200 protein-coding genes and 4 pseudogenes (2 of these 204 cut by a window edge) are annotated in these 230,686 nt (G+C 59.9%); 84 read left to right on the forward strand and 120 right to left on the reverse strand.

Going from position 1 to position 230,686, the window contains the following annotated elements; all coding sequences use genetic code 11:
- Window positions 1-42, reverse strand: the start of a protein-coding gene (locus QZH45_RS00505) for a COG4315 family predicted lipoprotein (RefSeq protein WP_024777874.1). 342 nt of this gene lie to the left of the window's left edge; the window shows 42 of its 384 coding nt (coding positions 1-42); it begins with the start codon at window positions 40-42; its stop codon lies beyond the left edge, outside the window.
- Window positions 43-194: 152 nt separating this feature from the next.
- Here QZH45_RS00505 and phoB point away from each other — a divergent pair, with 152 nt between their 5' ends.
- The 4 genes from phoB (at window position 195) to QZH45_RS00525 (ending at window position 5,139) form a co-directional block, all read left to right on the forward strand.
- Entirely contained in the window at window positions 195-884 is a 690-nt protein-coding gene (gene phoB / locus QZH45_RS00510; protein WP_003177195.1) for a phosphate regulon transcriptional regulator PhoB, read from the forward strand.
- Window positions 885-929: 45 nt separating this feature from the next.
- Window positions 930-2,252: a phosphate regulon sensor histidine kinase PhoR gene (gene phoR, locus QZH45_RS00515; RefSeq protein WP_053192053.1), complete on the forward strand. Its 1,323-nt coding sequence runs from the start codon at window positions 930-932 to the stop codon at window positions 2,250-2,252.
- Window positions 2,253-2,376: 124 nt separating this feature from the next.
- On the forward strand, window positions 2,377-3,717 hold the full coding sequence (locus tag QZH45_RS00520; RefSeq protein ID WP_024777872.1) for a hemolysin family protein: 1,341 nt from the start codon (window positions 2,377-2,379) through the stop codon (window positions 3,715-3,717).
- Window positions 3,718-3,888: 171 nt separating this feature from the next.
- On the forward strand, window positions 3,889-5,139 hold the full coding sequence (locus tag QZH45_RS00525; protein ID WP_069018363.1) for an IS256 family transposase: 1,251 nt from the start codon (window positions 3,889-3,891) through the stop codon (window positions 5,137-5,139).
- A 152-nt stretch (window positions 5,140-5,291) separates the two neighbouring features.
- Here QZH45_RS00525 and QZH45_RS00530 read toward each other — a convergent pair whose 3' ends face one another.
- The 8 genes from QZH45_RS00530 to QZH45_RS00565 all read right to left on the reverse strand — a co-directional run bounded on the left by QZH45_RS00530 (window position 5,292) and on the right by QZH45_RS00565 (window position 16,040).
- The gene (locus QZH45_RS00530) at window positions 5,292-6,188 is read right to left on the reverse strand and encodes a peptidoglycan DD-metalloendopeptidase family protein (RefSeq protein WP_024777871.1); all 897 of its coding nucleotides are present in this window, start codon (window positions 6,186-6,188) and stop codon (window positions 5,292-5,294) included.
- A gap of 228 nt (window positions 6,189-6,416) precedes the next feature.
- Window positions 6,417-7,364 (reverse strand): response regulator, encoded by a 948-nt coding sequence (locus QZH45_RS00535; protein WP_024777870.1) that lies wholly within the window; start codon window positions 7,362-7,364, stop codon window positions 6,417-6,419.
- Between the two features lie 169 nt (window positions 7,365-7,533).
- On the reverse strand, window positions 7,534-8,295 hold the full coding sequence (gene phoU, locus QZH45_RS00540; RefSeq protein WP_024777869.1) for a phosphate signaling complex protein PhoU: 762 nt from the start codon (window positions 8,293-8,295) through the stop codon (window positions 7,534-7,536).
- Between the two features lie 112 nt (window positions 8,296-8,407).
- Complete coding sequence (gene pstB, locus QZH45_RS00545; protein WP_024777868.1) at window positions 8,408-9,241, reverse strand: phosphate ABC transporter ATP-binding protein PstB; 834 nt, start codon at window positions 9,239-9,241, stop codon at window positions 8,408-8,410.
- A 138-nt stretch (window positions 9,242-9,379) separates the two neighbouring features.
- The gene (pstA, locus tag QZH45_RS00550; protein ID WP_024777867.1) at window positions 9,380-11,050 is read right to left on the reverse strand and encodes a phosphate ABC transporter permease PstA; all 1,671 of its coding nucleotides are present in this window, start codon (window positions 11,048-11,050) and stop codon (window positions 9,380-9,382) included.
- A gap of 15 nt (window positions 11,051-11,065) precedes the next feature.
- The gene (locus tag QZH45_RS00555) at window positions 11,066-13,099 is read right to left on the reverse strand and encodes an ABC transporter permease subunit (RefSeq protein ID WP_173668676.1); all 2,034 of its coding nucleotides are present in this window, start codon (window positions 13,097-13,099) and stop codon (window positions 11,066-11,068) included.
- A gap of 471 nt (window positions 13,100-13,570) precedes the next feature.
- Window positions 13,571-14,569 (reverse strand): phosphate ABC transporter substrate-binding protein PstS, encoded by a 999-nt coding sequence (locus QZH45_RS00560; protein WP_024777865.1) that lies wholly within the window; start codon window positions 14,567-14,569, stop codon window positions 13,571-13,573.
- Between the two features lie 172 nt (window positions 14,570-14,741).
- Window positions 14,742-16,040 carry an MFS transporter gene (locus QZH45_RS00565; RefSeq protein ID WP_053192044.1) on the reverse strand — a complete coding sequence of 433 codons (1,299 nt, stop codon included), beginning with the start codon at window positions 16,038-16,040 and terminating at the stop codon, window positions 14,742-14,744.
- A gap of 384 nt (window positions 16,041-16,424) precedes the next feature.
- On the opposite strand from QZH45_RS00565, the gene QZH45_RS00570 reads away from it, so the two are divergent.
- Both QZH45_RS00570 and QZH45_RS00575 read left to right on the forward strand, forming a co-directional pair.
- Complete coding sequence (locus QZH45_RS00570; RefSeq protein ID WP_024777863.1) at window positions 16,425-16,829, forward strand: acyl-CoA thioesterase; 405 nt, start codon at window positions 16,425-16,427, stop codon at window positions 16,827-16,829.
- 57 nt (window positions 16,830-16,886) lie between these two features.
- Window positions 16,887-17,786, forward strand: a complete 900-nt coding sequence (locus QZH45_RS00575) for a D-hexose-6-phosphate mutarotase (RefSeq protein ID WP_055135245.1) — start codon at window positions 16,887-16,889, stop codon at window positions 17,784-17,786.
- A gap of 132 nt (window positions 17,787-17,918) precedes the next feature.
- Here QZH45_RS00575 and QZH45_RS00580 read toward each other — a convergent pair whose 3' ends face one another.
- From QZH45_RS00580 to QZH45_RS00600, 5 genes are all read right to left on the reverse strand, one after another.
- Complete coding sequence (locus QZH45_RS00580) at window positions 17,919-18,455, reverse strand: DUF3299 domain-containing protein (protein WP_024777861.1); 537 nt, start codon at window positions 18,453-18,455, stop codon at window positions 17,919-17,921.
- Window positions 18,456-18,543: 88 nt separating this feature from the next.
- Complete coding sequence (locus tag QZH45_RS00585) at window positions 18,544-18,789, reverse strand: GlsB/YeaQ/YmgE family stress response membrane protein (protein ID WP_055135246.1); 246 nt, start codon at window positions 18,787-18,789, stop codon at window positions 18,544-18,546.
- 102 nt (window positions 18,790-18,891) lie between these two features.
- Window positions 18,892-19,977 (reverse strand): 5-(carboxyamino)imidazole ribonucleotide synthase, encoded by a 1,086-nt coding sequence (locus QZH45_RS00590; RefSeq protein WP_024777860.1) that lies wholly within the window; start codon window positions 19,975-19,977, stop codon window positions 18,892-18,894.
- A 12-nt stretch (window positions 19,978-19,989) separates the two neighbouring features.
- On the reverse strand, window positions 19,990-20,481 hold the full coding sequence (gene purE / locus QZH45_RS00595) for a 5-(carboxyamino)imidazole ribonucleotide mutase (RefSeq protein ID WP_003196369.1): 492 nt from the start codon (window positions 20,479-20,481) through the stop codon (window positions 19,990-19,992).
- 338 nt (window positions 20,482-20,819) lie between these two features.
- Complete coding sequence (locus tag QZH45_RS00600) at window positions 20,820-21,722, reverse strand: LysR substrate-binding domain-containing protein (protein WP_024777859.1); 903 nt, start codon at window positions 21,720-21,722, stop codon at window positions 20,820-20,822.
- A gap of 181 nt (window positions 21,723-21,903) precedes the next feature.
- Between QZH45_RS00600 and aspA the strand changes: the two genes are divergently transcribed.
- The 5 genes from aspA (at window position 21,904) to QZH45_RS00625 (ending at window position 28,727) form a co-directional block, all read left to right on the forward strand.
- Entirely contained in the window at window positions 21,904-23,328 is a 1,425-nt protein-coding gene (aspA, locus tag QZH45_RS00605) for an aspartate ammonia-lyase (RefSeq protein WP_024777858.1), read from the forward strand.
- Between the two features lie 445 nt (window positions 23,329-23,773).
- A complete protein-coding gene (locus tag QZH45_RS00610; protein ID WP_024777857.1) occupies window positions 23,774-25,222 on the forward strand; it encodes an alanine/glycine:cation symporter family protein in 1,449 nt (482 codons plus the stop codon).
- Window positions 25,223-25,354: 132 nt separating this feature from the next.
- Window positions 25,355-26,359, forward strand: coding sequence for an asparaginase (locus QZH45_RS00615; RefSeq protein WP_055135247.1), 1,005 nt, complete (start codon window positions 25,355-25,357; stop codon window positions 26,357-26,359).
- Window positions 26,360-26,546: 187 nt separating this feature from the next.
- Window positions 26,547-27,539 (forward strand): AraC family transcriptional regulator, encoded by a 993-nt coding sequence (locus tag QZH45_RS00620; RefSeq protein ID WP_055135248.1) that lies wholly within the window; start codon window positions 26,547-26,549, stop codon window positions 27,537-27,539.
- An 825-nt stretch (window positions 27,540-28,364) separates the two neighbouring features.
- Window positions 28,365-28,727, forward strand: coding sequence for a DUF6124 family protein (locus QZH45_RS00625; protein WP_024777854.1), 363 nt, complete (start codon window positions 28,365-28,367; stop codon window positions 28,725-28,727).
- A 125-nt stretch (window positions 28,728-28,852) separates the two neighbouring features.
- Here the strand turns inward: QZH45_RS00625 and QZH45_RS00630 are convergent, their stop codons facing one another.
- Both QZH45_RS00630 and QZH45_RS00635 read right to left on the reverse strand, forming a co-directional pair.
- Window positions 28,853-29,542 (reverse strand): glutathione S-transferase family protein, encoded by a 690-nt coding sequence (locus QZH45_RS00630; RefSeq protein ID WP_313925039.1) that lies wholly within the window; start codon window positions 29,540-29,542, stop codon window positions 28,853-28,855.
- 72 nt (window positions 29,543-29,614) lie between these two features.
- On the reverse strand, window positions 29,615-30,361 hold the full coding sequence (locus QZH45_RS00635; RefSeq protein WP_024777852.1) for an SDR family oxidoreductase: 747 nt from the start codon (window positions 30,359-30,361) through the stop codon (window positions 29,615-29,617).
- A 136-nt stretch (window positions 30,362-30,497) separates the two neighbouring features.
- On the opposite strand from QZH45_RS00635, the gene QZH45_RS00640 reads away from it, so the two are divergent.
- From QZH45_RS00640 to QZH45_RS00655, 4 genes are all read left to right on the forward strand, one after another.
- The gene (locus tag QZH45_RS00640) at window positions 30,498-31,409 is read left to right on the forward strand and encodes a LysR family transcriptional regulator (protein WP_024777851.1); all 912 of its coding nucleotides are present in this window, start codon (window positions 30,498-30,500) and stop codon (window positions 31,407-31,409) included.
- A 181-nt stretch (window positions 31,410-31,590) separates the two neighbouring features.
- Window positions 31,591-32,622 carry a histone deacetylase family protein gene (locus QZH45_RS00645; RefSeq protein ID WP_055134931.1) on the forward strand — a complete coding sequence of 344 codons (1,032 nt, stop codon included), beginning with the start codon at window positions 31,591-31,593 and terminating at the stop codon, window positions 32,620-32,622.
- A gap of 11 nt (window positions 32,623-32,633) precedes the next feature.
- Window positions 32,634-33,734 (forward strand): polyamine ABC transporter substrate-binding protein, encoded by a 1,101-nt coding sequence (locus QZH45_RS00650; protein ID WP_024777849.1) that lies wholly within the window; start codon window positions 32,634-32,636, stop codon window positions 33,732-33,734.
- A 401-nt stretch (window positions 33,735-34,135) separates the two neighbouring features.
- Window positions 34,136-38,749, forward strand: a complete 4,614-nt coding sequence (locus tag QZH45_RS00655; RefSeq protein WP_055134930.1) for a dermonecrotic toxin domain-containing protein — start codon at window positions 34,136-34,138, stop codon at window positions 38,747-38,749.
- A 38-nt stretch (window positions 38,750-38,787) separates the two neighbouring features.
- Here the strand turns inward: QZH45_RS00655 and QZH45_RS00660 are convergent, their stop codons facing one another.
- On the reverse strand, window positions 38,788-40,413 hold the full coding sequence (locus QZH45_RS00660; protein ID WP_069018364.1) for a PLP-dependent aminotransferase family protein: 1,626 nt from the start codon (window positions 40,411-40,413) through the stop codon (window positions 38,788-38,790).
- A 100-nt stretch (window positions 40,414-40,513) separates the two neighbouring features.
- On the opposite strand from QZH45_RS00660, the gene QZH45_RS00665 reads away from it, so the two are divergent.
- Genes QZH45_RS00665 through QZH45_RS00675 form a run of 3 tightly spaced genes read left to right on the forward strand, consistent with a single transcriptional unit; the run spans window position 40,514 to window position 42,292 of the window.
- Entirely contained in the window at window positions 40,514-41,155 is a 642-nt protein-coding gene (locus QZH45_RS00665) for an FMN-binding negative transcriptional regulator (RefSeq protein ID WP_024777845.1), read from the forward strand.
- 2 nt (window positions 41,156-41,157) lie between these two features.
- On the forward strand, window positions 41,158-41,604 hold the full coding sequence (locus tag QZH45_RS00670) for a GNAT family N-acetyltransferase (protein WP_024777844.1): 447 nt from the start codon (window positions 41,158-41,160) through the stop codon (window positions 41,602-41,604).
- 10 nt (window positions 41,605-41,614) lie between these two features.
- Window positions 41,615-42,292 carry a GNAT family N-acetyltransferase gene (locus QZH45_RS00675; protein WP_024777843.1) on the forward strand — a complete coding sequence of 226 codons (678 nt, stop codon included), beginning with the start codon at window positions 41,615-41,617 and terminating at the stop codon, window positions 42,290-42,292.
- A 58-nt stretch (window positions 42,293-42,350) separates the two neighbouring features.
- Here QZH45_RS00675 and QZH45_RS00680 read toward each other — a convergent pair whose 3' ends face one another.
- Window positions 42,351-47,303 carry an OTU domain-containing protein gene (locus tag QZH45_RS00680; RefSeq protein WP_237140460.1) on the reverse strand — a complete coding sequence of 1,651 codons (4,953 nt, stop codon included), beginning with the start codon at window positions 47,301-47,303 and terminating at the stop codon, window positions 42,351-42,353.
- Between the two features lie 234 nt (window positions 47,304-47,537).
- Window positions 47,538-48,437 carry a homocysteine S-methyltransferase family protein gene (locus tag QZH45_RS00685; protein ID WP_024777841.1) on the reverse strand — a complete coding sequence of 300 codons (900 nt, stop codon included), beginning with the start codon at window positions 48,435-48,437 and terminating at the stop codon, window positions 47,538-47,540.
- 113 nt (window positions 48,438-48,550) lie between these two features.
- Between QZH45_RS00685 and QZH45_RS00690 the strand changes: the two genes are divergently transcribed.
- Window positions 48,551-49,372, forward strand: coding sequence for an ABC transporter substrate-binding protein (locus QZH45_RS00690; protein ID WP_024777840.1), 822 nt, complete (start codon window positions 48,551-48,553; stop codon window positions 49,370-49,372).
- Window positions 49,369-50,205: an amino acid ABC transporter permease gene (locus QZH45_RS00695; protein ID WP_024777839.1), complete on the forward strand. Its 837-nt coding sequence runs from the start codon at window positions 49,369-49,371 to the stop codon at window positions 50,203-50,205. The genes QZH45_RS00690 and QZH45_RS00695 overlap by 4 nt, the downstream gene beginning before the upstream one ends.
- Before the next feature lie 594 nt (window positions 50,206-50,799).
- Here the strand turns inward: QZH45_RS00695 and oadA are convergent.
- A complete protein-coding gene (gene oadA / locus QZH45_RS00700) occupies window positions 50,800-52,614 on the reverse strand; it encodes a sodium-extruding oxaloacetate decarboxylase subunit alpha (RefSeq protein WP_024777838.1) in 1,815 nt (604 codons plus the stop codon).
- Between the two features lie 12 nt (window positions 52,615-52,626).
- Window positions 52,627-54,042, reverse strand: a complete 1,416-nt coding sequence (locus tag QZH45_RS00705) for an acetyl-CoA carboxylase biotin carboxylase subunit (RefSeq protein ID WP_024777837.1) — start codon at window positions 54,040-54,042, stop codon at window positions 52,627-52,629.
- Window positions 54,043-54,229: 187 nt separating this feature from the next.
- On the opposite strand from QZH45_RS00705, the gene QZH45_RS00710 reads away from it, so the two are divergent.
- Complete coding sequence (locus tag QZH45_RS00710; protein WP_024777836.1) at window positions 54,230-55,192, forward strand: LysR family transcriptional regulator; 963 nt, start codon at window positions 54,230-54,232, stop codon at window positions 55,190-55,192.
- Here the strand turns inward: QZH45_RS00710 and QZH45_RS00715 are convergent.
- The 3 genes from QZH45_RS00715 to QZH45_RS00725 all read right to left on the reverse strand — a co-directional run bounded on the left by QZH45_RS00715 (window position 55,134) and on the right by QZH45_RS00725 (window position 59,357).
- Window positions 55,134-55,343, reverse strand: a complete 210-nt coding sequence (locus QZH45_RS00715; protein WP_024777835.1) for a PA3496 family putative envelope integrity protein — start codon at window positions 55,341-55,343, stop codon at window positions 55,134-55,136. The two genes, QZH45_RS00710 and QZH45_RS00715, sit on opposite strands and share 59 nt — an antisense overlap.
- 133 nt (window positions 55,344-55,476) lie before the next feature.
- Window positions 55,477-56,343, reverse strand: coding sequence for a transcriptional regulator HexR (hexR, locus tag QZH45_RS00720; protein ID WP_003187110.1), 867 nt, complete (start codon window positions 56,341-56,343; stop codon window positions 55,477-55,479).
- A gap of 140 nt (window positions 56,344-56,483) precedes the next feature.
- Complete coding sequence (locus QZH45_RS00725; protein WP_024777834.1) at window positions 56,484-59,357, reverse strand: putative bifunctional diguanylate cyclase/phosphodiesterase; 2,874 nt, start codon at window positions 59,355-59,357, stop codon at window positions 56,484-56,486.
- 253 nt (window positions 59,358-59,610) lie between these two features.
- Here QZH45_RS00725 and uvrD point away from each other — a divergent pair, with 253 nt between their 5' ends.
- The 3 genes from uvrD (at window position 59,611) to QZH45_RS00740 (ending at window position 63,535) form a co-directional block, all read left to right on the forward strand.
- The gene (gene uvrD, locus QZH45_RS00730; protein WP_024777833.1) at window positions 59,611-61,794 is read left to right on the forward strand and encodes a DNA helicase II; all 2,184 of its coding nucleotides are present in this window, start codon (window positions 59,611-59,613) and stop codon (window positions 61,792-61,794) included.
- Between the two features lie 320 nt (window positions 61,795-62,114).
- A complete protein-coding gene (locus QZH45_RS00735; RefSeq protein ID WP_024777832.1) occupies window positions 62,115-62,987 on the forward strand; it encodes a Tim44 domain-containing protein in 873 nt (290 codons plus the stop codon).
- Window positions 62,988-63,127: 140 nt separating this feature from the next.
- On the forward strand, window positions 63,128-63,535 hold the full coding sequence (locus QZH45_RS00740) for an SMI1/KNR4 family protein (RefSeq protein WP_003187120.1): 408 nt from the start codon (window positions 63,128-63,130) through the stop codon (window positions 63,533-63,535).
- 13 nt (window positions 63,536-63,548) lie between these two features.
- Here QZH45_RS00740 and QZH45_RS00745 read toward each other — a convergent pair whose 3' ends face one another.
- Entirely contained in the window at window positions 63,549-65,312 is a 1,764-nt protein-coding gene (locus tag QZH45_RS00745; protein WP_024777831.1) for a cation:proton antiporter, read from the reverse strand.
- Window positions 65,313-65,591: 279 nt separating this feature from the next.
- Here QZH45_RS00745 and QZH45_RS00750 point away from each other — a divergent pair, with 279 nt between their 5' ends.
- Window positions 65,592-66,077: an acyl-CoA thioesterase gene (locus QZH45_RS00750; RefSeq protein WP_003187124.1), complete on the forward strand. Its 486-nt coding sequence runs from the start codon at window positions 65,592-65,594 to the stop codon at window positions 66,075-66,077.
- Between the two features lie 115 nt (window positions 66,078-66,192).
- Here QZH45_RS00750 and pdxY read toward each other — a convergent pair whose 3' ends face one another.
- Window positions 66,193-67,065 (reverse strand): pyridoxal kinase PdxY, encoded by an 873-nt coding sequence (gene pdxY, locus QZH45_RS00755; protein WP_024777830.1) that lies wholly within the window; start codon window positions 67,063-67,065, stop codon window positions 66,193-66,195.
- Between the two features lie 120 nt (window positions 67,066-67,185).
- Between pdxY and QZH45_RS00760 the strand changes: the two genes are divergently transcribed.
- The gene (locus QZH45_RS00760; protein ID WP_024777829.1) at window positions 67,186-67,608 is read left to right on the forward strand and encodes a DUF3301 domain-containing protein; all 423 of its coding nucleotides are present in this window, start codon (window positions 67,186-67,188) and stop codon (window positions 67,606-67,608) included.
- Between the two features lie 12 nt (window positions 67,609-67,620).
- Here QZH45_RS00760 and QZH45_RS00765 read toward each other — a convergent pair whose 3' ends face one another.
- Window positions 67,621-68,586, reverse strand: coding sequence for a CobW family GTP-binding protein (locus QZH45_RS00765; protein WP_024777828.1), 966 nt, complete (start codon window positions 68,584-68,586; stop codon window positions 67,621-67,623).
- Between the two features lie 28 nt (window positions 68,587-68,614).
- Between QZH45_RS00765 and QZH45_RS00770 the strand changes: the two genes are divergently transcribed.
- Window positions 68,615-68,968, forward strand: coding sequence for a hypothetical protein (locus QZH45_RS00770; protein ID WP_024777827.1), 354 nt, complete (start codon window positions 68,615-68,617; stop codon window positions 68,966-68,968).
- On the opposite strand, the gene QZH45_RS00775 is transcribed toward QZH45_RS00770, so the two are convergent.
- Together QZH45_RS00775 and zigA are read right to left on the reverse strand one after the other, a co-directional pair.
- Complete coding sequence (locus QZH45_RS00775; protein ID WP_024777826.1) at window positions 68,965-69,615, reverse strand: DUF1826 domain-containing protein; 651 nt, start codon at window positions 69,613-69,615, stop codon at window positions 68,965-68,967. The genes QZH45_RS00770 and QZH45_RS00775 overlap by 4 nt on opposite strands.
- On the reverse strand, window positions 69,615-70,823 hold the full coding sequence (gene zigA, locus QZH45_RS00780; RefSeq protein ID WP_024777825.1) for a zinc metallochaperone GTPase ZigA: 1,209 nt from the start codon (window positions 70,821-70,823) through the stop codon (window positions 69,615-69,617). Before zigA ends, QZH45_RS00775 begins: the two co-directional genes overlap by 1 nt.
- Window positions 70,824-71,009: 186 nt before the next feature.
- On the opposite strand from zigA, the gene QZH45_RS00785 reads away from it, so the two are divergent.
- The 5 genes from QZH45_RS00785 to QZH45_RS00805 all read left to right on the forward strand — a co-directional run bounded on the left by QZH45_RS00785 (window position 71,010) and on the right by QZH45_RS00805 (window position 74,791).
- Window positions 71,010-71,363 (forward strand): glutamine synthetase, encoded by a 354-nt coding sequence (locus QZH45_RS00785; protein WP_237140497.1) that lies wholly within the window; start codon window positions 71,010-71,012, stop codon window positions 71,361-71,363.
- 113 nt (window positions 71,364-71,476) lie between these two features.
- Window positions 71,477-72,373, forward strand: coding sequence for a GTP cyclohydrolase FolE2 (gene folE2, locus QZH45_RS00790; RefSeq protein WP_024777823.1), 897 nt, complete (start codon window positions 71,477-71,479; stop codon window positions 72,371-72,373).
- A complete protein-coding gene (locus QZH45_RS00795; protein ID WP_024777822.1) occupies window positions 72,370-73,038 on the forward strand; it encodes a metal ABC transporter ATP-binding protein in 669 nt (222 codons plus the stop codon). The genes folE2 and QZH45_RS00795 overlap by 4 nt, the downstream gene beginning before the upstream one ends.
- Window positions 73,038-73,904: a metal ABC transporter permease gene (locus QZH45_RS00800; protein WP_055135081.1), complete on the forward strand. Its 867-nt coding sequence runs from the start codon at window positions 73,038-73,040 to the stop codon at window positions 73,902-73,904. Before QZH45_RS00795 ends, QZH45_RS00800 begins: the two co-directional genes overlap by 1 nt.
- 11 nt (window positions 73,905-73,915) lie before the next feature.
- Window positions 73,916-74,791: a metal ABC transporter substrate-binding protein gene (locus tag QZH45_RS00805; protein WP_053192119.1), complete on the forward strand. Its 876-nt coding sequence runs from the start codon at window positions 73,916-73,918 to the stop codon at window positions 74,789-74,791.
- Window positions 74,792-74,815: 24 nt separating this feature from the next.
- On the opposite strand, the gene QZH45_RS00810 is transcribed toward QZH45_RS00805, so the two are convergent.
- Entirely contained in the window at window positions 74,816-75,337 is a 522-nt protein-coding gene (locus QZH45_RS00810; protein ID WP_024777819.1) for a DUF3617 domain-containing protein, read from the reverse strand.
- Window positions 75,338-75,477: 140 nt separating this feature from the next.
- On the opposite strand from QZH45_RS00810, the gene cls reads away from it, so the two are divergent.
- The gene (cls, locus tag QZH45_RS00815) at window positions 75,478-76,917 is read left to right on the forward strand and encodes a cardiolipin synthase (protein ID WP_055135080.1); all 1,440 of its coding nucleotides are present in this window, start codon (window positions 75,478-75,480) and stop codon (window positions 76,915-76,917) included.
- Here the strand turns inward: cls and cfaB are convergent.
- The 9 genes from cfaB to QZH45_RS00860 form a co-directional block, all read right to left on the reverse strand.
- Window positions 76,914-78,101 carry a C17 cyclopropane fatty acid synthase CfaB gene (gene cfaB / locus QZH45_RS00820; protein WP_024777817.1) on the reverse strand — a complete coding sequence of 396 codons (1,188 nt, stop codon included), beginning with the start codon at window positions 78,099-78,101 and terminating at the stop codon, window positions 76,914-76,916. The two genes, cls and cfaB, sit on opposite strands and share 4 nt — an antisense overlap.
- A gap of 172 nt (window positions 78,102-78,273) precedes the next feature.
- The gene (locus tag QZH45_RS00825; protein ID WP_053192015.1) at window positions 78,274-80,181 is read right to left on the reverse strand and encodes a heavy metal translocating P-type ATPase; all 1,908 of its coding nucleotides are present in this window, start codon (window positions 80,179-80,181) and stop codon (window positions 78,274-78,276) included.
- The gene (gene hflK / locus QZH45_RS00830; RefSeq protein WP_024777815.1) at window positions 80,178-81,230 is read right to left on the reverse strand and encodes a protease modulator HflK; all 1,053 of its coding nucleotides are present in this window, start codon (window positions 81,228-81,230) and stop codon (window positions 80,178-80,180) included. Before hflK (QZH45_RS00830) ends, QZH45_RS00825 begins: the two co-directional genes overlap by 4 nt.
- Window positions 81,227-82,267, reverse strand: coding sequence for a protease modulator HflC (gene hflC / locus QZH45_RS00835; RefSeq protein WP_024777814.1), 1,041 nt, complete (start codon window positions 82,265-82,267; stop codon window positions 81,227-81,229). Before hflC ends, hflK (QZH45_RS00830) begins: the two co-directional genes overlap by 4 nt.
- The gene (hflK, locus tag QZH45_RS00840) at window positions 82,264-84,222 is read right to left on the reverse strand and encodes a protease modulator HflK (protein ID WP_055135079.1); all 1,959 of its coding nucleotides are present in this window, start codon (window positions 84,220-84,222) and stop codon (window positions 82,264-82,266) included. Before hflK (QZH45_RS00840) ends, hflC begins: the two co-directional genes overlap by 4 nt.
- A gap of 309 nt (window positions 84,223-84,531) precedes the next feature.
- Window positions 84,532-86,694 (reverse strand): hypothetical protein, encoded by a 2,163-nt coding sequence (locus QZH45_RS00845; RefSeq protein WP_024777812.1) that lies wholly within the window; start codon window positions 86,692-86,694, stop codon window positions 84,532-84,534.
- Window positions 86,681-87,874, reverse strand: a complete 1,194-nt coding sequence (locus QZH45_RS00850) for a DUF3142 domain-containing protein (RefSeq protein WP_024777811.1) — start codon at window positions 87,872-87,874, stop codon at window positions 86,681-86,683. Before QZH45_RS00850 ends, QZH45_RS00845 begins: the two co-directional genes overlap by 14 nt.
- 146 nt (window positions 87,875-88,020) lie before the next feature.
- A complete protein-coding gene (locus QZH45_RS00855) occupies window positions 88,021-88,641 on the reverse strand; it encodes a glutathione S-transferase family protein (protein ID WP_024777810.1) in 621 nt (206 codons plus the stop codon).
- Between the two features lie 125 nt (window positions 88,642-88,766).
- Entirely contained in the window at window positions 88,767-89,669 is a 903-nt protein-coding gene (locus tag QZH45_RS00860; RefSeq protein WP_024777809.1) for a LysR family transcriptional regulator, read from the reverse strand.
- Between the two features lie 188 nt (window positions 89,670-89,857).
- Between QZH45_RS00860 and QZH45_RS00865 the strand changes: the two genes are divergently transcribed.
- Window positions 89,858-92,080 (forward strand): LTA synthase family protein, encoded by a 2,223-nt coding sequence (locus tag QZH45_RS00865; protein ID WP_055135078.1) that lies wholly within the window; start codon window positions 89,858-89,860, stop codon window positions 92,078-92,080.
- Between the two features lie 92 nt (window positions 92,081-92,172).
- Here the strand turns inward: QZH45_RS00865 and QZH45_RS00870 are convergent, their stop codons facing one another.
- Window positions 92,173-92,916, reverse strand: coding sequence for a HalD/BesD family halogenase (locus QZH45_RS00870; protein WP_024777807.1), 744 nt, complete (start codon window positions 92,914-92,916; stop codon window positions 92,173-92,175).
- An 89-nt stretch (window positions 92,917-93,005) separates the two neighbouring features.
- Between QZH45_RS00870 and ftrA the strand changes: the two genes are divergently transcribed.
- Window positions 93,006-94,046, forward strand: coding sequence for a transcriptional regulator FtrA (ftrA, locus tag QZH45_RS00875; protein ID WP_053192002.1), 1,041 nt, complete (start codon window positions 93,006-93,008; stop codon window positions 94,044-94,046).
- Here ftrA and QZH45_RS00880 read toward each other — a convergent pair.
- The 10 genes and pseudogenes from QZH45_RS00880 to QZH45_RS00925 form a co-directional block, all read right to left on the reverse strand.
- Window positions 94,003-94,191, reverse strand: a pseudogene (locus QZH45_RS00880) (GDP-mannose pyrophosphatase); the annotation flags it as partial. The gene ftrA and the pseudogene QZH45_RS00880 overlap by 44 nt on opposite strands.
- A 12-nt stretch (window positions 94,192-94,203) precedes the next feature.
- Window positions 94,204-95,637: an FAD-binding oxidoreductase gene (locus tag QZH45_RS00885; protein WP_033034301.1), complete on the reverse strand. Its 1,434-nt coding sequence runs from the start codon at window positions 95,635-95,637 to the stop codon at window positions 94,204-94,206.
- Between the two features lie 18 nt (window positions 95,638-95,655).
- Window positions 95,656-96,813, reverse strand: a complete 1,158-nt coding sequence (locus QZH45_RS00890; RefSeq protein WP_024777804.1) for an L-talarate/galactarate dehydratase — start codon at window positions 96,811-96,813, stop codon at window positions 95,656-95,658.
- Window positions 96,814-96,957: 144 nt separating this feature from the next.
- Window positions 96,958-98,478: a tripartite tricarboxylate transporter permease gene (locus QZH45_RS00895; protein ID WP_055135077.1), complete on the reverse strand. Its 1,521-nt coding sequence runs from the start codon at window positions 98,476-98,478 to the stop codon at window positions 96,958-96,960.
- A 9-nt stretch (window positions 98,479-98,487) separates the two neighbouring features.
- Window positions 98,488-98,961, reverse strand: coding sequence for a tripartite tricarboxylate transporter TctB family protein (locus QZH45_RS00900; protein WP_024777802.1), 474 nt, complete (start codon window positions 98,959-98,961; stop codon window positions 98,488-98,490).
- 69 nt (window positions 98,962-99,030) lie between these two features.
- Window positions 99,031-100,002: a tripartite tricarboxylate transporter substrate binding protein gene (locus QZH45_RS00905; protein ID WP_024777801.1), complete on the reverse strand. Its 972-nt coding sequence runs from the start codon at window positions 100,000-100,002 to the stop codon at window positions 99,031-99,033.
- Between the two features lie 564 nt (window positions 100,003-100,566).
- Window positions 100,567-101,163, reverse strand: coding sequence for a GDP-mannose pyrophosphatase NudK (gene nudK / locus QZH45_RS00910; RefSeq protein ID WP_055135076.1), 597 nt, complete (start codon window positions 101,161-101,163; stop codon window positions 100,567-100,569).
- A gap of 63 nt (window positions 101,164-101,226) precedes the next feature.
- Window positions 101,227-102,060 carry an ammonia-dependent NAD(+) synthetase gene (gene nadE / locus QZH45_RS00915; RefSeq protein WP_053191998.1) on the reverse strand — a complete coding sequence of 278 codons (834 nt, stop codon included), beginning with the start codon at window positions 102,058-102,060 and terminating at the stop codon, window positions 101,227-101,229.
- 1 nt (window position 102,061) lies between these two features.
- Entirely contained in the window at window positions 102,062-103,291 is a 1,230-nt protein-coding gene (pncB, locus tag QZH45_RS00920) for a nicotinate phosphoribosyltransferase (protein WP_024777798.1), read from the reverse strand.
- A 9-nt stretch (window positions 103,292-103,300) separates the two neighbouring features.
- Entirely contained in the window at window positions 103,301-103,948 is a 648-nt protein-coding gene (locus tag QZH45_RS00925) for a nicotinamidase (protein ID WP_055135075.1), read from the reverse strand.
- Window positions 103,949-104,131: 183 nt separating this feature from the next.
- On the opposite strand from QZH45_RS00925, the gene QZH45_RS00930 reads away from it, so the two are divergent.
- The 4 genes and pseudogenes from QZH45_RS00930 (at window position 104,132) to QZH45_RS00945 (ending at window position 107,448) form a co-directional block, all read left to right on the forward strand.
- On the forward strand, window positions 104,132-104,677 hold the full coding sequence (locus tag QZH45_RS00930; protein WP_053191992.1) for an adenylyltransferase/cytidyltransferase family protein: 546 nt from the start codon (window positions 104,132-104,134) through the stop codon (window positions 104,675-104,677).
- Window position 104,678: 1 nt separating this feature from the next.
- Window positions 104,679-105,386, forward strand: coding sequence for an NUDIX hydrolase (locus QZH45_RS00935; protein ID WP_024777795.1), 708 nt, complete (start codon window positions 104,679-104,681; stop codon window positions 105,384-105,386).
- 184 nt (window positions 105,387-105,570) lie between these two features.
- Window positions 105,571-106,590 (forward strand): annotated as a pseudogene (locus tag QZH45_RS00940) (cache domain-containing protein); the annotation flags it as partial.
- Window positions 106,564-107,448, forward strand: a complete 885-nt coding sequence (locus QZH45_RS00945; protein WP_392396981.1) for a methyl-accepting chemotaxis protein — start codon at window positions 106,564-106,566, stop codon at window positions 107,446-107,448. The pseudogene QZH45_RS00940 and the gene QZH45_RS00945, both read left to right, overlap by 27 nt.
- A gap of 32 nt (window positions 107,449-107,480) precedes the next feature.
- On the opposite strand, the gene glmS is transcribed toward QZH45_RS00945, so the two are convergent.
- The 21 genes from glmS to rpmH all read right to left on the reverse strand — a co-directional run bounded on the left by glmS (window position 107,481) and on the right by rpmH (window position 127,740).
- Window positions 107,481-109,313, reverse strand: coding sequence for a glutamine--fructose-6-phosphate transaminase (isomerizing) (gene glmS / locus QZH45_RS00950; protein WP_069018367.1), 1,833 nt, complete (start codon window positions 109,311-109,313; stop codon window positions 107,481-107,483).
- Window position 109,314: 1 nt separating this feature from the next.
- Window positions 109,315-110,091, reverse strand: a complete 777-nt coding sequence (locus QZH45_RS00955; protein ID WP_024777792.1) for a DeoR/GlpR family DNA-binding transcription regulator — start codon at window positions 110,089-110,091, stop codon at window positions 109,315-109,317.
- Between the two features lie 208 nt (window positions 110,092-110,299).
- Window positions 110,300-111,667: a bifunctional UDP-N-acetylglucosamine diphosphorylase/glucosamine-1-phosphate N-acetyltransferase GlmU gene (gene glmU / locus QZH45_RS00960; protein ID WP_024777791.1), complete on the reverse strand. Its 1,368-nt coding sequence runs from the start codon at window positions 111,665-111,667 to the stop codon at window positions 110,300-110,302.
- 114 nt (window positions 111,668-111,781) lie between these two features.
- Entirely contained in the window at window positions 111,782-112,207 is a 426-nt protein-coding gene (locus tag QZH45_RS00965) for a F0F1 ATP synthase subunit epsilon (protein WP_024777790.1), read from the reverse strand.
- A gap of 45 nt (window positions 112,208-112,252) precedes the next feature.
- Complete coding sequence (gene atpD / locus QZH45_RS00970; RefSeq protein ID WP_024777789.1) at window positions 112,253-113,629, reverse strand: F0F1 ATP synthase subunit beta; 1,377 nt, start codon at window positions 113,627-113,629, stop codon at window positions 112,253-112,255.
- 27 nt (window positions 113,630-113,656) lie between these two features.
- Complete coding sequence (atpG, locus tag QZH45_RS00975; protein WP_003187188.1) at window positions 113,657-114,517, reverse strand: F0F1 ATP synthase subunit gamma; 861 nt, start codon at window positions 114,515-114,517, stop codon at window positions 113,657-113,659.
- Window positions 114,518-114,567: 50 nt separating this feature from the next.
- Entirely contained in the window at window positions 114,568-116,112 is a 1,545-nt protein-coding gene (gene atpA, locus QZH45_RS00980; protein WP_024777788.1) for a F0F1 ATP synthase subunit alpha, read from the reverse strand.
- Between the two features lie 21 nt (window positions 116,113-116,133).
- Entirely contained in the window at window positions 116,134-116,670 is a 537-nt protein-coding gene (locus QZH45_RS00985) for a F0F1 ATP synthase subunit delta (protein WP_003187192.1), read from the reverse strand.
- A gap of 12 nt (window positions 116,671-116,682) precedes the next feature.
- Window positions 116,683-117,153: a F0F1 ATP synthase subunit B gene (locus tag QZH45_RS00990; RefSeq protein WP_024777787.1), complete on the reverse strand. Its 471-nt coding sequence runs from the start codon at window positions 117,151-117,153 to the stop codon at window positions 116,683-116,685.
- Between the two features lie 58 nt (window positions 117,154-117,211).
- A complete protein-coding gene (gene atpE, locus QZH45_RS00995; RefSeq protein WP_003097235.1) occupies window positions 117,212-117,469 on the reverse strand; it encodes a F0F1 ATP synthase subunit C in 258 nt (85 codons plus the stop codon).
- Window positions 117,470-117,603: 134 nt separating this feature from the next.
- Window positions 117,604-118,473, reverse strand: a complete 870-nt coding sequence (gene atpB, locus QZH45_RS01000) for a F0F1 ATP synthase subunit A (protein ID WP_024777786.1) — start codon at window positions 118,471-118,473, stop codon at window positions 117,604-117,606.
- A gap of 16 nt (window positions 118,474-118,489) precedes the next feature.
- The gene (locus QZH45_RS01005; RefSeq protein WP_024777785.1) at window positions 118,490-118,897 is read right to left on the reverse strand and encodes a F0F1 ATP synthase subunit I; all 408 of its coding nucleotides are present in this window, start codon (window positions 118,895-118,897) and stop codon (window positions 118,490-118,492) included.
- Window positions 118,898-119,045: 148 nt separating this feature from the next.
- Window positions 119,046-119,918 carry a ParB/RepB/Spo0J family partition protein gene (locus QZH45_RS01010; RefSeq protein ID WP_024777784.1) on the reverse strand — a complete coding sequence of 291 codons (873 nt, stop codon included), beginning with the start codon at window positions 119,916-119,918 and terminating at the stop codon, window positions 119,046-119,048.
- Window positions 119,919-119,927: 9 nt separating this feature from the next.
- Window positions 119,928-120,725 carry a ParA family protein gene (locus QZH45_RS01015; RefSeq protein ID WP_024777783.1) on the reverse strand — a complete coding sequence of 266 codons (798 nt, stop codon included), beginning with the start codon at window positions 120,723-120,725 and terminating at the stop codon, window positions 119,928-119,930.
- An 18-nt stretch (window positions 120,726-120,743) separates the two neighbouring features.
- Window positions 120,744-121,379, reverse strand: coding sequence for a 16S rRNA (guanine(527)-N(7))-methyltransferase RsmG (gene rsmG, locus QZH45_RS01020; protein WP_173668675.1), 636 nt, complete (start codon window positions 121,377-121,379; stop codon window positions 120,744-120,746).
- A gap of 5 nt (window positions 121,380-121,384) precedes the next feature.
- Window positions 121,385-123,277: a tRNA uridine-5-carboxymethylaminomethyl(34) synthesis enzyme MnmG gene (gene mnmG / locus QZH45_RS01025; RefSeq protein ID WP_024777781.1), complete on the reverse strand. Its 1,893-nt coding sequence runs from the start codon at window positions 123,275-123,277 to the stop codon at window positions 121,385-121,387.
- Window positions 123,278-123,814: 537 nt separating this feature from the next.
- Window positions 123,815-125,185: a tRNA uridine-5-carboxymethylaminomethyl(34) synthesis GTPase MnmE gene (gene mnmE, locus QZH45_RS01030; protein WP_055135074.1), complete on the reverse strand. Its 1,371-nt coding sequence runs from the start codon at window positions 125,183-125,185 to the stop codon at window positions 123,815-123,817.
- Between the two features lie 79 nt (window positions 125,186-125,264).
- A complete protein-coding gene (gene yidC, locus QZH45_RS01035) occupies window positions 125,265-126,947 on the reverse strand; it encodes a membrane protein insertase YidC (protein WP_024777779.1) in 1,683 nt (560 codons plus the stop codon).
- Between the two features lie 2 nt (window positions 126,948-126,949).
- Window positions 126,950-127,195 carry a membrane protein insertion efficiency factor YidD gene (yidD, locus tag QZH45_RS01040; RefSeq protein WP_010465488.1) on the reverse strand — a complete coding sequence of 82 codons (246 nt, stop codon included), beginning with the start codon at window positions 127,193-127,195 and terminating at the stop codon, window positions 126,950-126,952.
- On the reverse strand, window positions 127,188-127,589 hold the full coding sequence (rnpA, locus tag QZH45_RS01045; RefSeq protein WP_024777778.1) for a ribonuclease P protein component: 402 nt from the start codon (window positions 127,587-127,589) through the stop codon (window positions 127,188-127,190). The genes yidD and rnpA overlap by 8 nt, the downstream gene beginning before the upstream one ends.
- Before the next feature lie 16 nt (window positions 127,590-127,605).
- Complete coding sequence (gene rpmH, locus QZH45_RS01050) at window positions 127,606-127,740, reverse strand: 50S ribosomal protein L34 (RefSeq protein ID WP_003213577.1); 135 nt, start codon at window positions 127,738-127,740, stop codon at window positions 127,606-127,608.
- A 564-nt stretch (window positions 127,741-128,304) separates the two neighbouring features.
- Here rpmH and dnaA point away from each other — a divergent pair.
- The 5 genes from dnaA to gabP all read left to right on the forward strand — a co-directional run bounded on the left by dnaA (window position 128,305) and on the right by gabP (window position 136,203).
- Complete coding sequence (gene dnaA, locus QZH45_RS01055) at window positions 128,305-129,825, forward strand: chromosomal replication initiator protein DnaA (RefSeq protein ID WP_024777777.1); 1,521 nt, start codon at window positions 128,305-128,307, stop codon at window positions 129,823-129,825.
- Between the two features lie 39 nt (window positions 129,826-129,864).
- Complete coding sequence (gene dnaN / locus QZH45_RS01060) at window positions 129,865-130,968, forward strand: DNA polymerase III subunit beta (RefSeq protein ID WP_024777776.1); 1,104 nt, start codon at window positions 129,865-129,867, stop codon at window positions 130,966-130,968.
- 12 nt (window positions 130,969-130,980) lie between these two features.
- Window positions 130,981-132,084, forward strand: a complete 1,104-nt coding sequence (gene recF / locus QZH45_RS01065; RefSeq protein ID WP_024777775.1) for a DNA replication/repair protein RecF — start codon at window positions 130,981-130,983, stop codon at window positions 132,082-132,084.
- Between the two features lie 5 nt (window positions 132,085-132,089).
- Complete coding sequence (gene gyrB / locus QZH45_RS01070) at window positions 132,090-134,507, forward strand: DNA topoisomerase (ATP-hydrolyzing) subunit B (RefSeq protein ID WP_024777774.1); 2,418 nt, start codon at window positions 132,090-132,092, stop codon at window positions 134,505-134,507.
- A gap of 301 nt (window positions 134,508-134,808) precedes the next feature.
- On the forward strand, window positions 134,809-136,203 hold the full coding sequence (gene gabP, locus QZH45_RS01075; RefSeq protein ID WP_055135073.1) for a GABA permease: 1,395 nt from the start codon (window positions 134,809-134,811) through the stop codon (window positions 136,201-136,203).
- 36 nt (window positions 136,204-136,239) lie between these two features.
- Here gabP and QZH45_RS01080 read toward each other — a convergent pair whose 3' ends face one another.
- On the reverse strand, window positions 136,240-136,974 hold the full coding sequence (locus QZH45_RS01080; protein ID WP_024777772.1) for a response regulator transcription factor: 735 nt from the start codon (window positions 136,972-136,974) through the stop codon (window positions 136,240-136,242).
- A gap of 213 nt (window positions 136,975-137,187) precedes the next feature.
- Between QZH45_RS01080 and QZH45_RS01085 the strand changes: the two genes are divergently transcribed.
- Window positions 137,188-138,726, forward strand: a complete 1,539-nt coding sequence (locus tag QZH45_RS01085) for a PAS domain-containing sensor histidine kinase (protein ID WP_055135072.1) — start codon at window positions 137,188-137,190, stop codon at window positions 138,724-138,726.
- A 155-nt stretch (window positions 138,727-138,881) separates the two neighbouring features.
- Here the strand turns inward: QZH45_RS01085 and QZH45_RS01090 are convergent, their stop codons facing one another.
- The 4 genes from QZH45_RS01090 to glyQ all read right to left on the reverse strand — a co-directional run bounded on the left by QZH45_RS01090 (window position 138,882) and on the right by glyQ (window position 143,283).
- Complete coding sequence (locus QZH45_RS01090; RefSeq protein WP_024777770.1) at window positions 138,882-139,661, reverse strand: lysophospholipid acyltransferase family protein; 780 nt, start codon at window positions 139,659-139,661, stop codon at window positions 138,882-138,884.
- A gap of 80 nt (window positions 139,662-139,741) precedes the next feature.
- The gene (gene gmhB, locus QZH45_RS01095) at window positions 139,742-140,275 is read right to left on the reverse strand and encodes a D-glycero-beta-D-manno-heptose 1,7-bisphosphate 7-phosphatase (protein ID WP_024777769.1); all 534 of its coding nucleotides are present in this window, start codon (window positions 140,273-140,275) and stop codon (window positions 139,742-139,744) included.
- A gap of 3 nt (window positions 140,276-140,278) precedes the next feature.
- Window positions 140,279-142,333, reverse strand: coding sequence for a glycine--tRNA ligase subunit beta (gene glyS / locus QZH45_RS01100; RefSeq protein WP_055135071.1), 2,055 nt, complete (start codon window positions 142,331-142,333; stop codon window positions 140,279-140,281).
- Window positions 142,330-143,283 (reverse strand): glycine--tRNA ligase subunit alpha, encoded by a 954-nt coding sequence (glyQ, locus tag QZH45_RS01105; protein WP_024777767.1) that lies wholly within the window; start codon window positions 143,281-143,283, stop codon window positions 142,330-142,332. Before glyQ ends, glyS begins: the two co-directional genes overlap by 4 nt.
- A gap of 81 nt (window positions 143,284-143,364) precedes the next feature.
- Between glyQ and tag the strand changes: the two genes are divergently transcribed.
- From tag to QZH45_RS01125, 4 genes are all read left to right on the forward strand, one after another.
- Window positions 143,365-143,922 carry a DNA-3-methyladenine glycosylase I gene (gene tag, locus QZH45_RS01110; RefSeq protein WP_024777766.1) on the forward strand — a complete coding sequence of 186 codons (558 nt, stop codon included), beginning with the start codon at window positions 143,365-143,367 and terminating at the stop codon, window positions 143,920-143,922.
- A gap of 42 nt (window positions 143,923-143,964) precedes the next feature.
- Window positions 143,965-144,852: a lysophospholipid acyltransferase gene (locus QZH45_RS01115; protein WP_024777765.1), complete on the forward strand. Its 888-nt coding sequence runs from the start codon at window positions 143,965-143,967 to the stop codon at window positions 144,850-144,852.
- Between the two features lie 810 nt (window positions 144,853-145,662).
- Entirely contained in the window at window positions 145,663-146,019 is a 357-nt protein-coding gene (locus tag QZH45_RS01120; RefSeq protein WP_069018369.1) for a DUF6124 family protein, read from the forward strand.
- Window positions 146,020-146,185: 166 nt separating this feature from the next.
- A complete protein-coding gene (locus QZH45_RS01125) occupies window positions 146,186-146,974 on the forward strand; it encodes an SDR family NAD(P)-dependent oxidoreductase (protein ID WP_024778394.1) in 789 nt (262 codons plus the stop codon).
- Between the two features lie 367 nt (window positions 146,975-147,341).
- On the opposite strand, the gene QZH45_RS01130 is transcribed toward QZH45_RS01125, so the two are convergent.
- The 5 genes from QZH45_RS01130 to QZH45_RS01150 all read right to left on the reverse strand — a co-directional run bounded on the left by QZH45_RS01130 (window position 147,342) and on the right by QZH45_RS01150 (window position 151,822).
- A complete protein-coding gene (locus QZH45_RS01130; RefSeq protein ID WP_024778395.1) occupies window positions 147,342-148,469 on the reverse strand; it encodes a GGDEF domain-containing protein in 1,128 nt (375 codons plus the stop codon).
- 329 nt (window positions 148,470-148,798) lie between these two features.
- Window positions 148,799-149,173 carry a lysozyme inhibitor LprI family protein gene (locus tag QZH45_RS01135; protein ID WP_080686221.1) on the reverse strand — a complete coding sequence of 125 codons (375 nt, stop codon included), beginning with the start codon at window positions 149,171-149,173 and terminating at the stop codon, window positions 148,799-148,801.
- 118 nt (window positions 149,174-149,291) lie between these two features.
- Window positions 149,292-150,062, reverse strand: a complete 771-nt coding sequence (locus QZH45_RS01140) for a MetQ/NlpA family ABC transporter substrate-binding protein (protein ID WP_024778397.1) — start codon at window positions 150,060-150,062, stop codon at window positions 149,292-149,294.
- A gap of 78 nt (window positions 150,063-150,140) precedes the next feature.
- Window positions 150,141-150,815, reverse strand: a complete 675-nt coding sequence (locus QZH45_RS01145) for a methionine ABC transporter permease (protein WP_024778398.1) — start codon at window positions 150,813-150,815, stop codon at window positions 150,141-150,143.
- Window positions 150,815-151,822 (reverse strand): methionine ABC transporter ATP-binding protein, encoded by a 1,008-nt coding sequence (locus tag QZH45_RS01150; protein ID WP_024778399.1) that lies wholly within the window; start codon window positions 151,820-151,822, stop codon window positions 150,815-150,817. Before QZH45_RS01150 ends, QZH45_RS01145 begins: the two co-directional genes overlap by 1 nt.
- 363 nt (window positions 151,823-152,185) lie before the next feature.
- Between QZH45_RS01150 and katE the strand changes: the two genes are divergently transcribed.
- Window positions 152,186-154,324 carry a catalase HPII gene (gene katE / locus QZH45_RS01155; RefSeq protein WP_024778400.1) on the forward strand — a complete coding sequence of 713 codons (2,139 nt, stop codon included), beginning with the start codon at window positions 152,186-152,188 and terminating at the stop codon, window positions 154,322-154,324.
- A gap of 134 nt (window positions 154,325-154,458) precedes the next feature.
- Here katE and QZH45_RS01160 read toward each other — a convergent pair whose 3' ends face one another.
- Genes QZH45_RS01160 through zur form a run of 4 tightly spaced genes read right to left on the reverse strand, consistent with a single transcriptional unit; the run spans window position 154,459 to window position 157,255 of the window.
- Window positions 154,459-155,172 carry a PA5502 family lipoprotein gene (locus QZH45_RS01160; protein WP_024778401.1) on the reverse strand — a complete coding sequence of 238 codons (714 nt, stop codon included), beginning with the start codon at window positions 155,170-155,172 and terminating at the stop codon, window positions 154,459-154,461.
- Window positions 155,173-155,209: 37 nt separating this feature from the next.
- Window positions 155,210-155,998 carry a zinc ABC transporter permease subunit ZnuB gene (znuB, locus tag QZH45_RS01165; RefSeq protein ID WP_024778402.1) on the reverse strand — a complete coding sequence of 263 codons (789 nt, stop codon included), beginning with the start codon at window positions 155,996-155,998 and terminating at the stop codon, window positions 155,210-155,212.
- A complete protein-coding gene (gene znuC, locus QZH45_RS01170; RefSeq protein ID WP_055136064.1) occupies window positions 155,991-156,773 on the reverse strand; it encodes a zinc ABC transporter ATP-binding protein ZnuC in 783 nt (260 codons plus the stop codon). The genes znuB and znuC overlap by 8 nt, the downstream gene beginning before the upstream one ends.
- The gene (zur, locus tag QZH45_RS01175; RefSeq protein WP_024778404.1) at window positions 156,773-157,255 is read right to left on the reverse strand and encodes a zinc uptake transcriptional repressor Zur; all 483 of its coding nucleotides are present in this window, start codon (window positions 157,253-157,255) and stop codon (window positions 156,773-156,775) included. The genes znuC and zur overlap by 1 nt, the downstream gene beginning before the upstream one ends.
- 66 nt (window positions 157,256-157,321) lie before the next feature.
- Between zur and QZH45_RS01180 the strand changes: the two genes are divergently transcribed.
- Window positions 157,322-158,245, forward strand: a complete 924-nt coding sequence (locus QZH45_RS01180; RefSeq protein WP_024778405.1) for a zinc ABC transporter substrate-binding protein ZnuA — start codon at window positions 157,322-157,324, stop codon at window positions 158,243-158,245.
- 399 nt (window positions 158,246-158,644) lie between these two features.
- On the opposite strand, the gene QZH45_RS01185 is transcribed toward QZH45_RS01180, so the two are convergent.
- Together QZH45_RS01185 and QZH45_RS01190 are read right to left on the reverse strand one after the other, a co-directional pair.
- Window positions 158,645-159,595 (reverse strand): homoserine kinase, encoded by a 951-nt coding sequence (locus QZH45_RS01185; RefSeq protein WP_024778406.1) that lies wholly within the window; start codon window positions 159,593-159,595, stop codon window positions 158,645-158,647.
- 54 nt (window positions 159,596-159,649) lie between these two features.
- Window positions 159,650-159,940 (reverse strand): DUF2782 domain-containing protein, encoded by a 291-nt coding sequence (locus tag QZH45_RS01190; protein WP_024778407.1) that lies wholly within the window; start codon window positions 159,938-159,940, stop codon window positions 159,650-159,652.
- Window positions 159,941-160,014: 74 nt separating this feature from the next.
- Here QZH45_RS01190 and polA point away from each other — a divergent pair, with 74 nt between their 5' ends.
- Window positions 160,015-162,783: a DNA polymerase I gene (gene polA / locus QZH45_RS01195; RefSeq protein ID WP_024778408.1), complete on the forward strand. Its 2,769-nt coding sequence runs from the start codon at window positions 160,015-160,017 to the stop codon at window positions 162,781-162,783.
- Between the two features lie 303 nt (window positions 162,784-163,086).
- Here the strand turns inward: polA and yihA are convergent, their stop codons facing one another.
- Window positions 163,087-163,728: a ribosome biogenesis GTP-binding protein YihA/YsxC gene (gene yihA, locus QZH45_RS01200; RefSeq protein WP_024778409.1), complete on the reverse strand. Its 642-nt coding sequence runs from the start codon at window positions 163,726-163,728 to the stop codon at window positions 163,087-163,089.
- A gap of 190 nt (window positions 163,729-163,918) precedes the next feature.
- On the opposite strand from yihA, the gene QZH45_RS01205 reads away from it, so the two are divergent.
- The 7 genes from QZH45_RS01205 (at window position 163,919) to QZH45_RS01235 (ending at window position 171,217) form a co-directional block, all read left to right on the forward strand.
- On the forward strand, window positions 163,919-164,209 hold the full coding sequence (locus QZH45_RS01205; protein WP_024778410.1) for a c-type cytochrome: 291 nt from the start codon (window positions 163,919-163,921) through the stop codon (window positions 164,207-164,209).
- Between the two features lie 46 nt (window positions 164,210-164,255).
- Window positions 164,256-164,867, forward strand: coding sequence for a c-type cytochrome (locus tag QZH45_RS01210; RefSeq protein WP_024778411.1), 612 nt, complete (start codon window positions 164,256-164,258; stop codon window positions 164,865-164,867).
- A gap of 196 nt (window positions 164,868-165,063) precedes the next feature.
- On the forward strand, window positions 165,064-165,708 hold the full coding sequence (locus QZH45_RS01215; RefSeq protein WP_024778412.1) for a thiol:disulfide interchange protein DsbA/DsbL: 645 nt from the start codon (window positions 165,064-165,066) through the stop codon (window positions 165,706-165,708).
- A 14-nt stretch (window positions 165,709-165,722) separates the two neighbouring features.
- Entirely contained in the window at window positions 165,723-166,601 is an 879-nt protein-coding gene (locus QZH45_RS01220) for an endonuclease/exonuclease/phosphatase family protein (RefSeq protein WP_024778413.1), read from the forward strand.
- Window positions 166,598-168,643, forward strand: coding sequence for a GGDEF domain-containing protein (locus QZH45_RS01225; protein ID WP_024778414.1), 2,046 nt, complete (start codon window positions 166,598-166,600; stop codon window positions 168,641-168,643). The genes QZH45_RS01220 and QZH45_RS01225 overlap by 4 nt, the downstream gene beginning before the upstream one ends.
- A 104-nt stretch (window positions 168,644-168,747) precedes the next feature.
- Window positions 168,748-169,527 carry an N-acetylmuramoyl-L-alanine amidase gene (locus QZH45_RS01230; protein WP_024778415.1) on the forward strand — a complete coding sequence of 260 codons (780 nt, stop codon included), beginning with the start codon at window positions 168,748-168,750 and terminating at the stop codon, window positions 169,525-169,527.
- Between the two features lie 76 nt (window positions 169,528-169,603).
- Entirely contained in the window at window positions 169,604-171,217 is a 1,614-nt protein-coding gene (locus QZH45_RS01235) for an EAL domain-containing protein (protein WP_024778416.1), read from the forward strand.
- 12 nt (window positions 171,218-171,229) lie between these two features.
- On the opposite strand, the gene QZH45_RS01240 is transcribed toward QZH45_RS01235, so the two are convergent.
- Complete coding sequence (locus QZH45_RS01240) at window positions 171,230-173,020, reverse strand: ATP-binding protein (protein ID WP_055136134.1); 1,791 nt, start codon at window positions 173,018-173,020, stop codon at window positions 171,230-171,232.
- 10 nt (window positions 173,021-173,030) lie between these two features.
- Window positions 173,031-174,377, reverse strand: coding sequence for a sigma-54-dependent response regulator transcription factor AlgB (algB, locus tag QZH45_RS01245; RefSeq protein ID WP_024778418.1), 1,347 nt, complete (start codon window positions 174,375-174,377; stop codon window positions 173,031-173,033).
- Between the two features lie 436 nt (window positions 174,378-174,813).
- On the opposite strand from algB, the gene QZH45_RS01250 reads away from it, so the two are divergent.
- The 5 genes from QZH45_RS01250 (at window position 174,814) to QZH45_RS01270 (ending at window position 179,285) form a co-directional block, all read left to right on the forward strand.
- Window positions 174,814-175,101: a hypothetical protein gene (locus QZH45_RS01250; protein ID WP_024778419.1), complete on the forward strand. Its 288-nt coding sequence runs from the start codon at window positions 174,814-174,816 to the stop codon at window positions 175,099-175,101.
- A gap of 77 nt (window positions 175,102-175,178) precedes the next feature.
- Entirely contained in the window at window positions 175,179-175,343 is a 165-nt protein-coding gene (locus tag QZH45_RS01255; RefSeq protein WP_009041538.1) for a DUF1328 domain-containing protein, read from the forward strand.
- A 2-nt stretch (window positions 175,344-175,345) separates the two neighbouring features.
- Window positions 175,346-175,810 carry an inhibitor of vertebrate lysozyme family protein gene (locus tag QZH45_RS01260; RefSeq protein ID WP_053191966.1) on the forward strand — a complete coding sequence of 155 codons (465 nt, stop codon included), beginning with the start codon at window positions 175,346-175,348 and terminating at the stop codon, window positions 175,808-175,810.
- Between the two features lie 691 nt (window positions 175,811-176,501).
- Window positions 176,502-177,833: a glutamate/aspartate:proton symporter GltP gene (gene gltP / locus QZH45_RS01265; RefSeq protein WP_024778421.1), complete on the forward strand. Its 1,332-nt coding sequence runs from the start codon at window positions 176,502-176,504 to the stop codon at window positions 177,831-177,833.
- Between the two features lie 222 nt (window positions 177,834-178,055).
- Window positions 178,056-179,285 (forward strand): nucleoside recognition domain-containing protein, encoded by a 1,230-nt coding sequence (locus QZH45_RS01270; RefSeq protein WP_055136135.1) that lies wholly within the window; start codon window positions 178,056-178,058, stop codon window positions 179,283-179,285.
- 201 nt (window positions 179,286-179,486) lie between these two features.
- On the opposite strand, the gene QZH45_RS01275 is transcribed toward QZH45_RS01270, so the two are convergent.
- From QZH45_RS01275 to QZH45_RS01300, 6 genes are all read right to left on the reverse strand, one after another.
- Window positions 179,487-180,494 carry a DUF5924 family protein gene (locus tag QZH45_RS01275; RefSeq protein WP_024778423.1) on the reverse strand — a complete coding sequence of 336 codons (1,008 nt, stop codon included), beginning with the start codon at window positions 180,492-180,494 and terminating at the stop codon, window positions 179,487-179,489.
- A 210-nt stretch (window positions 180,495-180,704) separates the two neighbouring features.
- The gene (locus QZH45_RS01280) at window positions 180,705-182,081 is read right to left on the reverse strand and encodes a M16 family metallopeptidase (protein ID WP_055135670.1); all 1,377 of its coding nucleotides are present in this window, start codon (window positions 182,079-182,081) and stop codon (window positions 180,705-180,707) included.
- Between the two features lie 58 nt (window positions 182,082-182,139).
- Window positions 182,140-183,798 (reverse strand): Na/Pi cotransporter family protein, encoded by a 1,659-nt coding sequence (locus tag QZH45_RS01285; RefSeq protein ID WP_024778425.1) that lies wholly within the window; start codon window positions 183,796-183,798, stop codon window positions 182,140-182,142.
- Between the two features lie 323 nt (window positions 183,799-184,121).
- Window positions 184,122-184,889 carry a TerC family protein gene (locus QZH45_RS01290; protein WP_024778426.1) on the reverse strand — a complete coding sequence of 256 codons (768 nt, stop codon included), beginning with the start codon at window positions 184,887-184,889 and terminating at the stop codon, window positions 184,122-184,124.
- A gap of 76 nt (window positions 184,890-184,965) precedes the next feature.
- Window positions 184,966-186,273, reverse strand: coding sequence for a CitMHS family transporter (locus tag QZH45_RS01295; protein ID WP_069018372.1), 1,308 nt, complete (start codon window positions 186,271-186,273; stop codon window positions 184,966-184,968).
- 423 nt (window positions 186,274-186,696) lie between these two features.
- A complete protein-coding gene (locus QZH45_RS01300) occupies window positions 186,697-187,023 on the reverse strand; it encodes a DOPA 4,5-dioxygenase family protein (protein WP_053191962.1) in 327 nt (108 codons plus the stop codon).
- A gap of 76 nt (window positions 187,024-187,099) precedes the next feature.
- Between QZH45_RS01300 and QZH45_RS01305 the strand changes: the two genes are divergently transcribed.
- A complete protein-coding gene (locus QZH45_RS01305; RefSeq protein ID WP_024778429.1) occupies window positions 187,100-187,759 on the forward strand; it encodes an NAD(P)-dependent oxidoreductase in 660 nt (219 codons plus the stop codon).
- Window positions 187,760-187,931: 172 nt separating this feature from the next.
- Here the strand turns inward: QZH45_RS01305 and QZH45_RS01310 are convergent, their stop codons facing one another.
- Window positions 187,932-188,882 (reverse strand): choline sulfate utilization transcriptional regulator, encoded by a 951-nt coding sequence (locus QZH45_RS01310; RefSeq protein WP_024778430.1) that lies wholly within the window; start codon window positions 188,880-188,882, stop codon window positions 187,932-187,934.
- A gap of 114 nt (window positions 188,883-188,996) precedes the next feature.
- Here QZH45_RS01310 and betC point away from each other — a divergent pair, with 114 nt between their 5' ends.
- From betC to QZH45_RS01325, 3 genes are all read left to right on the forward strand, one after another.
- Window positions 188,997-190,511, forward strand: coding sequence for a choline-sulfatase (gene betC, locus QZH45_RS01315; RefSeq protein WP_055135671.1), 1,515 nt, complete (start codon window positions 188,997-188,999; stop codon window positions 190,509-190,511).
- 15 nt (window positions 190,512-190,526) lie between these two features.
- Entirely contained in the window at window positions 190,527-191,447 is a 921-nt protein-coding gene (gene choX, locus QZH45_RS01320) for a choline ABC transporter substrate-binding protein (RefSeq protein ID WP_055135672.1), read from the forward strand.
- A 136-nt stretch (window positions 191,448-191,583) separates the two neighbouring features.
- Window positions 191,584-193,152 carry a SulP family inorganic anion transporter gene (locus QZH45_RS01325; protein WP_055135673.1) on the forward strand — a complete coding sequence of 523 codons (1,569 nt, stop codon included), beginning with the start codon at window positions 191,584-191,586 and terminating at the stop codon, window positions 193,150-193,152.
- 104 nt (window positions 193,153-193,256) lie between these two features.
- Here the strand turns inward: QZH45_RS01325 and aroE are convergent, their stop codons facing one another.
- Both aroE and hemF read right to left on the reverse strand, forming a co-directional pair.
- The gene (aroE, locus tag QZH45_RS01330) at window positions 193,257-194,078 is read right to left on the reverse strand and encodes a shikimate dehydrogenase (protein ID WP_055135683.1); all 822 of its coding nucleotides are present in this window, start codon (window positions 194,076-194,078) and stop codon (window positions 193,257-193,259) included.
- A 21-nt stretch (window positions 194,079-194,099) separates the two neighbouring features.
- Window positions 194,100-195,014: an oxygen-dependent coproporphyrinogen oxidase gene (gene hemF, locus QZH45_RS01335; protein WP_024778435.1), complete on the reverse strand. Its 915-nt coding sequence runs from the start codon at window positions 195,012-195,014 to the stop codon at window positions 194,100-194,102.
- Window positions 195,015-195,179: 165 nt separating this feature from the next.
- On the opposite strand from hemF, the gene QZH45_RS01340 reads away from it, so the two are divergent.
- Entirely contained in the window at window positions 195,180-196,157 is a 978-nt protein-coding gene (locus QZH45_RS01340; RefSeq protein WP_055135674.1) for an NADPH:quinone reductase, read from the forward strand.
- Window positions 196,158-196,357: 200 nt separating this feature from the next.
- On the opposite strand, the gene QZH45_RS01345 is transcribed toward QZH45_RS01340, so the two are convergent.
- From QZH45_RS01345 to QZH45_RS01355, 3 genes are all read right to left on the reverse strand, one after another.
- Window positions 196,358-196,915, reverse strand: a complete 558-nt coding sequence (locus QZH45_RS01345) for an L-threonylcarbamoyladenylate synthase (RefSeq protein ID WP_003196294.1) — start codon at window positions 196,913-196,915, stop codon at window positions 196,358-196,360.
- 61 nt (window positions 196,916-196,976) lie between these two features.
- Window positions 196,977-198,077: a DNA-processing protein DprA gene (gene dprA, locus QZH45_RS01350; RefSeq protein ID WP_024778437.1), complete on the reverse strand. Its 1,101-nt coding sequence runs from the start codon at window positions 198,075-198,077 to the stop codon at window positions 196,977-196,979.
- Window positions 198,078-198,158: 81 nt separating this feature from the next.
- On the reverse strand, window positions 198,159-199,184 hold the full coding sequence (locus QZH45_RS01355) for a LysM peptidoglycan-binding domain-containing protein (RefSeq protein WP_053191949.1): 1,026 nt from the start codon (window positions 199,182-199,184) through the stop codon (window positions 198,159-198,161).
- A 155-nt stretch (window positions 199,185-199,339) separates the two neighbouring features.
- On the opposite strand from QZH45_RS01355, the gene def reads away from it, so the two are divergent.
- From def to QZH45_RS01385, 6 genes are all read left to right on the forward strand, one after another.
- Window positions 199,340-199,846 carry a peptide deformylase gene (gene def / locus QZH45_RS01360; RefSeq protein ID WP_024778439.1) on the forward strand — a complete coding sequence of 169 codons (507 nt, stop codon included), beginning with the start codon at window positions 199,340-199,342 and terminating at the stop codon, window positions 199,844-199,846.
- 69 nt (window positions 199,847-199,915) lie between these two features.
- Window positions 199,916-200,875: a methionyl-tRNA formyltransferase gene (gene fmt / locus QZH45_RS01365; RefSeq protein WP_055135675.1), complete on the forward strand. Its 960-nt coding sequence runs from the start codon at window positions 199,916-199,918 to the stop codon at window positions 200,873-200,875.
- A complete protein-coding gene (gene rsmB, locus QZH45_RS01370; RefSeq protein ID WP_055135676.1) occupies window positions 200,872-202,182 on the forward strand; it encodes a 16S rRNA (cytosine(967)-C(5))-methyltransferase RsmB in 1,311 nt (436 codons plus the stop codon). Before fmt ends, rsmB begins: the two co-directional genes overlap by 4 nt.
- 24 nt (window positions 202,183-202,206) lie before the next feature.
- A complete protein-coding gene (gene trkA, locus QZH45_RS01375; RefSeq protein ID WP_024778442.1) occupies window positions 202,207-203,580 on the forward strand; it encodes a Trk system potassium transporter TrkA in 1,374 nt (457 codons plus the stop codon).
- Between the two features lie 192 nt (window positions 203,581-203,772).
- Entirely contained in the window at window positions 203,773-204,084 is a 312-nt protein-coding gene (locus tag QZH45_RS01380; RefSeq protein WP_055135677.1) for a tetratricopeptide repeat protein, read from the forward strand.
- Between the two features lie 340 nt (window positions 204,085-204,424).
- Window positions 204,425-205,330 carry a LysR substrate-binding domain-containing protein gene (locus QZH45_RS01385; protein ID WP_055135678.1) on the forward strand — a complete coding sequence of 302 codons (906 nt, stop codon included), beginning with the start codon at window positions 204,425-204,427 and terminating at the stop codon, window positions 205,328-205,330.
- Between the two features lie 174 nt (window positions 205,331-205,504).
- Here QZH45_RS01385 and QZH45_RS01390 read toward each other — a convergent pair whose 3' ends face one another.
- A complete protein-coding gene (locus QZH45_RS01390; protein ID WP_237140461.1) occupies window positions 205,505-206,839 on the reverse strand; it encodes an NAD(P)/FAD-dependent oxidoreductase in 1,335 nt (444 codons plus the stop codon).
- A gap of 414 nt (window positions 206,840-207,253) precedes the next feature.
- Between QZH45_RS01390 and QZH45_RS01395 the strand changes: the two are divergent.
- Window positions 207,254-207,732, forward strand: a pseudogene (locus tag QZH45_RS01395) (hypothetical protein).
- Window positions 207,733-207,744: 12 nt separating this feature from the next.
- Entirely contained in the window at window positions 207,745-207,987 is a 243-nt protein-coding gene (locus tag QZH45_RS01400) for a hypothetical protein (protein WP_053191937.1), read from the forward strand.
- Between the two features lie 21 nt (window positions 207,988-208,008).
- On the opposite strand, the gene QZH45_RS01405 is transcribed toward QZH45_RS01400, so the two are convergent.
- Complete coding sequence (locus QZH45_RS01405) at window positions 208,009-208,704, reverse strand: DUF1963 domain-containing protein (RefSeq protein ID WP_055135682.1); 696 nt, start codon at window positions 208,702-208,704, stop codon at window positions 208,009-208,011.
- 766 nt (window positions 208,705-209,470) lie between these two features.
- On the opposite strand from QZH45_RS01405, the gene QZH45_RS01410 reads away from it, so the two are divergent.
- Both QZH45_RS01410 and QZH45_RS01415 read left to right on the forward strand, forming a co-directional pair.
- Window positions 209,471-209,878, forward strand: coding sequence for a winged helix-turn-helix transcriptional regulator (locus QZH45_RS01410; protein WP_055134950.1), 408 nt, complete (start codon window positions 209,471-209,473; stop codon window positions 209,876-209,878).
- A 294-nt stretch (window positions 209,879-210,172) separates the two neighbouring features.
- Window positions 210,173-211,246 carry an alkene reductase gene (locus tag QZH45_RS01415; protein WP_055134949.1) on the forward strand — a complete coding sequence of 358 codons (1,074 nt, stop codon included), beginning with the start codon at window positions 210,173-210,175 and terminating at the stop codon, window positions 211,244-211,246.
- 291 nt (window positions 211,247-211,537) lie between these two features.
- Here QZH45_RS01415 and QZH45_RS01420 read toward each other — a convergent pair whose 3' ends face one another.
- A complete protein-coding gene (locus QZH45_RS01420; RefSeq protein ID WP_055134948.1) occupies window positions 211,538-212,017 on the reverse strand; it encodes a DUF4411 family protein in 480 nt (159 codons plus the stop codon).
- Entirely contained in the window at window positions 212,004-213,152 is a 1,149-nt protein-coding gene (locus QZH45_RS01425; RefSeq protein ID WP_055134947.1) for an ImmA/IrrE family metallo-endopeptidase, read from the reverse strand. The genes QZH45_RS01420 and QZH45_RS01425 overlap by 14 nt, the downstream gene beginning before the upstream one ends.
- A gap of 795 nt (window positions 213,153-213,947) precedes the next feature.
- Between QZH45_RS01425 and QZH45_RS01430 the strand changes: the two genes are divergently transcribed.
- The 3 genes and pseudogenes from QZH45_RS01430 to QZH45_RS01440 all read left to right on the forward strand — a co-directional run bounded on the left by QZH45_RS01430 (window position 213,948) and on the right by QZH45_RS01440 (window position 216,583).
- The gene (locus QZH45_RS01430) at window positions 213,948-214,562 is read left to right on the forward strand and encodes an alpha/beta fold hydrolase (protein ID WP_055134946.1); all 615 of its coding nucleotides are present in this window, start codon (window positions 213,948-213,950) and stop codon (window positions 214,560-214,562) included.
- A 240-nt stretch (window positions 214,563-214,802) separates the two neighbouring features.
- Window positions 214,803-215,039, forward strand: coding sequence for a hypothetical protein (locus tag QZH45_RS01435; RefSeq protein ID WP_055134945.1), 237 nt, complete (start codon window positions 214,803-214,805; stop codon window positions 215,037-215,039).
- Between the two features lie 126 nt (window positions 215,040-215,165).
- Window positions 215,166-216,583, forward strand: a pseudogene (locus QZH45_RS01440) (IS1182 family transposase).
- Between the two features lie 291 nt (window positions 216,584-216,874).
- On the opposite strand, the gene QZH45_RS01445 reads toward QZH45_RS01440, so the two are convergent.
- The 8 genes from QZH45_RS01445 to QZH45_RS01480 form a co-directional block, all read right to left on the reverse strand.
- Window positions 216,875-217,330 (reverse strand): hypothetical protein, encoded by a 456-nt coding sequence (locus tag QZH45_RS01445; protein ID WP_055134944.1) that lies wholly within the window; start codon window positions 217,328-217,330, stop codon window positions 216,875-216,877.
- A gap of 168 nt (window positions 217,331-217,498) precedes the next feature.
- Window positions 217,499-217,966, reverse strand: a complete 468-nt coding sequence (locus QZH45_RS01450) for a hypothetical protein (RefSeq protein WP_237140463.1) — start codon at window positions 217,964-217,966, stop codon at window positions 217,499-217,501.
- A 147-nt stretch (window positions 217,967-218,113) separates the two neighbouring features.
- The gene (locus tag QZH45_RS01455) at window positions 218,114-218,479 is read right to left on the reverse strand and encodes a DUF6124 family protein (protein ID WP_055134943.1); all 366 of its coding nucleotides are present in this window, start codon (window positions 218,477-218,479) and stop codon (window positions 218,114-218,116) included.
- 602 nt (window positions 218,480-219,081) lie between these two features.
- Window positions 219,082-219,717 carry an SCO family protein gene (locus QZH45_RS01460; RefSeq protein ID WP_024778450.1) on the reverse strand — a complete coding sequence of 212 codons (636 nt, stop codon included), beginning with the start codon at window positions 219,715-219,717 and terminating at the stop codon, window positions 219,082-219,084.
- Window positions 219,714-220,613: a heme o synthase gene (gene cyoE / locus QZH45_RS01465; RefSeq protein ID WP_024778451.1), complete on the reverse strand. Its 900-nt coding sequence runs from the start codon at window positions 220,611-220,613 to the stop codon at window positions 219,714-219,716. Before cyoE ends, QZH45_RS01460 begins: the two co-directional genes overlap by 4 nt.
- Window positions 220,601-221,680, reverse strand: a complete 1,080-nt coding sequence (locus QZH45_RS01470) for a COX15/CtaA family protein (protein WP_055135865.1) — start codon at window positions 221,678-221,680, stop codon at window positions 220,601-220,603. Before QZH45_RS01470 ends, cyoE begins: the two co-directional genes overlap by 13 nt.
- 10 nt (window positions 221,681-221,690) lie before the next feature.
- Complete coding sequence (locus QZH45_RS01475) at window positions 221,691-222,284, reverse strand: hypothetical protein (RefSeq protein ID WP_024778453.1); 594 nt, start codon at window positions 222,282-222,284, stop codon at window positions 221,691-221,693.
- The gene (locus QZH45_RS01480) at window positions 222,250-222,987 is read right to left on the reverse strand and encodes an SURF1 family protein (protein WP_055135864.1); all 738 of its coding nucleotides are present in this window, start codon (window positions 222,985-222,987) and stop codon (window positions 222,250-222,252) included. The genes QZH45_RS01475 and QZH45_RS01480 overlap by 35 nt, the downstream gene beginning before the upstream one ends.
- 70 nt (window positions 222,988-223,057) lie before the next feature.
- On the opposite strand from QZH45_RS01480, the gene QZH45_RS01485 reads away from it, so the two are divergent.
- The gene (locus QZH45_RS01485; protein WP_024778455.1) at window positions 223,058-223,261 is read left to right on the forward strand and encodes a twin transmembrane helix small protein; all 204 of its coding nucleotides are present in this window, start codon (window positions 223,058-223,060) and stop codon (window positions 223,259-223,261) included.
- An 8-nt stretch (window positions 223,262-223,269) separates the two neighbouring features.
- On the opposite strand, the gene QZH45_RS01490 is transcribed toward QZH45_RS01485, so the two are convergent.
- From QZH45_RS01490 to coxB, 4 genes are all read right to left on the reverse strand, one after another.
- A complete protein-coding gene (locus tag QZH45_RS01490; protein ID WP_024778456.1) occupies window positions 223,270-224,157 on the reverse strand; it encodes a cytochrome c oxidase subunit 3 in 888 nt (295 codons plus the stop codon).
- A gap of 24 nt (window positions 224,158-224,181) precedes the next feature.
- The gene (locus tag QZH45_RS01495; RefSeq protein WP_024778457.1) at window positions 224,182-224,733 is read right to left on the reverse strand and encodes a cytochrome c oxidase assembly protein; all 552 of its coding nucleotides are present in this window, start codon (window positions 224,731-224,733) and stop codon (window positions 224,182-224,184) included.
- 117 nt (window positions 224,734-224,850) lie between these two features.
- Window positions 224,851-226,443: a cytochrome c oxidase subunit I gene (ctaD, locus tag QZH45_RS01500; protein ID WP_024778458.1), complete on the reverse strand. Its 1,593-nt coding sequence runs from the start codon at window positions 226,441-226,443 to the stop codon at window positions 224,851-224,853.
- A gap of 82 nt (window positions 226,444-226,525) precedes the next feature.
- Window positions 226,526-227,653, reverse strand: a complete 1,128-nt coding sequence (gene coxB / locus QZH45_RS01505; RefSeq protein ID WP_024778459.1) for a cytochrome c oxidase subunit II — start codon at window positions 227,651-227,653, stop codon at window positions 226,526-226,528.
- 373 nt (window positions 227,654-228,026) lie between these two features.
- Between coxB and QZH45_RS01510 the strand changes: the two genes are divergently transcribed.
- Entirely contained in the window at window positions 228,027-228,677 is a 651-nt protein-coding gene (locus QZH45_RS01510; RefSeq protein WP_024778460.1) for a hypothetical protein, read from the forward strand.
- Between the two features lie 131 nt (window positions 228,678-228,808).
- Here the strand turns inward: QZH45_RS01510 and QZH45_RS01515 are convergent, their stop codons facing one another.
- The gene (locus QZH45_RS01515) at window positions 228,809-230,338 is read right to left on the reverse strand and encodes a SulP family inorganic anion transporter (protein WP_024778461.1); all 1,530 of its coding nucleotides are present in this window, start codon (window positions 230,336-230,338) and stop codon (window positions 228,809-228,811) included.
- Between the two features lie 93 nt (window positions 230,339-230,431).
- Window positions 230,432-230,686, reverse strand: partial view of a carbonic anhydrase gene (locus tag QZH45_RS01520; protein ID WP_024778462.1) — the 3' portion only. Its footprint extends 477 nt past the window's final position; only the last 255 of its 732 coding nucleotides appear in the window; its start codon lies beyond the right edge, outside the window; the stop codon is at window positions 230,432-230,434.

Below are 230,686 nucleotides of genomic sequence, written 5' to 3' on the forward strand. Positions count from 1 at the left end.
CGTTACTGCCAACGCTTTAAGGGATTGCGTGAAATAAGTCATGGAAACCTTCTTTGGTGGTTGTCAGGATTCGGACTGAAAAGCGTAGTCCAGAATCCTCCTTGCCGTCGGATGCCGAAATAACTGTCACACGACTGCAATAATTCCGTTATCTAATGCGGCGCAAGACAGTTAAATGACAAGAGGATTACCCCATGGTTGGCAGGAGCATTCTGATCGTCGACGACGAGGCGCCCATCCGCGAGATGATTGCCGTTGCGTTGGAGATGGCCGGCTATGACTGCATGGAAGCAGAGAACTCCCAACAGGCCCACGCCATCATCGTCGACCGCAAGCCCGACCTGATCCTGCTGGATTGGATGCTGCCCGGCACGTCCGGCATCGAGCTGGCGCGGCGCCTCAAGCGCGATGAGCTGACCGGGGACATCCCGATCATCATGCTCACCGCCAAAGGTGAAGAGGACAACAAGATCCAGGGCCTGGAGGTCGGCGCCGACGACTACATCACCAAGCCGTTTTCCCCACGGGAGCTGGTGGCGCGCTTGAAAGCCGTGTTGCGCCGCGCCGGGCCAACCGATGGCGAAGCGCCAATTGAAGTCGGCGGCCTGCTGCTGGACCCCATCAGCCACCGCGTGACCATCGACGGCAAACCCGCCGAGATGGGCCCGACCGAATATCGCCTGCTGCAATTCTTCATGACCCACCAGGAGCGCGCCTACACCCGCGGGCAATTGCTGGACCAGGTCTGGGGCGGTAACGTCTATGTCGAGGAGCGCACCGTGGATGTGCACATCCGTCGCCTGCGCAAAGCCCTCGGTGACGCCTACGAGAATCTGGTACAAACCGTACGTGGCACCGGTTATCGTTTTTCTACCAAGGCCTGACCCGAGCTCTGACCGCCCGACAAGCTGACAAGGACGCGCGCTCAATTGAATCAAAACTGGCATGGCACCCTGATTCGCCACATGTTGTTGCTGGTGACCGGCTGTTTGCTGATCGGCCTGATCAGTGGCTATTACGGCTGGAGCCTCGCCGCGGGCCTGGGGCTTTACCTGGCCTGGACCCTCAAGCAGTTGCTGCGCCTGCATGAATGGCTGCGCCTGCACAAACCCGACGAAGCACCACCCGACGGCTACGGCCTGTGGGGCGAGGTGTTCGACAGCATCTATCACCTGCAACGGCGCGACCAGCGCGTGCGCGGCCGCCTGCAAGCGGTGATCGACCGGGTCCAGGAGTCCACCGCCGCGCTGAAAGACGCGGTGGTCATGCTCGACAGCGACGGCAACCTGGAATGGTGGAACCGCGCCGCCGAGACCATGCTGGGCCTCAAGACGCCCCAGGACAGTGGTCAACCGGTGACCAACCTGGTGCGTCATCCGCGTTTCAAGGAATATTTCGAGCAGGACAACTATGCCGAGCCGCTGGAGATTCCCTCGCCCACCAACGACCGGTTGCGCATCCAGTTGTACATCACTCGCTATGGCAACAACGAGCACTTGATGCTGGTGCGCGACGTCACGCGCATCCATCAGTTGGAACAGATGCGCAAGGATTTCATCGCCAACGTGTCCCACGAACTGCGCACACCGTTGACGGTGATCTGCGGTTACCTGGAAACCCTGCTCGACAACGTCGACGAGGTGAACCCCCGCTGGATTCGGGCCTTGCAGCAGATGCAGCAACAGGGCGGGCGCATGCAGACCCTGCTCAACGACTTGCTGTTGCTGGCAAAGCTGGAAGCCACTGACTACCCGTCGGACAACCAGCCAGTGCCCGTCGACGACCTGCTGCAGATCATCAGCGAGGATGCCCAGGAGCTGTCCGGTCCCAAGCAGCAGACCATCACCCTGGAAGTCGACCCTGCGGTGCAACTCAAGGGCAGCGAGGCGGAACTGCGCAGCGCGTTTTCCAACCTGGTGTTCAACGCGGTCAAATACACGCCGGAGCAAGGCCGGATCCACATCCGCTGGTGGGGCGATGTGCAAGGGGCTCATCTGAGTGTGCAGGATTCGGGTATCGGCATCGACAGCAAGCACTTGCCACGCCTGACCGAGCGCTTCTACCGCGTTGACTCCAGTCGCAACTCCAACACGGGAGGCACCGGGTTGGGCCTGGCAATCGTCAAACACGTACTGCTGCGCCATCGCGGGCGCATGGAAATCAGTAGCGTACCTGGCCACGGCAGCACGTTTACCTGCCATTTCGCCCCGGCCCAGATGGTCCGCGCGCGCCTTGCCAGCCCTGCCGATTGATACCGGCCGGCACACCCCCCTAGGCAATCGCCGAGTCAGCCGCTACATTGGCTGACTTGTGCCTGCTTTTTCAGGCCCTCATTCCCAACTTCTACAGCTATTACGGAACCTGCAAAACTCCATCATGGACCCTTCCCCTGGCTTGTCCCTCGTTACACTCTTCGCCGAATTCGGCATGATTCTTTTTGCTCTGATCCTGGTTCTGCTCAACGGTTTTTTCGTTGCGGCCGAATTCGCCATGGTCAAGCTGCGCTCGACCCGAGTCGAAGCCATTGCCGACCAGAATGGCTGGCGCGGGCACATCCTGCGCACCGTCCACAGTCAGCTCGATGCCTACCTGTCTGCTTGCCAGCTGGGTATCACCCTCGCCTCCCTGGGCCTGGGCTGGGTTGGCGAGCCGGCGTTCGCCCATATCCTCGAACCGTTGCTGGACCTGGTCGGCGTTCAGTCGCCAGAGCTGATCAAGGGCATTTCGTTCTTCACCGCGTTCTTCATCATTTCGTACCTGCACATCGTCGTCGGTGAGCTGGCGCCCAAATCCTGGGCGATCCGCAAACCCGAGCTGCTGTCGCTGTGGACCGCCGTGCCGCTGTACCTGTTCTACTGGGCCATGTACCCGGCGATCTACCTGCTCAATGCCAGCGCCAACGCCATCCTGCGCATCGCTGGCCAGGGCGAACCCGGCCCCCATCACGAGCACCATTACAGCCGTGAAGAACTGAAGCTGATCCTGCACTCCAGCCGTGGCCAGGACCCGAGCGACCAGGGCATGCGCGTCCTGGCGTCGGCCGTGGAGATGGGCGAGCTGGAAGTTGTGGACTGGGCCAACTCCCGGGAAGACCTGGTGACGCTGGAATTCAACGCGCCGCTCAAGGAAATCCTGGCGCTGTTCCGTCGTCACAAGTTCAGCCGTTATCCGGTGTATGACAGCGAGCGCCAGGAGTTCGTCGGCCTGCTGCACATCAAGGACCTGCTGCTGGAACTGGCGGCCCTGGACCACATTCCCGAGTCGTTCAACCTGGCCGAACTGACCCGCCCCCTGGAGCGCGTGTCGCGACACATGCCGTTGTCGCAACTGTTGGAGCAATTCCGCAAGGGCGGCTCGCACTTCGCCCTGGTCGAGGAAGCCGACGGCAACATCATCGGCTACCTGACTATGGAAGACGTGCTGGAAGTGCTGGTGGGTGATATCCAGGACGAACACCGCAAGACCGAGCGCGGCATCCTGGCCTACCAGCCGGGCAAGTTGCTGGTACGCGGCGACACGCCACTGTTCAAGGTCGAGCGCCTGCTGGGGATCGACCTGGACCATATCGAAGCCGAGACCCTGGCCGGGCTGGTCTACGAGACCCTCAAGCGGGTGCCGGAAGAGGAAGAAGTGCTGGAAGTAGAAGGTCTGCGGATCATCATCAAGAAGATGAAAGGACCGAAGATCATTCTGGCGAAGGTGTTGATGCTCGATTGAGCAAACCCTGTGGCGAGGGGATTTATCCCCGCTGGGTTGCGAAGCAGCCCTGAACACCAGCAACGCGGTGTTTCAGGCAGATTGAGTAGGCTGTATGGGGCTGCTGCGCAGCCCAACGGGAGGGTGTCAGAAATTTTGTGTTCGGGCATAACATGAGTAAGAGGTGCATGTATGCCAACCAAAAAGAAACCGCTTCGAGAATTACCGAAAGTCCCGAAAGAGCTTCTTGAGCAGTTTTCCGCCGCCCCGCTGATGACCGCGGAGGCCATCGAAGAGGCCTCTGCGGCGTTCAAGAAGGCGCTGATCGAGCGTGCCCTGAGCGCTGAGCTGGGCCATCACCTGGGCTATCCTCGGGGCGCGCAGCGTCCAGAGGATGAAACCAACCAGCGCAATGGCAAGAGCGGTAAGACGGTGCTGACCGGTGATGGCCCGCTCCGGCTGGATATCCCGCGTGATCGAGAGGGCAGTTTTTCGCCCATTCTTATTCCCAAGCATGAGCGCCGTTACACCGGTTTCGACGACAAGATCATCGCCATGTATGCCCGTGGGATGACGGTCAGAGAGATCCGGGCGTTTCTTTCCGAGCAGTACGGGACGGATGTTTCGCCTGACTTCATCAGCTCCGTGACCGACGAGGTGATGGAAGAGATTGGCGCTTGGCAACAGCGTCCCCTAGAGCCGATGTATCCGGTCATTTTCTTTGATGCTCTGCGGGTCAAAATTCGCGAAGAAGGTCTGGTTCGCAACAAGGCGATTTACTTGGCGCTGGGCGTTTTACCCGACGGGACACGCGACATCCTGGGTATCTGGATCGAGAACACCGAAGGGGCAAAGTTCTGGATGAAGGTATTCAACGACCTCAAGACACGCGGCGTCGAGGACGTGCTGATTGCCGTAACCGATGGCCTAAAAGGCATGCCAGAGGCCCTCAGTGCGGTGTTTCCGGAAACAACATTGCAGACCTGCATCGTGCATCTGATCCGCAACAGCCTTGATTATGCGGCCTGGGACAAGCGTCGAGAACTGGCCAAGGCCCTTAAACCGATCTATCAGGCCATCAATGCACAAGCGGCGGAACAGGCTCTGGATGAATTTGAGCGCGGGCCCTGGGGCAAGCAATATCCAACGGTTGTGGCGGCCTGGCGACGGTCGTGGGATCGAGTGATTCCATTTTTTGTTTTCCCGCCCGCGATCCGCAAGGTTATTTACACCACCAATGCCATCGAGAGCATCAACGCTCAGTTACGCAAGATCATCAAGACCCGTGGCCACTTTCCGAGCGACGACGCCGCGACCAAACTGATCTGGCTGGGGCTGCGCAATATCACAGCCAATTGGGGCTCGGCGGCGCATGATTGGAAAAGCGCGATGAATCAATTTGCGATTCTGTACGGAGATCGGTTCATCAGGCCGACCTGGTGAAATCAAGGCCTGCCTGGCGGCAGGCCGCTACCGGCCCGAACACAAAAAATCTGACAGTCCCCCCAACGGGGATAAATCCCCTCGCCACAGATAAATCCCCTAGCCACAGATAGATCCTCTCGCCGCAAAAACTCCCTCGGCACACCTCCAATCTATTGCTTGCCCACCGCAAAGTTGGGCAACTCCCCCACCGGCTGATCGAACTGGTAGGGAATCGACACCAGCCCCAACCCGGTATTGCGCTGCACCACGAAGTGCAGGTGCGGCCCGGAGCTATTGCCGGTGTTGCCCGACAGCGCCAGTGGCGTGCCCACCGCTACCCTTTGCCCTTCCCGAACGCTCACCGAACCTTTCTGCAGGTGCAAGTAAACGCCCATGGTGCCGTCATCGTGCAGTACTCGCACGAAGTTGCCCGAAGGGTCATCGCCCCGGCCGGTCTGCGCATTTTCGGTCTTGATCACCACGCCGCCCCGCGCCGCAATGATCGGCGTGCCTACGGGCATGGCGATGTCCATGGCGTAGCGGTTCTTCGGACCGTAGTGGCTGTACTGGCCGTTGGCGCCCTGGCTCAGCCGGAACGGCCCACCACGCCATGGCAACGGGTAGCGATAGGCCTGAGCCGCATCTGCCGGGTCGCCCAGGGAATATTCGAACCTGGGGGTGTACAGCAACGGTTTTCCGGGCTGGAGGGCCGTGAGCAGCGCCAGGCGCAGGTTGCTGCGCGCCGGCAGGACCCGGCGGATCGGCCGGCTCGGTGCCCCGCTCACATTGTCCAGACCGGCGAAACTCAATTCGATCTCTACCGGTGCGTACAAGTCATTGCGCACGAACACTGCGTCCGCGCCCTTCTGCTTCTTGATATCGAGAAACACCTGGCGCTCAAGGCGTTCGACCATGCGGTCGCGAAACACGAACACCTGGGCGCCCCTGCTCGGGCGGTCGCTGTAGGACACCACGCCGTTGGCGTTGGTGGATTTGTAGATCGTCATGGCCATGGTCGAAGTGGAGGCCAGGACAAGACAGCAGGCGAACAGCAAGGGCGCGAGCATGGGCAAGGGTTCTGTCGAAAAATTGAGGCCTGTTCAGCAGCCTAGCAGCTGAAATGGACCAGCGTAATCGACGGATGTTTCAGAGTCGGATCAGTGAAGTGATCGTTCCCACGCTCCGCGTGGGAATGCAGCCTGGGACGCCCCGTGTCCCTCAAAACCGAACGCAGAGCGTCCGTGGAGGCATTCCCACGCGGAGCGTGGGAACGATCTCTGAAAGGCACTGCCGGATCAGGCGCCCGGTACGAAGTGCTTCTGCGCGGTGCCGCGAGCGATCAAGCGGGAGATGTAATCGAGTTTCTGCGGGTCTTTGTCGACGAAGCGGAAGGTCAGTTGCAGCCACTCGCTGTCCGGCGTCTGTTCGTGGGCGACGATGGCGTGCAGGTAGCCGTTCAGACGCGCTGTTTCGGCGTTGTCGCCCTGCTCCATGTCCAGCACCGAGCTCTCGAGCACCTGTGGCAGGGTGTCAGAGCGTTTGACCAGCAGCAGCGCTTCCTTGAGGCTCAAGGCCTTGATCACGCATTGCTGGATGCCGCTGGCCAGGCGCAACTGGCCCTGGCCGCGGTTGGCACCGGCGGAGGCGGACGCCACAGGTGCCTTGACCGGCGGGCTATTGAGCAGGCCGCGGGCCGGTGCAGCGGCAGGAGCGGCAGGCGCCGCAGCGGCTGGCCTGGCAGGTGCCGGTGCAGCAGCCGCAACAACCGGGGCCGCCTTGCCGCCCGTCAGGGCGCTGAGGGAATCATTGCCGAACGCCGAGTTCATCTTGGTCGGGGCGCTGTTCATCAGGGTGTCGAGCTTGCCGACCTTGTGCAGGGCCTGTTTGACCTTGGTCAGCAACTGTTCGTTGGTGAATGGCTTGCTGACATAGCCGGAAACACCGGCCTGGATGGCCTGGACAACGTTTTCCTTGTCGCCACGGCTGGTGACCATGACGAACGGCATGCCCTTGAGGTTGTCCTGCTGGCGGCACCAGGTCAACAACTCCAGGCCGGACATTTCCGGCATTTCCCAATCGCACAGCACCAGGTCGAATGCCTCGCGGGCCAGCAGGGCCTGGGCTTTTCGGCCATTCACTGCATCTTCGATACGGATGCCCGGGAAGTAATTGCGCAGGCACTTCTTCACCAGGTCACGAATGAACGACGCATCGTCCACGACCAACACACTGACCTTACTCATCCAGATACACCTCTAAAAAATCCCGGCAAGCATACCGCTTTTACTGATGGCACATAGCCAAAAACCTTCAGTCACGCCGGGACCTTTCGTTCACGGGGTGCTGCTGTCGATAAAAAAAATGGCCCAAAAAAAAGCCCGACCAGAAGGCCGGGCGCTTTTCTTGGCAATCCTACTTATCGTCAGTTTCACCCGGAACATTAGGGGATTCGGACGGGGTGCCCTCAACTTCTTCCTTCATTCGCTTGAGCCCCATGTGCCGTACATCTGTACCTCGCACCAGGTAGATCACAAGTTCGGAGATGTTGCGCGCATGATCGCCGATACGCTCCAGGGAACGCAGCACCCAGATGATGCTAAGCACCCGGGAGATCGAGCGCGGGTCTTCCATCATGTAGGTCGCCAGCTCACGCAGGGCGGTCTTGTATTCGCGGTCGATGGTCTTGTCGTACTGGGCCACCGACAGCGCCAGGTCGGCGTCGAAGCGGGCGAAAGCGTCCAGGGCATCGCGAACCATGTTGCGCACCTGATCGCCGATATGACGAACTTCGACATAGCCGCGTGGCGCCTCGCCCTCTTCGCACAGTTGAATGGCGCGACGAGCGATCTTGGTGGCTTCGTCGCCGATCCGCTCAAGATCGATTACAGACTTGGAGATGCTGATGATCAGCCGCAGGTCAGAAGCGGCGGGCTGGCGACGAGCCAGGATGCGCAGACACTCTTCGTCGATGTTGCGCTCCATCTGGTTGATCTGGTCATCGATCTCGCGCACTTGCTGGGCCAGGCCGGAGTCGGCCTCGATCAGCGCGGTCACCGCATCGTTGACCTGCTTTTCCACCAAACCGCCCATGGCCAGCAGGTGACTGCGCACCTCCTCCAGCTCGGCGTTGAACTGGGCGGAAATGTGGTGAGTAAGGCCTTCCTTCGAAATCATGGTTTTGCTCCGCAAAAGCTGTGAGCTGCAAGCTTCAAGCTGCAAGCTGATTTGTGTCGTTACGCTGAACTGCTCTCACTTGCCGCTTGAAGCTTGCGGCTCGCAGCTGCCGCTAGCCGTAGCGGCCGGTGATGTAATCTTCGGTCTGTTTCTTGGCCGGATTGGTAAACAAGGTGTCGGTATCGCCGAACTCCACCAGCTTGCCCATGTACATGAAAGCTGTGTAGTCGGAAACCCGCGCCGCCTGCTGCATGTTGTGGGTCACGATGACGATGGTGAACTTGGACTTGAGCTCGTAGATCAACTCTTCGACCTTCAATGTCGAAATCGGGTCCAGGGCCGAGCAGGGTTCGTCGAGCAGCAGCACTTCAGGTTCCACGGCGATGGTGCGGGCGATCACCAGGCGTTGCTGCTGACCACCGGACAAGCCCAGGGCCGAGTCATGCAAGCGGTCCTTGACCTCATCCCACAATGCCGCACCCTTGAGCGCCCACTCCACGGCCTCATCGAGAATACGCTTCTTGTTGATGCCCTGGATCCGCAGGCCATAGACCACGTTTTCATAGATGGTCTTCGGGAACGGGTTGGGCTTCTGGAACACCATGCCTACGCGACGGCGCAACTCCGCAACGTCTTCGCCCTTACGGTAGATGTTATTGCCGTAGAGGTTGATTTCACCTTCGACGCGGCAACCGTCCACCAAGTCGTTCATGCGGTTGAAAGTGCGCAATAAGGTCGACTTGCCGCAACCCGACGGACCGATGAACGCGGTCACACGCTGTTTCGGGATGTTCAGGCTGACGTCGTACAGCGCTTGCTTCTGGCCGTAGAACAGGCTCAGGCCGGGCACTTCGATGGCGACGGTTTCGTCGGCCAGGTTCAGGCTCTGCTTGTCGCGACCCAGGGCTGACATGTTGATGCCGTGTGTATGTGCTTCGTGTTGCATGGGAGGCTCCCTGTGCTAACAAATTCGGTTCGGTTGTGTGGGAGCGAGCCTGCTCGCGATCCAGGCGACTCGGTTTGGCTTGGCACCGAAGTGATGCCATCGCGAGCAGGCTCGCTCCCACAGAAAATCGGTGTGAAATCAGCTATCCAGTGCTTTGTATTTTTCCCGCAGGTGGTTACGGATCCACACGGCCGACAGGTTCAGTGTGGCGATCACCAGCACCAGCAGCAGCGCCGTGGCGTAGACCAGGGGTCGCGCAGCTTCGACGTTCGGACTCTGGAAGCCTACGTCATAGATATGGAAACCCAGGTGCATGATCTTCTGGTCCAGGTGCACGTAGGGGTAGTTGCCGTCCAGGGGCAGCGACGGCGCCAGTTTCACCACACCCACCAGCATCAACGGCGCTACTTCGCCGGCGGCGCGGGCCACCGCGAGGATCATGCCAGTCATCATCGCCGGGCTCGCCATCGGCAGAACGATCTTCCACAAGGTCTCGGCCTTGGTTGCGCCGAGGGCCAGGGAGCCTTCGCGCACGGTACGCGGAATCCGTGCCAGGCCTTCTTCGGTTGCCACGATCACCACCGGCACCGCCAGCAGGGCCAGGGTCAGGGAGGCCCAGAGCAGGCCCGGGGTGCCGAAGGTCGGCGCCGGCAGCGCTTCGGGGAAGAACAGACGGTCAACCGAGCCGCCCAGCACATAGACGAAGAAGCCCAGGCCGAACACGCCGTAAACGATGGCCGGTACGCCCGCCAGGTTGTTCACCGCAATGCGGATCAGGCGGGTCATCGGGCCCTGACGGGCGTACTCACGCAAGTAAACCGCTGCCAGCACGCCGAACGGCGTCACGATCATCGCCATGATCAGGGTCATCATCACCGTGCCGAAAATCGCCGGGAAGATCCCGCCTTCGGTGTTGGCTTCACGGGGATCGTCGCTGAGGAACTCCCAGACCTTGCTGAAATAGAAACCGAGCTTGGCGAAGGTGCCCATGCCGTTCGGCTGGTAAGCGTGCACCACCTTGCCGATGCCGATTTCCACTTCCTTGCCGTTGGCATCGCGGGCGGTCAGGCTGTCGCGGTTGAATTGGGCGTGAAGGTCGGTCAGGCGCGCTTCAATCTCCTTGTAGCGTGCGTCGAGCTCAGCGCGCTCGCTGGCCATGTCAGCTTGCGCGGCGGCGTCGAGCTTGCCTTCCAGTTCCAGCTTGCGACCGTGCAGACGGATACGCTCCAGACCGGCGTTGATCGCACCGATGTCGGATTTTTCCAGGGTCTTGAGCTCGGCGGCGAGTTGATTGACCCGCGCAATGCGAGCCTGCAACTGCGGCCAGGCGGCCTCGCCTTCAGCGACGACCTTGCCTTCTTCCTTGACGTTGACCAGATAGCCGTAGAAGTTGCCCCACTCGCGACGTTCGATAGCCATCAGCTCCGGCGGCGTAGTCTGGTCACTCAGCCAGTCACCGACGATCCAGGTGAAGTCGGTGCCGTTCAGGTCCCGGTTGCCTACCTTGATCAGCTCGCGGGTCATGAACTCGGGGCCTTCGTCCGGTACCGGCAGGCCGGCGCTTTTCAAGCGCTCACGAGGTACTTCTTCCTTTTGCACCACTTCGCCGACCACCAGGTGGGCAGGCATGCCTGGCACGTTGTAGTTGGCGTGGATCAGGTCCGCCGGCCAGAAATGACCCAGGCCACGTACGGCAATTACCGCCAGCAGGCCAATGGTCATGATGACCGCGATGGACACCGCGCCACCGCTGATCCAGACGCCGGGGGCGCCGCTCTTGAACCATCCTTTCAGGGAGTTCTGTTTCACAGACTTCTACCTTTCTTAAAGCGACGAATATTTCTTGCGCAGACGCTGACGAATCAGCTCGGCGAGGGTGTTCATGATGAACGTGAACAACAGCAACACCAGCGCCGACAGGAACAGCACGCGGTAATGGCTGCCGCCGACTTCCGATTCGGGCATTTCCACCGCAACGTTGGCCGCCAGGGTCCGCAGGCCCTCGAACAGGTTCATTTCCATGACCGGCGTGTTGCCGGTGGCCATCAAGACGATCATGGTTTCGCCCACCGCACGGCCCATGCCGATCATCAGCGCCGAGAAGATGCCCGGGCTGGCGGTAAGGATCACCACGCGGGTCATGGTCTGCCAAGGCGTGGCCCCCAGAGCCAGAGAGCCCAGGGTCAGGCCTCGAGGTACGCTGAACACGGCGTCTTCGGCAATGGAGTAGATGTTCGGGATCACCGCGAAGCCCATCGCCAGGCCCACAACCAGGGCGTTGCGCTGGTCGTAGGTGATGCCCAGGTCATGGGAGATCCACATGCGCATGTCGCCGCCGAAGAACCAGGCTTCCATGTACGGGCTCATGTACAACGAGAGCCAGCCCACGAACAGGATCACCGGGATCAGCAGCGCACTTTCCCAGCCGTCCGGCACTTTCAGGCGAACGGACTCCGGCAGGCGGCTGAAGACGAAACCAGCCACCAGGATGCCAATCGGCAACAGCATCAGCAGGCTGAAGATGCCCGGCAGGTGTCCTTCGACGTAGGGCGCCAGGAACAGGCCGGCGAAGAAGCCGAGGATCACCGTTGGCATGGCTTCCATCAGTTCGATCACCGGCTTGACCTTGCGGCGCATCCCGGGGGCCATGAAGTATGCGGTGTAGATGGCGGCGGCCACGGCCAGCGGTGCAGCCAGCAACATGGCGTAGAACGCGGCTTTCAGCGTACCGAAGGTCAGCGGCGACAGGCTCAGCTTGGGTTCGAAATCGGTGTTGGCGGCGGTCGATTGCCAGACGTATTTAGGCTCGTCGTAGTTCTCGTACCAGACCTTGCCCCACAACGCGCTCCAGGAGACTTCCGGGTGCGGGTTGTCCAGCAATAGCGGTTTCAGCTTGCCGCCCTGCTCCACGATCAGCCGGTTGGCCCGGGGCGACATGCCGAACACGCCCTGCCCATCGACCACCTGGTCCACCAGCAATGTGCGATGGGCAGTGCTGTGGAACACACCCAGCTTGCCGGCGGCGTCGAGGGCGACGAAACCCTTGCGACGCTCTTCGGCGGTGATCTCGACGATGGGCGCGGTGCCCATCTGGAAGGTACGGATCTCTTTCAGGCGTTGCTCGCCGTCAGGGTCCCGGGCCATGAACCACTGGGACAGGCCGCCCTTGGAGTCGCCGACGATCAACGAAATCCCGCCCACCAGTTGGGTCGCGGTGGTGACCTGGGTGTCGGCATTTTCCAGCAACTTGTAACGACCGTTGAGGCTCTTGTCCCGCAGGCTGAACACATCGGCCTGGGCCCGGCCGTTGACCACGTACAGCCACTGCTGGCGTGGGTCGACAAAAATGTTCTTCACCGGCTCGGTCATCTGCGGCAGATCGATCCGCGTCTGCTCGCTGGTGACTTCGCCGGTCATCATGTTCTCTTCGCTGGTGATCGACAGCACATGCAACTGGGCGCCGCTGGAACCGGCGATCAGCAGGGTCGAATCGGTGGCGTTGAGGCTGACGTGCTCCAGGGGCGCGCCCTGCTCATTCAAGGCGATAGGTGTTTCGCCATAAGGGTATTCGATAGCCGGACTGATGGTCTTCTTGCCGCCCGGGTAGCTGACCTTATAGGTGTGTCGGAACACCAGGGCCTGGCCATTGGACAGACCGATGGCCACCAGCGGGCTGCCGGGCTGGTCTTCGCCAATGGACGTCACGCTGGCACCGGCTGGCACCGGCAGGTCGACACGGCGCAGCTCGGCACCGCTGTCGATGTCGTAGAACAGCGCCTGGCCTTTGTCGGAAACCCGCATGGCGACCTGGTTCTGTTCTTCGATGGCGATCATCAACGGCTTGCCGGCGTCCTGCATCCAGGCCGGGGTGATCGAGTCCTTGGCGGTCAGATCCGCGCCCTGGAACAGGGGCAGCACCACATAGGCCAGGAAAAAGAAGATCAAGGTAATGGCAGCCAGAACGGCAAGGCCACCGACCAGGACGTACCAACGGGTCAGGCGGTCCTTGAGCGCACGGATACGGCGCTTGCGTTGCAGCTCAGGCGTATTGAAATCAATGCGCTTGGGAGGGGAAGTCGTAGTCATTGTGGAATTGGCCAGATCATTCATGCGCACACCCTAGCGATCCTGTATGACAGAAAGATGACAATGCAGTGACGCAACAAATCCGCCGCCCGTGGAAGCTGGCAGCGGAGAGGAAATTGGTGTCTGTGGGAGCGGGCTTGCTCGCGATGGGCCAGCACATTCGACATCAATGCCGACTGATCCATTGCATTCGCGAGCAAGCCCGCTCCCACAGAGAGCCAGGCATTGGCCCGGGCTCAGGTGTTACTTCTTGGCGACGCTGCCGCCTTCCGACAGACCCAGGTCAGCCAGTGCCTTCGCGGCCACTTTGGCTGGCAGTGGGATGTAGCCGTCCTTGACCACGACTTCCTGACCTTGCTTGGACAGGACCATCTTCACGAATTCGGCTTCCAGCGGGGCCAGAGGCTTGTTCGGTGCCTTGTTGACGTACACGTAGAGGAAACGCGACAGCGGGTATTTGCCGTTCAGTGCGTTTTCTTCGCTGTCTTCGATGAACTCGGTGCTGCCTTTCTTGGCCAGGGCCACGGTTTTAACGCTGGCGGTCTTATAGCCGATGCCCGAGTAACCCACGCCGTTGAGCGAGGAGCTGATCGACTGTACTACCGAAGCCGAGCCAGGTTGTTCGTTGACGTTTGGCTTGTAGTCACCTTTGCACAGGGCTTCTTCCTTGAAGTAGCCGTAGGTGCCGGATACCGAGTTGCGACCGAACAGTTGAACCGGCTTGTTGGCCAGGTCGCCGGTCACACCCAGGTCACCCCAGGTCTTGACGTCAGCCTTGGCGCCGCACAAGCGGGTGGACGAGAAGATCGCGTCGACCTGCTCCATGGTCAGGTGCTGGATCGGGTTGTCCTTGTGTACGAATACAGCCAGGGCGTCCACGGCAACCGGGATAGCGGTTGGCTTGTAGCCATACTTCTGCTCGAAGGCCTGCAGTTCGTTGTCCTTCATCTTGCGGCTCATCGGGCCCAGGTTGGAGGTGCCCTCGGTGAGTGCGGGCGGCGCGGTGGAGGAACCGGCGGCCTGAATCTGGATGTTTACGTTCGGGTATTCCTTCTTGTAGTTTTCTGCCCACAAGGTCATCAGGTTTGCCAGGGTATCGGAGCCGACACTGGACAGGTTGCCCGAAACACCAGTGGTCTTGGTGTAGCTCGGGATCGCAGGGTCAACAGCGGCAACCGCGTTGGCAGTCGCAACGCCAGCAGCGACAAAAGTCATTGCCGCCATCAAACGCTTCAGTTTCATGCCTTACTCCTAGCAGATAGGGTGTGTTAAGTCGGCCAAGTATCGGTAAGCCGTGTGAACACTCTATGGCTGAAATATGACAATTGGATGAAAGGCCAGCATTGAGTTTTACAAGATGTTGTAGCGAGGGGATTTATCCCCTCGCTACAAAAGCTTCCAGTCATCCTTTCGATCAGCGCCCTTTCCTCCAGAGGTAGCCACCCACTACCATCCCGACCCCGCACAACACCGCCACATAATAAGCCGGCCCCATCGGGCTCTCTTTGAGCAGCAGGCTGACGATCATCGGCGTCAGGCCACCAAAAATGGCATAGGCAACGTTGTAGGAGAACGACAGGCCGCTGAAACGCACCACCGGCGGGAAAGCCTTGACCATGACATAGGGAACCGCACCAATGGTGCCCACCAGCAGACCGGTGAGGGCATACATCGGGAACAGCCACTGCGGATGGTCGGCAAGGTTGTGGTAGAAGGCCCAGGCGCTGGCCAGCAATGCGGCACAGCCGAAGACAAAGACCCGCCCCGCACCGAAGCGGTCCGCCAGGGCACCGGCCAGGATGCAGCCAATGCTCAGCATCACGATCGCCACGCTGTTGGATTGCAAGGCGGTGGTCGGCGCGAAATGGTAGACCGTCTGCAGGACCGTCGGGGTCATCAGGATCAGCACCACGATGGCAGCGGACAACAACCAGGTCAGCAGCATTGAAATCACGATGGCTCCGCGGTGGTCGCGCAGTACGGCGCGCAGCGGTACCTCTTCAGCCAGGGCCTTGCGCAGTTGCAGCTCGGCAAACACCGGGGTTTCGTGAAGCCACTGGCGCAGGTAGACCGACAAGAGGCCGAACACACCGCCCAGCAGGAACGGAATGCGCCAGGCGTAATCCACCACTTCCACTGGCGTATAGAGACTGTTGATCGCGGTGGCCACCAGCGAGCCCAGCAGGATCCCCGCCGTCAGGCCGGAGGTGAGGGTACCGCAGGCATAACCGATGTGGCGCCCCGGAACGTGTTCGGAGACAAATACCCAGGCCCCCGGCACTTCGCCGCCAATGGCCGCGCCCTGGATCACCCGCATCAGCAACAGCAGAATCGGCGCCCACATGCCGATCTGCGCATAGGTGGGCAACAGTCCCATGATCAGGGTAGGCACGGCCATCATGAAAATGCTCAAGGTGAACATCTTCTTGCGCCCCAGCAGGTCGCCGAAGTGCGCCATGACGATCCCGCCCAGGGGCCGGGCCAGATAGCCAGCGGCGAAGATGCCGAACGTCTGCATCAGGCGCAGCCACTCGGGCATGTCGACGGGAAAGAACAATTTGCCGACCACGGTGGCGAAGAACACGAAAATGATGAAATCGTAGAACTCCAGGGCACCGCCCAGGGCAGACAGCGACAGGGTCTTGTAATCGTTGCGGGTCAATGGACGGGCGGGTTGCGCAGGGGCTGCCGTGCTCGAAGGCGCAGTGGTCATGGCGAAGGCTTCTCTTATAGTCGGTTCTGCAACCCGCAAATCGGGGTTGGAGCGGTTTGGCACGATAGCAAATTGTTGGAAAAAGCACAGGGATGCGCGTCATTCTCAGTCGAAATCAGAACCCGGTAGTCGTCTCGACGCCTATCGCCCGATATACTCGCTAGCTTGCGACACTCTGTAAGGGGTTGCTGTGCGAAAACGTCGTTGGTGGTGCAGAGTTTGTAGGAGAAAACACCAGTACCAGCCGGTTTCGCAGAGTATCCCTTTAGCACGCCTTTACGAAAAACGTGACGAACGCAATGTGTTCGGGCTGAATCGTTTTTTTCAAAGACGGCTATTCACCTGAAGCACAAGACAGCGTTACGGGTCAGAGGCACCCCCGGCATGATAGAGCTCGAACAAGAAGATCCAATCCCGCAAGGCGACCTGGCCTTGCAAATCACCGCGCTTCCCCGCGACACCAATGGTTTCGGCGATATTTTCGGCGGCTGGCTGGTGTCCCAGATGGACCTGGCCGGCACGGCCATGGCCAGCCGGGTAGCCGGCGGGCGTGTGGCGACCGTGGCAATCGATCGCATGGCGTTCCTGGTGCCGGTGGCCGTAGGTGCACAGCTTTCGTTCTACACCCAGACCCTGGAGATCGGCCGCAGCTCGATCCAGATGATGGTCGAGGTCTGGAGCGACGACCCGCTCTCCAGTGAGTGGCGCAAGGTGACCGAGGCGGTATTCGTGTTCGTCGCCATCGACGGCAGTGGCCGTACCCGTTCGGTTCCGCCGCGCGCTCGTTAAACGCGACGGCCGTTTTGTGGTCCATTGCGGTTCCTGTTCCTGAACGAGGTTTGCAGTATGCCCACGCCCAACGTCGAAGCCGTCAAACTGGATGAACTCAATGGCTGGCGTATCCGCCACGGCCAGGCCGAGTTGCTGGTGGCCCAGCAGGGCGCGCATATTCTCAGCTACCAAGTGGATGGCCAGCCGCCGCTGATCTGGCTCAATGACCAGGCGACCTTCAAGGCTGGCAAGAGCATCCGCGCCGGTGTTCCGGTGTGCTGGCCATGGTTCGGCAACCTGACACGCAACCCCGACAGCGTCCAGGCCATGCGCGTGAGCAACGAGCCGGCCACCGCTCACGGCCTGGTGAGGGCGATGGATTGGGAACTGAAAGGCATCGAGGCCGAGGGCGAAGGCCTGAAAGTCGAATTCGTGTTGCCCTATCCCGAAAACGGCCTGGCGGGCTGGCCTCATCAGGTCGACCTGACGCTGACCATCGTGATGGACGCGCAACTGCATATCAGCCTCACCAGCCATAACCGCGGCAGCGAAACCGTCAGCCTCAGCCAGGCGCTGCACAGCTATTTCGCCGTGAGCGACGTGCGCAACGTGCATGTCGAAGGTGTGGCCGGCTTGAACTACATCGAGACCCTGGATGACTGGAAAACCGCCACCCAGGCCGGCGACCTGCACTTTGCCGGCGAGACCGACCGTATCTATCTCGATACCCCGGCGACACTGAGCATCGTCGACCCACATTGGGAACGGCGGATCGAACTGACCAGCAGCGGCTCACGCTCGGCGGTAATCTGGAACCCCTGGACAGAACGCGCCAAGGCCTTCAGCGACATGGCCGACGATGGCTGGCAGCGCATGCTGTGCATCGAAACGGCGAACGTGATGCACGATGTGGTGACGTTGCTGCCCAAGGCCAGTCATACCCTGGGTGTGAGCATCACTAGCAAACCGCTCTAAAACCCATCACATCCCTCTGTGGGAGCGAGCCTGCTCGCGATAGCGATCTGTCAGCCACCATTACTTTGACTGATCCACCGCTATCGAGAGCAGGCTCGCTCCCACAGGGGATCTGCGTCAGGTTGACCTGAGCTACAAATCCGCTTCCTGCACCGCCCTCACCTTCTCCGCATCCAGCGCATACGCCGCACTCGCCAGGTCGTTGTCGACCTTTTCGATCTTCAGCGTGCCGATCACCCACAGCGGTGTGTAGATGTCGTCGAGCTTCAGGCCCTTGGGGTAGCGCACCAGCACCAGTTGGTTAGGTGGCGGTGGCGGGACGTGGATGCAGGCGCCGGGGTATGGCACCAGGAAGAACAGCGTGCTGCGGCCCTTGGCGTCGGTTTCCAGCGGCACCGGATAGCCGCCGATGCGGATGTGCTTGTCGTTCATCGAGGCCACGGTCTTGGTCGAATACATCACCGCCGGCAAGCCTTTGCTTTGCTTCAGGCCACCCTTCTGGGTAAAGGTGCCGTTGGCTTCGGGGGAGTTGTGGTCGATCTCGGGCATGGCCTCGAGGGCTTTCTGGTCCGACTTGGGCATCAGTTCGAGCCAGTCGGTTTCCGGCAGCTCGGCAGCATGGGCCAGGCCACTGCCCAGCAGAAGAAGGGTCAACACTAGACGGCGCATGAAAAGGCTCGGCAATGAGTGAATGATGGAACGCCGGGCATTCTAGCCCCCCGCGCGCGCCGTGCGCAGAGGGCTTTGTCGCATTGACTCAGTTTCTTTTGATCAGGCCGTAGATCACCAGCAGCACAACCGCGCCGACCAGGGCACCGAGAAAACTGGCGGTTTCACCAGGCTGGTAGATACTCAAGGCTTGGCCGCCATAGGTGGCCGCCAGCGAACCGCCGATACCGAGCAGGATGGTCATGATCCAGCCCATGCTGTCGTCGCCCGGTTTAAGGAAGCGTGCCAGCAGGCCTACGATCAAGCCGATGAAGATGGTTCCGATGATTCCCATGGCATTTCCCTCTTTTTAAGACGCCAAGCCAAAGCCTGGTGAGGCTTTGGCGCTTAGCCATGAGAGAGATTTGCCGATGAATGGTTCAACCGCAATTGCGCACTACTGCTCGGCGATCAGCGTCTCGACCTTGATGATCTGCTGGGCCAGCGTAGCCCGGTCAGCACAACGCAGGTTGGCGTGACCGACCTTGCGCCCGTCCTTGAACGCCTTGCCATAGTGATGCAGATGGCAGTCGGCAATCGCCATGACCTTATCGGTGTCCGGTACCTTGCCGATGAAGTTCAGCATCGCGCTTTCACCGACCTTGGCGGTCGAGCCCAGCGGCAGCCCGGCCACCGCCCGCAGGTGGTTCTCGAACTGGCTGCATTCGGCGCCTTCGGTGGTCCAATGCCCGGAGTTGTGCACCCGAGGAGCGATTTCGTTGGCCTTGAGGCCGCCGTCCACTTCAAAGAACTCGAACGCCATCACACCGACGTAGTCGAGCTGCTTGAGCACCCGGCTGGAGTAGTCCTCGGCCAGGGCCTGCAGCGGATGGTCGGTGCTGGCCACGGAGAGTTTGAGAATGCCGTCCTTGTGGGTGTTGTGCACCAGCGGGTAGAAACGGATTTCACCGTCGCGGGCACGCACGGCGATCAGCGAGACTTCACCGGTGAACGGCACGAAACCTTCCAGCAGGCAGCCCACGCTGCCCAGTTCAGCGAACGTACCAGCTACGTCTTCAGGGTTGCGCAGGACCTTCTGGCCCTTGCCGTCATAACCCAGGGTGCGAGTCTTGAGCACGGCCGGCAGGCCGATGGCAGCGACGGCGGCTTCCAGGTCGGCCTGGGACTGAATGTCAGCGAAGGTCGGAGTGGGAATGCCCAGGTCCTTGAACATACTCTTCTCGAACCAGCGGTCGCGGGCGATGCGCAAGGCTTCGGCGCTTGGGTAGACCGGGACGAACTGGGACAGGAAGGCAACGGTTTCGGCCGGAACGCTCTCGAACTCGAACGTCACCAGATCGACTTCATCGGCCAGTTGGCGCAGGTGATCCTGGTCGCCGTAGTCGGCCCGCAGGTGTTCACCCAGCGCGGCGGCACAGGCGTCCGGCGCCGGGTCCAGGAAAGCGAAGTTCATCCCCAGCGGCGTACCCGCCAGGGCCAACATGCGACCCAACTGGCCGCCACCGATTACACCGATCTTCATTCGTCAACAACCTCAGGCAATGCGTGGGTCTGGATTGTCCAGGACGCTGTCTGTCTGCTCAGCGCGGAATTTTTTCAGCACGGTATGAAACTGTGGATGCTTGGCACCCAGGATGCTCGCCGACAACAGGGCCGCATTGATCGCACCGGCCTTGCCGATGGCCAGGGTCGCGACCGGAATGCCCGCCGGCATTTGCACGATGGACAACAGCGAGTCGACGCCCGAGAGCATCGACGACTGTACCGGCACGCCCAGTACCGGCAGGTGGGTCTTGGCCGCACACATGCCTGGCAGGTGAGCCGCGCCACCGGCACCGGCGATGATCACCTCGATGCCACGGGCCTCGGCTTCTTCGGCGTACTGGAACAGCAGGTCCGGGGTGCGGTGGGCAGAGACCACTTTCACCTCATAAGGAATGCCGAGCTTTTCCAGCATATCGGCGGTGTGGCTAAGGGTGGACCAATCGGACTTGGAGCCCATGATCACGCCAACCAATGCACTCATCAATGTGCCTCTTCTCTCTGGGCGCCCGCAGGCGCGTCAAAAAACAACAAGCCACGCGGGAAACCGGCGTGGCTTGTTGTACGAATAATGGCCGATCTGGACCGGCCGAAGGCCGCGCAGTATACCGCAATGAAGCAGATAAACAGCCCCTGTCGCGACCATCTGTCATTTGTGCCTGGACAGCGGTTTTATTGACTTGGAGGTCAATACAAAAGCACACCGGTTCCCCCTCTGTGGGAGCGAGCCTGCTCGCGATAGCGGTGGGCCAGGCAACAGTGATGTTGAACGTCAGTCCGTCATCGCGAGCAGGCTCGCTCCCACAAGGATCTTGCCTGTTTTCAGGAGCCGGCACCGCCTTCGAGCTTGCGCCACAGCAACCGCACATTGGCCTTGCGCACCAGGGCGCAGCGGTACAGGCGGATCTCCAGTGGGACGTGCCATTGCCCGCCACCGCAGATCACCAGTTCGCCCCGGGCCAGTTCGGCGCGCACGCTCAGTTGTGGCACCCAGGCGATGCCCAGGCCTTCCAGGGCCATGCTTTTCAAGCTGTCGGCCATGGCCGTTTCGTAGACCGTGGTGAAGCGCAGCGCCCGTTGGCGCAGCAGCTGGTTCACCGAGCGACCGAGAAACGCCCCGGCGCTGTAGGCCAACAACGGCACGCTGGCCTCGCCTTCGAGGTCAAACAACGGTTTGCCGTTGGCATCGGCCGCACACACCGGCAGCATTTCGGTCTGGCCCAGGTGCAGCGAAGGGAAGATTTCCGGGTCCATCTGCATCGCCGAATCCGGGTCGTAGAACGCCAGCATCAGGTCGCAGCCGCCCTCACGCAGGGCATGGACGGCATCGCCGACGTTGGTCGCCACCAGGCGCGTGGCGATGTTCATGCCGTCGTTGCGCAGTTGCGCGATCCAGCGCGGAAAGAAGCCCAGGGCCAAGGAGTGCGCGGCCGCCACCTGGATCACTTCGCCCTGCCCGCCTTCCAGATGATGCAAATGCCGCAACACCTCACCCAACTGCTCCACGACAGTGCGCGCCGTCACCAGGAACAACTGCCCGGCCGCCGTCAGCTCGACCGGCGTGCGGGAGCGATTGACCAAGGTCAGCCCCAACGCTGCTTCCAGGCTACGAATCCGTCTGCTGAATGCTGGTTGCGTGACGAAACGCCGTTCGGCCGCCTGGGAGAAACTGCGAGTAGCCGCCAGAGCACTGAAGTCCTCAAGCCATTTGCTTTCAAGATTCATCACGTTCTCCCGAACCACGCACCAAAACAGGTCACACGTCCGCCGTACCGTCGGCGTCACATCAGCATTATGCCGAATATGCATAGGGCAGTGTTTAACAGCATTGGCCCTGACGTTTACGAAAGCCTACGATCCACAGCGTTCCGGCACAGACCGGGTCCTTATCGAGATGATTTCCATCATGTCCTCCGCTGCATCATTCCGCACAGAAAAAGACCTGCTTGGCGTACTCGAAGTACCAGCGCAAGCGTATTACGGCATCCAGACCCTGCGAGCGGTGAACAACTTCCGTCTCTCGGGCGTTCCGATCTCGCATTACCCCAAGCTTGTGATCGGTCTGGCAATGGTCAAACAGGCTGCCGCTGACGCCAACCGCGAGTTGGGCCAACTCAGCGAAGCCAAGCATGCAGCCATCAGCGAAGCCTGTGCGCGTCTGATCCGCGGCGACTTCCACGAAGAATTCGTGGTGGACATGATCCAAGGCGGCGCTGGCACGTCGACCAACATGAATGCCAACGAAGTCATCGCCAACATCGCCCTGGAAGCCATGGGCCACCAGAAAGGCGAATACCAGTACCTGCACCCGAACAACGACGTGAACATGGCGCAGTCTACCAACGACGCCTACCCGACCGCGATCCGCCTGGGTCTGCTGCTCGGTCACGATGCGTTGCTGGCCAGCCTCGACAGCCTGATCCAGTCGTTCGCCGCCAAGGGTGAAGAGTTCGGCCATGTCCTGAAAATGGGTCGCACCCAGCTGCAGGACGCCGTGCCAATGACCCTCGGCCAGGAATTCCGCGCCTTTGCCACCACCCTGAGCGAAGACCTGGCGCGCCTGAAGACCCTGGCCCCCGAACTGCTGACCGAAGTGAACCTGGGCGGCACCGCCATCGGCACCGGCATCAACGCCGACCCGCGCTACCAGGCCCTGGCCGTGCAGCGCCTGGCAACCATCAGCGGCCAGCCGCTGGTACCGGCCGCCGACCTGATCGAAGCCACCTCCGACATGGGTGCCTTCGTCCTGTTCTCCGGCATGCTCAAGCGTACCGCGGTGAAGCTGTCGAAGATCTGCAACGACCTGCGCTTGCTGTCCAGCGGCCCACGTACCGGCATCAACGAGATCAACCTGCCGGCCCGCCAGCCAGGCAGCTCGATCATGCCCGGCAAGGTCAACCCGGTGATCCCGGAAGCGGTCAACCAGGTGGCGTTCCAGATCATCGGCAACGACCTGGCCCTGACCATGGCGGCCGAAGGCGGGCAACTGCAACTGAACGTGATGGAACCGCTGATCGCCTTCAAGATTTTCGACTCGATCCGCCTGCTGCAACGAGCCATGGACATGCTGCGCGAGCACTGCATCGTCGGCATCACCGCCAACGAAGCGCGCTGCCGCGAACTGGTCGAGCATTCGATCGGCCTGGTCACCGCCCTGAACCCGTACATCGGCTATGAAAACGCCACCCGCATCGCCCGTGTTGCTCTGGAAAGCGGCCGTGGCGTGCTGGAATTGGTGCGCGAGGAGGGCTTGCTTGACGACGCCATGCTCGACGACATCCTGCGCCCGGAAAACATGATTGCTCCGCGTCTGGTCCCGCTGAAAGCGTGATCGATGCAACCACCGCTCACCAGGTCGAGGGACTAGACACCTCTCACCTTTTGAGGGCTTGGGGACTCGTTCCCCAAGCCCTTTTTTTACCGTCGCCAGGAGGCCTTATGCCGAAAACGACAACACTGGACAAGATCGCAGCCTTCGCCAGCTCTCAAAAAGGGCTGTCGAAGGCTGCGATTTTTTCCGATTGCGGCACAACGTTTCGTCGCTTGCACCACAACTGTGCAGACGGGCGCGGCTCTGATAGGTATAGTGCCGCCCCTCTTCGCATGAGTGGTCGTCGGTAGCGAGACCTTAAACATGCGAAACCCGAACTAATAAAACCCGCGAATTGGACCGGGACGAAACCTCGCCTCACCTGTCAAGCCGTGCGCCGACGGATGTTTCGGGATGTTTCCAAATGGCCAGCATTTGCTTAAACAAAAAACAGCGAGGAATACTCATGCTTGAAGTCATCAACGACTTCCTCTCAGGGAAAGTGCTGATCGCGCTCATTGTCGGGCTCGGCGGCTACTTCACGATCCGCTCGCGTTTCGTCCAGTTCCGTCATTTCTTCCATATGTTCGCGGTATTCCGTGACAGCCTCAAAAGCAGCACCGATCAGCTCAGCTCCTTCCAGGCCCTGATGCTCAGCCTCGCCGGTCGTGTTGGCGCGGGCAACATTGCCGGTGTCGGCATCGCCGTGACCCTCGGCGGCCCCGGTGCAGTGTTCTGGATGTGGGTAACCGCGCTGGTCGGCATGTCCAGCAGTTTCTTCGAGTGCTCCCTCGGCCAGCTCTACAAGCGCTGCGACTCCGAAGGCCAGTACCGTGGCGGCCCGTCCTACTACATTCAGCACGGCCTGCAGAAACGCTGGTTGGGCATGATCATGGCCTTCCTGCTGCTGGTCACTTTCGGCTTCGCCTTCAACGGCCTGCAAGCCCACGCCGTGACCCACTCGCTGAACAACGCCTTCGGCCTCGACACCACTTACACCGGTCTGGGCCTGGCCGTGCTGCTGGGCCTGGTGTTCATCGGCGGAATCAAGCGTATCGCCCGCGTTGCCGACCTGCTGGTACCGGTCAAGACCCTGGCCTACATCGCCGTGACCATCTATGTGATCGCGCTGCAGTTCGACCACGTACCGGCCATGCTGGCAACCATCGTCAAGAGCGCCTTTGGCCTGGACCAGGCGTTTGGTGGCCTGATCGGCAGCGCCATCGTCATGGGCGTCAAGCGCGGCGTCTTCGCCAACGAAGCAGGCCTGGGCAGTGCGCCTAACGTAGCCGCCGTTGCTTCGGTCGAGCACCCGGTTGCCCAAGGCGTAGTCCAGGCCTTCAGCGTGTTCCTGGATACCTTCGTGATCTGCACCTGCACCGCGCTGCTGATCCTGCTGTCGGGCTTCTACACCCCTGGCTTCGAAGGCGACGGCATTGCCCTGACCCAGAACTCCCTGGCCGCCGTGGTCGGTGACTGGGGCCGGATGTTCATCTCCGTGGCCCTGGCGCTGTTCGTGTTCACCTCGATCCTCTACAACTACTACCTGGGCGAAAATAACCTGCGCTTCATGCTCGGTGAAAACCGCAAAGCGCTGATCGGTTATCGCGCAATGGTTCTGGTCCTGATTTTCTGGGGCGCTATCGAAAACCTCAGCACCGTGTTCGCCTTCGCCGACATCACCATGACCCTGCTGGCGTTCGTGAACCTGATCGCCCTGTTCCTGCTGTTCAAGGTCGGCATGCGCATCCTGCGCGACTACGACGCCCAGCGTTCGGCCGGCATCAAGACTCCGGTCTTTGATTCCAGCAAATTCCCGGACCTGGACCTGGACCGCAAAGCCTGGCCAGCCACCCCAACCGCAGCGGCTGCCCAGCCTGACGCGGTGACCGGTGTGGCCGCAGCGCAACGCTGATCGGCAAACCTGCTGCAAAAAACCGGGCGCATCCCCTGCGCCCGGCGTGACACAGCGTAAGGTCGGCGTCATGCTCGACCTTATGTTGGGGCAGCTCGATCAAGCTGCCGTTTTCGTCCTCGGAGAACGACCATGAATTCCTCGACCTACCCTGCCGCCCAGCACGTCATGGTGCTCTACACCGGCGGAACCATCGGTATGCAAGCCAGCGCCCATGGCCTCGCTCCGGCATCCGGCTTTGAAGCACGCATGCGCGACTACCTGCACAGCCAACCTGAACTGGTTATCCCGCAATGGCGCTTCCGGGAAATGTCGCCGTTGATCGACAGCGCCAACATGACCCCGGCCTACTGGCAGCAACTGCGCGAAGCGGTGGTCGACGCCGTGGATGTGCAGGGGTGCGACAGCGTATTGATCCTGCATGGCACCGATACCCTGGCCTACAGCGCGGCGGCGATGAGCTTCCAGCTGTTGGGCCTGCACGCCCGTGTCTGCTTCACCGGTTCCATGCTGCCCGCCGGCGTGACCGACAGCGACGCCTGGGAAAACCTCAGCGGCGCGCTGGTCGCCCTCGGCCGGGGCCTGGCGCCGGGCGTGCACCTGTACTTCCACGGCGAGCTGCTGGCGCCGACCCGTTGCGCGAAAGTACGCAGTTTCGGTCGCCATCCGTTCAAACGCCTGGAGCGTCAGGGCGGCGGTGCCAAAGCCACGTCGCTGCCGGCGCAGCTGAATTACAACCAGCCGAAGCAACTGGCGAACGTCGCGGTACTACCATTGTTTCCGGGCATCAGCGCCGACATCCTCGATGGCCTGCTGAGCAGCGGCATCCAGGGCCTGGTGCTGGAATGCTACGGCAGCGGAACCGGCCCGAGCGACAACCCGGCCTTCCTCGCCAGCCTGACCCGAGCGCGGGACAGCGGCGTGGCGGTGGTGGCGGTGACGCAATGCCATGAAGGCGGCGTGGAGCTGGACGTGTACGAGGCCGGCAGCCGTTTGCGTGGCGTCGGCGTGCTGTCCGGCGGCGGCATGACCCGCGAGGCTGCGTACGGCAAGTTGCAGGCGCTGATCGGCGCAGGGCTGCCGGTGGATGAGGTTCGGCGGTTGGTTGAGCTGGACCTGTGTGGCGAATTGATCTGACCGCCAGGCACACCTGTGGGAGCAAGGCTTGCCCGCGACGAAGTTGACGCGATCCTCAGAAATCGCGGCGATATATCGCGACCAGGCTCTGCTCCGACAATTTGCCGCCACGAAGCTTGGCAACGTTGTGCTTCACTCCCGGCACACAACTTGCTCCATTTACAGCCTCCCCAGGCTGGAAACGGACATGCTTCATTCCCACCTCACCACCCTCAACGCCGTCTCACTGGTGCTCAACGCCTTCAAGCACGAAGGCCTGCCTAGTGATGCATTGCTGGCCGGCAGCGGCATCAGCGCAGCGGACCTGAGCCGGGCCGACACGCGTATCACCACCAACCAGGAAATGCAGGTCTGCGCCAACGCCGTAGCTCTCAAGCACGACATCGGCCTGGAATTGGGGCGCAGCATGCACGTTTCATCCTACGGCATGCTCGGCTACGCCCTGCTCACCAGTGCCACCTTAGGTGACGCCTTGCAACTGGCGCTGCGCTATCCGGCGCTATTGGGAACACTCTTCGACCTGAACCTGGAAGACGACGGCGAGCATCTCTGGTTCAGCGCCAGCGATTATCGAGAGGCCCCGGCCCTGGCCGCGTTCAATGCCGAATTCTGCATGGTCTCGCTGAAAGTCATCTGCAACGACCTGCTCGGTCACCCGCTGCCCTTGCGCGCGGCGCGCTTCGAACACCCGGCACCGGATTACCAAGCCCGCTACGGGGCCCATTTCGATTGCCCGGTGCGTTTCGGGGCCATCGACAACGCCTTTGCCTTCGACCGCCACTGGCTCGATCACCCGCTGCCGCTGGCCGACCCCATCACCCACCACGCCATGGCCGAACGCTGCCGCAAGCAAAACATCGAATTCACCGGCCGCCAGGCCTGGCTGGGCCGCATCCGCCAACTGCTCGCCGCCCAACTCGACGCCGCCCCCGGCCTGGAAGGCCTGGCCGAACAAATGAACTGCTCCGCCCGCACGTTACGCCGGCACCTCAAGGATTCGGGTTGCAGCTACCAGGAGCTACTGGACGAACTACGCTTCGAACGGGCCAAGCAAATGCTCTGCGAGGACCAACTCCCCATCCACCGCATCGCCGAACTGCTGGGCTTCAGCGAAACCGCCAGCTTCCGCCACGCCTTCGTCCGCTGGAGCGGCGTGGCGCCGAGTCAGTTCAGGCCCTGAGCCCAAACCTGGGGACAGCTTTTATCTCCTGTGGCGAGGGGATTTAGCGAAGCGTCGCACCGCCCCGCCGGGCTGCGCAGCAGCCCCAATTCAGCCGACGCATTCCTACCGAAAACCACACCAGCCAACCCACGACGGCTACGCCGCCGAACGGGAGCAAGCTCCTTCGCCATACATTTTGAGCCATCTTCAGCCCGCATCGCATGCCCTGACCGCCAGACACCACGGGAAGCCCGCGGATTATGAGTATTCATCCAACCTGTTGACAGAGTGATTGTTCCGCAATACACATTACCCCCACGCATGAGAAGTGATTCTCGAGCCTACCTTCCGAAGCCCGCTTGAGAGAAATCTCTGCGGGCTTTCGTGTTTCTATGGCAAGGGATCCGATCAACCATGACGCACCATGTACCACGCCAGCAAACCCGCGACGACTAGGCCGTCGAATAGTGCAAGCTCCCTCGCCACACGTTGCAGCCATCTCCGAGCCCACCGCGCATGGCCTTACCGCCAGCCTTCCACCAGGCTACCCAACCTTGCGCCTTTGCCTACAACTACGCCAAAATCCGCCCGCTTGTGCGCCTTGTATCCAGGCCCTATCGTTTCCCTGCCACTGCCCATCAGTGGTCGGGTTTAGTAGCCCAGGAAGTCACTAACGGTTGCATGAGTCATCAGTCAGGCTGTGCCTGCACGTGATGGTGGCTGTGTGCATGGCGCCTTCGGGCGCGCCGGTTTGGTGACTTCACCGGTCTACTAACTTGCACACAGCTGCCGCCTTATTCGTTTAGTAGCGAGACGGTTGCGGCTCTACTAAAGGAAGTCCCAATGTTCAAAATAACTCCGAACCCTCCAGAAGCAGACCCCACCTCCCCCTACGCCGACGGCATCAACGCCCAAAAACTCGACGCCGCCGCCAAACGTGCCCTGGATTTCTACCTTTTACCGAAACCGGAAAAACCTGAAGCCACCACTCAACCGGGTCAGCTGTTCACCGTCGTAGAAGACGTCGACACCGAATGCCTGCTCGCCAACCTCAGCGAAACCCTGGCTTCGGCTGATGCGATGGTCAGTGATTTGGCATTTGAACTGGATGGCTCTCGCCGCCACGTTGCCCTTGGCATTCAGCAATTGATCGAGCTGAGTTCATTACTGGCGAACCGGGCGTTGGATAACGTTGATCCGCGATAGCCGTAAGCCTTCCCGCAAGCCCGGCGCATTGCGTCGGGTTCACTTCAGAAGTGTTTATCCTGAACGGCCATGACAACGACTTGAGGGCCGATTTCGTCGCACATCCATTGAAGGGTGTAACGTCCCTATGCAGTCGCCAGTACCGCTCCTGCTTCTTGCAAATGCTCGCGGAACCGGACGGCGTAGTCCTCTGCAACGGCCGCCTGAATACTGGGATGTTTAGCCAGGGCACGACGCCACTCAGCCACTCGGCTCAGCCCATCGAACAGAGGGTGGTTGGATGCGAATCCAAGTATGTCGAAATAGCGAAAGACCGGGGCCATGGCGATGTCGACCATACTGAGTCTTTGTCCGGCGAAATAAGGGCCGTCTGACATTTCACCGTCGAATCGCTCCAGCTTTCCTCTCAAAGCTGCGGATTTTCCAAGGGCTGTCTGCTGATCTGAGGCGTTCAGAAATCCCCATGCGTCCCCCAGGGTGGCAGATGCGAATTCGATCCAGGCGCGGTGTTGTGCTCGGGTCAGCGCATTCATCGGATGCAACGCAGGGTCGGGGTGCACGTCCTCCAGGTATTCACAGATGGCGACGCTCTCGAATAGAACGGACCCGCCCTCATTGCCATCTGGCACCTTGAGCAGCGGAACCTTGCCCGTTGGTGACATCGTCAGAAACCAGTCCGGCCTGTCGCGAAGGTCGACATTTAGACGCTGAAAGGAAACTTCTTTTTCGAGCAACACGATGGCCACTCGCTGAACGAATGGACACAAGTGGTGGCTGACGAGCACCAGCGGTGATCGGGACATTGGAATACCCATCAATAAAAGAATCCGCACCCGCCGCCACGCATGGGCGCCGGGCTATATAGAAGCGTCGTTCGTGCGAAGCACTTAGAGCGAGCGGCCGCCGTCGACAATGATTTCCGAACCAACCGTCCATCGTGACTCGTCCGAAGCCAGGTACAGCACAGCCTTGGCGACTTCCTCGGGCGTGCCGAAGCGGCCGAACGGGATGGTCGCAACGATGTCTTTGTTGACCTGCTCGCGATAGGCATCGGGAATCCCGAGCTTGTCGTAAAGCGGCGTATCGACCGGGCCGGGGCTGACGGCATTGAAACGAATGCCACGCTGGAGCAGTTCGCTCGAAAGCGTCTTCGACATGTTGAGGAACGCGGCCTTTGTCGCCCCATACACCGATGAATGCGCAGCGCCGATGTGTGCATTGACCGATGTATTGAGCACGACCGACGCGGGGTTCGCAAAGACGGGTAGCAGCGCCTGAATCAGAAAGTACGGCCCCTTGACGTTGATGTCGAAGGAGCGATCGAACATGTCCTCCGTCCACTCTTCGATTGGCAGCCAAACGGATACGCCCGCATTGAGGAAGGCAACATCGAGTTGGCCACAGTGAGTCTGAACGGCATGCGCCAGTTCCTTCTGAGCAGCGATGCTGGCCGAGTCGGCACGGAGTACCAGAACCTCGCTCCCCAGTTCCGCCTGGGCATTTGCGATGGATGCCGGATTGACTCCAGTGACGATCACCCGTGCGCCTTCAGCAAGGAATTGCTTGGCCGTTTCCAGGCCAATGCCGCTGGTGCCACCGGTAATGAGAGTGCGTTTGCCTTGTAATCGGGACATGTAAAGTTTCCTTCGGTTTTCAAGGTCAGTCGATGCACTGACCTGCTTGAGGGAAACTATGTATTCATGCCCACATATTGATAAGATTGTTTATTTGCATACATTCCATGCCGAAACTGCATGAATAAGGGCCCAAATGGATCGACTGCTGCTGATGACCTGCTTTGTCCGCGCTGTCGAGACAGGAAGTTTCTCGGCTGCGGGGCGCGACTTGGGGCTGGGTCAGCCCAACGTCAGCCGCTATGTGGCGGCGCTGGAAGATCATCTACAGACCAGGTTGCTGCACCGATCCACGCGAAAGCTTGCTCTCACCCCCGAGGGAGAGCGCTATTACGCAGACGCCCTGCGCATTCTCGACGCCGTAGCACAATCGGAGTCGTCCTTCAGGGAGAACGTCGCCCCGTCCGGATTGTTGCGCATCGCCTGTCCGACCGCGCTAGCCCATACCTTCGTCTTGCCGCATGTCTCTGCCTTCCTGGAACGCTATCCAGAGTTGACGCTCGATCTGCAGCTCAATGACCGCTATGTAAATCTGGTCGACGAAGGGGCTGAACTGGCGATTCGCATCGGGCATCTGGAAGACAGCGCAATGCGTGCCCGACCGCTGGCCTGGTTCGAGCGTGTGTGCGTTGCCAGCAAGGGATACCTGGCCAAACGCGGAATCCCCGTTACGCCCAATGATCTGAGAACGCACGATTGCCTGATCTACACTCTGCTGTCGACAGGCACCACATGGCGTTTCCGCAATATCGATGTTCCAGTTTCCGGCAGGCTCCGGGTCAACTCGCCCGAGGCCATACGAGAATGTGTCAATGCAGGGCTGGGGATCGCACAGGGGCCCGAATGGCTTTACGAGGAAGGGCTGAAGAATGGCAATCTGCAGTTGGTGCTAAGGGACTACGTGGCCCCGCCCGTCCCCCTTCAAGTCGTCTACCTGGCGGATAGGCTCCTGCCCAAACGCGCCCTCGTATTCATGGATTTCATCGCCGAAGTATTTGCGAAGAGTCCTGCATTCAGCGAGCGCCACAAGCTGTCTCAGTTGCAATAGTCCAGCGTACGACCGCGCCATCGCCATGCCTTGATCCTAAGGTCCTGATCCCACCAAAGAGCCATTTCCGGTCAAACCTTTTGGCCATTTCAATCCCCTTTTGGCCTCTCCCACCGTTCTCCTGAGTGCCACCCGCCGCAAGACTATCCTCAACCGATCAGTCCCCTTGCGGAGAACAACAATGCTGACGATCTATTCAGACGATCACCACCTGCACCACGGCCGTTGCGAGCTCATGGACGGGCAGCTCATGCCCTGTTTCGAAATGCCCTCCCGCGCCGACCACGTGCTGGAGCGGGTCAAGGCTCGCGCGTTGGGGCCGGTGCAAGCGCCACGGGATTTCGGCCTGGCACCCATCCAGCGCATCCACACCCCCGCCTACCTGGAGTTCTTCAAAGGCGCCTGGGATCGCTGGGCCGAATACAACCGCGACGGCGACTTGCTGCCCTTCACTTGGCCGGCTCGCACCTTGCGCACGGTGATCCCGAAGAGCCTGCACGGCCAACTCGGCTATTACAGTTTCGACGGTGGCGCGCCGATCACCGCCGGGACCTGGCAAGCCGCCTACAGCGCGGCCCAGGTGGCCCTCACCGCCCAGGCCGAGATCCAGCGTGGCGCGCGCTGTGCCTTTGCGCTGTGTCGGCCGCCGGGGCATCACGCAGCCAGTGATCTGATGGGGGGTTATTGCTACCTCAACAACGCGGCCATCGCCGCCCAGGCGTTTCTCGACCAGGGCCATGGGAAGGTCGCAATCCTCGATGTGGATTACCACCACGGCAACGGCACTCAGTCGATCTTCTATGGGCGCAGCGATGTGCTGTTCGCCTCGATTCATGGCCATCCGGAGGCAGAATTTCCGTTCTTCCTCGGTTATGCGGACGAGCGCGGCGAAGGCGCTGGCGAAGGCTTCAACTTCAACTATCCGTTGCCGGCCGGTTCAGGCTGGGACACCTGGAGTGCTGCGCTGGAGCAGGCGTGCAGCGAGGTCCAGGGTTACGACGCCGATGTCATCGTCGTCTCGCTGGGCGTGGACACGTTCAAGGACGACCCGATCTCGCAGTTCAAGCTCGACAGCCCGGATTACCTGGCGATGGGCAAACGCATCGCGGCACTTGGCAAGCCGACGCTGTTCGTGATGGAAGGCGGCTATGCGGTGGCGGAAATCGGCATCAACGCCGTGAATGTTCTCGAAGGTTTTCAAAGCGCCCAATGAGGAAGAAGAGCATGCAAAGACTCAAGCGTTTGATGGTCCCCGCCCTCTGCACCGCGCTGCTGTGTAGCGCCGCCCAGGCCGAAGAGCGGACCTTGCGCGTCTACAACTGGTTCGACTACATCACGCCCAAGGCCCTGGAAGACTTCAAGGCGCAGAACAGTCAGGTCAAGTTGGTCTACGACATTTTCGATACCAATGAAGCCTTGGAGGCCAAGTTGCTAACCGGTAATTCCGGCTATGACGTGGTGGTGCCTTCCAATGTGTTCCTTGCCAAGCAGATCGAGGCTGGTGTGTTCCAGCCGCTGGACCGCAGCAAGTTGCCGAACTGGAATCACCTCGATCCCAAGTTGATGAAGTTGATCGAGGCCAACGATCCAGGCAACAAGTTCGCCGTGCCGTACATGTACGGGACCATTCTGATCGGCTTCAACCCGGACAAGGTCAAGGCGGTCCTGGGTGATAACGCGCCAGTGGACAGTTGGGACCTGATCTTCAAGGAAGAGAACATCAGCAAGCTCAAGCAGTGCGGCGTGGCGCTGCTGGATTCACCTTCGGAAATCCTGCCCCTGGCCTTGCAGCACCTGGGACTGGACCCCAACAGCAAAAAGCCGGCGGATTATGCCAAGGCCGAGGCGTTGATGATGAAGCTCCGGCCGCACATTACGTACTTCCATTCTTCCAAGTACATGGCGGACATCGCCAATGGCGATATTTGCGTGGCGGTTGGGTATTCCGGGAGTTTTTCCCAGGCGGCCAATCGGGCCAAGGATGCCAAGAACGGTGTGACGGTGGACATGCGGCTGCCCAAGGAAGGCGCGCCGATCTGGTTCGACATGCTCGCCATTCCGAAAGGGGCGAAGAACCCGGATGACGCGTACGCCTTTATCAACTACTTGCTGCAGCCGAAGGTGATTGCGCCGATAAGTGATTTTGTGGGTTATCCGAATCCGAACAAGGATGCTACCGAAATGGTGGATCCGGCGATTCGTGGCAATCCCAACCTGTACCCGACAGAGGCGGCCATGGCGACGCTGTATACCTTGCAGCCTTTGCCGCGGGATGCCGAACGGGTGCGCACGCGGGTCTGGACCCGGATCAAGTCTGGGCAATGACCAGGGGGCTTGCTCGCGATGGCGGTGGGTCAGTCACCGGTGATGTTGGATGGGCCGACGTCATCGCGAGCAGGCTCGCTCCCACAGGTTTTGCGTCTTGCATGAAGATCGAGTACACCGCCAATCCCATGGTGGGAGCGAGCCTGCTCGCGATGGCGGTGGGTCGGTTAGCTGCGATGTTGGATGTGCCGATGTCATCGCGAGCAGGCTCGCTCCCACAGGTTCTGTGTCGTGCATGAATGTCGAGTACGCCGCTGCTCCCACAGGGAGCGGCATCACCAGGCCCTTAACGACACGAGCAATACATAGTTACCACCTTCCCTGTTTCTCGCCCCTCTAGCATGGAGATCCCGAAGCGTTCGGCTTCGGGATTCCATTCATCGCGAGACAGGGAGACTCAGATGACAAACACCTCTACCACCACGATCCCCAAGGCCGACGCCAACCCCAGGGACGCTATATTGAATCAGTTGCTCGCCGGCCCCACGTATCCGGAGGTCGCGTCCATACTTCTGCGCGACGGCCTCAAGAAACTCTACCCCACGCTGAACCTTGACCCACACAACACCGTGGTCGGCGAACCGAGCTGGGACATTGTCGACGGCGAAATCGTGCCACGCCCGACCCGCTATGAAACCCTTGCCGAAATGCTGGCCGGCCTGGTGAACGAAAAAAGCGATCCGATGCTGTTGATCGAAGGGTTGCATTACCTGACCCAGCTACCACTGACGTCCCCGAATGTGCATTTGCCAGTGCGCATCGACCAGATCGGGCGCCTGGTCAATGAGCTGGTGCCGGCCATGTTGACGGCCTGTCAGGAGCAACAACTGGCGTACTGGAATGCATCCGTTGGCGAGTCCGGCCCACGCTGGCATGAACTCTCCAGCACCCTGCGCAAGGCGTGGAACGTCGGGCGTATCGAGGGCTGGACGACGACTGAGTGCGACATGGCCAGGCAACTGTTCCATTACCCCGACCGCAAGGACCGCAAGGAGAGCGACCCTTATGACACCCACGCGTATCTGATCGACGTCGACAAGGTGGATGGTCCAGAGGTGAAACGTCTGGGCGACAACTCAATCGTGGTCCTGATCGGCACCATCGAAGGCAAGGAAGTCATCCTCAAGTACTCGATCGTCAACGGCTACGAGAAGTTCGCTTCACAGCAAGCCCTGGGCCAATCCCTCCCGACCCATTTCGGTACGGCCACCTATCGCAAAATCCAGTGGCGGCTGTTTGAGCCCGACGGCAACATTTTCGATCACAAGGCCTGCGGGATGATTGCCGAGCAGGTCAAGGTCATCGGGTCCTCCCCGCAGACCTGGGTGACCTACGAGCCCCCTGTCAACGGCGAAGAAGCCGCTGAGGACGAGCTCGTGGCCTGGTTCCAGAGACAGATGCCCCATTGGTTGCTGGAGGCCTCGCCGTCCGATCAGACGCTGTTTGCCCAGTACATGAAGAACCTGTCGATACTCAATCAATCCCATGCCGGCAAAACCTATCTGGATGGGATTCCTGCCATCAAGGACTACGCGTTAAGCGAGCTGAAGAAACAGATGGTCCTGGACCATCCCGATGCCTCGACGCTCGATCTGAATGAAATCGAGTTCGAGGTACGCAGCCCCGTTATCTGGGGAAGCTTCGTCGTGCCCGGAAAGATCGATACCACCCGCTTCACCTTGGTCGAGCTCGCCTTGCAGAACCTGATCGCCCTTCCCCTGGGCGACAAAGCCGTCCAATCCCTGGGCGAGAACGAGTTACCCGAGTGGATGACCGTGGCGTACATCGAAAACCTCATCGCCCAAGTCGATATCGGTCGCACTTACCTCGAGCTGGTGAAGGGCAAACTGCTCGACGATCCGGCAGAGTCGAGCCGCCGCGAAAAGTTGTACACCTCCCAGTTGCGCATCCAGCTGCCAATGCTGGCGCTGGAATGCAAAATCCGTGGGGAAGGACGCCTGGACGATAGGGGTTACCGCTACGTCGCCGCGCTGATGGAGCTTGATGAAGCCGATCGCAAGGTGGATGGAAAAGCCATTGTCGTGCGCCAACTGGCCTTCGTACCCGAACTGCAACTGGGTGACTCGGAAGACGTCGTGACCAATATGTTCGTCATCGGCCCCGAGGATGCGAGCGCCGGGCCTTGCCTGCTGTATCGGCCCATGCTGGAGCCGCAGCTGAGCCAGTACCCATCGTTCAGCAATCTGTTGTATGCGATCCGGCAGATCCCTTCGTTACGCCAATCGGTGCTGGCCTGGCTGCCTGATGGGGTGCGTAACGATTACGGTCGATTGGTTTTTCCAGACCTGCTGCCCTCCCCTTGGGGCATCGTGTCGTTCGTGACCGACCCTTTGACTTCCTTGGCTTATAGCGGTCCCGTCAGTTTGACCGACAAAACCCTGGGGACGGATTTCCTGCCGCAGTTGTTCAAGGCCAATGCCGATGCCTTGGTCGAACTGGCCGATCGGCAATCGGTGTCCAACCAGGAAAATCGCTGGGAAACCTTCAAACGCGCGGGCTGGCTGATGTTCAACCTGACCTTGCCTTACCTGGGAACCGCCGTTGGCACCGCAGCCTGGCTCTGGCAAATCCTGGACGACGTCGACACATTGATGCAAAACAAACCAGAGGCCGAACGACCGGCCAAGTGGGAGGCGTTCACTGACCTGCTGTTGAACATCGCATTGGCGATCATTACGCACGCCATCGACCGCGCCAGGGCCGCCAGGAGTCCTCACCGGGCAAAAGCCCCGCCGGAGGTGCGCGAACTGGAAAACCTGCCAAAAACACCCCACAAACTGGTGATAGAGCAACTCGGAGCGCTTCCGAATACGTCGCTGCCGACCGAGCACTACGAGACCATCCGTTCCGTTGGCGCCTTGATGGGCAGATCGCGAGAAAGCGCACAGTTTATCGAAACCTTCAGCATCGACGAACCCGCAGATCCGGGAGAGCTCCAAACCGAGGGTGTGCTCAAGGGACTCTACGAACAGACGGGGGACTGGCACGCAAAAATGGCCGGCAAGTGGTTCAAGGTGCGGGTCGAAGGCGAGTTGGTCTCTATCGTCGATGGAAAAAATCCCGCCCGCGAGGGCCCTCCCCTGATGGGTGATGCCCACGGTAAATGGCACATCGACACACGCCTGCGGATACGCGGTGGCGGGTCCAAAGGTGTCAGGCAGAAAGTCATCGCCGACGCGCAGCGGCGTCGGATCGATCTGCTAGCTGCATTGAATCAATTCGAAGCAAAGAAGCCGCAGAACCAGAAAGCGCTGACAATGCAGGCCGAGGCAATGGACGAAGCGTCGGGCGCGGCCAGGGAAATCAAGCGCGATGTGTATGTCGCCACGCTGAAAACCCAGCGGGAAAACTACGAGCAAGCGTTGAGAACGCTGATGGAATGGCCGCTTTTCCAGTCAAGGCCCGACTACCCTCGAACCCGACTTGGCTACCTGAACGCCCAGGTCAACTTCACGTTCGCCGAGTTGGAAGCTCTCCAGGAACGCTTCATTCCGGCCTTGGACAAAGCCAAAGGCTTGATCACGTCCGGGGTCAAGGTGCTGGAACAACAGCACATTGACGCCGCCGAGAGCATGGTCAGCGTCGGTGACGACATGATTGAGCGCCTGGACTATATGGAGACGCGCTTCACCGAACTGAAGAACGTCGGCTATGAAGGTTTCGAATTCATCCGGCGGCACCGTAAGAAGATGCCGATCTATACGGCCGCCGACCTTCGCCTGATCAAGATCGATATGTTTCGTCACCTGTGCCTGACACTGGAAAGTGTCGAGTCGATGCCCGAAGGCTGGGAAGCGCTCAACCAGGTTGTCGATAACGCCACGGTCGCGTACCAAAGCTTGCGCGACGCCATCGATGAGCGCAGCGTGATCCGGCTGGATGAGCGGATCGATGCATTCGGTAGCCTGGCCGAGCAGTTCGCCGCCATCGACGAACACCTCCACTACCTGGGTAACGAGTACAAGAGCAGCGTGCGTCAGCCCCAACTCGCCCGACTGCGCACGGGGATCGCTACGCTTGAACAATGGACGTTGCGTCATCTGGCGGCCGCCCTCGATGAGAGAAGGGATCGGCGAAACGCTGGTTCCCCGTATGAGCAACGCCCCAGGCCGAGGAAAAAGTTCATCCGGGCGCGCTTCTGGGGCCTGGTCAGCGGCGAGCCGCGTTTATCCCGATCGATGGAGGAAACCGATTGGCTCGATGTGAAGAATCCGTTCTCGGGAGACATCATCGTCACGTTCCATCGCAAGGAAACCGGCGAATGGATCCCGCATATGAAACACGACGCCTCGAGCTCCACCGTCCCGGCCTTGAATATCAGCATCACGAAGGGCAACGACCTGATCAACGGACTGGCGGCGTTCAAGACACAGATCGAGGAAACCGTGAACCAGCCCAGCAAGACACCTGCCGGCATCGGGATGATCCTCAATGCCCACGCGGGCAGGATGGAGAAAGTCAGCGCGGCCATCAAGAAGGCCCTCGACCAGGCGCAAGGCGTGGCCTCAAACGAAACGTTCGAACTACCAGAAGAGCAGCGACGCTCGGCCGAAACCTTGCGCGTGCAGCTCGAGAAGGAAGCGAGTGCCCTTTATGTCCTGGGGTTCGAAACCGTTCTGAATGTCATCAAACAACGCCCGCCGACCATGAGCAGCATCATATGGCTTAAAAGTCGGAACCTGATTTCCATCACCAAACAGAAGAGCCGGCAACGCATCAAGTATCCGCCCTATGGCTTCCTCGACCGGTATGAGATCAAGGACATGAAAACCGGTAAGGTGCTCTGGTATGCAGACTTCCGTTACTCGACAAACTGGGTACCCGCCTACACATATCTTTCCGCACGCTTGAAAACCGTTACCCAAGCCAATCACAGGACCACCGTCATCGCCGGCACCGAATCCCTCACCCAACGTCAACTGATCGACCATTACCGCGCTGAAATCGCCGTGGATCAGGCCAAGGACGTGTTCTTTAGAAAAACGCGGTCATAAGCAAGGCCGGGCATCTGCCGATGCCCGGCCTTCACGCCTCAGCGCTTCCAGGCGCTCACCAGGCTCGCCAGCGCGGCAGCGATTGCCGCGGGTGGCACGGCTGCAAAACCCAGCACCAGCCCGCCACGAACCGGCGAGGTGGCGCTGGGCAACCAATAGTTGCTCAAGCCATTGACTTCGACCCCTGCCGCAGTCGCCTGGGCGATCAGTTCACGCTCACGTTCGACACTGTCCACCGGCACCGTGACATGCAGCCCGGCCACGACGGTCGGCATGGCGCCGACACCCGCAATGTTTTGTGGCCAGCCCGCCAGCAGCGCATCACGCCGCGCCAATGCGGCCCGCCGCATACGCCTGATGTGACGCTGGAAATGCCCCGCCGCCATGAACTCGGCCATTACCGCCTGGGTGCTGACTTCGGAGTGGCGCACATCCACCGCACGCCGGCGGGCAAAGGCGTCCACCAGGCCAGGAGGCAGCACCAGGTAGCCCAGGCGCAAGGCCGGGAACGCCACCTTGCCGAACGTCCCGACGTAGAGTACGCGCCCCTGGCGATCCAATGCAGCCAACGGCGCCAGTGGCGCGCCGCTGTAGCGGTACTCACCGTCGTAATCGTCCTCGACGATCCAACCGTCGTTGCGCTCGGCCCAGGCCAGCAACTCCAGCCGCCGCGCGAGGCTCATCACCACCCCGGTGGGGTATTGGTGGGACGGTGTCACGTAGGCCAGTCGACACGGGTTCAACGAGGCGAGCGCGCTGCAATCCAGGCCCTCACCGTCCACCGGCACGCCTCTCACGTCGGCACCGGCCACGGCAAAGGCATGCCCGGCTGCGCGGTAGCCCGGGTTTTCCACTGCCACGACGTCTCCAGGGTCCACCAGCAACTGTGCACAAAGGCTGATGCCCTGCTGCGCGCCACTGGTGATCACAATTTGCTCAGCCGTGCAGTGCAAGCCACGGGAACTGCGCAAATATGCTGCAATCAGCCCACGCAAACGGGCATCGCCCTGGGAGTCGCCGTAGCACAGCTGTTGCAAGTCCGGTTTGCGCCAGAAAGCCGCGTTCAGCTTGGCCCAGACGTCGAAAGGGAACAGATCGAAAGCCGGGACGCCCACCCTAAACGCCCGTGGCGGACCACTGGGAGGCGCGGGTAAATGGTGCTTTTCGACCCGCTCCAACGCACCACTGTGGATAACTTTACTGGATGAAATCACAGGCAAATCCAACCAATCTGTGGATAACCCAGTGGATAAGCCTGTTGAAAACCCTGTGGACACTTTTGTGGATATGTTTTTCTCTCCGGGCCTCTTCGCGCGCAAACTCGCTTCCCCGGCGGTACCCATTCCAATGTGGGAGCGAGCCTGCTCGCGATGAGGCCGGCCCAGCATGAGAGAAGACAGCTCCGCCACGTAAGTGCCGTCCCCTACCCGCCCTTCAATGAAACCCTCGGCATAGAGTTGGTCGTAGGCCCGGACCACGCTGTTGCGGGAAATCGACAGCGCCGCCGCCAGGTCACGACTGGCCGGTAGCCGCGTGCCGCTGCCCAGCCGTCCATCCAGCACCCGCGCCCGCAGCGCCTGGTAAAGCTGACGGCTGAGTCCCTGGCGTCGGTCCAGCTCGATTCCCGCGGGGTTGAACGACAATGGCGGCACGGCGATGCTCATGACAACCCTCGCAAATGGACCTATCGAATTGGTCTTAAGTGGCTCTTACAACAGACCAATAGCCTGCCTAGGATGCTGGCATTCGCCAAGGAAAATCGTCATGTACAACCCCAAAGCCTTTGCCGTCGAAGACCTGTCCCAATTACACCGGATGATGGAAGCGTGTCGCCTGGCCTTGCTGGTCACCCATGGCGAGCATGGCTTGCAGGCCAGCCATCTGCCGCTGTTGCTGGACACCCGACAAGGCCCCAACGGCAGCCTCTACGGGCACATGGCCCGGGCCAATCCACAATGGCGCGACCTGGAATCCGGGGCCGAGGCGCTGGTGATATTTGCCGGGGCCGACGCCTACGTCAGCCCGGGTTTCTATCCCAGCAAGGCCGAACATGGCAAAGTCGTGCCAACCTGGAACTACCAGGCCGTACACGCCTATGGCGGCGCCGAGGTGTTCAATGATGCCCACCGGTTGCGCAACCTGGTGAGTGCCCTCACCGACCGCCACGAAAGCGGCCGGGCCCAGCCGTGGAGCGTCGACGATGCACCGGCTGAGTACATCGACAGCATGCTCAAGGCCATCGTCGGCTTCGCCCTGCCCATCCAGCGCCTTGAAGGCAAACGCAAACTCAGCCAGAACCGCGTCCCCGCCGATGCTGCGGGTGTGCGCCAGGGACTGGCGACCAGCCACGATCCCCAGGACCAAGCCGTCGCGAGCCTGATGTCCGAATTTTCGACCAAGGAATGAACATGAGCCAGATCGAGATCCGCCCTGTTACCACTGACGATCACGCCGCGTGGCTGCCTCTGTGGCAGGCCTACCTGAGGTTCTACAACACCGAACTGCCAGATGCGGTAAGCCAAAGCACCTGGCAACGCTTGCTCGATGAGCGCGAACCGACCCACGGGGCCCTGGCCTGGCGCGGCGACACGGCCATCGGCCTGGTGCACTTCATTTATCACCGGTCCAATTGGAGCATCGAGAATTCCTGTTACCTGCAGGACCTGCTGGTCACGGAGCAGAGCCGTGGCACCGGCGTCGGTCGTCAGCTCATCGAGTACGTCTATGCCACCGCCAAGGCCGATGGTTGCTGCAAAGTGCACTGGCTGACCCATGAAACCAATGCCACGGCGATCCAGCTCTACGAGCGCATCGCCGAACGTCCCGGCTTCATCCAATTTCGCAAAGCCTTGTAAGGAGCGCCGCATGTTGACTTCACTTGCCGATTGGAAAGGGGTTCCGGCACCGTTCACACAGTTGATCGAAGGGCGTTTCATCCGCCTGGAAAAACTCGATCCGGCACGCCATGCCGACGGTCTGTGGCAAGCACTGGAAGGCCCCGGCGCCGATCCGAAACTCTGGGACTATCTGCCCTACGGCCCCTTTTCCGAGCGCAAGGCGTTCGATGCCTGGCTCGGTAATCATGCCGCGAACATCGACCCATACTTCTTCACGGTGATCGACCGCGCCAATGGCGAGGTGCAGGGCATTCTCAGCCTGATGTCCATCGTGCCAGCCCAGGGGCGCATCGAGATCGGCCATGTGACGTTCGGCGCTTCCATGCAACGTTCGCCGAAAAGCACCGAGGCGGTTTACCTGTTGGCGAAAGAGTCCTTCGCTTTGGGTTATCGACGCCTGGAGTGGAAATGCAACAACGCCAACGCCCGCTCGAAATACGCTGCCGAACGATTGGGGTTCACGTTCGAGGGCGTCTTCCGCCAGCACATGGTAGTCAAGGGACAGAACCGCGACACCGCGTGGTATTCGATGCTGGATTCGGAATGGCCGGCGATCGGCGCGGCGTTCGAGCAATGGCTCAGTGAAGAGAATCAAAGCGAGAACGGACAGGTACGTAGCCTGGCGGAATGTCGCTCATCGCAGTGAGTGATGGATGATCGCCACCGCGAATCCCTTCGCGATGGCGATCGATCAAGGCAAGCTATCAGGACTCAGGCGGCTTCCTGGTGGCCAGGAAGGGTTTGAGCACCTCGGGCGTCACCGCACTTCGGGCATAGGGCCAGGCCCATTGCGGTATCGATCCATGAGCGCTCACGTAACTGGCGAAATCCAGCCGACTGTGCCCCGCCGGGCTCTGCGAGAAATCGAAATTATGGAGAAAGTACTGGGCCTGTCTTTCGCTCATGGTGTACGACCCCATGATCAACTGATGCGCCCGGGCCTCTTCATTGACCAGGCTGTCTATCAACGCCTCCGTGAAAGCCGACTCGCTGTTGAGCGAGCCGGGCCGCCCCAGGGCGAATCGAATATTGCTGTCGCTGAATGCCGGGCCCGTCAAATCCTGCCAGATGGCCCTGGCGCTTTCCCGCGAGATCCCGCGCATAGCACGAATGGACATCCACAGGTTCGGCCTGCTGAACAGGATCGCCACCCGGCTGTTGGAAAGCCGCTGCCCTGGCGCAGTGAACAACCTGGCGACAGCCGACAGGTCACTGTCCTTGAAGTACCGGACCTCCTGGAGAAAGTTGAAGAAGTCCAGTAAAGCCTGCCGATGCGTGAACAGACTGTTCAGGTTCCAGTCATCGAACGGTCGCATCCAGTTGATATCGACGCCACCGTATCTCGTCAATTCGTCATAACGACCACTGACATAATCGCCGATGAGCTGAAGTCGCATGTTGGATATGCTCGGGTTGCGTATCCATTGTGAAAGCAGACTCACGGGAAACAGGCCACCCAGGTTGGAAGCGATCACCGGGGACTTGAGAAGAATATTTGCCCGCGCCTGCAACATAGGAAATCGCTCGAGTGCCACGGTGAGCAGGTCGGCCAGGTCCTCGGCGCGGTCGTAATAAATGTGCTGCTCCAACAGTTCCGAGTCGTCATCCATGACATTGCCGGTCTCTTGCTCGTACCGTCTCTTGACCTTTTTCAAATCATCACGATCCACCAGATAGGCACCATTGAGCAGTTCCTCTAGCTGCGTATCGTCGAGATGACCATGCAGAGCGTCATCGTAGAGGACATACGCCAGACTGTTCTTTGGATGGTGATCGGTCAGCTCTCGGGCCCTGACCCCGTATTCGAGCATGATGTGAATCACGTCCTGGGAGAACATGAGGTGTTCATTGTTGAGCAGTTCATCAATTTCCGAATTTTCGATGGGACGTATCAACGTGTCCTCGAAGAAGGTCCGCACGGATCGATCGGTTTGCATGTAGTAAGGAATGCTGCTCAGTATCGGACGACCCGGAGCCCGGGGGGACAAGTAGCTACCGATGTGTTGCAGGATCTCGGGTGGCAAGTCGGCTTTCCGGGCTTGGCTCAAGGTCCTGCGCACCATGTCGTCGGCATACAGGTTCAGGAAATGCACCAACGGTCGAAACAGGTTATGCGGGTTGCGCGTGCCATAGACAATCTGACTCACGTCATACACCGCGGCCTTGCCCAACAAGTTCTCCAGGGAGCGTGCGTTATCCGCCAGCGCCTGCTGCAAACCGGTGGGCGGTGACACCAGGTAATGACTCATCTCCGGGTGCAGGTCGATATAGGCGGCGGTTTCATTGCGCAGCCCCTGCATCGAAAACGTTGGCTGGGGCTGCCCCTCGTTCAGTCCCCGAGCAACGGCATTGAAGAAGCAATTGCCGTCGGCATCGAACGTGACGTCAGTGTTATCAGCCAACCTTAAGGTGTAATGATTTTCACCGGTGCGTATCAGCACCACGTCAGTGTTGGACCTGAGCGGATGCGCGCCCGTCGGATAGCCGCTTTCCTCTTGCCCGGGGGTGAAGCGTATCGACCAGTCCTGGCGTCCACGCCGTTGATCCACGATCAACAAGCTGCGATGTTGCGGCCAGCTTGGAAGGCGGGTGATGAGTGACGGGACCAGATCCATGATCTCGACGTCCCACTCGTTTGACGTGCGGATCAGATCGGCCACGGCGCGAAGCGATGTCGAAGGTTGCTTAGGGGCTGACGGGCCCGGTTGGGGAGGTCCTCCGCTCGGGCGTTTGCCCCCTCCGCCCAGGCCAAAGCCCACGGCATGCCACTGCCCATCGGGCGCGCGGGCCACCGTGCTCCTCATCACGCCACTGGAGCGAATATTCAAGCCCGTCGCCGGGTCGACAATGGTGGCCTCGATGGCCTTGAGCGACGTATGGTCATGCACCCGGAATACCGTGCCATCGGGTTGCTGCACATACACCTGGCGAGCAGAGCGCCCCGTGACGCTGTCCGTGATCGTGGGGCGATAAAAGCCCTGGGCATCCGCTGACACTCCCCGGAGCACCGACCTATCCGCCACGGCATAGCGCCGATAAAGCGTTTCTTCCAAGGGCAATCCAAATGGCGCTTTAGCCTGGCTTTGGCGAGCCGTTATCGCCAGGAAAGAGGAGCGCCCTCGCACGTTGACGCTCACGCCACCGAAGCCGATAGCCTTCCGGGTGTTTGCCACCGCATGGACGAACGCCAGTGTCGTCGTATTCGTTGGCACGGCACCGGTCCTGAGCACCAAAAGGCCGGTCCTGACGGCACGGGTCAGCATCTGGAAACCGGGGATCAACAGCAGGCCGGCCAGGTCCATGACAATTTCAACCGTCATCATCACCAGCCGCGCGACGGTCTGCAGGCCAATGTCCCGGTTGCTGTTGGAACGGTGATCCGCATAGGCGCTGTGGAAGTTGACGTGGGCCCGGTGAAAGCGCTCAAGCCAATCATCGGTAATCAAGACGCCACTGATCAGGGGCCGACCGCGGTGCTGCCCCAAGGCGCGCTTTATCTCCTCTGGATCGAGGGCGCAAATGCGCGAACGGAAATACGCCCGCCACTCTTCCTGTTGCAGCAACCCGGTAATGCCATCGCTCAGGTTGGAAAACTCTTGCAGGTCATTGCCCTGGGGGCTGTCCGGCAAATACACCCCTACGGTGCCCTTGATGTCCGGCCCAAGCTGGTCTGAAAAGATCAGCACACCGTCGATGCCGAGCGCGTTGCGCGGCGTACCACCTTGCGCGCTGACACTGCCGCCCAGGAGAAGACCGTGGACATGGATCCTGCGCCCGCTCACCCTGGCCCGATTCGCCGCCGTGAGTGACTGCAGGACCGCCTCCAGCCAGCTAGCCAGCAGTTTTCGCGGATGGGCTGGCTTGGCAACCGGATCCGTCACTCTGGCCTGGAACACTGCGTCGCCCCTGAGTGCAGCCTCATAGCCCTTGAATTCCAGGTGGGCCCGGTACGACGCCTGCCAGGCCGCCTTGTACCGAGGTTCATTCATTTGCTGGCGCAGCAGGATTTCATAGTTGCCACCGACATCGAGGCTCGTCGCCATCCTGGCCAGTTCGCCCCCGGTCACCGTGATCAGGAAGCCGTTTTCCGGATGTCGGATGCGTTGACCGTGTTGATCCAGAAGGCAGACCGCCAACACTTCGCGCATGGCGTTCGGGTATTGCCGTGGCCGCAGATTGTCGAGCATCAATTGGGTCAAGCTGCTGGTACGGGACTGCCTGGGGCTGGCCCGGTCACCGTAGAACAGCCTGACCAGGGTTTGGTCCGGGTCCACGTCGATGCGCGGGTGGATGGTTTGCTGGAGGTACTGTTTGATCTTCCGGCGAGCGAACTGCACCAGGGTAGGAACACCGCTGCCCAGTGTGTAGACGGCCTCGAATACCTTTGTTTCGAGACGGCGATAATGGGCTCGCTCGGCAAACGTCGCGGTCTTGTAGAAACCGGGGCGACGGTTTTCCACCAAGGTTTCCTGACGGGCCGCCAGTGGCCCGGCCAGTGACAACAGGGGCAAGCCAAGGGCATCTTCGGTTTGCCGGGCAAAGTCAGCCACCGTCACCGTTGCGTTTCCTGGCGCATCCAGGACTTTCTCCAGCGCCGCACGCTGCATCTGCAGCAGGTCCGCCGCCGCCACTTCGAAAACATGCCCGGACAGTTCGACGGAAATGTCCTGAATCCTGCACGCCTGGCCCTCAAAGGTGGGAAATACCTGTCTGATCAGGTCCTGGAAAGCGTTGAAGCGCTGAAGCCCATGCTCCAGGGAATACAGGAACAGCGATGGCCGGTCGGTAAACTTGATCACCATCGCGGCAGGCCATTTTTGCGGCTGCGCGGCGCCGCTATCGAGCCTGACCGCATAGGCATGGGGAACCGGTGCGCGCAACAGGCGGCCTCTGTCCGCCTGGGAAGGATGGGTAGTGATGATGTCCAATAGGCGATCTTCATCGCTTTGCTGGATTCGCTCGCCCTGGCTGAGTCGAGCGGCAGGATCCCGATCGGCTTTGTACAGGTCGAAAAGATGCAGGAAGCGCCGGGACAATAACTGCGCGAGGGCGACTTCGGTCGTGGATGACGCCGCCACGCCTGGCAACACCTCCCAGCCCTTGCGCTGACGAAAGAGCACCAGTTCGTCGCGGAACTGACGCTTCACCCGTTCATTCGTGGCTGGATGGGCCACATAGAACACGGCTTCCATGGCCCGCAACGTGTGCTCGTCCAGCGGGCCGGCAAAGACGCTGTCGGCCTCCTCCAGGGAATCCGAACGGGTAAAGAACCCGACGCCACCCTTCGAAAAGTCGGGCGCCGTGTCGCTGAGCAAACAGTTGCGCATGACGTGGGTAAAGCTGTCCGAGGCGGCCAGGATGCGCCCACCGTCCGGGCCCGTGGTGAAGCGGCTCACATAGCATTGATCCGGTTCGATGTCCGGAAGCAGCGATGCACGAAATTTCTTGGCGGGAATCCTGGTCTTGAGCAGGCCGACCAGCAGCGCGCCCATCACCCTGTCGAAGGTGGGAACGGCTGCGAACAGATGGGTCAGCTGTACCTGGTGGGTGTCCAGCAAGTCCAGTTGCCTGAGCTGTTCCTTCGCCTGGGCATCGATCGTTTCTGATTGCGGTATAGGTGACGCAACACCCGGTTCATCCTTGGAGGAAATCGACATCTCAATGGTCCGGTTCTGATTGAAAGAGTCCGGACCCTATCGCGCTGTTCGTCCCGAGATGACGTACATATGTATAGAGGGCAGTGGAACTGGGAGGGAAACGTAAGCTGATATTTATGGGTAATTGAAGCCCGTTATCGCGAGCAGGCTCGCTCCCACAGGGGAAATGCATTCCAAATGTGGGAGCGAGCCTGCTCGCGATGACAATCGATCAGCCGATGATTCGCTACCGGCTCAAGCCAACTTCTGCGCCAGCACCGCAATATGCTCCGGGCCGATTCCACAGCAACCGCCCAGGTGACTGGCCCCACGTTTCTGCCAGTCCGCCGCCCACTGGAGGTAGCCCGGCGGATCGAGGTCTTCACGCAGCGGGTCCAGCCCGTCGTTGGCGGTCGCTTCTTTGGGTTGCGGCGGGAAGGCGTTGGCGTAGGCGCCGATGTGGATCTTCACCCCCAGGCGCTCGAAGGTTTGCCGGGCAGCATCGATCGCAGCACCGATCACCTCCGGCTGGCTGCAGTTGAACAGCAGCGCCTCGACGCCCAGTTCGGCCGCAACGGCCGCAGCCTCCGCCACCGGCTCGCCGGAACGCAAGCGCGGCACTTCGTCGGTGTCTTCGTCCTTGAGGGTGAACGACAGCCAGAACGGCTTGCCGTCCTTGGGTAGCCCGGCATGAATCGCCTTCGCTTCCACCGTCGAGCTTTGGGTTTCGGCCAGCCACAGGTCGACATGGGGCGCCAGGCCGGTTACCAGAGGCGACAACAGCTCACTGGCGCGGGAGGCATCAAACAGATCAGGCCGATAGGAACCGAACAGCGGCGGCAACGAGCCGGCAACCCGTACGGCTTTGCCGGATGCCTGCACCGCCCGCCGGGCCAGTTCGCCGGCCAGCGCTGCCAGGGCCTGGCCTTCGGCGGCGAAGCGCGCTTCGCCAATATGAAACGGCACGACGGCATAGCTGTTGCTGGTGATGACATTGGCGCCGCTGGCAATGTAGGCCGCGTGCACGGCCTCTACGGCCTGAGGGGCTTCGCTCAGGGCCAGTGCCGACCATTCGGGCTGCCTGAACGGCGCGCCACGGCGTTGCAGTTCGCGGCCCATGCCGCCGTCGAGAATGACTGTCGTTGCTGAGCCCATATGCGATTCACTCATAAGCTTATGAAAATAACTCACTACCGGAGTTGTTCTTATAACTATTTAATACGCACAATTCGGTTAACCACAACCTGTATTTTCAGCCAGGGCCTAACATGAAACTTCAACCATTAATGGCCTTGGGCCTGACTCTTCTGGCCGCCTCTTCGCAGGCGTTTGCCGGCACCACGCTGGACCGTATCGAGCAGAAAAAAGAATTGGTCGGCGTATTGATGGAAAGCTACCCGCCCTTCTCGTTTCTCAACGATCAGAACCAACTCGACGGGTTTGATGTGGACGTGGCCAAAGCCGTGGCGCAGAAGCTGGGTGTGAAGCTGCGCCTGGAAACGCCGTCCTGGGACGTGATCGCCGCCGGGCGCTGGAGCGGGCGCTATGACATCTGCATCTGCTCCATGACGCCGAGCAAGGCCCGCGCCGAAGTGTTCGACTTCCCGGTGCAGTATTACGCCTCGCCGGCAGTGATCGTGGTCAACGCCAAGGACGACCGGATCCATGGTGCCAAGGACCTGAGCGACAAGAAAGTCGGCCTCACCAGTGCCTCCAGTTATGAGAGCTACCTGAACAAGAACCTGGTGATCGAAGGCGCCGAGGATACCCAACTGAGCTATCCGTTCGACAACGTACAGATCGCCCCGTATGACACCGACAACGTGGCCTTCCAGGACTTGGGCCTGGGCGCCGGAGTACGCCTGGACGCGGTGCTGACCAATCTGGTGACCGCGCAACCGCGCCTGACCGAAGACAAACGCTTCAAACTGGCCGGCGAGCCGCTGTACTCCGAACCGAACTCGGTGGCCATCGAAAAGGGTGACGCCCAGTGGGACAGCAAGGTGCGTGAAGTCTTCGCCCAGTTGAAACAAGATGGCACCTTGAGCAAACTCTCGCAGAAATGGATCGGCGCCGACATCACTCAATGACCTCTTTTCCACCACCATCCCAGCCACCGCAACCGGTGGCTGAGTCGCGCCTGAAAAAAATCTTCGGTTTTCGCACACGGTTATACCTGACCTGGGCGGTCATGCTGGCGCTGTTCGCGAGTTTTTTCCTGGGCTTCGACCTGAAGTTCTCGATCATCCTGGACAAGTTGCCGAACCTGATCGGCCTGCATCTGGCACCCAACGGTTTTCTGCAAGGCGCGGTGCTGACGCTGTTCCTGTGCCTGTGCTCGATCGTCGCTTCGTCATTGCTGGGCTTCATCACCGCCCTGGCACGACTGTCCAACAGCGCGGTGGCGTTCGGCATTGCCAGTTTCTATGCCTCCTTCTTCCGTGGCACGCCACTGCTGATCCAGATCCTGCTGATCTACCTGGGCTTGCCGCAACTGGGCGTGGTTCCAGGCGCCGTCACCGCCGGGATCATTGCCCTGTCGCTGAACTACGGCGCTTACCTGAGCGAAATTTTCCGCGCCGGCATCGTCGGCGTCCCCCAAGGCCAACGCGAAGCCTCGCTGGCGCTGGGCCTGAGCGAGACAGTGATCTTCTGGCGCGTCACCCTGCCCCAGGCCATGCGCACCATCATCCCGCCGACCACCAACCAGTTCATCTCCATGCTCAAGGACTCCTCACTGGTCTCGGTGATGGGCGTCTGGGAAGTGATGTTCCTGGCGCAATCCTATGGTCGCTCCAGCTATCGCTACATCGAAATGCTCACCACGGCGGCGATCATCTATTGGCTGATGTCCATCGCACTGGAACTGATCCAGGCGCGCATGGAGCGGCATTATGGGAAGGCGTACCTCAAGCGCAGTTGACAGCCCCGTCGCTGTCAAACGGACCGTTCCGAGAGTGATGCAGGGCAACGTCCCGTACCGTGAACGCAGACGCGACGGGGCTTGTTCAAGACGCGACCGGCCTACAGGCTTCGTCGCGATCTCTCGTCAGAGGCACAGCGTTGACCGGCATCGCGCTCCAGAGGGAATGTTTAAAGTGCGGACTCTCTTCACGAGTCGGTCGCATCAGTGACAACTCCCGAAGTGCATGTGCCTGCCGTAGCCCAGCTCCCCAAACCTACCGAGCCTGCGAAAACTGCCCCTATTGCGCAAGCACCCGCCGCTCCGTCGCCAGTCGCCCCGCAGCAAAACCCGATGCCGCCATCAACGCCCTGCTGGGTAGCAACGTATTCAAGGCCGCCGAAGCTGTCGACCTGCTCACGGCCCATGACACCGCAAACCTCGCCAACGCCACCCTGGGCAGTAGCGCTCCGACCAGCAAGACCCAGGCGCGGCTGGACGGCCGGCGCTTCGACGGCGGACTCGACAGGGTTCGGTGTGGGGTAGAAATTTGCGCACAAAAAAAGGGGAGCACATGCCCCCCCGAGGTTAAAGCGTTGTATCGAGACTGTTAATTCAGCCTTCGATCTCGATCAGGATCAGGATCTCGCCCGGATTGACCCGGTCGCCCTTGGCCACATGAATGGCGGTGACCTTGCCGGCGATGGCCGCCTGCACTTCGGTCTCCATCTTCATGGCTTCGGTGATCAGCACGGCTTGACCGGCCTTCACCACATCGCCTTCCTTGACCAGCACATCGACGATGTTGCCCGGCATGGTGGTGCTGACGTGGCCAGGTTCAGACGCTTGCTTGCGCTTGCTGCCGCCACCGCCGACAAACTCATTGAGCGGTTCGAACACTACTTCTTCCGGCATGCCATCAATGGACAGGTAGAAGTGACGCTTGCCTTCGGCCTTGACGCCGACGCCGGTGATGTCGACGCGGTAGGTTTCGCCGTGAACGTCAATAACGAACTCGGTCGGTACACCCTCGCCGCCCGGCGAACTCACGCTGCCTGCCTCAGGGATCGGCAGCAGCACTTCCGGGGTCAGAGTGCCGGCTTCGCGCTCTTCCAGGAATTTGCGCCCGATATCCGGGAACATGGCATAGGTCAGTACGTCCTCTTCGGATTTGGCCAGAGCACCGATTTCGCCGCGCAGCTTGGTCATTTCCGGCTTGAGCAGATCGGCCGGACGCACGTCGATCACGTCTTCACTGCCGATAGCCTGGCGGCGCAGCTTCTCGTTCACTTCGCCCGGAGCCTTGCCGTAACCACCTTGCAGATACAGCTTCACTTCGTTGGTGATGGTCTTGTAGCGCTCGCCGGCCAATACGTTGAAAAAGGCCTGGGTACCGACGATCTGCGAGGTCGGCGTGACCAATGGCGGGAAGCCGAGGTCTTCGCGCACCCGCGGAATTTCCGCCAGCACTTCGTTCATGCGGTTCAGCGCGCCCTGTTCTTTCAACTGGTTGGCCAGGTTGGAGATCATCCCGCCGGGTACCTGGTTGACCTGGACACGGGTATCCACCGCCGTGAACTGGCTTTCGAACTGGTGATACTTCTTGCGCACCGCATAGAAGTACAGGCCGATTTCCTGCAGCAATTCCAGGTCCAGGCCAGTGTCGAACTCGCTGCCCTTGAGAGCCGCAACCATCGATTCGGTGCCAGGGTGGCTGGTGCCCCAGGCAAAGCTGGAGATGGCGGTGTCGATGTGGTCCGCGCCGTTCTCGACAGCCTTGAGCTGGCACATCGCGGCCAGGCCGGCGGTGTCATGGGAGTGGATGAACACCGGCAACGATTGCTCGGCCTTCAAGGCTTTTACCAGTTCGCCAGTGGCATACGGGGTGAGCAAACCGGCCATGTCCTTGATTGCCACCGAATCGCAACCCATGGCTTCCATCTGTTTGGCCTGGGTCACGAAAGCGTCGATGGTGTGCACCGGACTGGTGGTGTAGGCGATGGTGCCCTGGGCATGCTTGCCGGCAGCCTTCACCGCCTCGATGGCCACGCGAAGGTTACGTACATCGTTCATCGCATCGAAAATGCGGAAAACATCGATGCCGTTGACCGCGGCCTTGGCCACGAACGCCTTGACCACATCATCGCTGTAATGGCGATAGCCCAACAGGTTCTGGCCGCGCAGCAACATTTGCAGACGGGTGTTGGGCAGCGCGGCGCGCAGCTGGCGCAGGCGCTCCCATGGGTCTTCTTTCAGGAAACGCACGCAGGCGTCGAACGTCGCGCCGCCCCAGACTTCCAGCGACCAATAGCCGACTTTGTCGAGCTTGTCGCAGATGGGCAGCATGTCTTCGGTGCGCATGCGGGTGGCGAGCAGCGATTGGTGGGCGTCGCGCAGGATTGTGTCGGTAACAAAGATCTTCTTGGACATGGTCATACTTCCTTACAGGCCTGCGTGGGCGGCGATGGCGGCGGCGATGGCCAGGGCCAGCTCTTCGGGTTTGCGCTTGATCGAGTAGTTGGTCAGTTCAGGGTGGCTTTCGACGAAGCTGGTATTGAACTGGCCGCTCCGGAATTCCGGGTTGCGCAGGATTTCCTGGTAGTACGCAGCAGTGGTCTTGACCCCCTGCAGGCGCATGTCATCCAGGGCGCGCAGGCCTCGGTCCATGGCTTCTTCCCAGGTCAGCGCCCAGACCACCAGTTTCAGGCACATCGAATCGTAGAACGGCGGGATGGTGTAACCGGTGTAGATCGCCGTATCGGTGCGCACGCCGGGGCCGCCAGGGGCGTAGTAGCGGGTGATCTTGCCGAAGCTGGGCAGGAAGTTGTTCTTCGGGTCCTCGGCGTTGATCCGGAACTGCAAGGCAAAGCCACGGTGCTGGATGTCTTCCTGCTTGACCGACAGCGGCAGGCCGGACGCAATGCGGATCTGTTCGCGAACAATATCGATACCGGTGATTTCTTCGGTGATGGTGTGTTCCACCTGCACCCGAGTGTTCATTTCCATGAAGTACACCTCGCCCTCGGCGAGCAGGAACTCCACGGTGCCGGCGTTCTCATAGCCCACGGCTTTGGCGGCGCGCACCGACAGGTCGCCGATATAGGCACGCTGCTCGGGCGTCAGTTGCGGGCTGGGGGCGATTTCGATCAGCTTCTGGTTGCGCCGCTGGATCGAGCAGTCCCGTTCGAACAGATGCACCACGTTGCCGAAACTGTCACCCAGGATCTGCGCTTCGATGTGCTTGGGATTGACGATGCACTTTTCCAGGAACACTTCCGCCGAACCGAACGCCTTGGTGGCCTCGGAAATGACCCGCGGGAACGCCTGTTCCAGTTCTTCACGGCTGTTGCAGCGCCGGATACCTCGGCCGCCGCCGCCGGAGGTGGCCTTGAGCATCACCGGGTAACCGATCCGGTCGCCCTCGGCCAAGGCCTCCTCGATGCCCGACACGTTGCCTTCGGTACCCGGTGTAACCGGCACACCGGCCTTGATCATGCTGCGGCGCGCTTCGGTCTTGTCGCCCATGCGGCGAATGACTTCCGCCGCAGGACCTATGAATTTGATTCCGCGTTCGGCGCAGATGTCCGCCAGTTCGGCGTTTTCTGAGAGAAAGCCATAACCAGGATGCAAGGCATCGCAGCCTGTTTCGACTGCCAGGTTCACCAATTTGCGCGGATTGAGGTAGCCGGCCAGCGGGTCAGCGCCGATGCTGTGGGCCTCGTCCGCGCGCTTGACATGCAGGGCATGGCGATCAGCGTCGGAATAGACCGCGACCGAGCGAATGCCCATCTCGGCGCAGGCGCGCACGATGCGGACGGCAATCTCACCACGGTTGGCGATCAAGATCTTTTTTATCAATTGGAGGTTCCCTTGAGCCGGTGATACCACGGCCTGAGGTTCAGGCCGACGCGTGACCAGATGTAACAATCGGTCGCAGCACCACACTAGTCCCGGTCGTTGATTAACAAAAATGAATATTTATTGGGATAGGCATAAGTGAAGACTTATAGTTGGAGTATCCGTTTCGGAGCAGGGTGACTAAAAAATGCGTAAGTCATTGATGCGTATGACATTGCGTCAGTTACAGATTTTCAATGAGGTGTGCGACTTGAGGTCCTACAGCCGCGCAGCCGACGAAATGTCTCTCACGCAGCCGGCCGTCAGCCTACAGATTCGATCCCTGGAAGAGCTGATTGGGCAACCGCTGTTTGAGTATGTTGGCAAAAAGCTCTACATGACCGAAGCCGCCGAAGCCCTGCAACGCGCCAGCCGGGACATTTTCGGACGCTTGGAAAACCTCGATATGCAACTCTCGGATATGCAGGGCTCGTTGCAAGGTCAACTGAAGCTGGCGGTGGAGTCCAGCGCCAAATACTTCGTGCCGCACCTGTTTGCCGCGTTCAGGCGCCAGCACCCGGAGGTCAATCTGAGCCTCACAGTGGTCAATCGCGGACAGGTGATCCGTCGCCTCTCGGATAACCGGGACGATTTGGTGATCATGTCCATGGTGCCTCAGGACATGGGATTGGAGTTCCTGCCCTTTCTCAACAATCCGATCGTGGCCGTGGCGCCGCCGGATCACCCCTTGTGTCACATGGGCCCACTGCGCTTGCAGGATCTGGAGCCGTACACGTTGTTGCTGCGGGAGCCGGGATCGGGCACGCGGCTGGCCTGCGAGGAATATTTCAAGGAGAAACGGGTGCATTTCACCCAGACATTGGAGGTGGCGTCAGCGGAAGCCCAACGCGAATGCGTGGTAGCGGGCCTGGGCGTGGCGTTGTTGACGCGCCACGCCGCGAGCCGGGAGCTGTCATCCGGCGCACTCATCGAGTTGCCGGTCGAGGAACTGCCGCTGTACCGCAGCTGGTGCCTGGTACAGGCCAGGGCTAAACGATTGTCACCGGTGGCCCACGCCTTCCTGGCGTTTGTGCGCGGCGAGCGCGCTCAGATCATTGGCCTGGTTGAGCGTTTCGACGGGAAGCCGCCGGCGTCGCCTGCCAGTAATTGAATTCTGTGACGTCGGGATACTCGCTGATTTCCGCCAGGAGCTGGCGCTGCTCATAACGGTCTTCGATCGCACGACGAAACGCCATGCGGCGCTGGTCTTCCTGTTGACGACGGGTTTTGACGGCGCTGCGTTCTTCGTAGGACTGGGTCATGTCGAGACTCCCAAGACGTATACGGGAGCTTTACGATGCAGGCACGGGATGACGGTTTGGCAACGCGGGAGTTACAGAACGATGAATGTTGCTACCAGTGGCCTGTGTGGCTTGAGGATCGTAGTTTGCAGCTTCAATCATCCAACGCCTTCACCGACTTGGGCGACAGCCGCAAGCTGCGAAGGCTGCGCTTGACGCTCTTGAGGTGGTTGACCAGGCTGGGCCCGCGAGCCATGGCAACGCCCATCGCCAGCACATCGATCACCACCAGGTGAGCGATGCGCGAGGTCAGCGGGGTGTATATCTCGGTGTCTTCGTGCACGTCGATGGCCAGGTTCACCGTCGAGAGTTCGGCCAATGGTGTCTGGCTCGGACAGAGGGTAATCAGCGAGGCGCCACTTTCACGAACCAGATTGGCGGTGATCAATAGATCCTTGGAACGCCCCGACTGGGAAATGCAGATCGCCACATCGGTGGGCTTGAGGGTCACCGCGGACATGGCCTGCATGTGCGGATCGGAATAGGCGGCCGCCGTGAGCAACAGCCGGAAGAACTTGTGCTGCGCATCCGCCGCCACCGCGCCCGATGCGCCAAAGCCGTAGAACTCGACACGCTGGGCCTGGGACATGGCCGTGACCGCTTTCTGCAGCGCCACCGGGTCGAGCTTCTCGCGAACCTCCATGAGGGTGTGCAGGGTGGTGTCGAAGATCTTCAGGCTGTAGTCGGCGACCGAGTCGTCTTCATGGATCGCAAACTGGCCGAAGCTCGCGCCGGCCGCCAGGCTCTGCGCCAGCTTGAGTTTCAGGTCCTGGAAACCGGAGCAACCGATGGCACGACAGAAGCGCACGATGGTCGGTTCGCTGATGCCGACACTGTGGGCAAGATCGGCCATGGAACTGTGCATCACGGCCGCAGGATCAAGCAGTACGTGATCGGCGACTTTCAGTTCCGATTTGCGCAGCAGGTGGCGTGACTGGGCGATGTGTTGCAACAGGTTCAAGGGGCTGGACTCTTGTTATTGGTGGTGGCCGGGATGTAGCAAGTTTGTAGTTATACTACAGGAAATGCCTTTTTGCCCGTCCATTACGTAACTCGATATCCAGATTTCATGCCGCATGCACGCCATGTAGCAGTCCGGCGCTATAAACAGTCCTCATTAGCCTGTAACAAGGCGGCCAGACCCTCGGCCTCCACGGGGCGGCTGATGAGGTAGCCCTGGACTTCGTCGCAATGCTCGGTTTTCAGGAATTCGAGTTGCCCCTGCCGCTCAACGCCCTCGGCCACCACCTTGAGCGATAGTCCATGGGCCATGGCAATGATCGCCCGGGTGATCGCTGCGTCCTCGCCGCCCTCCTCCAGCCCACGAATGAACGCCTGGTCGATCTTCACGTAATCCACCGGAATACGCTTGAGGTAACTCAGGGACGAATAACCGGTGCCGAAGTCGTCGATCGCCAGCTTGACCCCAAGGTCGCGCAACTGTTGGAAGGTGGCGATGATGTGCTCGACGCTGTCGAGCAACTGGCTCTCGGTAAGCTCCAGTTCCAGGTATTCGGGAGCCAGGCCGGTTTCTTCCAGCACTTGGCGCACGAGGCTGACAAGCTTGCCCTGGCGCAACTGATGGACCGACAGATTCACGGACACCCGGATCGGTGCAAGCCCCTGGCGCTGCCATTCGCACGCCTGCCAACAGGCCTGGCGCAGCACGAACTCGCCAATGGGCCCTATCAGTCCTGTCTCCTCGGCGAGGCCGATGAAATGCCCCGGCGGTACCCGACCCATCGCCGGATGGTCCCAGCGCACCAGCGCTTCCGCCGCGTTCAGACGACCGCTCGCCAGACACAACTTGGGCTGATAGAAGACCTTCAGCTGGTGCTCTTCCAGGGCCTTGCGCAGCTGGTTCTCCATTTGCAGACGCTCCAGCGTACTGGCCTGGAGGCTGTCGGTGTAGAACTGGAAGTTATTGCCCCCCAGGTGCTTGGCATGTTGCATGGCCATGTTCGCCTGGCTGACCAGGGTGGAAACTTCCCGTGCGTTGTCAGGCAGCAGACTGATACCGATGGATGCGCTGACCACCAACTCGTGACCTTCAATGGTCTGCGGCAAACGCAACTTGGCGGACAAACGGGTTGCCATGCGCGCCAGGCTTGAAAGATTGCCATAGGCATCGAACAGCACCGCGAACTCATCGCCGGATAACCGGGCGATGGTGTTGGCTTCCGGCAGAGCATTGATCAGGCGCCGGGCCATCTTCTGCAACAACTGGTCGGCAATGTCATGGCCGAGGCTGTCATTGAGCAGTTTGAAGCGGTCCAGGTCGATGTGCAGCAAGGCCAGGCTGCGGCGCCCGCCCTGGCGCACCCGCTGCTGCGCTTCCTGCAGGCGTTCGCGAAACAGCGAGCGATTCGCCAGTCCGGTCAGCTCATCGTAATGGGTGAGGTAGCGCATCCGCTCTTCGGACTCGCGCCTGGCCGATAGATCGGCGAAAAAGCCTACAATATGACTGACGTTTCCTCGAGAATCCCTCACGATGCTCAATTGCAGCCACTGCGGATACAACTCGCCACTGGCCCGCGCCTCCACCAGCTCACCCTGCCAGGTACCTTGCTGCCTGAGTGCCTGGCGAATAACCGGATAGTGCCGGCGCGCATCGCGGCTGCACGGCAGATCGACGACGTTGCGCCCCAGCATGTCCGCGATGTTGAAACCGGTAATCCGGGTGAATGCCTGGTTGGCGGCGAGCAGCGCATAGTGAGGATCGAAGATCACGATGCCTTCGCTGGCGGCCTCAAATACCGTAGCCGCCAGTTGCCGCTGCTGTTCCAGCTCTTTACTGACACTGATGTTTCTTCGGGTGCCAACCATGCGCAGGACCCGGCCGCTGGCGCTGCGCTCCACGGCCCGACCTCGATCTTCGAGCCAGACCCAGTGGCCATCACCGTGACGGATGCGATATTCGATCTGGTAGTCCTCGCTACGGCCCTTGAGGTGTTCAACCAGGGCGCGCTTGAGCGCCGGCAGATCTTGAGGGTGCAGGCGTGGCGTGAGATGGCTGAGCATTGCCGTGATGTATTCCGGCTCCAGGCCCAGCAGTTCCTTGAGCTGGGTGTGATGGACTTCATCGGTCTGCAGGTTCCAGTCCCATAATCCCAACTCACTGGCCTTGAGGGCCAGGGCCAGACGCGCCTCGCTCTTGCTCAAGGCTTGACTGGCCACCTGCAGTTCAAGGCTGCGCTGTGCGACCCGCGCCTCGAGACTCACTTGGGCCGCACGCAGTTGTTCCTCGGCGAGACGACGCTGCTCAACCTCCCGTCCCAGGGCCCCGTTAAGTTCAGCACTACGGATTTGCGTCTGTTGCAGATGCTCGATCAGCGCCTGATTCTGGAACCGTCGCAGCATGCCGCTTTGCATCAGTCGATTGACCTGCCAGGCCACCACGCTCAGGGACACCAGCACCACCAGGCCGAGCCAACCCCATCCGCGCTGTTGTTCGTCACCGCCCCAGAAGAGGAAGCCGATGGCCGGCAACAGGCAGGGCAAGGTGAAGGACAAAAAGGCCGGGAGGCTCACGGCATAGGCAACACTGGCTGACAGGGTGGCCGCGCCGATCAGACCGAACACCCAGGCCTGTTGCTGGAAGCTGTCGGCCGGGACCAGGGCGATGCCGGCCCCGGCCAGCGTCAAGCCAGTCATCGCCGAACCGAGCAGGAACATGCGCAACCAGATCGGGTGCGCCTGGCGGCTGGGGATCGCCGAATCGAAGGCCGCGACCTGTATCACCCGTAGCGCCACCAGCGACAACAGCCAGACCAGCCATACGCTGACCAGGAAATAGCGTGACGGCTCCCACAACAGGGCTGCGCAGACCAGGCCGTTGACCAGCATGAACAACGTGGGCAGCAGCGAGCCCTGGTACAGCAACCGTGTACGCTCTACAGCCATCTCCGTGGCGTACTGCTTGCAGATGACCCGCGGTTCCACACAGGGGCCCGCCAGATCGGAATTGAGGGTCATAGGCACTGTTCTTGTTCTTGGGGGCACGGAGAACCCGAAACGAGCACCGAGCATACACAAGCCAGAGGCCATCACACACTGCTCCCCCTCACAAAAATGTCTAAAAATGTCGCCATTTCATTGGACGACAGCCCCTTCAAGCGTGTTTTGCCGCCGCTTGCACCCATGACTGACCGGTCATCCCAATCGGTCTTTTATCGGCTGAGATAAAGCTTGGTTTGCCCGGGGTGCCGCCGCACCCTAGAATGCGCCGATGCGCGATGATCTCTCCCTTCTGCTGAACTCCCTCAACGATGCCCAACGCCAGGCCGTAGCCGCCTCCGTGGGTCGACAGTTGGTCCTGGCCGGTGCCGGTTCCGGTAAAACCCGGGTGCTGGTGCACCGTATCGCCTGGTTGATCCAGGTCGAGAACGCCTCGCCCCATTCGATCCTGTCGGTGACCTTCACCAACAAGGCCGCTGCCGAGATGCGCCACCGCATCGAACAGTTGATGGGTATCAACCCGGCCGGTATGTGGGTCGGTACGTTCCACGGCCTGGCGCACCGCCTGTTGCGCGCCCATTGGCAGGAGGCCGGCCTGAGCCAGACCTTCCAGATCCTGGACAGCGACGACCAGCAGCGACTGGTCAAGCGGGTGATCCGCGAGCTGGGGCTGGACGAGCAGCGCTGGCCCGCCCGCCAGGCCCAATGGTTCATCAATGGCCAGAAGGATGAAGGTCTGCGCCCACAACACATCCAGGCCAGCGGTGACCTGTTCCTGGCGACCATGCGCAGCATCTACGAAGCCTACGAGGCCGCGTGCCAGCGCGCCGGGGTCATCGATTTTTCCGAACTGCTGCTGCGGGCACTGGATCTTTGGCGTGATCATCCGGGGCTGCTTGAGCACTACCAGAAGCGCTTCCGGCATGTACTGGTGGACGAGTTCCAGGATACAAACGCCGTTCAATACGCCTGGTTGCGCCTGCTGGCCAAAGGCGGCGACAGCCTGATGGTGGTGGGTGACGACGATCAGTCGATCTATGGCTGGCGCGGCGCCAAAATCGAGAACATTCATCAGTACTCGGCGGATTTTCCTGACGCCGAGGTTATCCGCCTGGAACAGAATTACCGCTCCACCGCGGGTATCCTCAAGGCCGCCAACGCCCTGATCGCCAACAACACCGGGCGTCTGGGCAAGGAGCTGTGGACTGATGGCGGCGAAGGCGAAGCCATCAATCTCTATGCAGCCTTCAACGAACACGATGAAGCCCGCTACGTAGTGGAAACCATCGAGAGCGCGCTGAAAACCGGCCTGGCCCGCAGCGACATCGCCATCCTGTATCGCTCCAACGCCCAGTCGCGAGTATTGGAAGAAGCGCTCTTGCGCGAGCGGATCCCGTATCGCATCTATGGCGGCCAGCGCTTCTTCGAGCGCGCCGAAATCAAGAACGCCATGGCCTACCTGCGCCTGCTCGAAGGTCGCGGCAACGACGCAGCCCTGGAGCGGGTGATCAACGTACCGACCCGGGGCATCGGCGAGAAAACCGTCGAAGCTATCCGCGATCATGCGCGTCACAGCCATGTGTCCATGTGGGAATCCATGCGTCTTCTGGTGACCAATAAGGGCGTGACCGGTCGTGCCGCGGGCGCTCTGAAGGCTTTCATGGACCTCATCGAGGACCTGGCCGCCAAATGCGCAGAAATGCCGCTGCACTTGATGACCCAGACCGTCATCGAGCAGTCCGGCCTGATTGCCTATCACGAAGCGGAGAAAGGCGAGAAAGGCCAGGCCCGGGTAGAAAACCTCGAGGAACTGGTCAGCGCCGCCCGCAACTTCGAGAACACCGAAGAAGACGCGGACCTGTCGCCCCTGGCGGCCTTCCTCGGCCACGCCTCCCTGGAGGCCGGCGATACCCAGGCCGAGGAGCACGAAGACAGCATCCAGTTGATGACCCTTCACAGCGCCAAGGGCCTGGAGTTCCCCTACGTGTTTCTGGTGGGCATGGAAGAAGGCCTGTTCCCCCACAAGATGAGCCTGGAAGAACCGGGGCGCCTGGAAGAGGAGCGCCGCCTGGCCTATGTCGGCATAACCCGTGCAATGCAGAATCTGGTGCTGACCTACGCCGAAACCCGACGTTTGTACGGCAGCGAAACCTACAACAAGGTGTCACGTTTCGTACGTGAAGTACCGAAAGGCCTGATCCAGGAAGTGCGCCTGTCCAACAGTGTCAGTCGTCCGTTCGGTGGCAGCCAGCAAAATGGCACCAGCAGCCTTTTCGGCGGCAGCGACATCCCGGAGACCGGCTTCAGTCTCGGCCAGACCGTTCGGCACTCGGTGTTCGGCGATGGCGTGATCCTCAATTTCGAAGGCGCCGGCGCCCAGGCCCGGGTGCAGGTGAATTTCAGCGAAGGCAGTAAATGGCTGATGCTGGGATACGCCAAGCTCGAGGCGATTTAGGCTCTGTACGAAAAGCCTAGAAGGATTGCTCGAAACGTTGTGTGGGAGCGAGCTTGCTCGCGATGGCGGTGAATCAGACAACATCGATGTTGACTGACACCCTACCATCGCGAGCAGGCTCGCTCCCACAGAGAGTCCCCTTCTCCATTCCGATAGAACTTGTCCACCTTTCCTACAGCCCAAAGCGAACAGGCCCTCTTGCGAAGCTGAAGCTGAACCTAAGCTGTCACGCAAAAGCCCGAAACACTCTGTCGCTAGCCAGCAACAGTTCACCTGTGCAACATGGCGCGCGTGCTACTCACAAATGGGAATGCCTTTATATGAAACGTTTTCTGAGCATCGCCATGGCGCTGTGCATTGGCCTGACGATGGCCATCGACGCCAATGCCGCCAAGCGCTTTGGCGGGGGTAAAAGTGCGGGCGCGGCCCCGACTCACCAGACCAGTCAGATGGCGCCGTCCTCCGCAGCCGGTCCGACTGCCGCCACCGCAGGCGCGGCCGGTGCCGCGGGAGCCGCCACCAGGGCCGGCGGTGCTTCACGCTGGCTCGGCCCCCTGGCCGGTATCGCCGCCGGCGGCCTGCTTGCCTCCATGTTCATGGGTGGCGGCTTCCAGGGCATGCAGATCTTCGACATCCTGATCCTGGGGGTCATTGCCTTCCTGGTTTTCCGCTTCATTGCCGCCCGTCGTCGCAAGCAGCAGGAGCAATACGCTCCGGCCGGTCATGCGCCTATGCAACGTGAAACATTCAACCAGCAACCTGCCGGCGGCTCGATTTTCGGCGGTTCGGCACCCGTGGCCGCCCGTCCGGTGATCAATGCCCCCGCCTGGTTCAATGAAACGAACTTCGTCGAGGCCGCGCGCACCCACTTCCACTCCCTGCAGCAGCATTGGGACGCGAACGAAATGGACAAGATCGCCGAGTTCGTGACCCCGCAACTGCTGGAGTTCCTCAAGCGCGAGCGTGCCGACCTGGGTGATGGCTATCAATCCACCTACATCGACAACCTTCAGGTGCAGTTGGACGGTGTTGATGATCGTACCGACAAGACCATCGCCACCCTGACCTTCAGCGGTGTGTCGAAGGACTCCCGCTTCGACCAGGGCGAAGCGTTCAGCGAAAGCTGGAACATGGAGCGTGCCCATGGCGAAAACCAGCCTTGGCTGGTGGCAGGTATTCGCCAGAACGGTTGAACCTTTACGCGTTTCGCGTGTTGAAATAAGAGAACCCCGGCTCAAGCCGGGGTTTTCTATTTCGCGGTTGCATCTATGGCGCGCTACTGTATAAACCGCCTCATGTAAAACCGCGCCATCGAGAAAGAGGACACCCGGACGTGGAAGAAATCATCGAACAATTGCGTGAAGCCAACGAACCGGTACCGGTTCCACTGGAGTTGCCCGACGAAGACTTGCTGGTAGAGATCGAAGAGCAACTGTTCATCGACATCCCGTTCGTCTTCAGGGAGTTTTTGCTGACCGTCAGCGATGTTGTCTACGGCAGCCTGGAGCCGGTCACCGTTACCGACCCACAATCCCACACCTACCTGCCGGATGTGGCTGCCAACGCCTGGGACGCCGGCGTCGACCGCAGCCTGATTCCGATCTGCCAGGACGGCGACGATTATTATTGCGTCGAAGAGGACGGTACCGTGGTGCTCTGGCAAGCCGAAGAAGAATTGATTGCCGAAGAAACCTGGGAGTCTGTCTGGCACTGGGCACGGGACGTCTGGCTGGAAAGCTGATCAGCAGCTGGGATCAATGCCCGGACGACTCCTTGTGGTTGTCCAGGTTTTCCATCAAGGCCACCTGCATCCTTGTATGCAGGCGGACGAACCATCGCCAGAGCAATGCCGCCACGGCAGTCGCTACCACGGCAATCAACACCAGCAACTTGTTGGTCGGCAAAATACTGGCCGACAGGGCTGCCAGTAGCAGGAAAATCACCAGTAGCGAGAGGATAGGGATCACTTCGGCAATCACCCGACGCACCCGCTGGGTGTGACGACCCGCCATCTCAGCCTTCACTCCCATCTCAGCCAGCAGCATCGATAGCGCCTTGAGCTTGCGATAGGCAGCGATCAGGAAGGGCAGCGACAACAGCAGCGCCCCGCCCCAGATCAATGCTTTCTGCCAGCTCGGGTCGCTGATCCAGCCTTGCAGGTAGATCGACATTCGTTCAGCGAAATACCCGCCCGACACGAAAATCGCGATGACCAGCGCCAGGTTGATGCCCACCTGCAGCAGAATCCGCCTGATCATCGAAGCAACCAGCGCTCCTTCGCCGCTAGGCTGGATGCTGCGCAGCCATTCACCGTACATGCCCAACACCCGCGTCAGCCGTCGCGGCATGACTGCCGCCAACTTGAGGGACAACGGATCAGCTGCACGGATCAGATACGGCGTCAACAACGTGGTCAGCACCGAAACGGCGACCGCCACCGGGTAAAGGAAGTCACTGGTGACCTGCAGCGTCATCCCCAATGAGGCGATGATGAAGGAGAACTCGCCAATCTGCGAAAGCCCCATTCCGACCCGCAGAGAGGTGCGCCCATCGTTGCCAGCGATAAAGGCGCCGAGGCCGCAGGACAACATCTTGCCCAGCACCACGGCCGCCGTGATCACGGCGATCGGCCAGGCGTACTGCAGCAATATCGCCGGGTCGAGCATCAGGCCTATGGCTACAAAGAAAATCGCACTGAACAGATCACGCACCGGCTCTACCAGCCGCTCGATTTTCAGCAGTTGCCGGGACTCGGCCATGATCGCCCCGATCAGGAACGCACCGAGCACCATGCTGTATTCCAGTTTCACCACTAGCAGACAGAAACCGAAACACAGGCCCAGCACGGTGATCAGAAGCATCTCGTTGCTGTCGAACTTCGCCACATAGGCCAGCAGTCTCGGTACCAGCAGGATACCGATGACCAGCGCGACGATCATGAACAAAGACAGCTTGCCGACTGTGGAGAACACCTCGCCGGAGCTCACCGTTCCGCTGACGGCGATGCTCGATAACAAGGCAATGATGCCGATGCCCAGGATGTCTTCGACGATCAGCACGCCGAAAATCAACTGCGCGAAGCGTTCGTTCTTCATCTTCAAGTCGTTGAGCGCCTTGACGATGATCGTGGTCGAGGAAATGGCCAGGATTGCGCCCAGGAACAGCGAGTCCATGGTGTTCCAGTCGAACCAGCGGCCGATTTCATAGCCGATCCAGATCATCAGCACGATTTCGAGGAACGCCGCGATAAACGCCGTGGCGCCGACCTTGAACAGCTTGCGCAGGCTGAATTCCAGACCCAGGCAGAACATGAGGAAGATCACACCCAGCTCGGCCAGGGTCTTGATGGTGTCTTCGTCATGGATGAAACCGAACGGCGGCGTATGGGGACCGATGAGGAAACCGGCAACGATGTAGCCCAGCACCACCGGTTGCTTGAAACGATGGAAGAGCACCGTCACCAACCCTGCTGCCATCATGATGATTGCCAGATCTTGAATGAAATTGATGGCATGCATCGGTCGGGCTCCCTGATCAAAACGTCTCATCGCCAAGCTGAATGAGTCCGCCTCCTTTGTAGGAAATGCCCTTGAGGTGGGCTTTTGCAGGTTAACACCGCGACTTCCGACAAAAAGACGGTGCAATATATGGAAACAGATCCATCGACGCGTGACGGCGGGCACAGGCGCAGCGTCCCGATATCGGTGGTTTTGATAAAACCTGATGGCCTATGAGCCAGCGACCAGCGCCCGCAGAGGTGCACTCCCTGAATTGCTGCCTTGAACCGTGAGTACGTTATGGAACCCGGAAACGCCCAACTGTCGATGACGGTGTTGATGACCCCCGATATGGCCAACTTCTCTGGCAATGTCCATGGCGGCACCCTGCTCAAATACCTCGACGAAGTCGCTTACGCCTGTGCCAGCCGTTATGCGGGACGCTACGTGGTGACCCTGTCGGTGGATCAGGTGATCTTTCGCGAGCCTATTCATGTCGGCGAATTGGTGACCTTCCTGGCGTCGGTGAACTACACCGGCAACACGTCGATGGAAGTGGGCATCAAGGTCGTGACCGAAAACATTCGCGAACGCTCTGTACGCCACACCAACAGCTGCTTCTTCACCATGGTAGCGGTGGATGACCAGCGCAAACCCGCTGCGGTCCCGCCCTTGCAACCGCAGAACAGCGAAGCAAAACGCCGCTACGAGCAAGCGCAGCAACGTCGGCAGATCCGTCAGGAGCTGGAGAAGCGTTACCAGGAGATCAAGGCGGACGGGCCTTAACCATTCAGCCTGTGGGACCGAGTCGCGCCCTTCGCGAGCAGGCTCGCTCCCACAGTATCTGAACCTACTCGGTCAACGGTGGGAGCGAGCCTGCTCGCGAAGGCGCCGGTGTGAATCAAAGACTGATCGGCACCGCCTCGAACCGAACCCGCGGATGTGCGATCCGGTCCTGGGCACGGACCAGTTCCAGCTCATAGCTGGCGCACGCCTGGGTTTCCAACAGCACCTCATGCACCGCCGCAGCGGTGAATTCGCAGGCCGCCACCAGATTGTCTCCCAACAGGACCCGCGCCAGGAACAGCCCGGACGTCAGGTCGCCCACGCCAACAGGCTGGCGAGGAAAAGCCAGCAGGGGACGGCTCAAGTGCCAACTGCCATCGGCGGTCACCAGCAGCATCTCGAAGCGGTCCTCGGGCTTGCCGGGGTAGGCCAGGTGCTTGACCAGAACAGCCTTCGGCCCACGAGCCATGAGCGCGCGAGCCATGGCGAGGCAGTCGAGCAGCGACTGCGCCTTGCGCCCCGAGAAGCTGTCCAGCTCCAGTTGATTCGGGCACATGAGGTCAGCCACGGCCGCAGCCTCCTCCAACAGGAACTCACTGACCTCGGGTGCCACGATACAGCCCTTCTCCGGGTGTCCCATGACCGGATCGCACAGATACAGCGCCTTGGGGTTAGCGGCCTTGATCCGCGCCACACCCGTCAGAATCGCCCGCCCCTGCGCGGCACTGCCCAGATAGCCGGACAGCACTCCATCGCAATTGCCCAGCTCGCCAATCGCTGCGATGCCCTCGACCAATGCCGGTATCTGCTGCGGCGCAAACACTTCGCCGGCCCATTGGCCGTACTGGGTGTGATTGGAGAACTGCACGGTATTGAGCGGCCAGACATTCACGCCGACACGCTGCATGGGAAATACCGCAGCGCTGTTGCCTGCGTGACCGAATACCACATGGGACTGGATGGCAAGCAGATGAGGCGTCCGTTTCATGGGGGAGGGTTTCCGTAAAACGATTGAAATTCAAGCCGCGCAGTATGCGACTAAACACAGCCTGTACGACAGACCGGCGACACAGTTAAGCTGATAGCAACTTGTTGGAGCACTTCGTTCATGCTGACTCTTGGAAACATTTTCGTGCTGATGCTGCTGGCCACCGGTGGCGCGTGGTTATGGCACAACCATGGCTTGCGCGAACGGGCCCTGGCGAGAGTCGTGCAGCATTGCGCCAACCTCAAGATCGAGTTGCTGGACGGCAACGTAGCGTTGAAGAAGATCGGTTTCGTGAAGGATGGCAGTGGACGGCGGAGGCTGGCCCGAGTCTACAATTTCGAGTTCACCGTGACCGGTGAGTCCCGCCATACGGGTACCATCACCCAGTTCGGTGCCCACAGCGCGCAGATCGAACTCACGCCATATCCGATGCCCTTCGAAGAAACACCCGAAGCGCCGATTGAACCGGTCCAGACCAGGCCTCGGGCCGAGGTCATCGAGTTGAGCCAGTGGCGCCAGGAACACAACAAGTGGAAGCCTTGAAACAAAGCTGATTCACGGACGCCCACAGTTCGCCAGGCCGGCTTGGAGCGCTTCAACGTCCTGCGGCTCGCCGAAAATCAGTTCGAGCCGCGAGTCCTGGCGCCACTCGCTGGCTTGCCAGGTCAGCGCTCCCTTATCCAGTGCATTGGCCGACACCCAGCCATCGACGCTGTGGATAGCCAGCTTCGCCCGTCTCCAGTTTCCGTTCTGCAGCCATTCCGTCAAGGCCGTCGGATCGAAGCGCTGGCTCGGGTGCCAACGCCAGCCGATGCTCCAGCCCTCTTCCCGCTGCTGATACAGGCAGATCGGCAACGTCGGATCGCTCCAGATCGCCGGCAGTTGGCCGACATCCCTGGGCACGTTCAAGTTGTCCACAGCACCACTCCCCCGCACACCCAACCCCGGCAGCCTGTCGAGGGGCAATGCAGCCTGTTGCGTCCAGTGCTGCTCAAGAGGTGGTAGCTGGGCGGCGATGCGGGCACGGTCGGTTTCACTGAGGCCTTCGGACTTGTTCAGTACCAGCAGTCCGGCATGGGCCAGCGCTTGATGCTGCGCCTCGGGCAACGTTCTGCCCACGGCCAGCGCCCCGGCGTCCAGGACCATCACACAGGGCTGCACCGCCAGCACGCCGAGCCACGGCGGCTGTTGGAGCTGCTGCAGCAGTTGTGCAGGATGGCCCAGGCCGGACGGCTCGATAAACAGACGGTCCGGTCGCGCCTTGCGCAGCAGACGGCCGAGGCCGATCTGAAACGGAGCCCCGTTGACGCAGCACAAGCAGCCCCCAGCCACCTCCCCCAGTGCGATACCATCGGCCGCCTGAGTCAGCAAGGCCGCATCCAGGCCGATCTGGCCGAACTCGTTGATCAGCACCGCCCAGCGTTCATCGGCCGGGCGCTGGGCCAGCAGTTGTCTGATCAGGCTGGTCTTGCCGGCCCCCAAGGAACCGGCGATGACGTGGGTGGGGATGTTCTGCAACATAATCGGCGACTTTTGATGGAGGTAGATGATGCGGATAATCGGTTGGTGCTTGTTGGCGCTGATTTCGGACCAGGCACTGGCCCAAGCTTGCGTGGTTCACAGTCAAGCGGAGCGGCTCGATGTGAAAGTCTGCCAGCAAAACCGCAACATCCCGCCCAAACTGTTCGCCGACGGCTTCTGCCAACCGAACCTTGCCGGGCAAAAAGTCGACGTGCAATACGTCGATCAGTGCCCCGGCGGTGCCTTTGGCATCTGCAGCAACGCCCAAGTCGCCAATATGCCTTACCGCCAGGATATACACTATTACGGCGTAGCCACCGATACCGCTTATCTCAAGCCGTTTTGTGAAGGGAAAAGCCAGGGTATCTGGCTCAAGCCTTAGGCCAGCCAGTCCAGCGTGAGGATCAAGCGGCGTTCCCCCGGGTCCGGCTCCGGCGAGCGATGAATCAGACCGAAGCCTTCATTGCCCAGCCACTTTTCACCTTTTAGCAACGCCACTTCGCCAGTGCACAGCTGCTGGATCACCTGCCGATCACGGGGCTCGGCATCAGGTTGAGCCAGCCGTCGACGTTCCATGGCGCCCTCCTCAAGCCATTCGCTGCCAGCACCGGCGTACGTCGTGATCAGCCGCACCGGCACATGATCGACGTGAAAGCGTGGGCACATGGCCTTGTCCAGCGTCCGCAGGCGCAACCCGACCCGTTTGACGCCCAGCAGGCAGGCAAATGCGCTGACCAGCCAAGCGACATCGGCTACGAAGCCTTCATAGCCGTGCAGGTCGCTGAAACCGGCGGCAAGCCCCTTCAGTTCAGGTTGCGAGTCCTCCTCGGGCACATCGAGCACCAGTGACTCGGCCAACGGTTGATCCATTGAAAGTACCAACGCCGCAAAATCACTGATGTGCGCCGGAAGCTGACGCTGCCAGACCGCCAGGTTGGTGTCGTCTTCCAGAATCTGTGCCAGGGTCCGTGGGGTATCGCCCTGAACCTGCCGAACCTGGCGCTCCTGTTTCAGTGTGGGCGCCAGCATCAGGCCGCGACCTCGTCATGCCAGGAACCGAACGGGTCCGGCAACAAGCGCCAGCTCTCGATACCGAGGGCCAGTTCCGCATCCGTGAGCAGACATCCGTCCAGCTCTTCAGCGAGCAGGTCGAAGTCGATGTTCTGACCAATGAACACCAGCTCCTGACGGCAATCCCCAGTGCCGGGCAGCCAGTTTTTCATGATGGCAGCGGTGCTTTCCGCATCCTGGGGCCATTGATCCTTGGGCACGAACCGCCACCAGCGACCGGCAAACCCATGTCGCATCAACCCACCTGCCTGAGACCAACTGCCCGCATCTTCAGGTTTGCTCGCTAGCCAGAAGAAGCCTTTGGAGCGCAGCAGCTTGCCATTGATCCAGGGTCGTTCGATCAGGTCGAAGAAGCGCTGGGGATGGAAAGGCCCGCGCGCCCGGTAGACTGTCGAAGCAATGCCATATTCCTCGGTCTCAGGCGCGTGCTCGCCGCGCAATTCCTGCAGCCAGCCAGGCGCTTGAGCCGCACGCTCGAAATCAAAGCGACCGGTGTCGAGGATTTCTCCCAGGGGTACCTGCCCCATGACCATGGGCATAATCTTCGCGTGAGCGTTGAGACGCCTGAGGATAGCCACCAGTTCTTCCCGTTCGTGGCCGCTGATCAGATCGATCTTGCTGATCAGAATCACGTCGGCGAACTCGATCTGTTCAATCAGCAGATCCGTGATTGAACGTTCATCGTCCTCGCCCAGGGTTTCGCCCCGTGATGCCAGACTCTCGGCGGCCTGGTAATCCGGCAGGAAGTTCAGGCCGTCGACTACCGTCACCATAGTGTCGAGCCGTGCGACATCGGCCAGGCTTCGGCCCTCTTCATCGCGGAACGTGAAGGTTTCAGCCACCGGCAAGGGTTCGGAAATGCCGGTGGACTCGATCAACAGGTAATCGAAGCGTCCTTCCCTGGCGAGGTGCCCGACTTCTTCCAGCAGATCCTCACGCAGCGTGCAGCAGATGCAACCGTTGCTCATCTCCACCAGCTTTTCTTCAGCACGGTTCAGGCTGACATTTCGCTGGACTTCGCTGCCATCGATGTTGATTTCGCTCATATCGTTGACGATTACTGCGACACGTAGATTGTCACGATTTCGTAGGACGTAGTTGAGCAGCGTGCTCTTACCGGCACCGAGAAACCCGGAGAGCACAGTTACGGGAAGACGATTGGGCATCAGGTATATCCTCATCGGACGGCCGTGTTGGAAGTGTGTGTTGTGGCGCGTTTTGTCAGGCTGCAGTCTCGGTCAGGGCGGCTTACTTTATGTTATAGTATAACTATAAATGCTCGCTAGCCCGAAATTCCAACTCTTCGAGAGTCACTGATGCGCATTATTTTGAAATTCGTATTCGCGTTCTGGATGCTGTCAGGCGCCCTGGAGGCGTCTGCCCATACCTCGCTATTGGCAAATTGCACGCGCAGCGCGAACTTGCTGGCTTGTTCCGATGGGCAAGGGAATGCCTATAGCGTCATGACGGCTGGGAACACGGTTTATTTGCGCGGTTTTGAGGTGAAGGGCAGCCGGCATTGGGCACAAACGACCAGTCGCTACGGTCAATTGACGTTCTTCACGGGCTTGGCCTCGGACGGTGAAGCCTGGGTTGGTTACAGTCGACGCGTCGGCTGGACCACCCTGAATCGCTTTTCCAGTTCAGGCGGTGCAGCCGGTAAATTTATCTGCGGACGCATAAATGGCTGCCAGGATTCACGCTGATGTTTCACGTGGAACGATCATAAGAACCGCATGAAACTCTGTTCATGAAAAAGATCTAGTCGAATTTATTGTTACACTATAACATTGGCTTGACCCTACGACGGATCTTGATCATGAATGCATTTGCGCTTCCGGACATTGCTGCCCAAGCTTCGCGCCAAGCCTTGCCTCTCGATTGGGTGGGGATGTGTGGCGTCGCCTTGCCTGTGTTGATCGAAGGACAACAACTGAGCGCTATCGCCGACCTTGGCGTCAGCCTCGACGATGTGGACGCTCGCGGTATTCATATGTCCCGCCTGTACCTGGCGTTGGAGATGCTCGAAAACTCGCCGCTTTCTCCTCCACTGCTGCAACGTGTCTTACTGCATTTCCTGAACAGCCATGAAGGCCTTTCCCAAGCCGCCTCCCTGACCCTTCACACCGAATTGTTGCTCAAACGCCCTGCCCTGGTCAGCCCGTTATCAGGCTGGAAGCGCTACCCGGTGAGTATCGAAGCGCACCTCAAACACGCTGTGTTCCACGTGGAACTGAACATCCAGATACCCTACTCATCCACCTGCCCATGCTCGGCGGCACTTGCCAGGCAGCTGATCCAGCAGCAGTTCGTGGATGATTTCGCGAATAAATCTTTGGAATATGCAGAGGTTCTGGCTTGGCTGGGTTCCTCAAAAGGGATCGTTGCTACGCCACACAGCCAACGCAGCATCGCGTCCCTGAACATTCGCTTGAGCGCGGGTACCAGCCAATTGCCGCTGCCGCGGATCATCAACCAGGCCGAAGCCGCCTTGGGCACCGCGGTACAAACCGCAGTCAAACGCGCCGACGAACAAGCATTCGCCCTCGCCAACGGTCAGAACCTGATGTTCTGCGAGGACGCCGCTCGACGATTGAGTCAGGCCTTGAGGCAGTCACCCGACGTCATGGCCCTCAATGTGCGCGTCGTTCACGCGGAAAGCCTGCATGCCCATGACGCCGTGGCGCAAAGCCGCTGGACACGGGAGGCAGCATGATCAGTTGCCAAGCCTTGCGTTGGGGCCCACCGGGGCGTCCGCTCACACCCGAGCTGTATGTTGAGCGCCCCGCAGGCAGCCTGACGGCTATCATCGGCGCCAACGGTTCGGGCAAAAGCAGCCTGTTGAAAGTCCTCGCGGGGTTGCAAAAGCCCCTCTCCGGAAAACTCACCCTGACGGTTCCACGTCGGGGCGGCGTCTCGTTCCTGCCGCAGCAGCAACACCTGGATCGACAATTTCCCATCAGCCTGCAAGAGCTGATAGCCGCAGGAGCTTGGGGTAGCCGACACACACCGGCCCAGCGAAGCCAGCGACTCGGAACGGCGCTGGAGAACTGGGCGTTGACTGGCCTGGAAAATCGCCCACTCATGGCGTTGTCTGGAGGCGAATTACAACGCGCTTTACTCGCTCGCCTGAGTCTGGCTGAAGCGCCGTTACTCTTACTCGATGAACCCCATGCGGCGCTCGATGAAGAGGGTCAGGCGTTGTTGTGGAAACACATTCACACCTGGCACGCCGAGGGCCGCACCCTCGTGGTTGTGTGTCATGACCTTGCCGCTGTACGCCAGCATATTCCCCACACATTGTCGGTCAGCCCCACAGGCTGCACGTTGGGTCGCAGCGTCGAAGTGATTACCCAACAACCTCATATGAAGGTGGCTTGATGCTCGCGGCCACTCATCTCTGGCAACCCTTTCAGGAATTCGTCTTCATGCGTCGGGCTTTGCTTGGCGGCCTGGTACTGGCCTGCAGCACAGCGCCGTTGGGGGTATTTCTGATCCTGCGCCGCATGAGCCTGATCGGCGATGCGGTGGCCCACGGCATTCTGCCCGGTGCCGCACTGGGCTTCTGGTTCGCCGGCTTGAGCCTGCCCGCCTTGACCTTGGGCGGCCTCGGCGCGGGCCTGGGCATGGCTGGACTCGCCGCTTGGGTGACCCGCCGAACCGGCCTGCGAGAAGATGCGAGCCTCGCGGCGATCTATCCCATTTCCCTCGCGGCCGGCGTGCTGATCCTCGGCGTCGCGGGCAAACGCCTGGATCTCCTGCACCTGTTATTCGGCTCGGCCCTGGCGGTGGACGGTCCGACGCTGACCGGCATGCTGTGGGTGTCGGCGGCCAGCTTGATTGCCATGGCGCTGATCTACCGCCCTTTATTACTCGACACGCTGGATCCGCTGTTCCTGCAAACCGTCAGCCGGCTCGGTCCGTTGGCCCACGGTGTGTTCCTGACTTTGGTGGTGCTGAACCTGGTGATTGGGTTCCAGGCCATTGGCGCTCTCATGGTGGTCGGCCTGATGATGTTGCCGGCCACCGCCTCGCGGTTCTGGAGTCGTCGCTTGCCACCCCTGATGGCCATCGCTGCGCTGCTCGGTTGCCTCTCGGTCTGGTTTGGCCTGTTGCTGTCCTTCTATTTCTCATTGCCCAGCGGCCCGGCCATCGTGCTGGTTGCGGGGATGTTTTATCTGCTCTCCGTGATAGTCGGTCCGGTACACGGTCTGCTGCACCGCCCGCCCCTGTTCACATCCCCATGAGGTGTTTCCCGATGCGCGCCCTGCTCGTGCTATTCAGTTTGATGCTGTCGATGTCCTTGTCCGCCGCCGAGAAACTTCAGGTGGTTACCAGTTTCAGCATTCTTGCCGACATGACCCGACAGGTCGGTGGCGAGCATATCCAGATTACCAACATGGTCGGACCAGACGCCGATGCGCACACTTACGAACCGACGCCGGACGATGCCAAGGCGCTGCTCGGTGCAAAATTGATCATCAAGAATGGGTTGGGCTTCGAGCCTTGGCTGGATCGCCTGGTCACCAGCACGGAAACCGGCGCGCCCGTCATCAGCGCCAGTCATGGCGTGATTCCGCGCTCGCTGGATGAAGACGGGGAGACCGTTCCCGACCCACACGCCTGGCACAACCTGGCGAATGCCGAGCTGTATGTGAACAACATTACCAAGGCATTGGAAGCCGCCGACCCCGCCAACAAAGCCGATTATGAGCGCAACAGCCAAGCGTACCTGAAGAAGATCTACGCGCTGCTCGCGGATGCCAAGGCCAAGCTCGGTTCCCTGCCGCCAGGCAACCGCAAGATCGTGACGTCTCATGATGCATTCGGTTATCTGGGTCAGGCCTATGGCATCGACTTCATAGCACCACAGGGACTGTCCACTGAACGCGAGCCGTCAGCCGCCGAAGTCGCAGCGCTGATTACCCAGATTCGTCAGGCGCACGTCAAAGCGGTGTTCATGGAGAACATCAAGGACGCACGCCTGCTCAAGCAGATCGCCGATGAGAGCGGCGCTCAGATCGGCGGCACGCTGTACTCCGATGCCCTCGCTGCCAGCGGACCAGCCAGTTCCTTCACCGGCCTGTTCGAATACAACCTCAACACGCTGTACGACGCGCTGTCCAAACCGTAACCGTCAGTTTCACCTGCACAATGGTCAAGCCCTCGGCTTGACCGTTCCGCAATCCTGCCCCAACCACACGGCCCGGGTATCGAGGCTGCCATTCTGCTGGATGCCAGTGGCATTGAAGGTACCGTTGACCTTGGTAGTAAATTCCCGATCGCTCTGGAATGTCGCGATACCATTGCCCTGGGCTTTCGGGCAACTGAAGCGAAACTTCCACTGATTGCCGGTGCGCTCGGTGATCTGCTGTTTGCATCCCGACTGCGGATCCTGCAACGGGATGTCATTGGTCTGGACCTGGGCCGGCGTCAGGCATACCCGGATCCCCTTCCCGCCCATGGTAATGCCTTGCTTTTCCAGCATCGCCCGTTGCTCCGGGGTGATCTGGTTCTGCAGCTGGCCGAGAATAAGTTGCAGGTCTGGCAGGTTCTGGTTATCGACTTTCATGTTGCTTGTAGTCAGTTCCCACAAACCAGGCTGAAGCATTTGCGCCTGAGCCGCCACAGGAACTGACAAGCCAACCGCCAAGGCCAAACTCAGCAGACGAACATTCATTGCAAGAACTCCAGAGGACAGGTGGCCGTTAGACGCCGCCCACGGGCTTCGGTTCAGGCTCGGCGACAGTGAATTAAATAGCGACATTCGCCATGGAACATGGTTTGTTAGGCATTGAAACTTCAGGAGCAAGGCTGCCCATGGATTATTTTGGACCGCATGTTTTCGGTTACCTGATTGCGTTGTTTCATACCCTGGGTTCCATCGCCGCGGTACACGCGGTGTTGACGGTGCGCACCGCCCAAGGCTCGATCGCCTGGGCCCTGTCATTGGTATTTATTCCGTACCTGACGTTGGTTCCCTATCTGGTGTTCGGTCGCAGCACCTTTGACGGCTACATCCAGGCACGCCGCCAAGCCAACGAAGAAATGCGCAAGGCGATGTCCGAGCTGAACTGGCGTCCATGGGTCGAAGAGGCCCTGACTGCCCGTGCATCCCAGGCCTACGCCTCGCTACGCGCCATGCCCAAGCTGGGCCGAACGCCCTGCCTGGCGAACAATGAAGTACGTCTACTCATCAACGGTCACGTCACGTTCGAAGCCGTTTTCCAGGCCATCGAGAACGCCAGGGAAGCGGTACTGATCCAGTTCTTCATCATTCATGACGACCGGTTGGGCCAGCGCCTGCAGGCGTTACTTTTGAAAAAAGCCGCCGAAGGGGTTGCGGTATATCTGTTGTATGACCGGATCGGCAGCCACGCCTTGCCCCATCACTATGTTCAGGCGTTGCGTGATGGGGGTGTCCATGTCAAAGCATTCGCAACCCGTAGCGGTTGGCTCAATCGTTTCCAGGTCAATTTTCGCAACCACCGCAAGATCGTCGCGGTGGACGGCGCGTTGGGGTTCGTCGGTGGACACAACGTGGGCGACGAATACATGGGGGAGATACCTCCATTGTCGCCGTGGCGCGACACCCACGTCGAGGTGCGCGGCCCCGTGGTGGCGAGCATGCAAGAGTCATTTGCCGAAGACTGGTTCTGGGCTGCCCGTTCGCTGCCGCCCCTGATCCTGCCAGACACCTACCCCGATGATGGCGTGCTCTGCCAATTGCTGGCCAGCGGGCCGGCCGATGCCCAGGAAACCTGTTCGCTTTTTTTCGTCGAAGCCATTCATGCGGCCAGCGAACGGGTCTGGATAACCACGCCCTACTTCATTCCTGACGAGTCGGTATTCGCTGCATTACGCCTGGCGGTGCTGCGCGGGGTAGACGTGCGTATCCTCCTGCCTTCACGACCGGACCATAAAGTCGTCTATGCCGCCTCCAGCCTGTATGCGTTCGAAGCGGTACGGGCCGGTGTACGGGTATTCCGTTTCGAGCCGGGGTTCTTGCATCAGAAGGTGGTATTGATCGACCGGGAAATCAGCGCCATCGGCAGCGCTAACCTGGACAACCGTTCGTTTCGGTTGAATTTCGAAGTGATGCTGCTGACGGTGGATATTCCGTTCGCTACCGAGGTGGAGCAGATGCTTGAAAAAGACTTCGCTCAAGCCCACGAGATCGCCAAGGAAGAAAGCCGGGAAACCCACCGATTGCAAAAAGTCGGCATGCGAATCGCCCGGCTCATTTCGCCAATACTCTAAGGCGTGTAGATATCGTCCCGAGTCCAGGGCAAATCATGGCTGCCATCGGCGTAGGCCTTCACGGCCAGAATTTGATGCAGGTTGATCCAGCCCTTGGCGAACGCATAAGCGCATCCAGCCAGGTACAGGCGCCAGATTCGCAACGCCTGCTCCGGCACTTCTTTCGATGCGGCCTCCAGATTGTCTTCGAGCCGTTCACTCCAGTGATCCAGCGTGCGCGCGTAGTGCAGGCGCAAGCTCTCCACATCGACAATCTCCAGCCCCGCCTCGCTGATCTGGGCCGAAATCATTGAAAGATGCGGCAACTCGCCATTGGGGAAAACGTACTTCTCGATGAAGTCCCCCGCGCCACGTCCTACCGGACGGCCATCGGTATGTTTGGCCGTGATGCCGTGATTCATCACCAGCCCACCCTCGCGGACCGCACCGAACAACGTCTTGCAGTATTGCTCCAGATTGGCGTGGCCGACGTGCTCGAACATGCCGACACTGACCACTTTGTCGAACCGGCCATCCTGCGGGAGGTCCCGGTAATCCAGCAACTGCAACTCCACCTGATCCTCCAGGCCCTCCGCTTGGACTCGCTCCCGGGCCAGGGCCAGCTGCGCTTTGCTCAGGGTGATACCGAACACCCTGACACCGAACTCCCGCGCCGCATAACGTGCCAACCCACCCCATCCGCAGCCGACATCCAGCAGGTATTCACCGGGCTGCAGGCGCAGCTTGCGGCACAGGTGACGGAACTTGGCTTGTTGGGCCTGTTCTAGGGTTTCGCTGCCCGTCTCGAAATAGGCACAGGAATAGGCCATGTCGCTGTCGAGCCACAGCTGATAAAACGCGTTGGAAAGGTCGTAGTGATAGGAAATCGCCTTGGCGTCGGCTTCCTTGTCATGGACTGAACGTACGGGCAGGCTATCACCCTCCTCGTCCACCAGCGCCTGACTCCATTCATCACAGACCCGTATCACTTCGCTGATCGAGCCTTCAAGCTCCAGCTTGCCTTCTACAAACGCCGCCCCAAGTGCGTCCAGGCTGGGATGGGTAAGTTTCGCGACCATTTGTGGGTCCTTGACCACAATCGTGACGCTGGGGTCGGCACCCAGCGTGAATTCATGGCCGTCCCAGAGCCGCAGCCGAAGCGACAGGTGGAGATTCTGTAAGGCCGGTGGAAGTTGCGCGAGCATGAAGTAACCCCCTTGTTTCAGACGTCTGAAATGAGGGTAGACCATCGTAGAAAAATAGCAGGCTATCCAATTTATAGCCTTTTTCTATCGTTGCCCGTATTCACTCCCTGAGCCGGTACTGCCAACTGTTACACCCTCTTCCACCATGGACTGCAAGTGCCGCGCGCAAGTTCTACCCCTGCTCCTGGACTTTCAGCAATGGCTCCTGAAAGCGTAGCAGCCTTCCGGCGTTACCTAACACCAACAAGGTGCTCAGGTTATGCAGCAGTGCGGCAATCATCGCCCCCGCCGCTCCAAGCCAACCGAACGCGGCAAAAGCGACAATCGCCAGCGTCCAGCCCAGGCCAATGATCACGTTGACCTGCAAGGTGTGCCGGCACTGGCGGCTGAGGCGTACGCAGGTGCCGAGTCGCCTCAGGTCGCTGCCGATAAGAACGATATCCGCCGATGCCAGGGCGATATCCGCGCCGCCGGCCCCCATGGCGACACCCACCACCCCGGCCTTGAGCGCCAGAGAGTCGTTGATGCCGTCACCGACGACCATGGGCCGGAAGCCATTGTCGATCTCCGTCATGACCCTCTTGAGTTTGTCCTCCGGTAGCGCCTGGGCCTGTACATCGGCGATGCCAACTTGCCGCGCCAACGTACTTGCCACACTCTGGCGGTCACCGGTCAGCAACAGTTGCCGCCCCAGGCCCAACGTCCGCAACTCGGCCATGGCGACCTGCGCTTCCGGCTTGACGCTATCGGCCAGCAGCAACCAGGCGAGGAACTCTCCATCCAGAGCCAGCCCGGCAATCGGGCCATCATGATCGGGCACCATTGAGGTTTCGATGCCTAGCTGAGCAAACAATTCAGGTCGGCCAAGGGCTGCTTCGCCCTGGCTGGTCATCGCCACAACGCCCAGGCCCTGTCGCTCGTGAATCTGCGCCAACGGCAGATACTCCTCCTGCTCCACCAGCCCTGCCAACGCCCGGCTGACCGGATGGCTGCTGGCGGAGCCGAGACTCGCGGCCAACGGCAACAGGAACGGCTGATCGCTCCCCGTGCTTTCGATGGATTGCAGGCGCAAAGAGCCGTAAGTCAACGTCCCGGTCTTGTCGACAACCAGTGACGTCAGGTCCGCCAGCTCCTCCAGGAAAGCCGAGCTACGGATCAGGATGCCATGGCGCGCCGCCACCGCGATTCCCGCAATGGCGGTCGCCGGCGCAGACAACACCAGAGCACAAGGACAGGCCGCCACCAACACCGCCAACATCGCCTGAGCATCGTTGGTAATGAACCAGGTCACCGCCGCGAGCAGTAACACCAACACCAGATAGCTGCCGGCATAGCGCTCCAGCAATCGTGTAATGGGGGGCTTGGAGCGTTCGGCGTTTTGCATCAGGGCGATGACTTTACCCAATGTCGACTCGTGCCCCGTACGGGTTACTTCCAGGCGCAGCAATCCATCGAGGTTGATCGCACCACCAAACACCTCAGTGCCTACGCCTGCTTCCAGCGGCACGGACTCACCCGTAATAGGTGCAGTGTCGAGACTCGCCTGACCGGACAGTACCCGGCCATCGGCCGGTACGCGATCACCGGCACGCACCTCCACCGTATCGCCGGGTTGCAACGTGGCGTTGTCGACTTCAATGATCGAGCCATCAGCCAACACCTTGCGACCCAGGCTGCGCGTCAGTTGTCCCAAGGCATGGATGGCTTCCTGGGAACCGATGACACTACGCTCCTCCAGCACATGGCCGAAAATCATGATGATCGGCAGCAGCGCAGCGGTCAGCAGATCCCCAGTAGCCCAGGCCCCCAGCATCGCCAAGGCGATCAGTTGATCGGTGATGCCGTGCAGGCTTGGATAACGCAGGCTGTACCATGCCGAACGCATCACCGGTACCGCGACCAATAGTGAAGCGAAACCCAACAGCAACTGGCTGACCCCGGTCTGCTCCGGCGACCAGAGGCGCCATACCAGACCCAGCGCGAGCAGACCGAGGGCAAGCATCGCCAGGGTCAACTGTCGGGCGGCCGTGCGTTGTTCGGCGTAAGACAACATCGGAACGGCGGCGGCTTGAGCGCTCATTGCTCAGCTCCCTGAATGATCAAACGGGAATCGTCTTTAGGGTCGACCGTGGTCACTGACCCGGCCTGGCGCAGAATGCCTGGGATGCGCTCGCGATAAAGGCGTAGCAGCATTTGTGGATCAGCATCTTTGGTCTTCGCCAGGCTGAGCACCGTGGCGGTGTCAGCCGAGGCTTTGGCGAGCCGTTCGCTTGCCTGGGCGTGAGCCACTTGCAGAGCACGGTCGGAATCCTGGCGAGCAGTCTGCGTCAGTTTCTCGGCTTCGGTGCGGGCATTGGCAACGGCTTTATCAGCCTGCTGACTGGCCGTCAACACCGCATTGAATGCGCCCACCGCAGGACCCGGCAGACTCGACTGGACGTCGACCCGTACCACCTCGATCCCGAGCCCCTGCCCCGTTGCCGCCAGATCGGCCAGCCGTCGGTTGATACCTTGCACGAGATCACCGCGCAGGCGTTCGCGGCGTTCGGCGGCCTGGTTGTCACTGCCAATCAGTTCGGGGCGAGCGACCAGAATCGTGTCCAGATCCCGAGCCGCTGTAAGGGTCACAGCGCTACGGGTGACGAGGCGGTCCAGTGCCGGGAGGACATGCTCGCCCTGCAAGACGAACGCATAGGGTTCAGTGACCTTATAGAACACCCGCACATCCAGTTGTACCACCCCGGCGTCACCGGTCAATAAATAGCCAGAGCCAGCCAGGGCATCACTGACCGGCGAGGCAAAACTGGCGACACGATCAGCCTGCAAGGCCGCATCCGAGCGCAGCAGGTTTTCCACTCGCCGCTCCAGGACCCGATCCGCAGCCGGCAGCAGGACTACTTGCTCCACGGGACGCGGCCATGCCAACAGAAGCCCGGCGTTCTGAATACGATCCAGCGCGCCAAAGCGCAAGACCACAGCCCGGTTTTGAGGGTCGATCTGCCGAACGTTGGAAAAGGCCCAGGCCAATGCCGCCAGGACCGTGACTGCGTAAAGCGCCAGAAATGCCACGCGTCCAGCCTGAACCCAGGGGCTGGATAACTCATTTGTTCCACGTGGAACCACACTCATGGTTGTGTTCCACCTTTGAGTTCCACGGACGGTGGTCCATCGACCAACACCCGGAATGGCGCTGCATCGGTGCGCAAGATCAACTTGGTAGCGGGGCTGACAATCGTGCCCAAGGTGTCCAGCGAGCGCAGCAGGTTATACAGCTGAGGCGAACCGGCGTAGGCCTTGCCATAGATTTCAGCGGCCTCGACCCGGGACTGAGCCTCGATATCGGCGGCTTTCACCGTGGCATCCGCCTGCACGATCCGCGCATCCCGTTCAGCGGCGGAACGAATTTGCGCCGCTTCGCGCTTACCAATGGCGGTGCGTTCGGTGGCGATGGTTTCCCGCTCGGCACGCATGCGATCCACCGTCGCGGTCAACGTCACCGAAGGCAAGGTCAGACGCTCGATGCCCACTTGCAGCACTCGCACGCCATAAGTGGCGAGCAACTGCTGTTCGATCTGCTGGCGCAGCTGCGCTTCGAAATCGTCAATGCGCACTTGGCTGGCGTCGGTGTTGACCAGATTCGCCAGGTCAAAACTGGCAGCCGTGGTTTCCAGGGCTGATCCCACGAACGTGCGAATCTGTCGGGCGGCCTCGTCCGGTTGGTTCTGCACCGCACGCATGAAACGCTGGACGTTGGCCGGATCACCCTGCACCTGCCACGCTACGTAGGCCTGAACAATGATGCGCAAGCCGTCACGGGTACCGACATCCTGCAGACCGCTGGAGGTCGTGCGCAGTCGCAAGTCCACCGGAATCGCTGCCTCGAACGGCGTCGGCCAGCGCCAACCCAGGCCAGGCTGCAAAAGTACCCGTGCCGGATTGCCAAAGCGGGTGATGACGGTCGCCTCCCCCGAGCGCACCTGGACCAGGCTCGCGGCCGCGACGGCAAAGGCGACCAGCAGCGCCGCCCAGCCCATTCGCCGCCAGGGAAATGGACCCGCTTCCTGCGGGTCGCCGTGATGATGGTGATGATGCCCATGATGGTGACCGGCATGGCCGTGGTCATGATGGGTATGATCGTGATGATCGTGGGAAGAAGACTGGCTCAATGGGCAGCTCCTGGCTGTACAAGGTTACGCGGCGATGCGGGATCGGCCGGAAGCGTGAAAGTGCGCAGATCGATGGTCGGCGCGTTGCCGCCGCCCAGACGGTGATCGAGAATCAGCAACCTGGAACTGCCAAGGCCCCGGCTCAGTTGGCTGAGGTACTGCTCCAGCACAAAGGCGTGGCCGGCCGTGGCGTATGCCTTGCGTTCGGCGCTGAAGCGCAAGTCGGCGGCCTGGGCAGTCGCGTTGATTTCTCGGGCGGTGGCCTGGGCTTGGTCGTGGGCAACACTGGCTTGCAGCTGTGCCTGATTGGTCTGCTCCGCCGCCGCACCACGTTCCCGGGCAATCAATGCCTGGGCACCGATCTGCGCCGCCTGCACACCGTGGTAGGCATTGGCCGCTCCCGCGGGTGGGTGGATCGCCTCGACGACAGTTGCCAGGATCTCCACGCCGCTGTTGAGCGCCTGCAAATCGTTCTGTACAGCCCGACCGATTTCATCGGCCAGGCTGACACGATCGGCCCCCAACAAACCGTCCAACGTACGCGAGGCAAACTCATGCACCAGGATGCGGCTGGCGGTGCTGCGAATCAGAGTAGGAATGTCGGCACTGTTGTAGGTCGCAGCCAGCGCCGCGGCATCGGTAAGGCCGATGCGATAGACAAAACGCACATCCATGTTGACGATCTGGAAGCTCTGCTGATCGGCACGACGGCTGGCAATCACCTGGGATTTATCGTTCACATGGCTGGCGTCCCACAAACGATTGGCAATCGCCGGTGCCGGTCCCTCCGCCGAGTCGGCCTCCGTGCTCACCCAGCTTTCGCCCACGCTGGTGGCCAGTTCATGGACGATACCGTTTTCGATGTTCAGCACCCGACCCAGCGGCCAGGGCAGACCGAACTGCAGGCCAGGACCGAACACCTCCACCGGCTTTCCAAAACGCTCATAGATGCCGCGCCCTTGCAGCGGCACTTCGTGCACGCCGGTGAGCAGCCAACCCACCAGCGATACCAGCGCCAGCACCGGCAAAAAAGCACGACGCATGTAGCTGAACGCCCAGATCTGGCGCAGGTCGATGCCGAAGCGGTTGTGCAGTTCATGCTGCAGGGCCAGCAAGGGCTGCGGTGGCCAGCGCAGCAGGTCAGCGATGACGCTGCGGCCAAGCAAGGTCGGCTCCAGGGACTCCCGGCGCGGGCTGAACAATGACAGCAGGGCCCGCAGCAATAGTTCCAGCGCCGCCAGCCCCGGCAACACTCCCATCAGCACCGCCAGGCGCACCGGCCAGATGGACGATTCACTAGCGAACAACAGGCACAGCGCGCCGAGCACCAACACGATAATCGCCAGGCGGGCCAGCTGCGCCAATGGCAATGCCTCCGGCCACTCGATAGAGGGTTGCTGGGCCAGTTGGCGTTCAAATACCAACAAGCCGAACGCCAACAACAATGAAAGCACTGCCCCCACACTGGCCGATGCGCCAAGCATGGCCGGCGGCAGCGCCAGATTCCAGGCTTGTTGCAGACTCAGCAGCGCCAACCCCGCCCAACCGGCCAGCCACAGAGTCGGCGCGCCGATCTGATTCAGCAGGCCGATCCAGCGCGCGCTGATGCGCTCCAGCAGTCGCTCATACCAGCCGGACGGCTCAACCGGGTCGTGCTCGACGACTGGGATAACCGCCGTCGGCAGCAATGCTCTGCTGCGCCATTGCGTCACCCACCAAGCGGATTGCAGACCGGCCCCCAGCACCAGCAGCGCGGCACTCTGACTCGCCAACAAAGCCGGCCACATCGATTGCGGCGAAAACAGCCCGACAAAGAAGCCGGACACCAACCCCGCACCCGCCAGGACGGCCAGCGCAAAAGCGATCCGCCGAATGCGTCGCCCTTGGGACTGTGCCTGCTGAAAGCGTGGCCGCTCGGCCACCAGTGCCCCCTCGACATCAAGATCGACTTGCATACCACCCCAGCACTTGTGGCGATCAAAAACCGGGCATGTGGACAGACACCACAGCCTTTTCGTTATATGGCGTTACCTTATAACCATAGCTGTGAAATTTCTGTTTTTAATTCTTCATGTTGGATGGCAAATCCGGTGAGATGAACAGGACCTTTGTGGCGAGGGGATTTATCCCCGCTGGGCTGCGAAGCAGCCCTTAAACCATTCAACACAATCTTTCTGGTAAACCGCGAGGTCAGGATCTAGGGGCTGCTGCGCAGCCCAGCGGGGATAAATCCCCTCGCCACCAGGTTTTCAAATGGGTCGAAGTCAGCCCGTCGACCTTTGCGCCTTGCGGCGACGCCGACTGATCAACCCCAACGCGCCCGCGACCAACAGCACCACGGCCCCGATCTGCAACCAACGCTTGTAGGGACGCAACGCGGAACGAATCGGGTCGAGGGCCTGGGTGACGTAGCGCTTATCAGCCGCACGGAAATCCGGCTCCTGGCACTGATGACCGAAATCCCCAGCCCAAGTCACATAAGGACCTTCTTTCACGTAACGCTGATACAGCGCGCTTTGCTCTTCCAGGCTCGAGTTGTACCCCACGGCCTTGCACAACACCGCCGCAAACGCCTGGCTGGTATGGGGCACATTGTCCGCCGCCTTGCTCGCCAGGGCGGTGGCGACAAAACGGTAATGAAAGCGCTCGTTCGGTTGCGCGGCGCTGGCCTGCTGACGTTGCACCTCCCCTTCGGCCACCAACGGCCCGACCTTCAGTTCAACCGGTTCCAGGCTGTAGTTGCCCCCCAGGGTCGCGTAGTCCGGCGCCATTTCGTAGCCGAGCAGCTCCATGCCCCATTCGCGCGCCATCCAGGATGCGTGGAAATACGCCTCAGCCCGGCGGGTCGGCCACCATTTAGACTCTGCCTCCTGGCGCAGTTGGCCATAGGCCCTGGCCTTGTTCTGCAGATCGGGGTTATCGAAGTAAGCCGGTGCTTCGTCATAGCGCCCTTCCCGCAGCAAGCGGCGGCCCAGCAGGTTACGCAGTTGCGCGGCTACCGGCAGTGGCACGTAGTTGTCGCGATCCTGCTGGCTCAATGGGGGTGGCGCCGGGACCTGGGCGTCGACGTACTGTTTCAACTCCTCGACGGTCAGTACCCGTTCGGCGACTGCAGCGGCGTCGTACCAATAGTTGCCCTGGCCACGGTAAAGCTGATCGAAGGCTTGCAAGTAGTCGCCCCGTTGCAGGGCCAGGATTGCGCTCTCGCCTTCGACCCGGCACTTGGGCTGCACTGTTTCGTAATCCCAATCCGGAGTGCGCCGATTGCCCCAGGATTCATCCTTCGGAAAAGCCTGGGCCGCCTTGGCATAGGCCGCAGCCGCCGCCGTCTTGTCACCGTCACGCACGGCCAGTTTGGCCCGCAGCCACCAGGCTAATCCACTGTCGCCGGCTTTATCCACAAAGGCTTTGGCGCTGGCGTAATCGCCGTGCTGATAGCTCACCGCCGCCAGCCGATCGGCATCATCCAGATTGCCATGACTGCTGGCTTGCAGCAGCTTGACCAGTCTTTTTTCACCGGATGGTTCCTCCCCATCCCACCAGTTGACGCGGCTGAGCAGGTAACTCGTCAATAACCGCTGCACGGCATCGACCTTAAGCAGCTCGCTCAGGCGATCATCCGGCTGGCCACTCAGGTCCGCCGCCAGGTACAGCAACGAGCTGTAACCGACCTCAGAGCCGTACAGTGACTGGGTCGCATACAGCTTGATAGCACTGTCCCAATCGTCAGCCGTATAGGCCACCCTGGCTTCTTCGCCGAGACTGGCGATACCCAGCTCCAGCGGATCGCTGAAACCGGCAACGCTCAGGTCACGGGCCTGACGAAACGCCGCTCGGGCCTGATCCCGCAATGCCGCCGGATCTTCATTGCCCGCCTCGGTACTCACGGCAAACAAGGCCCGCCCCAGGGAATAGGCCGCCCAGGTACTGCGCAACGGGCGCTGGTCCGCCGGCAATGCCAGCAATTCCTGGAACGTCTGGGCAGCCCTCTGGTTTTCACCAGCACCAAAGGCGGCCGCGCCGATGGCGTACAACCGTAGCTCAGCCGGCAGGTTCGCCGCTTGCACAGCGACCTCATCGACGTCAGTCAGCGCCCGCAACCGCTCCACCAACGCTTGCTGCGGCGGAGTCAGGCCAATGCGTTCAGCCTCGCTGCGCTGCGCCACGTAAGCAGACAAATCGTCGTAGTTGTAATCCGGGTTGCGCGTCGCCTCGCTGGCCGGCTTGAGTGCGGCGATGGCGTGGCCAAGACGCTTGATCTCGAAGCGAAAGCTGCCTTCGGGTAATTCGGCCAGGGACTGGGCGCGGTTGTCCAGCAAGCGCATCGGGAACTCCGGACCACAGGCCAAAGCCTGGCCGAACGGCAAACCGAGGCTCATACAGAACACCGGGCAGAGCAAACGACGAGGCCACTCACGGGTAAACATTGAAAGCTCCTTGTTCAATTTTCGTACAACGCGCCCACCCTATCGCCCGTTGGGCACCGGCGGCTAGGCGACCTTCCTGAATGCGGGTGAAGGTAAGCAGTCCGGGAGTTTGTTGCAATGAATACCCAGCCAAGGCATCGAGCCCGTCACATGCGCCGACGGCAAGCGTCACGCGTTGAGGCCAGGGGCTGTCGAGATTGCCTCGATTGACCAGCCGGATATCGTACAAACCGTCTTTTTCCTCCAGCGTCAGGGCCAGGCGGCTGTCCAGCTTGTCTCCCCTGGCCACTGCACCCAGTGTGGTCAGACTCCAGACACGACGGTCACCTGCCAGCGGCAGTCGAAACCAGATCAACCCAGCCAGGTGCTTCGGCGGCTCGGCGCGCAGATCCGCGGCGAGCCCGGCCACTTGCTGCGGGTTTGCCAACAGTTCCAGACGCTCGCCTCCCCTGTCGATCGGCACTTCGCTTTCAACCACCGGCGTGCCGCTCTCCTGGGTCAACAACGCCACACCATAAGCTGGCAGGGCCAGGTAAAACGGCCGCCGGGTGACCTTGCTCCAGCGCTCGGCCCAGTGCCGTGCCTGTTTCGGATCGAACAGCCCTTGCCACGGGTTGCTCACCGCATGGACCTGCAACACGCTGCTGTCTACGGTTTCGAGCAGCCCGGGCAGCGCGGGGCTGTCAAGCCAGGCTGGCAAGGCCGTGATACTCAGCCGCAACGTGGACGGCAAGGTTTGGCGCAACTGGGTCAGGAATGCCCTATAGGCCGGCAACCGTGCGTTACCGGCGTCATGGTCGATCTCCACGCCCACCGGTGTCAGACCCTGGGCTTGCCAGTCGCTCAGCACTTGCTGGATCTGTGCGATGACCTCGTCCCGATCCAGTGTTCCGAGCTGGCCATCCAGGCGGATCACCGCGATCAGCGGCCGGCCATCGGCCTTGAGCAAGGCCGGATTGATCTGCGCACGGCTCCAACCCGCACGGGGAAAAGCCTGCAAGGCCAGCACCCGCAAGCTCGAGAAGTCCTGCTGACTCTGGCGCAGCGCCGCTTCGTGGGCCGAGGTCCACTGGCGTTGCCAGATATAGAGTTGTTGATCGAGAGGTGCAGCAGGCGGTTGCTCGCAACCCTGTAGCAGCAGCGCGACGAGTACCAGCGATGTCCGGAAAAGAAAAGTCATGAACCTTCATCACCCGCTGAAACCCGGCAGATTACCGCGTCTTGCTCCGGACGGGCATAGGCCAGGTCAGTGGGCCGAAGTTTTCATGTATCACCACAAGGTCAGGGCCGCCGCATTGTCGAACGGCCCTTTCCCCGCGCTACAGGCTACTTCTGCAAACCGGCAACCGTACGCGGCATGCCCACGAACCCGGGCAGTGCTTCAATCCGCGCCAACCACTCGCGGACATGGACGTAGTCGTCCAGCGACACGTTGCCCTCCGGCGCATGGGCGATGTAGGAGTAGCCGGCGACATCGGCGATGGTGGGAGCATCACCCGCCAACCAAGTGCTGCTACTCAAATGTTGATCGATGACTTTCAACAGACTGTGGGACCGCGCAATCACATCCTCGGCGTTATATGGCGCGCCGAACACCGTAATCAGACGCGCCGTGGCGGGCCCGGAATGGATTGGCCCGGCAGCCACCGACAACCAGCGTTGCACCCGGGCGGCCCCCTCCGGGTCGCTCGGAAGCCAGCGGCCCCGGCCATACTTCTGCGCCAGATACACCAGAATGGCGTTGGAGTCGGCCAGTACCACACCGTCATCGTCGATCACCGGTACCTGTCCAAATGGGTTGATGGCCAGGAAATCCGCCTGTTTGTGTGCCCCCTTGGCCAGATCGACGAAAACCACCTCGACCGGCAGTTCGAGCAGAGAAAGCATCAGTTGAACGCGGTGGGCATGTCCGGAAAGCGGGAAGTGATAAAGCTTGATGGGGTTCATGGTCAACTCCGCTGGAAATGACGCCGTCAGCAGAACGGCATCGATGGCGTCATCTTCCCCCTCAGTTAAAAACTAGAGAATCACCCGCAAACGCAATCCATTATTTCCTCCAGCGAAACAATACATCAGCCACTCAAGGCCGGGTGCCTACGCAGGGCGCTCACCGTGAAATCGACAAAACTGCGAACCCGAGCTGGCGCATTGCGTCCACCCTGGTACAGCACGTGAATCGGCAGGGGTGGCAGCTCGAAATCGGCCAGGACGATTTCCAGGCCCCCGCTAGCGATCTCACCTGCCACTTGATAAGACAGCACACGCGTCATTCCCAGGCCCTGGCTGGCGGCGGTTATGGCGGCCTGATTGGCGGTGACCATCAGCCGAGGCACCGGCCGGACCGCCAACGTTTGCCCAGCATCGACAAAGGTCCAGCTTCTGACCTGGCCTATGGCCGAAGAAGCCACTACTGGCAGTCGTTCCAGGTCTTGCGGATGCCGGGGCCGGCCATGCCGAGCGAAAAACTCAGGAGAGCCGCAGACGACCAGCCGCACTTCACCGACGCGGACGGCGTGCTGGTTGCTGTCGGGCAACTCGCCGATGCGTACGGCAACGTCCATGCCCTCCTCGACCATGCTGACATTGCGATCCAGCAGCAAAGCATTGATAACGACTTCCGGATACTGTTGCAGGTACTCCACCAATATGGGCGTCACGAACAATTGTCCGAACAACACCGGCGCAGTAATCGTCAACTGCCCCCTGGGCTGGGCATGGCTGCCGGCCGCCGAATCCTCGGCTTCCTGTAGATCGCCCAGGATTCGCCGGCTGTCCTCCAGAAAGCGCTGACCGGCTTCACTCAGGTAAACGTTGCGGGTGGTGCGAACCAGCAAAGGCGTGCCGATGCGTTGCTCCAACGCAGCCACCGCGCGGGTCACGCTGGCCGCCGACAGGCCAAGACGCCGCGACGCCGCCGAAAAACCGGACTCCTGTGCAACAGCAATGAACACCTGCATTTCCTGAAACCTGTCCATCCATCCCCCGATGAAAAATCCTGATACAAGTTTGCCAGACACCGCAAAGCCATGCTGCACGGCCATTGTAGGGCCTGAGCAAACCGACCGCAGCGTGACGAGACGGTTGCAGCTGACCAGGCTTGTTACCATCGCGCCCATCATTACCGTTTGATGACTGATAAACAGCACCGTACAAGGCCTGTTTCGTGAACATTTTTTACCGCGGACTCTCTTCTCCCTTCGCTCCTTTGATCACCTTGGCCGGTCTGGTCCTGGTCGTTCCTCTCGCCCTGCGTCTGGCACTGGGTTGGTCCGATCCGTTAGGCTACCTGTCCGACGTGGGCGTTGGTGGGCTGCTGCTCGCGCTGCTCTACCGTCGCCCCCTCTGGCTGAGCTTGCCTGTGCTGCTGGCCTGGACCGCACTGACGCTGACCAACATCGAACTGGTCAGCGCCGTCGGACGCATGCCCAATCCCTCGGACCTGCACTACCTGACCGATCCGCAATTCGTCGAAAATTCCAGCAGCGGCGGCTTCGCCCATCCCTGGTTGGCCGCGCTGCAACTGACAGCGCTGGCGCTCTGGCTGATGGTCCTGCGGCCCGGCCGCTCACGCCGTGCACCATCCTTGCCACGCCACGCGTGGGCATTGCCTGCGCTGCTCCTGCTGATCCATAGCACCGTACAATCCTGGCACCCCACCGAGGCGGACCAGTGGAATGTGTTCAATCTACCCCATCAACTCGCCACAGCAGCGGTCTCTACCGGGCAAGATCAAATCAACGACTGGCTTGAGAGCGATGCAGGTATCCCACTCCCGCCAATGGAAGGCCTGACCCGGCTGGACCTCGATGGGCAGAAGCTGCTGGCCGCACCAGGCCAGGCGCGCAACGTGCTGGTCATCACCCTGGAAGGCATTCCCGGTGCCTATCTAGGTGCGAACCGTCAGGCTCTGAACAGTCGTTATCAGGAAAACCCCATGCCACGCCTCAGTGCCTGGGCCGAGCGAGGCATGAACACGCCCGATTATGTCCTGCATAGCCACCAGACCATCCGCGGCCTTTACGCAATGCTATGTGGCGACTACGACAAGCTCGACGACGGCACGCCCAAGGGCGTCGAAATGCTCAACCAGACCCGGCGCAACCAGGCCTGCCTGCCGGCCCAGTTGCGCCAGCATGGCTTTGCCACGCATTTCCTGCAGGGTGCGGGCCTGCGGTTCATGGCCAAGGACAGGATCATGCCCCACATCGGCTTCGACACAACCCTGGGCATGGAGTGGTTCACCCGACCCGCTTACCTGGAGTTTCCCTGGGGCAAGGACGACAAGACGTTCTTCGAAGGCGCGCTGGACTATGTCGGGCAACTGCAACAAACCGACAAGCCCTGGATGCTCACCCTGCTGACCGTGGGTACGCACCAGCCCTACTCCGCACCGGATGACTACCTGCAGCGCTATGACACCGCCAAACAGGCCGCCGTGGGTTACCTGGATGATGCGCTGGATAACTTCCTCATCGGCCTGGAACGCCAGGGCATCCTGAAAAATACTTTGGTGGTGATCACCTCGGACGAGTCCCATGGCATCGACGATGTACGCCTGGCGTCATCCTGGGGGTTCAACCTGACGCTGGCGCCGGAACCCTTGCCTCGCATCAAGCCAGGGACCTATGGCCATGTGGACCTGACCGCCTCGATCCTCGACTACTTCGGTTTCCCGGTGCCCGCGTCATTGTCCGGCCGCTCGATGTTCAGGGACTACGCAACGGGTCGGGAAATCATGTCGTTCACCAATGGCATGCTGCGCTACCACGACGGCAAGGGCACGTTCACCGAATGCGATTTCCTGCAGCGTTGCCGCTATTACGCCAGCGAAGGTTTCATCGCGGACCGGGCGACCTATGGCGGGCACTACAGCGGCCATCGGGCCAGGTTGATCAGCGCCCGGGCAACGGCCCTTGACCAGACCCTGCTGCGCACCCCCCTGAACCAGCATTATCAGTTCGGCAGCACCGAGAAAATTCCACTCCCAGCCCAGGTGTCCAACGACTGGACCGACAACCTGATCGGCGCCCAATACCTGGAAATGCCCAAGGGTTCACAGACCCGCGTCAGCCTGAGCATCCGTGCCATCGGCGCGGACCATACGGCCTACATTTCCCTCAAGGCCAAGGAGTTCGAACGTGATGTGTCCATGGAACTGCCAACGGATGTGGCGGTGACGCCTGAACAACCCCTGCTGATGAACATCCGTTTCGACAACCCACAGGCACGCAAGGCGTTTTCCTTCCATTTACTGGGCCATGGGACGGGTGCGATCGAGATCAGCGACTTCAGCGTCGTGACCGAGCTGCCGGACCAGGCGGACCAGGCGGACCAACCCGAATACCTGGACGATATGCAGGACAACAGCCAACTCCAGCCCAGTTGACCAAAAACGCCCAGCCATTGCAGACGGCTGCGCGTTTCACTATCCGGGGCCAGGCCTGGTCACTCGCGGCGCTAACCGCTGCGTTTCAATACTTATCCACAGAACATCGCTTCGCCGGCCGCAGCCACCAGCCAACTGGTACTGAGAATGATGCGCGTGGCGTTTCGCTGAATTGGCACCAGATGATGCAGCGTGGTACCGGACTTGAGGAAATACACATCACCCCTGAGGTGGTGACAGGCCTTGCCGGGGTTGCCCAGGCTGTATTCCCAGACGTGCAAGTCATCCTTGTTCCCATTACTGTAGGGCACGCATTGCAATACATCGCCGCCCTCCGGGCCTTCAGGAGCCTCAATGATCCAGACCAGGGTGTAAGGGTAATCACCCCAATGCCAATCATGGGTATCATCTGGATGATTCAGCCTGCTGATCAGGTACTGTCCGCTGTCCGGGCAAGACGCCAGTTCTTCGTCTGCGATGCAGCTGAGGAAGTGGCGTAGCGACTCTGAGTGATAGAGCGCCGGAACCACGGCTGCGCCCTCGGCGATCTGCGCTTGAGGGATCATATGAACCTTGCGGTGGGGATCATGGATAAACAGGACCGTCGCCTCGTGTCCTGCCGAATACTCATCGAGCAACCCATGCACTTCGGTATGAAGCTCTTCCCACATCTCGCCAGGTAGAAATGAAAAGTCCTTGAAGTGAAAATAGCCATCTTGATGAAACGCGTTACGGACCTGTTTCATCCGGATTTCATTGTCCAGGAAATCCCGGAAGTGCTTGGAAAGTTGCTGTTCCACATCCGCCAAGTCCAGACCTGCTATTCGATTACTCATTCACTGCTCCATCTCATGGTCCGATTGTAGGACGAGAGAACTGTTCGCTACAGTGCAGCAGACGACAACAAACGGTAGTTTTTCGCCAAATGCATAACCATCCAGGAACAGTGGCAATTCTCGTCTACGAGGGCCTTTGCGTATTCGAATTCGGAATTGCGCTGGAGATATTCGGCCTGCCTCGTCCGGAGCTGGACATTGCCTGGTACGCCCATCGCCTCGTTGCTGTCGATCCGGTCCCCATGCGGGCACTGGGAGGCATTCAGATCTCGGTCGACGTCGGGCTGGAGGAGCTGGAAAACGCCGACACCATCGTCATTCCAGGATGGCGCAGTTATCGCGAACCGCCCCCGCAAGCGCTGCTGAACGCCCTCAAAAGTGCCCATGCCCGGGGCGCTCGCTTGCTGTCGATATGCTCCGGTGTATTCGTGCTCGCTGCCACGGGACTGCTCGACGGTGAAACGGTGACCACCCACTGGCAGTTTTCCGATGAGCTTGCCGAACGCTTCCCTCTGATCAACGTGGATCCGAATGTGCTTTATGTCGATTCGGGACAGATCATTACCTCAGCCGGCAGTGCAGCCGGCATCGACGCCTGCCTGCACCTGATCGCCCGGGATTTCGGTACTCATGTCGCCAACTCGGTAGCCCGTCGCCTGGTCATGGCGCCACAGAGAACCGGTGGCCAGTCGCAATTCATTGTCGCACCCGTGTGCACGTCGCCGCGCAACGAACTGAGCCAGGTCTTGCAGTGGAGCCGCGAACATCTGCACCAATCCCTGAGCGTGTCCGACATGGCAGCTCGCGTGGCCATGAGCGAGCGCACCTTCCTGCGTCGTTTCATCGAAACCACTGGCCTATCACCAAAGGCCTGGCTGCAACAGGAACGACTGAATCGGGCCAGGGAGTTGCTGGAAACCACCAATCAGAGCGCGACCAGCATTGCGCAGGCCTGTGGTTATCGCTCGGTGGAAAGTTTCCGGGCGGCGTTCAGGAACGCCGTCGGCTTGCCGCCCTCGGCCTATCGTGAAAGGTTTGGCAGCCCCAAGGTCGGCCGGCAAGCATCCCGGGTTACCGTTGCTGAAACTAATCCAGTAACCAATGCAATTTGGCGTACTGCAACAGCATGATGATCTTGCCGTCGCAGATGTCCCCGCTCTCGATCATGCCCAGGGCCTGGTCGAACGGCAGCTCCAACACCTCGATTTCCTCGCCCTCATCTTCCAGCCCGCCGCCGGCGTGTCGTTTGTCTTAGTCGAAATATTCGCCGACGAAAGCCCGGCGCGGTCACTCCAGTACAGTGGCGAAGACCTTGCCGGGGTTCATTAACCCGGCGGGGTCCAGCGTGCGTTTGATGGCCCGCATCAATTCGATCTCCAAGGGGTCCTTGAAGCGAACTGCCGCCTCAGGCTTGGCTTGCCCCAAGCCATGCTCGGCGCTGATGCTGCCGTTGAAGGCGCTCGTCATCCGGTAGATGACTTGCATGATCGCGTGTTCATGAGTCCTGAACGAGGCGTCCGTGTCTGCGAGCGGTTTGCTGATGTTGTAGTGCAGGTTGCCATCGCCCACGTGGCCGTAGGAAACGATGCGCACGCCGGGGAAGTCCTGTTGCAGGGCCTTGTCGGTGCACTCGATGAATTCCGGTATCCGGCTCACGGGCACGCTGATGTCATGCTTGAGGCTGGGGCCTTCATGATTCTGAGCCTCGGAAATGCCTTCGCGCAGCGCCCAGAGCGCCGCAGCTTGTGCCTGATTGCCGGCCAGTACCGCATCGATGACCCAACCGCATTCCAAGGCGCTGGCAAGGCCGTTTTCAAGCAGCAGCGCCAATGGCGCATCGGGCACGGTGTCTCGCAATTCAATCAAGGCGTACCAGGGGTGCTTCGTTGCCAGCGGGTCGCTGCAGCCAGCCACGTGGTCCAGGACAAAATCCAGGCTTTGGCGCGACATCATCTCGAAGCCCGTCAGGCGGTCGGCACACAAGCCGCGAATATGGCCGATCAAGTCCACCGCCGCCTGCGGCGAAGGTAGCGCGACCCAGGCGGTCGCCGTGCTATGGGTCGCCGGAAACAGTTTGAGCACCGCCGCCGTGATGATACCGAGCGTGCCCTCCGAGCCGATGAACAAGTGCTTGAGATCGTAACCGGTGTTGTCTTTGCGCAATCCCCGCAACCCGTTCCAGACGCGGCCGTCAGGCAGGACCACTTCCAGTCCGAGAGTCAACTCACGCATGTTGCCGTAACGCAGCACCGCCGTGCCGCCGGCATTCGTCGCCAGGTTGCCGCCCACCGTGCAACTGCCCTCCGCTCCCAGCGAAAGCGGAAACAGGCGACCGGCCTGGCTCGCGGCATCCTGCAATTGTTGCAGTATCACGCCGGCCTCGACCGTGATGGTTTCGTTAGCCAGATCGATTTCACGGATACGTTTCATCCGGGTCAAGGACAACACCAATTGGCTGCCAGAGGCGTCAGGGATCGAGCCGCCACACAAGCCAGTGTTGCCGCCTTGCGGCACCAAGGCAACCTGGGCGTCATGACAGATTCGTACAACCTCGGCCACTTCTTCGGTCGACGCCGGACGTATCACCAAGGCTGCCTGGCCTTGATAGGCGTTACGCCAATCCGTCAGATAGCCCTGCATCAGCTCAGGGTCGCACACCAATCCTGCTTGCCCGACCACTCGCTCGATGCGTTGCAGCACCTCATCACTCAACGCTGGCATCTTCCGTCCTCGACCGGTTTACGGACGCTGCCCAAACGTGGCCTGATTCGCCGTCCAGCCAGCCACACGCTCGCTCAAGGACAATCCAAGGCCAGGTCGGGTAGGCACCAGCATGCGTCCATCGCGGGTTTGCATGCGTTCGTTGAACAGTGGCTCCAGCCATTCGAAATGCTCAACCCATGGCTCGCGGCTGTACGTGGCGGCCAGATGAATGTGCAGTTCCATGGCAAAGTGCGGCGCGATCATCAGTCCCGCTTGCTCGGCCAACGCCTGGACCCTGAGGTAAGGAGTAATGCCACCAACACGGGGCGCATCGGGCATCAGGTAATCGGCTGCGCGCAGCTTGATGAATTCCCAATGCTCGGCAACGCTGGTGAGCATTTCACCGGTCGCGATCGGCGTATCGAACTGCAGGGCCAATGCGGCATGACCTTCAGCGTCGTAGCAATCCAACGGCTCCTCGATCCAGACCAGGTTGAACTGCTCGAGACGTCGACACATTCGCTGCGCGGTGGGTCGGTCCCATTGTTGGTTCGCGTCGACCATCAATGGGAAGTCATCCCCCAGATGTTTGCGGATGGTGCTGACACGGCGCAGATCCAGCGCCTGGTCAGGCTGGCCGACCTTGAGCTTGATTCCACCGATACCCTTTTCCCGGGAGAGGTCGGTATTGATCATCAATTGGTCAAGCGGGGTGTGAAGGAAACCTCCCGAGGTGTTGTAGCACTGAACAGAATCGCGCTGGGCGCCCAGCAAGCGGGCCAACGAAAGATTTGCCCGCTTGGCTTTCAGGTCCCACAAAGCGACATCAAACGCACCAATCGCCTGGGTGGCCAGACCACTGCGCCCCACCGAAGCACCGGCCCAGCAGAGCTTGTCCCACAGCTTGGAAATGTCGCTGGGGTTCTCGCCGATGAGGCTGGGGGCGACTTCCTGGGCATGGGCAAATTGTCCGGGACCACCGGCGCGCTTGGAATAGCTGAATCCCAGGCCGCGATGGCCGTCCCTGGTTTCGATTTCCACAAACAGAATGGCGATTTCCGTCATCGGCTTTTGCCGGCCGGTGAGCACCTTGGCATCGCTGATGGGGTTGGCCAGCGGCAGGAAAACCGAGGCCACGCGCACCCAGGCAATACGGTCGTCGTCGGCGGAAGGCATTTGAGGCGCATCTTGCATGGCATGCTCCGAACGTTTGGGGTCAGCCGCTGCCGCACGGGTTCGTGTGACAGCGGTGTATAAGCAGGAATGAAAACGGGCTAGTGGCCTGTGTGGCTAATTCGTGCACTCGAAGTTGAGTACTCGAATTAACCGTACAGGCCACTAGCTGCGCATCAATTCGATAGCAGCGCTTTTCTTGTGGCGAATGACCGTCACCAAGTGCCAGGAGATAGACGCGGCAGCCAGGACGAGAAAGCCCGCTGAGATGGGGTTGGACAGGAAGCCGCCGAAATTGCCATCGGACAGCATCAGGCCACGACGCAAGTTGGTCTCCGCCATGGGGCCCAGGATGAAACCGATGATGAACGGCGCAATCGGCAACCCGCTCTTGACGAACCCGTAGCCCAGCAAGCCAAACAGCAGCACCGCCCAGACGTCGAAGATCCGGCTGTTCAGGCCAAATGCGCCGACCACGCAGAGCACCAGGATGATCGGCAACAGAATGTGCTTGGGCACCGCCAGCAATTTGATGAACATGCGCAGTCCGTAGAACTCGAGCACCAGCATCATGACTGAAGCGAGGATCAGCGCGGCGAAGATCGTGTAGACCAGCGGCGCCTGGCTGATAAACAGCAGAGGACCAGGCTGGATCCCGTGGATCATGAAACCGCCGAGCATCACAGCCGTGGTGGTATCGCCGGGAATGCCCAGGGTCAGAAGCGGAATCATCGCGCCACCAATGCCGGCGTTGTTTGCCGTCTCGCTGGCGACCACGCCGTCGATCTTGCCTTTGCCGAATTCCTCCGGGGTTTTGGAACGTTTCTTCGCCACAATGTAAGAAACGATATTCGAGGTACCGGCACCAATGCCGGGCAGGATACCAATCCCCAGGCCGATTACGGATGAACGGGCGGCATTAGGCAGTTGACCGACGAACTCCTTCATCGAAAAACCAAAACCTTTCACGCCTTTCATGCTGACGTGCTGTGGTTTGGCCCGATGGCTCAGGCGTGCGCTTTCAGCAAACTTCAGCACTTCGGCCACCGCAAACATACCGATCATGACCGTGAGCATGGCAAAGCCGCCATTGAGGCTCGGCACATCAAACGTAAAGCGGCGGATAGCCTCGACCGGAGCAATCCCCACGGTGGAAAAGGCAAAGCCCAGGGCACCGGCGAACAAGCCTTTGACCAACGAGCCGGTGGACAGCGTGGCGATCAACGTCAGCGAGAAAATCGCGATGGAAAAGTATTCGTGCGGGCCGAAACTCAAGGCCAGATCCGCCAGGATCGGAGCGATGAACATCAGCGCGACGATACTGAAAATGGTGCCCAGGAACGAGAACACCACGCCGATCCCCAACGCCTTGACGCCCATGCCCTTCTTCATCAACGGCCAACCATCGAACGTCGTGGCGATCGATGCCGGCGTTCCCGGTATGTTGAGCAATATCGCCGATATCAGCCCTCCCGAGGTGGCACCGACAAACAGCGCAACCAGCAGCGCCAGGCCCGGACCTGGCCCCATCGAGTAAGTCAGTGGCAGGCACAGCGCGATAGCCATGGTGGCCGAAAGCCCGGGCACCGCACCAAATACAATCCCCACCGCAACGCCGAGGGTCATGAGGAAAAACACGTAGGGAGTCAGTACGGCACCGAAGCCTTGCTGCATGAGTTCAATCATGACCGTCTCCTAGAAATCCAATAGACCGACAGGCAGGAGCAAGTCGAAGCCATGACGAAAAATGTAAAAGATCAACACCGAAGAAACGACCGCTATGAACGCGTATAGGAGGTGCTTGACCTTCTGTTCCGCAGGGGTCAACACGATGAATTGGGCGTATAGATAAAGGACGGTCATGACGATGAATCCCACGGGCTCAAGCAGCGCGGTGTAAAGCAACACCAACGCGAGGGACTTGAAGACCGTCGGGTAATCAATCTGCTCGGTTTTTTCAGCGGGTTCGGCAGATTGGTCCGGCAGCTTTCGCCAAGCCCATAATTGCAACGCGCCCAACAGGCACAACGCAATGGCGAGCAGCCAGGGCACAAACGCGGCATCGACGAAACTGCGGCGCGGCAGATTCAGGGTCAATACCAGATACGCTACGCCGGCACCGAGCATTGCCAATCCGGCAATCAGCTCGTTTCGTTTATAGGAATCCATACAGGCTCCTCTTGCTGGGAAGGACTGGGCTATCGGGTGCCAGTACGCACCCGAGCCCGTCGTGCGTTGTTATTTGGCCTTACGCATCTCGTCCTTGAACTGCATGAAGCTGTCGCGGGTTTTGTTCAGGGTGGCAATGGCTTCCTCGGTGCCCTGGAAGCTGACCGGTTGCTTGAACGACTTCTTCAACTCCTCGACGTATTCCGGCTCTTCGGTGATTTTCTTCATCGTATCGGCCATCTTCTTGACGATGGCCGGATCTGTACCCTTCGGGAAGGCCACGACGTAAGGCTTGTCCAGAATCAGGTCCACGCCTTGTTCCTTGAAGGTCTTGACGTCACCCAGCAGCACGTTGCGCTCGGCGTTGGGTTGACCCAGGGCACTCATTTTGCCGCTGGCGATGTAATCCTGGACCGAGCCATAGCTGATGGCGCCGAGGTCGATACGCTTGCCCAGCAAGGCGACGATTTTTTCGGACACTGTGCCGCTGTCGACCATTTTCAATTTCACGCCGGCCAGCTTCTCGAACATCAGCCCTTGAATATGGGAGAAGCTACCCATCTCGGTACCGTAGGTGATGGTGCCGGGCTTGGCCTTGGCTTTTTCAATCAGTTGATCAAGGGTGTCGATGCCCGAGCTTTTCGCCGAGACAAACACCGCACCTTTGTCGACGCCAGCGATGCAGGAGACATCAAATGCATCAAAACGGTCCTCCGAGAGGCCTGCCACCTCATTCACGATCAACTGGCCGGTATGAGTGAACAGAATGGTATTGCCATCCGGCGCCGCGCTCTTGACCGCATCGGCGGCAATTGTCCCGCCCCCGCCGGCCATGTTGGTCACCACCATGGATTTGCCAGTGAGCTTGGTGAAGTACTTGGCCATCATTCGGGCATTGAAATCGGTATCACCACCGGCGTTGGCAATGACCACCACCTGCACGGGTCGGCTTGGCCAGTCGCTGGCGTCGGCGGCCATTGCCGTGCCGGCGGTCAGGCTCAGAAAAGAGGCGATCAAAGAGGCGCAGAATGTTTTTCTCATTATTGTTCTCCAGGTACTGCCATTCATTGTGGGATGGAAACTAAGGAGGAAACGGACACGTCCGGAGCTACCGCCGGGCTGGACAGGCGATGCTGCTTGAACGTCGAGAGGGGAAAATTCGATTGCGCTGGCAAGCCTGCATAAGGCTTTCCAGACAGTGACGAAGGCCGTTGGCGCGCTGTGTAAAGGAGCAAGGCCGAGGTATTACCGACTTGCAGGGCTGCAAATGTAGAAGACATGTCTGCGCCTTTCGTTTTTATTATTTTCTGATGTCATACGTTGTCGTATGACTGAATCTCATCACCTATGCCTCAGGTTGTCAACGCAGTTGTTCAGCGGCTCGGTGTGAATACGACGAACAGGCTGTCAACAAGAGCGGGTTGGGCCTGCGTTCCGGCGCACAGAGGGTGGGGTATCGAGCAGACAAAAAATCTTCTGGGTTCAAGCTTGTAACGCTTCATCGAATGCGAAGCTGTGGAAGACCCCGATCAGCTCATGTTCCGACGCCGCCACGCTCGAGACTTGACCGGGGAAGAGCGTCCTGGCTGGACGCATGAGGTGAACCTAATCCAGCAAGCGATGCAACTTCGCGTACTGCAACAGCATGATGGTCTTGCCGTCGCAGATGGCGCCGCTCTCGATCATGCCCAGGGCCTGGTCGAGCGGCAGCTCCAGCACCTCGATTTCCTCGCCCTCCTCCTCCAGCCCGCCGCCTGCGTGTCGTTTGTCTTCGTCGAAATACTCGCCGACGAAAAAATGTAGCCGCTCGGTCACCGAACCAGGGCTCATGAAGGCTTCGAAGACCTTGCGCACGTCCTGGATGACGTAACCGGTTTCTTCCTGGGTTTCCTTGCGGATGCAAGTGTACGGATCGTCGTTGTCCAACAGGCCGGCACAGGTTTCGATCAAAAAGTCATCGTGTCCGTTGACGAAGGCCGGAAAGCGGAATTGCCGGGTCAGCACCACGGTCTGCTTGGCCTTGCTGTACAGCAGGATTGTGGCGCCGTTGCCGCGGTCATAGGTCTCGCGGGTCAACTCCTGCCATTGGCCGTTGCGACCGAGGTAGTCATAGGTGGTCTTGCGCAGTACGTACCAGTTGTCCGAGAGCACTTCGACGTTCTTGATGCGCACGCGATCGTTGATACCGGTTGCCTGGGTCATTCATCCACTCCATTCGGGACCAGGGTTGCATTTGAAAGCCTGCTTACGCTGGCTTGATGTCGTTCATGACACCGCCGGAACACGCGGCAATGCTCGTTTGTGAGCCGTCTTGCCGTAGGCGCGTTCGATGATGTGTCGCGCCTGAGGCGACACCTCTTCACCCATCAGATACGCATCGATCTCCATGTAACTGCAACCATACGCCACCTCATCCAACCGACCGGGTGCCAGGTCTTCGAGATCGGCGGTCGGCGCCTTGTGCACCAGCGACGCAGGAGCGCCCATGGCATCGGCCAACCACCGCACCTGAGTCTTCGTCAGCCCGGACAACGGCGCCAAGTCGCATGCCCCGTCGCCGAATTTAGTGAAGAACCCCATCACCGCCTCCGCGCCATGGTCGGTACCGACCACCAGCCCATTGCTCATATTGGCAATGGCGTATTGTGCCAACATCCGTGCCCGGGCCTTGGCGTTGCCTTTGACAAAGTCGGTGTGCTCGGCCGAAGGCTGCAAGCCGTCGATCGCGATACTGGCCATCAGGCCATCCACACACGCGGCAATGTTGCTCGTGGTGATCAAGTCCGGCCGGATGAAGTCCAGGGATGCTTGGGCGTCTGGCTCATCGGCCTGGGTCTTGTAAGGCAGTCGCACGGCGATAAAACGCGCCTCGTAATCCTCGTCTCGCAATTGTTCCACCGCCAACTGGCATAGACGCCCGGCTGTGAGCGAGTCGACGCCGCCGCTGATACCGAGTACCAGGGACGTGCAACCCGACTCACGTAAAACCTGCTTGATAAACCCAACGCGACGGGCAATCTCGACGTGCTCACCGCCCTGTTTGAGTTGGCGATCGATGCCCAGTTCCCGGGCAATACGCTCTTGCTGAAGTGAAGTCATATCAGGCTCCCATCTGTGGATTGATCAGGGCGACGTTGAACACTTGGGCGGCATAGCGAAGGAACGAAACATCTTCACAGACGTTCTTGATCGGATCATCGGAGAACTTCACCACCGGCTCGCCGTGGACGCGCACCAGTTTCATGACAATGCTCAGAGGTTCGACCCCCTCGACATCGCAGGCCAGGCTGGTACCCATGCCAAAACCGAACTTGGCCTTGCCGCGAACATGACGCAGGATCGGCAAGCATTTTTCGAAATTGAGACCATCGGAAAACATCAGGTCCTTGGTGCGTGGATCGACACCCAATTCCCGGTAACGCCCCAGCACCTTGTCAGCCCAGACAATAGGGTCGCCTGAATCCTGGCGCAGCCCGTCATAGAGCTTGGCGAAGTACAGGTCGAAATCCTTGAGGAAGAAGTCGGTGCTGATGCAGTCCGTCAGTGCAATACCGAGCCGGCCACGATACTCGCGCACCCAGTTCTCCAAGGCCGCATTCTGACTCTCGCGCAGGCGCCCGAGTTGCTGATGGACCATCAGCCATTGGTGAGCCATCGTGCCGATCAGTGGGAGATCGAACTCATACGCCAGGTGAGCGTTACTGGTGCCGACAAACACGCCGGGAAAATCACTGCGCATGATATTCACCACTTCACGTTGCGCCCTGAAGGACAGCCGGCGACGGGTGGAAAAGTCGGAAACACGGAACTCGGCAAGCTCTTCACGACTGGCGTTTTTCTCCAGCCACTCGAACTTCTGGTACAGCTTGCGGGTAACGTCGGCCAGTTCGACTTCGGGGTACTTCTCGCGGTTGCGCAGCTCGCTGACCATCGCCAGTACCGGCTGCTCGAACATGATGCAGTGCAACATCGGACCACGAACGCGGATGTGCAGTTGGCCGTCAACCTCCGATACGTGGATGTAGCGCAGATTGAAGCGAAACAGACCCAGGAACTGTTCGAAGTCCGGTGTCAGGTACTCGCGGAAACGCTTGTTGAACAGAAACCTTTGCTCCCCCTCGCGCAACTGCAATCCGGCAAGCTTTTCCAGCTCCACACGAATGTCCGGGATCAGGTGGCCGAGCCGCTCTTTGGAACGCACGATAAACTGATACTCCACCTCCACGTTCGGATGCTGGTGCAAAACCGCCTGCATCATGGTGAAGGTGTAGTAGTCGGTATCCAGAAGACTCTGGATGACACCGTTGCTTGGATCGAATGCGCTGTCCATGTTTGCTCCTTACTCGCCTGCCAGGCGAACGGTTTCTTCGCGGGTCCTGGCAATCCGGACCCCCGCTTGCCGCAGGTCCTGAATGGCTTGCGTGGCGCCCTCCTCACTGATGGCCCGGCAGGCCGGCAGGTGAACGATCACGTTGAAGCCGGCGGCCGCCAGTTGCAGGGCCGTGGTCTTGACGCAGAAATCCAGCGCCAGCCCGCCGACAAGAACCTGCTCCACACCCAGGCCTTTCAGATACTCGATCACCCCGGTGGACAGCTTGCCGTGCAGGTCGTGGTAACAGGCGCCGTACGGGTGAAAATCCGGCTCGACGCCCTTCCAGACGAAGTAGTCGTAATCGTAGGGAGTCGGCAATTCGTCCAGCAGGGTGAAACCTTCAGTACCGGGAACACAGTGGCTGACCCAAGTGATATCGGCGTGCTCGAGCCCGGTCGGGGTGAGCATCTGTGAATGCTCGGCGACCACCCATGGCGCCTGAGGCGAATGGGCATCCTTGCTGCCGACACGCAGGCTGGCCAGGGAAGCGATGAAATTCAGCTCGTCGCCAATTTGCTCTCCACCAGGCACTGGCAGCTCATCAGGACAAAGCGGTGTAAAGCTCTTTTGCGCATCGACATCGAAGGAAGCCGTCTTACGGTTCAGGCTGTTCATACTGGTTTCTCCTGTTCACGGCAACGAGAGTACATGACGTGTACTTTACTGACAAGCCACCGTGAAAAGAATTTTTCTTGCCTATCGATTCATACATATCTGAAATAGACATGGCTCAGATAAATTTCACCGAACACGCTTTTGATGATACGGTACATGTCGTGTACCTAAAGAGAATAAGCCATGTTCGAACTGGCCCTTTATGGCGGCGCCTTCAATCCCCCTCATGCCGGTCACGCCCAGGTGATGATCCAGGCGTCATTCCAGGCCAGGCGCGTGCTGGTCGCCCCAAGCTTCAGGCATCCCTACGGCAAGCGAATGGTTGGCTATGAAATTCGCCTGAAATGGCTGGAGTCGATCGTCGAGCACATTCAGCCGCTGTGCTGCGCGCAAGTGCATGCAAGCCGGGTCGAGCAGGTCGTCGCGCGTGGCGTCGAAGGCGCCATCTACAGCTACACCCTGCTTGCTCACCTGGCCGACAGCCTGGCCTTGGATGGCAAGCGGATAGCGTTAGTGATAGGCCAGGACGTCGCGGATCTGCTACCGACCTTCTACCGCGGCCAGGAATTACTGGAGCGCTTTTCCATCCTTTGTGTGGAAGAGAAGATCCATGTGCGCAGCACACTGGTTCGCGAACGACTGGCTTTAGGCGAACTGCTCCCCAACCACTGGATGGCACCCGGCATGGACCCGGTAAACTATGACCTTTACGCTACCCACGGAAACTGACATGCCGAACCGCACAGCCGCTGCGCGCGATTATCTGCACACCATCGACCTGTGTGTGCTGCGCTTCAACCGGGAAGCCCAGGCCCTTGAAATCCTCCTGAACCGCCGGGAAGCCGAGCCGTTCGCCGGCCATTGGGCGCTGCCAGGGATCGTGGTGAATGGAGGGGTCGAAGATCTCACGCTGAACGACGCCGTGGAGCGCCTGCGCAATTCGAACAAAGTGGGCATGCCGCTGGCCTGGATCGAACAGGTCGGCACCGTCGGCGACGCGTTCCGCGATCCACGCTGCTGGTCATCATCGACGTTCTATCTGGCCATTGTCAGCGATACGCCCCCGCTCGCCGAACACCAGGGATTCTTTGCGCTAAAGGACATCGCTGACGCCACGATAAAACTCCCTTTCGACCACAACAGCCTGGTGGCTGCCGTGCAGGAACGGCTGTTTTCCAAAGCGCTCTACAGCAGCCTGCCGCTGATGTTCCTTGGTTCAGAATTCAGCGCGCCGGAAGCCGTGGGCATTTTTTCCCTGGTACTCGACCGTCCGGTGCTCAAGACCAGCATGCGCCAGCGTCTGCTGAAGATGACCGAAGCAGGCTACCTGCAGGAAACCGGCCGCAAGAAAAGCGGCGACGGCGGCCGCCCGCAACGCACCGTGGAAAACCTCAAACCGGGCAGCGTCTACCTTTTTGACCGGTGTTTTCTGGAGTGATGCTCAGCCCGGAATCCGGGCGCTCGGCAAGCGCGCATCCGCGTCACTTGATGCCATAAAAATTCCTACGATTGCCCATCATCTTTTCTAGTTCGACAAAACCTGTCCACTCGTCAAATCTTCGCCCAACCCTGGCGGGGACTCACAAAAACAAGACCTGACGAGCGTGCTCATGGGCATCAGTATGAAATTCGGCCACAAGATCCTTCTCGGTGCCTGCGTCATCTCGGTGGCGGTATTCCTGTCGTTCTCACTGCTCAATGACCGTCGACAACAAGCAAGTACCCGCGACGCGCTGCACAGCAGCTTGCAAACCACGGGCAAGTTGCTCGGCGCCAACCTCGACAATTGGCTGGCCGGACGGCTCCTGCTGCTCGGGGGCGCTGCCGAAACCATCGCCGCCGACCCCACACCGGCTACCGTCAGCAGAATGCTCTCTCAAGACATCATCACCAAGACCTTTATCGCCAGCTATGTCGGGCTCCAGGACAGTCGTTTCTTTATTTATCCCGAGCGGGTGATGCCCGATGGCTACGATGTTCGCCAGCGCCAGTGGTACAAGGACGCGGCCGCCTCCCTCAATCCTGTGCTGACCGAACCCTACATTGGAGCAGGCATCGATTATCTGATCATGACCGAGGCCGTGCCGATCAAGATCAACGGCAAGGCAGCCGGAGTATTCGGGGCGAGCCTGAGCCTGGAAAAGCTTGCCAGCATCGTCAACTCTGTCGATCTCAACGGCATCGGCTATGCCTTTCTGGTCAGTGACGACGGCAAGATCCTGGTGCATCCGGACAGCGCCTTGGTCACCAAGACTCTGGCCCAAGCGTTCCCTGAAGGCGCTCCGGGTATCAACGACAATCTGAATGAAGTACAGGAAAACGGCAGCACCCGCATTGTCACATTTACGCCGATCCACGGTCTGCCCTCGTTGCACTGGTCCATCGGCCTGTCTGTGGACAAGGACAAAGCCTATGCCGCGCTCCATGAGTTCCGCACCTCGGCCCTGATCGCAACGCTGATTGCGGTGCTGATTACCATTGCCTTGCTCGGTCTACTGATCAATGTTCTGATGCGGCCTCTACGCAGTATGGGCTTGGCCATGCAATCCATTGCCGATGGCGAGGGCGATCTGACCCAACGCCTGCAGAGCCTGTCCCAGGACGAATTCGGCGTAATGGCCGGCGGATTCAACCGCTTCGTCGAACGCATCCAGCACTCGATACGCGAAGTGCTGACGTCCAGTAGCCAACTTACTCAATTGGCCGCGCAGGTCAGCCAGGCATCGCACTCGTCGCTGAAAAGCTCCGACACCCAAGCGGCGTTGACCCACAACATCGCCACAGCCATCAACGAGCTGGGCGCCGCCGCCCAGGAGATCGCCCGTAGCGCCGCACATGCTTCAAGTCGCGCCTCGGATACCAAGAACCAGACCCAAGAAGGCCAGCAGGTGGTGGAGCGCAGCATCAGCGCCATGACGCAGCTCTCATCACAAGTGATCAATACCCGCCAGGACATCGAAAGCCTGAATGAAAAAACCTTGAAAATCGGCCGCATCCTCGACGTGATCAAGGGCATTTCCGACCAGACCAACCTGCTGGCCCTCAACGCCGCCATCGAGGCCGCCCGTGCCGGGGACGCCGGACGTGGCTTTGCGGTGGTCTCGGACGAAGTGCGCACCCTCGCCCACCGAACTCAACAATCGGCGCAGGAAATTCACAATATGATCGAGGAGTTGCAAGCCGGTGCCGGCAATGCCGTCAACGCCATGCTGGAAAGCCAGCGCCACAGCGACACCAACGTCAGCACCGCCAGGCTTGCCGGTGAACGGCTGAATCAGGTGCTGCAGGGCATTGGCGAGATCGACGAAATCAACCTATCCATGGCCACCGCCACCGAAGAACAAACCTCGGTGGTGGACAATCTGGATCGGGACATCAGCCACATCAATGACCTGAACCAGAAGACTGTCGGCAATCTGCAATCCACTTTGCAGGCGTGCAATGAGCTGGAAAAACAGTCGATCCGCCTGCAGCAGATGGTCAACACCTTCAAGATCTGAAGGTGATCCAGGACCCGTTCGGCAGACGCCCCTCACTCCACCGTCACAGACTTCGCCAGGTTCCGCGGCTGATCGACATCCGTACCCTTGAGCACAGCCACGTAGTACGACAGTAACTGCAGCGGAATGGTGTAGAGGATCGGCGCCAGGCTGTCGTGGATGTGCGGCATGTGCACCACGTGAGTCCCTTCGCCATTGGTCATGCCGGCCTTTTCGTCAGCGAAGACGATCAGTTGGCCGCCGCGGGCGCGCACTTCCTGGAGGTTGGACTTGAGCTTTTCCAATAACTCGTTGTTCGGCGCCACGGTGACCACCGGCATGTCGTTGTCCACCAGGGCCAGCGGGCCGTGCTTGAGTTCACCGGCCGGGTAGGCTTCGGCGTGGATGTAGGAAATCTCCTTGAGCTTCAGGGCTCCTTCCATCGCTACCGGGAATTGCGCACCACGGCCCAGGAACAGGGTGTGGTTCTTCTCGGCGAACAGTTCGGCGATTTTTTCCACGGTGCTGTCCATCGCCAGGGCTTCACCCAGACGGGCCGGCAGGCGACGCAGTTCTTCCACCAGTTTCGCTTCCACACCCTCGGCCAAGGTCCCGCGCACCTGACCCAACGCCAGGGTCAACAACAACAGACCGACCAACTGGGTGGTGAAGGCCTTGGTCGACGCCACGCCGATTTCGCGGCCGGCCTGGGTCAGCAGGGTCAGGTCGGACTCGCGCACCAGCGAACTGATGCCGACGTTGCAGATCGCCAGGCTGGCAAGGAACCCCAAGGCCTTGGCATTGCGCAGGGCCGCCAGGGTATCGGCGGTTTCACCGGACTGGGAGATGGTAACGAACAGCGTGTCCGGTTGCACCACCACCTTGCGGTAACGGAACTCACTGGCGACTTCCACCTGGCACGGGATACCGGCCAGTTCCTCCAACCAGTAACGGGCGACCATGCCGGCGTGATAGCTGGTGCCGCAGGCGACGATCTGCACGTTGCGAACTTTGGCGAACAATTCGGCTGCCTGTGGGCCGAAGGCCTGGACCAATACCTGGTTCTGGCTCATGCGCCCTTCCAGGGTCCTTTGCACTACAGTGGGTTGCTCGTGGATTTCCTTGAGCATGAAGTGGCGGAACTCGCCCTTGTCGGCGGCTTCGGCACCGTCGCGGTACTGCACGGTCTCGCGCTCTACCGCTTGGCCATCGAGATCCCAGATCTGCACGCTGTCACGACGGATTTCAGCAATATCGCCTTCTTCCAGATACATGAAACGGTCGGTGACCTGACGTAGCGCCAACTGGTCCGACGCCAGGAAGTTTTCCCCCAGGCCCAGGCCTATCACCAGCGGGCTGCCACTGCGGGCCGCCACCAGACGATCCGGCTGTCTGGCACTGATCACTGCCAGGCCATAGGCGCCGTGGAGTTCCTTGACGGTTGCCTTGAGGGCGACGGTCAGGTCCATCAGTTCCTTGAGCTTATGATCGAGCAGATGGGCGATGACTTCAGTATCGGTTTCCGAAGTGAAGACGTAACCCAGGGCCTTGAGCTTTTCGCGCAGGGCTTCGTGGTTCTCGATGATGCCGTTGTGCACCACTGCCAGGTCGCCGGAGAAATGCGGGTGGGCATTACGCTCGCAGGGCGCACCGTGGGTGGCCCAACGGGTGTGGGCAATGCCCAGGCGGCCGATCAGCGGCTCGGCTTCCAGCGCCTGCTCCAGCTCACTGACCTTGCCCGGCCGACGCATGCGCTCGAGTTGACCGTCGTTGGTGAGCACCGCCACACCCGCGCTGTCATAGCCACGGTATTCCAGGCGCTTGAGGCCTTCGAGCAGGATGGCTGTGATGTTGCGTTCAGCAACGGCGCCGACAATTCCACACATGTTATTTCTCCTGGCTGACAGATGCGCAGATCACCTGGATGCCACGCGCCTGAATCTGATCGCGGGCCTCCACGGGCAAGCGATCATCGGTAATGAGGGTATGGACGCTGCTCCACGGCAGCTCCAGGTTGGGGATCTTGCGGCCGATCTTGTCGGCCTCCACCATCACGATGACTTCACGGGCCACCTCAGCCATGACACGGCTCAGCCCCAGCAACTCGTTGAAGGTGGTGGTACCACGAACCAGGTCGATGCCGTCGGCACCGATGAACAGCTGGTCGAAATCGTAGGAACGCAGGACTTGTTCGGCCACCTGGCCCTGGAAGGATTCGGAATGAGGATCCCAGGTACCGCCGGTCATCAGCAGCACCGGTTCATGTTCCAGTTCGTTCAGGGCGCTGGCGACGTGCAGCGAGTTGGTCATGACCACCAACCCCGGCTGCAGGCCGAGTTCAGGGATCATGGCGGCGGTGGTACTGCCGCTGTCGATGATGATTCGTGCGTGTTCGCGAATCCGCTTCACGGCGGCCCTGGCAATGGCTTGCTTGTACTTGGAGACGGTCTGCGCATTATCAGCCACCAACTCTTGCGGCATCGGGACCGCACCGCCGTAACGACGTAACAGCAGGCCATTGGTCTCCAGGGCGGCAAGGTCCTTGCGAATCGTAACCTCCGAGGTTTCGAAGCGCTTGGCCAGTTCGTCCACACTGACTTCACCCTGCTCTTGGAGCAAGGCGAGAATGTTATGGCGGCGTTGGGGTGTATTGCGCTTGGACATGGCGGTTTAAGTTTCGATTCGAAAGATAACGTAAGTAATCAAAACCTATTGCGTTGCGATCGTCAAGGCAGAGGGAGAAAAATTCAGAAATGTGGAAGTCCCTGTGGAAGTCCCTGCTCGCGATAGCGGTATATCAGCCAAGTAGTCATCGACTGACACAACGCTATCGCGAGCAGGGCTCGCTCCCACAGGGTGAACTGTGGATAACTTAAGGTTTCTTGATTTTTTCCGGACGCTTCCACCCGTCGATATTCTTCTGGCGCGCACGACCCACAGCCAGCTGGCGGTTATCCACATTTTGGGTAATGGTCGAACCGGCCGCCGTGGTCGCACCGCTGGAGATATCCACAGGCGCTACCAGGGAGTTGTTGGAGCCGATGAACACGTCCTCACCCAGCACCGTCTTCCATTTGTTCGCGCCGTCGTAGTTACAGGTGATGGTACCGGCGCCAATGTTGGTGCGAGCGCCAATTTCAGCGTCCCCCAGATAGGTCAGGTGACCGGCCTTGGCGCCTTCCCCCAGATGGGCGTTCTTCAGCTCGACAAAGTTACCCACATGGGCGCGGGCCTCCAGCACGGATCCTGGACGCAAACGGGCAAACGGACCGGCATCGCTGCCCTCCCCCATCACCGCACCGTCAAGGTGACTGTTGGCCTTGATCACCACGCCTTTGCGCAAGGTGCTGTCCTTGATCACACAGTTCGGACCGATAACCACGTCGTCTTCGATGACCACCTTGCCCTCGAGGATGACATTGATATCGATGACCACGTCGCGGCCCACCTGGACGTCACCTCGAACATCAAAACGGGCCGGATCACGCAGGGTCACGCCCTGGGCCATCAGACGGCGAGCAGCGCGCAGTTGATAGTGGCGTTCCAGCTCGGCCAGTTGCCGTCGATCATTGGCGCCCTGCACTTCCATGGCATCCAGTGGCTGCTCGGTGGCAACCACCAGACCGTCAGCCACCGCCATGGCAATCACATCGGTCAGGTAGTATTCGCCTTGGGCATTGTTGTTCGACAGGCGACTCATCCAATCCCCCAGGCGCCCGGCCGGCAGCGCCAGGATTCCGGTGTTGCCCTCGGTAATGGCGCGTTGGGCTTCGTTGGCGTCCTTCTGCTCGACGATAGCGGTGACCTGACCGTCGGCGTTACGCACGATGCGACCGTAGCCGGTGGGATCATCCAGCTCGACGGTCAACAGGCCCAGTTGTTGCGGACCAACATGCTTGAGCAGGCGCTGCAAGGTGTCGACTTCAATCAGCGGCACATCACCGTACAGAACCAGCACCGTGTCAGCGGTAATGAACGGTACAGCCTGGGCCACCGCGTGACCGGTGCCGAGTTGTTTATCCTGGAGGACAAAATTCAGGTCATCGGCCGCCAGACGTTCCCGCACGGCATCGGCGCCATGACCGATCACCACGTGAATGCGCTGTGGATCAAGTTGACGGGCGCTGTGGATAACATGACCGAGCATGGAGTTTCCAGCGATCGGATGCAGTACCTTGGGCAGCGCTGAACGCATGCGGGTGCCTTGGCCGGCCGCGAGGATAACGATTTCGAGAGACATGACTGGTACCAATCCTGGGTGGTCAATGACTGCGACCAGATAATGAGAGTCGCGAAAAGAAAAAAGGGTAGCCGAGGCTACCCTTTTTAATCAATCGCACAGAAAGCAGACGGCTTAGCCGCCGAACTTCTTGCGGATCTGCTGGACGGTGCGCAGCTGGGCTGCGGCCTCGGCCAGACGTGCAGCAGCAGAACCGTAGTCGAAGTCTGCGCCTTTTTCGTGCAGGGCCTTCTCGGCAGCCTTGACGGCTTCCTGAGCGGAGGCTTCGTCCAGGTCGGCAGCACGTTGCACGGTGTCGGCAAGGACCTTGACCATGTTCGGCTGAACCTCGAGGAAACCACCAGAGATGTAGAACACCTCTTTTTCCCCGCCCTGCTTGGTCAGACTAATCGGACCTGGCTTCAAGCTGGTGATCAGCGGTGCGTGCCCCAGGGCGATACCAAGATCCCCCAGCTCACCATGCGCAACCACAAACTCGACCAGACCGGAGAAAATTTCCCCTTCCGCACTGACGATATCGCAATGGACTGTCATAGCCATCTGATTGCCTCAACCTAAATTAGCGCCCGTTTCCGGGCGCCGGGATTACAGTTTCTTGGCTTTCTCGATCGCTTCTTCGATGCCGCCGACCATGTAGAACGCTTGTTCTGGCAGGTGGTCGTAGTCACCGTTGAGGATGCCTTTGAAGCCAGCAATGGTGTCTTTCAGGGAAACGTATTTACCCGAGGCACCGGTGAAGACTTCAGCCACGAAGAACGGCTGCGACAAGAAACGCTGGATCTTACGAGCACGGTTTACCAACTGCTTGTCGGCTTCCGACAGCTCGTCCATACCCAGGATCGCGATGATGTCCTTCAGTTCTTTGTAACGCTGCAGCACGTACTGAACGCCGCGAGCGGTTTCGTAGTGGTCGTTGCCGATCACGTTCGGGTCCAGCTGGCGAGAAGTCGAGTCCAGTGGGTCTACCGCTGGGTAGATACCCAGGGAAGCGATGTCACGGGACAGAACGACGGTGGCGTCCAAGTGGGCGAAGGTGGTCGCTGGCGACGGGTCGGTCAAGTCGTCCGCTGGTACGTATACCGCCTGGATCGAGGTGATCGAGCCTTGCTTGGTCGAAGTGATGCGCTCTTGCAGCACGCCCATCTCTTCAGCCAGGGTCGGCTGGTAACCTACTGCCGAAGGCATACGGCCCAGCAGTGCGGATACTTCGGTACCGGCCAGGGTGTAACGGTAGATGTTGTCGACGAACAGCAGAACGTCGTTACCTTCGTCACGGAACTTCTCGGCCATGGTCAGGCCGGTCAGGGCTACGCGCAGACGGTTTCCCGGCGGCTCGTTCATCTGGCCGTAGACCAGTGCCACTTTGTCCAGAACGTTGGAATCCTTCATCTCGTGGTAGAAGTCGTTACCCTCACGAGTACGCTCACCCACACCGGCGAACACGGAATAACCGCTGTGCTCGATGGCGATGTTACGGATCAGTTCCATCATGTTTACGGTCTTGCCTACACCGGCACCACCGAACAGACCGACTTTACCGCCCTTGGCGAACGGGCAAACCAGGTCGATAACCTTGATGCCGGTTTCCAGCAGCTCGTTGCCACCCGCTTGTTCAGCGAAGGTTGGCGCAGGACGGTGAATGCCCCAGCGCTCTTCGGTGTCAATCGGACCGGCTTCGTCGATCGGGTTGCCCAGTACGTCCATGATCCGGCCCAGGGTCGCTTTACCGACCGGTACGGAAATGGCTGCGCCAGTGTTGTTGACGTCCAGACCGCGCTTCAAGCCTTCGGTGGAGCCCATCGCAATGGTACGAACCACGCCGTCGCCCAGCTGCTGCTGAACTTCGAGAGTGGTTTCGGCGCCTTGAACCTTCAAGGCGTCGTAGATGCTCGGTACGTTGTCGCGTGGGAATTCCACGTCGATAACGGCGCCGATGATTTGAACGATACGTCCGCTACTCATAGCTGGATCCTCTGAATATTTGAACCGTTAAACCGCGGCAGCGCCGCCGACGATTTCCGAGATCTCTTGGGTGATCGCAGCCTGACGCGCCTTGTTGTAGATCAGCTGCAAATCGCTGATCAAATCACCGGCGTTGTCGGTAGCGTTCTTCATCGCGATCATCCGCGCGGCTTGTTCAGCTGCGTTGTTCTCGACCACCGCCTGGTACACCTGCGACTCCACGTAGCGGACCATCAAGCCGTCAAGCAGCTCCTTGGCATCCGGTTCGTAGAGGTAGTCCCAGTGGTGCTTGAGTTCCTGTTCCGGGGTCGCAACCAGTGGAATCAACTGCTCCACGGTCGGCTGTTGCGTCATGGTGTTGATGAACTTGTTGGATACCACGGACAGGCGGTCGATACGGCCTTCCAGATAAGCATCCAGCATCACCTTGACGCTGCCGATCAGGTCATTGATCGACGGCTCTTCACCCAGGTGGCTGATAGCGGCGACGACGTTACCGCCGAAGTTGCGGAAGAAAGCCGCACCCTTGCTACCTACCACGCACAGATCGATCTCGACGCCTTGTTCGCGGTTTACCGCCATGTCCTTGACCAGGGCCTTGAACAGGTTGGTGTTCAAGCCACCGCACAGACCACGGTCACTGCTCACCACAACGTAACCGACGCGCTTGATGGCGCGGTCGATCATGAACGGGTGGCGATATTCCGGGTTGGCGTTGGCCAGATGACCAATCACCTGGCGGATGCGCTCCGCATAAGGACGGCTAGCAGCCATGCGCATTTGTGCCTTGCGCATTTTGCTGACCGCCACTTTTTCCATGGCGCTGGTAATCTTTTGCGTGCTTTTGATGCTCGCAATCTTACTGCGAATCTCTTTTGCGCCTGCCATGTAACACCTATCAGGTTAGCAAGCGGGAGCCTTGCGGCTCCCGCTGCGGCTTACCAGGTTTGGGTGGCCTTGAACTTCTCGATACCGGCTTTGAGGCCAGCGTCGATTTCGTCATTGAAGTCACCCTTCACGTTGATCTTGGCCATCAAATCGGCGTGATCGCGGTTGAAGAAAGCAATCAGCGCTTGTTCGAAGCTGCCGATCTTGGCGATTTCAATGTCAGTCAGGAACCCACGCTCAGCGGCATACAGCGACAGCGCCATGTCAGCGATCGACATCGGTGCGTATTGCTTCTGCTTCATCAGCTCGGTAACGCGCTGACCATGCTCAAGTTGCTTACGGGTCGCTTCGTCCAGGTCAGATGCGAACTGGGCGAATGCCGCCAATTCACGGTACTGAGCCAGAGCGGTACGGATACCACCGGACAGCTTCTTGATGATCTTGGTCTGAGCGGCACCACCTACACGGGATACCGAAACACCGGCGTTCACAGCAGGACGGATGCCCGAGTTGAACATGGCCGATTCCAGGAAGATCTGACCGTCGGTGATGGAAATCACGTTGGTCGGAACGAACGCGGAAACGTCGCCAGCCTGGGTTTCGATGATCGGCAGAGCGGTCAGGGAACCGGTCTTGCCAGTCACGGCGCCATTGGTGAACTTCTCTACGTACTCTTCCGAAACGCGGGATGCGCGCTCCAGCAGACGGGAGTGGAGATAGAACACGTCGCCCGGGTAGGCTTCACGTCCTGGCGGACGGCGCAGCAGCAGGGAAATCTGGCGGTAAGCCACTGCTTGCTTGGACAGATCGTCATAAACGATCAGCGCGTCTTCACCGCGGTCGCGGAAGTATTCGCCCATGGTGCAACCGGAGTACGGTGCCAGGAACTGCAGTGCAGCCGATTCGGAAGCACTGGCAGCAACGATGATGGTGTTAGCCAGTGCACCGTTCTCTTCCAGCTTGCGAACCACGTTGGCGATGGTCGATTGCTTCTGACCGATTGCCACGTATACGCAGAAGATGCCGCTGTTTTTCTGGTTGATGATCGCGTCGATCGCCAGAGCGGTCTTACCGATCTGACGGTCGCCGATGATCAGCTCACGCTGGCCACGGCCGACAGGGATCATGGCATCGACAGCCTTGTAGCCAGTCTGTACAGGCTGGTCTACCGACTTACGCCAGATCACGCCTGGAGCAACTTTCTCGACCGCGTCGGTCTCGGTGTTGTTCAGCGGACCTTTGCCGTCAACAGGGTTACCCAGTGCGTCGACTACGCGACCCAGCAGTTCCTTACCAACCGGAACTTCGAGGATGCGGCCGGTGCACTTGGCGCTCATGCCTTCAGCCAGAGTCGTGTAGGCGCCCAGTACAACGGCACCTACGGAGTCTTGCTCCAGGTTGAGGGCCATACCGTAGACGCCGCCCGGAAACTCGATCATCTCGCCGTACATGACGTCGGCCAGACCGTGAATCCGCACGATACCGTCAGATACGCTGACGACAGTGCCTTCGTTACGGGCTTGGGAGGTCACATCGAGCTTTTCGATGCGGCCCTTGATAATTTCACTTATTTCGGAAGGATTGAGTTGCTGCATTGCTCTGCTGCCCCTTCAAACTCAAGATTTCAATGCTTCGGCAAGTTTCGCGATTTTGCCGCGAATCGAGCCATCGATAACCAGGTCGCCGGCGCGGATTACAACGCCCCCTATAAGGGACTTGTCTTCCTCGACTTGCAGGCGCACTTCCCGGTTGAGTCGTGCACTGAGAACCTTGGCGAGTTTGTCTTGCTGTTCTTGGTTCAATGCAAAAGCACTGGTGACTTCCACGTCTACCGATTTCTCCTGCTCGGCCTTGTACAGGTCAAACAGGGCGGCGATCTCCGGCAGAAGCGGGAGACGGTCGTTTTCAGCAACGACATGGATGAAATTCTGTGCCTTGGCATCGAACTTGTCGCCGCACACGTCAATAAACGTTGCGGCCTTTTCTGCGCTCGTCAGTCGCGGGGCCTTGAGCACGCGCTGCATGGTGTCGTCTTGCGACACCGCTGCTGCCAGGCCGAGCATGGCTGACCAATTGGCCAGTTGCTGGTGGGCCTGAGCGTGCTCGAAGGCCGCCTTAGCGTAAGGTCGGGCCAACGTGGTCAGTTCTGCCATGATCGCCCTCGCTTAGATTTCAGCAGCCAGTTGGTTAACCAGCTCTGCGTGCGCGTTTTGATCGATTGTGGCACCCAGGATCTTCGAAGCACCGCCAACGGCCAGGCTACCCACTTGGGCACGCAGCGCGTCTTTGACACTGTTCAGTTCCTGTTCGATCTCGGCTTGAGCCTGAGCCTTCACACGGTCAGCTTCGACACGGGCCTGTTCACGGGCTTCGTCGACAATCTGGGTACCGCGTTTCTTGGCTTGCTCGATGATTTCAGCTGCCTGAGCTTTCGCTTCGCGCAGTTGCTGACCCACTTTTTCTTGGGCCAACTCCAGGTCGCGAGCTGCTCGGCTGGCAGCGTCCAGACCATCAGCGATCTTCTTTTGACGTTCGTGCAGTGCCGAAATGACCGGAGGCCATACGAACTTCATGCAGAACAGTACAAAAATCAGGAACGCAACGGACTGGCCAATCAGGGTCGCATTAATGTTCACGCCAACACCTCGCAGTTACGTTGTCCATCACACCAAACTACTCGAAACATCCGAGTAATTAGCCAGCGATCTGACCAACGAACGGGTTCGCAAAGGTGAAGAACAGAGCGATACCAACACCGATCATGGTTACGGCGTCGAGCAGACCGGCAACGATGAACATTTTGACTTGCAGCATTGGAACCATTTCTGGCTGACGCGCTGCGCCTTCCAGGAACTTGCCGCCCAACAGGCCGAAACCAATTGCGGTACCCAGTGCGCCCAGGCCGATCAACAGTGCAACAGCGATAGCGGTTAGACCAACTACAGTTTCCATCTTTCCTCCCGACTTTTACGTCGTATGGTTTAGGTTTTTTTAATTTAAAGCGGTAAAACAAATCGTTTCATCATGGCCTGTTCGGGCCCCTTCCCGTTTGACCGGGAAGGACATCAGACTAGTCGAGACTGGCCTTAATGGTTTTCTTCGTGCGCCATCGACAGGTAGACGATGGTCAGCATCATGAAGATGAACGCCTGCAGGGTGATGATCAGGATGTGGAATACAGCCCACGCCCACTGCAGTACGACGCCCAGGCCACTGAGCCAGAGCAGGCCGCTGCCGAACATCACAGCGATCAGGATGAATACCAGCTCGCCGGCATACATGTTACCGAACAGACGCAGAGCCAGAGAGATAGGCTTGGCGATCAGGGTCACGAATTCCAGCAGGAAGTTCACCGGGATCAACAGGGCTTGAACGAGGATGTTCTTGCTGCCGAACGGGTGCAGGGTCAGTTCGCCGATGAAACCGCCGATGCCCTTGACCTTGATGCTATAGAAAATGATCAGTGCGAAAACCGAGAACGCCATGCCCAGGGTCGCGTTCGGGTCGGTGGTCGACACGGCGCGGAACGGGATGTGGTGGTCACCGGAGATCAGGATGGCCAATTGAGGAATCCAGTCGACCGGTACCAGGTCGACGGCGTTCATCAGGAACACCCAGACGAAAATGGTCAGTGCCAGCGGCGCGATCACCGGGCTACGACCATGGAAGCTGTCCTTCACGCTGCCGTCGACGAACTCGACCAGAACTTCAACGAAGTTCTGCAAGGCACCTGGCTGGCCCGAAGTCGCCTTCTTGGCTGCCATGCGGAAAAGGAAAACGAAGATCAGACCCAGCGCGACCGACCAGCCGAGGGTATCGACGTGGAAAGCCCAGAAACCCATTTCCTTGGCTTCTGCTGCGGAGTGGGCAAAGCCCCAGCCGCCGTTGGGTAGCTGACCGAAGGTCAGGTTCTGCAAGTGGTGCTGGATATAGCCCGAAGCGGTTGTCTCTGCCATGGTTGCCTCAAACGCCCTAAGGTCTCGAAAGTCTTGTTCTCATTAGCAGGGGAGCGAACCAGTTGACCATTTGGGCCAACAGGAAGACACCGAATACAGCCAGTGGTGCCAACGGCTTCACACCTGCGAACGTCAGTGCAAACAGCACTGCCGTCAAAATCAGTTTCCCCGCCTCGCCGGCATAAAAAGACCGGACGATAGCTTGGGCTGCTCGGGCGCCGGAAAACCGAAATGCCCTGTGAGCGAAGTAAATATTGGGGAGCGAGGCTATCAGACCTCCGCAAAGGCCCGAGTATCCGGCGACGACTCCTTTCCATTGCCAGAGCGCCAATGAGGCGATCAGTACAACGACCAACTGGGTCATCAACACCGGGAAAACAGCCAGACGATGGAATGGCAGGCGGTTTGGCGTGCGGGTTTCCATCGCTTTTGCTCTCCAATGGTCGGCTGCCTGAAATCAATAACTTGGCATAATTTGTGCCGACAAAATGCGCGCAGAGTATAGGGGCGGTTCTGCCCCTATTCAACTGCCGGGTAGTGATTTCCGACTGCACGCTACAAGAGCAATTGTTTCAGCGAATGTGCGCAAGGACGCCCTGTAGCTCATCAAGGGAGTTGTAGCCAATCACCAACTGCCCCTTGCCCTTCTTGCCATGGCGAATCTGCACCGTAGAGCCCAGCCGCTCGGCCAGGCGCTGTTCCAGGCGGGCGATATCCGGGTCCGGTTTCGGTGCTTCGACAGGGGTTGGTTTACCGCTCAGCCATTGACGAACCAGTGCCTCGGTTTGGCGCACGGTCAGGCCTCGTGCGACAACATGTCGCGCCCCTTCAACCTGTTGATTTTCCGGCAAACCGAGCAAGGCCCGGGCATGACCCATCTCCAGGTCGCCGTGGGACAGCATGGTCTTGATGACTTCTGGCAACGCGATCAGGCGCAACAGGTTGGCCACGGTCACCCGGGACTTGCCCACCGCTTCGGCGACCTGTTGTTGAGTCAGCTGGAATTCCTGTTGCAAACGCTGCAGGGCGACCGCTTCCTCGATCGGGTTGAGGTCTTCACGCTGGATGTTCTCGATCAGCGCCATGGCGATGGCGGTTTCATCCGATACGTCGCGCACCATCGCCGGAATGGTTTCCTGGCCGGCCTGCTGACTGGCGCGCCAGCGGCGTTCACCGGCAATGATCTCGAAGCGCCCATTGCCGATCGAACGAACCACAATCGGTTGCATCACGCCCTGGGCCTTGATCGACTGGGCCAGTTCTTCCAGCGCCTGCGGATCCATGTCCCGGCGTGGCTGGTATTTGCCGCGCTGGATCAGGTCCAGAGGCAAGTGTTGCAGCTCACGCTGGTCGGCCTGTACGGCCTGTTCTTCCAGTGCGCTGACCGTGGGACCGCTGAGCAGCGCATCCAGTCCACGTCCGAGACCACGTTTCTTGACGGCCATGGGGTTTCCTTAAGTTGGCTGGGCAGCAGCGGTGCGTGGGTTGCGGCGCTGACGGCGAACCATCTCGCCCGCCAGGGCCAGGTAAGCCAGTGCACCACGGGATTGTTTGTCGTAGGCCAGGGCAGGCATGCCGTAACTCGGTGCTTCGGCCAACCGGATGTTACGCGGAATGACCGTGTCATAGAGCTGCTCGCCAAAGTGCTCCTTGAGCTGGACCGATACGTCGTTCATCAGGCTCAGGCGCGGGTCGTACATGGTCCGCAACAGGCCTTCGACTTTCAGGTCCGGATTCAGCAGTTCGGAGATGCGTTTGATGTTATCCACAAGGTCGCTCAACCCTTCCAGGGCAAAGTACTCGCACTGCATGGGGATAATGACCCCATCGGCGGCCACCAGGGCGTTGAGGGTCAGCATCGACAGCGACGGCGGACAGTCGATCAGGATGTAATCGTAGTTCTCCCGGATCGGCGCCAGTGCGCTGCGCAGACGGCTTTCCTTCATCTGCATTTCCAGCAGCACCACTTCGGCTGCCGTCAGGTCACGGTTGGCCGGCAGCAGTTGATAACCGCCGTGTTCGGAGAAATGCATGGCCTGGCCCAGATCGCATTCACCGATCAGGACGTCGTAGATGGAGTTTTCCAGGCCATGTTTATCCACACCGCTACCCATGGTGGCGTTGCCCTGTGGATCAAGGTCGATCAACAGCACCCGGCGCTTGGTCGCGACCAGGGATGCTGCGAGGTTGATGCAGGTGGTGGTCTTGCCCACACCACCCTTCTGGTTCGCTATCGCGAATACCTTAGCCATTCTTGCTTGTGTTCCCAATCATGCCGTGCGGCGCAGTATCAGCAGATGGCGTTGGCCTTGGCAACCGGGTACGGCCAGGGCGTGTTCGCTATCGAGGTGGAAATCCGATGGCAATGCTACCAGCTCATCGGCCGGATGGACGCCCTTCATTGCCAGCCAGCGTGTTTCGACGTCGCCCAGGTGGCGAGTCCAGTTGCTGAAATTCTCCATGCTGCTGAAGGCCCGGGAGATGATCCCGTTGAACGGCTGTGCAGGTTGGAACGCTTCGACCCGGCTGTGGATAACTTGCAGGTTATCCAGCTTGAGCTCAAGTTTGACTTGGGTCAGAAAGCGAGTTTTCTTGCCGTTGCTGTCCAGGCAAGTCACTTGCGAGTCCGGAAACAGGATCGCCAGCGGGATGCCGGGCATGCCGCCGCCGCTGCCGACATCGAGCCAGCGACCGTTTTCGATGAAAGACATCACGCTGAGGCTGTCGAGCAAGTGCCTCGACACCATTTCGTCCGGATCGCGTACGGCAGTCAGGTTGTAGGCCTTGTTCCATTTGATCAACAACGCCAGATAACCCAGCAGTTGCGCGTGCTGGCTTTCGCTCAGGCTGACCCCGAGCTGCTTGGCACCTGTGGATAATTCTTCGGCGTGTTGCGAGGTGACCATCGAACTCAAGCGCTTTGCTCCAACTGACGGCCCGCGCCGCGTTTTTTCAAATGAATCATCAACAGGGAAATCGCCGCAGGAGTTACGCCAGGGATACGCGACGCCTGTCCCAGGGTTTCCGGCCGGGTCGTACCCAGTTTGCTCTGGATTTCCTTCGACAAGCCGGAAATGACTGTGTAATCGATATCCACAGGCAGTTTCGTGTCCTCGCTGGCGCGAAGACGGGCAATTTCGTCTTGCTGGCGGTCGATGTAGCCGGCGTACTTGGTCTTGATCTCAACCTGCTCGGCAACCTGTGGATCTTCCGCACCCTGGCCGGTCACTTCCACCAGCCCGGCGTAATCGATTTCCGGCCGGCTCAAGAGGTTGAGCAGGTTGTATTCATGCGTCAGCGGAGTGCCGAATTTCGTCGCGATGGCATCTCCCTGTTCGGTACCGGGACGAACCCAGGTGCTTTTCAGCCGCTGCTCTTCCAGTTCGATCCCTTCGCGCTTCTTGCAGAACGCGGCCCAACGCACGTCATCCACCAGTCCCAGCTCGCGGCCTTTCTCGGTCAGGCGCAGATCGGCATTGTCTTCACGCAGGATCAGGCGATATTCCGCACGGGAGGTAAACATCCGATACGGTTCCTGAGTGCCCAGTGTGATCAGATCATCAACCAGAACACCGATGTACGCTTCATCACGACGCGGGCACCAGCTGTCTTTGCCTTGGGCGCGCAATGCAGCGTTGGTCCCGGCCAGCAAACCCTGGGCTCCTGCTTCTTCGTAGCCGGTAGTGCCGTTGATCTGCCCGGCAAAGAACAGGCCGCCGATGACTTTCGTTTCCAGGCTGTACTTCAGGTCACGCGGATCGAAGTAATCGTATTCGATGGCGTAGCCCGGACGAACGATATGGGCGTTTTCCATGCCACGTATCGACTGAACGATCTGCAATTGCACATCGAACGGCAGGGACGTGGAAATTCCGTTCGGGTACAGCTCATGCGTGGTCAGCCCTTCCGGCTCGATGAAGACCTGGTGGCTTTCCTTGTCGGCAAAGCGATGGATCTTGTCTTCGATCGACGGGCAGTAACGCGGGCCGACACCTTCGATGACGCCGGAATACATCGGCGAGCGATCCAGATTGGCGGCAATGATTTCGTGGGTGCGGGCATTGGTGTGGGTAATCCAGCAACTCACCTGTTGCGGGTGCTGCTCTTTCGACCCCATGAAGGACATCACCGGGATCGGCGTATCCCCCGGTTGTTCGGTCATGACCGAGAAATCCACAGACCGCCCGTCAATCCGTGGTGGCGTACCGGTTTTCAGGCGGCCAACGCGCAGTGGCAACTCACGCAGACGCTGAGCCAAGGCAATCGACGGCGGATCACCCGCGCGACCGCCGGAATAGTTCTGCATTCCTATGTGGATAAGTCCACCGAGAAAGGTCCCGGTGGTCAACACCACGGCATCAGCGAAGAAACGCAGGCCCATCTGGGTGACGACACCACGGACCTGTTCCTGTTCGACGATCAGGTCATCGGCCGCTTGTTGAAATATCCACAGGTTCGGCTGGTTCTCCAGGATTTCGCGGACAGCCGCCTTGTACAGGACCCGGTCGGCCTGGGCACGAGTGGCCCGTACCGCTGGGCCTTTGCGGCTGTTCAATACGCGAAACTGGATACCACCTTTATCGGTAGCCATGGCCATCGCACCGCCGAGGGCGTCGATTTCCTTGACCAGATGACTTTTGCCGATGCCACCGATGGCCGGGTTGCAGCTCATGGCACCGAGGGTTTCCACGTTATGCGTCAACAGCAGGGTCTTTACACCCATGCGTGCTGATGCAAGTGCTGCCTCGGTACCGGCATGACCGCCGCCGATGACGATCACTTCAAAACGGGAAGGGAAATCCACCACGCACCTCGTGCCTGCTTAATTCAGGTAATTCGGAAATAGGTTATGAGTCTGGCCCGAACGTTTTCTGGACCAGGTCGGCAAGTATAGGGACTTCCCCTTTCCTAAAGAACCCTTTGCACAAAATTTAACCAGCTGTGGAGAACTAGCGGTTAAAAAAATAAAAAAGAAAGAAATTTATAAAACCTTTGTTTTTATGTTTATTCTTACTGCCCTCCCTTTCTGTGGATAAACAGCTACAGGCCTTTATTTTCAATGTGTACAGAGATTCTGAACCCTGTGGTCATCTGGCACTGAGGGGCTTGGATAACCGGTGTAAGCCTGTGGATTAAGTGGGTGCTTATCCACAGAGCGGATTATGTCCAGTTTCCAAGGGGGTTTATCAACTGAGCTCAGCGACAGTTACCCACAGGGCTTAACCCCAAGCAGAATTGCAGATACACCCGCGGGCGAGCCGCCATAAAGGGCAATCGAGGGAAGGGAGGGAGGGAAGTCGGGCCACAAGGAACGCAATGTGCAGCCCGCTTGAAGGAAAACTTACTTACCGATGCAAAAGCTGGAGAAAATCCGTCCCAACAGGTCATCGGAACTGAAGGCACCGGTAATTTCTCCCAGGAACTGCTGGGCGTGGCGCAAATCTTCGGCCAGCAATTCTCCGGCACCCGCCAGCGTAAGCTGTTCGCGACCGTGTTCCAGCGCGGCGCTCGCATGGCGCAAGGCTTCGAGGTGACGACGCCGGGCGCTGAAGCTGCTTTCCGAGGTTTGCTCATAGCCCATGCAAGCCTTGAGGTGTTCACGCAGCAGTTCCAGGCCCAGCCCAGCGTCTTTTGCACTCAGACTGATGGTCACGTGGCCGTCAGCGCTGACCTCAAGGGCTATCGCCTCGCCTGTCAGGTCGGCTTTGTTACGGATCAACGTGACTTTCGCCGGGTCCGGCCGTACTTCGAGGAACTCAGGCCACAAAGCGAAAGGATCATCCGCTTCCGGTGCAGTCGCATCAACCATCAGCAACACGCGATCGGCCTCGCCAATGGCCTTCAGCGCCCGTTCAACGCCGATCTTTTCCACCTGGTCATCGGTATCGCGCAACCCGGCGGTATCCACAACATGCAAGGGCATGCCATCGATGTGGATATGTTCACGCAGGATGTCCCGGGTAGTGCCGGCGATCTCCGTAACGATCGCAGCTTCACGGCCTGCGAGTGCATTGAGGAGGCTGGATTTGCCGGCATTCGGTCGCCCGGCGATCACCACCGTCATACCGTCGCGCAACAAGGCACCTTGTCCCGCTTCCCGCAGTACTGTGGATAACTCCTCACGCACTTTGTCGAGCTGGCTTAGCACGTGGCCATCGGCAAGGAAGTCAATTTCTTCTTCGGGAAAGTCGATGGCGGCCTCGACGTAGATTCGCAGGCCGATCAGTTGTTCGGTCAGGCCATGCACGCGCTGGGAGAACGCACCCTGCAAGGAACGCAGGGCATTGCGTGCAGCCTGTGCCGAACTGGCTTCGATCAGATCGGCGATCGCTTCGGCCTGGGCCAGGTCGAGTTTGTCGTTGAGGAAGGCCCTTTCACTGAATTCGCCCGGCCGGGCCAGGCGACAACCCAGTTCAAGGCAACGCTTGAGCAGCATGTCCAGAACGATAGGGCCGCCATGGCCCTGCAGTTCCAGCACGTCTTCCCCGGTGAATGAGTTCGGCCCCGGGAAATACAGAGCGAGGCCTTCGTCGAGCACCTGCTGGTCGTCACTGAAGAATGGCCCGTAATGAGCAAACCGTGGCTTGAGCTCACGACCACTGATGGCCTTGGCCGCGACACTGGCCAGCGGTCCCGAAATGCGGACGATGCCAACACCGCCTCGACCTTGGGCGGTGGCAACGGCGGCGATGGTTTCACGAGGTGTGCTCATAAACCGGTATCCAGACAAAAATGACAGATAGCAAAACGCCCCACTAGGGGGCGTTTTGTGTGGTTATCCACAGTGCAAGTTACGCCTCGGCTTTCTTCGTAGCCGACTCGATCTTACGCGTGATGTACCACTGTTGAGTAATGGACAACACGTTGTTCACAACCCAGTACAGCACCAGACCAGCCGGGAACCACAGGAAGAAGAAGGTGAAGATGATCGGCATCATTTTCATGACCTTCGCCTGCATTGGGTCCGGAGGCGTCGGGTTCAGCTGCTGCTGGATGAACATGGTGGCGCCCATGATGATCGGCAGGATGAAGAACGGATCCTTGATCGACAGGTCGGTAATCCACAGCATGAACGGCGCCTGGCGCATCTCCACGCTTTCCAGCAGAACCCAGTACAGCGACAGGAACACAGGCATCTGTACGAGAATCGGCAAGCAACCACCTAGCGGGTTGATCTTCTCTTTCTTGTACAGCTCCATCATGGCCTGGGACATTTTCTGCCGGTCGTCGCCATGTTGCTCTTTCAGAGCGGCCAGTTTTGGCGCCACGGCGCGCATGCGAGCCATGGACTTGTAGCTGGCGGCCGACAATGGGAAGAACAAGCCCTTGATCAGCATGGTCAAGAAGATGATCGACCAGCCCCAGTTGCCGACGATGCTGTGGATATGTTGCAGCAGCCAGAAGATCGGCTGGGCAATGAACCACAGGAAACCGTAGTCCACGGTCAGTTCCAGACCTGGGGACAACTGTTTCAGCACGGCCTGGCTTTTTGGACCGGCATACAATGTAGCGCTGGTTTCAGCCTTGGCACCCGGAGCAGCGGTCAATGCAGGACCGGTATAGCCGATGATGTAGTTGCCTTTACTGTCCTTGCGGGTCTGGACGATGTTGTTTTCGCCCTTCTGCGGGATCCAGGCGGTTACAAAATAATGCTGCAACCAGGCAACCCAGCCACCTTGAACAGTTTCCTTGAGCTGCGCCTTGTCCATGTCTTTCATGGACACTTTCTTGTACGGCTCGGAACTTGTCCACAGAGCGGCACCCAGGTAAGTCGCAGTGCCGGTGGCGGTGCTGGAGGAAGGATCGGCGCTGGCATCACGTTTCAGCTGCGCGAACATCGCACCGGACCAAGGCTGTGCGCTCTGGTTGTCGATCAGGTAGGACACGACTACGTCATACAAGCCACGTTTCAGCGTGAAACGCTTGATGTAGTTGACGCCATCCTTGCTGAACTTCAGGTCCACGACCAATTGGTCCTGACCGTCAGCCAGTTGATAACTTTTCTTCTCCGAAGAGTAGACCGGACGACCGGCCGGATTGGCATCCGGGCCATTGGCACCGATCAGGCCGCTCTGGGCCAGATAAGTCCGCTCGTTACCGTTATCGAACAGCTGGAACGGAATTTCCGGATGATCCTGGCGACGTGGATAAAGCGGCAGCGTCAGCTGGGCGACGTCACCACCCTGTGGATCGATTGCCAGTTGGAGCACGTCGGTCTTGATCTGGATCAGATCCTTGCTTGCAGCCACAGGGGCTTCGGCAGGAGCACTGCTATTGCTTGCCGCGCGCGGAATGTCATCACTGCTGGCAGCGTTGTTGCCGGAAGCAGTGTCCGGCAGGCTCGGTGCGGTATTGCTGGCTGCAACATTCTGAGTCGGCAAGGCAGCCTGGCCATAGTCCTGGTTCCATTTAAGAACCATGACATAAGACACGATTGCCAGGGCGACGATCAGGATCGTGCGTTTGATATCCATGATTACTCGGCCATCGAAGAAGAACGGGAGGTAGGGATAGGCGGAACCGGGTCATAACCACCGGGATTCCACGGATGACAGCGACCTAAACGACGAAAGGTCAGCCAGCCACCGCGCAGAAGGCCATGATTTTCTATGGCTTCATACGCGTAGCAGGAGCAGCTGGGGTAGAAACGACAGTGACTGGCCATCAGGGGACTAATGGCGTAGCGGTAAAACTGGATCGGAACGAGTGCCAGTTTACGCATCGGGACTGTCCACCCCTGCAGTTTCGGTGTTGACTGGTGATGCTGGCTTGTTGCGGGCCAGACGTTTCCAGAGCTTGCCGAAATGCTGAATCAGTTCAGGGTTTTCTACGTCCCCCAAACCTTTGCGCGCGACGATAACGATGTCCCATCCAGCCAGTGAATCCTGGTTCAGTCGGAACGATTCGCGCATCAGACGTTTGAGGCGGTTGCGCTGCACGGAGAGCTTGACGCTCTTTTTCCCGATAACCAGCCCTAGGCGGGGGTGATCGAGGTCGTTGCTGCGCGCAAGGAGCAGGAGATTTTTCCCCGGAACCTTGCCGGTAGGGGAGTCAAAGACTGCCTTGAAATGCCGGGGTGTAAGCAGACGCTTTTCCCGACTGAAGTCCTGACTCACCTCCAGTGCCGGATTATCAAACTGCCAGACGCGCACGACCTTTGGCGCGACGACGCGACAGGACGGCACGACCGTTCTTGGTAGCCATGCGAGCACGGAAACCGTGGGTACGAGCGCGTTTGATAGTGCTTGGTTGGAAAGTACGTTTCATGTCGTGTTACCTGGTTCGTCCACAACGGGCCGGAATGGCCCCCGTTTTAAGAGACCGGGGATTCTAGAGAAAGCAAGTCCATAGGTCAATTTCCAACCAACGTTTCCTTTAAATAGATATTCAGGCGTCCGGTTGTTGATCACGCAGCGCCAGATATAGAAATAGAGAAGGGAATTATTTAAAGCTTTTCTGTGAATCTTATAAAAGCTATGCGGCCTCCTGCCTGTGGATAACCAGCACAAGCCCTTGTAGAGCGGCCTGTACAGAGAATGACAACTACAGGGGAAAGCAGTGTCCAGCCTGTGCTGCGGCCTCGGATAAGCTGTGTGTGGAAAGGTTGGTTATCCACAGGAGGCTTATCCACCGAGTTTCCCCCCGACTTGTACAACGGCCTCAGGCGGGGTTATCCACAGAGCTTATCCACTGACCGCCTGTCGTCTTTTTGTGGGTTAACGCATTGATAAATCGTGGCGGAGGATGAACCTGCGTGTGGATAAGTGAACGTCTGCTCGCTACAATGGCCGCTTGTTTTTGCCTCACCGGCTTTCAACTTAGGGGATGTCCGTGTCAGTGGAACTTTGGCAGCAGTGCGTGGAGCTTTTGCGCGATGAGCTGCCTGCCCAACAATTCAACACTTGGATCCGTCCGCTACAGGTCGAAGCCGAAGGCGACGAGTTGCGCGTCTACGCACCGAACCGTTTCGTTCTCGACTGGGTCAACGAAAAGTACCTGGGTCGGGTCATGGAGCTGCTCGACGAGCATGGCAATGGCATGGGGCCTGCGTTATCCCTATTGATAGGCAGCAAGCGCAGCTCGGCCCCACGCGCGGCCCCGAATGCGCCGCTGGCTGCCGCGGCCTCTCAGGCCCAGGCCGCTGTAGCGCCGGCAAACCCGGTCGCCCCGGCCTCGTCTCCAGCGCCGAGCAAAAGAAACCCACAGAAGGTGTCCGAGGCCAGTGAAGAGCCCTCTCGGGACAGCTTCGACCCGATGGCGGGCGCCAGCACTCAACAGGCACCGGTACGCGCCGAACAACGCACCGTGCAGGTCGAAGGTGCGCTCAAGCACACTAGCTATCTGAACCGCACCTTTACCTTTGAAAACTTTGTCGAAGGCAAGTCCAACCAACTGGCCCGGGCAGCAGCCTGGCAGGTGGCGGACAACCCCAAGCATGGCTACAACCCGCTGTTTCTGTATGGCGGTGTGGGTCTGGGTAAGACCCACTTGATGCATGCTGTGGGCAATCACCTATTAAAGAAGAACCCGAACGCCAAGGTTGTGTACCTGCATTCCGAGCGTTTCGTGGCCGATATGGTCAAGGCGCTGCAACTGAACGCCATCAATGAATTCAAGCGCTTCTATCGTTCGGTGGACGCGCTGCTGATCGATGACATTCAGTTCTTTGCCCGCAAGGAACGTTCCCAGGAAGAGTTTTTCCACACCTTCAACGCGTTGCTTGAAGGCGGGCAGCAGGTCATTCTCACCAGTGACCGTTATCCGAAGGAAATCGAAGGCCTGGAGGAACGTCTGAAGTCGCGTTTCGGCTGGGGCCTGACGGTAGCCGTCGAGCCGCCGGAGCTGGAAACCCGGGTAGCGATCCTGATGAAAAAGGCCGATCAGGCCAAGGTCGAGCTGCCTCACGATGCCGCGTTCTTTATCGCTCAGCGGATTCGCTCGAACGTGCGCGAGCTTGAAGGTGCCCTCAAGAGGGTGATCGCGCATTCCCACTTCATGGGCCGCGATATCACCATCGAGCTCATTCGTGAGTCTTTGAAAGACCTCCTGGCGCTTCAGGACAAGCTTGTTTCTGTGGATAACATTCAGCGAACCGTTGCTGAATACTACAAAATCAAAATATCCGATCTGCTCTCCAAGCGCCGTTCGCGTTCGGTGGCTCGGCCGCGCCAGGTGGCCATGGCCTTGTCCAAGGAGCTGACCAACCACAGCCTGCCGGAAATCGGCGATGTGTTCGGTGGACGCGACCACACCACCGTGTTGCACGCCTGCCGCAAGATCAACGAACTTAAGGAATCCGACGCGGACATCCGCGAGGACTACAAGAACCTGCTGCGTACACTGACCACTTGATGACCACCAGCGCAGCTTATTAAGGCAAGGGACTAGACCATGCATTTCACCATTCAACGCGAAGCCCTGTTGAAACCCCTGCAACTGGTCGCAGGCGTCGTCGAACGCCGCCAGACCTTGCCGGTACTTTCCAACGTGCTGCTGGTTGTCGACGGCCAGCAACTCTCGCTGACCGGTACCGACCTGGAAGTCGAGCTGGTTGGTCGTGTGCAACTTGAAGAGCCGGCCGATCCGGGTTCCATCACGGTACCGGCGCGCAAGCTGATGGACATCTGCAAGAGCCTGCCCAACGATGCGCTGATCGACATCAAGGTCGATGATCAGAAGCTCGTGGTCAAGGCCGGGCGCAGCCGTTTCACCCTGTCGACACTGCCCGCCAACGACTTCCCGACCGTGGAAGAAGGCCCGGGCTCGCTGACCTGCAGCCTTGAGCAGAGCAGGCTGCGCCGCTTGATCGAACGCACCAGCTTCGCCATGGCCCAGCAAGACGTGCGTTACTACCTCAATGGCATGCTGCTGGAAGTGTCCGCCGGTGTAATCCGCGCCGTTGCTACCGACGGTCATCGCCTGGCGATGTGCTCGATGCAGGCCGATATCGGGCAGCCGGATCGCCATCAGGTGATCGTGCCTCGTAAAGGTATCCTGGAATTGGCTCGCCTTCTGACCGAGCCGGACGGCAATGTCAGCATCGTATTGGGTCAGCATCACATCCGCGCCACCACCGGGGAATTCACCTTCACCTCGAAGCTGGTAGACGGCAAGTTCCCCGATTACGAACGTGTGCTGCCTAAAGGTGGTGACAAACTGGTAGTGGGCGACCGCCAGGCGCTGCGCGAGGCCTTCAGCCGTACCGCGATTCTGTCCAACGAGAAGTACCGCGGTATCCGTCTGCAACTGGCCAGCGGGCAGTTGAAGATTCAGGCGAACAACCCTGAACAGGAAGAAGCGGAAGAAGAAGTGGGTGTTGATTACAACGGCGGCTCCCTGGAGATCGGCTTCAACGTCAGCTACCTGCTCGACGTGCTGGGCGTGATGACCACCGAGCAAGTACGCTTGATCCTGTCGGACTCCAACAGCAGTGCCTTGGTGCAGGAATCCGATAACGACGATTCGGCTTACGTTGTCATGCCGATGCGTCTGTAATAATCAGCCTAGATGTCCTTAAGTCGCGTCTCGGTCACCGCGGTGCGCAATCTGCACCCGGTGACCTTCTCCCCTTCCCCCCGAATCAATATTCTTTACGGCGCCAACGGCAGCGGCAAAACCAGCGTCCTGGAAGCCGTACACCTGCTGGGGCTTGCCCGCTCGTTTCGCAGTACCCGGCTGTTGCCGGTCATCCAGTACGATCAATTGGCCTGTACGGTGTTCGGGCAGGTAGAGCTGGCGGAAGGGGGGCATAGCGCGTTGGGCATTTCCCGGGACCGGCAAGGCGAGTTCCAGATTCGCATCGACGGCCAGAACGCCCGGAGCGCCGCGCAACTGGCGCAGATCCTGCCGTTGCAATTGATCAACCCGGACAGTTTCCGTCTGCTGGAAGGCGCACCGAAGATTCGCCGGCAATTCCTGGACTGGGGCGTATTTCACGTGGAGCCGCGTTTCATGGCGACCTGGCAGCGCTTGCAGAAGGCGCTGCGCCAGAGAAACTCTTGGCTGCGGCATGGTACACTTGACGCCGTTTCGCAAGCGGTTTGGGACAGGGAACTGTGCCAGGCCAGCGCTGAAATCGATGAATACCGCCGCGCTTACATCAAAGCCTTGAAACCGGTTTTCGAGCAGACCTTGAGCGAGCTGGTTGAGCTCGAGGGCCTGACGCTCAGCTATTACCGAGGCTGGGACAAGGACCGGGAACTGAGCACCGTACTGGCTGGCTCGCTGCAACGGGACCAGCAGATGGGCCATACCCAGGCTGGACCTCAACGCGCTGACTTGCGCCTCAGATTGGGCGCCCATAACGCCGCGGACATTTTGTCCCGGGGGCAGCAGAAGTTGGTGGTGTGTGCCTTGCGTATCGCCCAGGGGCACCTGGTCAGCCAGGCCCGTCGCGGTCAGTGTATTTATCTGGTGGATGACCTGCCGTCCGAGCTGGACGAGGCCCACCGTCGGGCGCTGTGCCGTTTGCTGGAAGACTTACGCTGCCAGGTTTTTATCACCTGTGTAGATCACGAATTATTGAGGGAAGGCTGGCAGACGGAAACGCCAGTCGCTCTGTTCCACGTGGAACAGGGCCGTATCACCCAGACCCACGACCATCGGGAGTGAAGGCATTGAGCGAAGAAAATACGTACGACTCAACGAGCATTAAAGTGCTGAAAGGCCTGGATGCCGTACGCAAACGTCCCGGTATGTACATTGGTGACACCGACGATGGCAGCGGTCTGCACCACATGGTGTTCGAGGTGGTCGACAATTCCATCGACGAAGCCCTCGCCGGCCATTGCGACGACATCAGCATCATCATTCACCCGGATGAATCCATCACCGTTCGTGACAACGGTCGAGGCATCCCGGTCGACGTGCATAAGGAAGAAGGCGTTTCCGCGGCCGAGGTCATCATGACCGTGCTGCACGCCGGCGGTAAGTTCGATGACAACTCCTACAAGGTTTCCGGCGGGCTGCACGGCGTAGGTGTTTCTGTTGTGAACGCGCTGTCCGAGGAGCTGGTGCTCACCGTGCGCCGCAGTGGCAAGATCTGGGAACAGACCTACGTCCATGGTGTGCCTCAGGCGCCAATGGCTATTGTTGGCGACAGCGAAACCACTGGTACCCAGATCCACTTCAAGGCTTCCAGCGAAACCTTCAAGAACATCCACTTCAGCTGGGACATCCTGGCCAAGCGGATCCGTGAGCTGTCCTTCCTCAACTCCGGTGTCGGCATCGTCCTCAAGGACGAGCGCAGCGGCAAGGAAGAGCTGTTCAAGTACGAAGGTGGCCTGCGTGCATTCGTTGAATACCTGAACACCAACAAGACCGCGGTCAACCAGGTGTTCCACTTCAACATCCAGCGTGAAGACGGCATCGGCGTGGAAATCGCCCTGCAGTGGAATGACAGCTTCAACGAGAACCTGTTGTGCTTTACCAACAACATCCCTCAGCGCGACGGCGGCACCCACCTGGTAGGTTTCCGTTCGGCGTTGACGCGTAACCTGAACAACTACATCGAACAGGAAGGCCTGGCGAAGAAGCACAAAGTCGCCACCACCGGTGACGATGCCCGCGAAGGCCTGACGGCGATCATTTCGGTGAAAGTGCCGGATCCGAAGTTCAGCTCCCAGACCAAGGACAAGCTGGTGTCTTCCGAAGTGAAGACCGCGGTCGAGCAGGAAATGGGCAAGTATTTCTCCGACTTCCTGTTGGAGAACCCGAACGAAGCCAAGCTGGTGGTCGGCAAGATGATCGACGCCGCGCGTGCCCGTGAAGCGGCGCGCAAGGCCCGTGAGATGACCCGCCGCAAAGGTGCGTTGGACATCGCCGGCCTGCCGGGCAAACTGGCTGACTGCCAGGAAAAGGACCCTGCCCTGTCCGAACTGTACCTCGTGGAAGGTGACTCTGCTGGCGGTTCCGCCAAGCAGGGACGCAACCGCCGGACCCAGGCCATCCTGCCCCTCAAGGGCAAGATCCTGAACGTCGAGAAGGCGCGCTTCGACAAGATGATCTCTTCCCAGGAAGTCGGTACGCTCATCACCGCGCTGGGCTGTGGCATCGGCCGCGAAGAGTACAACATCGACAAACTGCGCTATCACAACATCATCATCATGACCGACGCCGACGTCGACGGTTCGCACATCCGTACCCTGCTGCTGACGTTCTTCTTCCGTCAGTTGCCGGAGCTGATCGAGCGCGGCTACATCTATATCGCCCAGCCGCCGCTGTACAAGGTCAAGAAAGGCAAGCAGGAGCAATACATCAAGGACGACGACGCCATGGAAGAGTACATGACGCAGTCGGCCCTGGAGGATGCGAGCCTGCACCTGAACGAAGACGCCCCGGGCATTTCCGGTGAGGCTCTCGAGCGCCTGGTCAACGACTTCCGCCTGGTGATGAAAACCCTCAAGCGCCTGTCCCGCCTGTACCCACAGGAACTGACTGAGCACTTCATCTACCTGCCGGCCGTCAGCATGGAGCAACTGTCCGATCACGCAGCGATGCAGGATTGGCTGGCCCAGTACGAAGTCCGCCTGCGCACCGTCGAGAAGTCCGGCCTGGTCTACAAAGCCAGCCTGCGTGAAGACCGCGAGCGTAACGTCTGGCTGCCGGAGGTCGAACTGATCTCCCACGGTCTGTCGAACTACGTCACCTTCAACCGCGACTTCTTCAGCAGCAACGACTACAAGACTGTTGTATCCCTCGGCGCGCAACTGAGCACGCTGCTGGACGAAGGCGCCTACATCCAGCGTGGCGAGCGCAAGAAAGCCGTCACCGAGTTCAAGGAAGCCCTTGAATGGCTGATGGCTGAAAGCACCAAGCGCCACACTATCCAGCGATACAAAGGGTTGGGTGAGATGAACCCGGATCAGTTGTGGGAAACCACCATGGACCCGGGCTCGCGCCGGATGCTGAAAGTGACCATCGAAGACGCCATTGGCGCGGACCAGATCTTCAACACCCTGATGGGTGATGCGGTCGAGCCTCGTCGTGACTTCATCGAGAGCAATGCGCTGGCGGTGTCTAATCTGGATTTCTGATCCTTCGGCAACGCCTGCTCCAAAAAAGCCAACGCTCATGCGTTGGTTTTTTTTTACGCTTGAAGAAGATGTTCCCTGTCAGCACTGGGTGCTCGATGATCGGGTAACGCAGTAACACTCAGGAACAAACCTTTCATTCTCAATCCCTTGCATATCGGCCCAGACCCCCGACACCACGGGACCTCAGCTTTTCTGGCGTAAAACTTGCGTGTTAAATAAACAACACCTCGTTTCTTTAAATTTACAAAAGACACGGTGGTACGAGGCGGTACGAATAAATTCAAGACCAAGGGTAGTCTCAATGAGTGGTACGCAAACTTCCAACAATCTGGAGCAAGGGCTCAAACCCCGGCATGTGACGATGCTCTCCATCGCCGGCGTGATTGGTGCCGGGCTTTTCGTAGGCTCCGGTCATGCTATCGCTGCGGCCGGTCCGGCTGTGCTGTTGGCTTACGCCGCCGCCGGTGCATTGGTGGTGTTGGTGATGCGGATGCTGGGTGAAATGGCGGTGGCTTCGCCGGACACCGGTTCGTTCTCGACTTACGCTGATCGTGCTATTGGTCATTGGGCCGGTTTCACTATCGGTTGGCTCTACTGGTGGTTCTGGGTGCTGGTAATTCCACTGGAGGCCAACGCCGCCGCGACCATCCTGCATGCTTGGTTTCCGAACGTGGCGATCTGGGCTTTCACGCTGGTCATCACATTACTGCTGACGATCACCAACCTGTTCAGCGTGAAGAACTACGGGGAATTCGAATTCTGGTTCGCCTTGGTCAAGGTCATAGCAATCATTGGCTTTATTGGCCTCGGCACGTTGGCGATCTTCGGTCTTTTGCCCACCAGCCAAGTCAGCGGTGTTTCGCACTTGTTCGACACCCAAGGCTTCCTGCCAAACGGCATGGGTGCGGTGTTGGGGGCGATCCTGACCACCATGTTTTCGTTCATGGGCACCGAGATCGTGACCATCGCGGCGGCTGAATCGAAGAACCCGGGTCAGCAGATTTCCAAGGCCACCAACTCGGTGATCTGGCGGATCGGCTTGTTCTACCTCGTGTCGATTTTCATGGTCGTATCCCTGGTGCCATGGAATGACCCGCTGCTCGCCAGCGTGGGTTCCTACCAGACTGTGCTGGAACGCATGGGCATCCCCAATGCCAAGTTGATCGTCGATATCGTGGTGTTGGTTGCGGTGACCAGCTGCCTGAACTCGGCACTCTACACGGCGTCGCGCATGATGTTTTCGTTGGGCAAGCGTGGAGATGCGCCGGCCGTTTCCCAGCGCACTAACAAGAGCGGCACGCCTTACTGGGCGGTGATGCTTTCGACCGCTGCGGCGTTCCTGGCGGTGTTTGCCAACTACGTGGCCCCGGCGGCGGTGTTCGAGTTCCTGCTGGCCAGCTCCGGCGCCATCGCACTGCTGGTGTATCTGGTGATCGCGTTCTCGCAACTGCGCATGCGCAAGCAGCGCATGGCCCGTGGGGAAAAAATCGCCTTCAGCATGTGGTTGTTCCCAGGCTTGACCTACGCGGTGATCATTTTCATCGTCGCGGCCCTGACCATCATGCTGTTCCAGGAGGCCCACCGCGTGGAGATCCTGGCGACCGGGCTGTTGAGCCTGCTGGTAGTGGTCTCCGGATTGCTGGTGCAGCGCCGCCGGATTGCAAAAACAGGAAGCCTGGTACAAACGCACGGCTGATTGATCGTTCCCACGCTCAGCGTGGGAACGATCAACCTAGCTCGCCACCGATGTTTCGCTTCCCGCCGTCACACTCTCCAACCGATACCCATACCCATAAATCGTCAACAACTGCCAACCTCGGTCCGCCGTCAGGCCCAGCTTGTTGCGCAGGCGATAGATATGGGTGTCGAGTGGACGGGATGAAGTCATTTCTTCGTGGGTCCAGAATCGTTCGTAGAAATATTCCCGGGACAATGGACGACCCAGGTTGGCGAACAGGCAACGGGCCAGGCGGTATTCCCGCTCGGTCAGGCTGATGGGGATACCGGCGCGGGTGACGGTCAGCTCGGCGTCGTCGAAGGCCAGGTCGTTGAACACCAGCATCTCGCTGGCCGGAGCACGTTGCAGGTTATGGCGACGCAACACCGCAGTGACCCTGGCCTTTAGCTCGTTGGGCCTGAAGGGTTTGCTCACGTAATCGTCAGCCCCGGTGTTGAGAGCCTGAACGATGTCGTGTTCACCGTCCCGGCTGGTGAGCATGATGGCGGCCGGTGGCGAGTCCATGTGCTCTCGAGTCCAGCGCAACAGTGACAGGCCGCTGATATCGGGCACTTGCCAATCGAGGATCAGCAGGTCGAAGGTCTCCCGACGCAGTTGACGCAACAAGTCCTCGCCGCGTTCGAAACTGTGCAGGGTCCAGGTCTGCTCTCCCCTGCCGGGGATCTGTTGCAGTGTCTGTTCCACCCGGCGCAATTCTGCCGGTTCGTCATCCAGTATGGCGACACGCATGGGCGCGATTCCTTGATCTCTAGGGTAACGGACATCATCAGGGGAGCGCGCAATCTGTCAGATCCGGTGCCGATCCCCTGTCGCAGGCTGCGACAATACCGGCTCACGGCGTAGAGGGAAAGGCAGCAGCACGCCAGCCATCGAGTCCGCTATAGTCTTGGGCTTCGCATCAACCATGAAGCCAATCCTCTCTCGTGTTCGGTCAGGGTATCTATGAGTCATCCGCGTCGCAGTGAAAGCCGTGAACCTACCCAGGCCCAGCGATTGTTTCGACAACTGGTGCGTGAGTGGTTGTGGATAAGTCTGCTGCTGTTACCGGTGACGGCGCTGTTGTCGCTCAGTGTCCAATCGGCTCGCCATGGATCGAGCGTCGTATTATCAGTGTGCCTGGTAGCCTGCGTGCTGGGACTTTTACTGCTGCGCCCTCACTTGGCCCTGTGGACAATGGTGGGTGGCATGACGGCGGCATTGTCGATCAGTGCTGTGCTGGCGTTAGAGGGTTGGTGGTGGTCACCGCTGGCGAGTGTATTGGGAATGCTGTTTGGTTACCTGATCTGGAATTGGCGACGCCTGAGCGTGGTGCTGGCCTATTTCGGCTGGGAGCTGGCGCGCCTGGACGCGGAGCCGAAAGTGTTTCCGGAGCGCCGACGTACCCCTTACACCGGCAGTGACCGCCTGCAGGGCCAGATCATGGCCCTCGAACAAGCGATGGGTAGAACCCGCGACACCCGCCGATTCATTGCTGATGGACTGGAATACTTGCCTGTCGCGACCATGATCAGCGATCCGCAAGGCAGGATACTGCTCGGGAACCGCAAGGCCCGGGATCTTTTCGGCCATGTCCTGGCGGGCTGCGATGTGCTGGAACAGCTTGTGCAGCTGGGGTATCCAGCGCTGGAGCGCGAACCCCATCACCGGTTATCCACATTGCCCTTGGTGGAGTTTCGCGACACTCGCGAACGCAGCCTGCGCCTGGAGCGGGCGCCGCTCATGACGGTTGACGGCGATACGCCCATTGGCTGGTTGCTCAGCCTTATCGACCTGAGCGCGGAGCGAGAAGCCGAAGAGCAGCGCAGCGTGATGCTGCGTTTTCTCTCCCACGACTTGCGTGCGCCTCACTCGGCGATTCTGGCATTGCTCGATGTGCAGCGGCATCAGGCCGGTGGGAATGATCTGCTGTTTGACCAGATCGAGCGCCAGGTCCGTCGAGCCTTGGGCCTGACGGAAGGTTTCGTGCAACTGGCCAAGGCGGAATCCGAGGCGTACCAGTTCCAGCCGACCCTGTTCGCCATGTTGATCCTGGATGTGATGGACCAGGCTTTGCCCATCGCCCAGGCCAAGCGTATCCGGTTGACTCATGCCGTGGATGATGACGAAGCGATGGTGACGGCGGATCAGTCTCTGCTGACCCGTGCGCTGTTCAATCTGCTGGAAAACGCCGTCAAGTACAGCTTGCCTGACAGCTGCATTTCACTGACGGTTCGTTGCGCGGAGGGCTGGTTGGTCTGCGAGGTCAGCGATCAGGGTAAAGGCATTGATGCCGAGGATCTGCCGGCCCTGTTCAGCCAGTACCGGCGGTTCTCGTCAGCCCATGGTGTGGACGGGATTGGTTTGGGATTGTCGATGGTCAAAGCCGTGGTCGACCGTCATGGCGGCCACATTAAATGTCACAGCGTGATCGGTGAAGGCACGACATTCAGTTTGCGGTTCCCCTTGCTGGGGGAGGAATCGAAAGATCACGGCGTTCTATGAAAATGGTTCCTGGCAGCGAACCGTATAAGTGCTAAGAAAAACTTATGCACCTGTTGGTCGGTTTTATGTTTTTAAGAAATATGCATTAAAAACAAACGGTTAGAAGATAAAATCTGCAGTTTAAGAACAAACGGTACACAGCTTATCCACAGATATCAGACAGCGAGCTGATCTGTAGCTGCTGGCGATGTGGGGGCCGGGGGAAGCGAGCCCATGTCACGTTGGGTCTGTTCGTTCCAGGCCTGGACCCGGTCGTTGAGCTCGGCAATGGCGCGAGGCCCGCTGCCTTGGGCATACATCGGCTCACCGATCACCACGGTGATGACGCCAGGTTTCCTGATCCAGCCGGCCTTGGGCCAGAATTTTCCGGCATTGTGTGCAATCGGCAATACAGGCAGATCAGCATTCACAGCCAATGCAGAACCGCTGCGGGAAAACTTGCCGACCGTGCCATAGGGAACACGGGTGCCCTCAGGGAAGATCAACACCCAGACGTTGTCCTTGAGCAGTTCGTCGCCCTTCTGCGCCACTTGCTTGAGTGCAGCTTTGGGGTTGTCGCGATCGATGGCGATCGGCCGCAGCATCGCCATGGCCCAGCCGAAGAACGGCACAAACAACAGTTCACGCTTGAGCACCTGGCTCAACGGCTCGAAATAGGCCGACAGGAAAAAGGTTTCCCAGGTGCTTTGATGGTTGGACTGGATCACACAGGGGCGGTCGGGCACGTTCTCGGCGCCCTTCACTTCATAGCGAATGCCCAGGAACACTTTGCTCAACCACAGTGCGCAACGGCACCAGTACACGTTGATGAAGCGGTAACGCGCCTTGAACGGCATGAACGGCGCGACAAAAAAACTCAGGGAGCACCACAGCAAGGAGCTGGTGCCCAACAGCAGGTAAAAGAGAAAAGATCTGATGGCCTGCAATATCGACATAGCGGCATTTACCGTTGCGGGCAATGCCCGCCTGTTCAAGCGCTTCCCGAACAATCCTTGATCAGGATGTCTTGGGAGCTCTAATTGTGGATAAGTTCAGCGGCAATCGCCGCCAGGTCGTCAAAAATCAAGGTGCCTACCGGTAGGGTTTTGCCCTGAGTCTTTTCGCCTTTCCCGGTCTTTACCAAAACTGGCTGACAATCGACGGCCTTGGCCGCCTCCAGGTCACCGAGGCTGTCACCGACGAACCATACGCCCGCCAGCGGTACAGCATAATGCTCGGCAATGGCCCTCAACATGCCCGGCTTGGGTTTGCGACAATCGCAACCTTCATCCGGCCCATGGGGGCAATAGACGATCAGCCCGACTTCGCCACCCTGCTCGGCCACCAGGGCGCGCAAGCGCTCATGCATGGCGTCGAGGACCGCGAGGTCATAGTAACCGCGAGCAATGCCCGACTGGTTGGTGGCAACTGCCACCGTCCAGCCGGCCTTGCTCAACTGCGCAATGGCTTCGATCGAGCCGGGGAGCGGCAACCACTCTTCCACCGATTTGATGTAAGCGTCGGAGTCATGGTTGATCACCCCGTCCCGATCGAGAATCAGCAGTTTCAAGGTTTACCCCAGCAGCGATATGTCGGCGACGCCGAGGAACAGGCCACGCAGGCGTGCCAGCAGCGCGTAGCGGTTGGCTCGCACGTTGGTGTCTTCGGCATTGACCATCACCGCTTCGAAAAACGCATCCACCGGTTCACGCAGTGCCGCCAGGCGTGCCAGGGTTTCGCTGTACTGGCGTGCCGCGGCCATCGGCTGTACTGCCTGGTCTGCCTGCTGGATCGCCGAATACAGGGAGAACTCGTTGGCGTTGTCGAAGTACTTGGCTTCGACGGTGGCCGCGATATTGCCTTCGGCCTTGCTCAACAGGTTCGACACACGCTTGTTCACTGCGGCCAATGCTGCCGCTTCCGGCAGTTTGCGGAAGGCCTGGACGGCTTGCACGCGCTGGTCGAAGTCCAGGGCCGAACCCGGCTTCAGGGCACGTACCGACAGGTAGGTGGCGACGTCGACGCCTTCATCTTCATAACGCGCACGCAGGCGGTCGAAAATGAACTCCAGCACCGCATCGGCCAGGCCGGCGGCCTTGACCTTGCTGCCGAACGCGTTGACGGTGAAGGCCACCGCATCGTTCAGGTCCAGGTCCAACTGCTTGTCGATCAGGATCCGCAACACACCCAGCGCCGCGCGACGCAGGGCATAGGGGTCCTTGCTGCCGGTGGGCAGCATGCCGATGCCGAAGATGCCGACCAGGGTGTCGAGCTTGTCGGCGATGGCCACGGCCGCACCGGTCAGGGTGGTCGGCAGTTCGGCGCCCGCCCCACGGGGCATGTACTGCTCGTTCAGCGCCAAGGCCACGTCCTGCGGCTCACCGTCGTTGAGGGCGTAGTAGTAACCGGCGATGCCTTGCATCTCCGGGAACTCACCGACCATCTCGGTGGACAGGTCGCACTTGGACAGGATGCCGGCACGAGCCGCGCGCTGGGCGTCGCCGCCGATGCGTGGGGCAATGAAGGCCGCCAATTTCGAAACGCGCTCGGCCTTGTCGTAGACGCTGCCGAGTTTTTCCTGGAACACCACGTTTTTCAGGCGCTCGTTGAAGCTTTCCAGCGGTTGCTTCTTGTCTTGCTTGAAGAAGAACTCGGCATCGGTCAGGCGCGGGCGAACGACTTTCTCGTTACCGGCGATGATCTGCTGCGGGTCCTTGCTTTCGATGTTGGCGACCGTGATGAAGCGCGGCAGCAACTTGCCGTCGGCGTCCAGCAGGCAGAAATACTTCTGGTTGTCCTGCATGGTGGTGATCAACGCTTCTTGCGGCACTTCAAGGAAACGTTCCTCGAACGAGCACACCAGCGGCACCGGCCATTCCACCAGCGCGGTCACTTCGTCCAGCAGGCTTGGCGGCACGATGGCGGTGCCTTCCTGGCGGGTCGCCAGTTCTTCGGTGCGCTTGCTGATCAGTTCGCGGCGCTCGTTGGCGTCGGCGAGCACGTAGGCGGCACGCAGGTCGGCCAGATAGTTGGCCGGCGAGGTGATGCGCACGCTTTCCGGGTGATGGAAGCGATGACCGCGAGAATCGCGGCCGGCCTTCTGGGCCAGGATCGTGCAATCGATGACCTGGTCACCCAGCAGCATCACCAGCCATTGGGTCGGACGCACGAACTCTTCCTTGCGCGCGGCCCAGCGCATGCGCTTGGGAATCGGCAAGTCATTGAGGGAGTCTTCGACGATAGTCGGCAGCAGGCTGGCGGTCGGCTTGCCCTTGATGCTCTGGCTATAGCGCAGCTTCGGACCGCTCTGGTCGATTTCGCTCAGGTCCACGCCACACTTCTTGGCGAAGCCCAGGGCAGCCTGGGTCGGATTGCCATCGGCGTCGAACGCGGCCTGGCGTGGCGGGCCGTCGAGGTTGATGCTGCGGTCCGGCTGCTGGGTCGCCAGGCCGGTGATCAACACGGCCAGGCGGCGCGGCGCGGCGTAGACGTGCTTGGTTTCGAAGTTCAGGCCGGCCGTCTGCAGGCCTTTTTCGATACCGGCCAGGAACGCATCGGCCAGGGTATTCAGGGCTTTGGGTGGCAGTTCTTCGGTGCCCAGTTCAACCAGAAAATCTTGAGCACTCATTGTGCAGCCTCCAGCTTAGCCAACACTTCATCACGCAGGTCCGGGGTCGCCATCGGGAAGCCCAGCTTGGCACGGGCCATCAGGTAGGCTTGCGCGACGGAACGCGCCAGGGTGCGTACACGCAGGATGTATTGCTGGCGCGCCGTCACGGAAATCGCCCGACGTGCGTCCAGCAGGTTGAAGGTATGGGACGCCTTCAACACCATTTCATAGCTCGGCAACGGCAGCGGCTGGTCCAGTTCGATCAGGCGCTTGGCTTCGCTTTCATAGAAATCGAACAGTTCGAACAGCTTGTCGACGTTGGCGTGTTCGAAGTTGTAGGTCGACTGTTCCACTTCGTTCTGGTGGAACACGTCGCCATAAGTCACTTTGCCGAACGGGCCGTCGGCCCATACCAGGTCGTAGACCGAATCCACGCCTTGCAGGTACATGGCCAGGCGTTCCAGGCCGTAGGTGATCTCGCCGGTGACCGGGTAGCACTCGATGCCGCCGGCCTGCTGGAAGTAAGTGAACTGAGTCACTTCCATGCCGTTGAGCCAGACTTCCCAGCCCAGGCCCCAGGCGCCCAGGGTCGGCGATTCCCAGTTGTCTTCGACGAAACGGATGTCATGCACCAGCGGGTCGAGGCCCACGCGCTTGAGGGAGCCCAGGTACAGTTCCTGGAAGTTTTCCGGGTTCGGCTTCAGGACCACCTGGAACTGGTAGTAGTGCTGCAGACGGTTCGGGTTTTCGCCGTAGCGGCCGTCAGTCGGGCGGCGGCTGGGCTGCACGTAGGCGGCGTTCCAGGTTTCCGGGCCGATGGCACGCAGAAACGTGGCAGTGTGGAAAGTGCCGGCGCCTACTTCCATATCGTAGGGCTGAAGTACCACGCAACCTTGCTCGGCCCAGTATTGCTGGAGGGCGAGGATCAAGTCTTGGAAGGTACGCACGGCTGGCGTAGGCTGGCTCACGAAATTCACCTGTTTCTTGGGCTGCGATTTAAAGAGCGGGAGTATACCCGATTCGTTCGTGCGCACGCCCCCTGGAGCCTTATGCCACGCTGCTTTTGGTGTTCCGAAGATCCGCTGTACATGGCCTATCACGATCAGGAGTGGGGGACGCCGCTGCGCGATGCGCAGGGTTTGTTCGAGTTGCTTTTGCTCGAAGGGTTCCAGGCCGGGCTGTCCTGGATCACCGTGCTGCGCAAACGCGCCCATTACCGCGAGGTGTTGTACAACTTCGACGTACAGCGGGTGGCGCAGATGAGCGATGCCGAAATCGAGGACTTGATGCAAGACCCTGGCATCATCCGCAACCGCCTCAAGCTCAAGGCCGCGCGCCGCAACGCCCAGGCCTGGCTGGCCCTGGAAGACCCGGTGGCGTTCCTCTGGTCGTTCGTCGGCGACAGGCCCCTTATCAACCATTTCAAGGACCGCACCGAAGTGCCGGCCATCACTCCCGAAGCCGTGCAGATGAGCAAGGGCCTGAAAAAGGCCGGCTTCACCTTCGTCGGGCCGACCATTTGCTACGCCTTCATGCAGGCCTCGGGGATGGTCATGGACCACACCCAGGACTGCGACCGCTACGCCGAGCTGGCAAACGGCGGTTAGAATAGCCGGCTCGCAATACGCCCATGAATTCAGGAGTGACCTGTGGATAAGTTGAAAGGCGCCTTGCTGGTCGGCGCTCTGCGGTTATTTGCGCTGCTGCCTTGGCGGGCGGTGCAAGCGGTGGGGTCGGCCATCGGCTGGCTCATGTGGAAACTGCCCAACCGCTCCCGCGACGTGGTGCGGATCAACCTCGCCAAGTGCTTTCCCGAGATGGACCCGGCCGAGCGCGAACGCCTGGTGGGCCAGAGCCTGAAGGACATCGGCAAATCCCTGACCGAAAGCGCCTGCGCCTGGATCTGGCCGGCCCAGCGCTCTATCGAACTGGTGCGCGAAGTCGAGGGCCTGGAGGTATTGAAAGAAGCTTTGGCGTCCGGCAAAGGCGTGGTGGGCATCACCAGCCACCTGGGTAACTGGGAAGTGCTCAACCACTTCTATTGCAGCCAGTGCAAACCGATCATTTTCTACCGCCCGCCCAAGCTCAAGGCGGTGGATGAACTGCTGCAAAAGCAGCGAGTGCAACTGGGCAACAAAGTCGCGGCATCCACCAAGGAAGGCATCCTCAGCGTCATCAAGGAAGTGCGCAAGGGCGGCCAGGTGGGAATTCCCGCCGACCCGGAACCGGCCGAATCCGCTGGCATCTTCGTACCCTTCTTCGCCACCCAGGCCCTGACCAGCAAGTTCGTCCCCAACATGCTCGCCGGCGGCAAGGCCGTCGGCGTCTTCCTCCACGCCCTTCGGCTGCCGGATGGTTCCGGCTACAAAGTCATCCTCGAAGCCGCCCCCGAGGCCATGTACAGCACCGATACCGCAACCGCCTGCGCCGCCATGAGCCAAGTCGTGGAGCGCTACGTGCGGGCGTACCCGAGCCAATACATGTGGAGCATGAAACGCTTCAAGAAACGCCCGCCGGGAGAAGCCCGCTGGTACTGAAGGCCCGCCACTCCATAAGATCGGCCCCACCGGGATTTATGGTGGATGCAGAGTCTACGAACACCCAAGAACCCCTGTGGGAGCCGAGCTTGCTCGCGATGACGGCGACACAGTCAACATCGGTGCAAGCAGACCCACCGCCATCGCGAGCAAGCTCAGCTCCCACAGGATTGGGATGGATGCAATGTCTGTGAACCACCCGGGAAAACTGTGGGAGCGAGCCTGCTCGCGATAGCGCCCTCACAGCCGCCGCTGAATTAGCTGACTCCACCCTCCTGTGGCGAGGGAGCTTCGCAATAGCAGCCTGCAGGTGGCACCGTTCACCTGAACTGCACTTCCCTTGTGGCGAGGGGATTTATCCCCGCTGGGCTGCGAAGCAGCCCTAACTTCCTACAGACGACCCGCACCGGCCCTGCTTTCCAACCAAGCAGAGGCAGCCCCTAGCTCGCGAATTCCAGGCCTTCCCGTCGTCTGTTTATTCTCCCAAGGCCACCCTTCCCCCAACCCACGCATCCTTGCGCCTTTGCCTACAACTACGCCAGAATCCGCCCGCTTGTGCGCTTTGCCCCCGGGTTCTATCGTCTTCCTGCCACTGCTCATCAGTGGTCGGGTTTAGTAGCCCGTGGTTTTCCGCAAGATGCATGAGCTCCATTCAGGCAGGTATTTTCCATCCCTGTTCTTGATGGTGGCTGTGCGCAGGGCGCTTCGGCGCGCCGGCAATGCTGGAATCCCCGGTCTACTAACCTGCGTACAGCCGCCACCCTTCTTTTAGTAGGGAAGAGGTCGCGGCCTCACTGAGGATTCCAGCTTATGTTCAAAGTAACTCCAAACCCTCCGGAAACGGAGCAAGCCTCCCCGCGCACAAAATCCAGGACCAAAAAGCTCGATGAAGCCGCGGAGCGCGCCCTGGATTTCTATCTCTCACCCAAAGAGACGAAACCCGACGATCCCCAGCCGGGCCAGATATTCACAATCGTAAAAGACATCGACAACGAATCCCTGCTCGCCAACCTCACCGAAACCCTGGCCTCGGCTGACGCCATGGTCAACGACCTCGCCTTCGAACTGGAAGGTTCACGCCGTCATGTGGCACTCGGTATTCAGCAACTGATCGAGCTGGGTTCGTTGCTGGCAAATCGGGTGCTGGATAACGTTGAGTCGCGATAGCAGGTAGACATTCGCTCAATCAATGAAGCAAACCCGACACCGTGTGTCGGGTTTGCTTCGTTTTACTGGATTGTCGCTATCTTCAATCGTTGTACGAAGAACTCGTAAATACCGTCTCGCCAAACATCGCACAGCCCTCTGGTCCATTACTCAAGGAGTCCCTCCCATGAAAATCGACTTCACTGGCCGTTACGTTTTAGTCACTGGCTCCACCAGCGGCATCGGCTTTGCCACCGCCAAAGGCTTCCTCGAAGCCGGCGCCCACGTGGTCATCAACGGTCGCAGCGAGAGCAGCGTGCAGGACGCATTGCAGCGCTTGGGTGATCTTGCTTCCAAGGCCGAAGGTTTTGTGGGGGATCTCAGCAACGCGTCAGGCTGCCAGGCATTGGTCGCCAAGTACCCGCGCTTCGATGTGGTCATCAACAACCTGGGCATCTTCAAGCTGGAAGATTTCTTCGATACGCCAGACAGCGAATGGCAGCGCTTCTTTGAAACCAACGTGATGTCCGGCGTGCGTGTGTCCAGGGCTTATGCGCAGGGCATGGTCGAGCGTGGTTGGGGGCGGATTGTGTTTGTCTCGTCGGAATCTGGCGTGAATATTCCTGCCGACATGATCCACTACGGTTTCACCAAGACCGCCCAACTCTCCATTGCCCGCGGCCTGGCCAAGCGCCTTGCCGGCACCGGCGTTACGGTGAACTCGGTGCTGCCCGGGCCGACGCTGTCCGAAGGTGTTGCCCAAATGCTCCAGGCCGATGTCGAGCGCACCGGGGAAAGCCTGGAAAAGGTGGCAGCGGATTTCGTCAACGAGCACCGCAGCACCTCGATCATCCAGCGCGCGGCGCGGGTCGAGGAAGTCGCCAACATGATCATCTATGCCAGCTCGGAACAGGCCTCGGCGACCACGGGGGCGGCGCTGCGTGTCGATGGAGGTGTGGTGGACAGCATCGTTTAGCAGGGGCGCCTAGTGAGCGCATAGATGAGTGTCCTCACCAAGGTCAATCGACATTCCGAGCATACAAAAACGGGGCTGCATTCATGTGCGGCCCCGTTTGGTTTGATTCATGTGGCGAAGGTACCTGCTTCCACTGAATATGACGCTGCCTTGAAAGTTGCTGCACTCATCCGGTTTACCACGGCTGTACCACCGAGCGGGAGCAAGCTCCCTCGCCACGGATCATTTGCGTCTTCAAGACTTTGGCTTAACTTCTGATCATGCCCACACATTCTGGCGCCTTTACCTCCAGCTACGCCAGAACCCGACTGACTGTGCAGCTTGTCCCTGGAACCTATCGTTTTCCACAATCCGGGTAAATCCACCCCTACTGCGCCACCGCCACCTGATTACGCCCCAACGCCTTCGCCCGATACAGCGCCTTATCCGCATTGTTCATCAAGCTATTGAGGTCTTTATGTCCAGCCTCCGTCGACGCGACGCCCAGGCTGGCCGTTATCCCGTGGACAGGCTCGATTACCAACCCACCAATAGTCTGGACCAGTTCTTCTGCAATCCTGGTGGCGACCTCAATGGAAGTATCCGGAAGCAAGATCGCGAACTCCTCTCCCCCTAGCCGACCGTGAATATCCGTCGAACGGAAGGACGAGCTAATCACCATGCCCATCTGGCGCAACACCTGATCCCCAACCTGATGACCATAGGTATCGTTGATCTGCTTGAAATGATCCATGTCCAGCATCACGGCGCATAACTCCAGCCGGTTGGCTTTGCAGTGGTCATAGAGCCGTTGGGCATGCTCGAAAAAAGCCCGTCGACTCTTCAGGCCGGTCAGTTCATCGGTTTGGGCGGCGCGGGTTGAAATGCTGTTCGCCTGTTCCATTTCACGAGTCAGTCGAAAAGCGGTTTCCAGTGCCTGGGACATTTTGTGTGTGGCGCGGGCTGCAAATGCTGCGAACACTACAATTGAAAGCGCCATGCCAACCTGGATCGGGGACGGTTGGAACAGCAGCCAGGCTGTGCATGGCAACAGAACCAGGCCAATGGAGGCGAGCGTCATGTCGCGGTAGGCCGAGTAGCAGGACACCGCGCTGACGGACATGCCGACCGTAAAGAGCATGACCAGGGCCTGCGACAGAAGATCGTCCGCCGGCATGAGCGCCAATGCGCCGCCTCCCCAGATGCTGGCGGACAGCACGAGGGTGGTCCAGTATTTGCGCTCCCAGTGCAGAGGCGTGCGTTTGCTTTCGTCGCTGCGAACATAGGCAATGAACAAGGAGACGCGCAACAACGTCGACCCGGTCAGGATGGCCAGCCACCAGAAGATGACGCTGTGTTCAAAGCGATCCCAGCACAACCAACACAACATGATGGCCGCGAGGTAGCTGCCAAAAACTGCTGAAACCGATTGGCGAAAGAGTTGCTGTAGCCGGTCGGTTTGCACCTGCGCGGCGATGAACAAATTCTGGTCATCCCGAGATCCTAGGCAACTCATATGATCCACCTGATCGTGACGCAACTAAAAAGAACGATTGTGGCACCTCGCCAGCAACGCAAACAATCGAATTACACCTTCGCAAGACCCTGGAGCATTACCCAGCCCTCGAACGTATTTCAGGCATTTCAGAAATCGGGCGTTATCGGTCTCAATAAGTAGCTTGCACCAAGCATGAAAAAAGGAGCAGAGGACGAGATGAGTTCTGTGTTGGTGAATTGGGTGTCGGATAACGTCGAACCGCGATGGCAGGCAAAGAAAAACCCGACGCTTTACGTCGGGTTTTTCGTGGGGTGCGACTGCAAGCTCGACGTACTCAGTGTTACGGGTTACTCGACTTGCGACAGCTTGGCGTCGTCGCAACCGGCAGCACGGCACTCGCGCTCGACAGCTTTGAGTATGACGATACGCGCCTCGGTCTTCTCGTTGGCACAGTCCAGGTAGAGCAGGCCATCGTTGGAACAGGCGTTGTCACGAATTTTGATCCACTGGATCTGAGCGGCTTTTACTTTTTTCTTTTGATCCGGGTTCAGCGCGCTCATCGTCTTCTTGTATTGATCATTGATGTCCTGATCCGACTGAACCATTTTCAGCGACGCGCAATAGGTTCTGTCATAAGCGTTTCTAGGGTTATCGCAACTCATCGCAGAGGCCGATGCTGATGCCATTGCCAACAATGCCCCAACCAACAAAGACTTGATCACTACTTCTCTCCCTGAATGCCCTCTATTCATTAGAGGTCGTGGCGTGGAATTTATCATGAGTGCAAAAAAAACGGGCCTGCATTCCCACGCAGCCCCGTTTTTTTCATCACCGATCAGATCAGAACGCCGGCAAAACCGCGCCTTTGTACTTCTCCAGAATGAAAGCCTTCACTTCCGGGCTATGCAATGCAGCGGCCAGCTTCTTCATTGCGTCGCTGTCCTTGTCGTCCTCACGGGCCACCAGGATGTTCACGTAAGGCGAATCGCTGCCTTCGATCACCAGGGCATCCTTGGACGGATCCAGCTTGGCTTCCAGCGCATAGTTGGTGTTGATCAGCGCCAGGTCGACCTGGGTCAGCACGCGCGGAATGGTCGCGGCTTCCAGTTCACGGAATTTCAGGTCCTTTGGATTCTCGGTAATGTCCTTGGTGGTCGACAGGATGTTGGTCGCATCCTTGAGCTTGATCACCCCGGCCTTCGCCAGCAGCAACAGCGCACGGCCGCCGTTGGTGGCGTCGTTCGGGATCACTACGTTGGCGCCGCCTGGCAGTTCTTCGAGCTTCTTGTACTTGCTCGAGTAGGCACCCAGGGGTTCCAGGTGCACACCCGTCACGCTTACCAAGTGCGTGCCCTTGGCCTTGTTGAACTCATCCAGGTACGGCTGGTGCTGGAAGAAGTTGGCGTCCAGGCGCTTTTCGGCGACCTGGACGTTCGGCTGGATGTAGTCGGTGAAGACCTTGACCTTGAGGTCCACGCCTTCTTTGGCCAGTGCCGGCTTGACGAACTCGAGAATCTGCGCGTGTGGCACCGGCGTTGCTGCAACGGTCAGGGTGTCGGCGTGGGCGGAAAACGCTGCGGCGGCAGCGAAGGCAACCAATAACTTCTTCATTCAGCTAACTCCTTGTGGGGCGCCCGCTCTTGGCGCCTGCCAGCGAATGGCTGGCTCATGGTTTATGGGCACGAGGCCTTATTTTCTAGAGAAATGCACAACCAGCTTGTCGCCTACCGTTTGCAGGACCTGGACCAGCACCAGCAGCAAGACCACCGTGACCACCATGACATCGGTCTGGAAACGCTGGTAACCGAACCGGATCGCCAGGTCGCCCAAGCCACCGGCCCCGACCACACCGGCCATGGCCGTGTAGGACACCAGCGTAATTGCTGTCACCGTAATCGCGGCAAAGATGCCCGGACGGGCTTCCGGCAGCAAGGCGTTGACGATGATCTGCCGGGTGGTTGCGCCCATGGCCTGGGTCGCTTCGATGATGCCGCGATCGACTTCGCGCAGGGCGGTTTCCACCAGGCGGGCGAAGAACGGTGTCGCGCCGACCACCAGAGGTGGAATTGCGCCGGCCACGCCCAACGAGGTACCGGTAATCAATACCGTGAACGGAATCATCACGATCAATAGGATGATGAACGGCAGCGAGCGCAGGATGTTGACGATCAGCGACAACAGCGCATAAACGCCGCGGGCCTCAAGCAACTGGCGTGGGCTGCACAGAAACAGCAGCACCCCCAGCGGCAGGCCGAGCAGCACGGTGAACAACAGCGAACCGAACAGCATCAGGAAGGTATCACCGGTCGCCAGCCAGATTTCCAGCCAGTCGATATTTGAGAAGAACGAACTCAACAGGTCCATCAGCGCAGCACCTCCATGTGGACATCGGCCGCGGTGAAGTGGGCGAACGCCGCCTCCATGTCACCGCCGGTGATGGCGAGGGTCAGTTGCCCGTAGGGGGTGTCTTTGATGCGGTCGATTCGACCGGCCAGGATGCTGTAGTCCACGCCGGTTTCCCGGGCGACAGTGCCGAGTAATGGTGCGTAGGTCGCGTCGCCCTGGAATGTCAGACGCACGATGCGTCCCGGTACATGGGCAAAATCGTCGCGTTGTTCGCTCTCGTCGATTTGCTCGTCTTCCTGGACGAAACGCTTGGTGGTCGGGTGCTTGGGGTGCAGGAACACGTCGGCCACCGGCCCTTGCTCGACGATGACGCCGGCGTCCATCACCGCCACTTCATCGCAGACCCGGCGGATCACGTCCATTTCGTGGGTGATCAACACAATGGTCAGCTTCAGCTCGCGGTTGATTTCGGCCAGCAGTTGCAGCACCGACGCGGTGGTCTGCGGGTCCAGCGCACTGGTGGCCTCGTCGCACAGCAGAATCTTGGGCTTGGTCGCCAGGGCGCGGGCGATGCCGACGCGCTGCTTCTGGCCGCCGGACAACTGCGCCGGGTATTTCCTGGCGTGATCGGACAAGCCTACACGGGCCAGCAATTCAGCCACTCGCCGGTCGATTTCGCTACGGGACAACTCACCCGCCAAGGTCAGTGGCAGGGCCACGTTGTCGGCCACGGTCTTGGAGGCCAACAGGTTGAAGTGTTGGAAAATCATCCCGACCTGTTGACGGAAGCGGCGAAGGCCTGTGGCGTCCAGGGCGGTGACTTCTTCACCGTCGACGATGATCTTGCCGCCGCTGGCGTCTTCCAGGCGATTGATCAGACGCAGCAGGGTACTTTTTCCTGCACCAGAATGGCCGATCAGGCCGAAGACCTGACCGTTCTCGATCGTCAGACTGGTCGGGTGCAGCGCGGGGATATCCTTACCGGCGACGCGGTAGGTTTTATGGACGTTTTGAAACTCGATCACGTAGCGAACCTTGTGGGGCGCGTTGGAAAAGGGGGCAGCGGTTAGCCGGGGCGCATTTTAGCCTGTCTGTATAGAGGTCATTAGCATTTATTTCGCAATCTGGCTGCCATTTGGCAATAACACGATCGAAGGCCAGCAGGCCTGGGTGTCAGTTGTTGGGGGCTCACCCTGGTCGCTATCGGGGACCAAGCAGCCGCATCGTCGGCTTGGCGCCGGCCGGGAAAATCCAGGCACGTTCCGAGGGAACGGCTAGAACCCTCATCAGTCACTACATAAGCCACTCCCGAATGCCTGGGCGCCACTGCCCGGCGCTTGTCCGCAAGCCCTGTGTGGAAAGGGATCGAAACGAGGAGTTTATGTCTGATGAATACCAAGCAGCCTGCAACCGGCAAGAGCCAACTGGCCGGGACCGACACCCTGGATCGCGGCAACAGCAACGCCAAGCTTGAGAGCCTGGAGCCGTTTCGCTCCGATGCCACCGAACAGGCCTTGCGCACCAATCAGGGTGTGAAGATCGCCGACAACCAGAACACCCTCCGCGCTGGTGCCCGTGGGCCTTCGCTGCTGGAAGACTTCATCATGCGTGAAAAGATCACGCATTTTGACCATGAGCGCATTCCTGAGCGCATCGTTCATGCCCGCGGCACCGGCGCCCATGGTTATTTTCAAAGTTATGAAGCGCATTCGGCACTGACCAAGGCTGGCTTCCTGCAGGACCCGAGCAAGAAGACCCCGGTATTCGTGCGCTTTTCCACCGTGCAAGGCCCGCGGGGTTCCGGTGACACGGTGCGTGATGTGCGGGGCTTTGCGGTGAAGTTCTTCACCGACGAAGGTAACTTCGACCTGGTTGGCAACAACATGCCGGTATTTTTCATACAGGATGCGGTGAAGTTTCCAGACTTCGTCCACGCGGTAAAACCCGAACCCCACAACGAGACTCCTACCGGCGGCTCGGCCCACGACACCTTTTGGGATTTTGTCTCGCTGGTGCCGGAATCGGCTCATATGGTGATCTGGGCGATGTCCGACCGGGCCATTCCAAAAAGCCTGCGGAGCATGCAAGGTTTCGGCGTGCATACCTTCCGCATGATCAACGCCGAGGGCCGCAGCAGTTTCGTCAAGTTCCATTGGCGACCCAAGGTCGGTACGTGTTCGTTGGTGTGGGACGAAGCCCAGAAGCTGGCCGGTAAAGATACGGACTACCACCGTCGCGATCTGTGGGAGGCGATCGAGATGGGGGATTACCCGGAATGGGAATTCGGCGTGCAGATCGTCGCCGAGGAAGATGAGCACACATTCGATTTCGACCTGCTCGACCCGACCAAGATCATTCCTGAAGAACTCGTACCCATTACGCCGCTGGGCAAGATGGTGCTGAACCGTAATCCGGACAACTTCTTCGCTGAAGTCGAGCAGGTCGCCTTCTGCCCCGGGCATATCGTGCCGGGAATCGACTTTTCCAACGATCCTTTGCTGCAAGGCCGGCTCTTTTCCTACACCGATACGCAAATCAGCCGGCTCGGTGGACCGAACTTTCATGAGCTGCCGATCAACCGTGCGATCACTCCGGTGCACAACGGCCAGCGTGACGCCATGCACCGCACCACCATCGACAAGGGCCGGACCTCCTACGAGCCCAACTCCATCGACGGTGGTTGGCCGAAGGAAACCCCGCCCGGCCCGCAAGACGGTGGCTTTGAAAGCTATCCAGAGCGCATCGACGCCTACAAGATCCGCCAGCGCAGTGACTCGTTCGGTGACCATTTTTCCCAGGCGCGACTGTTCTACAAGAGCATGAGTGCTCACGAGCGGGAGCACATCATCGCGGCCTACAGTTTCGAATTGGGCAAGGTCGAGCGGGAGTACATCAGGGCGCGGCAGGTTAACGAGATCCTTGCCAACATCGATCTGGAACTGGCGGCGCGGGTGGCGAAAAACCTCGGATTGCCGGCACCCGCCGCATGCACCGTGGATGTGCCGACCCCTTCGCTGGAGACATCCCCGGCCTTGAGCCAGGCGAACCTGCTGTCTGGAGATATCAAGACGCGCAAAGTCGCGGTGCTGGTGGCGAACGGTGTCGATGGGGCGATCATCGATGCGCTCAAACAGGCACTGAAGGCCGAGGGCGCCCATGCAAAAGTTCTCGGGCCGACCTCCGCGCCGGTCATGACCGCCGATGGGCAGACGCTGCCGGTGGATGCGTCCATGGAGGGGTTGCCGTCCATTGCGTTTGACGCCGTGTTCGTACCGGGCGGCGCGCAATCGATTCAGGCCTTGAGTGCCGATGGCGTTGCGTTGCATTACTTGCTGGAAGCCTACAAACACCTGAAGGCCATCGCCCTCAACGGCGAAGCCAGGCAGTTGCTGGCGTTGCTGAAACTGGAGGCGGATGCAGGGCTGATTCCGGAGGCGGATGCCGGTAAGTTCGCGGATTTCTTTGCGGCGATTGCCCAGCATCGGGTTTGGGCGCGGGAGCCCAAGGCCAAGGGGATTCCGGCTTGATGAGCGTCTGAAAAGGGCTTTTTGCCTGTCAGGCCGCTATCGCGAGCAGGCTCGCTCCCACATTGGATGTGTTGTGAATACAAATGTTGTATTCGACACAAACCCCTGTGGGAGCGAGCCTGCTCGCGATGCTTTTAAGATTTACGCGGAGTCAGCACCAGCTGTGCCTGCACGCTGCGCAGAATCTGTTTGCGAAGCCTCAGATCAAACCCGGGATCGAGCTTTTTAACCCGCTTGGTCAGCAAGTTCGCCAGCCACGGATAATCGTCGGTGCGCGGCGCCTGGACAGTCACATCACACTGAAAATTCACCACATCAGCGGCAATGGCATCCAGTTGCCGACGCATTTGCTGGATATCGCTGATGTTTAGCTGAATCGTGGTGCTCTCGGCGCTCGGATCGATCAGCTTGGCAACCGGTTTGGTTTCGGCAGCCTGGAGAGCCGCTTCGGCTTTATCCAACTCGATCTTGCGGGCTTCGGCGATCGCGCCGTTGACTTCACCGGTCAGTGCCGGGGCCTTGGGCATCAGAGCGCGGGCACGGCTCAGGGCGGTGGCGGCGGCGTTTACATCGCCTTTTTGCAGATCGATCTGGCTGCGGCGCAGATACGCCTCGGCCAGTTGCCGCTGATAGGGCTCCAACGCCGGGTCATTCGGCGCCTGGGCCTGCAGTGCGGCCAATTGATCTTCAGCGGTGGCCAGCTCATTGCCGGCCAGGCTTTGTTCCAGCTGCGCAATGGCCGGGCCCCGGGTGTCGGGCGCTTCGGTCACTGGCGGCGAACTCGTGCAAGCCCCCAGCAGCAAGAAAAATGCGACAAGGAGCAGATAACGGGAGGCGAACGGCTTCATTCCTGCGACTCTCTATTTGCGCAAAAAGCGAGCAAGTCTACACCCCTCGGCGGGGCAGGACAAAACTCAGCAGAAACAATGCCGCGGCGCTGACCACGATCGACGGGCCGGCCGGGGTGTCCTTGAACCACGACAAGGCCAGCCCGCCACACACCGCAAGCATGCCCAGCAGGCTCGCGCCCAGGGCCATCTGCTCCGGCGAGCGGGCGTGACGTTGTGCCGCGGCCGCCGGGATGATCAGCAATGAAGTAATCAGCAACACCCCGACGATTTTCATCGCCACGGCAATCACCACAGCAATCAGCAGCATCAGCGCCAGCCGCAGCCCGGTCACGGGCAGGCCTTCTACCCGGGCCAGTTCTTCGTGGACGGTGACGGCCAGCAAGGGTCGCCAGAGCGCTACCAGCAACAGCAGGACGGCTGCACTGCCACCCAGGATCCAGGCCAGGTCCGTCGGACTGATGGCCAGCAGGTCACCGAACAGATAGGCCATCAAGTCGATCCGTACTTCACGCATGAAGCTCAGCACCACCAGCCCGAGGGACAGGGTGCTGGGTGCAAGGATACCCAGCAGTGTGTCGGACGCCAGGGGCTGGCGCTGTTGCAGGGTCACCAGCACCACTGCCAGCAACAGGCAACCGACGGTCACCGCCACCGTTGGGCTGACATCCAGCAGGAACCCCAGCGCTACACCCAGCAATGCCGCATGGGACAAGGTATCGCCGAAATAGGCCATGCGTCGCCAGACCACGAACGAGCCCAGGGGACCGGCCACCAGCGCGAGGGCCAGGCCTGCGAGCAGGGCATACACCAGAAAATCAGCCATGCTTGCAGCCATCTCCATGAATGTGGGGGGTAACAGGTGCACCGATGACCACCGAGCCGTGCAGGTCATGGGCGTGGTCATGGTGGTGGTGATAGATCGCCAGGCTGGGTGCGTTCTTGCCGAACAGTTCGACGAACGCCGGGTCGCCGCTGACCTGCTCGGGATGCCCGGAACAACAGACATGACGATTGAGGCAGACCACCTGGTCGGTGGTGCTCATGACCAGGTGAAGATCATGGGAGACCATCAGCACACCGCAGCCGTGACGGTCGCGCAGGCGGGTGATCAGGCTGTACAGCTCGGCCTGTCCCGCGACGTCGACCCCTTGTACCGGCTCGTCGAGCACCAGTAGTTCAGGCTCGCGCAGCAAGGCTCGGGCCAGCAGTACCCGCTGCATTTCACCACCGGAGATGCTTTGCACCGGGTTGTCGATCACGTGCTCGGCGCCGACTTCGTTGAGTGCCACCAGGGCCCGCCCGCGATCCACGCCAGGTACCAGGCGCAGGAAACGCAGGACCGACAGGGGCAGCGTCGGGTCCACATGGAGTTTTTGTGGCATGTAGCCGACCCGCAGCTTCGGCTTGCGCCAGACACTGCCGCTGTCCGGCTTGAGCAAACCCAGCACGGCACGCACCAGGGTGGTCTTGCCGGCGCCGTTGGGGCCGATCAGGGTGACGATCTGCCCCGGCTCGACGCTCAGGTGGATGTTGTCCAGCACGTTCTGCCCGGCGAACGTCACGGCCACCTGCTCGAGGCGGATCAAGGCATTGCTCATCAGGCCCCCTGGCAACCGGAGCAGAGACCGACCACTTCGACGGTCTGGCTGTCGACCACGAAGCCGACCTCCTTGGCACTGGCGACGATGGCATCGCTGATGGACTTCTGCTCCAGCTCGATGGCGGCGTGGCATTCGCGGCAGATCAGGAACTGGCCTTGATGGGCATGTTCGGGATGATTGCAACCGACAAAAGCGTTCAGGGAGGAAATTCGATGCACCAGGCCGTTTTCCAGCAGGAAATCCAATGCCCGATAAACTGTTGGCGGCGCGGCGCGGCGGCCGTCCTGTTCGCTGAGCACCGCCAGGATGTCGTAGGCGCCCAACGGCTTGTGGCTTTGCCAGACCAGTTCCAGCACGCGGCGTCGCAAGGCGGTCAGGCGCAGCCCCTGCCGTGCGCAGATGGCATCAGCCTCGGACAGCGCGCTATGCACGCAGTGGGAGTGATCGTGGGGACGACTGGCGAGTGGCGTAATAGGCATGGGCAGCGACGAGTTCAGTGAGAGACGTTATTATGTTACCCGTTCTCGCCTCTTCGAGTAGTTATCGTGTCCCGATTTTTTTCGCTCTTTGTCGCTTTTGTCGCAAGTTTTCTACTGATCGGTTCGGCCCAGGCCGAGGTCAAGGTCCTCACCAGCATCAAGCCGTTGCAGTTGATTGCCGCTGCGGTGCAGGACGGCGTGGCGGTTCCCGAGGTGCTGCTGCCTCCTGGAGCTTCGCCTCACCACTACGCCTTGCGCCCATCCGACGTACGCAAGGTGCAGTCGGTGGATCTGTTGTACTGGATTGGTCCAGACATGGAAGGTTTCCTGCCGAGGGTGTTGAACGGTCGTACGCTGCCTTCCGTCGCGGTACAGGATCTGCCGGGGCTCAAATTGCGGCACTTTACCGAGGACAGCCAATCCCATACCGACGATGATGGCGACGACCATGATCATGACCATCGTCCTGGCACGATCGATGCCCATTTGTGGCTTTCACCGATCAATGCACGGGTGATCGCCGCCAGAATGGCCGCTGACCTGAGCGCTGCCGACCCGGCCAACGCCGAGCGTTATCAAAGCAACCTCAAGGGCTTCAACCAGCGGCTCGATGCCTTGGATACGCGTCTCAAGTCTCGTCTGGCCGGGATTGCGGACAAGCCCTACTTCGTGTTCCACGAAGCGTTCGATTATTTCGAGGACACCTACGGGCTCAAGCACACCGGGGTGTTCGCCGTGGCCGCCGAGGTCCAGCCCGGCGCCCAGCATGTGGCGGCGATGCGTACGCGTTTACAGGCCGTGGGCAAGACGTGCGTGTTCAGCGAACCGCCCCTGCGCCCGCGCCTGGCCGAAACCCTGGTGGCGGGGTTGCCGGTGAAGCTTGCGGAGCTGGATGCGCTGGGCGGCTATACCCCGGCGACGGCACAGGGGTATGAGCAGTTGTTGGAAAAGCTGGGGAATGATTTGGCGGGGTGCCTGGAGTCGTTGTAACGCTTGATTGGCGACGATCCCGATCGCGGGCAAGCCTTGCTCCCACAGGGTAAAACACAGGCAGGCCTTGCTCCCACAGGGTAAAACACAGGCAGGTCTTGCTCCCACAGGGTAAAACACAGGCAAGTCTTGCTCCCACAGAGTAAAACACAGGCAGGTCTTGCTCCCACAGGGTAAAACACAGGCAGGCCTTGCTCCACAGGGTAAAACACAGGCAAGCCTTGCTCCCACAGGGTAAAACACAGGCAATCCTTGCTCCCACAGGGTAAAACACAGGCAGGCCTTGCTCCACAGGGTAAAACACAGGCAAGCCTTGCTCCCACAGGGTAAAACACAGGCAGGCCTTGCTCCCACAGAGTAAACACAGACCTGTGGGAGCAAGGCTTGCCCGCGATGCTTTTACAGGGCAAAAGGCAGCGGTGTATGAACGTCCTGTCGCTGCGCCAACCGCTGCTGAAACTCCATCGGATCGTGGATCAACACGTCCTGTCCGGCAAAGGATTCGGCTGCGATCAGACGCGACAGCCAGAACCGCACGCACGCCACACGCAGCATGGTCGGCCAAAGCTCGGCTTCGGCGGCGGTGAAGGGGCGCAGCGCCGCGTAAGCGCCCAGCAACGCCCGTGCTCTCGGGCCATCGAGCACACCGTCGTCATCCGAGCACCAGTCGTTCAGGGCAATGGCGACGTCATACAGCATCGGCCCGGAGCAGGCGTTGTAGAAGTCGATCAAGCCGGTCAGGTGCGTGCCTTCGAACATGGCGTTATCACGGAACAGGTCCGCATGGATGTTGGCGCGGGGCAGCGCAAGGATGGCTGTCTTCTGAGCCGATATTTCGTCCAGCGCCGCTTGCAGCAGCCGACGAGGCTCGGTAGCCAGGTGTGACAGCAGCTTTGCGCCCTCCTCCTGCATCCAGTCGAGGCCGCGATCGGTCTTGCGCTTGATCATGTGGTCCCGGGTTGCCAGGTGCAGACGCGCCAGCAACTCGCCGACCTGGGCGCAATGCTGCGCATTGGCCTGTTTGACATGCTTGCCAGCCAGGCGCGGTTGCAGCAGCGCCGGTTTGCCGGCCAGCTCCCTGAGCGCAACACCGTCGGTGGTGCGCAGCGCATAAGGCACCGGCAGATCGGCCTCATGCAGTACGTCCAGCAGTTCGATGAAGAACGGCATTTCCTGCACCGGGCCGCGTTCGACCAGGGTCAGGACGAATTCACCCTGCTCCAGACTGATAAAGAAATTGGTGTTTTCGCTGCCGGCGGCGATCCCCTGGAAATCAAGCAGGCGGCCGAGCCCGTAAGGGGCAAGAAAGGTTTCCAGCTCGGGCCGAGCCAGGGGGGTGAACACAGACATGGTTAAACTGCCAGTACGGGCGCCCTTTAGCGGGCGCCGGTTGAAATTAGGAAACTATTTCCACTCAAAGATCTTCCATGACGGGATCAGCATATCCGGTTGGTCCGAACGGATGAAGTTTGCATCAGTGCCGTCGGCGCGTACCAGAAAATAAGGTTTGCCGTGCTTGGGCGTGACCTTGATCGCATACAGGAAACCGTTTTGCCGGTACTCCTGGATGGTTTTATCGCCTTCCGTGCGAATGGTGACGGAAGGGTCTGCCGAAGGCGCGTCGTCCGCCGCCATGACGGTAAGCGGGGTGATCGCAAACAAGCCAGCCAGTAACAGGCGATTTAGTGTACGCATGATAACCTTGTCCCTTTGTCGTCAACGGTCCCGCTATTCTAGCTCCGGACCCGCCGAAAAGGTTGATCTTGCTCATGAGCCAAGCCCCCCTCGTCCTGGTGGACGGTTCTTCTTATCTGTACCGCGCTTTTCATGCGCTGCCACCGCTGACCACATCCAAAGGCCTGCCGACCGGGGCGGTCAAGGGCGTGCTGAATATGCTCAAGAGCCTGCGCAAGCAGTATCCGGACAGCCCGTTCGCCGTGGTGTTCGACGCCAAGGGCGGGACGTTTCGCGATGCGCTGTACGCCGAGTACAAGGCCAACCGCCCGAGCATGCCCGACGACATGCGCGTGCAGATCGAACCGCTGCATGCCAGCGTCAAGGCCCTGGGCTTCCCGCTGCTGTGCGTGGACAACGTCGAAGCCGACGATGTCATCGGTACCCTGGCCCGCAGCAGCGCCGCAGCCGCCCGCCCGGTGGTGATCTCCACCGGTGACAAGGACATGGCTCAGTTGGTCGACGGGCACATTACCTTGGTCAATACCATGACCGGTAGTTCGCTGGACGTGGCTGGCGTAAAGGAGAAATTTGGTGTCGCTCCGGAGCAGATCATCGATTATCTGGCATTGATGGGCGATTCTTCCGATAACATCCCGGGCGTTCCGGGGATCGGGCCCAAGACCGCCTCCGGCTTGCTGGTAGGGGTCAACGGCGGCCTGACCGAGTTGTATGCGCAACTGGACGTCGTTCCCACGCTGCCGATTCGCGGCGCCAAGACCCTGCCCGCCAAGCTCGAAGAACACAAGGAAATGGCGTTTCTTTCCTACGAGCTGGCGACGATCAAGACTGACGTGCCGCTGGATGTCGGCCTCGACGACCTGCAAATGGGCCCACCGGACCACGAGAAGCTCGCCGAGCTGTACACCTTGCTGGAGTTCAAGAGCTGGTTCGAAGAAAACCAGCGGGACGCCAAGCGTCTCGGCCAGGAAATCGTCGAAGTGGCCGACGAACAACCCAGTGGCACCGAGGCGAAGTACGAAGTCATTCTCGATCAGGCGCGCTTCGACGCCTGGCTGGCCAAGCTCGAGCAAGCGCCGCTGTTTGCGTTCGTCACGGAAACCAGCGGTGATGATCCGCAGCATGCGCAACTGGTCGGGTTGTCGTTCGCCGTTGCGGCCCACGAAGCGGCTTACATTCCGCTGACCCATTCCTACATGGGCGTGCCGGAGCAGCTGGACCGTGACACGGTGCTTAAAGCTCTCAAGCCGTTGCTGGAAAACCCCGACAAGCTCAAGGTCGGCCAGCACGCCAAGTTCGAGACCAACATCCTGGCCAACTGCGCCATTGGTGGCGATCAGGACAACGGCATCGTGGTCCAAGGCGTTGCCTTCGACACTATGCTGGAGTCCTACGTGCTGGACTCCACCGCGACCCGTCACGACATGGACAGCCTGGCACTCAAGTACCTGGGGCAAAGCAAGACCGATTTCCAGGACATCGCCGGCAAAGGGGTCAAACAGCTGACCTTCGACCAGATCTCCCTGGAACTGGCCGGCCCTTACGCTGCCGAAGATGCCGACGTAACCTTCCGGTTGCACCAGGCCTTGCAGGAAAAGCTGGCGGCAATCCCGAGCCTGAACAAAGTACTCAATGAGATCGAGATGCCGCTGATGCCGGTCCTGGCTCGCATCGAGCGTCAGGGCGCGTTGGTGGATGCCAATCTGCTGGGCGCGCAGAGCGTCGAGCTGGGCGAGAAACTGGTGGCGTTGGAGCGTGAGGCGTTTGCCATCGCCGGAGAGGAATTCAACCTCGGCTCGCCGAAGCAATTGGGCGTGATCCTGTACGAAAAGCTTGGTTTGCCGGTGCTCAGCAAAACCGCCAAGGGCCAGGCATCCACAGCCGAAGCGGTGCTCGCCGAATTGGCCGAGCAGGACTATCCGCTGCCCAAGGTGCTGATGCAATACCGCTCGCTGAGCAAGCTCAAGAGCACGTATACCGATCGCCTGCCGGAGCAGATCAACAGCCGTACCGGCCGCGTCCATACCAACTATCAACAAGCCGTTGCCGCGACCGGACGGCTGTCGTCCATCGATCCGAACCTGCAGAACATTCCGATCCGCACCGCCGAAGGTCGACGGATCCGGCAGGCGTTCGTTGCACCGAAAGGCTACAAGCTGCTCGCGGCGGACTATTCGCAGATCGAGTTGAGGATCATGGCGCACCTGGCCAAGGATGAAGGTCTGCTTCACGCGTTCCGCAACGATCTGGACGTTCACCGGGCCACTGCCGCCGAGGTGTTCGGCGTCGAGCTGGAGGCCGTCAGCCATGACCAGCGTCGCAGCGCCAAGGCGATCAACTTTGGCTTGATCTACGGCATGAGCGCCTTTGGTCTCGCCAAACAGATCGGTGTCGATCGCAAACAGTCCCAGGCCTACATCGACCGCTACTTTGCCCGCTACCCGGGCGTACTGGAGTACATGGAACGCACCCGCGCGCAGGCCGCCGAACAGGGTTTTGTCGAAACCATTTTCGGCCGTAGGCTCTACCTGCCGGATATCAATGCAAAGAACCCGGCGCTGCGCAAGGGGGCTGAGCGCACGGCGATCAACGCTCCGATGCAAGGCACCGCTGCCGACATCATCAAGAAAGCGATGGTGGCCGTGGATCGCTGGTTGTCGACCTCAAGGCTGGATGCGAGGGTCATCCTGCAGGTACACGACGAACTGGTGCTGGAAGTACGGGAAGATCTGGTCGAGCAGGTCAGCAAGGAAATCCGCCAGCACATGAGCGCCGCCGCCACGCTGGACGTGCCGCTGCTGGTGGAAGTGGGCGTGGGCAACAACTGGGATGAGGCGCACTGAGGCGTGACGAACTTCTGGGGGCTGCTTTGCAGCCCGGCGGGGATAAATCCCCCCGCCACAATGGAATGTCATTGCCTGCGAGGGGTGAGTAAGAAATTTCCTAAGGTCATTTCAAAAATAATCTGAACTAAACCCATGAAATGCTACTCAGAGATTCTGAATGGCTGGTGAAGCCCTTCAATGCTCCTATGTTGTGTTAAGTGTTGGCAGATATCTGGACCCCGCCCTAGCGGTCCGGAACTTGGACCCCGAACTTCCCCCTCCCCATACGAAGTCCGGGGTTTTTTTTGCCTGCGATTCGGCTTATTCGGCCTCTTCGCTGCCCTTGTCCGCGAGCTCCATCCAGTCGGCCAGCACGGTATAGGCTTCTTCGAGGCCCATGCGCTTGGGTGCCGAGAACAGCTGGATGGTGATCGCATCGCCCCAGCCCTTGCGGATTTCCGACTGCACTTTGAGAAGCGTGTTCTTGGCCGCACCGTAGGTGAGCTTGTCCGCTTTGGTCAGCAGGATGTGCATGGGCATGCCGCTGGCGACCGCCCAGTCCAGCATCAGCGTATCGAAGTCGGTCATCGGATGGCGGATGTCCATCATCAGGATCAGACCCTTCAAACTTTCGCGACTGCCCAGATAGGCTTCCAGGTGGCGCTGCCAGTGTTGCTTGAGCGGAATCGGCACCTTGGCGTAGCCGTAGCCGGGCAGGTCGACCAAACGGCGTTCATCGTCTAGTTTGAAGAAGTTCAGCAGCTGCGTGCGACCTGGGGTTTTCGAGGTGCGTGCCAGGCTTGCATGGGTCAAGGTGTTCAGCGCGCTGGATTTGCCGGCGTTTGAACGCCCGGCAAACGCTACTTCGAAGCCTTCGTCGTCGGGGCATTGATCGACTTTGGCGGCGCTGAGCATGAAGGTGGACTGTTGGCACAGGCCAAGGATGGGGTTCTTCAGTTGCATGGGATTTCCGATGTGGGTGGCGTCGGGAATGGACGCGGCAAGCTGTGTCGTTTCCGTTTCAGTGACGCCAGTATATAATGCCGCAGATTTTGTGTGCGCTTTGTCCCAGCGAAGGATGAGGCTCACGAGAGCGACCGACCTGAATGCGCACAAGAACGCAGCTTGCTCTCAACCCTGAAAAGGTCGTTTTATGACGAAATGGCTGCTAGCTGCCGGTGTCCTGATGCCGCTTTACAGCGCTCAGGCTACACAGGATCCGGAAGCTGTGTACAACCGTGTTTGTGGTGCCTGTCATTCCGGCCAACTCCCAACGGCGCCCCGCAAGGGCGATCAGGAAGCTTGGACGCCGAGGTTGGCGAAAGGTATGGGGACGCTGGTGCAACACGTGACCCAGGGTTTCAAGGCGATGCCGCCGCGTGGTTTGTGCATGGACTGCAGTGCCGAGGATTACCAAGCCATCATCCAGTGGATGAGCGAGTGAACCCGGCCCATAACTCTTTAACCCTTAGCCGTAGTTGGATTAGCTGATGAACAAACTGATCGTGAGTCTGCTGTTGACCTTGGGGATATCCGGCGTAGCCCACGCCGCTGGCGATGCCGCCGCCGGTCAGGCGAAAGCCGCCGTTTGCGGGGCCTGCCATGGGCCGGATGGCAACAGCGCAGCACCAAACTTTCCGAAACTGGCGGGCCAGGGCGAACGCTACCTGACCAAGCAATTGCACGACATCAAGTCGGGCAAGCGTACCGTTCTGGAAATGACTGGCCTGCTGACCAACCTGAGCGATCAGGACCTGTCGGACATCGCCGCCTATTTCTCCAGCCAGAAAGGCAGCGTCGGCGCCGCCGACCAGAAACTCGTGGCCCGCGGTGAGAAGCTGTTCCGTGGCGGTGACCTGGAAAAAGGCCTGCCGGCCTGCACCGGTTGCCATTCGCCGAACGGTGCCGGCAACGCCGCTGCCGGCTTCCCGCACCTGGGCGGTCAGCATGCCCAGTACGTGGCCAAGCAATTGACCGATTTCCGCAAGGAAGAAGGCGGTCGTGCCAACGACGGCGACGCGATGCCCATGCGCACCATCGCTCGCAAGCTGAGCGACGAAGATATTGCAGCTGTCGCCAGCTACATCCAGGGCCTGCACTAAGGTCTTTGAGCGGCGTTGCGAGGGGTGTATACCGCTTGTAACGTTAACGCTCGATTAATCTGTCGATGCAAGCATCAAAAGGGTGGCTTTGGCCGCCCTTTTTTGTGGCCGCTGCCGTTACACTAAGAACTTGAACCCGCCATGGTCTGTCTGAGAACACACCTCGCGAGGCCACCTATTTGTCCAGGAGTAAAGCATGCGTAATCTGATCATCAGCGCCGCGCTCGTCGCCGCCAGCCTGTTCGGCATCGGCGCTCAAGCCAACGCCGAGGAATCGAAAGCCCCTTACGTCGAATTGAGCAACTCGGTTCCGGTGGCCGTGCCCGGCAAGATCGAAGTGGTGGAGCTGTTCTGGTATGGCTGCCCGCACTGCTACGCTTTCGAGCCGGTGATCAATCCATGGGTCGATAAGCTGCCTTCGGACGTGAACTTCGTTCGCATCCCTGCCATGTTCGGCGGCCCGTGGGATGCCCATGGCCAGATGTTCCTGACCCTCGAGGCCATGGGTGTCGAGCACAAGGTTCACGCTGCGGTGTTCAACGCGATCCAGAAAGAACATAAAAAGCTGACTGACAAAAATGACATGGCAGACTTCCTGGCAACCCAGGGCGTAGACAAGGAAAAATTCCTGGCGACCTTTGACTCTTTCGCCGTGAAGGGCCAAATCGTCAAAGCCAAGGAGCTGGCGAAGAAGTACGAGATCACCGGCGTACCAACCATGATCGTCAACGGCAAATACCGCTTTGATATCGGCTCTGCCGGCGGCGCGGACGAAGCGCTGCAACTGGCCGACAAGCTGATCGCCAAAGAGCGAGCGGCAACCAAGGCTGTTGCCAACTAAGCGCGGGCCACGTCATGGCTCGCTGGAGCACCGAACGCATCGTTGGCCTGCATGAGCCGCGGGTCAACGAGCATCATGTCGCGTCCACGGGCCTGCCCACCGACAGTCGTTTGCGATTGCTCAGCTTCAACATCCAGGTTGGTATCAGCACCGAACGCTACCGACATTACTTGACCCGGGGTTGGCAACATCTGCTGCCACACACCGGGCGTGCCGGTAACCTGCAGAAAATCGGCGATCTGCTGAAGGATTTCGACCTGGTGGCCTTGCAAGAGGCCGATGGCGGCAGTCTGAGGTCGGGCTACGTCAACCAGGTGGAGCATCTGGCCCAACTGGGTGCGTTTCCCTACTGGTATCAACAACTCAATCGCAACCTCGGCCGTCTCGCCCAGCACAGCAATGGTGTGCTGAGTCGCCTGCGGCCCTGGGCGATCGAAGACCATCCACTACCGGGTCCCAAGGGGCGTGGAGCGATCCTTGCGCGCTTCGGCGAAGGTCCGGAGGCATTGGTCGTGGTCATGATGCACCTGGCCCTCGGGGCGCGTACCCGGACGATGCAACTGGCCTATATCCGTGAATTGATCGGTGGGTATAAACATCAGGTACTGATGGGAGACATGAATACCCATGCCAGCGATCTGCTGCAGACGTCGCCACTGCGTGACCTCGGCCTGCTCGCGCCCCAACTCGAAGCGACATTCCCCAGCTGGCGCCCCCAGCGCTGCCTGGACCATATACTGCTGAGCCCGACCCTGACCCTTGAGCGTGTCGAAGTTCTGGCCCAGCCCATTTCCGATCACCTGCCGGTTGCAGTCGAAATTCGTTTACCGGGTTCGCTCACGGCTGACGCATTGCCTGCGCTGAGTTCTGCCCCTTGCGGACCCGATGAATGAGCGACGACGCCGAACGCTGGAGAGAGAAGTACCTCAAGAGCATTGAGCAGCAGGAAAAGCTGGAGCGCCGCTGGGGCGCTCGGCTCGATTTGCTGCGCCGTGGCCTGGTACGCAGTACCCTGGCCGCCGAAGGCACGGACCGGGCCGTTGATCAATGCATGAAAGAGATGCGCGAAGTGGTGCGCACCGATGACATGGACGCCGCCCTCGCCGCCCTGTTGCCACGCCTGGAAAAAGCCGTGCTGGATTCCGAGCAGCGCCGCGAGACCCGGGTCGAACAGATGAGCACCGCGTTGACTGCGTTGGTCGCTCAGTTGCAGACCCTGCCGCTGCCGAAGGACGTTCGCCGGCCGCTGAAAAAGTTTGCCAAGCATCTGGAGACGCGAGTCGACCAGGCCCGGGAAATTCCCCTGCTGCTCAGCGAGTTGAGCGACTTGCAGGGCAAGGCGCTGAGTGTATTGGAGGCGCCTGCCGAAGCGAGTCGTCCCGGCCTGCTGCAACGGTTGTTTGGTGGCCATGGTCATGAGGAGGTGGCACCTCAGCCCCACGAACCCGTTCCGGACAGCGTTGCGCCTGTGCCCTTGGCGACACCGATCGAAGCGCCACCGCCAGCGCCGACGCAGCCGATGACCGTTACTGCACCGGTCATGTCGACGGTGGAACAGGCCAGGCCCGTTGATGAAGCCCCCGAACCGGTGGCCTTCATTCCGCCGATGCTCGACCCAGCTCCGAAGTCGATCACCGACAATGCCCCGCCGGTTCTCGAGCCGGAGGAAGCCACTGGGCCTGTGCCGACTGCCACGCAGCCTACTGTCACAGAGCCTACGGTTGCCGCCGCTGCGCTGGAGAATCCCGACGAGCTGGTGTCCGAAGCGCTATCAACCGATGAAGCACAGCCCCCCGATACAGAACCTGATGAGCCGTCGACAACCGTTGCGCCAGTGGCTGCTGATTCGGATGAGGCCCATTACGCCCTGCCCGACTCCCCGGAACCCTCCTACAGTTCGGTGGCAAGGCACATCGAAGACACCCTGCTGGGCCTGCTGGGCGACCTGACCCTGCCTGAGCGTCATCGTCCTCAAGCCGAGGCCATGGGTGAACGCCTTCGAAATGGTCTGAACTGGTATGAATTGCTACCGATTCTCGACGATTTCGCAACGCTGATGTTGGCCGTCACGGACAGCGGTCAGCATGAATTCGAAGCGTATCTGCAACGTCTCAATGATCGCCTGGAGTCCTTCCAGAGCAGCCTGCGTGCTGCCAGTGAAGGCCATGCCGACAATCGTTCGGCCTCCAGGGAAATGGACACCCAGATTCGCGAGCAGGTCGATGGCCTGCAAAGCAGCATGCAGGAAGCCGACGATCTGGAAGGTCTCAAGCAGGTGCTGGAGAACCATCTGGAAGGCCTGCTCGGTACGATGGATCAGCACCAGAAGCAGCGTGATCAGCGCGAGCAGGAGGTTTCCAGTCGCCTCAAGAGCCTGGCCGAGCGCGTCGCGGTGATGGAACAAGAAGCCCAGGTCGTGCGTGAGAATCTGGAAGAGCAGCGCCAAAAGGCGCTGATAGACCCGCTCACCGGGCTGCCCAACCGTGCCGCCTGGGCCGAGCGGCTGGAACACGAAGTCGCTCAGTGGCAGCGGCACGGCAACAGCTTGTTGCTGGCGATGCTCGACCTCGATCACTTCAAGCGCATCAATGACAATTACGGGCACCTGGCTGGTGACCGGGTATTGAAGATCATTGCCACCGTGCTGCGTAAACGTCTGCGGGGCAGCGACTTCATCGCTCGCTTTGGTGGCGAGGAGTTTGTCCTGCTGGTGCCCGACACGCCGTTGGCATCGGGCGCCAAACTGGCTGAGGTCCTGCGCGCGGCAATCGAAGCCTGCCCGTTTCACTTCAAGGGCGAGCCGGTAACGATCACCGTGTCCATGGGCATGACCGCGTTCAAGCCGGGTGAACACAGCGATCTGGTACTTAAAAGGGCCGATCAGGCGCTATATCGGGCAAAATCTGCCGGGCGTAACCGAGTGGAACTGGGCTGAGATCAATTGTTCCATTTTGTTTAATCCTGGAAGGCAATCCAGATCCTTGCACAGTGATACGTTACACTGTTGCATTATTCGCCATCCGTAAACGCATTCGCGCCATGAAAACTGTCTCAATCATTGTATTTTTGCTGGCCCTGGCCGGTTGTGCCAGCGGCCCCCGGATTGATACCAGCCACCCGTCGGCCAACCAGGACAGCCGTATCCAGTTCGTCGTGGTGCATTACACCTCGGCCTCCCTGGAGCGGTCCCTGGCGCTGCTGACCCACGGTGAGGTCAGCGCCCACTACCTGATCAGCGACGACAAGGATGCGACCATCTACAAGCTGGTGGATGAAAGCCGGCGCGCCTGGCACGCCGGGGACAGCGAATGGCAGGGTCGGACCTGGCTCAACTCCAGTTCCATCGGTATCGAGATCGTCAATCCGGGGTACCTCGACACCCCCACCGGGCGTCTCTGGTATCCGTATAGTGAAGCCCAGGTCCAATCCTTGATCGCATTGCTCAAGGACATCACCCGGCGCAACGCGATCAACCCAATCAACATCATCGGACACAGCGACATCGCCCCCCTGCGCAAGCTTGATCCGGGGCCGTTGTTCCCCTGGAAGCGCCTGGCGGAAGCAGGCCTGGGCGTCTGGCCGGACGAACAGGCAGTGGCACGCCAGCAGGCTTCCTTCGTAGCGCAACTGCCGAGCGCCACGTGGTTCCAGACCGAGTTGGCCCGCCTCGGCTATCCAACTCCCCGGACCGGCGACTGGGACGTGGCTACCCGCCATGTGCTGGCCGCCTTCCAGATGCGTTATCGACCGACCCGGTTCGACGGTATGCCTGACGCGCAAAGCGCGGCGATCCTGCAGGTGCTCAACGGGACAAAATAATGACGCCTGTCCGATGATAAAGGCCGATTCCCAATCAGGGGCTATAACTCATTGGTAACTTTCGGATTACCAATCGATGAAGGCTGCCCGCGAAACGCTGCACAGCTGGCTCCATCGCCCTCTCTTCCTGGCGACGGTTGCGGCTGCCCTTAGTACGCTGCTGTTGCTGGCGGGGAGCCTGTTTGTGGTCGTGCAACAGACCCAGCAGCGCGAAAGCGACCAGATGAATGCCCAAGGCGAACGCTTCCTGCAAAGGCTGGAGCAGCTTTTCGGACAACTGCGCGAAAGCCTTGATGACCTGCAAGCCCAACCGCTGCGTGGGTGCGACGAGGAAATGATTGCGACCTTGCAACAGGCCAGCTTCAACTATCGCTTCGTCTACGAGGCGGTGTATGTCGACAGTCGCGGTGCCTGCTCCAGTCGTCCACGCCAGAGCGGATTGTCCCTCGCCCGTGCCCCTGACTTACGGGGGCCGACCTATAGTTATTGGCTAAACACCACCACTGAGCCCGACGAAAACCGCGCCGTGTTGATGTTGGGACGCGGTAATTTTCGGGTCGCCACTTCCAGAGGGCATCTGACCGACGTGGTGGACCTACCGCCAGGCAGCAGTCTGCTGGTGGTTCTGGACCATGGTGAGCGTGCCGTTCCCGTGCTGGGTACCGATCAATACTGGCCGCCCACCGAGCCTTGGCCTCCGAAAAACCGCAATGCACTGCAGGTGACAGCGACCCGGTTGATCTATCGCATGCAGACCGACAGCCCGGAATATCAGTTGGTGCTGATTGCCCAGCGCAACGGCTTTCATATTCCGGCCAACGCCTGGTGGATGCTGCCCACCAGCCTGATATTGGGCCTGGGGATCGGTTTTCTGGTGTTCCTCCTGGCGCGTCAGCATCAATCCATGGATGCCGAGCTGCATGGGGCCATCCGTCGGGGCGAGTTCCAGGTGCTTTATCAGCCGATCTTCGACTTGCACAGCCGCAACTGTGTCGGTGCTGAAGCCTTGTTGCGCTGGCGACGACCGGACGGCACCTTGACCAGTCCCGATCTGTTCATTCCCATGGCGGAAGATACCGGGCAGATCCGCCAGATCACCGACTTCGTCTTGCAGCGGCTGTTTGATCAGTTGGGCCAGCTATTGCGAGCCAATCCGCAGCTCTATATTTCCGTGAACCTGGCGGCGTGCGACGTGATGGTACCGCGCATCGGTGAGGTGATTGCACGCTTGCTGGCGCGGCATCGGGTGTCGGCGCGGCAGATTGCCTTTGAAGTAACGGAGCGCGGGCTGATCGATGTGCTGGTTGCCAGGGATAACCTGCAGTCGTTGCGGGATGTGGGCCATCAAGTACTGATTGACGATTTTGGCACCGGTTATTGCAGTCTGGCTTACCTGCAGACGCTGCCGGTGGACTGTCTGAAAATCGACAAGGCCTTTATCGATGCCCTCGGCCACGACGCCGCCAGCAGTGGCGTGGCGCCGCACATCATTCGTATGGCTCACGCGCTGGAACTCAAGGTGATCGCCGAAGGTATCGAGCACGAGGCCCAAGCGTCATACCTGCGTAGCGAAGGCGTCACGTTCGGCCAGGGTTGGCTGTTTGCCCATGCCCTCAGCGCCGTGCAGCTTATTGAGCTGATTACCCGCGGGCGACGACTGGTCGGAAGGCGCCTGGATGATGAGGCCTAGACACTTACGGCTTCAAACCGTCAGCGCCATGTAGAACTGCGTACCCTGCCCTGGCCTTGAATAAACACCCATGCGCCCGCCATGGAGCTGCACGATCTCCTTGCACAGGGCCAGTCCGAGGCCTGCGCCCCCTTTTTTGCGTCCGACCTGGACGAAAGGTTCGAAGATTCGCCCTTGTTGGCCATAGGCAATGCCTTCGCCATTATCTTCGACGCTGATGATGACCCGCTCACCATGGCGCCGGGCCTGCAAGCGGATCTGGCCGTTGTCGCCGGTGTGACGCATGGCATTGTCGATCAGGTTATCCAGCACCCGTTCCAGCTGCGCCGCATCGGCGTGCAGGCGTGGCAGCGGACCTTGGATCGCCACGAGCAACTCGATGCCCTTGGCTTGGGCCTGGGCGGCAAATCGCAGGCGGGTCGCCTCCAGCAGGTCTTCGATGGAGCAAGGTGCCAGGGTCAGCTTTTGCAGGCCGTTCTGGTAGCGCGAGAAATTCAGCAGGTCATTGATGAGCTGCATCAAGCGCTGCATCTCTTCATTGACGGTGTCGAGCAGGTCTGCTTCGCGGGAGTCTTCAGGGAAATGAACGCGCTCGCGCAACAGGCCGAACGCCATGTGCATACCGGTTACCGGTGTGCGCAGCTCGTGGGAAGCCCGCAGCACGAACTCACTGCGTACCCGTTCGAAGGCACGTTGTTCGGTGACGTCGTGCAGCACCATCACTGCCCCGAGAATATGTCCCTGGGTATGGCTGACAGGCGTAAGGCTGTAGGTCAGCAGTCGGGATTCGCCATCCACTTCGATGCCCAGATCGTCCGGTGCCCGTTCCAGCGTTCCGCCGCGCAGCACCAGGTGCAATTCCTCATCCAGATCAGGGCGGCCAAGCGCCTCGCCCAATCCCTGGCCCAGGCGCTCCTCATCCCAGCCCAGTTGTCGTTGAGCTACCGGGTTCAGGTGCTCCAGCCGGCCCTGGCGGTCGATCATCAGCAAGCCATCGTCAATGCTGTCCAGCACCGCTTGCAAGCGTTGCTGGCCGGCCAGCAGCTCATCGACGTTGGTGGCCTGGTGCTCTCGCAGGGCCTGGGCCATGATTCCGAAACGACGCGTCAGCAGGTTCAGTTCAGGGGTAGAGGAAACCGGCAACGTTACTTCGAAATTGCCTTGGCCGATGTCGTCCGCAGCCGAAACCAGCGCCTCGATCGGTGTCCCGAAACGCCGGGCGATGCCATGGGCCGTAATGAAACCGATGACCAGCACCGCCGCTCCTACCAGGCCCAGCAGGCCGGAAATCAGAAACGCCCGGTCACGGCCGCGGGTCTGAGTGTCGCTGATGTTGGTCAAGGCATGCCGGTACCCTGCGATCAGCCCTTTACGCAATACATTGAATTTCTCGGTGAGGTCCTGGATGCCCGTGAGCTGGGACGGCTGCTGGCGAGAGGCTGCAAAGGCCTCGAGGAACCCGAGATAGTCGGCCTTGGCCTGGGTGAAGCTGGTCGTCGGCTCGTCCAGGCTCTGTTCGTGGGCAATGCCCTCCTCCAGCAGACCGAAATATTGCCGCTTGGAATCTTCGAGCGCGGCGAGGTCGGGTTTGTCATCGAGCATGATCATCAGCTGGTCGCCCAGGGTCTGGCGTAGCTTGAGACCCAGGTCCAGGAGGACGAAGTTGTCGCGCACCGATTTTTCCTGGGTATTGGCCATTTGCATCACGCCGACCAAGCCAAGCAGCAATCCCAGCAACGCCACCGTTATCAGCGCCGAGATACTGAGAAACAGTCGAGTGCGCAGCTTCATCGCCAGTTTCATAAGGTACCGCTCATAGGTTGTATTGCTTGCGTTTGCGATACAGCGTGGAGGCGTCGATGCCCAGGGTCTTGGCAGCCTGGTCCAGCGTATCAGCCGTGGCCAGCACGGCACCGATGTGGGCTTTCTCCAATTCGTCGAGGCTCAGCGCGGCGCCGATTCGCGGTGCGTTGTTGACCGTTTGCTCGGCCATGCCCAAATGACTGATCTCAACTTTTTCCTGGGGGCATATGATGCTGGCGCGCTCCACTACGTTACGCAGTTCCCGGATGTTACCCGGCCAGCGATAGCCTAGCAGCGCTTCACGGGCCTCATCGCTGAATCCCCGGGCTGGACGGGCATATTCCTTGACGAAGCGGGCCAGGAAACGGTCCGCCAGGGTCAGGATGTCTTCGGCGCGCTCGCGTAGCGGCGGCAAGTGCAGCGTAATGACATTCAACCGGTAGAGCAGATCCTCCCGAAAACGTCCGTCGCGGACCATGTCTTCAAGGTTCAGGTTAGTCGCTGCGAGGATCCGTACATCGGCCCGGCGGGTGACCGGGTCGCCGACCCGTTCGTATTCCTTGTCCTGGATGAAACGCAACAACTTTGGTTGCAACGTCAGCGGAAAATCGCCGATCTCATCGAGAAACAGTGTTCCGCCATCCGCCTGGTTAACCCGCCCCAGCGTACTCTCGCTGGCACCGGTGAACGCGCCACGGCTGTGACCGAACAACTCGCTTTCCATCAGCTCGGTCGTCAGCGACGGACAATTGATGGTGACACAGGATTTTTTCGCGCGTTTGCTCCAGCCATGGATCGCTCGGGCCAGTTCTCCCTTGCCGGTACCTGATTCGCCAAGGATCAGGATATTGGCGTCGGTGCTGGCCACTTGGCGGGCGGTCTCCAGCACCACCTTCATAGCCGGGCTGTGGGAGTCGAGGCCGTCCTTGGGTTTGCGCATCTCCCCTTCCAGTGCCTCCAGCCTTGCCGACAACTGGCGGACTTCCAGTTGTTTGGCGGTCGCCAGACGCAATTGGTCCGGGCTGCATGGCTTGACCAGATAGTCGGCGGCACCGGCCTGGATCGCGTCTACCGCAGTGTCGACAGCCGAGTGGGCGGTGACAATCACCACGCGCATCCACGGTGCCTGGATGCGCATCTGGGCCAACACATCCAGGCCGTTGTCTTCCCCCAGGCGAAGGTCGAGAAAGCACAGATCGAATACCTGGCGCTGCAACAAGGTATCGGCCTGGGCGGCGCTGTTGGCGGTGGCAACGGTATAGCCTTCGTCTTCCAGGCAATAGCGGAACGTACGCAGGATGGCGGACTCATCGTCTACCAGCAGAATGCGGCCTTGATGCTCAGTGGCTGATTCCATTTTTCCTACGCTCCTTTAATGAATGATGTTGGTTAGTGTCAGAAAAATCGGGCAAGTTGCATGGTCGATTCTGAGCGAATATTACCTATAGAAAGCGCCACGGTGAGCTGTAGAAGTCTAAAGACCTGATTTACGTATAGTTTCTGGGGTTCGTTCGCCATGAGTGGTCAGACCTGCTCATTCCGACCGCCGTTCTCGAACAGCAATTCAAAAAGAATCTGCCCGTCTCCCTCTCCCTCGTTCGTGCAATACGCACGACTGCGCTTCGGGCCATCGTGCAGGATGCGATTTCCCTGTTTTTATAAGCACGTCTAACTCACTGATTAATAAAGTATATTTCTAGGTAAATTTCTGGCATGACGTCTGCAATGGTCTGGTCATCGTGGCGTTAAAGCGCCTAACCAGATCACCACCCGGGGTGGGGAGGAATTCCAGGATGAATTTGCAACGTGCCGCCCGATTACCTGTCACCCCCCTGCAGATTCAGCAGGGGCTGTGGGCTGTTCTGGCATTGCTGGTAACCCTCGTGGTTAGCCAGCAACTGCTCCTCTGGCACTACAGCCAACAGCCCGAGCCAGTACAGGTGTCGATGCATCGAGCGCCTCAAACCCACTTCAGTGCGGTAAGCAGTGTTGCCGAAGCGTCTGCCTCAATGCGGATGATGGATGTCGATCAGGCTCAGCCGGTGACCGACGTGCCCCGTCAGGAACGCTGGGTGTTTTGACTCGACCGTGCGTCCGACATGTCCGGAACCATTCCAACCAGTCTTTCACTAAATAGAAAAGCGTAAGGAGAATCACCATGTTGAGTTGGGCAATTACCTTCCTGATCATTGCCATCATCGCTGCAGTGCTGGGCTTCGGTGGTATCGCAGGCACTGCCACGGGCATCGCCAAGATTCTCTTTGTCGTGTTCCTGGTGATGTTCATCGTCTCCTTCTTCTTTGGCCGTCGTGGCCGAGGTTGACCATGAATGCTGTATTGAAAGGACTGGCCGCCGCCCTGCTTCTGGGCGGCAGTGCCACGGCAATGGCTGCCAATGACGGACAGATGCGGGTCAATCAATTGCTTCAGGCTGACGCGCAATACCGTGAAACCTGGCAGCACGTCGTCAAGAAAGAAGAGCGTCTGCCGGAATGGGTGATGAATCTGTCGGGCGATTCGGAACAGATGAACGCTGTTGAGGAAGACGGTGACAAGTATCTGGTGGGCCCGTTGTGTGAAACCCACGCCACATGCCGTAATGAGCGCCTGTTCGTCGCTTTCAGTTTCGACAAGGATGAGGCTTACGCTTTGCTGGTCGAGGTGCCCGCCGGGCTGCCCGCCGACAAGTCGCCGACCCGTCATGCCAACTACCGCTTCCTCGGCAATCCCGATGACGGTATGCAAGAACTGTTAATGGAACAACTCAAGAAAGATCCAGACTGGTACTGATTCTGGAATACGGGAAAAGCAGCCTTGCTTTTCTCCCTGCACAGCCCGAGGAGGGCCGATGCATGACCAGGGGGCCGGGACGTTCTGACTGTTCAGGGTCGGAGTGACCTACGGGCACAAGGGGTGCCTGCGAAAGGGCCGGGTCAGGAAAAAGCTGCGACGCAGGTTCGCGAAACCGCAATGGCTTGGCGAACCTGCGTAGAGCTTGGCAAGCAGGAAGCCCGTTCCAGAGCGGCTTGTTCTCAGCACCTAATGATCACAGATCCGATGCGGCATTTTGTCCCGTCACTTCCATCTCTTTCCTGACGTCTGACCGTACATCGGAGAGCTTTCCGGCCATTGCGGTCGCCTTCGGCTGCCCGGTTCGTCGGTTTTACCGGCGGATGAAACAGAGCCCGGCTACGCTGAAACCGCCGGTTCACGGCATTTATGCCTGCTGAAATGTCGCATTCGAACCGTTTGGGACGCAGGTTTTGTTTTGAAAATCCTATGCCGATTCGGCATAGGGTAGGCGTTTACGGCATTAGACGATCCCCCCTCGCATCGCAATAGTTGCGCCTTTTTTCGCCCGCCAGTAAGCCGCCAGCGCGCGCTCGGGTGACCTTATACGGGGGCGGGAGCACGACTTGTATCGCCATTGGCGGTTCGATTTGCGCTTCTGTCCGAGTCCAATCGAAGTAAGGGTAATGATATGAAGAAGGCAAGATTAAGCCTCGCCTGGCAGATCCTCATCGGTCTCGTGCTCGGGATTGCGCTGGGCGCGCTGCTCAACCATTTCAGTGCCGAGAAGGCCTGGTGGATCAGCAACGTGCTGCAACCGGCGGGCGATATCTTTATCCGTCTGATCAAGATGATCGTGATCCCGATCGTGATCTCCTCGCTGATCGTCGGCATTGCCGGGGTCGGTGATGCGAAGAAGCTCGGGCGAATCGGCCTCAAGACGATCCTCTACTTTGAAATCGTCACCACCATCGCCATTGTCGTCGGTCTGTTGCTGGCCAACTTCTTCCATCCAGGCAGTGGCATCGACATGAGCACTCTGGGCACGGTGGATATTTCCAAGTATCAGGCCACGGCCGCCGAAGTGCAGCATGAGCATGCCTTCGTCCAGACCATTCTCAATCTGATCCCGTCGAACATCTTCGCGGCGCTGACCCGCGGCGAGATGCTGCCGATCATTTTCTTCTCCGTACTGTTCGGCCTGGGTCTTTCCAGCCTGCAATCGGACCTGCGCGAGCCGCTGGTGAAAATGTTCCAGGGCGTGTCGGAAAGCATGTTCAAAGTCACCCACATGATCATGCAGTACGCCCCGATCGGCGTTTTCGCGCTCATTGCGGTGACGGTGGCCAACTTCGGTTTCGCGTCTCTGCTGCCGCTGGCGAAACTGGTGATCCTGGTTTATGTCGCCATTGCCTTCTTCGCTTTCGTGGTGCTGGGGCTGATCGCCCGCCTGTTCGGCTTCTCGGTGCTCAAGCTGATGCGTATCTTCAAGGATGAACTGGTACTGGCCTACTCCACCGCCAGCTCCGAAACCGTGTTGCCGCGTGTCATCGAGAAGATGGAAGCCTACGGGGCTCCGAAAGCCATCTGCAGCTTCGTGGTGCCGACCGGTTACTCGTTCAACCTCGACGGTTCGACGCTGTACCAGAGCATCGCGGCGATTTTCATTGCCCAGTTGTATGGCATCGATCTGTCCATCAGCCAGCAATTGCTGCTGGTGCTGACGTTGATGGTCACCTCCAAAGGTATCGCCGGCGTGCCGGGCGTGTCCTTCGTGGTATTGCTGGCAACCCTGGGCAGCGTCGGTATCCCGCTGGAGGGCCTGGCCTTCATCGCCGGTGTCGACCGCATCATGGACATGGCCCGTACCGCATTGAACGTGATCGGCAACGCCCTGGCCGTGCTGGTCATCTCTCGCTGGGAAGGCATGTACGATGATGCCAAGGGCCAGCGCTACTGGAATTCCTTGCCCCACTGGCGCAGCAAGGAGCCGCTGCCGGCCGGCGAGCCTTCCAGTCGCTGATCCGAGATGTTGGTGAGAGCAAAAATACCTGTGGGAGCAAAGCTTGCTCGCGATAGAAATCTGTCAGCCACATTGAGCCAGCAGACCTTTCGCTGATCGCGAGCAAGCTTTGCTCCCACAACGAATGCTCTGTGTACCCTGTCTGAACCCCGGAGAAATCCGGGGTTTGTCGTTTCTGCTGGCCCCGCTATCATTCGCGGCATCTTCCGGGGGATTTAACCGATGCTCAATGGCCTGTGGCTTGGCTTCTTTATCGTGGCGGCCGTCTCGGCGCTGATGCAGTGGCTGGTGGGTGGCAACGCCGGCATCTTCGCGGCGATGGTGGAAAGCATCTTTGCCATGGCCAAGCTGTCGGTGGAGGTGATGGTCGTGCTGTTCGGTACCTTGACCCTGTGGCTGGGATTCCTGCGAATAGCCGAAAAGGCCGGCATCGTCGACTGGCTGGCCAAGGCCCTCGGCCCGCTGTTCCTGCGGCTGATGCCGGAAGTGCCGCCGGGCCATCCGACCATTGGCCTGATTACGCTCAATTTCGCCGCCAACGGCCTGGGCCTGGACAACGCCGCTACCCCCATCGGCCTGAAGGCTATGCGCGCCTTGCAGGACCTGAATCCCAACCCGACCATCGCCAGCAACGCACAGATCCTGTTCCTGGTGCTCAATGCCTCGTCGCTGACGTTGCTGCCGGTGACGATCTTCATGTACCGCGCCCAGCAAGGCGCGCCGGACCCGACCCTGGTGTTCCTGCCGATCCTGCTCGCCACCAGTTGTTCCACCCTGGTGGGGCTGTTGTCGGTGGCATTCATGCAACGCCTGCGTCTATGGGATCCGGTGGTGCTGGCTTATCTGATCCCTGGTGCGCTGGCGCTGGGCGGTTTCATGGCGTTGCTGGCGACGCTCTCGGCGACGGCCCTGGCGAGCCTGTCCTCGATCCTCGGCAACTTGACGCTGTTCGGCCTGATCATCCTGTTCCTGGTGGTGGGAGCCCTGCGCAAGGTCAAGGTGTACGAAGCGTTTATCGAGGGTGCCAAGGAGGGGTTCGACGTTGCCAAGAGCTTGCTGCCTTACCTGGTGGCGATGCTGTGCGCGGTCGGTGTATTGCGGGCTTCGGGGGCACTGGATTTTGGTCTGGATGGTATTCGGCACCTGGTGCAGTGGGCCGGCTGGGATACACGCTTTGTCGACGCCTTGCCGACTGCCATGGTCAAGCCGTTCTCCGGCAGCGCCGCACGGGCGATGCTGATTGAAACCATGAAGACTTCCGGCGTGGACAGTTTCCCGGCCCTGTTGGCGGCGACCGTCCAGGGCAGCACCGAGACCACGTTCTATGTCCTGGCGGTGTACTTCGGTGCCGTGGGCATCCAGCGGGCGCGGCATGCGGTGGGCTGTGCGCTGCTGGCGGAGTTGGCCGGTGTGCTGGGGGCCATCGGGGTCTGCTACTGGTTCTTCGGCTGACAACGAGTTTCTGTGGGAGTGGGCTTGCCCTAATGCAAGTCTGTCAAGCCACAAACCTAATGTAGGAGCAAAGCTTGCTCGCGATAGCGACAGACCAGTCACATTGTTGCTGACTGACTTACCGCAATCGCGAGCAAGCTTTGCTCCCACGGGTTTTGCGTCGTTTGATCCTTAACTGACTGGTATCAGGGCTTATCCTGCTCATTCGGTTACGTTGAAGCGCAGCACCCCGATCATCTGTCCGTTTTCTGTCAGTACCCGTACCTGCCATTTGCCCGTCGGGTTGTCCGGGAAGTTCTGCTTGTGGGTCCAGGCGCGATAACCTTCCTTGCGCCCGCCATGAATGTCCAGGGCGATGCGGTCCACTTCTTTGCCGTTGAACTGCCACACGTGATAGATCCGTTCGTCCAGCCCCCGCGGTGCATTGATGGCGGTATAGGCATACAGGCCGTTGCCGCGGATCTGGGCGGCGCTGACTTCCTTGAGGCTGTCGCCGGGTGTGCGGTCCTCCAACTGTGTGCTGATCGCCACTTCGGTCATCCACAGGGTGGCCGGTGGTACCCAGGAACGCAGCATCCATCCGACAGCGCCAATCCCCAGGGTGATGCACAGAATCGCCAGCGCGTTGCGCACCGTGCGGATCGGAAAGATCGAAGCCAGGCTCGGGAACGACAACAGCATGGAGATGCCCAGCGCCAGCTTGAAGCTCTGGTCGGTGGTCAGGTGCATGATGATCGGCAGCGCGGTGAGCAGGGCGGCGAACAGCGTCAGCGTGTGCAATGCCAGGAACGCCCAGCGTCGGGGCGCCAGCCATTTGTAATACAGCGGATCGGTGATCGAAATCAGCCCTGACGCCCCCAGCAACCCGGTGAAAATCAGCTGGCTGCTGTTCCAGGTGGTGGTGATCAGGAAAAACGGCAGGACAAAAAACAGGCTTTCCTGATGAATCATCTGTGTGGCGTAACGCAGCAACGGCTGCGGTATTTCCCGCTTGAAAATGCGTGTGAACAGCCGGGTCAGGCTGTTTTCCAGCATCAGCCAGAGCCAGCTCACCAGCATCAGGATGGCGATCCAGGTTGCCAGGCCCTGCTGGCGGTCCACCAGTATGAAACTGCCGGCACCGGAGATGAAACCGCCGAGCGCAATGACCCCTGGGTAGCGCTTCATCAGTTCAAGGATGCGCTGGATGTAATGAGTCAGGGTCTGCATTAGGCGGTTTCACAGTAAGTCGTAGGAAATATCCCCGACAGAGTATCGTCCAGGCACCTGCATGGCGAGGCTCTCATCCGCTTCTGTGGTCAGGGACTGTGGGAGCAAAGCCTGCTCGCGACGCAGGCGATGCTATTCAGAAAGACTTCATCAACTTCATCGCGGGCAAGCCTTGCTCCCACCGGCTTTGCGTCTTCACGTCTTGTTGCCTCAAATCCGGCGACGCAGCCGCCATACCACCAGCCCCAGCAGCAACAACCCCAGCAGGCCGCTCACCCCCCACACCAGCTCATCATCACTGAGCAGCGGCTTCTCGATGCGCAGGTAGCCCGGGTCCTTGAGTAGTTCGCGCAGGGCCTGGTTGGCTTGTTCCAGGCTCACCCTCTGCAAGCGCACGGCCGGGTTGGCGAAGCGGCCGTCTTCATAGTCGCCCAGGGCGCCCCAGTAATAATCGGCCAGCGCACTGTTACCTTGAACCGCCCAGGTCTGGTGGGCGATGGCTGCGCGCTTGATGCGCATGAAGCTGTCAGGGTCCAGCCCGTCCTTGAGTAACGCCCTGCGCAATTCTTCGAGCGCCTGCTCGGCTTGCGGCAGGTCCTCACGAGCCAGGTCCGCGTTCAGGCTGAGGAAACCGACGCCGCCGAACACCTCCCGCTCCACCCATGGCCCATAGGACAGGCCCCGGGCCAGGCGCAGTTGGCGATAGAGCGCCCAGTCCAGATAGTTCTTGAGCAGGTCGAAGGTTTCGTCGTGTTGCTGTTCCAGTACCGGCTCGGGGAACAACCAGTGCAGCTTGGCGCCATCACCCACCAGGCTGCGGATCAGGTTGCGCTTGGTCACGGCGCTGTAGCGGATCTGTGGCAATGCCTCATGGACGCTGGGTTCGACTGGTTTGAGTGTGCCGTAGGTGCGCTCCAGGTAGGCCGGCAGCAAGCGATCGAGGTCGCCGACCACGATCAATGTCATGTTGTTCGGTGCATACCAGGCCTTGCGAACCTGTTCGAGCCGGGCGAGAGTGTGGTGCTCGACCTCGGCCCGTTCCGCGCAACGCAGGCCCAGTTCCACTGCCAACTGGTTGCTGGCCTTGTGTCCCAGGTCCTGGCGGTCGAGCCAGCGTTGCAGGTGGGTGTAGTGGCCGCCGTCCTCGCGTTCAACTACCTGTTTCGCCGCCTCCAGGGCCTTCTCGTCGATGCGGGTGCGCGTCAGCACCGCCAGCAGAAGATCGAGGATCTTGCGCTGGTTGCTCGCCGGCGCCTCGATGACAAAGGTGGTGTCGGCATTGCTGGTGAAGGCATTCCATTCGCCGCCCAGTGCCTGCATCCGTTCTTCCAAGGCGCCTTCGCCGCCCTCGTCGATCCCGCTGAACAGCGCATGTTCGAGCAGGTGCGGCAGTTCCTTGTCGGCGCAGCTGAAGTCATCCAGGCCCACGCCGACCACCAGCCGGATGGCGACGTGACCGCGTTCGCTACCGGGCTTGAGCAGCAACTGCATACCGTTGGGCAGCGTGTAGCCCTCGACCTGGAACCGGTCGAGGGCTACCGCAGGCAGCGAACCGAACAAGAAAAGAGCGAATAACAGACCACGCATAAACGGCTTCCTGGCGACTGACAGTCCAACCCTACTGACTGAACAATACGTCAGATGTTCAAGGCGAGTGGGTGATGTCGGATATTTCATCCGCCGCCAAGGCACCGATTTCGGCAGTTTCCAGCACCACATAGGCGCTGCCGCAGAACAGCGAGTTGAGACGTCGCATATCAGCAATCAGCTCCAGGTGCAGGGCACTGGTCTCCAGGCTTTGTACGATCTTGCGCTGCAAGCGACTGACATGGGCATGGGCCATCCGCCTTTCCTGGGCGCGAAAGCGCCGTTTCTCGCGCAGCAACTGACGGGCGCTTTCCCGATCGCCACTGAGGAACACCGACAAGCCCAGTCGCAGGTTGGCGATCAAATGGCTGTGCAGCCCTGCCAATTCTTCCAGGCCCACCTCGGAAAAGGACAGGCGTTGCGAGGTCTTCTGCTGCTGGACCTTGCGCAGCATACGTTCGATGAGGTCGCTGCCGAGCTTCAGGTTGATCGCCAGCTCAATGATCTCTGCCCATCGCCGGCTGTCCTGCTCACTGAGGTCTTCGCGGGGCATTTGGGCCATGTACAACTTGATGGCACTGCACAGTACCTCGACATCATCGCCCACGCCCCGAACTTCCTGAGTGAGCGCCGTCTGCTGGCCGCGCAACACGTCGAGCATGGCTTCGAGCATGTTTTCAATCAGGTCGCCGATGCGCAATGTCTCCCGGGCTGCGTTCGCCAGGGCCAGGCTCGGCGTGACGAGGGCCGTGGGATCCAGGTGCCGGGGCTTGGCCGTGCCATTGGTTTCGGCGCGCTCCGGCAGGAGCCAGGCGCACAGCTTGGCCATCGGCGCGACGCTGGGCAGCAGCACCAGGCAACGCACGGAGTTGTAGAACAGGTGAAAGCCGATGACGGTTTCCTGGGGGCTGAAATCCAGGCTGTCCAGCCACCCCACCAGCGGGTCGAGCGCTGGAATGATCAGCAACAATCCGATCAGCTTGTACAGCAGGCTGCCCAGCGCCACCTGACGTCCGGCGGCGTTCTGCATGCTGGTGCTGAGAAATGCCAGCACGCCGCTGCCGATGTTGGCGCCGATCACCAGGCCGATGGCCACCGGCAGGCTGATCACGGCCGCGCCGGCCAGGGTTGCGGTGAGCAACACGGCGGCCAGGCTCGAATAGGAAATCATGGCGAACAGCGCACCCACCAACGCATCGAGCAGGATGTCGCCGGTCAGTGAGGCAAATATCACCTTCACGCCTTGGGCCTGGGTGATGGGCGCGGCGGCTTCGACGATCAATTGCAGCGCGAGGATGATCAGGCCCAGGCCGATGGAGACGCGGCCCATTTGCCCGACGCGGGTCTGTTTACGCGACAGGAAAAAAATCACTCCGAGGAAAATCAGCAGCGGCGATAACCACGACAAGTCGAGGGTCAGCACCCGGGCCATCAACGCCGTGCCGACGTCGGCGCCGAGCATGGTCGCCAGGGCAGGGGTCAGCGCCATCAACCCCTGGCCGACAAACGAGGTGACCAGCATGGCCGTGGCGTTGCTGCTCTGGACCATGGCGGTGACCATGATACCGGCGACAAATGCCAGCCAGCGTCGAGACATGTTCTGGCCGATGACGTGGCGCAGGTTGGAGCCATAGACACGCAGGATGCCGGTACGGACGATATGCGTACCCCAGATCAGCATGGCCACGGCAGAGAGTAGATTCAGCAGGGTCAGCATGAGAGGCCCCCTGTTAGTGTCTCAAAGAGACAAGTTGACGATGCCACATCGTTCTTCGTTGTACTTAAGCTGTAGTTGGCGAACGGTTCGGACGCCAGCATTGCACAGCTAAAGAGTCGTTTGAAACAAATCTGTCATGAAAAGCACCGCAAACCCTGTGGGAGCGAGCCTGCTCGCGATAGCGGTGTGTCAATCGATACTGTTGTGACTGAAAGGACGCTATCGCGAGCAGGCTCGCTCCCACAGGTCCGGGGTCCAGGGCAACTTTCCTGCGGGCATGAAAAAGGGGCTCCAAGAGCCCCTTCGTTCATTGCTCCGTCCAGTTATTGACCCGGAACATCCTTGCGCAGTTTCACCGGATCCTGCTGCTTGCGCTTGCGCGCAATCGCGGTGCGCATCTTGATGTTGATCGCCTCCACGGCCAGGGAGAACGCCATGGCGAAGTAGACGTAGCCTTTGGGCACGTGGACGTCGAACGACTCGGCGATCAGCACGGTACCGACCACCAGCAGGAACGACAGCGCCAGCATCTTCAGCGATGGATGCTTGTCGATGAACTCACTGATGGTGCCCGAGGCCAGCATCATCACCAGTACGGCCACGATGATCGCCGCCACCATCACCGGCACATGGGAGACCATACCGACGGCGGTGATGACCGAGTCCAGGGAAAACACGATGTCGATGATCGCGATCTGGATGATGGTGTAGAGGAAGTTGCCACCCTTGCCCGAAGGCTGATCGTCGCTTTCGTCGTCGCCTTCCAGCGCGTGGTACATCTCCTGGGAGCTTTTCCACAGCAGGAACAGGCCACCGAAGAACAGGATCAGGTCGCGACCGGAGATGCCCTGGCCGAACACTTCGAACAAATCGGCGGTCAGGCGCATAACCCAGGTGATGGACAGCAGCAACAGGATCCGCGTGATCATGGCCAGGGCCAGACCGAAGATCCGGGTGCGCGCCTGCATGTGCTTGGGCATGCGGCTGACCAGGATCGAGATCATGATGATGTTATCGATGCCCAGGACGATTTCCAGGGCGGTCAGGGTAAAGAAGGCAACCCAGATTTCCGGGTTGGTCAGCCATTCCATGTGAGTTCCTTTGAACGAGTGTTAGGCCGCGCCGCGCTTCGGGTTGACCAAAGCGGCGACGCTGCGGGCATTGCTTTTATAGAGTGCTGAACAGCGGAAAGATCCCCATCAGCAAGGCGGCGACCATTATGCACAGGCAAACCAGCACTGCCCACTTCAGGGTGAAACGCTGGTGATCACCGAACTCGATCCCGGCCAGGGCCACCAGCAGGTAGGTGGACGGAACCAGCGGGCTCAACAGGTGGACGGGCTGGCCGACGATCGAGGCACGGGCCATTTCCACCGCAGTGATGCCATAGTGGCTGGCGGCTTCGGCGAGAACCGGTAACACCCCGTAATAAAATGCATCGTTAGACATGAAGAACGTGAACGGCATGCTCGCCAGTGCGGTAATCACCGCCAGGTACGGACCGAGGAAGTCCGGGATCACCGCCAGCAGGCTCTTGGACATGGCGTCGACCATGCCGGTACCGGACAGGATACCGGTGAAGATACCTGCCGCGAAAATCAGCCCGACCACCGCCAGTACGCTGCCGGCGTGCGCCGCAACGCGGTCTTTCTGCTGTTGCAGGCACGGGTAGTTGACGATCATCGCGATACTGAAGGCCACCATGAACAGCACCGGCAGCGGTAACAGGCCGGCGATCAGGGCGCACATCAGGACGAGGGTCAAGGCACCGTTGAACCAGATCAGCTTTGGACGGCGGGCGTCAGGGAACTGGGAAACGCTGATTTCGCTATGGTCGATTTCATCATGGGCCAGGTGCAATTCACCCAGGCGCGCACGTTCGCGTTTGCCATACATGTAGGCAATCGCCAGGATCGCCACCACACCGAACGCCATTGCAGGAATCATCGGCACGAAGATGTCGGATGGATCCACGTGCAACGCACTGGCCGCGCGGGCCGTCGGGCCGCCCCAGGGGGTCATGTTCATGACGCCGCCAGCGAGGATGATCAGGCCGGCCATGATTCTAGGGCTCATGCCGATGCGGCTGTAGAGTGGCAGCATCGCGGCCACGCAGATCATGTAAGTGGTCGCGCCGTCACCATCGAGGGAAACGACGAGCGCCAGAACGGCGGTACCGACCGAAACTTTCAGCGGGTCACCCTTGACCAGCTTGAGGATTTTGCGCACGGCCGGGTCGAACAGGCCGGAGTCGATCATCAGGGCAAAATAGAGAATCGCGAACATCAGCATGACCCCGGTCGGGGCGAGCTTGGTGATGCCTTCGAGCATCATCGGGCCGATCTTCGGCGCAAAGCCACCGAACAGAGCGAACAGGATCGGAATAATGATCAGGGCGATCAGCGCGGACAGGCGCTTGGTCATGATCAGGAACATGAACGTGATGACCATGGCGAAGCCAAGGAAAGTCAGCATGGGAAATACTCCAGGCGTGGCGCGGCGAGGTTAAGGCGAACCGGACAGGTCAGCGCAGAACGTGAGACACGAGGCGGACGAATGGAGTGAGTGCAACTGGACGGGTAGCAGCGGACATCAGAATCACCATTGTTGTTGTTAAAACGGCCAAGCGGTTCGTGGAGACCCGTTTCTGGCCACCGGTCTTTTGCCGGTAGTGAGGCGATCCTAATCGCGCAAGCTTTCAGCCAGCTTTCGCCGCAGGCAATGGTTTTTTTCCGCTGGTCGGGGTCTGCGGGAGCAAGGCTGTGGGAGCAAGGCAGTGGAGCAAGGCAGTGGGAGCAAGGCTTGCCCGCGATGAAGCTGACGCGCTCGTCCTGCATATCGAGTGCCCCTTGTCGCGAGCAAGCTTTGCTCCCACAGGTCGTCCTGTCTCAGTACATTTCAGAACACCGAAAGATCCAACGGCCGCATCGCCCCCATCCAGATCGCATGGTCGGTGTGGTCTGCCAGCTCATCGCCGGTGTTCGGGTGAAGAAAGATCACCAGCCCTTTGCGATAGAGCGCCAGCCACGGCAGTACCACGCCGATGTACTGCGGATCGAACGACAACTGACAGCTCCAGTCTGGATGGGGGCCGACGGGGCGCTCGTGGACGCGGCCCATTTTCAGCGGAAACAGACGCGACGCTTCCTCACACAGTACCCGTGCCTGGTCGATGGTGCTGGCATCGAAGTAAACGTGGGCGTGGTAGCCCTTGATCCGTTGCATTGTCACTCCTTGCGAACCCTCGCCGTTTCCCGCAGGTCAGAGGCTTACACGCGGTAAAAAAAAGGGAAAAACAGCCATGAAAAACGCCGAAACCCCGGTGATCAAAATGGTGCTCTATGGTGCCATGAGCAGCCTCGGAAGTGCGTTGATGGCTGAAATGCTGCGACGCCAGCATGAAGTCATTGCCGTTCTCGATGATCTCACGGCCTTGGCGCCGCGTCCGGGCCTGCGGACCAAGACGGGGGACCTCTACGACCCCGAGCGGGTCAAGCAAAGCGTTGCCGGCGCCGATGCGGTGGTCTGTCTGCTTAATGCGCCGGGGCTGCCGATGAACAGCGAGCACGTGGAGCGCACGCTGGTTCCGGGCCCGGTGGAGCAGGTATTGGCGGTGGATGCGCTGATCGCCGGGATGCAGGCGGTGAACATTTCCCGGCTGTTTCTGGTGGGCGATTTCGCCGTGCTCGACGAGGAGGAGGGCGAAGATGATTTGCAGCGTCATGCCGCCGAGGAAATCCTCGATGCCCTGCGAAACAGCAGATTGCAATGGACCCTCATCAACTCGCCTTATGCTGCCGCCGGGTTGGGCATCGAGCATTTCACCCAGGTCAGCACCAGTCTGGAGCCGGGTATGGCCGAGTCCCTGGAGCGGCTCAACCGGGTGGCCGTCGGCATTGCCGATGAGCTGCGCTTGAATCTGCACGTGGGCCAGCATGTCAGCTTTGTAGCCGCCACCTGACGACCGTGCAAAACCTGTGGTGAGGATTGCTGTTTGTGGCGAGGGGATTTATCCCCGCTGGGCTGCGAAGCAGCCCCAAAAAAAAAACAGGGCCGCTTCGCGCCCCAGCGGGGATAAATCCCCTCGCCACAGTAGTTTTCTTTGGCTATGGAAGTGCCTTCACCCGCACATCTCAAACAGCAATGGACGGCAACGGCAACCCCGTGAGCGACTCGCCGCTGTTGGCCTGTTCTTCCATCAGCCAGTCCACAAACTGTCGGATCAGTGCCCCACGCCGTTTACGCTGGGGCAGGACCACGTAATACCCCAGGCGCGACAGCACCGTCTCGGCGATGGGACGACACAACAGGCCTTGGGCCAATAAGTTATCCACAAGGTGGCGCCAACCGATGGCAACACCTTGTCCGCCAATCGCCGCCTGGATCAGCAAGGTGTAGTTGTCGAAACGCAGTTGCCCAGGCGCCGGTGGTGAGGTGATGCCCAACTCGCGGAAGACGCCATTCCAGTCGAACCAGTGACTGCTGTTGCCGCTGCGCAGGTGCAACAGGGGGAACTCCGACAAGGCCTGGGCGGGCAAGGGCAGGGGGCGTTCCTTGAGCAGCAACGGGCTGCACACCGGAAAGACTTCTTCGCTGAACAACCAGCGACTTTCACCCTGTTTGAAGCGACCATCGCCGAACAGCACGGCAACATCGATATCGGTGCGCAACATGTTGTGGTTGCGCTCGCTGGTCACCAGGCTAACGTCCACCTGCGGGTTGGCGGCGTGAAAACGATGCAGGCGCGGCATCAGCCAGTAGGCGGCGAAGGCGAAATCGGTGGCGACCTGCAACACCTCATGCTGATGTTGAGCGGTGATTGCGCTCAATCCCGCGTCGATATTCTGCAAACCTGCCTGAACTTGTTCGAACAGCGTCGTCCCGGCCTCGGTCAGTTCAATGCCACGGTAAATGCGATCGAACAACCGCGTGCCGAGCTGTTCCTCCAGGCGTTTGATTTGCTGGCTGATGGCCGGTTGTGTAGTACCCAACTCAATGGCGGCCGCCGTAAAGCTTCGTTGCCGGGCCGCGGCTTCGAAGGCCCGAAATAGATCCAGGGACAGGTCACCCAAGGCGTCATACATAAGCTGTGCTTATCCTAGTCATTATCCTGCATGGGCTTTACCCCAATAGGTTGGGGGGACATGCTCAATCGCAGCAATTTCGCATAACCGCTCACTATGGAATGCCGCGATTACATGAAGCGCAAGAATATTCTTTTCATCATGGCCGATCAGATGGCCGCGCCAATGTTGCCGATCTACGGTCCTTCGCCGATCAAGCTGCCGAATCTGTCGCGCCTGGCCGACCAGGGCGTGGTGTTCGATGCTGCGTACTGCAACAGTCCGCTGTGTGCGCCGTCGCGCTTTACCCTGGTGAGCGGCCAGTTGCCGAGCAAGATCGGCGCCTATGACAACGCGGCGGATTTTCCGGCCGACGTCCCGACATATGCCCATTACCTGCGGCGCCTGGGCTACCGCACGGCGCTTTCCGGCAAGATGCACTTCTGCGGGCCGGACCAGCTGCACGGCTACGAAGAGCGCCTGACCAGCGACATTTACCCGGCCGACTACGGCTGGGCCGTGAACTGGGATGAGCCGGACGTGCGGCCGAGCTGGTACCACAACATGTCGTCGGTGTTGCAGGCCGGGCCGTGCGTGCGCACCAACCAGCTGGATTTCGACGAAGAAGTGGTGTTCAAGGCGCAGCAGTACCTGTTCGACCACATTCGTGAGGACGGCGACCAACCGTTCTGCCTGACCGTATCGATGACTCATCCACACGACCCGTACACGATTCCCAAGGCGTTCTGGGATCTGTATGACGACAACGACATCCCACTGCCGCAAACACCGGCGCAGACCGAGCTCGACCCACACTCCCAGCGATTGCTGAAGGTCTATGACCTGTGGGACAAACCGCTACCTGTGGATAAGATTCGCGATGCCCGCCGGGCCTACTTCGGCGCTTGCAGCTACATCGACAGCAACATTGGCAAGCTGCTGCAGACCCTTGAGGACACCGGCCTGATGGAGGATACGATCATCGTATTCTCCGGCGATCATGGAGATATGCTCGGCGAAAAAGGCCTTTGGTACAAAATGCACTGGTTTGAGATGTCGGCGCGGGTGCCGCTGCTGGTCAGCGCGCCGGGTCAATTTGCCAGCGGCCGGGTCAGCGCGGCGGTTTCCACCGCCGACTTGTTGCCTACCCTGGTGGAGCTGGCTGGTGGCACGCTGGAGCCCGGCTTGCCGCTGGACGGCCGGTCGCTGGTGCCGCACCTGCAAGGGCAGGGCGGGCACGATGAAGTCTTTGGTGAATACATGGCCGAGGGCACCATCAGCCCGTTGATGATGATCCGCCGCGGCCAGTGGAAATTCATCTACAGCGAAGATGATCCGTGCCTGTTGTTCGATGTCCGTAACGACCCCAGGGAACTGGAAGATCTCAGCCAATCACCGGAGCACCAAACCCTGTTCGCCGCGTTTCTCGCTGAAGCCAGGGCCAAGTGGGACATTCCGACCATTCATCGCCAAGTGCTCGCCAGCCAGCGGCGCCGTCGTTTCGTCGCCCAGGCGCTGACCCTGGGCAAACTCAAGAGCTGGGATCACCAGCCGCTGGTGGATGCCAGTCAGCAATACATGCGTAACCACATCGACCTCGACGATCTGGAGCGCAAGGCCCGTTATCCACAACCCTGCCAAAACCAATAACGTAAGGGGAAGCACATGCAAAAGTTATCCACAGTACTGGCCGCTGGGCTGTTGGCGTTGAGCAGCGCTTCGGCGTGGGCCGAGCAGAGCTGCGAGACGGTAAAGATGGCTGACCCGGGTTGGAGCGATATCGCGGCGACCAATGCCATCACCGGTTTCCTGTTGGAGGGCATGGGCTACAAGCCCAAGGTTGACACTCTGGCGGTGCCGATCACTTTCGGCGGCCTCAAGGATGGCCAGGTCGATGTGTTCCTGGGCAACTGGATGCCGGCGCAGCAGGGGTTCTATGACAAATTCGTAGCTAACGGGGATGTCACGCAGCTGGCCAAGAACCTGGACGGCACCGAATTCACCCTGGCCGTTCCGGACTACGTCTGGGACGCTGGTGTGCATAACTTTGCCGACCTGAACAAGTTCGCCGACAAGTTCGAGAAGAAAATCTACGGCATCGGTTCCGGCGCGCCGGCAAACCTCTCCCTGAAGGAGATCATCAAGACCAACGATTTCGGCATGGGCGAGTGGAAACTGGTGGAGTCCAGCGAGCAGGCGATGCTGGCCGAAGTGGCCCGGGCCGTGAAGAAACAGAAATTCGTGACCTTTCTCGGCTGGACGCCACACCCGATGAACGTGCAACTGAAAATGCATTACCTCAAGGGCGGCGAGAAGTACTTCGGTGATACGGGCAGCGTCTATACCCTGACCCGCAAAGGTTATGCACAGGCCTGCCCGAACGTGGGCAAGCTGTTGACCAACCTGAGCTTCACTCAGGAAATGGAAAACAGCATCATGGCTGACGTGGCGAACAAGAAGCTCAGCAATGCCGAGGCGGCCAAGGCCTGGATCAAGGCCAACCCGGCGGTGTTGGACAAATGGCTGGATGGCGTGAAGACGATGGATGGCCAGGAGGCGTTGGCGGCGGTGAAGGCCAAGCTCTGATGACCCGTGTGCTCCGGATAAGCCCTCAGAAGGTGATCCGGAGCACTTTTGTGGCGAGGGGATAAATCCCCTCGCCACAGGGAGAACGGTGCCTGGTCCTGATACTCTTGTTCTCAACCCCCATCCTTGAGGCCCCATGGCAATCCCCACCCGCCATTCACTGTTCCCTTTCCTGAGCTGGCTGCCCCGGCAGACCCGGGCCAGCGTTAGCCGTGACCTGATCGTGGGTTTGAGCGGTGCGATCCTGGCGTTGCCGCAGTCCATTGCCTACGCCCTGATTGCCGGTCTGCCCCCTGAGTACGGCTTGTACGCCGCGATCGTGCCGGTGCTGATTGCCTGCCTGTGGGGGTCGTCATGGCATCTGATCTGCGGTCCTACGGCGGCGATCTCCATTGTCCTGTACGCCAGTGTCAGCCCTCTGGCCATGCCTGCGACCCAGGACTACATCACTCTGATCCTGCTGCTGACGGTACTGGCGGGCATTTTCCAATGGTTGTTAGGCCTGTTGCGTTTCGGCGCCTTGGTGAACTTCGTCTCGCACTCGGTGGTGCTCGGTTTCACCCTGGGCGCTGCGGTGGTGATTGCACTGGGGCAGTTGCCGAACCTGATGGGGCTCGATCTGCCGAACGAGGCCACGGCCTTGAAGAGCGTGCTGATGTTGCTCAGTCACCTCGGGGCTGTGGACAAGCCTTCGTTGTTGTTGGGCTTGGTGACGCTGGCCCTGGGTGTGCTGCTCAAGCGGCTGCTGCCACGCTGGCCGAGTCTGTTGATAACCCTGGTCATCAGCAGCCTGGTGGTCTGGTTGTGGCCGGCCATGTTTGGGCATGTGGCGCTGGTCAGCGCCTTTGCCGGGCGCCTGCCGCCATTCACTGCGCTGACCCTGGACCTGGACCTGATGCTGCGCCTGCTCCCCGGTGCCGTCGCGGTGGGGATGCTCGGGCTGGTCACCAGCCTGTCCATTGCCCGTTCGTTGTCGGTGCGCTCCGGGCAATTGCTCGACGCCAACCAGGAGGTCAGGGCGCAGGGGCTTTCCAACATCGTTGGCGGATTCTTCTCCGGCTCCCTGTCGGCCGGTTCCTTTACCCGTTCCGGCCTCAGTTACGACGCAGGGGCCTGTTCGCCCCTGGCCGGAGTGTTCTCGGCACTGTGGGTCGCCTTGTTTGCCGTCGCGGGTGCGAAACTGATTTCGCACATCCCGATTCCGGCGATGGCCGGCAGCATTCTGCTGATCGCCTGGGGGCTGGTAGACCATCGCGGCATCCGGGCGTTGTACCGCGTGAGCCCGGCCGAATTCGTGGTGATGAGCCTGACTTGCCTGGCCACGTTGCTGCTGGAGTTGCAAACCGCTATTTACGCCGGTGTGCTGGTGTCGCTGTTTTTCTACCTCAAGCGCACGTCACAACCGCGGGTGCACCATGCCCACGAAGGCGAGGCGGATGTCCTGCGGGTCGGCGGTTCGATCTTCTTCGGGGCCAGTCATTATCTGCAGGTGCGCCTGCAACGCTTGCAAGGGCAACGGGTGGTGATCGATGCCCAGCAAATCAACTTCATCGATTACTCAGGGGTGGAAATGCTGCACCAGGAAGCCCGCCGTCTGGGTGCTCAAGGGCGCAGCCTGACCTTGCGCAAGGCCAAGCCCCACGTGGTGGAGGAATTGAAGAAGCTGGAAGGGCCGGAGAGGTGCCCGATTCACTTTGAGGATTGATACGGTCAGCGCTGTGGGAGCAAAGCTTGCTCGCGATGAAAGCGCCCCGGTCTGTTGGAAACCGAGGCGTCTGTCTCGCGAGCAAGCTTTGCTCCCACAGGGGTTTACAGCGCCAGCTGTCGGCGTAATTCGGCCAGCACCGGCGCGGTGTCCGGGCGCACGCCGCGCCACAGGTAGAACGCTTCACCCGCCTGTTCCGCCAACATGCCCAGGCCGTCCATCGCCACCGCGGCGCCCTGTTCGTGGGCCCAGCGGCAGAATGAAGTAGGCTCCTTGCCATACATCATGTCGTAGCAAACAGTCTTGCCGGGTTCGATCAGGCTTCCTGCAATCGGCGGAACATCCCCTGACAGGCTCGCGGACGTGGCGTTGATGATCAAGTCCACCGGCTCCTGCAGCCAATCGAAACCACTGGCCGAAACCGGGCCCAGGTCTGCGAACAATTCGGCCAGCAGTTCAGCTTTTTCCACCGTACGGTTGGCGATGATCACCGACGCCGGCGCCTCGGCCAGCAGCGGCTCCAGGGCGCCGCGTACCGCGCCTCCGGCCCCCAGCACCAGGATGCGTTTGCCCTTGAGGCTGAAACCGGCATTGACGGTCAGGTCCCGCACCAGCCCGGCCCCGTCGGTGTTGTCGCCCAACAGACGACCATCGGCCAACTTGCTCAGGGTATTGACTGCCCCGGCCCGCTGCGCCCGCTCGGTCAGGCTGTCGGCCAGTCGGAAAGCGTCTTCCTTGAACGGTACGGTGACATTCGCTCCACGTCCCTCGCGGAAAAATTCCCGCGCGCAGCCGGCAAAATCATCCAGGGGGGCCAGAAGGGTGCTGTAGTCCAGTGTTTGCCCGGTCTGTTCGGCAAACAGGCGATGGATCAACGGCGACTTGCTGTGGCCGATGGGATTACCCATTACAACGTAGCGGTCCATGGTCATCGGGTCAGTCTCCGTTCAGGCCTGCGCCAGCCAATCGCGATCCTGCAGGAAGTACTCGGTCAGGCGTGCTTCTTCGCTGCCCGGCTCGGCTTTCCAGTCGTAACCCCAGCGTACCTGCGGCGGCAAGGACATCAGGATCGACTCGGTCCGTCCGCCTGATTGCAGCCCGAACAGGGTGCCGCGGTCGTAGACCAGGTTGAACTCCACGTAGCGACCGCGGCGGAACTCCTGGAACTCTCGTTGCTTGGCGGTGAACGGCTCGTGTTTGCGACGGCGCACGATGGGCAGGTAGGCCTCGATGTAGGCATCGCCGATCGCACGGATGAAGGCGAAGCAGGTATCGAACCCCCACTCGTTCAGGTCATCGAAAAACAGGCCGCCGATACCCCGGGGTTCGTTCCGATGCTTGAGGTGGAAATAGCTGTCGCACCAGGCCTTGTAGCGCGGATACACCTCCGGGCCAAACGGCGCACAGGCCTGTTCGGCCACGCGGTGCCAGTGAACGCAGTCTTCGGCGACGCCGTAGTACGGCGTCAGGTCGAAGCCACCGCCGAACCACCAGACCGGTTCTTCGCCTTCCTTTTCCGCGCTGAAAAAGCGTACGTTGGCGTGGGAGGTTGGCACGTGGGGATTGTGCGGGTGGATGACCAGCGACACGCCCAGGGCTTCGAAACCGCGTCCGGCCAGTTCCGGCCGATGGGCACTGGCCGAGGGTGGGAGACCGCTGCCGAAGACGTGGGAAAAGTTGACCCCGCCCTTTTCAATGACCGTACCGTTCTCCAGCACCCGGGTGCGACCGCCACCGCCGGCAGGCCGGGTCCAGGCGTCTTCGACGAAGCGAGTGCCGCCGTCTTCGGCTTCCAGTGCAGCGCAGATGCGGTCTTGCAGGTCGAGCAGATAGGCTTTCACGGCCTCGGTGCGAGTGGTCATGACACCCCCTTTGATCAGGACTGGGCTACGCGGCGTACAGCGGGCCGGTGGCCAATGGGCGCACAGGATACCACCGCACTTGTCCACGCCACAGTTGACGAAGGTCAAGCTTAGGAGTCCGATGTCAGGCTTGGTAAAAAGTCCTGCGACAAGGAGAAAGTGAAGATGGCCAAACGTATCCAGTTCAGTTCCCACGGCGGCCCCGAAGTGCTTGAGTACGTGGATTACCAACCTGCCGAACCAGGCCCGCAGCAGGTGCGCGTGAGCAACCGGGCCATCGGCCTGAATTTCATCGACACCTATTACCGCAGTGGTCTTTATCCTCCGCCGGCCCTGCCTTCGGGCCTGGGCGCCGAGGGTGCGGGTGTGGTCGAGGCGGTCGGCTCAGACGTCACCCGGTTCAAGGTGGGCGATCGGGTGGCCTATGGCAGCGGTCCGCTGGGCGCCTATAGCGATGTGCATGTGTTGCCCGAGGCCAACCTGGTGCATCTGCCTGAATCCATCAGCTTCGAACAGGCTGCCGGCGTCATGCTCAAGGGGCTGACGGTGCAGTATCTGTTGCGCCAGACCTATGAGCTCAAAGGCGGCGAAACCATCCTGTTCCATGCCGCTGCCGGCGGCGTCGGCTCCCTGGCCTGCCAATGGGCCAAGGCCCTGGGCGTGAAGCTGATCGGTACGGTGAGCTCGGCGGAAAAAGCGGCCGTTGCCAAAGCCCATGGCGCCTGGGAAACCATCGATTACAGCAAGGAAAACGTCGCACAGCGTGTGCTGGAATTGACTGACGGCAAGAAAGTGCCCGTGGTGTACGACGGGGTTGGCAAGGACACCTGGCTGACCTCGCTCGATTGCGTCGCGCCCCGTGGCCTGCTGGTGAGCTTCGGCAATGCCTCGGGGGCGGTGGACGGCGTGAACCTGGGGATTCTGTCAGCAAAGGGCTCGCTGTACGTAACCCGCCCGACCCTGGCGACTTACGCCAACAACGCCGAAAACCTGCAGCGCATGGCCGATGAACTGTTCGGGATGATCAGCAGCGGCAAGCTTACGGTGGATATCAATCAGCGTTATCCATTGGCGGAAGCGGCCAAGGCCCAGGCCGAATTGTCGGCGCGGCGCACGACGGGGTCGACGATCCTGCTGCCTTGAAATGGTGGTGTGCATAAGTGCTGTGGCAACACAAAACCTCTGTGGTGTGCATAGGGTCTGTGGTAACACAAACCCTGTGGGAGCGAGCCTGCTCGCGATGGCGGTGTATCAGACAACACTCATTCGTCTGACCCGGCGCCGTCGCGAGCAGGCTCGCTCACACATTGGATAGGTATTGAATCCGGAGGGTGCGACCGGGCTCAGTCCGGCCGAACCACTTTTCCGGTGGCCAGGTCGCGAATCACGCTGGGGTTCTTGCGCCCGCCGAGGTTGCCGCCGAGTACCAGGTCGATCTGCCCGCGGAAATACTGCTCGACGCGAATCCGCGTGCGCGCCGCCGGGCGGCCTTGGGGGTTGGCCGAGGTGGATACCAGCGGCCCGACCAGCGAACACAAGTCCCGCACGGTGGGGTGATCGCTGACCCGCAACGCAACCGTATCGTGCACCCCGGTGATCCATTCCGGCAGCAGGTTCTGGTGCGGTACCAGCCAGGTGTTGGGTCCCGGCCAGGTGCTGGCCATGCGGTCCATCCAGGTGTCGGGGAAGTCTTCGAACAGGAAGTCGAACTGGTGAATGTTATCCGCCACCAGGATCAGCCCCTTATCGGGCAGCCGCGATTTGATCGCCAGCAGGCGCTCCACCGCCTCCTCGTTCCATGGATCGCAACCCAGGCCCCATACCGCTTCGGTTGGATAGGCAATCACCGCCCCGGCGCGAATTTCTCGCGCGGCTTGTTGCACACGCCAACTGTTGACCATGAAAGATTCTCCGCAACACAAGATAAGGCTGTGCGCAGTTTACCGATCTTCCCTATAAAACCTAGCGCGTGCGCGCAAACCAGCGGCCATTGTCAGACGTGGCACGTCCCTCCATTTCCAGATCGGTCAGCGCCGCCAGCACTTTGGGCAATCCCCAGCCGCTGGCCTCGGCCAACGCTTCGCTGGTGAGCGGCGCGGCGTGGAGCAGACGCAACAGCGGATGAGTAACAGGCTCCGGTTCCAGGGTCAGCGGCAGCCGTTGCCAACCACGCAAGGCTTCGAGGATGTGCTCGACAGTTTCCACCAGCGCCGCACCGTCACGGATCAATTGATGACAACCCCGGGCCCCCGGGTGATGGATCGAGCCTGGAATGGCGTACACCTCGCGCCCCTGTTCCGCCGCCAGGCGCGCCGTGATCAGCGAACCGCTGGCGACACTGGCTTCGACCACCAGGACGCCAAGGGACAAACCGCTGATGATCCGGTTGCGGCGCGGAAAGTGGCTGGCGTGGGGCGGCGCGTCCAACGCAAACTCCGAGAGCACCGCGCTGCCTTGGGCAATCATCGCGTCCGCCAAGCGACGATTGCGCTGTGGATAAAAATTTTCCAGCCCGGTGCCCAGCACCCCGACGGTGTGCCCGCCAACGTCCAGTGCCGCCTGATGAGCCGCCGCATCGATGCCCAGGGCCAGGCCGCTGGTGATGACAAAACCGGCGCTGGCCAGGCTGCGGGAAAACGCTGCTGCCGTGTCCATTCCCGGACGCGAGGCCCGGCGACTGCCCACCATCGCCAGCTGCGGTTTTTCCAGGATGGCAGGGTCGCCAGCGGCGAACAGCAGCGGTGGCGCATCGCTGATCTGTGCCAGCAGAGCCGGGTAGTCAGGCTGGTCCCACATCAGCAAATGCTGGCCCGAACCCTCCAGCCAGGCCAATGCGTGGGCGGCGCCGTCGCGCACCTCCGGGTTGCGCCGGGCTTCGGCGCTCGCCACGGGCAACCCCAGCGCCCGCCATGCGCTGGCCGGCGCGCTGAGGGCTTTGGAAGCCGAGCCGAAGGCCTCCATCAGGGTCATGAAACGTTTGGGTCCCAGCTCCGGCAAGCGGTGCAGGCGCAGGCGAGCCTCCAGTTCCGCAGGGGAAACCGGGGGGCATTCAGGCAATGTCATGTGATCAATCCTTGATCGTCATAGGTTCCGTTCGAACCGGAACAAGCTGTGGATAACTCTGTTGGTAAGTTGTGAGACCCGTTATGGATTGCGCACCTTGTCGAGCACCGCCAGCGAGCGCGAGGCATGGAGCACCAGGCCGTAGCTGAGCTTGTCGTAGGTGCGGAACACCATCAGCAGGCCGGCCCGTTCGTCGGGGATCTTCACCGGTTCGCCGGTGACGCGGTCGCGCACGGTTTCACCGGTCTTCATCACCGCCAGGACATTGCCTTCGGCCAGCCCGTCGCGCCGGCCCTTGTTCAGGGTGACCACATCCAATGCGCCGATCTGGGTCACGCCCCGTGGCACGTCGAGGATCAGCCCGTTGATGTCCGTTTTCGGCGCGCTGGGCATGAACGTCGAATTGATCGAGCGTTCTTCGCCGCTGAACAGCCGATCGCCGAGGCGTACTTCCTGGGTGGTGCGCTGCAGGGTGAGGGTGGTGACGTCGCCCTCGGCGGCCACGACTTCGGCGCTGCCGATGTCGTCGGCATTGATGCCCAGTAACTCCTTGGTCTTCGGATCGGTGTAGACCTTGCCCTGGCGGAAGATGCCGTAGGCTGACTGGTCTGTGTCGAATGCCCCGCGGGCGAAGATCTGGTCCCCGGCGCCGCTGAGCACCCGTTCGGCATTGCCGGCGACGACATAGGGCGCCTTGTTGAAATCCGCCGCCGTGTCGACGATGCGGTTGCTCAACAGGAAACTGTTGATGGCTTGCAGCGGGATACTCGGGATGGCATCGGCCACCGGCGAGCTGCGGATACGCGGCGACAGCTTGATGGTGCCCCGGGAGGCGCCGCGGTTGAGGGTCAGCCGTGGCTGGCCATTGACGTAGACCAGTGACAGGGTATCGCCGGGGTAAATCAGGTTCGGGTTGTCGATCTGCGGGTTGGCCTGCCAGAGTTCGGGCCATTTCCACGGTTCGCGCAGGTATTTACCGGAAATGTCCCACAGTGTGTCGCCAGCGACCACGGTGTATTGCTGCGGGAAACCTTCCCGAAGTTGCACTTGCCCGTGCGCGATACCGGCCGAGGCCAGGAGCAGCAGGGCGAGTAGTGATTTCCTCATGCGGTGAATCCCTTTATCATGTGCGTTCGCGTAAAACGCCAGAGCCCCCGTGGCTCGCTCCGTAGCAAGAGCAACGTTTTACAACGGTAGCCTGCATCCCAAGACACGCCAGGCCAGCCACCCGACTTTACCTCACACGTGCATTTATCAAGCTTATGGCCATTTTGAACATTCTCGAATTTCCGGACCCGCGCCTGCGCACGATTGCCAAACCGGTGACCGTAGTGGACGACGAAGTGCGTCAGTTGGTCGATGACATGTTTGAAACAATGTATGAAGCGCCAGGCATCGGCCTCGCCGCGACCCAGGTCAACGTGCACAAGCGTATTGTCGTCATGGACCTCTCCGAAGACCGCAGCGAGCCACGGGTGTTCATCAACCCCGAGTTCGAAACCCTCACCGACGAGATGGACCAATACCAGGAAGGTTGCCTCTCGGTACCGGGCTTCTACGAGAACGTCGACCGTCCACAGAAAGTCAGAATCAAGGCGTTGGACCGTGACGGCCAGCCATACGAACTGGTCGCCGAAGGGTTGCTGGCGGTGTGCATCCAGCATGAGTGTGACCACCTCAACGGCAAGTTGTTCGTGGATTACCTGTCGACCCTCAAGCGTGACCGGATCAAGAAGAAACTGGAAAAGATCCATCGCCAGAATGCTTGATGCCCCCTTCAAAGGCTTGCCGCGGCAAGCCTTTTTTCTTTATGCGACTGCTGTTAATTGAGAGCTTCCATGACTGAGCCACTGCGCATCGTCTTTGCCGGCACTCCCGAGTTTGCCGCCGAACACCTCAAGGCCCTGCTGGCCAGCCCCCATGAAATCATCGCGGTCTACACCCAGCCGGATCGGCCGGCCGGCCGCGGGCAGAAACTGATGCCCAGCCCGGTCAAGCAACTGGCCCTGGAACACGGTTTGCAAGTGTTGCAGCCGCCGACCCTGCGTGATGGGCAAGCCCAGGCCGAACTGGCCGCGCTGAAGCCGGACCTGATGGTGGTGGTTGCCTATGGCCTGATCCTGCCCCAAGTGGTGCTGGACATCCCGCGCCTGGGCTGCATCAACAGTCACGCCTCGCTGCTGCCGCGCTGGCGCGGTGCGGCGCCGATCCAGCGCGCCGTGGAAGCGGGCGATGCCGAGAGCGGCGTGACCGTGATGCGCATGGAGGCGGGCCTGGACACCGGGCCGATGCTGCTCAAGGTCGCCACCCCCATCAGCGCCGAAGACACCGGTGGCAGCCTGCACGACCGCCTCGCACTGATCGGCCCGCCGGCCGTGGTCGAGGCCATTGCCGGCCTGGCCGCCGGTACCCTGGAAGGCGAAGTGCAGGATGACAGCCTCGCCACCTACGCGCACAAATTGAACAAGGACGAGGCCCGCATCGACTGGAGCCGTCCGGCGGTCGAGCTGGAGCGACTGGTGCGCGCCTTCAACCCGTGGCCGATCTGCCACAGCACCTTGAACGGCGAAGCGGTGAAGGTACTGGCCGCCCACTGTGCCGAAGGGAAGGGCGCTGCGGGGCAGATCCTCGGTGCCAGCAAGGACGGTCTCGTCGTGGCCTGTGGCGAACAGGCGCTGTGCCTGACCCGTCTGCAACTGCCCGGCGGCAAGGCACTGAACTTCAGTGATCTGTACAACAGTCGACGTGAGAAATTCGCCGTCGGCAGCGTCCTCGGCCAAGCGGTGGAGGCTTCATGAACCCGCGTCTGGCCGCCGCCAAGGCGCTTGCCGCCGTGCTCAGCGGCAAAGCGTCGCTCAACAGCTCCTTGCCGACCCAATTGGACAAGGTCGAAGACCGTGATCGCGGTTTCACCCAGGACCTGGCGTTCGGTACCGCTCGCTGGCAGCCACGGCTCTCGGCCCTGGCGGCCAAGCTGTTGCAGAAACCGTTCAAAGCCGCCGACGCCGACGTCGAAGCGCTGCTGCTGGTGGGGCTTTACCAATTGCTCTACACCCGCGTGCCTGCCCACGCCGCCATCGGCGAAACCGTGGGCTGCGCCGACAAACTGAAGAAGCCCTGGGCCAAGGCCTTGCTCAATGCTGTGTTGCGCCGTGCCCAACGGGAAAGCGAAAGCCTGCTGGCCGAGCTCGAGCATGACCCGGTGGTGCGCACCGCCCACCCGCGCTGGTTGCAGAAAGCCTTGAAAGCGTTCTGGCCCGAGCAATGGGAAGCCATCTGCGCGGCCAACAATGCCCATCCGCCAATGATCCTGCGGGTCAACCGTCGCCACCATACCCGCGACGCGTATCTGGCGTTGCTGGGCGAGGCCGGCATCCCGGCCCGGCCATGCGTGTACAGTCGCGATGGCATCCTGCTGGAAACCCCGGGCGATGTGCGCGCCCTGCCGGGCTTCGCTGACGGCTGGATCAGCGTCCAGGACGAAGCCGCCCAATTGGCCGCCGACCTGCTGGAACTGGCGCCCGGACAACGGGTGCTGGACGCCTGCTGCGCGCCGGGGGGCAAGACCTGCCACATCCTCGAAGCCGAGCCGAAACTGGCCGGCGTCGTGGCGGTGGACCTGGAAGCCAAACGCCTGGTGCGCGTGAAGGAAAACCTCGAGCGCCTGGGCCTGGACGCCGAGCTGATTGCCGCCGACGGTCGCGATACCGCGACCTGGTGGGACGGCAAGCCATTCCAGCGGATCCTGCTGGACGCGCCGTGTTCGGCCACCGGTGTGATCCGTCGTCATCCGGACATCAAGCTTACCCGCCAACCGGACGACATTGCCGCGTTGGCACTGCTGCAGGGCGAGCTGCTCGACGCCCTGTGGCAGACCCTCGAAGTCGGTGGCATCTTGCTCTATGCCACCTGCTCGACCTTGCCGACCGAGAACACCGAAGTGATCGAAGCTTTCCTCGCCCGCACCCCCGGCGCCCGGGAACTGGACATCGCCACTCAGGCCGGCCTGAAACAGCCCCATGGCCGCCAGTTGCTGGCCCAAGAGGGCGGGCACGACGGGTTCTACTACGCCAAGCTGATCAAGATCGCCGCCACACGCGGTTAAGACCGATTCGATAGGAGTGAACGGATGAAAATCATCATCCTGGGTGCAGGGCAGGTCGGCGGTTCGCTGGCGGAGCATCTGGCCAGCGAGGCCAACGACATCACTGTGGTCGACACCGACGGCGAACGCCTGCGCGACCTCGGTGACCGTCTCGACATCCGTACCGTGCAAGGGCGCGGTTCCCTGCCGACCGTGCTGCGCCAGGCCGGCGCCGACGATGCCGACATGCTGGTGGCCGTCACCAACAGCGACGAAACCAACATGGTTGCCTGCCAGGTGGCCCACACCCTGTTTCACACCCCGACCAAGATCGCCCGGGTAAGGGAAGCGGCCTACCTGACCCGCGCCGACCTGTTCGACAACGAAGCGATTCCTGTGGATGTGCTGATCAGCCCCGAGCAGGTGGTGACCAACTACATCAAGCGCCTGATCGAACATCCGGGTGCCCTGCAGGTGATCGACTTTGCCGAGGGCAAGGCGCAACTGGTGGCGGTCAAGGCCTACTACGGCGGGCCGTTGGTGGGGCAGCAACTGCGTCAGTTGCGCGAGCACATGCCGAACGTGGAGACCCGGGTTGCGGCCATCTTCCGCCGCGACCGGCCGATCCTCCCCCAGGGCGATACGGTGATCGAGGCGGACGACGAGGTGTTTTTCATCGCCGCCAAGGCGAATATTCGTGCGGTAATGAGCGAAATGCGCCGTCTCGACGAGAACTACAAACGCATCGTCATCGCCGGCGGCGGGCAGATCGGCGAGCGCCTGGCCGAAGCCATCGAGAGCCGCTACCAGGTGAAGATCATCGAGATGAGCCCGGCCCGCTGCCGCTACCTCTCGGACACCCTCGACAGCACCGTGGTGCTGCAGGGCAGTGCTTCGGACCGCGACCTGCTGCTGGAAGAAAACATCGCCGACGCCGACATCTTCCTGGCCCTGACCAACGACGACGAAGCCAACATCATGTCGTCGTTGCTGGCCAAGCGCCTGGGAGCGCGGAAAGTGATGACCATCATCAACAACCCGGCCTACGTCGACCTGATCCAGGGCGGCGACATCGACATCGCCATCAGCCCGCAACTGGCAACCATCGGCACCTTGCTGGCCCACGTGCGCCGCGGCGACATCGTCAGCGTGCACTCCCTGCGTCGTGGCGCGGCCGAAGCCATCGAGGCCATTGCCCATGGCGACGCCAAGTCCAGCAAAGTGATCGGCCGGGCCATCCGCGACATCGGCCTGCCGCCGGGCACCACCATCGGCGCGATCATCCGCGACGAAGAAGTGCTGATCGCCCATGACGACACCATGATCCAGACCGGCGACCATGTGATCCTGTTCCTGGTGGACAAGAAGCACATTCGCGATGTCGAGAAGCTGTTCCATGTGGGCTTGAGCTTCTTCTGACCCTGGATGTGCAGTGATAGATGGGGCCTCATCGCGGGCAAGCCTTGCTCCCACAGTGGAGGACGTCCCATGCAACATGACTACAGTGGGATCAGACTGTGGAAGCAGGCCTGTGGGAGCAAGGCTTGCCCGCGATAGCCATCTAACATTCAACCGATCAGTCACTGGAACAGCCAAAAAGGACAGGCCCCTATGCTCGAATCCCTGGAAAAAATGCTCGCCAAAGGTGTGGATAACCCACTGCTGCGCTTCGGCCTGGGCAAGGGCTATCTCGACCTCAACGAATTCCCCCGCGCCGCCGAACACCTGCAACGCTGCGTCGAACTCGACCCCAAGTATTCGGCCGCCTGGAAACTGTTGGGCAAGGCTCACCAGGGCCAGGGCGACTTACCGGCAGCGCGCCGTGCCTGGGAACAAGGCCTGGAAGCCGCCCGCGCCCATGGCGATAAACAGGCCGAAAAGGAAATGACGGTGTTTCTCAAGAAACTGGACCGCCATTCCTGAACGCCACGCACCTGTGGCGAGGGAGCTTGCTCCCGATTGAGTGCGCAGCGCTCATAAAAAAGGCTGGCGTGACCGAGTGCCGTCGGTCATTCGAGTAGATCTCATGCACTATGCGAACACGCTGCGTCATGACCTGCCGAATCTGATGTTGACCACTCCCAAAATCGTGAACGCTTGGGCCAGTAGCGTAGTGAACGGAGAGAGTCGAACGACGTAGCGAGCATCTGTGCCTCGTCGTTATGCTCCGGGCAGGATCAGCGGTCGCGTCAAAGCAGACGCCTTCATGATCAGCGTGAGGCCGAGCACACGTCTTTGAATAAAAAACCTATGAAGGTTAGCCATGGACAGAAATACCAAGTCTCTTCCACCGGTGGGCCCGTTGGTGTTCTTCGAGGCAGTCGCTCGGACAGGAAGCTTCACACAGGCGGCGCAAGAGCTTTTCATCACCCAGAGCGCCGTTAGCAAACAAGTCAAGAAACTCGAAGAGAACCTCGGATTTCCATTGTTTACTCGCAAGCATCGCGGCGTTGTGCTGACAGATCCGGGCCGAGCGCTCTATGAGGGGGTTCAGCCAGCCTTGGAGTCATTTCGCGAGACGGTGCAGCGTGTGCGCAAGTGGTACGACCAAAACACCATCAGCGTGGTCTGCACGCACGCAGTTGCTCATTACTACCTGTTCCCCAGGCTCGCTCATTTTCAGCAGCAGTTTCCGGACGTCATTGTGAACGTGGTGGCTACCAACCAGTTGTCCGCCTCACTGTGCCTGGAGCATGACTTCGGGATTTTGTACGGGGCAGGTAAATGGCCCGGCCTTTCGGCCGTGAAGCTCTTCGACGAGATTGTTTACCCCATCTGCAGCCCGGGTTTCGCGGTCGACCAGATTGAAACGTTCGATGAATTGCAGAAGCAGTCGCTCATTCAGATCGACAATGATGGGTGGGACGTCATGAACTGGAATGATTGGCTCAGCCGTTTCGGCCAGCAGTTCAAGCCCACTGGCAAGGTGATTACCTACAACCAGGTGACCCTTGCGCTGAACGCGGCTGAGCGCGGGTTGGGTATAGCGCTGGGGTGGGAATTCATGGCACGGGAAATGATTGAGAAAGGGGCCGTGAAGCCGTTGTCGCAGTTTGAGCTGAGGACTGGCTTTTCGGATTTCCTGGTGCACTCCAACAAGGCGAAGCTTTCGAACGCATGCAAGACGTTTGAAGCATGGTTGCTGCAATCAACCGCTGACGACCAGTAATCTGGCCGTACCTCCAGTACCGCAGTATCAGCACGGGACCTGGGTCATCAGGTGGTTTTAAGAAGGCGTTATCGGTGAGCGGCTGGTGGCTAAATCCAGCCCGCTGGCTTGGTGCTGTGCGGGCTGTAATTCTGGTGCCCGAATCGTTAGCGTGTTCGAGTTTGGGCCGGGGTGTCAGATATCGCCGCCTGCGTTGCTGGATTCGTGCTTGAGGCGAATACCGGCGCCGAGGGCTTTCAATGGGTCTGGCGGTACCCACGATGGCTTGCTGTTGTCGAAGATGAAGTCCAGCTCATGGCTTTTGATGCCACTGATGTACTCCGCCATGTAGTACCCAAGGTATGTACCCTTGGCCACGCCGACGCCGTTGCAGCCGACAATGGTGTAGACGCCTTCCGCGGATTTCTTGAAGACCGACTGGTGATTCAACGTCATGCAAAGCATGCCGCCCCACGTGTATTCAAAGACCTTATGTGCCAGGAACGGGAACCGCGCATCGAACGATTTGCGATGCTGCTTCCAGGCTCTTTCCAAGCCCTCGGCATTGCTGTTCAGACTGCGCTCGTAGTTGAGCGAGTTGCGCACGAAGATGCGGTTGTCTGGGGTAAAGCGCACGGTTGTGCCCGCTGGGTGCGCAGATGTGGTCCCCCATGGTTTCACACCGTCGAAATACTTTTTCAACTCCTCGGGCGTCAGCGGCTCGGTTAAGCTCGCGTAGGTGAAAATCGGTGCCAGCCTGTTCTGCAGATGACCGAACTCCTCGTTGAACGAGCTGGTGGTCTGGATCACGGTATGCGCTTGGATCGAGCCACCCAGAAAGTTGAGCAGATGTGGTGAACCGTATTCACAGCTCAGCACAGGACTGTTCTCGAACAGCGTGACCGACTCTGGCAGCGCGGCGGCCAGGCCCCGGATCAGAGACGAGGGGTTGATGAGCACATTGCCAGGTGTGTACACAGCCATCCGGTAGTAGTCGGTACCCAGGCGCTTTTTCAAGGCTGCGCCTTCAAACACTTTATATTCAAAGCCGCCTGCCTGCAGGGTCTCGACGAAATGATCCAGGCCCGCCACGTTGCTTTGCTCATGGGCCGACATGTACTTGCCACAGTCCTGCCAGGCGCAGTCGATGGCGTGTTTGTCCTTGAAGCTGCGCAGCCGATTGATGGCGAAGGTATTGAGCTTGTAGAGCTTGTGGTCGTGCTCGATATTCGATTCACCGGCATCCAGGTTATGAGGCACATCGATCACAAAGCCTGCGTTGCGACCGGATGTCCCTTGCCCGACACACAGTGCATCGACGATCGCGATGCTGGCATGGGGATGCAGTTCGGCCAGACGCTGTGCAACCGCAACACCGGTATAACCCGCACCGATTACCGCGAAGTCGAATTTCTTCCTGCCCTTTAGCCGGTCACCCAATTTTCTCCCATGAGATGGCGAGGTTTCATACCAGCCCAGATTTCCGTCGACGATGGGGAATTTACTAATCTTTTGCATGGTGACCTCCAACGATGTGGCTGGAAGCATCCGACGATTGCAGAGCGCGAGCTAACGAAAAAACGGCATTCTGGTATTCCTAATGCTCATAGTTAAGCTGAAATAACGGCGTGGTGAGCTGCGAAGCAGACCCGGAAAGACCAACACGATTTAACTGACTGGCACTTACCAATCCTGGGGACGTCCTGGTCAGCGTCGAGGCGCAGGTCAAAGGCGGTTTCATGAAGCGGGCCGATTTACCCCCCGTAACGAGGGAGTTTGCTCCCGCTTGGCGGCGCAGCCGTCGTAAAACCGATTGATGCGATCTACCAGCGAGACTGCATCAACGTTTCATGGGGCGACGTTATCCAGCATGCTGAAATGGATTGAATCCAATGCGTTCGTTGTAGAGAATCGCCACCTTCTGCCTCGAAAAGGATGCGAGCGATGAAGTTCGAAGGGACTTTCCAATACATGGCCATCACGGGATCGTCTTCAACGTCTCGCAGATCACCCTCACCGACAGCGAACGCGGACGCCTGCGCGAGCTGCATTTTGGCGAGGCGAAACGCGCCCACTATGAGGTCAACAGCAAGGTCGTCGAGGTGTACGACAAGATGCAGGCCAAGAACCTGCCTTGTGTGATGATGATCGGCATCTCCAAGCCGCTGACCCGGCAACAGGGCGATGTCCTCAATGCCCAACGCACCGCGATCGCCAATCTTGCTGCCAGTGCCTTTGCTGCCGCCACCAAAGTCGTGGCCCCCTCTTACGTGTATGTACCCGTAGGGGCCGGTGTGCGCACGTATGTTAATGAAACCCTACCCACCTACCATGCGGGCGACGTACTGGTCAGCATCGAGGCACAGGTCAACGGCGGTATCGGCCCGCAACGCACCCTCTCGACATTGATCATCAAGACCTGACTGGAGACCTATATGTCCGACATTACCCAGATGGTTATTGCCGTGGTGTTGTCCTTTCTGCTCGATCGGTTTCTCAAGCCGTATCTGCTGCGCAAGTGGCTGGGAGTGGTGTTGGTGGCGGCGGGTGCGGTTGGCTGCGTTGTGGCAGGCCAGACACGCTTGTTGGGGTTTGATCTGGGGTTGTGGTCGGTTTTTGCTGTGCCTATAGGGATGGGGTTATTTATGAAGCGGCGGCGGTTTGAAGAGGATTGCTGAAGGAAAGAAGATGGCAAAACATCAGTAAAAATCATAATAAAACGCCCACTCCCCAGTTTCGTTGTGCTTCCAGAACATCAGGCTCCCACTGTCGACCACGTTCAGATTGATCTTCGCGTCCGATGAGATCTGGAACACAAACTCGAAGCCTTCACCCGGATCGACCCCCGATTGGCAGAACGAGGGGTAACCGCCGAACTTGTGTTCGTAGGTGTGGGTGACCAAGTCGTAATAGCTCTGCATCTCGCCCGCGCGTTCCAGCGCGAGGATTGCTTGCTCAAGGTCCTCCGGTACACCACCGCCATCCCACAGCGGAAAGTCCTCCGGCACCACTTGTGCTTTCAGCGGGAAGGGTTTGAGGAATGCACCTGCCACCGGCAGAGACTTGCGTACCAACACATCATCCGGTCCATATTCACGGATCACCCAATTATTACCCATTGGCTCAAAGTGCTCGGGGAATGGATTTGAAATGAACACCGTCAGCACACGAACCCTCGCCAGCAGCGGGCTGTTGATGGGCAGGGCGGGTAGGTAGAACTGTGCATAGGGGAGCAATGGTTGCCCCGCCTGATTGGTGGGTACACCTTCATCAGGGCGGAACAGGAAGACGTTGCCCAGCCAGCTTTCTTCATCGGTACCGGCAGGACGAAAGCCGCCGGCAATCAGCTTTACGGCGGGACGGGTTAGGCGTTGCTTGATTTCCTGGATGTCCATGGATGTAACCCTTCCTTTTGCTACAGGTGTAAAGGCCGCAGATTGGCGGTGTGCGGGCTCGGGTGGCAGCGCTTTTCTCCTGAGCCAGGGTGCATCGGTGGCTTCCAGGAGTGGGATTTCGCACACAGCACGGGCCACGACCTTCCTGAAAGTCTTACCTGTGTCTGAGCGTCATCGATACCGGCTCGGCCAGTGGTGAGGAGACGATAGAGCCCAATGGCAAGGCGGACAAGCCGGCGGATTCGAGTTTAGTTAGCTGAGTAGCGCTTCGAGCAGGCAGACTGAAACAAAGCGGGCAGATTCGCCCCGTGGCGAGGGAGCTTGCTCCCGCTTGAGTGCGAAGCACTCACAAAAATCTATCAAGCGCCGCCTCCCTTGTGGTGAGGGGATTCATCCCCTGGCGCCCGGAATTTGCCGCCGCCAACCCGACTCTGCCGAGGTGGTTTCTCGACGACCGTACCGAGCTCTCGTTGCGGCTGGCCGAGCTGCGCATGCCGGTCCTGCTGCTGTGGGGCAATGCGGATCCGATCAGCCCCGTTCGAGTTGGTCAGCGTCTTGCTCAACGGTTGCCCACGCGCAGTTGCATGTTTCCCTGGCGCCGATCACAGCCTGGGCTTTACCCATGCAGATGCAGTCGCGAGCTTGATCGACAGCCATCTGGTCCGTGGCTGAGCGGTAATAGATCCGCCGCTTCCTAACGGTATATTCTGGATACCGGCGACGAATAGAAAGCCCAAGATCGCCTTGGCATCCAGAGGAAACCGCAATGCTCGAAATCGAACCCCAATGCTTTTCATCGGCATGCCCCAGCCGTGCCCTCTTCGAGCAGATATCTGACAAGTGGTCGATGATGGTGTTAGTCGTGCTGGACGAGGGCCCGCAGCGTTTCAATGCAATCAGGCGCAGGCTGGAGGGCGTTACCCAGAAGGCGCTGACGCAGTGCTTGCGCCGTCTCGAGCGCAATGGCCTGGTGTCGCGCCAGGTGATATCGCTCTCGCCAGTGGCGGTGCAATACCAGATCACAGCGCTTGGTCGCACGTTGCAACGGCCCCTGAGCCAACTCCATGAATGGACACTTGTAAAACTGTCCGAAGTTGAAGCCGCCAGGGAAATATTCGACCAGGCCAAAGACGTGTCAGGGCTTGCGATCGCGTCGTTTTCCCAACCTGGTTGATCGGATCGGACGCGAGTAACCCAGCCATATTTTGATCCGCTGAACGACAGGCATTGCGCCTGTCGTTTGAGATATCCGCATGGAAACCAGGTTTCCTCAGACCTACTAACGCGACTCAAGGTGCCTGATTGACGCCAGATTTATTCGGTATACCGTGATCGCGTCAGCACCTCGGTGCGCCCATCAATATTCCCGAAAACTATTTACGGATTCACGTAACGGGTCGCCATGTGCGTCGCGAACGCTGCTGGGTGGACCTTCGATTGAAGATCATCGTTAGCCAAAGAGAATCTCATGAGCCATTCAAAACTATTAACGCCCGTCGGCAATGCACAGCTGACCTTCAAAAACCGTGTGTTCATGGCACCTATGACCCGAGGGCGTTCGAAAGACCGAATCGCCAATGAACTCACCGCAACTTATTACGCACAGCGCGCATCCGCAGGTCTGATCTTCTCGGAAGGAGCCCAGATCAGCTCCCAGGCCATTGGTTGGACTAACACGCCCGGTATCCATACATCGGAGCAAATTGCTGGATGGAAGAAGGTCACCCAAGCCGTCCATGAAGCGGGGGGGCTGATCTTCGCCCAGCTATGGCACACAGGCCGTGCCTCCCACCCTGATTTCCACAATGGCGAATTACCTGTTGCGCCATCGGCGGTACCTTTCAACAGCCAAGCCTTCACTGACGAGGGGATCAAGCCGTCCGTTGTGCCACGGGCACTAACCCTCGACGAAATCCAAGCCACCCTGAACGATTACGAAACCGCCGCCCGCGCAGCCAAAGCGGCGGGGTTTGACGGCGTCGAAGTTCACGGTGCCAACGGCTACTTGCCGGCTCAGTTCCTGGAAGACGGATCCAACAAACGAACCGACGCTTATGGCGGCACCATTGAAAAGCGCGCCCGTTTCCTGCTGGAAGCCACGGACGCTGCTATCAAAGTATTCGGACCAGAGCGGGTCTCTGTAAGGCTCTCACCGCGTATTCCTTACAACGACATGGGCGATTCCACGCTTGAGCAAACCTACATGTTTGTCGTCGAAGCGTTGGAAAAGAAGAAAGTGGGCATCCTGCACTTCATGGAGCCGCCCGCATTGCCCGAGGGCCTGAAACTGTTGGCACCTGAAGCAAGAAAACGCTTCACGGGCCTGTTTGTGGTGAATGTCGGTTACGACCAGAAAACAGCCGAACAGGCTTTGGAGAGTGGCTTAGCGGATGCGGTGACCTTCGGTAGCCTTTTCATCAGCAACCCTGATCTGCCGGAGCGGTTCAAGGTTGGTGCACCGCTGGCGCCTGCCGACCAGAGTACCTATTACAGTGGCAACGAGCAGGGATATACCGATTACCCAGCGTTTTCTGTTGCATAGGTAGAAAGGGGGGGCGGGTTTATTTCTGAAAATATATCCGTCCCCTCGTCTAATGCCGATCAGTTAAGCAGTGGCTGGGAATGGTGTTGGCGGCGACGGGTGCGGTTGGCTGCGTTGTGGCAGGTCAGAACCACTTGTTCGGGTTTGATCTGGGATGCCGTCAGTCTTTGCCGTGGCTACGGGATGAGGTTGTTCATGAAACGGCGGCGGTTTGAGCAGGTTGACCAAGGAGAAGAAGGGTAAATGGAATATCAGAAAATATCCCATTTTGTACTCAATGAGTTGAAGTCATCACCCGAAAACCGCTTGTGATCGCTTGATGTAGTCGAGGAAGTTGATCCAAGGGGTTTGCACACTTTCCATATTGCTAACAGCAGGAATCTTCCAATTGCGTTTGAGCTTGTTCGCAGAAGGCTGAAACGCCTCATCCGTGACTAACTCGCAGCCATGTAGCTTCGCGGTGGCAATGATGTATAGATCATTTTCATCGACCCCAGCACCGTATTTGTCTTCTTCGATCTCGAGCAATCCTTTGATACGAAAGGCTTCCAACAGGATCGCCTCGGTCACGGGCATCTTTTGCAGACCTGCATCCTTCAGCCAAGTCACGCACTCCGGTGCTTTGTGCCCAACCTCTTCGGCGGCAACCTCGGACATCCGAATCACCCCTTGCATCACTCGATCCGCCATCCATGCCCAAAGACCCGGAAACTGCGCGATAGGGTAGTTATCCCATGCGTAAAGCATGGATGAGGCATCAAACACCTGCATAGAAGCGTTCCAGCTTGTGCAGGTCCGAGATCTTAAGGTTGTCGAGATAGCTGCTTGCCTTGGCAAGAGTGATACGACGAGCGTTCATGGCTTCCAGCACTGTGCGCACGTAACCATCGCCAAAAATGTGCCGGGGTTCGCGATTGCGGTGCTCTCGGCTGCCACCCTCTTTTTCAGGCATTACTCGTTGCGTGCTCCACCGCCGGTATGCCGCATAGGCTTCGCTTGGCAAACGTCCGGCATCCATCAGACGCCGTAGGATCATCTCGCCGCTCACACCCCACGCCCTGCGTTGTGGTTCCAGCCAGCCATCAAATTCGGCCGCCTCAGCAGGGCGCTCATTGTCATGAATGCTTAGCAGAAACCGATCGGGGACCAATAGATGGCCGGCAAAGGCATTCGCCTCTTGCTCTTTATCGTCCGCCGAATACAAATCCTCTTCATCATCAATCGAGCTTGCACGATGAATAAGTAGGTGCCCCAACTCATGCATCAACGTGAAGCTTTGGCGGGTATCTGCATCCTGCTTTTTGACGACGATTACCGGGCATTCAGAATCGTAGAGCGAAAAACCGAGAATCGGGTTTTCTTTGGCAATCTGCCATTTACCGTTGTAGCCATTGCTGCGGAAGACCAGCAGACCGCGCGCTTCGATGGCCTTACGATAACTGTCAAAATTGTTGCGGCTCGCCAGGCCTAGCCACTCACGCACACGGCTGGCCGCATCGGGGATGCTCAGGCCTGCCAGGTCGGGCGGCGAGAAACGCACGACCTCCGTCGGATCAAGCTCCTCACGTAGTGCAAGGTACACGGTGCGATGGTGCTCCACTCGCTCAACCAGCAACTTCAGGCGGTGCGAAAGCTCCGGTTTCTGATTGCTCAAGGTGCGGAACTGGGGCGAGTGCACCTTTGCCTCGTTGACCGGCCCTGGCTCCATGAAAAACAAGGTGCCTCGCCCGAAAAAGGCCGCCAGCTTACGCAACTGGTTGAAGGTCAGTCCCGTCTCGCCGGCCATCACTTTTTCAAAGCTGGCAGGTGCTATATCGATCTCACGGGCGAGCTCGTCCCGCGTCATACCGTGATCGGTACAACACCAGTCTATCCGCGCGAGATTGATTGATTGGATACGTTCCATGATTTGAGTATATAGACGGTGTGTACCGGTGAACATGAGCCACCAAAGCTAGCTGCCGAAAGCTTGATGCGGTCGGGCCTATGACTTTCCCGGGGAGCTAGCATGCCGGAGTGTCATCGATACCGGCTCGGCCAGTGGTGAGGAAACGATAGAGCTCGAGGGCAGGGCTGAAAAGCCGGCGGATTCTGGTGCGGTTGTAGGCAAAGGCGCAAGGATATGTGGCTTGGGGTGCGGTGGTCAGATCCTGGCTTGGCTCATAGAAGGTGGAGAAGCAGGAGCAAGCATGCGAATGCTATTAAAAGGCCGTCTCTGCTTTCTAGCTCAGCTGCCATTTCCCGCCAGGCAGGCAAGCTTACGTGCCCTGTGACGATGAGATTGAGGCGGCCCCGATTCTCGGCGCAATGAGCCAAGAGTTGGGTCAGTTCCAAATCCAGAGGAAAGCCCTCTTCCAACCATCGGAGCGCCAGTCCTGCCCAGTACTCCGAATGTGAAGCCAGTGCTGTGACCACCAATGGTTGCAACGCTATCTCGGTGGGTAGAGTGTATTTTTCCTAAGGTTTTTATTGCGTCGGGCAAATCGAGCGCCGCCATTTCGAAAGGCTTTTCAAGCAGTGGCAATAGCCAGACGTAGCTAAACTCGTCGCTCATCTTTTCTCTCGACTGCAATGTCTGTTCTTATCGGCAATGAAACAAATCATACGGCCTAGCTGTTCGGATGTCCGCCATGGGGCTGCGAGTGGTTCTCCTGCCGATGGATCATTGACTCTTTCAATCTCACCTTCAAGGACCGAATCCGTGCCCGCATCCCCCAACAAACTCCTATTCCTCCCCGGCGCCTCTGGTAACACCCAATTTTGGCATCTGGTTGCCGAACGCCTGACCCATCCGGCGCAGCAGGTTCATATCGGCTGGCCCGGCTTTGGAAACACGCCGCCCGTGCCTGGCATAACCGGTATGGAAGATCTGGCGACTCGCGTCCTGGCTGAGATCGACCGGCCCACAGCGTTGGTGGCGCAATCCATGGGAGGTATCGTCGCTGTGCTTGCGGCGCTTGAACGCCCCGAGCTGGTCACTCATCTGATACTGACCGTCACCTCTGGCGGGGTGGATATGTCTGATCTGGACGCGCACGACTGGCGCCCGGACTTTGCTGCCGCCAACCCGACGCTGCCGAGGTGGTTTCTCGACGACAGCACTGACCTTACGCTACGGTTGGCTGAGTTGCGTATGCCAGTGTTGCTCCTCTGGGGTGATGCGGATCTGATCAGCCCTGTTCGCGTCGGGCAGCGTCTTGCTCAGTTGTTACCGCAGGCGGAACTGCATGTTTTTCCTGGCGCCGATCACAGTCTGGGTTCTACGCATGCAGATGAGGTGGCGAGGTTGATCGAGAGGCATCTGGTCTGTGGGTGAGCGGGATACTTGTTGCTGTTGCCGTGAAAAAGCAAAGGGGACAGATGTACTCTAAAAATAAATCCGTCCCCTTATCCACCTTATCCAATAGGCATCTGGTCTGTGGGTAGTGGGATACTTGTTGCCATTGCGTGAAAAAGCAGAGCGGCCGATGTACTTTAAAAATAAATCCGTCCTTATTTTTCGAATGCCGTCAGAGTTTGGGGCATCATGACAACCCTAGAAAACTGAGACTCGAAGATGAATCACGAACTTTGGCAGGAACCTGATGGTTGTCAGACCTTTTGCCTAGCTGGTGCTCACGGTGATAGTGCGCGTGCGCTTATGCATTCAGAAGCAAAGCTTGTTTGGGAGGTCGAGGCTGAAAGTCATTTCGAGGCGATGACTAAATATTATGCGCACATGCAGTGGGGTGAATACCTGACTCACTTTCCTGAACAAGACATGACCCCCTACAGAAAACTAGGTTGGGAATGACCAGCCATGGTCAGATCTCTGCCCGCGCGAACATAGCTCAAACACAGCACAGCGCGTCGGAAAAATTAGTGCTTCCCGCCGACGCGGAAGACAATCTGCACATCGGCCAGCGGGAGGATTCGCAGCATGATGGGACAGTTATCGAGTGGGCAGGAGCGGCTGTTTTACTCGTTCAACCTTGAAGACCACATCCCAACAAATCATCTGCTGCGCAGCATTGATCGATGTCTCGATCTGAGTGACCTGCGCCACTACCTCGCCGATTTCTATAGCCCGATCGGGCGTCCTTCGATTGATCCTGAGCTGATGATCCGCATGCTAGTCGTGGGCTATTGCTATGGCATTCGCTCCGAACGGCGCTTGTGTGAAGAGGCCCATTTGAACCTGGCGTATCGCTGGTTCTGCCGGTTGAGCCTTGAGGATGAAGTACCTAATCACTCGACGTTTTCCAAGAATCGACACGGCCGTTTCCGGGACAGCGATCTGTTTCGCTGGCTGTTTAATGAAGTGCTGCGTCGCTGCATGGACGCAGGTCTGGTCAAGGGGGAAGGCTTTGTGCCGTGGACGCCAGCATCATCAAGGCAGATGCGAGTCGGCAGCGCGGCGTACCTGGTGATGAGGAGGTCAATTGGAGCGACCCATCGCTCAGTACGCGTGCCGTACGTGAGTACCTTGAAGCACTCGATGAAGAGGCGCTGGCTGGAGCACTTCCCAAGCGCTTATCGCTGACTGATCCTCTATCCCGTTGGACGGCCGCTCCGGGCGGCCCAGCGTTTTTCGCCTACTCCACGAACTACCTGATTGATGTCGAGCATGGCGTGATCATGGACGTAGAACCGACACCGGCTCATCGAACCGCCGAGGTCGAGAGCACCAAAACCATGATTGATCGAGTCGAAGAGTTGTTCGACATCAAACCGGATCGCTTAATCGGCGACACCGCTTACGACACAGCACCGATGTTGGCCTGGATGGTGGAAGAGAAAGATATCGAGCCGCATGTGCCGGTGTGGGATAAAACCGAGCGCAAGAACGACAGTTTCTCCAGCAACGATTTTCACTGGAATGAAGAGGCGCAAGAGTATCGCTGCCCGTCCGGCAACGTACTGCGCAGCGAATGGCGAGCCTTCAAGAACGAACGCTCGCACCTCACTAAAGCCAACACCATCATCTTCCGATCCAGACAAACAGACTGCGCGACCTGTCCGGTGAAGGCTAAGTGCTGCCCGAACACCTCTGTTCGTAAGATCGCCCGTAGCGTCCATGAAGCGGCTCGTGATGTGGCTCGGCGAATCGCGAATACGCCGGAATATGTGCGCTCTCGTCACGAACGCAAGAAGGTCGAAATGTTGTTCGCCCACCTCAAGCGCATCTTGAAACTGGATCACTTGCGACTACGAGGGATGAGTGGCGCGACCGATGAGTTTACGTTAGCGGCTGTGGTACAGAACCTGCGCCGACTGGCCAAACTTACATCTCAAGGGCCACCCGCCACAGGATCGGTACGCCTGCTTCAAGCAAAAACCCTCAAATCAACCCACTGACAAAGCAGCGACGGTCAACGAAGTACCGAAAAGCCACTTAACAGTGGTGAATAGGTTCTTTGATGAGGTCAAGCTCAACGTCACGTTTCCTGAAAAATCGACTTTTTCAACAGAATCGGCCAGAAGCAGACGATCGATCTCGTCTGCAAACGAGCCGACGCAGTCGTTGGAAAGTGTCTACTAGTCAGGGTCGATTCAGTTTTCTGCCTATCACGATTGACCGAAATCGACCAAAAACGGCGGTCGACGGACACAATCGGCCCGCTTTAGCAATGCAGGTTGAATTACCTTCTAAAACGCAGCCGCATTGTTGATAGCCGCCTCATAGGCATGCTTCTCAAATGTGAAGGGGCCGACTCCTTCAATGATACGAGGCTCTTCATAGCCGTTCTCGTAAGCAAAGGAATCCCAGGTGAAACAGTCATCGTCTTGGCGAACAGATACTGTGTAGGCGCCACACCCGATGTCGCCGCACTCGGGGCAGATGTAAAGGAGTATCCGACCGCTTTCTGTTTCAGCGGGCTCGCGTAATAGCAGACGAGAGTTAGATTGTTTATTTTGCTCTAGGAAGCCCTTAACGAAACAACCCATAAAGTCGGAATGTCCACCAGCAGCCATAACGATAGCATTGAGCAACGAGCGTTCGTTTATCAGAAAATCGGAGGAGCATCGTTCGGCCACGGTGCAGCCATTTGAGGTGCTTCCCGGACGAAACAACTCTTGAAATGTGAGGGTACTGGCTTCCATACCTGCGAACCACTTTATGCACTGAATTGGCGTGGAATTACATACAACATCGTAAGTTGGTACAAGCCAAATTTCATCCGCCGACTGACCGCTCCTGGCCGGCTGCTGCCGTTCACCAGAGGCAGCTTGGGGTCGGAAGTGGTTGTTCGCATACGCCAGCTTTCGACCCTAATCCCAGTCCATTCTGATGTTCTCTTGTTTTCGGAACGCGTCCAGCACACTGTGGAAATGGGAGTGTTCGAAAGTCAGCCTCGGTACTGAGTCGTACCAATCAACAGCGGGGGATTGCAGAGTGATTAAATCCCTGAGCAAGCCAAATCGACGCCACTGGACGTGGCGCTCATCGGCGTGCTGCTCAGCGACAATGACCGTACATGTCAGGTCCAAGTCATCAGAGCAAACAAGCAGGGGAACCAAGGTCTCCCAGCCCGGCGCTGTTGAATAGATCCGATCCCATACCAAACAGGTGTCGTCATCGCTGTACAAGCCTGAGTGAGCTGCTACGAGGTGCAGCTCAGCTTCTCGATTGTGCAGAGGTAGCCAAACCTCCAGAGGTACTCCGTCAACGGCAAAGGTCGGATAGAAGCTGAGGCTGTACTTGGATTTATGGCTTGCAATGGATAGCAGGTTACTCATTCCATCTCTCGAATCCCTGAAGTCTGTAGAGGTTACTTTTTCCAGGTGCGGATGTCTGCTTCTGGCCGTTGTCTGCCACTTGAGGAGGACGGAGTCAAAATGGAAACCCGGCGCATAACGCCGGGTTTTTTGTTGGGAAACGCTTACTTACTGCCTCGGCTCCACATTATCCAGCACCCGATTCGCCAGCAACGAACTCAGCTCAATCAACTGCTGAATCCCCAGCGCCACATGACGCCGTGACCCTTCCAGCTCGAAGGCGAGGTCACTGACCATGGCGTCAGCCGAAGCCAGCGTCTCTGTGAGGTTGGCAAGCAAGCATTCATCATCAAGGTCTTTTACAACAGTAAATATCTGTCCCGGTTTGGGTTCCTCTTCCGCCTTCGTCGGTTTCGGTTTCAGATAAAAATCCAGCGCCCGCGTGGCCGCCTCGTCGAGCTTCTTGGCGTTGATGCCGTCGACGTAGGGGGAGGTGGAATCTGCTTCTGGTGGGTTCGGCGTTACTTTGAACATTGACGTAATCCCTTAGTAGGCCGCAACCATCTCGCTACTAAACGGAGGGAGGCAGCTGTGCGCAAGTTAGTAGACCGGTGATTACGTCAAACCCGGCGCGCCCGAGGGCGCCATGCGCACAGCCACCATCAAGAACAGGCAGCGCCTGACTGATGAGACTTGTGCAACCGAGACGTAAACCGGGCTACTAAACCCGACCACTGATGAGCAGTGGCAAGGAAACGATAGAGCCCCGGAACAAGGCGCACAAGCGGGCGGATTCTGGCGTAGTTGTAGGCAAAGGCGCAAGGATGCGTGGCTTGGTGGTGGGGTGTAGGTGGGGGCTGTAGGAGGAGGGATTTTGGGGGATGCAGGGGGGGGGCGTTTGGAACCGCGTTGAGTTCATCGCGAGCAGGCTCGCTCCCACAGGGGTATGCGGTTCGCTTAAAGGCTTGTCGATTCAGTTGTGGCGGGGGGAGCGCAGTTCTTCTCAGCCTGTCTGACGCGTCCCGTGCTCGGGTTTTGGGGGCGCTTTGCGCCCCAGCGGGGATGAATCCCCTCGCCACAGGTTTATCTACTTTCTCTGGTGAACAGCATTGGTCCCCCAGAGGTGTGGGTGGGTGCTATTTGCGCTTGAGCATCTCCGGCAACTGCGCCACCAGCTTCTGATTATTCAGCGGCGCGCGGATGAAGCCGCGTTGGTGGCCGTCCGGGCCGATGACGGCGAGGTTGCCGCTGTGGTCGACGGTGTAGTTGGGTTTGCTGGTGTCCGCCGGGATGAACGGGATGCTCACGGCGTTGGCGAGTTTTTGCAGGTCTTCGATGGATGAAGCGGTGAGGCCTATGAACTGTGGGTCGAAGTAGCCCAGGTACTGCTTGAGCTGTTTGGGCGTGTCGCGGTTCGGGTCGACGCTGACCAGTACGATCTGCAACTTATCCACAGCCTCTTTCGGCAACTCGCTCTTGATCTGGCGCAGTTGGGCGAGGGTGGTAGGGCAGATGTCCGGGCAGAAAGTGTAGCCGAAGAACAGCAGGCTCCATTTGCCTTTCAAGCTGTCCACGGCCACGGGCTGGCCGTCCTGGTCGGTCATTTTCACGTCCGGCAGGGGGCGCGCCTGGGGCAGCAGGATGATGCCGGCGTCGATCAGCCCCGTCGGGTCGCCCTCGCCCTTGCCGGACAGCACTTTGTTGACAGTGAGGCCGAGAATCAGCGCGATCACGGCCACGAGGATGAAGACGGTTTTCTGGGTTCGGGTCATAGGCTCAACAGTAAGTAATGATCTACAAGCAGGGCGATGAACAGCAGGAACAAGTAGTAGATAGAGTACTTGAACGTGTTGATCGCCGCGTGCGGCCGGCTGCCACGGTACAACACTACGGCCCATTGCAGAAAGCGCGCACCCAACACCAGCGCGCACACCAGGTAGAGCAGCCCGCTCATCTGGATCACGAACGGCATCAGGCTCACCGCCAGCAGCACCAGGGTGTAGAGCAGGATATGGATTTTGGTGTAGTGCTCACCGTGGGTCACCGGCAGCATCGGGATGTCGGCCTTGGCGTATTCCTCCTTGCGATGGATCGCCAGGGCCCAGAAGTGCGGCGGGGTCCAGGCGAAGATGATCAGCACCAGCAACAGCGGTTCGGCGCTGACGTGGCCGGTGGCGGCGACCCAACCCAGCAGCGGCGGTGCGGCACCGGCCAGGCCGCCGATGACGATGTTCTGCGGCGTCGCGCGCTTGAGGAAACCGGTGTAGATGACTGCATAGCCCAGCAAGGAGGCCAAGGTCAGCCAGGCCGTCAGCGGGTTGGTGAAGGCCAGCAGCAGGGCTTGGCCGATCACCGCCAGGGCCAGGGCGAAGGTCAGTGCGGCGGCCGGTGAGACCCGGCCTTCGGCCAAGGGGCGTTTGTGGGTGCGGGCCATTACTGCGTCGATGCGTCGGTCCACCACGTGGTTGACCGCCGCCGCGCCGCCGGCACACAGGGCGATCCCCAGGTTGCCGAACACCAGCACCGTCCACGGCACGCCGGCGCGGGTGGCGAGGAACATGCCGACCAGTGAGGTGATCAGCATCAGCACCACCACTTTCGGCTTGGTCAGCTCCAGATAGTCGCGCCAGATCGCCTGGCTGCGGCGTGCACCGGTCAGGGTTGCCATGGCATCTCTCCTTTTATTGTGATGGGGCTGGTGCCGTGTTTATGCGGGTTGAACCGCCAGCGCAGCGGGACTTGATGCTTGACCCGGACCAGGCTGGTACGGGCGTGATAATTGACCAGCACCAGGGTCAGCAGCAGCGCCGCGCCCCCGGCGTTGTGGGCGACGGCTACCGGCAGTGGCAGGTGGAACACCACGTTGCTGATGCCCAGGGTGATCTGCGCTGCCAATGCCGCCAGCACCAGGCCCGCGAGGCGGGTCATGCCCACGGTTTTCAGTTGCCAGGCCAGGCCCAGCAGCACCACTGTCACCAGCAACGCGCCGATCCGGTGGGTCAGGTGGATGGCGGTGCGGGCGTCGCTGTCGAGTTGGCCGCCCAGGTAGTTCGGGCCGATGTGTTGGGTCAGGTGGAAGCCATTGGCGAAGTCCGCCGCTGGCAGCCATTGGCCGTGACAGGTGGGGAAGTCGATGCAGGCCACTGCGGCGTAATTGGAGCTGACCCAGCCACCGAGGGCGATCTGCCCGATCACCAACAGCAGCCCGGCCGTGGCCCAGTGCTGCAGGCGCTTGGGCACGGTCAGTGCCGGCAGTACGCCGGACAATCGCAAGGTGAGCAGGAACAGCAGGCTCAACGTCGCGAAGCCGCCCAGCAAATGTCCGGTTACCACCTGCGGCCATAACTTCAGGGTTACGGTCCACATGCCGAATGCCGCTTGCGCGAAGACCACCGCCAGCAGGAACAGCGGCAACTTCAAGGGCTGGCCCGGGCGGTGGCGGTTTATCCAGGACCGTGCCGCCAACGCTACGATCATCAAGCCCAGGGTCCCGGCGAAGTAGCGATGGACCATCTCGTTCCAGCCCTTGTGGGCTTCCACCGGGGTATCGGGAAAATGCAGTTCGGCATGGGCCAGTTGGGCTTCGCTCTTGGGCACGCTGATGAACCCGTAGCAACCGGGCCAGTCCGGGCAACCGAGGCCGGCGTGGGTCAGGCGGGTGTAGGCGCCCAGCAATACGACGATCAGTGCCAGCAGGGTAGCAAACAGCGCAAGGCGAAATCCTGGTTTGGCCATGTCGATGCCCTCATCCGATGTTCGACAGTTTCAGCAGGTGCCGCAGGTCGTTGAGCAGGTCCTTGCCCTTGACCCGCGCGTCGTAGCGCAGCACCAGGTTGCTGTGGGGATCGATGATCCACAGCTGGGCGCCGTCGGTGTTCTGGACGTCTTTCTGATAGACCGGCAGGTCCAGCGGGTAACGTTGCAGTTGTGGGTATTCGCGCTGCAGCTGGGCGTCGTATTCGGCATCCAGCGGTTGGGCGATGGCCAGGGCATGGCTGGCACGGGACGCGTCGCGACCGAGGCCGATTTGCACTTGCCGGGCCAGGTACACCAGTTGCCGGCAGTCCACCGAGCACTCCTTCGGCGCTGTGACGAGGATCTGCCAGCGCTGCTCATCGGCTTGTACGCCGATTTCGGCGCGGGTCTGGCCGGTGCCGATCAGTTCGCCGTGATAGCTGCGGCTGTCCGGCACCCAGAACTGGAATTTGTACATGCCGGTGGCCAGGATCATCGGGCCGATCACCCCGAATACGATCAGCAGCAGTTGCAGGCGGCCCTTGCGACGGTCGCGTGCGGAGGGTGCCTCAGACGTGTTGGTTGGATTCATGGCGGTTCCCATGGTGTCTCCCTGCGTTATGCCATCCGAGATAAAGGAAAAGGCCGAACAGTGCCGCCGCCATGGCGAACCACTGCACGGCATAACCGAGGTGTTTTTCCGGCCCCATGCTCACCACCGGCCAATCGGTCCGGTAGGCGCCGGGGCCGCTTTGTTGGCGCAATTCATAGGCGAAACCGTGGCGGCCCAGCTCGGCCCAGAGCTTGTCCGGCTCGATGGCGGTGACCAGGCGTGGCCACGGTGCGCCGGTGGGGTCGGCGTGGAGCTGGAACGTGGTGCCGGGCGCGACGTAGACCCAGGCCTCCAGGCTCAAAGGCTGTTCGGGGGTGTCGAAGACCGGCGGGGTGCGGCGGTCAGGCCAGGGCAGCCAGCCGCGGTTGACCAGCAGCCACAGTCCGCTCCGGTGGTCGAGAAAGGGTTGCAGCAATTCGACGCCGACCTTGCCGTCGTGCTGGCGGTTATCCAGCAGGATGCTGTGTTCGGCGTCGAACTGACCGCTCAGTTGCACCGGCCGAAAGGCCGGATCCGCCGTCTGTTGCAGTTCGGCGCTGTCCATCGGCGGCGCCACGCGACGCTCGGCGTAATTCGCCATGAGCACGCGCTTCTGTTCGCCGCGGCTCAATTGCCAGAAGCCCAGGCACACCATGACCGGGACCAGGATAGCCACCACCAGTGACGGCACGAGGCCCGGCCGGAAGCCTTTCATGGCGCCGCCCGAAAGTCGTCGAACGGGAAAGCTATACTCACGTGCATCGCGTCCCCCCGGAGTGTCCCTGATGCTAAAAGCAGCCATCGTCCTGATGCTGATCGCCACCGTTGTCAGCCTGTTCAGCGGCCTGTTTTTTCTGGTCAAGGACGAAAGCGATTCCAATCGCCTGATGATCGCCCTGGCGATTCGGGTCAGCCTGGCCGCTGTCACCGTCGGCTTGATTGCCTGGGGCTTCTTCAGTGGCCAATTGGTGTCCCACGCACCTTGGTAAACAGCGCCCTAGAGCACGTAGACGAAGATGAACAACCCGATCCACACCACATCGACGAAGTGCCAGTACCAGCTCGCCGCCTCAAAGCCGAACTGATGCTCGTTGTCGAAGTGCCCGCGCATGATGCGCATCAGCATGACGAACAGGATGATCGTGCCGATGGTGACGTGGGCGCCGTGGAAACCGGTGAGCATGAAGAACGTCGCGCCGTAGACCCCGGAGCCCAGGGTCAGCCCCAGTTCCTTGTAGGCGTGGATGTATTCTTCAGCCTGGAAGCTCAGGAATGCGCAACCCAGTAGCACAGTGATCGCCAGCCAGAGCTTCAGCGCGCCACGGTGGCCTTTTTTCAAGGCATGGTGGGCGATGGTGACCGTGACGCTGGAGCTGACCAGCAACACGGTGTTGAGCAGCGGCAGGCCCCAGGGGCTGATGACTTCCTTGGGCGCCGGGAAGAGTTTCGGGTCGGGGTTGTTCAGCAAGGGCCAGGTGAACTGGAAGTTCGGCCAGAGCATATGGGCCAGGCCCTTGGTGCCTTCGCCGCCCAGGGCCGGTCCCGACACATGGCGCACGTAGAACAGCGCCCCGAAGAAGGCGATGAAGAACATCACCTCGGAAAAGATGAACCAGCTCATGCCCCAGCGAAACGAGCGATCGAGCTGCGGGCTGTACAGCCCGGCGCGGCTTTCCTTGACCACCGCGCCGAACCAGCCGAACAGCATGTAGGCCACCAGCAGGCCGCCGACGAAGAAGATCAGCGGGCCGTGGGATTCCGGTCGGGCAGCCTTCAGGTCGTTGAACCAGGTCGCCAGGCCATACACTGTGACGAACATCCCGACCGTGGCGATGATCGGCCACTTGCTCTGGGCCGGAACGTAATAGTGTTCGTGAGTTGCCATTTATTGTTCTCCTTATCGGGCACGCTATCGTTCAGTGTTTTGAGCCACCGGTGGATGACGAGCGGTGATATCGAACAGCGTGTAGGACAGCGTCAGGTGCTTCACATCCTTGGGCATGTCCCGGTCGACGATGAAGCGCATGGGCATTTCGATCCGTTCACCGGGTTGCAGCACTTGCTGGGTAAAACAAAAACATTCGGTCTTGTGGAAATACGCCGCCGCGTTACTCGGCGCGATGCTCGGAACGGCCTGGGCACTCATCGGCCGGTCGGTGGGGTTGTGGGCCACGAACACCATCTCGTTCACCGCGCCCGGCTGGACCACCAACTGATCGCCCTTGGGGTAGAAGTCCCAGGGCATGTCCACCGCATTGGTCGACAGGAACTGCACGCGAACCTGCCGCGACACATCGGCCACCTGCTCGCCTTCGTACTGCCCGGCGGTCTTGCCATTGATGCCGAACGCCTTGCACATCACGTTGTAGATCGGCACCAGGGCAAAGCCGAAGACGAACATTGCCACCACCACGATCATCAGGCGGGTGATCAGTTTCTTCAGTGAAATCGAGTCAGCCATGGTTCCCAACCTCCCCACGAACCCCTGTGGAAGCGAGCCTGCTCGCGATAGCGGTGCATCTGGCACACCGAGTCGCGTCTATCGCGAGCAGGCTCGCTCCCACAAGGGCAACCGTGTTCATTTCACTTCCGGCGGCGTGGTAAAGGTGTGATACGGCGCCGGTGAAGGCACGCTCCACTCCAGCCCTTCGGCGCCATCCCACGGCTTGGCCGGTGCTGGCGGGCCGCCACGGATGGTCTTGATCACAATGAACAGGAAGAAGATCTGCGTGGTGCCGAACATGAACGCGCCGATGGACGACACCATGTTGAAGTCGGCGAATTGCAGGTTGTAGTCCGGAATCCGCCGGGGCATGCCCGCCAGGCCGACGAAGTGCATGGGGAAGAACGCCATGTTCATCCCGATGAACGACAGCCAGAAGTGCAGCTTGCCGAGGGTTTCGTCGTACATGTGGCCGGTCCATTTCGGCAGCCAGTAGTAGGCCGAGGCGAAGATCCCGAAGATCGCGCCGGGCACCAGCACATAGTGGAAGTGCGCGACCACGAAGTAGGTGTCCTGGTACTGGAAGTCCGCCGGGGCGATGGCCAGCATCAGCCCGGAGAAGCCACCGATGGAGAACAGGATCACGAACGCCACGGCAAACAGCATCGGCGTTTCGAAGGTCAGCGAGCCCTGCCACATGGTGCTGGCCCAGTTGAACACCTTCACCCCGGTGGGTACGGCGATCAGCAGGGTGGCGTACATGAAGAACAGCTCGCCCACCAGCGGTATGCCCACCACGAACATGTGGTGCGCCCAGACGATGAACGACAGGAACGCAATGGCCGCCGTGGCGTAGACCATCGAGGTGTAGCCGAACAGCGGTTTGCGCGAGAACGCCGGGATGATCGAGCTGACGGCACCGAAGGCCGGCAGGATCATGATGTACACCTCGGGGTGCCCGAAGAACCAGAACACGTGCTGGAACAGCACCGGGTCACCGCCGCCGGCGGCACTGAAGAAGCTGGTGCCGAAGTGGATGTCCATCAGCATCATCGTCACGCAACCGGCCAGCACCGGCATCACCGCGATCAGCAGGAACGCGGTGATCAGCCAGGTCCAGACGAACAGCGGCATTTTCATCAGCGTCATGCCGGGGGCGCGCAGGTTGAGGATGGTGGCGATCACGTTGATCGCGCCCATGATCGAACTGATCCCCATCAGGTGGATGGCGAAGATGAAGAACGTCACGCTTTCCGGCGCATAGGTGGTGGACAGCGGGGCGTAGAAGGTCCAGCCGAAGTTCGGCCCGCCCCCCGCCGTGAACAGCGTGGACACCAGCAGCAGGAAGGCGGCGGGCAGCAGCCAGAAGCTGAAGTTGTTCATGCGCGGCAGGGCCATGTCCGGCGCGCCGATCATTAACGGGATCATCCAGTTGGCGAGGCCGACGAAGGCCGGCATCACCGCGCCGAAAACCATCACCAGGCCATGCATGGTGGTCATCTGGTTGAAGAATGCCGGTTCCACGATCTGCAGGCCGGGCTGGAACAGTTCGGCGCGGATCACCATGGCGAACGAGCCGCCCAGCAGGAACATGGAGAAGGCGAACCACAGGTACAGCGTGCCGATATCCTTGTGGTTGGTGGTCAGTACCCAGCGCATCAGGCCCTTGGCGGGGCCGTGGGCGTGGTCGGCGCCGGCATGACCGTGGTCATCGATCACAGCACTCATGTCCTGTCTCCTTCGAACGAATGGGCTGGACGGCGCGGGGCGATGAGCCCCGACCGGTTGCGGGAACACACGTCAGGCCGGCTCATTTGCTTTCCGCCTGTTTGAGTTCCAGCACTTCTTTCGGCGTAACCATGTCGCCCTTGTTGTTACCCCAGGCGTTACGTTCATAGGTCACGACGGCGGCGATATCGACTTCCGACAGTTGCTTGCCGAACGCGGCCATGGCGGTCCCCGGTTTGCCGTGGAAAACCAGGCTCAGGTGATCGGCCTTCGGCCCGGTGGCAATCTTCGAGCCCTTGAGTGCCGGGAACATCGGCGGCAGGCCCTGGCCTTCGGCCTGGTGACAGGCCACGCAGGTGGTGTGGTAGATCTTGTCGCCACGTTCCTTGAGCTCTTCCAGGGTCCATTCCTTGCTGGTCAGCTCTTTGAGCTGCGCGGCTTCGGCCTTGCGTTCGGCCAGCCATTTTTCGTAGTCGGGCTTGCTCTTGACCTCGACCACGATGGGCATGAAACCGTGGTCCTTGCCGCACAGCTCGGCACACTGGCCGCGATACACGCCGGGCTTGTCGACCCGGGTCCAGGCTTCGTTGACGAACCCGGGAATGGCGTCGCGCTTGACCGCGAAGGCCGGTACCCACCAGGAATGGATCACGTCGGCGGAGGTCACCAAAAAGCGCACCTTGGCGTCGACCGGCAGCACCAGCGGCTTGTCGACTTCCAGCAGGTAATGTTCGCCCTTGGTGCTTTGGTTATGGATCTGTTCGGCGGGTGTGGTCAGGTTGCTGAAGAACTCGACGTCCTGGCCCAGGTATTTGTAGTGCCACTTCCATTGGTAGCCGGTGATCTGGATATCGATGTCCGACTCGCTGGAGTCGTACATCTTGATCAGGGTCGCGGTGGCGGGAATCGCCATGGCCACCAGGATCAGGAAGGGCACGATGGTCCAGAGGATCTCGACGCGGGTGTTTTCGTGGAAGTGGGCCGCGTTCTGGCCGGTCGAGCGGCGGTGCATCATCATCGACCAGAACATGGCGCCGAAGACGATGAGGCCGATCACTACACAGATCCAGAAGATGGTCATGTGCAGGTCGAATACTGCATTGCTGATCTGTGTCGCTCCAGGCGCCATATTCACAGTCCAGGCGGCTTGCGCCTGGCTGAAAATCGAACACAACAGGAGGCCCATCCAAACATGTGGATGTCGCGTCATTGCGGGTTCCCCTTATCGTTCTTGTTATCCCGTAGGCGTAACGCCTGCGGCAAGGAGAGCGGCTACATCAGACTACGAACTCGAACCGCCGTGCCTTGCTGCCGTACATCGGGTTCATCAGCTAACTCCATTCAGATCCGAGTATAGACAGCGACTGCAACCTCGCAACGCGACGGCGTAAATCGTTTGAAACAGACGGGACTTGCGCTGGAGGCCACGAATGGAGAAGGATGCGAAACCAGATGATGGCAAACCGATATAACAGCGTTGCATCAAGGAAGAGGCATTTATGACAAATAGGTCTTAGGCGTGTTTATTCGCCAGCTAAGTTATGTCTTCCCTATTTCATTGCCTTTGTTTTCCTGGAGTTGTCATGAACACCGCCGCATTGCGCGAGCAGATCCAAAAAGCCCAACAACACGAAGCCGAGACGGGGCAGTTGGCCCTTCAGTTGGAAGGCCAGTTACCGCACCTGCACCGGGCTATCCAGTTGCCAGAGACGAACGCTAACGACGTCCTGGCGCGGTTTGTTGCTGCCTATATCGATGAAGTCCCCGACTTGCTGGATGCCGCCAACGAGGTTGCCAAGGAGGCGGGCATCGAGCCGCAAATCAAACCGGTGCTGACAATCGCCGAGCAGTACTTCCTCCAGCCGCCGTCGATCATGGCCGGCCATGTCGGGCTCGACAGCCTGTTGGATGAGGCCTACCTGGCGCATCGATTTGTCGAAGAGGTCAATGACCTGTACATCAAGCATTTCGGCCAGCCATTGATCCCCCTGGACATGACGGTCGCCAATCTGATTGCCCACCAGTTGATCGGCGAAACCTTTGCCAACCAGCTCGACGAAGTGGTGCATCACGCCTTTGATGAGATGCTCAACGAAGAGACGTTTGCCTTGGAGTCGGTAGAAACCTACCGCGAGAAACTCAGCAGCCCAGACACCGGCGCCGCCTGGAAGCGCTGGCCGTGCATGTCGCGGCGCTTGGGTGTGGGACTGGAGCTGGATCAGCCGGCGGCTTGATCCAGAGCTGAATTCACCAAACTCTTGTGGGAGCGAGCCTGCTCGCGATAGCGGTCTGTCAGCCGACTAAAATGTTGCCTGATGCACCGCCATCGCGAGCAGGCTCGCTCCCACATTCGTTCATCAGGGTGTCAGGACGCCGCAGCGCCAATCCCCGTCGTCGTTCGCAACCGTCCCTCCAACCGGCGCTTGAGCCCGCGGGACTCGATCAGCAGCTTCGATCCCTTACTGGCGTTCGCCCGGCCCCATTCTTCCAACAACTCCAGGCACGAATGGTCGATGTAGCTCAGGTTGTTGAGCGGCACATGCACCGTCACGCCCTCGGGGATGGTCCCCAACACCTGGGTCAACGCCGGCACCTTGAGGAAGGTCGCGGCACCGATCAGGCGCAGCTCCATCTCTCCTTCCCTGGGAAGATCGACCAGGCTGATTTTCAGTCGCGAGGCTTTCCAGGCCAATTTCGCCAGGGTCAGGCCGAAACCGATCAGCACACCGGTCAGCAAGTCGGTGAAGATGATCGCCAACGCCGTTGCGGCATAAGTGAACATCGGCATCCGGCCATAACGGCCAAGGCCACGAAACGCCTTGAGATCCACCAGTTTGAAGCCGGTGTAGACCAGCACGCCCGCCAGGCTTGCCACCGGAATGCTTTGCAGCACACTGGACAGCAACAGGACGAAGAGCAGCAACCACAGGCCATGGAAAATCGTCGACATCCGCGTGGTGGCCCCGGCCTGGACGTTGGCCGAGCTGCGCACGATCACCCCGGTCATTGGCAAGGCGCCGAGCAAGCCGCAGAGCATGTTGCCGATACCTTGGGCGGACAGTTCCCGGTCGAAGTCCGCACGCTCGCCGCTGTGCATGCGATCCACCGCGGCCGCCGACAGCAGGGTTTCAGCGCTGGCGATAAAGGCCACCGCGAATGCCGCGATCAGTAGCGTGGGATCGGCCAGGTTCAGCAGGTCCGCCGGGCGCAGCCAGTCGATGGCTTCGGCGAGGTTGTCCGGCACTTCGACACGCTTGATCTGCAAGGCCAGCAGGAGGCTGGCAGCGGTGGCCAAGCCTACGCCGAGCAAGGCGCCGGGTATGAAGCGCAGGCGATGAGGGCGAAACTTTTCCCACAGCCACATCACCGCAATCGTCGACAGCCCCAGCAGGCCGGCCTGCCAGCCGAACGACGGCAACGCCTGGGCGACTGCGCCGGGGAACGCCGCCAGGTTATCCAGCCCTGACGGCTTGGGCGCCGCATCGAGCATCACATGGACTTGGGACAGCACGATCAGCACACCAATACCCGCCAGCATGCCGTAGACCACGGCCGGCGCGGTTACCCGGAACCAGCAGCCCAGGCGAAAACGCCCGGCCAGTAATTGCAGGAGCCCCGCCAGCAACAGGATCGGTCCGAGCATGCCTACGCCATGTTGGCGCACCAGTTCGAAAACCAGTACCGCCAACCCGGCGGCCGGCCCGCTGACTTGCAACTTCGAACCGGCGAAAAAGCCCACGATCAGACCACCGACGATACCGGTGATCAGGCCCTTGGCGGGCGGTAGGCCGGATGCAATGGCGATGCCCATGCACAAGGGCAGCGCCACCAGAAACACAACCACCGAAGCCAGCAGCTCCCGTGGCAGAACAGCTTTCAATTGAGCGGCACGCATGGTGACTCTCCCGAAGATTCTTCAGGCATGGCAAGGCCCGGCCGCTCGAAGAGCAGACAGGGCTTTACCACGCAAAAATTTATTTAGGAGCGATTAGAAGCGCGCTTTGGGCGTCGCGACCGGGATCGGTTGGCTGCCATCGAGCGGCAGGAAACGACCCTGGTCCGCGTCGAAAGCTTTGATCTCGCTGGTCTCGATGTTGTACACCCAGCCATGGATGAACAACTGGCCGCTGGCCATGCGCGAGGCCACCGAAGGGTGCGTTCGCAAATGATGCAACTGCGCGATCACGTTTTCTTCGGTGAGGATGGGCATGGTCTGTTTTTCGTCGCCACACGGGCAGTTGTC

This window comes from Pseudomonas corrugata (assembly GCF_050920615.1).
GTDB classification, from domain to species: Bacteria; Pseudomonadota; Gammaproteobacteria; order Pseudomonadales; family Pseudomonadaceae; genus Aquipseudomonas; species Aquipseudomonas corrugata.

What these genes read in the sequence shown, in the direction of transcription:
- QZH45_RS00750 (WP_003187124.1), top strand. Translation starts at nt 65,592, where the DNA reads ATGGAACCCGGAAACGCCCAACTGTCGATGACGGTGTTGATGACCCCC.
- QZH45_RS01255 (WP_009041538.1), top strand. Translation starts at nt 175,179, where the DNA reads ATGTTGAGTTGGGCAATTACCTTCCTGATCATTGCCATCATCGCTGCA.
- QZH45_RS01160 (WP_024778401.1), bottom strand. Translation starts at nt 155,172, where the DNA reads ATGAAGCCGTTCGCCTCCCGTTATCTGCTCCTTGTCGCATTTTTCTTG.
- QZH45_RS01125 (WP_024778394.1), top strand. Translation starts at nt 146,186, where the DNA reads ATGAAAATCGACTTCACTGGCCGTTACGTTTTAGTCACTGGCTCCACC.
- rsmB (WP_055135676.1), top strand. Translation starts at nt 200,872, where the DNA reads ATGAACCCGCGTCTGGCCGCCGCCAAGGCGCTTGCCGCCGTGCTCAGC.
- QZH45_RS01285 (WP_024778425.1), bottom strand. Translation starts at nt 183,798, where the DNA reads ATGCTGACCCTGCTGAATCTACTCTCTGCCGTGGCCATGCTGATCTGG.
- QZH45_RS01225 (WP_024778414.1), top strand. Translation starts at nt 166,598, where the DNA reads ATGAGCGACGACGCCGAACGCTGGAGAGAGAAGTACCTCAAGAGCATT.
- hflK (WP_055135079.1), bottom strand. Translation starts at nt 84,222, where the DNA reads ATGCAAGTCGATCTTGATGTCGAGGGGGCACTGGTGGCCGAGCGGCCA.
- QZH45_RS00860 (WP_024777809.1), bottom strand. Translation starts at nt 89,669, where the DNA reads ATGGACAGGTTTCAGGAAATGCAGGTGTTCATTGCTGTTGCACAGGAG.
- QZH45_RS01325 (WP_055135673.1), top strand. Translation starts at nt 191,584, where the DNA reads ATGGCAATCCCCACCCGCCATTCACTGTTCCCTTTCCTGAGCTGGCTG.
- pncB (WP_024777798.1), bottom strand. Translation starts at nt 103,291, where the DNA reads ATGGACAGCGCATTCGATCCAAGCAACGGTGTCATCCAGAGTCTTCTG.
- znuC (WP_055136064.1), bottom strand. Translation starts at nt 156,773, where the DNA reads ATGAGCAATGCCTTGATCCGCCTCGAGCAGGTGGCCGTGACGTTCGCC.
- QZH45_RS00525 (WP_069018363.1), top strand. Translation starts at nt 3,889, where the DNA reads ATGCCAACCAAAAAGAAACCGCTTCGAGAATTACCGAAAGTCCCGAAA.
- atpD (WP_024777789.1), bottom strand. Translation starts at nt 113,629, where the DNA reads ATGAGTAGCGGACGTATCGTTCAAATCATCGGCGCCGTTATCGACGTG.
- QZH45_RS00635 (WP_024777852.1), bottom strand. Translation starts at nt 30,361, where the DNA reads ATGTCCCGATTACAAGGCAAACGCACTCTCATTACCGGTGGCACCAGC.
- QZH45_RS00795 (WP_024777822.1), top strand. Translation starts at nt 72,370, where the DNA reads ATGATCAGTTGCCAAGCCTTGCGTTGGGGCCCACCGGGGCGTCCGCTC.
- phoB (WP_003177195.1), top strand. Translation starts at nt 195, where the DNA reads ATGGTTGGCAGGAGCATTCTGATCGTCGACGACGAGGCGCCCATCCGC.
- polA (WP_024778408.1), top strand. Translation starts at nt 160,015, where the DNA reads ATGAGCCAAGCCCCCCTCGTCCTGGTGGACGGTTCTTCTTATCTGTAC.
- gltP (WP_024778421.1), top strand. Translation starts at nt 176,502, where the DNA reads ATGAAGAAGGCAAGATTAAGCCTCGCCTGGCAGATCCTCATCGGTCTC.
- QZH45_RS00825 (WP_053192015.1), bottom strand. Translation starts at nt 80,181, where the DNA reads ATGAGCGCTCAAGCCGCCGCCGTTCCGATGTTGTCTTACGCCGAACAA.
- QZH45_RS00650 (WP_024777849.1), top strand. Translation starts at nt 32,634, where the DNA reads ATGCAAAGACTCAAGCGTTTGATGGTCCCCGCCCTCTGCACCGCGCTG.
- QZH45_RS00785 (WP_237140497.1), top strand. Translation starts at nt 71,010, where the DNA reads ATGCTGTCAGGCGCCCTGGAGGCGTCTGCCCATACCTCGCTATTGGCA.
- QZH45_RS01275 (WP_024778423.1), bottom strand. Translation starts at nt 180,494, where the DNA reads ATGCAGACCCTGACTCATTACATCCAGCGCATCCTTGAACTGATGAAG.
- QZH45_RS00775 (WP_024777826.1), bottom strand. Translation starts at nt 69,615, where the DNA reads ATGCTGGCGCCCACACTGAAACAGGAGCGCCAGGTTCGGCAGGTTCAG.
- atpB (WP_024777786.1), bottom strand. Translation starts at nt 118,473, where the DNA reads ATGGCAGAGACAACCGCTTCGGGCTATATCCAGCACCACTTGCAGAAC.
- QZH45_RS00800 (WP_055135081.1), top strand. Translation starts at nt 73,038, where the DNA reads ATGCTCGCGGCCACTCATCTCTGGCAACCCTTTCAGGAATTCGTCTTC.
- QZH45_RS00900 (WP_024777802.1), bottom strand. Translation starts at nt 98,961, where the DNA reads ATGGATTCCTATAAACGAAACGAGCTGATTGCCGGATTGGCAATGCTC.
- znuB (WP_024778402.1), bottom strand. Translation starts at nt 155,998, where the DNA reads ATGGCTGATTTTCTGGTGTATGCCCTGCTCGCAGGCCTGGCCCTCGCG.
- yidD (WP_010465488.1), bottom strand. Translation starts at nt 127,195, where the DNA reads ATGCGTAAACTGGCACTCGTTCCGATCCAGTTTTACCGCTACGCCATT.
- QZH45_RS00955 (WP_024777792.1), bottom strand. Translation starts at nt 110,091, where the DNA reads ATGTCCAAGCGCAATACACCCCAACGCCGCCATAACATTCTCGCCTTG.
- def (WP_024778439.1), top strand. Translation starts at nt 199,340, where the DNA reads ATGGCCATTTTGAACATTCTCGAATTTCCGGACCCGCGCCTGCGCACG.
- QZH45_RS01230 (WP_024778415.1), top strand. Translation starts at nt 168,748, where the DNA reads ATGAAAACTGTCTCAATCATTGTATTTTTGCTGGCCCTGGCCGGTTGT.
- QZH45_RS00660 (WP_069018364.1), bottom strand. Translation starts at nt 40,413, where the DNA reads ATGAGCATCGCCGTGCCGCCATTGTCGTTCAACCCCGCGGGAATCGAG.
- aspA (WP_024777858.1), top strand. Translation starts at nt 21,904, where the DNA reads ATGTCCTCCGCTGCATCATTCCGCACAGAAAAAGACCTGCTTGGCGTA.
- QZH45_RS00630 (WP_313925039.1), bottom strand. Translation starts at nt 29,542, where the DNA reads ATGGGTATTCCAATGTCCCGATCACCGCTGGTGCTCGTCAGCCACCAC.
- QZH45_RS01215 (WP_024778412.1), top strand. Translation starts at nt 165,064, where the DNA reads ATGCGTAATCTGATCATCAGCGCCGCGCTCGTCGCCGCCAGCCTGTTC.
- hflK (WP_024777815.1), bottom strand. Translation starts at nt 81,230, where the DNA reads ATGAGTGTGGTTCCACGTGGAACAAATGAGTTATCCAGCCCCTGGGTT.
- QZH45_RS01490 (WP_024778456.1), bottom strand. Translation starts at nt 224,157, where the DNA reads ATGGCAACTCACGAACACTATTACGTTCCGGCCCAGAGCAAGTGGCCG.
- QZH45_RS00620 (WP_055135248.1), top strand. Translation starts at nt 26,547, where the DNA reads ATGCTTCATTCCCACCTCACCACCCTCAACGCCGTCTCACTGGTGCTC.
- QZH45_RS00905 (WP_024777801.1), bottom strand. Translation starts at nt 100,002, where the DNA reads ATGAGAAAAACATTCTGCGCCTCTTTGATCGCCTCTTTTCTGAGCCTG.
- QZH45_RS00735 (WP_024777832.1), top strand. Translation starts at nt 62,115, where the DNA reads ATGAAACGTTTTCTGAGCATCGCCATGGCGCTGTGCATTGGCCTGACG.
- QZH45_RS00765 (WP_024777828.1), bottom strand. Translation starts at nt 68,586, where the DNA reads ATGTTGCAGAACATCCCCACCCACGTCATCGCCGGTTCCTTGGGGGCC.
- QZH45_RS00715 (WP_024777835.1), bottom strand. Translation starts at nt 55,343, where the DNA reads ATGACCCAGTCCTACGAAGAACGCAGCGCCGTCAAAACCCGTCGTCAA.
- QZH45_RS01210 (WP_024778411.1), top strand. Translation starts at nt 164,256, where the DNA reads ATGAACAAACTGATCGTGAGTCTGCTGTTGACCTTGGGGATATCCGGC.
- mnmE (WP_055135074.1), bottom strand. Translation starts at nt 125,185, where the DNA reads ATGAGCACACCTCGTGAAACCATCGCCGCCGTTGCCACCGCCCAAGGT.
- rsmG (WP_173668675.1), bottom strand. Translation starts at nt 121,379, where the DNA reads ATGGTCACCTCGCAACACGCCGAAGAATTATCCACAGGTGCCAAGCAG.
- QZH45_RS01130 (WP_024778395.1), bottom strand. Translation starts at nt 148,469, where the DNA reads ATGAGTTGCCTAGGATCTCGGGATGACCAGAATTTGTTCATCGCCGCG.
- QZH45_RS00695 (WP_024777839.1), top strand. Translation starts at nt 49,369, where the DNA reads ATGACCTCTTTTCCACCACCATCCCAGCCACCGCAACCGGTGGCTGAG.
- QZH45_RS01450 (WP_237140463.1), bottom strand. Translation starts at nt 217,966, where the DNA reads ATGAGTAACCTGCTATCCATTGCAAGCCATAAATCCAAGTACAGCCTC.
- QZH45_RS00535 (WP_024777870.1), bottom strand. Translation starts at nt 7,364, where the DNA reads ATGAGTAAGGTCAGTGTGTTGGTCGTGGACGATGCGTCGTTCATTCGT.
- QZH45_RS00565 (WP_053192044.1), bottom strand. Translation starts at nt 16,040, where the DNA reads ATGACCACTGCGCCTTCGAGCACGGCAGCCCCTGCGCAACCCGCCCGT.
- nadE (WP_053191998.1), bottom strand. Translation starts at nt 102,060, where the DNA reads ATGACTTCACTTCAGCAAGAGCGTATTGCCCGGGAACTGGGCATCGAT.
- QZH45_RS00560 (WP_024777865.1), bottom strand. Translation starts at nt 14,569, where the DNA reads ATGAAACTGAAGCGTTTGATGGCGGCAATGACTTTTGTCGCTGCTGGC.
- QZH45_RS01415 (WP_055134949.1), top strand. Translation starts at nt 210,173, where the DNA reads ATGAGCCATTCAAAACTATTAACGCCCGTCGGCAATGCACAGCTGACC.
- tag (WP_024777766.1), top strand. Translation starts at nt 143,365, where the DNA reads ATGCCACGCTGCTTTTGGTGTTCCGAAGATCCGCTGTACATGGCCTAT.
- QZH45_RS01295 (WP_069018372.1), bottom strand. Translation starts at nt 186,273, where the DNA reads ATGCTGACTTTCCTTGGCTTCGCCATGGTCATCACGTTCATGTTCCTG.
- QZH45_RS01140 (WP_024778397.1), bottom strand. Translation starts at nt 150,062, where the DNA reads ATGAAGAAGTTATTGGTTGCCTTCGCTGCCGCCGCAGCGTTTTCCGCC.
- QZH45_RS01485 (WP_024778455.1), top strand. Translation starts at nt 223,058, where the DNA reads ATGCTAAAAGCAGCCATCGTCCTGATGCTGATCGCCACCGTTGTCAGC.
- QZH45_RS01515 (WP_024778461.1), bottom strand. Translation starts at nt 230,338, where the DNA reads ATGCGTGCCGCTCAATTGAAAGCTGTTCTGCCACGGGAGCTGCTGGCT.
- gabP (WP_055135073.1), top strand. Translation starts at nt 134,809, where the DNA reads ATGAGTGGTACGCAAACTTCCAACAATCTGGAGCAAGGGCTCAAACCC.
- QZH45_RS01410 (WP_055134950.1), top strand. Translation starts at nt 209,471, where the DNA reads ATGCTCGAAATCGAACCCCAATGCTTTTCATCGGCATGCCCCAGCCGT.
- uvrD (WP_024777833.1), top strand. Translation starts at nt 59,611, where the DNA reads ATGCGCGATGATCTCTCCCTTCTGCTGAACTCCCTCAACGATGCCCAA.
- QZH45_RS00745 (WP_024777831.1), bottom strand. Translation starts at nt 65,312, where the DNA reads ATGCATGCCATCAATTTCATTCAAGATCTGGCAATCATCATGATGGCA.
- QZH45_RS01460 (WP_024778450.1), bottom strand. Translation starts at nt 219,717, where the DNA reads ATGACCCGAACCCAGAAAACCGTCTTCATCCTCGTGGCCGTGATCGCG.
- QZH45_RS01310 (WP_024778430.1), bottom strand. Translation starts at nt 188,882, where the DNA reads ATGTATGACGCCTTGGGTGACCTGTCCCTGGATCTATTTCGGGCCTTC.
- QZH45_RS00985 (WP_003187192.1), bottom strand. Translation starts at nt 116,670, where the DNA reads ATGGCAGAACTGACCACGTTGGCCCGACCTTACGCTAAGGCGGCCTTC.
- QZH45_RS00925 (WP_055135075.1), bottom strand. Translation starts at nt 103,948, where the DNA reads ATGAACAGCCTGAACCGTAAGACGGCTTCCTTCGATGTCGATGCGCAA.
- atpE (WP_003097235.1), bottom strand. Translation starts at nt 117,469, where the DNA reads ATGGAAACTGTAGTTGGTCTAACCGCTATCGCTGTTGCACTGTTGATC.
- QZH45_RS00655 (WP_055134930.1), top strand. Translation starts at nt 34,136, where the DNA reads ATGACAAACACCTCTACCACCACGATCCCCAAGGCCGACGCCAACCCC.
- coxB (WP_024778459.1), bottom strand. Translation starts at nt 227,653, where the DNA reads ATGACGCGACATCCACATGTTTGGATGGGCCTCCTGTTGTGTTCGATT.
- QZH45_RS00845 (WP_024777812.1), bottom strand. Translation starts at nt 86,694, where the DNA reads ATGTTTACCCGTGAGTGGCCTCGTCGTTTGCTCTGCCCGGTGTTCTGT.
- QZH45_RS01480 (WP_055135864.1), bottom strand. Translation starts at nt 222,987, where the DNA reads ATGAAAGGCTTCCGGCCGGGCCTCGTGCCGTCACTGGTGGTGGCTATC.
- QZH45_RS00805 (WP_053192119.1), top strand. Translation starts at nt 73,916, where the DNA reads ATGCGCGCCCTGCTCGTGCTATTCAGTTTGATGCTGTCGATGTCCTTG.
- QZH45_RS00670 (WP_024777844.1), top strand. Translation starts at nt 41,158, where the DNA reads ATGAGCCAGATCGAGATCCGCCCTGTTACCACTGACGATCACGCCGCG.
- QZH45_RS01120 (WP_069018369.1), top strand. Translation starts at nt 145,663, where the DNA reads ATGTTCAAAGTAACTCCAAACCCTCCGGAAACGGAGCAAGCCTCCCCG.
- QZH45_RS01015 (WP_024777783.1), bottom strand. Translation starts at nt 120,725, where the DNA reads ATGGCTAAGGTATTCGCGATAGCGAACCAGAAGGGTGGTGTGGGCAAG.
- fmt (WP_055135675.1), top strand. Translation starts at nt 199,916, where the DNA reads ATGACTGAGCCACTGCGCATCGTCTTTGCCGGCACTCCCGAGTTTGCC.
- QZH45_RS01090 (WP_024777770.1), bottom strand. Translation starts at nt 139,661, where the DNA reads ATGTCGATATTGCAGGCCATCAGATCTTTTCTCTTTTACCTGCTGTTG.
- QZH45_RS01005 (WP_024777785.1), bottom strand. Translation starts at nt 118,897, where the DNA reads ATGGAAACCCGCACGCCAAACCGCCTGCCATTCCATCGTCTGGCTGTT.
- QZH45_RS00665 (WP_024777845.1), top strand. Translation starts at nt 40,514, where the DNA reads ATGTACAACCCCAAAGCCTTTGCCGTCGAAGACCTGTCCCAATTACAC.
- pstB (WP_024777868.1), bottom strand. Translation starts at nt 9,241, where the DNA reads ATGCAACACGAAGCACATACACACGGCATCAACATGTCAGCCCTGGGT.
- cls (WP_055135080.1), top strand. Translation starts at nt 75,478, where the DNA reads ATGGATTATTTTGGACCGCATGTTTTCGGTTACCTGATTGCGTTGTTT.
- QZH45_RS01495 (WP_024778457.1), bottom strand. Translation starts at nt 224,733, where the DNA reads ATGGCTGACTCGATTTCACTGAAGAAACTGATCACCCGCCTGATGATC.
- katE (WP_024778400.1), top strand. Translation starts at nt 152,186, where the DNA reads ATGAATACCAAGCAGCCTGCAACCGGCAAGAGCCAACTGGCCGGGACC.
- QZH45_RS00625 (WP_024777854.1), top strand. Translation starts at nt 28,365, where the DNA reads ATGTTCAAAATAACTCCGAACCCTCCAGAAGCAGACCCCACCTCCCCC.
- QZH45_RS00590 (WP_024777860.1), bottom strand. Translation starts at nt 19,977, where the DNA reads ATGAAGATCGGTGTAATCGGTGGCGGCCAGTTGGGTCGCATGTTGGCC.
- yihA (WP_024778409.1), bottom strand. Translation starts at nt 163,728, where the DNA reads ATGCAACTGAAGAACCCCATCCTTGGCCTGTGCCAACAGTCCACCTTC.
- ctaD (WP_024778458.1), bottom strand. Translation starts at nt 226,443, where the DNA reads ATGAGTGCTGTGATCGATGACCACGGTCATGCCGGCGCCGACCACGCC.
- dprA (WP_024778437.1), bottom strand. Translation starts at nt 198,077, where the DNA reads ATGACATTGCCTGAATGCCCCCCGGTTTCCCCTGCGGAACTGGAGGCT.
- QZH45_RS00690 (WP_024777840.1), top strand. Translation starts at nt 48,551, where the DNA reads ATGAAACTTCAACCATTAATGGCCTTGGGCCTGACTCTTCTGGCCGCC.
- yidC (WP_024777779.1), bottom strand. Translation starts at nt 126,947, where the DNA reads ATGGATATCAAACGCACGATCCTGATCGTCGCCCTGGCAATCGTGTCT.
- QZH45_RS01250 (WP_024778419.1), top strand. Translation starts at nt 174,814, where the DNA reads ATGAATTTGCAACGTGCCGCCCGATTACCTGTCACCCCCCTGCAGATT.
- QZH45_RS00575 (WP_055135245.1), top strand. Translation starts at nt 16,887, where the DNA reads ATGCCCACGCCCAACGTCGAAGCCGTCAAACTGGATGAACTCAATGGC.
- QZH45_RS01340 (WP_055135674.1), top strand. Translation starts at nt 195,180, where the DNA reads ATGGCCAAACGTATCCAGTTCAGTTCCCACGGCGGCCCCGAAGTGCTT.
- dnaN (WP_024777776.1), top strand. Translation starts at nt 129,865, where the DNA reads ATGCATTTCACCATTCAACGCGAAGCCCTGTTGAAACCCCTGCAACTG.
- QZH45_RS01455 (WP_055134943.1), bottom strand. Translation starts at nt 218,479, where the DNA reads ATGTTCAAAGTAACGCCGAACCCACCAGAAGCAGATTCCACCTCCCCC.
- QZH45_RS01220 (WP_024778413.1), top strand. Translation starts at nt 165,723, where the DNA reads ATGGCTCGCTGGAGCACCGAACGCATCGTTGGCCTGCATGAGCCGCGG.
- zur (WP_024778404.1), bottom strand. Translation starts at nt 157,255, where the DNA reads ATGCCTATTACGCCACTCGCCAGTCGTCCCCACGATCACTCCCACTGC.
- QZH45_RS01270 (WP_055136135.1), top strand. Translation starts at nt 178,056, where the DNA reads ATGCTCAATGGCCTGTGGCTTGGCTTCTTTATCGTGGCGGCCGTCTCG.
- QZH45_RS00555 (WP_173668676.1), bottom strand. Translation starts at nt 13,099, where the DNA reads ATGCAGGACGCCGGCAAGCCGTTGATGATCGCCATCGAAGAACAGAAC.
- QZH45_RS01080 (WP_024777772.1), bottom strand. Translation starts at nt 136,974, where the DNA reads ATGCGTGTCGCCATACTGGATGACGAACCGGCAGAATTGCGCCGGGTG.
- rpmH (WP_003213577.1), bottom strand. Translation starts at nt 127,740, where the DNA reads ATGAAACGTACTTTCCAACCAAGCACTATCAAACGCGCTCGTACCCAC.
- cfaB (WP_024777817.1), bottom strand. Translation starts at nt 78,101, where the DNA reads ATGCTCGCGCAACTTCCACCGGCCTTACAGAATCTCCACCTGTCGCTT.
- QZH45_RS01385 (WP_055135678.1), top strand. Translation starts at nt 204,425, where the DNA reads ATGGACAGAAATACCAAGTCTCTTCCACCGGTGGGCCCGTTGGTGTTC.
- QZH45_RS00760 (WP_024777829.1), top strand. Translation starts at nt 67,186, where the DNA reads ATGCTGACTCTTGGAAACATTTTCGTGCTGATGCTGCTGGCCACCGGT.
- QZH45_RS01205 (WP_024778410.1), top strand. Translation starts at nt 163,919, where the DNA reads ATGACGAAATGGCTGCTAGCTGCCGGTGTCCTGATGCCGCTTTACAGC.
- recF (WP_024777775.1), top strand. Translation starts at nt 130,981, where the DNA reads ATGTCCTTAAGTCGCGTCTCGGTCACCGCGGTGCGCAATCTGCACCCG.
- algB (WP_024778418.1), bottom strand. Translation starts at nt 174,377, where the DNA reads ATGGAATCAGCCACTGAGCATCAAGGCCGCATTCTGCTGGTAGACGAT.
- QZH45_RS00810 (WP_024777819.1), bottom strand. Translation starts at nt 75,337, where the DNA reads ATGAATGTTCGTCTGCTGAGTTTGGCCTTGGCGGTTGGCTTGTCAGTT.
- atpG (WP_003187188.1), bottom strand. Translation starts at nt 114,517, where the DNA reads ATGGCAGGCGCAAAAGAGATTCGCAGTAAGATTGCGAGCATCAAAAGC.
- oadA (WP_024777838.1), bottom strand. Translation starts at nt 52,614, where the DNA reads ATGTCCAAGAAGATCTTTGTTACCGACACAATCCTGCGCGACGCCCAC.
- zigA (WP_024777825.1), bottom strand. Translation starts at nt 70,823, where the DNA reads ATGCCCAATCGTCTTCCCGTAACTGTGCTCTCCGGGTTTCTCGGTGCC.
- glyS (WP_055135071.1), bottom strand. Translation starts at nt 142,333, where the DNA reads ATGAGTGCTCAAGATTTTCTGGTTGAACTGGGCACCGAAGAACTGCCA.
- QZH45_RS01510 (WP_024778460.1), top strand. Translation starts at nt 228,027, where the DNA reads ATGAACACCGCCGCATTGCGCGAGCAGATCCAAAAAGCCCAACAACAC.
- choX (WP_055135672.1), top strand. Translation starts at nt 190,527, where the DNA reads ATGCAAAAGTTATCCACAGTACTGGCCGCTGGGCTGTTGGCGTTGAGC.
- QZH45_RS00640 (WP_024777851.1), top strand. Translation starts at nt 30,498, where the DNA reads ATGGATCGACTGCTGCTGATGACCTGCTTTGTCCGCGCTGTCGAGACA.
- QZH45_RS00610 (WP_024777857.1), top strand. Translation starts at nt 23,774, where the DNA reads ATGCTTGAAGTCATCAACGACTTCCTCTCAGGGAAAGTGCTGATCGCG.
- QZH45_RS00600 (WP_024777859.1), bottom strand. Translation starts at nt 21,722, where the DNA reads ATGAATCTTGAAAGCAAATGGCTTGAGGACTTCAGTGCTCTGGCGGCT.
- QZH45_RS00855 (WP_024777810.1), bottom strand. Translation starts at nt 88,641, where the DNA reads ATGAACCCCATCAAGCTTTATCACTTCCCGCTTTCCGGACATGCCCAC.
- glmU (WP_024777791.1), bottom strand. Translation starts at nt 111,667, where the DNA reads ATGTCTCTCGAAATCGTTATCCTCGCGGCCGGCCAAGGCACCCGCATG.
- QZH45_RS00930 (WP_053191992.1), top strand. Translation starts at nt 104,132, where the DNA reads ATGTTCGAACTGGCCCTTTATGGCGGCGCCTTCAATCCCCCTCATGCC.
- QZH45_RS00585 (WP_055135246.1), bottom strand. Translation starts at nt 18,789, where the DNA reads ATGGGAATCATCGGAACCATCTTCATCGGCTTGATCGTAGGCCTGCTG.
- phoU (WP_024777869.1), bottom strand. Translation starts at nt 8,295, where the DNA reads ATGATTTCGAAGGAAGGCCTTACTCACCACATTTCCGCCCAGTTCAAC.
- QZH45_RS00615 (WP_055135247.1), top strand. Translation starts at nt 25,355, where the DNA reads ATGAATTCCTCGACCTACCCTGCCGCCCAGCACGTCATGGTGCTCTAC.
- QZH45_RS01290 (WP_024778426.1), bottom strand. Translation starts at nt 184,889, where the DNA reads ATGGAATGGCTGACCAACCCGGAAATCTGGGTTGCCTTCTTTACCCTG.
- QZH45_RS01240 (WP_055136134.1), bottom strand. Translation starts at nt 173,020, where the DNA reads ATGAAACTGGCGATGAAGCTGCGCACTCGACTGTTTCTCAGTATCTCG.
- glmS (WP_069018367.1), bottom strand. Translation starts at nt 109,313, where the DNA reads ATGTGTGGAATTGTCGGCGCCGTTGCTGAACGCAACATCACAGCCATC.
- QZH45_RS01085 (WP_055135072.1), top strand. Translation starts at nt 137,188, where the DNA reads ATGAGTCATCCGCGTCGCAGTGAAAGCCGTGAACCTACCCAGGCCCAG.
- aroE (WP_055135683.1), bottom strand. Translation starts at nt 194,078, where the DNA reads ATGGACCGCTACGTTGTAATGGGTAATCCCATCGGCCACAGCAAGTCG.
- betC (WP_055135671.1), top strand. Translation starts at nt 188,997, where the DNA reads ATGAAGCGCAAGAATATTCTTTTCATCATGGCCGATCAGATGGCCGCG.
- QZH45_RS00675 (WP_024777843.1), top strand. Translation starts at nt 41,615, where the DNA reads ATGTTGACTTCACTTGCCGATTGGAAAGGGGTTCCGGCACCGTTCACA.
- QZH45_RS00520 (WP_024777872.1), top strand. Translation starts at nt 2,377, where the DNA reads ATGGACCCTTCCCCTGGCTTGTCCCTCGTTACACTCTTCGCCGAATTC.
- QZH45_RS00680 (WP_237140460.1), bottom strand. Translation starts at nt 47,303, where the DNA reads ATGTCGATTTCCTCCAAGGATGAACCGGGTGTTGCGTCACCTATACCG.
- QZH45_RS00570 (WP_024777863.1), top strand. Translation starts at nt 16,425, where the DNA reads ATGATAGAGCTCGAACAAGAAGATCCAATCCCGCAAGGCGACCTGGCC.
- QZH45_RS01445 (WP_055134944.1), bottom strand. Translation starts at nt 217,330, where the DNA reads ATGGAAGCCAGTACCCTCACATTTCAAGAGTTGTTTCGTCCGGGAAGC.
- QZH45_RS01355 (WP_053191949.1), bottom strand. Translation starts at nt 199,184, where the DNA reads ATGAGGAAATCACTACTCGCCCTGCTGCTCCTGGCCTCGGCCGGTATC.
- pdxY (WP_024777830.1), bottom strand. Translation starts at nt 67,065, where the DNA reads ATGAAACGGACGCCTCATCTGCTTGCCATCCAGTCCCATGTGGTATTC.
- QZH45_RS00770 (WP_024777827.1), top strand. Translation starts at nt 68,615, where the DNA reads ATGCGGATAATCGGTTGGTGCTTGTTGGCGCTGATTTCGGACCAGGCA.
- purE (WP_003196369.1), bottom strand. Translation starts at nt 20,481, where the DNA reads ATGAGTGCATTGGTTGGCGTGATCATGGGCTCCAAGTCCGATTGGTCC.
- QZH45_RS01345 (WP_003196294.1), bottom strand. Translation starts at nt 196,915, where the DNA reads ATGGTCAACAGTTGGCGTGTGCAACAAGCCGCGCGAGAAATTCGCGCC.
- hemF (WP_024778435.1), bottom strand. Translation starts at nt 195,014, where the DNA reads ATGACCACTCGCACCGAGGCCGTGAAAGCCTATCTGCTCGACCTGCAA.
- QZH45_RS01185 (WP_024778406.1), bottom strand. Translation starts at nt 159,595, where the DNA reads ATGTCTGTGTTCACCCCCCTGGCTCGGCCCGAGCTGGAAACCTTTCTT.
- QZH45_RS00895 (WP_055135077.1), bottom strand. Translation starts at nt 98,478, where the DNA reads ATGATTGAACTCATGCAGCAAGGCTTCGGTGCCGTACTGACTCCCTAC.
- QZH45_RS01260 (WP_053191966.1), top strand. Translation starts at nt 175,346, where the DNA reads ATGAATGCTGTATTGAAAGGACTGGCCGCCGCCCTGCTTCTGGGCGGC.
- QZH45_RS00710 (WP_024777836.1), top strand. Translation starts at nt 54,230, where the DNA reads ATGCGTAAGTCATTGATGCGTATGACATTGCGTCAGTTACAGATTTTC.
- QZH45_RS01470 (WP_055135865.1), bottom strand. Translation starts at nt 221,680, where the DNA reads ATGGCCAAACCAGGATTTCGCCTTGCGCTGTTTGCTACCCTGCTGGCA.
- QZH45_RS01420 (WP_055134948.1), bottom strand. Translation starts at nt 212,017, where the DNA reads ATGCAGGTGTTTGATGCCTCATCCATGCTTTACGCATGGGATAACTAC.
- QZH45_RS01380 (WP_055135677.1), top strand. Translation starts at nt 203,773, where the DNA reads ATGCTCGAATCCCTGGAAAAAATGCTCGCCAAAGGTGTGGATAACCCA.
- ftrA (WP_053192002.1), top strand. Translation starts at nt 93,006, where the DNA reads ATGCATAACCATCCAGGAACAGTGGCAATTCTCGTCTACGAGGGCCTT.
- QZH45_RS00890 (WP_024777804.1), bottom strand. Translation starts at nt 96,813, where the DNA reads ATGCAAGATGCGCCTCAAATGCCTTCCGCCGACGACGACCGTATTGCC.
- QZH45_RS01300 (WP_053191962.1), bottom strand. Translation starts at nt 187,023, where the DNA reads ATGCAACGGATCAAGGGCTACCACGCCCACGTTTACTTCGATGCCAGC.
- nudK (WP_055135076.1), bottom strand. Translation starts at nt 101,163, where the DNA reads ATGACCCAGGCAACCGGTATCAACGATCGCGTGCGCATCAAGAACGTC.
- QZH45_RS00685 (WP_024777841.1), bottom strand. Translation starts at nt 48,437, where the DNA reads ATGGGCTCAGCAACGACAGTCATTCTCGACGGCGGCATGGGCCGCGAA.
- QZH45_RS00580 (WP_024777861.1), bottom strand. Translation starts at nt 18,455, where the DNA reads ATGCGCCGTCTAGTGTTGACCCTTCTTCTGCTGGGCAGTGGCCTGGCC.
- QZH45_RS01305 (WP_024778429.1), top strand. Translation starts at nt 187,100, where the DNA reads ATGAAAAACGCCGAAACCCCGGTGATCAAAATGGTGCTCTATGGTGCC.
- folE2 (WP_024777823.1), top strand. Translation starts at nt 71,477, where the DNA reads ATGAATGCATTTGCGCTTCCGGACATTGCTGCCCAAGCTTCGCGCCAA.
- atpA (WP_024777788.1), bottom strand. Translation starts at nt 116,112, where the DNA reads ATGCAGCAACTCAATCCTTCCGAAATAAGTGAAATTATCAAGGGCCGC.
- QZH45_RS00645 (WP_055134931.1), top strand. Translation starts at nt 31,591, where the DNA reads ATGCTGACGATCTATTCAGACGATCACCACCTGCACCACGGCCGTTGC.
- QZH45_RS00530 (WP_024777871.1), bottom strand. Translation starts at nt 6,188, where the DNA reads ATGCTCGCGCCCTTGCTGTTCGCCTGCTGTCTTGTCCTGGCCTCCACT.
- QZH45_RS01235 (WP_024778416.1), top strand. Translation starts at nt 169,604, where the DNA reads ATGAAGGCTGCCCGCGAAACGCTGCACAGCTGGCTCCATCGCCCTCTC.
- QZH45_RS01010 (WP_024777784.1), bottom strand. Translation starts at nt 119,918, where the DNA reads ATGGCCGTCAAGAAACGTGGTCTCGGACGTGGACTGGATGCGCTGCTC.
- QZH45_RS01400 (WP_053191937.1), top strand. Translation starts at nt 207,745, where the DNA reads ATGTCCGACATTACCCAGATGGTTATTGCCGTGGTGTTGTCCTTTCTG.
- QZH45_RS00850 (WP_024777811.1), bottom strand. Translation starts at nt 87,874, where the DNA reads ATGACTTTTCTTTTCCGGACATCGCTGGTACTCGTCGCGCTGCTGCTA.
- QZH45_RS01405 (WP_055135682.1), bottom strand. Translation starts at nt 208,704, where the DNA reads ATGGACATCCAGGAAATCAAGCAACGCCTAACCCGTCCCGCCGTAAAG.
- QZH45_RS01190 (WP_024778407.1), bottom strand. Translation starts at nt 159,940, where the DNA reads ATGCGTACACTAAATCGCCTGTTACTGGCTGGCTTGTTTGCGATCACC.
- QZH45_RS01145 (WP_024778398.1), bottom strand. Translation starts at nt 150,815, where the DNA reads ATGGACCTGTTGAGTTCGTTCTTCTCAAATATCGACTGGCTGGAAATC.
- QZH45_RS00935 (WP_024777795.1), top strand. Translation starts at nt 104,679, where the DNA reads ATGCCGAACCGCACAGCCGCTGCGCGCGATTATCTGCACACCATCGAC.
- cyoE (WP_024778451.1), bottom strand. Translation starts at nt 220,613, where the DNA reads ATGGCAACCCTGACCGGTGCACGCCGCAGCCAGGCGATCTGGCGCGAC.
- QZH45_RS01475 (WP_024778453.1), bottom strand. Translation starts at nt 222,284, where the DNA reads ATGGGAACCGCCATGAATCCAACCAACACGTCTGAGGCACCCTCCGCA.
- QZH45_RS00965 (WP_024777790.1), bottom strand. Translation starts at nt 112,207, where the DNA reads ATGGCTATGACAGTCCATTGCGATATCGTCAGTGCGGAAGGGGAAATT.
- QZH45_RS00885 (WP_033034301.1), bottom strand. Translation starts at nt 95,637, where the DNA reads ATGCCAGCGTTGAGTGATGAGGTGCTGCAACGCATCGAGCGAGTGGTC.
- QZH45_RS00945 (WP_392396981.1), top strand. Translation starts at nt 106,564, where the DNA reads ATGGCCGGCGGATTCAACCGCTTCGTCGAACGCATCCAGCACTCGATA.
- trkA (WP_024778442.1), top strand. Translation starts at nt 202,207, where the DNA reads ATGAAAATCATCATCCTGGGTGCAGGGCAGGTCGGCGGTTCGCTGGCG.
- QZH45_RS01425 (WP_055134947.1), bottom strand. Translation starts at nt 213,152, where the DNA reads ATGGAACGTATCCAATCAATCAATCTCGCGCGGATAGACTGGTGTTGT.
- QZH45_RS00870 (WP_024777807.1), bottom strand. Translation starts at nt 92,916, where the DNA reads ATGAGTAATCGAATAGCAGGTCTGGACTTGGCGGATGTGGAACAGCAA.
- QZH45_RS00725 (WP_024777834.1), bottom strand. Translation starts at nt 59,357, where the DNA reads ATGACCCTCAATTCCGATCTGGCGGGCCCCTGTGTGGAACCGCGGGTC.
- QZH45_RS01435 (WP_055134945.1), top strand. Translation starts at nt 214,803, where the DNA reads ATGAATCACGAACTTTGGCAGGAACCTGATGGTTGTCAGACCTTTTGC.
- QZH45_RS01280 (WP_055135670.1), bottom strand. Translation starts at nt 182,081, where the DNA reads ATGCGTGGTCTGTTATTCGCTCTTTTCTTGTTCGGTTCGCTGCCTGCG.